This window comes from Lentibacillus saliphilus (assembly GCF_019093865.1).
GTDB lineage: Bacteria > Bacillota > Bacilli > Bacillales > Amphibacillaceae > Lentibacillus_B > Lentibacillus_B saliphilus.
Genome location: NZ_JABJXD010000005.1, coordinates 57,672 through 222,885, shown reverse-complemented (window position 1 = coordinate 222,885; position 165,214 = coordinate 57,672). Strand labels below are relative to the sequence as shown.

The following is a 165,214-nucleotide window of genomic DNA, read 5'->3' as shown; positions in this document are numbered from 1 at the left end:
TTTTCCCCACCAACGTCATTTATTGTACAACCTCTATTTTCGGCACACAGCGATTCCGAGCGGATGTGTGAGTACGTCCGTTGGGAAATCGGCTGGTTCGATGAGGGCACTTTTTTGCCCATAATACTGGACGTCTTTGTATTGGGTAAATAAGGCTTTGAACTCTGAAGGCTTTAGCTGATGGACATGGAATTCCTGACCACTCGGGATACCACGCCCTTTTCCGAATGGTGTCGATATGATCAGTGTGCCTCCTGGCTTAAGCATTGAAAAAATATTATCCATAAATTGTTCTTCTTCGTGAATATGTTCAATCGTTTCAAAGCTCAGGATCACATCAAACATTCCGAGCTGTTTGACAATGGCTGGATCTGTCACGTCTCCTTGCACAAAGCTGGACAAAGGATGATAATAGGTCGCCCGTGCGTACTCAATGGTCGCTCGATCAATATCTACACCAACAATTTCATCAATATGAGCTTTACGACGCTTGGCGATAATGTGCGTGCCATAGCCAGTGCCACTAGCGAAGTCAAGTATGCGTCCCTTGGCATATGACGCGGAAAAATGATACCGCGCAATATGTTCTATTAATAGCTCATTTAAAATGTTCATGTTGTCTGGGATAACCCGTTCGCCAGTATCTTCAAGCACATCGTTCACCTTTTCTTTTCCAAGAGCATCATCACGCTTATTTGTTGCTACTCTCAATTATAGATTTTCAAAAAACACACGAAGGACGTCAGCACCGCCAATAAAGGTACCAAGCGAGCTGCCGATATTTGCTAAAACAACGATTAACAGAATGCGTGTAACGCGGTTGTTCCAGAACCCTTTGACTGTATGAACGTCGTCTGATAAATTTTCAAAATCAGCGACGACAGGTTTTTTCACAAAGGTCTGAACAATACCTGCAAACCACCCTGCCGCCATCAACGGATTGAGCGATGTGATCGGGGCCACGATAAATGCCGTCAAGATCGTTAACGGATGACCGAGAGCGACAAGTGCACCAAGTGCTGAAAGGCTGCTGTTCCACAAAATCCAGCTTAACGTTTGATCAGCGGCTGCGGATGGATTGGTCATAAACGTATACACAATTAAACTTATAATTAGAATCGGGATGGACCAGCCGATGATTTTCGGTACCTTTGATTTAGGTGGTCGCTTCGTTAGCTGAGTTAAATCATGCTCCTTGTGTATTTCTTTTGTCACGCCTGGAACGTGCGCTGCACCAAGTACGGCAACAATCTTATCGCCGGGCGCGTTTTTGATTTTCTGTGCCAAATATTGATCACGTTCATCAATGAGCGGCGTTTTCAAACGCGGAAAGCTCACTGTAAACTCTTGTAGCATCGCATCGAGCATATCTTGGGTTTTCATTTTTTCCAGTTCTTCTTCAGTAATGTCTTCTTGGACAAAAATGCTTCCGATCACCTGCATCAAAAGCTTTGCCTTCCCCATCAAGCCGACATTTCCCCATATACGGGAAAAGGTGATTTGGATATTGCGATCAGCAAGAACCAATTCGGCATCAAGTGCTTTTGCCGACTCAATGCCTTGAATCATTTCCTGACCAGGATTAATGCCGAATTGTTTTGCGATACGCTTTTGAAAGGACGATATGATTAAGTTCATAAGGAGTAAGGTCGCACGCTTTTCCTTTATAACCTTAAAAATATCCATTTCCTTCCACTTATTACCTTCTTGGATAGATTGATAACGCTGTTCGTCCAGCTCCACACAGACGGAATCAGGCGTTTCTCGCTCAATAACCTCTTTCACCTGTTCAGCACTGTGCCGCGATACGTGGGCCGTACCAATCAAGATAATTTCTTTACCATCCAGCTCGAGCCGGGTTATATTTTCTTCTGACATATATGACCTTCCTTTACAACTGACCGGACAATCGCATCTGGCAGCATAGATTCAGATTCAATGTTACGTATTATGTATCATATCATATTTGAGGCGCTCGCTGTTAAAGGCGCGGATGATCGCAAATAAATGTGTGAACGTGTATAGAAAAGCAGTGCTAAAAAGCTCGCCCCAAGCTTAGGGCGAGCCTCATTGATCGTGTTACGCCATCCAATTTGGTGGGGTATTTTTATCCCAATACACATCACCAATCGTATGGTGGTTTTCGAAATTGTCATCCTGTAAATGATAATGGAAGTTGAACCAATAGCCTTCTTGAGGTCGGTTATCTCTGCGAACGTGGAAGCGAGCAATGTCTTCTTTCGTACGTTCGTCATACACATTAAAAATCATTTCACCGAGTCCGCCAGTTGGCTGCTCTGTAATGCTATAATAAGGAATATTCTCAGTCCCTGCTTCTTGTAATAGACCGTCAAGGACCTCTTCTATTTTAGGTAAAATATCAGTTGTGAAATCTAAATCAATGCGATCCGCGATTTTCGGACCGAGCTTCGTAATTGTCTGAGTCTTGGCCTCGTTTACGATCGAGCGCGCAAACAATTCATTCGCATCCTGTAGGCCGGATGTTGGTTGTAATGCTTCCGTTGATTCGGTTCGCGGTAACGCCTGAGCAGTATGTCCCGCATCCTCTATATGGTTTGCACGAACAGACTTCTCAGAGCCCGTTTTAGAAGATACTTCGCCTTTGTGCTCATCATGATCAACAGTGAGCGGTGATTGTGGAATATATAAACCTAGTGTTAAAACCGCAATAAGTGCAACAAATATTTTTTGCATCCATCGTTTCATAGGCAGATTCCCCTTTAGCATCTCTCCTTAAATTTTATCACGATTAAGGCAATTTTTCCACAACTTTATTGGGATTTATGAAATGGTTTTCATAGATTGATGCTGTATGTTTTATTGTCTCCTCGAGATTGGAACTGCTTATTATGTTTCGTTGTTTTTAACATCTCATATATTACTGGTTCCCTAGAACGTTTAGGCCTCCCTTCCTATTGGTTTAAAATTTTCGTCGCTTACAATAAACCTAACAATTAAAATGATATGTTTATTTAAAATATATACCCTAGCATGTACCGCTGTATGCTACCATTCAAGCAAAAGGAAACGGCTGCTACCAATACAATGAGGTTAAAGGTGGGTGGCAATGGATGCTGCTCGACTTAAAAAATGGTCATTGCTCTGTTTTGTGCTTTGTATTCTAATTTGGATCCCTAATATCGTATTTTCTGTTTCAAGTCCGCTTTGGCTTTTAGTTTATATCGTCGGACCAATTGGTATTGCGTTTGGTGCTTTAGGTAAAAGCATTATATTGCCAGTTTTAAATGTCATCATGACATTTAGTTTTTATATCGTCATGTTTTTAGGTTATCTCTTTGAATCTTAGAAATGTCTTTTAACGTAATTGACGCAACATAAAAGATGCCCCTCGACGGTGGCATCTTTTCACGTTTACGACGTTTTGAGTTGAGTTATTTATATGACATCTATTCATAAGCGAAAGCTCGAACACTTGCTTGAAGCCGTTCCACTTTACAGTCTGTTTACTCCAATGACAGCTCTTCTCCATCTACTGTTTCAACGTAAAAGCTCTTCCCATCCAGGGCCCCTTTTTCTACTGATATATAATTTCGTGGCATGCGATCTGGGTTCGATTCATCAGGACCATCTTCATCAAAGGATACAACAATTTTGATTAAGTTTTCGTCAACGATCTCCAGTTTTTCTGTGTCAGCACTGTAGCCACCATACTTTTCATCCCCAATTTGCCATAGGAGTACATCTTCTTCCTCCCAATCAAACGTATCTTCAAGGTTGGCAGGGTGGTCTTCTGCTGTATAGTACCATACACCAGGTTCTGTTTGTCGCTTTGGAGAGCCAAAGAACCAAGTGACTTGCGTAAATGACACTTGTTCTGAGGCTGACTTCGGTGCAACGCCTTTTGAGTTCTCATCTCCTGAAGCGTCGTCTTCTTCTTTTTCAGCTTCATCATTTTCATCAGTCGTCTCGGTGTTGTCGGTGTCACTCTCATTCTCAGGCTGATCATTATTTCCAGAAGTCGTTTGTGAATCATTGCTATTACCTGTGCCGTCCGTCTTTTCAGCATCGTCCCCGCCAAAGCAGCCTCCAAGTAAGGCGACAATAAGTATTGCCATACCGAATAATCGTATGTAACGCCCCATCTTCATATGAAATCTCCTCCGTGATTAAATGTGTTAAATATAACAGACCTTATACAAACGTAGGGAATTTTAACCATTTTTGTCATCTCTATCATCATATCGAAGGATTACAAAAATTGCGTGAACCTTTAGAATCATTTTTCGGGTTAAAAATCATACTTTTAGACTATAAAAGATTGTAGATAACATAAAAATTAAATTCTTATTTTACTTTCATCTGAAGAAATGATTTGATTAAATTGAATCTTAATAACGCCATACGTGTTTATTTATCTTTTGACATATCACCGCAGGTCTCTTTTCATCATGAATAATCCCAAAAACAGATTAATATAATGGACTATGCATGTGGACAGACTGTTGGAGGGTAAAACGATGAATGTGTCTCTAGTGATGATTGTATTAGTGAGTGGCTTATTGATAGCGGGCATTATGATGCTGAACATTAAATATCGACATCGTCTCCCTGTTATGACAGGGATGATGATCGCTATGACTGTAGGCATGGGTGGCGGTCTTTTAGTCGGGCTTATCTTAGGGATTACGTTGTCTGATGCCTATTTTGAAGCGACGGTGTGGGGGATGCTGATTGGCATATGTCTTGGTTTTGTTTCAGGTATTTTCTCTAGCTTAATAGCTGTGCTTGATGGGATTATGTCTGGTTTAATGGGTGGCATGATGGGGACCATGCTCGGTGCGATGATTTCACTTGAATATGCGGATGCCATGACCAAGGTGATGTTCTTTTTGTTTGTCGGTTCATTGTTCACGCTTATGTATATGATGGCCGAGCAATTGCAGCATAAAGGTATCATTCGCTGGCTATCACCGCTTACAATGAGTGGCGCCATCGCAGGGCTGTTTATTTTGCTTGAATCATTCGACACGATGTTTTAATCGGATCATTTAAAAAAAGCGAGACTAGGACAAAAAAGGTTAACCAAATAAAGAACAATACGACCGCTCAGGAAATATACTTCGCTTTCCGCGGGCGGCTGGTGAGCCTCCTCGTGCTAACGCACTGCGGGGTCTCGCCTAGGCCTTTCCTCCCGCCGGAGTCTGCGTATATTTCCTGAGCTAATGTAGAGCTTTGTTCGTGTTTTGCGTTAAACTTTAAGTACATCCCAGTCCCGATCCATATTCAAATAAACTTAATGGCAGAACTCATACATTTGTTCAAATTGTTCATCGCTTAAGTTCGGATGCACGTCCTTCATAAATGGTACCATCTCTTCATATCCCCAGTCGTCATTAGATCTGTTGGATTCGTTAGATGTGTCATCATGGGCAAAGACGATACCACCCATACCAAATAGAAGTAATGATGTGAAAACAAGAGCTGTCACTTTTTTCTTCATGATCCTTCCTCCCTTCAATTGCTTACTTTAAGGGTAATCAATAAATGTGAAGAAATGATCAAGATTATGTGACCAACTAGAAACAGATGCTGTCATGATTCCTGATTTGTCCATTTATAGCCAACGCCCCAGACGGTTTTAAAGTGGTCGTCGACCGGAAACCCTGCGACACGAATCTTTTCCCGTACGTTGCGGACGTGAGAGTCAATCGTTCTGCCACCAGTATAGGAATCGAGTCCCCAAATTAATTCAATGAGCTTTTCTCTGGAGAAAACCTGTTCCGGGTTTTTCATTAAATACCCGACCATTGAAAATTCTTTTGGTGTCAGTTTAATTGGCTCATTTTTAAATGAAAGGGTGAAAGTCGTTTCATTCCATACGAGTCCATTAAGCTCTACTTTTGTTTTTGACCCGCTGCGCCGAAGAACGGCCTCTATTCGCGCTAACAATTCTTGTTCATTTAATGGCTTCGTTATATAATCATCCGCCCCTAGCTTCAGCCCTTTCACAATATCTTCATGCTGATCCAGTGCCGTAATCATAATAATTGGAACGTCAGATATGGTACGGATTTTTTTTCCTAACGTCCAGCCATCCATTTCCGGCATCATGACATCCAACAAGACTAAATCATAGACATATGATTCTAAATGGTCCAATGCCTCTAGCGAATTGGACATTTTTTTACACGTGTATCCGTGTGGCGCTAAATACAGCTCTAATAAATCAAGCATCCGTGGTTCATCATCAATTAAGAGCACCTTTGTCATGTGCCGATCACTCCTTTTTCAATCGAATAAAGACCGTCGTCCCATTGCCTCGGTCACTTTCAATGTCAATTGACCCTTGATGTGCTGTCATAATTTCTTTTGCAATCGCGAGACCAAGTCCTGTACCGCCACTTTTTCGTGAGCGTGATTTTTCAACACGATACAGCCGCTCAAACACATGAGGAAGATCCTCCTCTGGAATGCCTTCACCGTTATCCGCAATCGCTATGGTGACAGTATTTGTTTGATCAGCGACAGTGAGCGAGACTTCCCCACCACTATCTGTATGTTTAAGTGCATTATCTAACACATTCATCAATACTTGCTGAAAACGATCCGAATCAACAGCAACCTCGGTATCGAAATTACAATCGACCTCCAAAGCAATGTCTTTTCTTGCGAAGGCAGGCTCCATGCGTTCGGCCACCGTAGTTACGAGCTGACATAACACAATTCGTTCACGGCGGATGACGAATTCATTTTGATCAAGCTTTGCCAAATCAAACAAATCCTTGATTAATCGCGACATGTGTTCACTTTCTTCATGAATAATGGATGTAAAGCGATCAACATTGTCAGGAGATAAGTCTTGCTTATGCAAAATATCCGCATACCCTTTAATATACGTTAACGGTGTTCGGAGCTCGTGAGAAATACTGGACAAAAAGTCGTGACGTGCCCGTTTCACCTGCTCTAAATCATTAGCAAGCGTCGTTATCGCTCGAGCGAGATCGCCCAGTTCATCGTGACGCTCAGTATTCAACGTGACCTTTGGCTTGCCAGTACTAATCTGTTCAGTCGCTTCCTTCATTTTAATCAATGGCTGTGCAATGAGCTCAGATAAAATAAATGCAATGATTACCGTTGCACCAAGCGTTATAATGCCAATCAAAATAAACTGACCGGCGAGCTGTCCAATCATATTTTTCACTAGATTGGTCGATGCAAACATGTACACATGTCCTTTGTGTGTGCCGTCAATCGTTATGGGACTTTCTGTTGCAATAAATGCGACGTCCTGCCAATTGCTTTCAACAACCTCACCTTGTTGAGGAACACCCTCGTGTTCACCTTGTGCAATGATCGCCGCCATTTCTGGTTCTATAGCACCCGATGCCGTGGTCACTTCACCCGTTTCATCAGTAATGACGACGGTGTATTCAGAAGCTGACTCCATAATGCCGACATGCTGTAAAGTAGACTCATCAAAATGATCCTCTAGAACATCGCGGTGCGTATTTCCCCTTGCAAGCAAGCTCTCCATGACTTCATCGATGCGATCATCCGCCAGGTTATAATATAAAACGAAAAACAAAAATGTCTCAATGAGCAGCATAAATACTAAAAATAACAATCCGATTTTGAGCGATAATTTATTGAACATAACAACCCTCTTTTAGTTCCAATACGTCATTGTATCTAAAACCCCTATAAGGATAAGAACTACGCCAGCGACGCGCTGAACGATCGCCCCAACCTTTCGACTACGCTTTAATATGACACCACTTGCACCAAAATACCATATTAAAAAGATGACGATCAATAAAGGCAGTGACGTGCCGATGCCAAAAATTGCAGGTAACACAGCCCCATAGGGGGATACAATGACGACAGGCATTAATGTAAACATAAACAGCATAAACATCGTCGGGCAAAAGGCGAGTGTAATCGTAAACCCTAATAAAAAGCTCCCGATAGAGCTATCATTAAACCGTTTGACGTTTAACCGCCCGATTGACCATGACCATTTCATTTTCAATAAACCGACCATAAACAAACCGATGACGATTAATAATGGTCCGATTGCCTTTCGCAGTGACGGCAGCATCAACGTCAATTGTTGATAGATGTCTTGACCGAGCCACCATATGAACAGCCCTAATCCAGAAAAAGCGACAAGCTTACCAACGATAAACATTGTGACATGCAGCCACGGGACGTTTTGCGTTAACGACCGATTGCCATATATCGTAATGGCACTCACATTTCCCGTCAATTGACACGGTGCAACCGCCCCAACTAAGCCGAGGAAAAGTGCGAATAAGAGCGGCAAATGCTCAAAGCCATACGCTAACTCCATAACTGATCCAATTAAAGCATTGCTGATCTTATTAAACAGATCGAACATGAATCATCCTCACCCCTTAGCTTACTATACATCTCTCAGTGAACACACATGTTAACTGATACATATGCATAATCTGTGCAGACGCCCTCAATTTACATCATACATACCTTATTAAGCGTTCAAATTATACATTGGTACAGTTTGTTTGTTAGAATGAATATCAAATCATACAAAGGTGTTGATATAAAGGATGCAATTATGGACAGCTTATAAGCGCACATCCCTTGTTATAAAGATGACCATCGGGTTCGCACTCGGTATCATCGTCGGACTTTTATTTGGTAATGAGGTGACATTTCTTGAGCCTCTCGGAACACTTCTCATTCATTTATTAAGCTTAATTGCGATACCGGTTATTTTTTTGACGGTTGTTTTAGCCGTAGACAGCATGAATACGAAGCAGCTCGGCCGAATGGGTGGTAAACTATTACTCTACTATATGGCTACGACCGCTGCAGCCGTTTTAATTGGTCTCGGTCTTGCCCTGTGGATTAACCCTGGCGAAAACCTGACACTACCAGATGCCCAGGTGGAACAGCCAGAGACACCGTCTTTTTCGGATGTACTGCTACAAATTGTACCGAAAAATATATTTCAGGCATTTACAGCTGGTGATTTAATGGCAATCTTGTTTATTGCTGTGATCATTGGCATTGCCATTTCTGTCATGAGGTATTCAACAGACAAAAAGACGAACGAATATGGCGAGCTATTGAATACGTTCTTTACCGCATTGAACGATATGTTCTTCAAGATTTTACAAGGCATCCTCCTGTATGCGCCTATCGGGGTATTTGCGATCAGTGCAACATCGTTTGGCGGTCAAGGCTGGAGTACGCTCGCATCACTTCTCCAGTTTGTCGCTGTGTTTTATATCGGTATTGCCTTGTTAATGTTGCTTGTGTATACAGCGTTTTTAAAGGTATCAGGGTATTCAATCCGGCAATTTGTAGGGCAAACAAAAGAGGCTTTTCTGACAGCCTTTTTCACATCGAGCAGTATTGCTACGCTACCGATTGCAATTGATGCCGCTAAAAAAACCGGCGTATCTGAAACGACTGCGAACTTTTCATTACCGTTAGGTGCGGTGTTTAATTCGGATGGTGGTGCGTTGCGCATGGGGGTCTCACTCGTATTCGCCGCCAATATAACCGGGTTAAACTTATCAGTGACCGACTTTCTTGTCATCGTGTTAATTGGTACGCTGCTTTCTGTCGGAACGGCCGGGGTGCCCGCAGCTGGATTGGTCACGTTGTCCGCTGTTTTAGCTATGTTCAACCTGCCACTTGAAATCGTCGCACTCATCGCTGGTGTCGATGCCCTTATCGGCATGGCAGGAACCGCCTCGAATGTGATGGGTGATATAATCGGCGCCGCTGTGGTAGACCGCTCAGAAACAAAAAAGCAATTAAAAGCCTCTTAACGGATAGAGCACGGAAGGCTTAGTTGAAGTGAAAAAAGGTTGCCTAGAACACGTGTCTGGGCAACCTTTTTTCATTTACTTTGCTTTCAAGAGGCGTAGAGCGTTGAGAATGACGAGGATGGCAGCACCCGTATCGCTTAAAACAGCAAGCCAGAGCGTTAACCAGCCTGGGAAAATGAGTGCAAGAGCAGCGAATTTAATGATGAGCGAGAACCAGACGTTTTGCTTTATAATACGTAACGCCCGCCGACTTAGCCGAATGGTATGTGGCAGCTTTTCTAAGTTATCTGCCATCAAAACAATATCCGCTGTCTCCATCGCTGTATCTGTCCCCGCTCCGCCCATCGCAATGCCAAGGTCAGACGTTGCAAGTGCGGGCGCATCATTTATGCCATCACCGACCATGGCGACTTTAAAGCCCTCATGCTGCAATTGTTGAATCGCACGTACCTTATCCTCTGGGAGTAACCCCGCAAAATAGCGATTAACATGGGCGACTTGGGCAATATTTTTGGCTGTGTTTTCTTGATCACCCGTCAGCATCACGAGTTGTTTAACACCACTTTGTTTAAGCGCATCAATTGCGTTTACTGTCATTGGGCGTATCGTATCAGCAACCGCAATGACGCCAAGTATCGTTCTATTTGTTCCGACGATAACGATCGTTTTACCTTGCCGCTGCAAACCTTCAACCGTTCCTTTTACATCAGCAGGCAGATTCTCCAGTTCAATAAACAGCTTTTGATTACCAGCATAATAGACGTCGCCAGCAATCGTTGCTTGCACGCCTCGACCGGGTAGATTGGTAAACAACGCACCTGCTTTTGCTTGAATACCTTCGTCACGGGCATGGGTGACGATCGTTTTAGCTATTGGATGTGTTGAATATTCCTCAAGCGTTCGCGCAACAGCGAGCACATCTTCATGCGTACCACAAACCAGCTTCACGTCTGTCACATCAGGCTTGCCCTCTGTGAGTGTTCCTGTTTTATCAAAGGCAATCGCATCAATATGACCGGCTTTTTCCAAAAAGGTTCCACCTTTAATGAGAACACCTTGCTTGGCGGCATTGCCAATGGCTGAGACAATTGCAACCGGTGTTGAAATGACGAGCGCACATGGGCAGGCAACGATTAAAAGGGCTAACCCTTTATACGCCCAATCACTCCATGCTCCGAAACCGAATAATGGCGGTAGGACAATGATTGCAAGTGCCAAAACAAAGACGATCGGCGTATAAATCGCGGCAAATCGATCGATGAATGCTTGAGTAGGCGCACGTTGTTCCTGCCCGTCTTCAACCATGTGAATGATTTTCGAGAGCGCCGTGTCTTCAGCAAGCTTCGTCACTTCGATATCGAGCGATCCGCTTTCGTTGATTGTGCCAGCGTATACAATGTCACCAACCGTTTTATCAACAGGGATTGACTCCCCCGTAATGGGGGCTTGATTCACACTCGTTACACCCGCAAGCACCTTGCCATCAAGTGGGATACGGTCCCCAGGCTTTACAACGATCTCATCACCGATCGCAATGTTTTCGACAGCTTTTTCTACAAGTCCGTCAGCTGTTTTAACCCATGCTTTTGATGGTGCCATATCCATTAAGCCACGAATGGACTGCCGCGTCTGTTCCATTGATCGGTCCTGCAGCACATTACCTAAGGCAAATAGCCAGACAACCATGGCCCCTTCCAGCCATTCTCCGATAATGGCAGCGCCAATGACGGCCATTGACATGAGCACATTCATGTCGAGTGAACGGCTTTTAATCGAGTAAAAAGCCGCTTTAACCGGTTTGCGTCCGCTGATCACCATGGCTGTCGCAAATAGAAGAGCCACCATCCAATCAGGCGTCGCCATATATTGACCAACCAAGCCCGCTGCAATAAAAATGCCAGATAACATGATCGGGGCATAGCCGGTTTTTTTAGTAATGGACTGAGTGGATTCCCGATGATGTGTCACAGGGATCGCTGTATAACCAAGCTTCCCGACCTCAGACACAATTGCCTCATCACTTAACGTATGCGCCAGCTTCATTTGTCCGGTTGAAAAATACACATGGGCAGCTTGTACGCCTGATAACGCACTTAAATGCTTTTCAATGCCTTTTGCACAATTACCACAGTCCATGCCGTCTACTTGATACGTCTTCATACCTGGTGTTTCGCTTGTTGCTTTGGCATGGTTTTTATCGATAGAATTTTTTTGATCTAGGGAAACATTTTCACAAATGTGGGACTCTGTTTCACTACAGCACGTCGTTATTTCTTTTTCTTCTTTGCTGCAGCAGCTTTCAGTCTCTCTTGGTGTATGTTCCTTTGCCACACACCTCACCTCCTATTCATCATCAATTTGCCGGTCACAAGACATGACACCTGTTTGCACGTCCATTAAAACGTCATCAAACATATTCAGTAAATGGCGAACCTTGTCATTAAGCAAACGATAATACATATACTTCCCTTCTTGTCTTCCTACAATTAAGCCACACCCGCGTAAACAGGCGAGGTGTTGTGAGATGCTCGACTGACTCCCGTCAACGTCATCCATAATTTGTGAGACGGTTTTTTCCTTATCCTTTATACTGTCCAATATTTGAATCCGAATTTTATTAGAAAATCCATGTAGGAATTTCACTTTTAGATCGAGGTCTTGTGTTGCCAACTTACACCCTCCTATATATTAGAAAATGCTAATACGACATCATATTATCTTTTTATAATATGTGTGTCAACTCATATATGTAAATGAGGCACATAAAAAAACGCGTTAGACACTTGACCTTAAAACAGGTCTTTTTCAGCATCCACGCGTTTATATCATCGTTTTGATCTTTACCATAGCACCGAACAAAAAACACCCACTTTATCTTTCTTCAACCGTAATCGATCCATTATTCGTTGTGAGCTTCACTTGATTGTCGCCATCGCCATACAGCTTACTACGACCATCTTCGCCGAATATATCAATTCGACCGTTGTCTGTATGTGCGTCAATCATCGCATTTGTTGGCTGTTGAGCAGTCTCGACGACAATTCGACCGTTATTTGTTTTTAAGTTGATTTGACGATCTAAGTCAGCTGTAACAAGTGTGACAGAGCCATTCCTTGAGCGACCGGTCACCTCACCCAAGACATCTTCCATATATATTTTTCCATTATCGGTCTCAGCGTGTACACGATTTGTTGTAAGGTTTGCCAGTTCGATTCGGCCATTATCGGTATCCACATGAACATCTTTAACAATAAAATGATCAATGCTAATATCCCCATTGTTATTTTTAACCTCTAGTGATTCATAAGCTTTTTCTGGAAGAGATATGATGAGTTCGTTATTATTAAAAAAGTTAAAATCAAAATTAAATAGCTTAAATCTTTCTCGTTTCATTTTGACAGACAATGTATCTTCGCTCACTTCTACGGTTAAGCGATCTTCACGGCCTTTTCTGACTTTACCCGTCCATTCAACAGTCGCTTGAGCATTATCAGCGATCTTCTTAACAATGACCTGCTCGTTCACACTCGCTACGTCAATCGTTGTCACATTTTCCACATTGACTTGCTCGTTCTCAGTAGCGTCTTCATCAGCCATAACGGATTGGAACGTCATTAAACTACCGATACCACCAATCACAATAAAAATAAGTGCAACAACAACGAACCACTTCACACTACGCATTGGTCATGCCTCCTTTTACAAGTCTCACATTGAAATGCAAGTATTTAACGAATCCTTTTATCAGTAGACGTGTTACATAGTACATCCCAATTCCAAGCAGAATGCCGAAACCGGCCAACAATAAGGCGAAGAACAGATCGAACCATAAAAACATGTCCGGGTTAAAGACCGCACTCGTAATGACGAGTATAGGGGTTGCAACGAACGATACGCCTGTCATCCAGCCACCAAAGATAATCCCAACAACGCCTATGAACGGTCCGAGGACAATGACGAGGTTAAAAAATCCTAGCCCGATGACAGCCCATACAGCACGAAGAATGTTGCCCGTTGACATGTTGTCATTCACTTTTTCTAAATGATGGGTTGCGTGTAGTTCTTTGGCGATCTGCTCTGGCTGGCCGAGTGCTTCTGCAATATCGTGCTCTGTCTTGCCTTCTGCGAGACCGATGGCAAAATGCTCTTCAAAGTCTTGAAGGATATCTTGTTTTTCAGCTTCAGACATGCCATTTAATGATGCTTTCAGCTGCGTGAAAAACGCTTCTTTAGTCATGATTTACACCTTCTTTTATAATATGGTTAACCCCTTGAGAAAAATCAGACCACTCTTCAATTAACGCCCACATGTTTGATCGCCCCTCTTCTGTTAATTGATAGTATTTACGTGACGGCCCTTCTGTTGATTCCTGCAAATAAGTTGTGACATAGCCTTCTTGCTTAAGCTTTCTGAGTAACGGGTAGACAGCCCCCTCTGATATTTCAATTTGTCCTGATATTTCTCTGACCAATTCATAGCCGTAATGATCACGTTTATTCAAAAGGGCAAGGACACAAATATTGAGGACGCCTTTTTTAAATTGAATGTTCATGCAGCCACTCCTTCCTACACGGTTTATCTATTGTTCAATGTATAGTACTTGTTTATGTTTAATACGTTGTTACGAACAGCATATCAGACAGTACTATATAAAGCAAGGTAGTGAGTGGTATCTTTTTTAGATAAAAAATCTTGTAATTGTCAAAAGGATTTACTTTAGCTAGTGCACCGTGTAAACTAAATTTGCAGAATTATTTTAAATCCCTTTGAGCAATATAAGGGTTGCGCTTGTTTTTAAAGAAGAAAGTAAACATCTAGCCTATATTTGAGAAATTAATTCGTGAACACAAGCAGAATACAATATAGTGATGAGGGGTATTCATGAATATTTTAAAGGATAGTCCTGTTGGTATGACTGAACGTGGGATCGCACTTATTATTGACTTAGTCATTACTTTTTGTTTTGCCTTGTTAATCAATACGATTGTTGATTATCATCCGGTCGTGATTGCAGTGATTTTTTCTTATTTTTATGAAACATTCCTTCCGCTACTTTGGGACGGTTATACAATAGGAAAACGAATACTAGGTATCCGTATAGCCCATCTGACAAACAAAAAGTTAACGTTAGGTGCTATGATCATCGGAGGATTTTTGGCGCAATTACTTTACTATATTCTTGCTGGCATCCTTTTAATCGCAAGTATTTATTTTGTGTCAACAAGAGAGGATAAACGTTCTATTCATGATCTATTAGCTCAAACATACGTTACATCCAACGTACCCGAGTATAACTAGACATAAAGGCGTGTTAATCATGTCTTAAAGTAAATCTTAAAGGAGATGATTTTATGAAAAAGAAAATCACAATATTTTTTATGATCGTTTTTATATTATTACTTCCAATTATGATAAATGCTTTTAGTAAAGTTATGACACCTGATAAGATTTTGCTTGTAGGACATCAAATTAGCGAGTATGAATTTGAGTTTACTAAGGAAATAAAAGATGAGCAAAAGGTATCGGAATTTGAACAGCTATTTGAGGAAATAGTTTTTTCAACTGAAGAATGGCATGAAGAAACATACGCTGATACAATTTTTCAAATTAACCACAAAGAAGGAATATATACCCATTCACTTAAAATATGGATTGATGGAGAAGAGGCTATAATGTTGAAAACGCATGATAGAGAAAATAAAACGGCTACTATTGGTAAATTATCTAAGTCACAATTAGAGAATTTAGAAACCATCATTAAATAATATTTTTGACAGTAAATTATTTCTGAAAAAACTTATGTTTATAACAAAAAACCAAGAGGTTGGGACATAACTTAAAGTTTAACTCAAAAGACGAACAATGCTCACCATTAGCTCCGGGAATATACGCAGACTGCGGGAGGAAGGCATAGGTTAGACCCCACAGTGCGTGGGGATGGAAGGCTAGAACCGCGACGACAATCGCCACGCCTTCATGACCAACATCCTGTTGGCCCGAGGCTAACCAGCCGCCCGCGGTCGTATTGTTCGGTTCTTTATTTGAATAAACCTCTTTTGTCCCAGCCTCTTAATCTTTCTGGAGCTAATGTAGAACATTGTCCGTTGTTTGGATTAGATTTTCAGTTGTATCCTACCTTCTTTTTCTGTTGTCTCTATTCCGTTGTTGTATAAGGTTTAACGACGCGTGACATGAGTCCGTGATTGGGTGAGAAGATAAAGCTCACTAAAAACAGAATGCCTGTGGAAAACGCCATTGAACCGGAAATAGACGTATCAATCCACACCGCTAAATAATAACCACCAATGGCTGAAATAACGCCGAAAGCACCGCTTAATACGAGCATAACGGACAATCTATCCGTCCATAAATATGCTGCGGCAGCTGGTGTAATGAGCATGGCAACGACCATAATCGCGCCGACCGCATCAAAGGACGCAACTGTTGTAATTGATACGAGTGTCATAAATACATAGTGCATTAAAACAACTGGTATACCGAGACTTGCTGCCAGCCCGGCATCAAAGGTCGTAATTTTCCACTCTTTGTAGAACGCAATAATGAACGCCAGCACAACCAAGAACACGACGATGAGCATGAGCGTTGCTTTTGGAATATCACCTATCACCGGGAGATGAATCGTATTCCACGGTAAAAATGTGATCTCTCCCATTAACGCATGCTGAACATCCAAGTGCACGTTCCCGACTTGAGTCGCAATCAAAATGACCCCAATCGCAAATAACGTCGTAAATACAACACCGATTGACGCATCCTGCTGCACACCCCGTGAATGAAACCATTGCACCAATACAGCCGTTAACAGACCGGCAATAATCGCACCGACGAGCATATGGACACCACTGAGTTCACGGGTGATTAAATAAGCCGTAACGATACCGAGCAGGACAGTATGACTGATCGCATCAGCCATCATTGCCATGCGGCGTAAAATTAAAAACACACCGATGATCCCACATGACAAACCAACTAACGATGCTGTTAATAATATCCAAGCTGTATAGGTCATGACTGACGCCCCCCTTCAAGTGCGTGCTGTCGTTGCTGAATTTTAAACTGAATGGCTTTAACGAGCATCCCTTTTCGTGCACCGACTAAGAAGGACGCAAGGAATAGGACAGATGCAGACAACACAATAAACGGTCCTGTCGGCCAGCCATTTCCCATCGTACTAATAACCGTTCCGGCGACACCTGATACCCCACCAAATAAAGCTGATAACACCAACATCGCTTTAAAGGAATGTGTCCAATAATACGCACTCACTGCCGGAATGATGAGCAAAGCTGCCATTAAAATTACACCTACAGCTTGAATGCCGATCACGATCACGAGAACGAGCATGAGTAAGTATATCGTACTCATCAAGCGACTGGACATCCCTAAACCTTTTGCAAAGTTGACATCGAATAAGAACAGCTTCCATTCCTTAAAGCCGATGACGATCGTAAAAATAATGATAATGGCGACGGCAAGCATCGTATAGACATCCGTTCGTACCATTGATGCCGCTTGGCCGAAGATGAAGCTATCAAGCCCACTTTGGTTGCCACCAGCAGATCGGCTAACGACCGTCAGCATCATGATCCCAAACCCAAAAAACACCGATAAAATAATGCCCATCGCCGTATCCTCTTTCACACGGCTGTTTGACTGTATCCACTGAATGAGCCATGCACCAATTAAAGCACTCACTGCAGCGCCAAGGATCATCAGCGGCAAATGCTTTGTACCGATGATCATAAAGGCAACGATCACACCAGGAAGGGCAGCATGCGACAAGGCATCACTCATTAAGCTTTGCCGCTTCCAGTAAGCTAAACAGCCGACCATACCAGCTGCAACACCGAGCGTGAGTGCGCTGAACAAGACCCACTGTGCGTTTGGCGAAAAGAACATATCTAACATCGCATTACGCCTCCTTCATCCAACGTAATGCGCCTCCGTATGTCGCTTGCACATTTTCTTTTGTAAACGTCTCATCTGTTCGACCATGCTTAACGATTGTTTTATTTAACAGCATGACATGATCAAAATATTCCTCGACAGTGAGTAAATCGTGATGAACGACCATCACCGTTTTTCCATTCTCTTTTAATTGCTTTAATGTCTCCATAATCGCTGACTCCGTTGCAGCGTCCACACCTACAAGCGGTTCATCCATGAAGTAAAGATCGGCATCCTGAACAAGGGCGCGTGCTAAGAAAACACGCTGCTGCTGACCGCCAGATAGCTGACTAATTTGCCTGTTCGCATAATCAGCCATCCCCATCTTTTCGAGCGATGCCATCGCAAGCGCTTTGTCTTTTTTAGATGGCCATTTAAACCAACCAATCTTCCCATAAAGCCCCATCAACACAACATCGAGGGCATTCGTTGGAAAATCCCAATCAACAGACCCACGTTGTGGAACATAACCGATTCTCGTTTTTGTTTGGGACAAATTTTTACCGAAAAAGACGACAGAGCCTGACAACTTCGGATGAAGGTCAAGCATCACCTTTAATAACGTCGATTTCCCCGCTCCATTAGGGCCGACTATTCCAGTTAGCGACCCTTGGTTAATTTCAAAATCAACATCATACAATACTTTATTTTTATGATACGATGCTGATAAATCTCGAACAGCTAAAACAGACATTAGTTATCCACTCCTGACAACGCTTCGTAAATTGTTTTTACATTATGACGATACATGCCAATGTACGTCCCTTCTTCTGTATCCGCGTCACCCATCGCATCGGAGTACAGTTCCCCGCCTAGCTCCACCATTAGACCATTCTTTTCCGCGCCTTCAATCACCGCTCTAATGGAATTTTCATTGATGCTACTTTCGATAAACACAGCAGGTATCTCATATTCCATTAATAAATCAACTGTATTGTCGATATCTGATATACCAATTTCATCTTCTGTACTGAGCCCTTGTAAACCAACGACGTCCATGTCATACGCACGACCGAAATACCCAAACGCATCATGAGCTGTCACGAGTACACGCTGCTCATCTGGAATTGCCGTCATCTTCTCAGTTGCATCGTCTAGCAACTCATCAAGCTTTGCAAAATACGCTTCCTTGTTTTTCTCAAATGTGTCTTCATGGTCAGGTGCATACGATTTCAACGCATCGGTTGCTTCCGTTAAAGCGGTTTTCCATAGCGTGATGTCGAACCATACGTGTGGATCAATGGCACCTTCTTCATCTAAAAGAAGCTGATCTTCAGAAATTGCTTCAGAAACGGCAACAACTGGCTTTTGTTCGCCAATGCGTTCAAATGCTTCAATCATATTGCCTTCAAGATTTAATCCGCCGTAAAGAACAACATCCGCTTCATTTAACTTTTTAATATCTCCTTGTGTCGGTTGGTATAAGTGAGGGTCTACACCCGGCCCCATTAAACTGTCTACCTCAACAAAGTCCCCACCTATAACAGAAATCGGTTCTGCGATTTGAGCGATCGTTGTGACGATATGAATTTTACCTTCCCCATCATTGCTTGCTGTTGAATCATCTGTATCCGAGCATGCCGTCAAGCCGAATACAAATAGTATGAAAACCATACCCATGACTATTTTTTTCATTCCGTTCATTTCTGTACATCCTCTCCTCAGGCCATTGCCTGTTGCTAAGTTATTTTTGTCACGACTAAAGTTTTGCCTCTATGCAAAATTTATAATAACTGAGAACCTTTGTCAATAACAAAGTGCCTTTTTTCTAAAAAAGTACTACATTGTGGAAATGTCAGGAGATTAAATCAAGATCGACCTGAGGCTTTTTTTAAAATACGTGTTGACAAACAACTTTATGTCCTCTATGATTATGTCTAATATCACTAGCGCTAGTGAGACGTATTGTCATTTTATGATATTCAAAAAGTAATGAACTGTTCGAAGTAGTTGATACATGGTTGAAACAAGAGACCTGATGGTTGGTGCAAATCAGGCAAGGTGTATTGGCGAATTACAAACAGGGAACTGACATGAATGTGTCCGGCTACGGCCGTTATCGATATGAAGTGAACAGCATTTTGTGCTGTTAATTTGGGTGGTAACGCGGAGCTTCCGTCCCTTGTATAGGGATGGGGGCTTTTTTGTTTTATTTAAAGCAGTTGCCCGTTAAGGCTTTATGACAATTTGATATGGTATAAGTGAAGAACTGTTCGAAGTAGTTGATGCATGGTTGAAAACAGAGACCTGGTGGAAGGTGCGAACTAGGCAAGGTGTATCGGCGAATTACAAACAGGGAGCTGACGTTGTGACGTCCGGTTTCGACCGTTATCTATAAGAGTGAGCAGCTTAATGGCTGTTAATTTGGGTGGTACCACGGAGCTTCCGTCCCTTTTTTAGGGATGGAAGCTTTTTTTGTTTATCTTATTTTCACACAAAACGGCTTTATGAACGATTATATCGCTAGTAACTCATAGCGAAGGAAAAATACGAAGACTCCAGTGGGAGCAGAGGCCTAGGTGAGACCCCGCAGTGCGAGCGGTTGGAAGGCTAAAACCGCGACGTCATGTCGCAACGCCTTCATGACCAACATCCTGTTGGCCCGAGGCTCATCAGCCGCCCACGGAAAGCGTAGTGTTTTTCCGTAGCGATCACATATAAAAATGACGAAAAAAGGACGACTTGGTTCGTGGGTTGGGCCTTTTGACATCACATATAAACGATTGGGAGATGATAACATGAAGAAGGAACTATCAGCGGGATTGGCGATCATTCCGATTCTCGCTTTAATCATTGCAGCATCTATGTCTGTATTTGTATGGAAAGCAGGTATGCACATGCCGCTCATCATCGGCATGATTGCAGCCGCTAGTGTAGCAGCTATTGCTGGGTGGAAATGGACTGAGATTCAATCGATGCTGACGAATGGCGTCGGACGTGCTTTACCGGCTGTGTTTATATTACTCATTATCGGGGTCATCGTCGGATCATGGATGGCGAGCGGTGTCATTCCAACGATCATTTACTACGGTTTATCAATTATTGATCCGTCAATATTCATTCCGGTTGTTGCACTCATTACAGGAATCGTATCAATCACTTTAGGTAGTTCTTTTACGTCTATCGCAACGGTTGGACTCGCATTTATGGCGATTGGTGAAGGACTTGGCTTCCCAGCCGGCCTCGTAGGTGGAGCTGTTATATCTGGCGCATTTTTTGGTGATAAGCTCTCACCTCTGTCAGACACAACGAATATCGCACCAGCTATGGCAGAAACCGATCTGTTCAGTCATATTAAACATATGCTTTGGGATACGATTCCAGCCTTTATCATCGCACTCGTCCTTTACTGGTTCGTTAGCAACACAGGCTCGGGCGTCGGTCAGGCTGATTCAGATATCATCACTGGCATTACAAATGGCCTTAATGATTTATTCGTCATTCATCCACTCTTATTACTGATGCCCGTGTTCACAATTGTCCTTATGATGCTGCGTATGCCGGCAATTCCTGCGCTCACAAGTGTGGCGTTAGCAGGAGCTCTTCTCGCCGTCATCGTGCAAGGAACATCCGTATCAGAGATTATGCAAGTAATGACGCGTGGGTTTACCGGAGAGTCTGGGGTCGCATCACTTGATTCCCTCCTCAATCGCGGTGGGTTAACGTCTATGCTCAGCACCGTTGCACTGCTCATTCTTGCAACAGCACTCGGTGGTGTGCTGGAAGAATCGGGGGCATTTGACGTGTTAACGCGAAAAATGATGGCACGGGTTCAATCAACAGGAAGCTTAATTCTGTCAACCATTCTTTCCACGTTCGTAGTCGCTTTTGCGAGCGGGGCACAGTTTTTAGCGATTATTTTGCCAGCAAGAACGTTTGTTCATAAATTTAAGGAGATGAACATTGATACGAAAAATTTATCACGTTGTGTGGAATCGGCTGGTACTGTTGGGATTAACCTCGTTCCCTGGGGGGTTCCGGCTGTGTTTGCTTCAGGTTTATTCGGCATTAGTCCTGGTCAATTTATTCCATTTGCGTTCTTTGTCATTCTCGTACCACTCATTAATATTATATTTGGCTTTACCGGTTGGACGATCACTCGGAAAAATTACGGGTCCGACGCGGTAGCTGTGGATCAAAAAGGAGACATCGCGATATGAGCAAGGTTTTGTTACACGTATTAGGAACAGCGCAGGATGCTGGATTACCACAGCCAAACTGCTTTTGCGCTAATTGTTTGCAGGCAATGGACGATCCCGCCTACGCACGGCAGGCAGCAGCACTCGCTATTGTATTACCTGAAGAAAAAAGCTGGCACTTGATTGATGCCACGCCTGATATAAAAACGCAAATGATTGCACTTCAGAGACAGTTTGGTCTAGAAGGACGGCGCATGGAGAGCATTTTTCTAACCCATGCGCACCTCGGCCACTATCCAGGGCTTCTATTCCTTGGCCGGGAAGCGATGAATACGAGACACATCCCTATTTTCACTGGCGAGCGGATGAAACAGTTTCTTGAAACTGAAGCACCGTGGCGACAGCTCATAGAACTTGGGAACATTGAAGTGAACGCTTTGAGCGACGGGCATGCACAGCAGCTAAATGACCGGGTTAAAGTAACGCCTGTAGACGTGCCGCATCGCAATGAATTTTCCGAGACATTCGGTTTTTGGATTGAAGGCCCACATAAAAAAGCCCTCTATATTCCCGACATTGACAAATGGGAGGATTGGCACATTGATATTGCCGATGCCTGTCACGAGGCGGATATGTGCCTTTTAGATGGAACTTTTTTTTCTAAACATGATCTTGCAGGGATTGGCCGGGATTTTCGTGAAATCCCCCACCCGCTTATGTCCGATACGATGACGAGACTGGCAGCACTCACAGACGTATGTGACATTTACTTTACGCATTTAAACCACGGTAATCCTGTGATCCCAAAGAACAGTGATGCCAGACGTGAATTAGAAGCACGTGGGTTTCACATTGCGGAGGATCGCATGACGTTTGAATTATAGTTTATATTGGGGAGCATAAGCGCTCTATGAGAATGAATCATTATTACGAGCAGGTTTTTCTTCTTTTACACTTATAAAATTCCTTCTATCGCACACGCTATACGAAAAGAGTGTTGAAGGAGATGTGTAAAATGAAAAAGATCTTGTTTATAACGTTATTGCTTTTACTTATTGTACTGACCGGGTGTATGGACAACAATGGTGCGATGGATGATAATAACTTAAACATTTCAGCTGCGACTACAGAAGATTCGAGTAGCGAGCATCCACCAACTGATACATCAAACGACAAAATCACAACGGAGAACACCCGTTGGAATCCAGTGACCGACAGTGATGTTCGAGTCCCAACTACACACGGGCGTGCCGACCGCGAGCTTGATGCACAAGAACGTAATCGTCCAGAAACACAGCCGACAGAAGGAATGAATGAATATACGTCTGCGGTCATTTCATTAACGAATCAAGAACGCCAAAAGGCTGGCTTAAAGCCATTGGTTGCAGATGAATTGTTAAGTAAAGTTGCCTTGCAAAAGTCACAAAACATGCAAACAGAAGGATACTTTTCTCATACTAGTCCAACGTATGGGTCGCCCTTTGAAATGATGCGTCAGTTTGGTGTTACCTACAAGTCAGCTGGTGAGAATATCGCCAAGGGTCAGCCTACACCCCAGGAAGTTGTGAATGCGTGGATGAACAGTGAAGGACACCGCGCTAATATTTTAAAGCCGTCCTTCACCCATATCGGTGTCGGGTATGTATCCAACGGCCATTACTGGACGCAAATGTTCATCCAAAAGTAAGCACGTTAACACTGCCCAAGCTGTTCTATACAGCTTGGGTAGTTTTTTTGTGTATACGAATATGGATTGTCTTATTGTTAGAATGACATTTCAATCTGTGCGTTGCAGAATTAACGATGTCAAAGGGCTCAGCGTAAGGTGAATGAATCTTTTTCGCGTTCTGTAACGTATAAACACGTAAGAGAGCAATACGAAAACACCTATTACGCGCAAAAGGAGCATGACCCATGAATCAAGAACTGGAGCAATTCTTTACGACCTTCGACCAACTTCATTCACGACTTAAGTGGAACGTTCCAAATAAGCAGGTATTAATGGCAGTCGCCTCAAGCTATGCGGTCAGTGATAAGCCCTTCAACCTTGAACAGTTCATTAGAATAGCGGACCTTATAAAAAAGCGCGCAACGTTATTTTCCACAATGCGGTCTTATTCAAGGTTTACAGCCGCCGCAATGCTAGATATCCATTTTACAGAGCCGGAAGAAAAAATTGAAAATATGTTCAACCTATACGATCAACTCATTCGTACGTCTTTTGGCAGAGGGCCTTATACATATATAGCAGCACTTACTGTCTTAATAAACAGTGATGACGACCAACAGGAACAGACCATCATCAAAAAAGCTCAAGATATGTATGAGCACATGAAAAGTGAGCACAGATTTCTTACGTCCAAGGAAGATTATCCGATGGCAACCCTTTTAGCAACCGTCTCTGAACACGAGAAATCGATTCAAAAAAGTGGCTATTTCTATTCCAATCTACGGAAAAACGGCTTTACATTTGGCAATAACCTGCAATTTCTAAGTCATATTCTAGCGATGTCAAAAGACGAAAATGAAGACGTTTTGCTTGATCGTACAATTCAAGTTTATGATCGTTTTCATCAGAACGGTTTCAGCACTAAGCTCGCCTATTATGCAGTCATGGGTCTCCTCGCTCTATTGCCTGAAGATCAATATGACATGGATGACATTAAAGATATGTATACAACCTTAAAAAATAGAAAGCATTTTAGATGGCAAAATGATTTTAACGTTATGCTAGCTGTTCATTTTCATGTCAAAAGTCAACTGACGCATGGGGATATCGTCAATACGAGCTTGTATACGACGATGGAGACGATCGTACAAGCTCAGCAGGCAGCTATGACCGCTGCAGTTGTCGCTGCTTCGGCTGCGTCAGCGAACAGCGGTGGTGGCAATTAAATAAACGAATTCAGCTGCGATAATGGGCACTATCATACAGTTACCCGGATATAGTTTTTTAAGTCGTTTGGTGTTTTAAATTGGTTCGGAATTTGATGCACGTGGCCATCATTCAAAAACAAAATATCGTCAGCCATCTCCTGTGCGATATCTATTTGATGAGTGGACACAACGATTGTTTTACCGTCTTCTTTCAGGTTTTTTAAAAATTGAGTGATGACATCCACTGAAATGAAATCAATTGCAGCAAAAGGCTCATCCATCAAAATATAGTCATAATCCATCAAGAAACCTATAATTAAAACGAGCTTCTGTTTCGTCCCTAAAGAGTATGAGGATAGTCGATCATCTTTTTTATGAGCCATTTTTAATGTCTCAAGCAAGGTGTTAAATTGATGCACATCTAATCGTTTCTTTTTCAAAGAAAAGATCAGATCGACAAACTCCCTTCCAGTTAAGTTTTTATAAAAATGCATGTCATCCTTGATATACAGGAGTTTGTTTTGAAGCACGTTTTGATCCAGGGTTACATCGCTTTTTAATAACCCACTTAAACAATCAAAAAGCGTCGTCTTACCTGAACCATTCACACCTAACAAAGCATGAATACATCCTTTCTTCAAGATGAACGACACACGATCAAGTACAATTGTCTCGTCATCGTACGAAAAAGATAAATCATGAACCTCAAGCATACTTATCGCCTCCCTCATTAATTAACATGTGCTTAAACATCATTACATTGAAGACATAAAGGAGCAAAGTTGCACCTAAAAACATGCTCTGAAACAGAAAGCCATGTGCTGGTGTGCTACTGAATAGCTGTAATAACACATATACGGAAACGAGTATGAGCATGACATTCACTACAGAAAACATGACATGACCCCTAAACATTTTATCGTTCGCTTGTTTCACCCGCCATAATTCGAAGATCTTCCTCCATAAAAAGCATTGTAAGTAATTGAATAGAAATATAGCTGCCAAGGTGTAGGCATTCATGATGAGTAGAGAAACAATAAATACGACATACATACTTGTAATTTTAGGGGAGATAAATGCACGTAAGACATTTGTTTTTGCTAGAATGACTTCTAATTTTGATAAAGGAATATGATAGCTTTTTAAAACATCTTCGTCATGACGAATGTCGAGAATGTCTTTATAACCCGCACTCAATAAAAACACGAACACCAGCAGTCCAAGAATCCACCCTAAATAAAACTTCGCTATGAACAAGCCTGGATCTGTTCTGAGAGACAGAAAGAAAAACACACTCATAAAAACCATATTTATAACATGGTAAAGTCCAAACGTCGTGATAAGCACTTTACTATTTCTGAAAACGTCTTTTATATCTTTCGCAAATAACAATGTCTGGACATCTGATAAACCTGCCCCATATAGCCGTTGAAATAACTGTTCCATTCTTGCCGTTGGAAGATTAAGACTCAGATTTCGATTTGGAATTAAAGTCGTTATATGGACGCGCTTGATGCAAAGCATAAAGCAAAAAGCGATCATCGCAACGATCATCATTAGGATGGAGAAATAGAACGGATTCACTTGAATTGCAGGCATGATCGCTCCGTCAAAATAGTCTTCCAACGTTTCCAGAACATAAATCCCAGATAACATCCAGAAAAACAATAGATACATAAAGGATAGCGAGAAAAATACAACTTGGAATGTTTGCAGAAGCACTGCATTCATTGTGTTGGTAACATAGCGAATCATCATCGCTAAATAAACCTGGAAATAAACGATGATAACGACAGAAGTAACGAACGTTATCATAAATAGAAGTCCGTTACCTGGAACAAAGTAGCTGAGGAACACGACGCTAAATATTAAAACTGGGACATACGCTTTTGTAAAGAAAAAGAACAAACGCCGCATAACAAACGACGCTACTTTTGTAGGTATAAACGTCAACAACGCTTCATTTTCTAACGTACCAAAGATATGTCTTTGGGAAATGTATTGGACAATGATCGTCACGGATACATTTAACCCTACGACAAACAAAAGCATGTCCTTTGGATGATAAAATGATTGTATTCCGAGTGCACCAGCAGCGATAACCGCTGCGGTATTGGGTAAAATATACGTAAGAAATAGTTTAATAACATTCTTGAATGACCTTAAACCTTTGTCATTGCCTAATTCCAGCATGAATATTCGACCTAACATTTGAAATGGCTCCTTCTTTTCAGAGAGACTGAGACAAAGCTTAAAACGTTAAAAGCCCTATGCTAAGCCAAAGATATCATAATCAAGCGTGGCATTTTGCCTTATTTTGTCGAAAAGATAAATTTTGTTATGACCTAATTCTAGCATGTTAGAGAGCATCCTCTTTGAACTCACGACGTAGTTTAAAACAAGACAGGACACACTTGAATTGATCAAGCGTGTCCTGTCTTTTAATTGTGTGACTGATGAAGCCACATATCAACGTTAACCTCGAACCATCTCCGGCTGGAGTTCGCCTTTATGAATGTACATAATCCGATCACCGAGTTTTTCTGCTTCTGCATGAGAATGTGTGACGATGACGATCGGAATTTTCCACAGCTGATGGAGATTAAGCAGTTCTTGATGACCTTTCGCCCGGGTTTCATCATCAAGTGCCGAAAACGGCTCGTCCAACAAAAGCAGCTCCGGCTCTGTAGCCAGGGCTCGGGCGATGGCGACACGCTGCTTTTCCCCACCGGAAATTTGTAGCGGGTATTGTGTCTTTAAATGATCAATGCCTAACTGCCTCATCAGCTTTTCTGCCAATGCTTCTGTTTTTGCCCCATACATAATATTTTTCCAAACCGTCATATGCGGGAATAGCGCATAGTCTTGAAACAAATAACCGATCTGTCGATGCTGTGGGGCTAAGTTCAGGCCGCCTTTTTCGTATAAACACCGCTCATTTAACACAATACGGCCACTATCTGGCTTAACGAGTCCAGCGATACTATTGAGGACAGTTGTTTTGCCTGAACCAGATGGGCCAAACAAAACGACGATTTCCTGCCCAACCTCAAAAGCTGTGTCCAGCGTGAAATGGTTCAGTTGTTTTTGAATATTAACGTGCAGCATACGTCCACCTCCCTGACTTACTTTTCCCGATACCGCATCATACTCCGTTTGCTCCACCAGTTCAGCCATAAAATCGCACTAAAGCCGAGCGCAATAATGATCACGACCCAGAAGGTTGCCTTCTCCATATTACCCGACTCAACCGCAAAATAGATTGATAACGGGATCGTATCCGTCACACCTGGTATATACCCAGCCAGCATCAAGGTGGCACCAAATTCACCGAGGGCGCGGGCAAATGTTAATACCGTCCCTGAAAGAATCCCGGGCCATGCTAAAGGAAATGATACGGTCCAAAACACGCGCCACCGGGAAGCTCCCATCGTATAGGCAGCCCGTTCCACATTGTCATCATACTGTTGAAACGCTGCTGCCGCGCTTTGATACATGAGTGGGAATGCAACAACAACCGCGGCAATAATGACGGCACTCCATGTGAAAACAACTTGCGTATCAAACCATTTGTCTAAAAACACGCCGACTGGGCCATGCTTGCCAAAAAAGACGAGCAAGGCAAATCCAACAACTGTCGGCGGCAGGACGAGTGGTAATAAGAAAATCGCTTCCAATATCCCTTTACCAGGGAAATCACGTCTCGCAATAACGCGCGCCAAAAAGACACCGACGATAAACACGATGACGGTTGCAATCGCTGCTGTTTTAAATGATAGCCATAAAGGGGATAAATTTTCGTCAAACATTGGCATTCATTCCAGTCTATTTATTAAATCCGTATTCAGCCAATTTATGTTGAGCTTCATCTGATTGCATGTATTCAATAAAGGCTGTTGCTTCCTCTACAAAATCACTATCGGCAATGACAGCGCCGGGATAAATGATTGGATCGTGCATACCCGCTTCTGACTTCGCGAGAATATCTACTTTATCGGAAATTAATGCGTCACTTTCATACACAAATCCAACTTCAGCATTGCCTGTTTCAACATATGTAAGTACTTGACGCACATCCTTCGCAAGCACAATAACACCTTCTAATGCATCCCATTTATCAATTGATTTTAAAGCTTGCTCTGTATATTTTCCAGCTGGGACACTTTCTGGATTTCCGACGGCGACTTGATCAACTTCATCAGCAGACACATCGGTAAAGGATTCATAATTTAAATCAGATGATTGCGTTTTAATTAAAACAAGATGATTGCCTGTGATGTCTGCTCTCGTATCGTCTACGAGCAAGCCTTCCTCTTCCAGCGTATCCATCCAATTTTGGTTGGCAGAAATAAACGCATCTGCTGGTGCACCTTGTTGAATTTGCTGTGCCAGCGTCCCTGAACCCGCTAAGTTAAAGGTTAATGTGACGTTGTGTGTTTCTTCATAGTCTGTCTTAATATCCTCCATAACGTCAGCTAAGCTCGCCGCGACAGAAATTGTCAATTCAGCTGGTGTATCCTTTGAAGCGCCATTTTCCGTCTGATCGTTTTCATGATCATTCTCATTACTACAACCTGAAACCGTTAACATAACCATCGTCAAAACTAGAACCATTAAGCCATACAACTGTTTTCTCATCAGTGCATCTCCTTAACTATAATTAATTATAACTAGATATAACTAGTTATGTCTTATTATAGTTAATTATAATTTCATTCCTTTGTCAAGCTTATGATAGAATAGAAGTAATAATAGGATCGGGGTGATGTTGACGATGGATCAATCATCTTACACAACAGAAGAGATTGCACGCCTTCTCAAAGTATCGAAATTGACTGTATATGATTTGATTAAAAAAGGCGAGCTGCAGGCTTATCGCGTCGGACGGCAAATGCGCATTGATGCAGCTGACCTTGAAGCGTATAAACATAGAGGGAAGCAAGAGAAGGACAGTGGTCATCTGAATGCAGTGAAGCCACCTTCAGCTCACGCTGGATTAACTGGACAATTCGTCATTAGTGGTCAAGATACGAGCCTTGATATTTTAGCAAGGACGCTTGATTTAGAGGATAGCGGCATGCGTCCTTTAAGATCGTATGTCGGCAGTTTGGACAGCTTAATCAGTATGTACAAAGGCGAAGCAGATATTGTAAGCACCCATTTATTTGACGGAGACACAGGTGACTACAACGTTCCCTACATTCGTAAAATACTCGTTAGCAAGTCGTTTATCGTTGTTAAATTTATCAAGCGTATGGCCGGATTGTATGTCGCTCAAAGTAATCCGAAAAACATCACAACCTGGGCTGACATCGCCCAAAAAGGCATAAAACTGATCAACCGCGAGCCTGGTGCGGGGGCGCGTGTGCTACTGGACGAGCAGCTACGTATTCACAATATTGATCATACAAGTATCGACGGGTATGACAATGTCGTCTATAGCCATCAGGATATTGCATCAGCCGTTGCCAGTGGGCAAGCTGATGTCGGCATTGGAATTGAACATGCTGCCTTAACAGCTAACATTGCTTTTGTGCCAATGATAGAAGAAAGCTATGACTTGGTGATGCTCAAGACCGCTGAGAACACACCGATTCGAAGCCACCTTCTTTCTATTTTGAATAACAAGGATTTCCAAAACAAGCTCGCCGCAATTGGCTACGGCGTGGAAGGAATGGGCGATATTTTGTGGGAGCAATAGAGCGGAAAGCAAGGGGCGCAAAGCTTACTCATATAAAAGGTTTATAACGCTGTTCCTCTCACTGCAGGAGTCGCCGCCTGCAGTGAGAGGTAACCCTATGGCGTCTATTTCGCAAGGCTTTTCACCTTTCATATATATATCTGACAATTTTTGTTACTATATAAATAGTATAATAAAGGAGTTGATATAATGACTATTGTTATTTCATATACTATTGTCATTTTACTTGCTATATTTTTTTCTTATATTTTGATGCAGGAAGTAAGATTTCTTTTAAAGATACACAAAAATAAAGAAGTTATTTCGAAAAGGGTGTTAGTAGCTAGATATATAACAACTTTTTCAATTGCAGGGTTCTTGATTTCATTTATATTAAACATAGCAATATATGTTCAAATATTTAATTCAGATATGCTTACAAGCAATATTACCGCTATCGCTTGTTTCTTATTTGTTTTAGTTATTCTAATTTTAGAATATGGGATTATACCAAAAATAAATAAGATCAAGCAAATTTAAAGATGTTTATTAAAAGCAATTCACTTTTCCCTTCTCTTAATCCTACACATTCTTAATCCTACACATAAGGTTATGCCACATACAAAAAGCCCCCTTAATGGGAGCTTTTTAATCACCATATACGACTGATAACAATGTATTATTGCTTCACTATGTTAAAAATAAAACTTGGACACCCATTCAGCAAGGGCGGCGGTGATGACAGCTGCGTATGTGCCAACAACATTCCCGAGAATCCCCATTAATAAGCCGACCGGGGCAAGAGATGGCTGGAAAACAGACGCGACAACTGGGGCCGAGCTTGTTCCACCGATATTACCCTGTGATCCGACAGCTACAAAGAATAATGGCGCGCGCAGCAAACGGGCGGCAGTGAAAATAATAATGACGTGAATGACGAGCCAAACGATGCCGAGAAGTACATATTGTGGCGCATCCAATACATAGGCAAGGTCTGCTTTGGCACCGATTGTTGCGAGTAAAATGTAAATACCTGCATAACCTACTTTGCTCGCACCGTAATTTTCGAGCTTGCGAACAGGTGTGAATGACAACATGATTCCAACAGCTGAGATGATCATAATCGTCCATGTTCCTGCTGAGAGCACTGATGTGACAGGCAACGTCTCAGAAAATTGTCTGATGATATACGAAACACCAAACCCGAGACCGATAATGGCGGCAAGCTGTGGGACAGCAACAGGACGCGCATTTTCTCGTTCGATTGCGGCCATATCTTCATTCACTTGTTTAATAATGGAGTTGTCCGCTTTATTCCATTTGTTAAATTTATGCTGGAACCCAGCAAGGAAAATCATAATACCCATCCAGCTATAACCGACGACAGTATCGACTACGATAATCGGGGATAAAATTTCCTGCGGTGTACCCGTTGCTTCAATGAGCGCGGCCATATTCGCGCTTCCACCAATCCAGCTTCCTGCAAGTGCGGCAACACCTGTCCAAGCTTGTTCAGGTAAAAACGGTTGGAAGATTGCCAGAGCAATTGGACCACCAATGATAATTCCGATCGTCCCTGCAAAAAACATAAGCAATGCCTTTGAGCCGAGCTTCAACGTTGCTGGTACATTTGCTGATAATAGCAATAACAATAAACCAAATGGCAATACATATGTCGAGACGAAATCATACAGTGACGATTGATCCGGTATGATGTCGAATGTTGTGGATATCATTGGAATAAAGTAGGTCCAAATGAGCGGCGGTGCATAGTGAAAGAATTTTGCCAAAATAGGGTGTTTAGATTCCCCAAGAATAAAAATAAGACCGACAACTGCCGTCAAGTAAGCGAAGATGGCCATCGGATCTTGAATGAGCGGTGCAGCATAGAGCATGTCCATATAAATTCCTCCTAAGATCAATCATGATGTGTTTAAGTATATGGTGGTGCTTCACCAATCTATTAAGTTGTTTGCGTTGATTGAATCAGATCGAAGCATTGAAGGAGCAGACCACATATCGTTCGAGCAGTCAGTTCATCAGCGGTTTTTTAGAAGTCCAGTCCTGAGACGTGTTTTAACTGACGATGAAAGGCAGTCATAAACGCATGGGGAGATGCGTGAACCGGATAAGCATGCACGCCACTAATTGTATGCAAGTAAAGGAGACCACCTTGTTTACCCACTTTACGAAAAGACATATCATGGACATCGGAAATGTTAAATATGTGAGATGTTGAACTGACAATTGTCTGATATAAATAAAGATAATGTGCATCTTTTCGTAGAGACTGCCCTGTGCGATCAACCTGACGCTCAACCTGATAATAGGTCTGTACAGCAATTGGTTCCATTAGACCCTCCGAAATGAACAACCGTTTTTCCTAAAAACGTTTGGAGCGTTTTTTAGGATATGTCTATTTTACACATTTCATGTATGTTCGTGAAGTGTTGAATTTCAATGTTTGCCACACGCGTTACAATTTTGTGAATACATCGCTTTTCGTGACTAACCTAATTTATGATAGAGAGAGACGACAGAGGGTTCGTATTTTAGAGATGATCTATGGAGTTTTGATGTACAAGTGTGTTAGGTGCTCAAGCGGTTCTAGTAGGCGTTCAAGCACATAATAGATGTCGATTTTGTTCATCGTTCCATCCCATTAAAAATTATGATATTGATCGGCGTTTTTTGTTAACACTGCTCAGAATTGTATTTATTCTTTTAAACACCGCTGACACGAATGGTAACATTTACATATAGGCAGTTAAACAGCGATTATCATGAGTTATGTTTAAAAGATGTGTTTCACGGTCTGAGCGTGGATAAAAAGGCATGATCGGCTTAAAACCGATATCTATGATAAACTCAAGGTAATCATGGGTTGTTTTGATTTTAAATCTTTGGCGTTGTGCTCGTGCTCTGGCATAACGCTTATATAAAGCGTCGTTAAATTTATTTGAAGGAATGATGGGTGTTGCGAATTTTATTTGTTGAAGACGATCATACCATTGCATCCGGCCTGCAATACTCTTTAGAACAAGAAGGGTATTCAACTGTTTTATGCCACGGTGCACAGTGTGCTCAAAAGGTGATTACGAAAGAGCTTGAGACGATTGACCTCTGCTTATTCGATTTATCGCTTCCGGATGGCAGCGGTTATGATTTATGCCGCCTCGTTAAACAACAGGCTGATATTCCAGTTATTTTTTTGACTGCGGTTGATGATGAAGTCAATGTTGTGATGGGACTCGATATGGGTGCTGATGATTACATTACAAAGCCGTTTCGAATTCGCGAATTAATGTCACGGATTAAATCGGTCAAGCGGCGATACGACCGAACAGAAGTAACACAATCCGTGCTGACGATCGGGGACGTTACGATTAAAACAGCACAAGCGATCGTTTTGAAAAATGGTCAGGAAATACCACTCACTGCCTTAGAATACCGGCTTTTGTTGACGTTTGCCAGTCATCCCGGACAGGTGTTATCACGAGATCAGCTGTTGGGGCATATATGGGATGTTGCGGGTGACTTTGTGAATGACAACACATTGACGGTGTATATTAAACGATTAAGAGAAAAGCTCGAGGATGATCCTCAGCATCCGAAGCTCATCCAAACGATGCGTGGTCTTGGGTACAGGGCAGGTGAGTGATAATGTGGCGCAATAAAGAATTTAGGTGGCTAACCGTTGCATCAATTGTGGTAACAGGCTTGGCTGTTTTGCTGGCGGCATTCTTTCCGGCTTATTCGGTATGGATTGTCATTGGATTAGCGGTTTTTGTGCTTATTTTTATGCTGCTCGGAACGGCATGGCGCTATCAGGAAATCAAAAAGCTATCGACTTATTTGCGGAATATTACAAATGGCAATTATACACTCGATGTTCGGGATAACGCTGAAGGTGAATTAAGCATTTTAAAAAATGAAATTTACAAAGTGACCAATCGTTTAAGTGAACAGAGCAGCTTACTTAAGGCAGACAAGGTTCATTTAAGCAAGAGCATTTCTGATATTTCCCATCAGTTGAAAACACCCCTCACATCAATGAGGGTGATGACCGATCTGTTAGAGGACCCGAACTTGCCTGAGGATAAGCGCATCGAATTCACGCATAACATCCATACGCAATTGGAGCGGCTCGACTGGCTCGTCACCGCTTTATTAAAGCTATCTAAAATAGATGCTGGCACGGCCCACTTTAAACGGGAGCGTGTCAGTGTGGCAGACGTCGTGAATCAAGCACTGGCGCCATTAAGCGTTCCAATTGATGTGAAAAATATTGTCGTGACGATTGAGGGCGATGCGGCTATTTCTTTTTTAGGCGATTTTAATTGGACAACAGAAGCGCTCGTCAATATCGTCAAAAATTGTATTGAGCATACGCCTGAGGGTGGTGCACTATCTATTCGTTATTCGGAAAATGTGCTGTTCACAGAGATCTGTATTCGTGACACAGGCGTCGGTATTCCAAAGGAGGAACGCCCGCACATTTTTAATCGATTCCATAAAGGGAAGCATGCGAGTGCGGACAGCGTCGGTATCGGACTGGCCATGGCACACAGCATTATTTCAGCCCAGGACGGCACGATCGATGTCGACAGTGAAGAAGGTCACGGCACGCAATTTTCCATAAAGTTTTATAAGCAGGTGATTTAGTTGGGCGCTGTGGGCGCGAGCTGGATTTGTGTTTGAGTTCGGATTTGAGAGACTGGATATGAGGCTGAGTTCGGAATTGAGAGTCCTCGCTCGGACGGGATATGCGGCTGAAATGGGTTTTATGCGGCGGGTCAATTGGTTATGCGGACGTTTCATGATATATGCGGTGGAATTTCTTGTTATGCGGCTGTTTTACGATTTATACGGACCGTTTTGATTTTATGCGGCTCTTTTACGATATATGCGGTTTCAAGCGGTGGGATCGGTAGTCCCTCTCTTTAAGTGACTAAATTGTCACTGAGCGATTCACGTTACTGTCACTTTGGATCGGTACACTAAAGACAAGAAGCACATATGGAGGTATAAAACATGGATATTTTACAGGTAAATCATCTTTCCAAAGTGTACGGTAAAGGCGCGACAGCAGTAAAAGCACTTGATGATGTCTCTTTTTCAGTCAAAAAAGGGGAGTTTGTTGCGATCATAGGACCTTCTGGTTCAGGGAAATCAACGTTGCTCCATTTACTCGGTGGCGTGGACAGGCCGACGAGTGGCAGCATAAGCATCCATAACACACCGATTTATGACTTGAACGAAACACAGCTGGCGATATTTCGCCGGCGACAAATTGGCTTGATTTATCAATTTTATAACTTGATTCCGGTATTAACCGTTGAGGAGAATATGACGCTGCCACTTCTATTGGATGGCCATCCGGTTGATCGAAAGCAGTTTAATGATATTGTTGACATTCTTGGCTTAAAAGAGCGGCTCAATCATTTACCGAATCAGCTTTCTGGTGGACAGCAGCAACGTGTGTCGATCGGGAGAGCGCTTATTAGCAATCCTGCACTCATGCTTGCTGATGAACCTACCGGAAACCTCGATAGTCAAAACAGCAGCGAAATTGTTGATCTCCTAAAGTTGTTCAACAAAACATATGATCAAACGTTGATTGTCATTACCCATGATGAGCGGATTGCGCTTCAAGCCGATCGGATCATCTCGATTGAAGACGGCAGGATTGCTAAGGACGAGGTGGTTCGGTCATGAATATCGTCAACAAGCTTACCCTCCGTAATTTAAAGAAGAACAAGCGGCGGACACTTGTGACAATCCTTGGTGTTATTATATCTGTCGCTATGTTAACGGCGGTTTCTACCCTTGCTGTTTCTTTTCTAAACCTCGTTCAAAAGCAAGAGATTGCTAACAATGGAGAGTGGCATGTTTTATATAAGGATGTAAACGAAGCGCAAATTGATGCCATTAAACAAGATGAGGCAACAAAGGATGTCATTTTGTCCCAAGATATTGGCTATGCCATGCTTGAGGACAGCGAGAATGATCAAAAACCGTATATGTTTGTGAAAGCGTACAATGAAAAAGGCTTTACGAAGTTCCCGATTGAACTGAGCAAGGGGCGGTTACCCCAAGCAAGTGATGAAATCGTCATCTCCAAGCATATTGAAACGAATGCACATGTGCGCTTTGCAATCGGAGACACATTGACGCTTGATATTGGCGAACGCTTGAATACAGAAGAAAATCTCACACTCGATCAAACCTATCCGTTAGAAGAGGCTGGGAAAGAGACACTTGAAATAAAAGAAACACAATCATACACCATCGTCGGCGTCATCGATCGCCCAACGTGGGAACCAACATGGTCGCCTGGTTATACGGTTATCACCTTACTCGATGAAGATGCGATGTCAAACGCTCATGTCAATGCTTCTGTTATTTTAAACGACGTAAACCGTTCCTTATACGACCATGCCGATCAACTCGCCAGCGACATTAACATGGAGTCTAATGCGATTCAATTCAATAATGATTTGCTCCGTTTTTATGGCGTGACAGATGATAAAGCCTTCCAAAAAACCCTTTTCGCTTTGTCAGCAATCATCATAGCCATCATCATTGTTGGTTCTGTCTCATTAATTTACAATGCATTTGCCATATCGGTTTCGGAGCGCTCCCGTCATTTAGGTATGCTCTCAAGTGTTGGGGCCACACGAAAGCAAAAACGGAATTCAGTATTTTTTGAAGGGGCCATTATCGGCTTGATTAGCATTCCGATCGGCATCTTGAGCGGACTTGCCGGTATTGGAATTACATTTCTGTTTATCAACAATACGATTCAGGGTGCTTTCGGTATTGATCAATCGCTGAGCTTGACGGTTACACCGTGGTCACTCATCACCGCTTGTGCCGTCTCAATTTTAACCATCTTTATTTCAACTTATATTCCGGCCAAACGCGCATCTAAAATTACCGCAATTGATGCGATTCGACAAGCAACTGATGTTAAGCTGTCTCGGAAGGCGGTCAAAACATCACGATTAACCCGAAAGCTGTTCGGAATTGAAGCTGAAATTGGATTGAAAAATATGAAACGGAATCGTCGACGCTATCAGGCTACCATTTTTTCTTTGGCGATCAGTATCGTTCTATTTTTAAGTGTTTCTTTTTTCACAGCCAGTTTACAAAAATCATATGACCTAGCAGAAGAAGGCAGGGATTATGACATTGCTATGACAACGAGCAGCGGCTTCTCTGATACATTCATTTCAGGTGTGAGCAACTTAGACACGGTGACCGAAAAAACGGTCATTCACGAAGTCGCGTTGACGTCATGGGTGGACAAAGAGAAAACCGCTTATGATCTAAGGGAAAACACTGACGGGTTTAAGAACGGGCAATTCGAATACTATATCAGGTTGAATGCACTCGATGAGGATAGTTTGGAGGCGTATGCTAAGTCTGTCGGAACAGATGTCAATCAACTAACAAATACGGATCAACACCTTGCCATTGTCATTGATACCGTTCATTATCGTGATCAGACTACTGGTAAATTCAAAGTGACAAAAGCCATTCACACAGACGTTGGTGAGACGTTTGAATTATCTAAGGCTGAGACCGATATTCATAGTAACCTTACAGTTGCCGCTGTCACCGATAAAACGCCTACAGGTATGGATCAGCAAGCAGCTCCTGGTATCTTAGATGTCGTCATTTCAAAACAAACACTTGACGCAATCCTGAATGATGCCGCCGATGCAGGTGTTTATACGAGATTTTATTTATCAAGCTCGGATCCAATGAAGACGCAAGAACAAATTGAAGCGATACGAGAAGGCAATTTAGGCATTTACAACGTCTATCAAGGTCGGCAACAAATGGAGCAAATGACGTTAATGATGTCTGTATTCGTATACGGGTTCATTGCATTGATCACAGCCATTTCAATCGCAAACATCTTTAATACGATTTCTACAAGCATATCTTTAAGAAAACGTGAATTTGCCATGCTTAAGTCCGTCGGTATGACGCCAAAGAGCTTCAACAAAATGATGAATTATGAGAGCTTGTTTTACGGAATCAAATCCCTTCTGTATGGCTTGCCAGTCAGCATTGGTGTCATGTATTTAATTCATATGTCACTGATGAATTCGTTTGATTTTGCCTTCACACTCCCACTGTTAGATATGTTGTACGTCATCATCGGCGTGTTTACAATCGTTGGCTCTGCCATGCTTTATTCGAGCTCGAAGGTGAAAAAAGAAAACATCATAGAAGCATTGAAGCAAGAAAGTATTTGATATAGAAAGAGCAAGGGACAACAGCCCCTTGCTTTTTCAGTATTCTATCAAATGTTTATCCGATAGATTTATTTTGTTTTAAATCGTGCTAAGATGTCTTGCATTTCCTCGGCCATATCACTAAGCATTTTCGCAGATTCTGAGATGTTATCCATAAGCTGCAGCTGTCTTTCTGATCCAGCGGATATGCCTTGGGTAAATTCAAACGATCCCTTTGTCACGTTTGAAATATCGTTCATGGCTGCCGTAACCTCTTCTGTTCCAGCTGACATCTGTTCTGATGCACTGGACACCTCAAGGACTTGGTCAGCAATTGACTGAAATGCGTTCGTAATATGCTCGAAAACCTTACCTGAACGGTTTAAAATCTGGGATCCTTCCTCAACATCTATGACACCCTGCTCTATTGAACCAGTTGCTTTAGATGTAACAGAATGAATGTCCTGAATAATTGTTGTAATATTTCCTGAGAACTCCTGGGACTGAAGGGACAGCTTTTTAATTTCCTCGGCCACAACTGCAAATCCTTGGCCATGTTCACCAGCCCTTGCAGCTTCAATAGATGCATTTAAAGATAACAGCTGAATTTGCGTGGCAATATCATTAATGCCTGACACCATTTCATCAATTTTTTTCGAATGCTGTTCCATTGATTTCAGCTCTTCGGCAGAAACACCGACAGTCTCTTTGACACGCTTCATTTTTTCAATGGCCTTTTGAACTTCTCTGTAGCCATTCTCTGCGTCTGTTACCGACCCGTTCGTCTGTTCCGAGACAGCTGTGGCAGATTCGGCAATTTTTTGTACACCGGCGGCCATTTCTTCCATTGATAAGGAGGTTTGTTCAGCCGCTTCTACTTGTTGATCAGCACCTCGCACAATTTCCTGAATGGCTTCGACCGCTTCATTAGACGATTTAACTGAGTCGACTGAAACAGCGGTTAATTGTTGAGACGACGCACTCATCCGCTCTATTGAGTCATTCATATGATCAACCGTTGAAGCAAATGATTCAATCATCGTATTAATACTATCTGCCACTTGACCAATTTCATCTTTTGACTGTATATCGATTCGCGTCGTCATATCCCCTGCAGCCATTTCTTTTAAACGTGATGTAATGGTAGGGATTGCACGTAGCATGTAACGGGTCAAAACATAGCCGATCAAAATGACAAATAGACTCGCTATACTAAAGTAACTGACCATTTTGGTCGTATACGAGGATAATTCAGATAGAGCTGATTCTCTTGGGAGTGCAACAGCTGCTGACCAGCCTGTTGAGGTAATTGGTGCATAACCGATATATTCCTTACGATTATTCACATCTACCGTCTTCATATCTGATTCGCCGGCAATCATATTCTCTCCAATTGAACCAAGGTCACCCTCTAAATCTTGTAATTTATCATTTAAAATATGTGACTCTTCAGGGTGATACAAGACCGTACCATCTGCACCTAGTAAAAATGTATAGCCGTCTTCATCCTTCGTATACGTCTGCATAATATTTGGCAAATCATCTAGGAAAATATCAATCGCAACGAAGCCGTATGGTTGGCCGTTCACCTTAATTTGTTTCATCACACTAAGGATGACCTTACCAAATACCTGATCCATATAAGGCTCGGTAAAATAAACGTCTTCTTCGTTTAATGCTGGCTCATACCAAGGACGTGTTTCTATATCAAAGCTTTCATCCTGAATAAGGTCATCATTACCGATTAAGAAATTCCCCTTCTTGCTGGCCACCCATACCATGGCGACATCTTTGTCGGTCTGAACGATTTTATTCAGAGAGTCCATGACACCTCGGTAGCTCGGATCGGTTAAAGCCTCATCACGATTCGCAGCGGATTCTAAGTAATCTGCTATTTGCTGATTCGATGCAATCTGTCGAACGATCGCACTTTTTTCTGAGAACATGCTATTAACCTGATTGGATACAGCTTCTGTTTTCGTCTCTACGTTCGCCTCAGCATTCGAAATCAACAATGACTTCGTATACGAAAAGATGAGCAAACCGGTAACTGAAAAGACGACTACAACCGCTGCCAACAGCACCATGGCAACTTTAAATGAAATGCTTCTCCAAAAATGTTGAGATCCTTCTGCTTGGCGATTCTTTTTTTGTTTCAAAATAGCCTTCTCCTCTACATCATATTTGATGTTACCGAAGAAAGCGTTTGATACTTCAATGGCTGTTCAACCTGCACGTTAAACAACAATCGTGCGAAAATCGAGTATATGACTCTATTTCCCCACACTATTGATATCGGTTTTTTTAAAGTAAATTTCAAGTGTTAAAAATGACATATATTGTATATTTCTATTTTCTAACTGACGAACACTGAGGGATATCGCAAGTGTAGAGACATGAGCTTTTTGACATTTTAACAACCGTTATCTGAATACTTTTATTTCATAAAACCGATTGACTTTAGCCAAAACCCCGTATACACTTACATTTATTAATTAAAACTAAATCATTTTTCATTATTTTCTTATCAAGAGAGACTGAGGGATGGGCCCTATGACGTCTCGGCAACAGATTCCATTTGGAACGCTGTGCCAATTCCCACAAATGCATGACACGTGTCTGCATTTGAAAGATAAGAACGAGATGAGATTTCATACATACTTACATGCTATGGGAATCCCTCTTTTTCTTATCCGTTAAGAAAAGGAGGGATTTTTTTATTGTTGGGTACACGAACTCACACATTTCTTTAAACGAAGAACACCGAGGGGGGTCATAGCATGATCGAATTCAAACATGTATCTAAAACATTTTATATCGGAAAATCAGAGGTTCAAGCCGTTAAAGATGTATCCTTAACGATCGCACAAGGGGATATTTTTGGGATTATCGGTTTTAGTGGCGCTGGCAAATCAACACTGCTTAGACTTGTCAATATGCTTGAACGTCCAACAGCAGGAAAAGTGATCATCCAAGGAACGGATATTAGCACGTTATCACCGAAAAAATTGCGAGAAGAACGACAAAATATCGGGATGATCTTTCAAAATTTTAATTTGTTTAACTCACGTACCGTTGCTGGGAACATCGCTTACCCGTTAAAGCTCGCCGGAATGAAAAAGACACAAATTACCGAACGTGTTCAGGAGCTATTGCAATTCGTCGGGCTCACTGATAAAGCGAAGCACTATCCTGATCAGCTCTCTGGCGGACAGAAGCAACGCGTCGGCATTGCAAGGGCCCTCGCAACGTCCCCAGATGTCCTTGTTTGTGATGAAGCAACATCTGCACTCGATCCTGAAACGACGGGCGACATTTTGAAGCTGTTAAAAAAGGTTAACCAGGAGCTTGGCATTACCATTTTATTGATCACCCATGAAATGCATGTCATTCAGTCGATTTGTAACAAAGTCGCCATTATGGAGGACGGGGCTGTTATTGAAAGCGGACCGGTATTTGATACATTTACGAACCCACAGCACCCGACAACACGCCGATTCATCGGTTCAGTACAGCAAGACCTGCCGTCCGCACACATTTTACAGGAATGGCGGCGACATAATGAAGGGTCACTTTATCGTGTCACATTTACCGGAGACACGACCAACGATCCTGTCTTATCAAGCATTACAAAAAAGCACAACGTCGATTTTAATATCGTTTACGGTTCTGTTCAGGAGCTCCAAAATAAACTGTTCGGTAATCTAATCGTTTCGTTTACCGGTCAAGAGACGGCGATTAGTCGGACACTAGAAGCATTAAATGACATCGTTACACTTGAGGAGGTGACGGACATTGAAGGTTGATTGGATGACATTTTGGCCACGCATTGTTGAAGCAACAGGAGAAACACTCATTATGGTCGTTGCGACGCTTATATTCGGTTCAATTATCGGCATTTCAATGGGGCTGTTACTGTTTGTCACACGCGACAATAACATTCTCGAAAATAAATGGGTGTTTCAAGCATTAAACATCTTAATTAATATCATTCGCCCTGTTCCCTTTATCATTTTTCTTGTTGCAATATCACAGCTCACACGATTAGTCGTCGGAACAACGATCGGAACAGCGGCTGCGATTTTTCCAATGACGATTGTCGCGAGCTTTTCTATCGCGCGGGTTGTCGAGAACAACCTCGTCAGTATTGATCCCGGTGTCATTGAAGCCGCTCAAGCAATGGGGGCGAGTCCATTACGCATTATTTTTACCATTTTAATTCCTGAAGCACTTGGCCCACTCATTCTTGGTCTCACATTTATCTGTGTTGGACTGTTCGACTTCTCAGCAGTGGCAGGAACTGTTGGTGGCGGTGGCCTCGGTCACATCGCCATGACATATGGCTATCAACGGTTTGACGGCAGCGTCATGCTCGTCACCGTCATCATCCTCATCGTCATGGTGCAGTTGGCACAGTGGATCGGAAATACATTATCAAAAAAATTAATGCGCCGTTAAGAACGGCATACAGAAGGGGTGTTTTAGTATGAAAAGAGGATTATTGATTTGCTTAGCCGTATTGACTTTAAGTGTGATTGCAGCCTGTTCAAATGACACAGCTGCCAAGGATGGAGATTCAGAAGACACCGTCACCGTTAAAATCGGGGTGAACGGAACAGACGGTGCTCAGTGGCCGATTTTAAAAGAAAAAGCCGCCAAAGAAGGGATTGAAATCGAGCTCATCGAGTTTGCTGATTATACATTGCCAAACAATGCCCTCGCTCAAGGGGACATTGACATGAACGCCTTCCAACACATCGCATTTCTCGGTCAGTTCGTTAAAGAAAGCGGCCAAGATATTGTTCCAATCGGCTCAACGATGCTCGCTCCGATGGGACTTTACTCAGAAAAAATCACTAGCGTTGACGAGATTAAAGAAGGCGACAAAATTGCCCTACCAGATGATCCATCCAACCAAGCACGGGCATTACGTCTCTTAGAAAGCGCCGGTCTCATTACACTGACCGAGGACTTTGGCTTATTCGGCACACCATCAGACATCGTTGAAAACCCATTAAACCTAGACATTATCCCAATGAAAGCTCAGCAAACACCGCGTGTTCTGCCAGATGTCGCAGCCGCTGTTATTAATAACGGGGTCGCAGGTCAAGCCGGATTTTCACCCGCAGAAGACCCAATTTTCAAAGAGGAAGAATCTGATGAGCGTATCCACCCGTACGTCAACATCCTGGCTGTAAGTGGTAAAAACAAAAACAACGACACGTACAAACGCATTGCCGAGCTTTATCAGGAGGACGACATTGCTAAAGCGGTCGAAGCAGATACAAATGGCGGATCCTTCCTCGTCAAGCTCACACAAGACCAGCTCGACAAGTCATTCGAAAGCTTAAAAAAATAATATACTGGAGGTTTTTATGATGACTCAAGTTTCAAATGAACCAAAGCAATTATTGTATGATGCTATTGAACAGAGACGTGATCACTATATTGCAACCAGCCAGGATATTCATGCCCGCCCGGAGATCGGTAACGAAGAATTTTACGCCAGCGACACGCTTATCGCTCTTTTAGAAGCCGCTGACTTTAACGTTGATAAAGCTGTCGCAGGTCACGAAACATCCTTCTACGCCGTGAAGGATTCTGGGCTTGAGGGTCCAACAGTCGCTTTCCTCGCCGAATATGACGCTTTGCCTGGCTTAGGCCATGCGTGCGGACATAACATCATCGGCACGACGAGCGTTGCGGCCGCGATCGCATTAGCCGATGCACTACCAGAAACCGGCGGTCGTGTTGTCGTCCTTGGCACACCTGCTGAAGAAGGCGGCCCGAATGGGAGCGCGAAAGGCAGCTTTGTGAAGCATGGCTATCTTAAAGATGTTGATGTCGCCCTCATGCTGCATCCGTCAGGGAAGACAGCTCTATCCGGCGAAACGCTCGCCGTTGACCCACTCAATTTCCACTTTTACGGGAAGCCAGCACACGCATCTGGTTCGCCTGAGAAAGGCATCAACGCTCTTGATGCCGTTATCCTGCTTTTTAACGGGATCAATGCCCTGCGCCAGCAGCTTCCATCAGACGTGCGCGTTCATGGCATTATTACCCATGGTGGTGATGCGCCAAATATCATTCCTGAATACGCAGCCGCCCGCTTTTACATCCGGGCAGAAACATAGAAAAAAACTGTGGAAACATCCGAAAAAGTGCGTGCCATCGCTGAAGGCGCTGCGCTCGCAACCGGAGCAACCGTCGATGTGGAACGTTTCCAAAATGAAGTGAAGGACTTCGTGTTGAATGATGAACTGGACAGCGTTCTTGGCGAAGAGCTTGAAGCACTCGGAGAAGTCGTCCATACGGAACGTGGAAAAGGAAAAGGCTCTACAGACGCCGGCAATATCAGCTACGAGGTTCCAACAGCCCACGGTTTCATTAAAATAGGTGCAGATGATTTAGTCGGACACACGGCCGAATTCCGCGAAGCCGCCAAATCGGAGCTTGGTAATCGCGCGCTCATTACCGGTGCTAAAGCCCTCGCCGCAACGGGCTACCGCCTCTTAACCGATGCCGAGAAACTCCACCGGATCCGGCAGAACTTTGAAAAGGCACTAGCTGAGAAAAACTAAATAACAGACTAAAGCAGACTTCTGAACGCCATTTCAGAAGTCTGTTTTATCGTTCTAGACACGGACTTACCCAAACACATTAAAGAGATCCAGAGGAACAACACCTTTTTTTCAAGGTATAAAGGGAACGTCATAAAAATCATAACAAACAGGAAAATTTAAGCCCGCCCAAAGTGTTATAATAGGCTTAATTAATTTAAGTACAGGAGGGTCAAAATGCGCATTAATCACATGTTATTCTCTGTTTCCGATCTTGATAAATCAATAGAATTTTACCAGAACGTATTCCATGCGGAGCTTTTAGTCAAAGGACGGCGCACAGCTTATTTTGACCTTGACGGATTATGGATTGCATTAAATGAAGAAAAAGATATCCCGAGAAACGACATTAACCAATCCTATACCCATATTGCTTTTTCCATTGATGAAAAAGACTTTGACTACACGCTCCACAGACTAGAAAAGCTCGGCGTTCATATTCTCAATGGGAGAGAAAGAGCTGAACAAGACAAACACTCCATCTATTTCACAGACCCCGACGGTCATAAATTTGAATTTCATACGGGTACGCTACAAGATAGACTGAATTATTATAAAGAAGAAAAACCACATATGATATTTTATAAATAACAATGAAGGGGGCCTTTAATTTTGGGCCCCTAATGACATCAATTTATAATGACCCCTTCACCTTCATATTTCAAGCCTCGTTCATCTTCAACAATGACGCGTACGTCTATATCATCAGTCTGTTCTTTCAATTCAATCGTGTCTATGAAGTGAAGTTCTTCACTAGAAGGGCTCTTATGATGGTATTCATTTTCTGAAAGTAGATCAACCTCCTCCAACAGCTTTCCTTTAACATATACGTAAGCCGTTGCTTTCTTGATGGCACCAACGGTTTCTTCCTTAAAAATGCCTTCTCCGTCTTCTGATCGATGAATGAATACATCAACACTGAAGCGACTATCCGAAAACAATGACGTAATGTGTGCGTTAATTGCAATACGCTCCTGCATCATCTCAGCAAAATTCAAATTGAGCAACGCCGCGCTCTTTTGACTTTCCTCCGAGCTCGCAATCACTTGTGCATCATAATTATGATTCAATGAAAATGTATGTGTAACAGCATAATTCAGACCACCTGATTCCTCAACCTCAAGCACCTGCCATTCATGGTTATCGCTCTCACGAACCAACAAAGAGACATCGGCATCGTTTGCAAGCTCTTTCAATTGCCAGTTCAATGTGACTCGAACAGTATTGCTGTCAAGGTCTGTCTTAAGCACATTATACGCTTGGCCCTGTATCCACATCTGTTCTTGATTAAATTGCTTTAACTGTGTGGTGAGGTCGTCAGAAAGCCTGTAGATATTATCCTCCATACGATCTAAACGATGATGCTGATTCTCAGCCATTTGTTCCATGTCTGACTTCATATGGGATATAGAACTATTCACGTTAAATCCAATAATAATGACTATAAGGAGTGCGCCCCCGATCACCCAATCACGTTTATGCTTCAAGTTAAACACCCTCTTCCTGTTAACAGTCTTTCATCTCTTTCTTTAGATCGGCTAGTTCTTTAAGAATGACACGCGTATTGAGCCATGCACCAATTGCAGCTAGCAAAATAATAGTGCCCCCAAGCGCATATATCGCTTTCGATTCCATTAGAAAGCTACCAAAAAAGAATACTCCAACAACACCCATAAGCGTATAATTAAATGCCTTTAGGTACATTTTTCTCCCCCCATAAAATAGATCTCTTCCTATCTTAGCAAAGACAATTTTGAATATCCATAAATCTCCATATCATTCTTATAACACTTATACATATACTTTATATTATATGTGTTAAAAGGATGTGCCGAGCGTGAAGCAGTTTGCTTTTATGACGCAACCATATGTAAAAAAAATTCTTATTCTAACGAGTGGGACAGGCTTAGCGCAAGCGATCGTCTTCCTCGCTTCGCCTATTTTAACCCGACTCTACACACCTAGTGATCTAGGGGTTCTTGCGGTCTATCTTTCTACTTTGGCAATTCTAGCTTCAATTGGTTCATTACAATATGATTATGCGATTCTACTACCGGATAACATCAAAGATCGAGCACATATCACGGTTCTATCATTTTGTGTTCTTGTGATAACTGTCTTATTAACAGGGACGCTCGCTGCACTGTTGAAAGACCCGTTCACAATACCGGACTTATATGTCATATGTCTTCCCCTTGGTTTATTCGGTATTGGGGCTTTTAATGTATTACGTAAATGGGCATTTCGTCAGCAGCTATATACAGCCGTTTCTCAGACCAAAGTAACGAACAGCATTGGCATCACAACGATACAAATTGCTGGAGGGTTTATGTTAAAAGGTCCGCTCTTTCTCCTTGCCGGGGACGTCTTAGGTCGCATGATTGGCACCTTTCGGCTCATGGTCACCATCGCGAGAACGGACAAGCCCCATTTTACACAGCTATCCTTAAAGCAGCTTCGGCATCTTGCATCTCGATATAAGAAATTCCCGCTATTATCAAGTCCTTCATCGCTCACACGGCAAGTATCCGTCGAGCTTCCGATTATATTGCTGACGCTTCAATTCGGAGCAAGCGTGACAGGTTTGTATTTACTCGTTCAGCGCGTTTTAGGGACACCCTTGAACTTAATTGGAACGTCTGTGGGAAATGTGTTTTATACTGAGGCATCTACTTTATTCCATTCTGAGCCAGAAAAAATTAAGCCGCTATTTCTGAAAACCATTAAAACACTATTTTTGATCATGACACCTGCTATGATTTTCATCTCGATCGTCTCACCATGGGCCATTCCAATTATATTCGGTAATGAATGGAAGCAAGCTGGCATTTTTATACCGATTTTAGCGAGCATGTATCTGTTTCAATTTGTGACAATTCCAGTTGCGTCAACGCTTCTCATATTAGAACGTCAAGGCTTGCAGTTGATTAGAGAAATCATTCGCATCTCTTTTGTAGGCGGGGCATTCATAGCGGCCAATATTGGGGGCTTATCGATCATCCATACATTAGTCGTTCTGAGCATAGCCGCTTCATGTGGTTTTATCATACACGGATACATCTCATGGTGGGCGCTCCAAAAAGACGAACAAAACCGCAAGCATCTCCATCACCCCTGACAAGCAAAAGCAAGGACGTCGGGGAAATCAAAACCCGAATAAAACCACCGCTCCGGAAATATACATCGCGACCGACAACCCGGACGGTTTAGTGGACGTTCTCGCCGATTCCGAGGACGCTCTCGCCGATTCCGTGGCTGATTCCGCCGATTCCGTGGGCGTTCTCGCCGATTCCGCGGGCGTTCTCGCCGATTCTGTCGGGCCTACAGGACGTTGGTCATGATGGCGTGGCGATTGTCGTTGCCACTTTAGCTTGCCTTCCCTTTCTCCCGCAAAGGTTTGCGTATATTTCCGGAGCTAGTGGTGCGCATTGTTCGTCTTTTGAGTTAAACTTTAAGTTATGTCCCAACCTCTTCATTTCAATAAAGACACATTCATATTCGAAGCTTTTCTCTTCCATATCATTTTGCAAACGAGATATTTGATATGTGCCACAGCTGGGCGCACGTCACCGAAAGACCAAAGTGCAGCTTGGACGTGATATGTGTGAAACAGTTTAAAATAAGCAGGTATAATGTCTTTTACCTTCAAGGCTCGGATGTCATTTATTGCGTACAACCAAGCGACGGGCTTCGTAAGGTTCTTTCGCTTTCTTAACTGAGGCACGTCACCGACCAAATCAGTTATAATCCCGTGTAAAAAAGTCGGATTAGCGTGCTGGAGCAACGCGCTATGTAACGGAAAACGGCCATTCACTTCAATCAAATAAAATTGCTGGCGTCTTTGACAAAATTTAAATTCAAACTCAGCGATACCGACATAATCCACCCGCTTCATTAAATGACGGCTGATGTGAAGAAGCTGATGCGCTTCCGTAAGAACCTGCATCGTCCCCGTACCGAAGTCCAGTGGAAAGCTGCGCAGCTTCTGACTCGTAAAGCCATGCATGACGGTTCCATCTGCTCCACGATAGATAAGAACACTATAAACTGGCGAAGCACCAACAACTAATTGCTGGTTCATAAATGGTACACACTGCTGCTCTAGCTGAGAGACCGTTTCCTTTAGTTGAGAAATGGTGTGACACATATAAGCCTTCGAAATACCCTTTTCTGCTTGTTGCTGGGCGTTAAGAAGCGGTTTCACGATGACAGGAAGATGACGTGTTTCGACGTGTTCGACGCTTGAATACATCTGTGGTATATGAACAGCATCATCCTTCAACTCGGCTAACGATGTTTTATCCGTCAATGCCCCATTCCTAGTTGAGGATGGTATATGATACAACGGACTAAGCGTTTCCCATTCCTGATGAATGAACGCTACATAATGGTCAGCGTCTGTCAATAACACGAGCGGGACGCGGACGAGATCAGGGAGTTCGATTAGCTTCTCTTTGAGTTCAGCATCGTTGCTTACACTAAATTTCACTGTCACAAACCGCGATGCTTGAACGACATCACTGCCAAATACGATCACTGGGATGCCCATGCCTCCTAGCTGTCGCACGAGTGCTAACGCCCCTAAGTTATCGGCTAATACAACCGCCACACACCCTTTAGATCTGATCCGATTTAAGGCTTTTGCTCGAATCACCTAAACCACCAACTTTCTTAGAGCGACTGCCTTTCTTAAGGCGGACCCCACCTATCACGTTCACACATTCAGCAATAAACGGTAGCGGATCGGTCCATCGTAACGTATCATACGTTTCACGCCGATGTGGCTTCATGACGCGACACATAAGCCGCAGTTTTTCCATAAACGGACGCGCACTCGTTAGCACATAACGAATATAATTGAGTTCTCCAATAATCCACCTTGAATAGCACGGCTTGTATGGCTTACGATTGTATGTCTGAAAGAGCTGTTCAAAGCTATGTTCATGCACGAATAAATCGATCATGAGCCCAGGAAAGTCAACCCCAGAACGGACAGCAAGATCTAAAGACCCCCATGGACGTGCATTCACTTCCATAAAGTAAGCTTCTGCTTTTGATTCGCCTTTAAATTCAACCATCATAATACCCGTCCAATTTAATTGACGAATGATTTTTTCGGTTGCCTCCTTCAAGGCTGGGTGCACAGCATTTGCCCGTCTTAATGTACTCACACCTCCGCCTGGTGGCACCTCCCTTATCCGCTCATGGGCAAAATAAACGATCGGTTTACCATCCTTCGCAGCCGCGAAAACGCCATAGCCTTTTCCCGAGATGACCTCCTGGATTAACGGTTCAACATGGGGTTTCATTGCTTCAACAGCTTTATCACATTCTTCCACGTTTTGAACAAATTGCCTAAACCCGTATTGCAATTGATCGCCTACAAAGAAGCGGGACAGCTTTGGCTTAACGACAACGGGATAAGTGGCCGTATGGGGAGTCGCTTCCGGTATCGTCTTCACCTGACACGCTTCCGCCAATTCCGTTATTTGCTTTTTATCAGATGCCTGCATATACATATGTTTTGGCGGTGCAATCAATCGCTCTTTGATGGATTCATAGATTGGCGATGTATAAATGGCACATAACGTCAGATCACTTCCTGGACAAATATAATCTGGTTCTTCCGTATCAAGTACCCGTTGAAGACTATCAACAAATTGCGCATAGCTTTGAGACGGATCTTTATATAGAAAGGATCCGTCGACATATCTAGAATACCGACAAAACGCTGATTTCCCTGTTCCACCGACGAGAATACGATACTGTTTTTGCTTGCCGATGGATCGAATCATTGCTAATGTCGACCGCTTATCTCCATCAAGAAATGCAATCGTTATTCGCTTCATATTGTCACCCTTTTTTAGCACGTCCTTTTGTAAATGACCGCACATGTTAATAATAAAATTTTCATATCTAACCAAATTGAATAATGCTCGATATAGTACAGGTCGTAGGACAACTTTTCAGCGACTGGCGTATGATACGTCCCTCGTACCTGTGCATAACCTGTGATGCCTGGCCTCACACTGAGCCGTTTCGTATAAATTGGCATTCCGGTACAATACTGCTTGACGAAGAACGGCCTTTCAGGACGCGGTCCAATTAAGCTCATCTGTCCTATAAGCACATTAATGAATTGAGGCAATTCATCTATGCGCGTTGCTCTCATGATTCGTCCGAGTGGTGTGACACGATCATCATTCTTCATTGCCAGAATCGGACCAGTCTTTTTTTCCGCATCACATCGCATACTTCTAAATTTAAATATATAAAAGGGCTGCCCATCCTTTCCAACGCGAATCTGTTTATAAATCGGTGGCCCATAAGAAGTCAGTGGGATGATGAAAAGTAGAAGAACAAACAAGGGCAACGTCATAAAGAGCAAGATGATGGATAAGCCCACATCTATACCACGCTTCACCACTTGATGACGACGGCTTAAAACTGGTTGATGAATCATAGAGGCGATCGGTGACGACTGTTCTGTCCCTAGCATACTATGCACCTCCACTTAAATGACGTCTATCATACTGTGTTTCATAATTTAATCGCATATGGTGCAGCCCTGCTCGCAGGTCATACGCTGGTGTCCAGTTCAACGTTTTTTGAATTAATGCATTCGCAAGGACACTCTGTTTAATATCGCCAACCTTCTCATTCGTGTAACGCGGCGTCACGTGAATACCAAGAAGTTCCGCTAAATATGTGTACAGCTCGTTCACCTTTACAGGTTCGGCTGTACTGACATTCAAGATCGTGTTCTCTGCTTTTTTTAAGGAAAGAACACTCGCCCTGGCAACATCACGGACGTAGACGAAATCTCTTGTTTGTTCCCCATCTCCATAAATGATAGGACGCTCACCTCTTAAAAACTGATTCATAAATGCCGCGACGACGCCCGTTTCATCATGAGGTTCACGCACCCCATACACATTCGCAAATCGCAATATCGTATAGGGTAATCCATGTAAGGAAGCGAATGTCTGCAAATATAATTCACCCGTATATTTGGTAACGCCGTACGGAGAAAGCGGCTGAATCGGATGATCCTCCGCCATCTTTTCAGTTTTAGGCGCGCCATAAACCGCCGCCGACGACGCGAACACGATCTTTTCTACACCCGCTAATCGACAGCTTTCTAAAACATTTAACAAGCCCATAACATTCATCTGGGCATCGTTCAGCGGATCTTGGATTGATTGTTGAACGTCGACTTGTGCTGCTAAGTGGATGACATACTTCGGCCGATGCTTTATAAACACAGCTTTTAATCCAGGATCACAGATGTCTAAACGATAATGATGATCGTACGTTGTCATTGCCGTCTTATCAACGACAATCGGCTTATACCCTTCGTTTATCAATTCGTCGCATACAATAGAGCCGATAAAGCCAGCCCCACCAGTCACAATAACGTTCATGACTCTGTCCCCCTTGAATATCTATAAGACAGTGTATGCAGACAGACTAGGTGTTTAGACCTAGAATTTTTCTATGAAAATATCAATCAAGACGACATGGTTTGTCCAAGCCCTTCATATACTATAATCAATCTATTAATGAGGAGCTTAACGATGGATATGACACTCGATTTAAAAGCACTTGCCGCGATTCTATTTCGCCACATTTGGATAATCTTAATCATTATGATCAGTACGGTAGGCATGTCTTTGTTTGTGACATATCAAGTGATGTCACCCGTATATGAGGGAAAAACAGAGCTGCTCATTACGACGGAGCAAGCTGACGGACAAGCACTCCCTAGCCCTGGAGACATTGATTCCAGCTTGAAATTAATTGATACGTATCGTGCCATCATCGAAAGTCCAACCGTTTTGAATCCTGTTATTAGCGATTTGGAAAACTCATTAACGATTGCACATTTAAAACAAAAAATGACCGTCGAGCCTTTGCATGATTCACAAGTATTGGTCATAAAAGTAGAGGATCAAGATCAGAAAACGGCTGTTAACACGGCGAATTTGATTGCCCAATCCTTCCAGAAACGAACAGCGGAGTTGATGAAGCTCGACAATGTCCATCTATTAAGCCCAGCAGAATACAATCCCGACGCCAAGCAAATCTGTCCGAAGCCTGTTGTTAACACGATTATTAGTATACTGATCGGTGGTCTATTCGCCATGGGCATTGTTCTTCTTAAACATATCTTCAACACGTCTTTGTCATCTGAAGAAGCTGTCACGACACACCTAGAGCAGCCAGTCCTTGGCGTTATCCCAACACTCCCAAAGCCCGCTTCAGAAGACAGCATTTCATCACAAAACGCCCTAAGACAACAGCTCATGCATCACTGGCAGGACAAGACACCGATCGAGCCTTATCAGAATCTAGCCGCTTCACTACTGTATCTCATTAAAAACGAAACACTGAAAACGATCTTATTTACAAGTCCAAATCCAGGAGAGGGAAAATCGTTAACAAGTTTAAATACAGCGCTTTTGTTCGCCAACAGTAAAAAACGAACGCTTTATATTGATATGGATTTACGCAAGCCTTCTTGTCATTATGCATTTCAGCTGCCGAATCACGTCGGTATGTCGTCCTATTTATTTCATGAAATGCCTATTTCAGACATCATACAAGAAAGTGAGATCGAGCATTTGTCAATCATTACAGCAGGACCACCGCCACCTTTTTCAGCGCGATTACTGAACGTCGCAAAAATAAACGCACTACTCACAGCACTAAAAGATGACTTTGACATCATCATCATTGACAGTCCACCGACCTTTGTTTCCGATACGCCTCTCATTTCAGGTCACGCTGATGGCACAGTTATGGTCGTTGATTCAAAATCAACGCGCTATCCCGATGCTAGGCAAGCGATTGAGCGCATTACGCAATCTGACAGCAAAGTGCTTGGGGTCATCTTAAACAATTTTAAAATGAAGCATGTACAGGATTACTATTATTAAGGAGGCGATACACTTATGAGCGTTGACATTCATAACCACCTTTTATGGGATATTGATGACGGACCAGCACAACAGGAAGACGCCATTCAGCTCGCACATCAAGCGGTCAAGCAAGGGATTTCAGACGTCATTGCTACGCCTCACTTCCGTTTGGGGTATGCCCAACCAAGTGTGGAAGCAATTAAAGAACGTACGAAGCAGTTCAATAAGCTGCTTGCCGCTCAGCAAATTCCTTTAACGGTTCATTCAGGTATGGAAATTCAGCTGTTTGCCGATCTTGATACAGCCCTAAACACCAATGAAATGGTGTTATCATTGAATGGCTCACCTTACGTTCTGATTGAAATGCCAACAACCCAAATCCCTCATTATATAGAGGATCTATTTTTCAATATGCAAATGAGAGGGTTTATACCGGTTATCGCCCATGCCGAGAAAAACCCACCATTTCAAAAGAATCCAGATCAATTGGTACAGCTTATTGAAAAAGGCGCGTTGGTCCAAATTTCTGCCCGAAGCCTAACACACCATAGTCAGAGAAGCGTTCGTAAGTTTGCCAATCAATTGATCCAGCACCGCGCTGTTCATCTTATTGCATCAGATGCCCACCATGTGGAAAAACGGCCGTTTCTTTTAACGACGGCTTACAAAGCAGTTCGAAAAACGTATGGACTGTCATATACGGCTTATTTCAAAAAGAATGCGCGCCTTGTGTTAAACGGTCAAAGTCTGTTCATTCATCCACCGATTCCGTTTAACACCCGAAAGTCATGGCAGGTGTTTATGAAGTAGGATAGAGGCGTTTCCCCTATAAGCTTGTGATGGCTCATTAGAACAAAGAAGCTCCAGTAAGAAACCGAAGAATAGCTTGGTCAATATACAGTTTCTCTGTAATCTCCGGAACGTAACCCCTCAATGGCCTGCCAGCACAAGAGGGGTTACGTTTTATTTTTATCGGACATGATAAACGCTATTAACATGCCGAAAGGATTGAGCAGTATGTAGTGCTCTTTTTTTCTTTTCTTCAGAAAAACCGTAACACCTGATGATGTCACGTTTTTTCAAAATAAGCGCACGGTAATGATTTGCCTTCTAATGATTTTTTTAGTAAGTTGTATATACAAGTGAGGGGGGACTGACATGAAAGTAGATGAATCCATTTTATCTATGTGTTTGTATTTTACATCGAATCGCTTTGCCCGGCATATGACAAAGATTGCTGAAGACGTTTTCTCATAAATTGATCTGTCACCTACATATGTATATTTATTAGTCATTGTAAATCAGTATCCCGGTATCACTCAAAAGGCATTATGTGAAAAATTATCCATTGCACAATCGACAAACACACGGTTTATCGATAAACTCGAAAAACAAAACTTAGTTTATCGACGCTCGGAGTGGAAAGAATCACATATCCATTTAACTGAAAAAGGCATACAGCTGTCTGCACAAATTGATGCGTGTTTTGATGAATTGCAAGAGCAATACACATCTATTTTGGGCGAGGACAGAAGTCATGAAATCGCACAAGCACTTTATGAATCAAATGAACTATTAAAAAGGGGCGATCAGACATAATTTATTTTTTAGCTATCACTTGTACGTACAAGTGATAGACAAACTTCACAAAAAAAGAAAGGGTATGTGATCCCAATGGAACAGAGGTTATATAACAAAATTTATAACGTAAAGGAATTTTATGTTGCGCTTTATAAAGGTTTAAGAACGTTTAAATATATGAAGCGGAACAAGAAGAACAATCAAATATCTTCACATTTTATTGAAAGAATCATGCTCGCTGTTACAGAGGTCAACGGCTGTGAAATCTGCTCATATGCGCATACTAAAATCGCACTAGAAGAAGGGATGAGCGACAAGGAGATACAGATGCTGCTATCAGGCGTCACGGAAGAAATTCCAGCTGATGAAATGACGGCTATTGTTTTTGCACAGCATTATGCAGATATGAAAGGCCAGCCAACTGAAGTTGCATGGAATCGTGTTGTCAACGTATATGGACTTGAAAAAGCGTTAGGCATACTCGGTGCCATTCGTACAATTATGATTGGGAATATCTATGGAATTCCATTAAGTGCTTTTAGAAGTCGCATGAAGGGTAAAAAAATCGAAAAGACAAATCTTTTCTATGAAATTAAGATGATCTTAAGCATTATTCCCCTTCTACCAGTTGCATTTATCCATAGTTTAATTTCAAACGTGCTCAATGCCCCTGTGATTGATTTCAACGCACAACAGAACGCAAAACTAATTGGATGATAGTAGGAAATGATTGGTGAAAACTAATTTGTGTGATATAACCCCGAGTAATTGCTGTTACTTGGGGTTGAGTGTTCTGATTATGCCTGTTACCCCCTCCATCTATATAACTTTAAAAACCTTTCGCAACCATTCCTCAACAATGAGCCACCCCTTGATTCTAGCAACAAACAATAGCTTGCCGTCGCTCCGCTGAATGGGTACCCGTTTGAGCCTGGCTAAATCCTGTTTGGCATGGACCTGTGGAATGGGAATACCAGAAAAAATCAACACACCGGTTTGAAACAGCTGATGAACGTGCTCAACAGCCTCTGGGCTCATTCGACCTCTTGGATAGCTGAAGTGAGAGACGGGCTTGTGCAATTGCGCCTCCAAAACGTGTTGACTCTGTCTGAGCTCATGCTGAATGGCCTCCCCTGGAAGCTTGTCCAAGTCGGGATGTGTCATCGTATGCGCTCCAAATGTGACGAGAGGATTTTTATTTAACGCGTCAATCTGTGACCATGTCATCGTTTGTGCACCGTCAAGATCTTCATCCCACCAATACCGTCTGTCCGTGTCTATGAATCCAGGGACAAAGTAATTCAGCGACGGATAGTGATACGTCTTTAATATTGGAACGGCTTCCTCAGCATAATCGTTATAGCCATCATCAAATGTGAGGACGATATATTTTTCCGCTGTTCGGTTTGTCTTGATTCGCTCGACAAGCTCATCCATTGAAATGACGTGATAGCCATGTCCTTGTAAATAAGCCATCTGCCATTTGAAATGATCGACTTTAATAGCCAGTTCTTTCTCTACCGCGTCGTGAACACGGTGATACATTAAAATCACTGGCTGATGCCCCCTATTGAATATCCATTGATAAACGACACCAATCGGCACCATGAACACGAGCTTCACAATATATCTCAGCAACCACTTCAAGATGACACCTCCCCATCCCCCGACAGCATTTTTCTATATATCCGCTCCATATGCTCCAAAACATGTGGCAAGGTGAACGGCTCCACTGCCCTTACAGCTGCTTCTCCCATTTGTGTACACAGGTCATCGTTACTCATTAAATCATGCAACGCCTGAACGAGTGCTTCATCATCGTCCACCTCTACGATAAAACCAGTCTCCTCATGCGTCACAAGATCTCGTGATCCCCTTACATTTGTAACGATAGCAGGGCGCCCAGACACCATGCCCTCCATTACTGATTTAGGTAAGCCTTCACGTTTGGATACAAGAACAAGACAATTCGATGCTTGCAGAATGTCCGGAAAGTCAGATCGCTTGCCGAGAAAGTGAACGTGGGGGATGTTTTTCTCTGTGACAGCTTCTTTTAGTTCAGCTTCTGTCGCGCCACTCCCTGCAAAAATAAGGTGAATGTCTTTATGCTGTTTAACGAGGCGCTCCCATGCACGAATGAGCATGATCTGATTTTTATTTTTGGAAAACTCGGCAACGCAAACAACAACAAAAGCCGTTTCTGGTATGTTCAATTGCTGGCGAATTTCAGACGCCGTCATACGGGGCTTCTTTCGATAAATCGTTTCATCGACGCCAACACCGTTTACAAAAAACAGATCCTCGTGTCGTACGAAGCCCATTTTTTGTGCCTGTTCAGCATCTTCTTCATTCATAACAATAAGACCATCTGTCCATCTTTTGGCCAATCGTTCGAGCGGATAGTATAACGCCCAGTTCATCAGCGGCGCACCTTGATAAAAATGAAAGCCGTGAGCGGTATAAAGGATTTGGCCTTGATCATATCGACGTGCTTGATATCGACATAAGAAGGCAGCAATCGGGGTGTTGACGTGGATTAATGTAAAATCATGTGTTTGAAACAAGGTGGCAAGCTGCTTCAACGCGCGCCTGTTTTGGGCACTGAGGGGTGATCTGGCAAAGGAGATGTCATGACAGACGACATCGAGCTGTTCAATCGCATCCATTCCGCCCTCATTCGAATTCGCAGCGGCATGCACCTCGTACCCTTTTAATTGTAGAAGACGCATAAATGGTTTATGAAAATTGTCCAGATGCGTATAAACCGTTGCAACAAACAATACTTTTTTCATAACGTGCCCCCTTTCGACGTGGTCAGGCGTGAGCCCTCCGTTGAAAATGTCCACGGAATCGCCAACAATATCCAAAAATGGCGCCAATGCAGCGTATCAATGACGATGCTATTCACATATAATCCGACTAAACAAGCTGTACACAAAATCGCGATTCGGTGCTTCGTATAAATGCTCATATAAAACGACCGGAATAAGGTTAGTGCTAAAAAGCCCATTAATACGGTAAATCCGAAGATGCCATTTTCTCCGAGCACTCTCACATAGAGGCTGTGTGGGGCATAATTTGCCAGTCGTTCTGATTGCCCAGGTCCAACGCCGATCATATAGTCTTCAAAGTGATCAAGAATATTCGTCTGAGTAGCAAACCGGTCCTCATCATATTTTTGTAGTTTAAAGCGTTCTGCCATCATGCCGCCAACCGTCTCTGTATTTAAAAGGACGAGCAACAGCACAACGGTGACACAGCTCCCAACGAATAAATAAAGCAAGCGGCGAGCAGATTCTTTCTTTTTTCCAATTAATATGAGTAAAGCGAACAACAATAAAAACGAAACGATATAGTTCATCCATGCTGCTCGGGAATAGCTGAGTAGCGTCGCCACGGTCGTTACAAGGAAGCTAAATAACCAGAAAAGTTGATGTGACCGTTTCACTGCCGAAATTAATTGCATAATAGACAGCATCGCAATTGGAACGAGGAACGGCCCGAATACATTCGGATCTTTAAACAACCCTTTCACCCTACCGAGATACAGAAAGAATTCTTGTAGGGGTAGCACACCCCAATAGGCAGCAATTCCGCTAACAGCCGACGCCACACCAGCGGCGACATACCCCCATATGATCGCGTTTCTCCCCTGTTCGCCAAAACGATTGGTGACACCGATGATGGTGAACCAAAGCACGTTTAAATAACCTGTAATGGCCAAATAATAGAATGAATCACCAAAATGGTCGACACCATACATCGACCACAAGTTACTGAGTACGTATGCCCAGAGAAGAAAGAGCGGCAAGAGGAGGGGACGATTAAACATCATCAGGCGTGCCAAACATGCTATTACAAACAAACCAATGAGGAGCAAATCAAATAGAGCTGGTTCAACATTCACCCAGCCACTAAACGCAAACGTCACCATGATCATAACGAGAAATAGACGATGATTTGGTTTTTCCATATGTTTAATCCTTTCATTGGGAAGAAATTGGGAACACACCTTGTCCTATATATATTTATGAGACGGATGAATTATGCTCGTTTCGATTTCTTACACAAATGAATGGATCATGCCATAACAATATTGGTGACGAACAAAACACAAAATGTTCTCAAATACGTAAATATACTTTACAAATTGCAACCTATCCTTTACAATGTTGTCATCAGATCGTTGTAGTTTCATTTTTTCCAAGTAGCTTTTTATAAAATCGATCCATTTCCACACAGTTTAAAGATCATTTTTATTTGAATGTTTCTACCAATATGGTTTTGTATAGAAGGCAATGAGGATGCATGATCAAGGCATACCTACGCCTTTACATTAAACATTTTACTAATTCTCTTATTGAACAAAGTGGAAGTCTACAGGAGAGATTATCATGAGAAATCGAGTTAAGGAGTATCGGGCACGTTATAACTATTCACAAGAAAAACTTGCTAAACGAATCGGAGTAACGCGACAGACAATTGGTTTTATCGAAAAGAATAAGATGCTCCCATCTGTTTTACTTGCCTTAAAATGTGCCAAAGTGTTTGATTGCAAAGTAGAGGATTTATTTATATTGGAAGAGAAGATTGGTGATGATTCATGAACAAATTCAAGCTCTATCATCCACTCATAATGGCATGCTTCTATTTTTCCTTATTACTATTTTTTTGGTATATCGATCTCGTTATGAGGAATCCCAATCTAGCAATTGTTAAGTTATTCGGATTTGATGTCGATCTCTTTATGGGGATCATCATAATTGGCTTCGTTGGTTACTCTGCATTCCTCATCATATATTCTTATTTTTTTCAAAAAAACACCAAAGGAAAGCTAGCTGCATTTTCATTAAAACCACCAGAAATTAATGAAGAAGACGAAGGCACGAAATTTATATACGCTACAGCTACGAAGAACATCTATATATATTACACCACAGTCATTCCATCACTAATCTTAGTTGCATTTGTTTTACACATGATCTCCTTTGAATTGAAGACTAATATGCTCGTATATGTACTTCTGTTTATTTTAGTCATTCACTATCTCATATATTATGTTTCCATCGCCAAGCTTATAAAAAAATAAAGAACATCATCGACGATTTTGTTGTATGATTAATGTATAAAAGGTTCATGCTATCCATGAAGGATGCATCATAGGAAGCAACGTTTTCCTATTTGCATATAAATAGCCTCCTGAAGTTCGTCATACGAACTTCAGAAGGCCCCCCATTACACACACTCAGCTTTTACACTGACACCCCATCTGTGCCATTCCCAATTACCAGAAAAAGATCCTCCCTGATAAACGAGACACCAGATTGTTAGACCAGCAAAAATTGTAAATGCAAGCGTTAAAAGTACGGCTAGTAACACGATAAACCAGCCATCAAATTGCACCTTGCGCGCCTTAACACTATCCTGCCATGTAGCTAATGCGAGTACAAAAAATAGTGAGAAACGATTAACTAATGCCACTACATTTCACCCCCCTCCCATTGAAGATTTTTTGTTCAATATAGCTTTTATTATCATCATCCCATCACCCAGTGGCGGGATAATGTTAATAACATGAAACACATAGACATAACCAGTGAACATGAGAAATCTTTGATGGATGAATTGTGCCAGCAAAATGAGAGCAAGTCCGATGATCGGTAATATGATGATTGGTATGATAGCAACTCTAACAATCTCCCTTGGCGTTAACTCGAATTTCGGATAAATGGATATTCTAGTCAACGTGAATTCTATTTCTACGTGACCGTCTCTCCTGGCATTTCTTAAAAATCGTATATGCAAATACTCATGAATGACAAAGGAAATAAAGAGACCGCCAAATAAAATAACATGAAATTGGATAATGTAGCTGATCATAGCCCAGTTTGTCGCCACCAATAACGGGAGCAGCGTAAACAAAACAAGCATTATAATCACTGTTTTATAATGACCTATAAAGATACCCAAAACCTTCATAAAAGTGAGTTGCTTAACTGGATATGTGTGCTTCATGAAGATTTAGTTCGTGTTTTTTTCAAATTAAGCAACACAAAATAAAGCACAGATAATACGACGACAGTTATCACAATTGGAACGCCGTTCGCCACACCAAACTCCAGCTCTAATGTATCTTCAGGTGTAGGGGTACTTTTAAAAAAAATACTGCCAAAATAGGATGTTCTATATCCTTCCTCTCCACTACTAAAGAGCATCACCATAAAGCTCGATGTCAAAATAATTAATGTCGTTATCGTTGCTGCAACCAAGCTGTTGAGATACTTAACCAAATTTTTCATTTCTAACGCCCCTTTTCAAATGTGTTAATCCTTGAATGCTAAAATGGATAATTACAAAATAAAACAAGATCATAATTGCTACATTCCACAACAGGTTTAAATTCAAGAACGTAAGTGATATTCCAATAATAAAAATGGGAATTGTGACCACTGCTACACTTGTAACAACTGAAAATGGATTATCATGATACGGCGGAAATAAAATGCCCGCCATTACAAATATAAGTGCACCAAACGTTACAACAATATATGGAATAATAAATTGAAGATAGGACTCGATTACAAAAAAGCCCAGTATCAATAAAGGTATAGAGATGAGATAGATTATGAATAATTGTGAAGCAAGCAAGTAAAGATAATCCTTCCAAGCCTTGTAATTAAACCGATACATGATATGCCGCAAATTTTGCGATTGCGTAAAGCTATAAATGCTATTAAAAGCAATCATGATAATCGTATACAATATGTAATCACTTAGATCAAAGACCATTAAAATGATTGCCGCCAAATATACAAACACGACTGTGTTTAACGTATTAATGTTACGGATCGCACTGATAACATAGGCTTTAATGATAGAAATCGTCTTGAATCCCCCTAATAGCCGAACATGTTTCGTGCTAGCCATGTAGGACTGATCTGGGATCATGATAATTAAAGCGATTAAACCGATCACACTGCTAAGATATACGAGCGTCGTAAACATCAAACCATGATCTTGATGAAATTGCTGTAAAAATAACAGAATGCTCTTCGTTTCATTCGTCTCTTGAAGTAAATCATTTGCCAACCCTGTTACTAATAACTGAGATTCATTGAAAAACACCGCAAAAACAAAAACTAAAACCGAAAGATTAATGATATGAAACAACTTAGGAATTCGGAAAGACACACAAGCAAATGACACAAGCTTAGATATAACCTGTAACATCAAGTAACTTAATGTGCTTACATATAATAAATTAACAATTAAAACATCAATAAATGCAAATTGGTGGACTAAAATCATAGATAGTACGACAGAGAAGGAAATTAGAAAAATAACGATGAAGGAAATTAAAGTTTCATAAATAAAGACGGAGAAATTACGTTCTTTACTACTGATCGGAAAATTAGTCGTCATTCTTAAAAAACCATCTACCTTAGAAAAAACAAGTTTAAGAAAGATTGTCACAACGATTGTCCAGAGTACAATCGTGCTTGAATACGTATTTAATAAAAACAAAACAACTTCTTGTGTTTGCAATGTTTCAGAGAAAAAGACAAACACTGAAAAAGAAATAAAGGTGAGCAAAACGACAAATGAAATCAACATCAGCACTCGGATTATAGGGTTTTTCAATACTCCAAAGCTCAATATTTTACGAACAAAAAACACACTATACAAATGAACTAAATGTTTAATAGAATGTATTCTCATTTATACGGCCACCTATATCTCAAAATTTTTATAATGAGGACATAATTTCGCTTCTTAAATCTTCGTGGTCGATGATCTCTCTAAAAATGGCTAACAAGCTTGATGATCCCCGAACATCATCCATGTCTTTTTCTGTATGTATCCTTCCACCATACAAAACCACCACTTTGTTGCATATCTCTTCCAACAAATGCAAGTCGTGGGAGCACATGATGACCGTCTTTCCTTGCTTTGAAAAATTTAATAATAATAGTTTTGTAATCTCACGTGATTCCACATCAATGCCATTCAACGTCTCATCGATAATTAATACCTCAGGTGCTATTAACATTGCTGCAATGAGTTGTATTTTTTTCTTCATGCCATTTGAGTATTCTTCAATTAAAATATCTAGTGCAGCTTCAAACGCGTAATATTGAGTCAAGCTATCAAGGTATGTCTGATCGATTGCGCTTTCATACATATTATGCATGAGCTTGATATATTCTCGACCTGTGAGAAACTCTGGTAATATATCATCACTAGGTAAATATAAAATTTGATTTTTTACTTTAAAATCACTATTATCTATGCCATTAAATTTAATAGACCCCTCTTGCTTTTCAAGCAGATCACAGATGAGCTTAATTAAGGTTGTTTTGCCGCAACCATTCGGACCTACTAAAGCCAAAAAGTCCCCTTGTTCAACGTTCATATTTAAATTGTTTAATACGGGTGTATTTCCGCCATATGAAAAGGAAATATTTTTAATTTCGAGCATTGTAATACTCCTCGTATAGTATATTTAGGCCTTGATTTTAAGCCTATTGATTCAAAGTGATTTTTCAACATACATTCAGCTATAACGCTGTTACCTTTCACTGCAGGCGGACGCTTTCCGCGGGCACGGCTTGAGCCTCAAGTCAACACGATGTTGGTCATGAAGGCGTGGCGATTTGAACTTTTATATCTAAATTTAGTTTGGTTTGGTATGCGAGTATTGTGGATGGATCAACATTGTTGGGGTATGTCATTTGGACTTTTATCGATGTGGATCTGAAGCTTTTCATATGTTGATGATATATAGACATCTATCTCAAAGAGTGATTTTTCCTATCATAACGTCTTGCTAGATAATCGTAATTGGTAAATGACCACTCTAAATTAATAATTCTATTTTGATAGTTTAGTTAATTGTAGCAACTTTATGACGTTTCATCAATGAGCAATATGTATTGTTTTATCGTCAACTCAAAAAGGACTTTTTTATCACGATAGCGCTTTTTAGGTATTCTGATCTATCAAAATATTTAAACTAGATATCTCAGCAAAGCCCTTGAGTCTGTGTGATGGCAATAAAAAAGCGCTGTTTCCAGATAGAACTGGATACCAACGCTTTAGTTCGATTGATCATTGAGGGGATGTGTATTCACTAGACTGACTAAATGAATATGACGTTAGTCGCTCTTGTTTTGACTAGCATAAAAGACGTTCGCACAACATCCCTTCTTTCAATTAAATACTTTCTACTCGGTCATTTTCGCCGAAGCAGCCGCGTCTGTTCCGGCAGCGTGGCCTGTGACAAAGGCGGATGTAATATTGTAACCGCCCGTATAGCCGTGAATATCTAAAATCTCCCCACAGAAATAGAGACCATCCATTTTTTTCGATGCCAGTGCTTTCGGATGGATTTCTTTAAGCGACACGCCGCCACCCGTGATAAATGCTTTTTCAATCGACAACGTCCCATCAATTTTAATCGGAAACGCCTTCAGCATTTGAGCAAAGGCGCGAACCTTATCCTTTGGCAGCTGATGATAGGTTGTTTTCACATCAAGGTCGATATGCTCGAGGAGAAACAGCAAATACCGCTCCGGGGCAAAGCTTTTCCAAGCATTACGGATGGCCTTGTCGGGTTGTTTTTTAGCCGTAGCCATTAAGCGATCAAAGACATTGTTTTCACCATCGTCTGGAAGCACGTCAAGCGTGACCGTAATATAATCGGCGTTATATTTTTTCAATGCTTTTACGACGTATTGGCTAAGTCGTAAGGCCGCTGGTCCAGACACGCCAAAATGAGTAAAAAGCATATCCCAGCGATGCGTTTTAATCGCCTTTTTCTTTGGCGTGAAAGCCGTCAAGGCGACGTCACTCAGCGACAAGCCTTGGAGCGTTTTTTGTTTAATAAACGGCTCACTTGATGTCAGTGGCACTTCTGTCGGGTACAGCTCGGTAATCGTATGGCCAGCTTTTTTTGCCCAAGCATAGCCATCACCCGTAGACCCGGTGTTTGGTACCGATTTTCCGCCAACGGCAACGATTACACTTTTTGCATGGACTGTTTCACCGGATTTGAGACGGATGCCTTGGACGCGTTCATCGTCATAAAGGACCTCTGCCACCGGTGCATTCACCTTGATCTCAACGTTCAAGCGCTTGATTTTGTTTAACAAGGCACCGACAACGGACTTGGCACTGTCTGTCACAGGGAACATCCGGCCATGATCCTCTTCCTTCAAAGGAATACCGAGCCCTTCAAAAAATGCAATAATATCCTCATTGTTAAAACTCGATAACGCACTATATAAAAACTTCCCATTTCCGGGTAGGTGCTTAATTAATTCATCAAGTGGCATGCGGTTCGTTACATTGCAGCGTCCGCCACCTGATATTGCCAGCTTCCGGCCTAGTTTTTCACCTTTATCTACTAATAGAACCGAGGCGCCGCCTTCAGCTGCTGCAACAGATGCCATTAAGCCGGCAGGACCTCCGCCAATGATAATCACGTCATAGTTCATCGTTTTCCCTCATTTATCTTGATGTTGGTATATTACATGTCGGCTAGGATATCACCTTGCCTGACCCTGTTCTTATATTCATGGTTGTGAGGAAGGATGTCAAGAGGTGGATGCGTTATGTCTTGTTTTCGTAGTGAAATCTGTTCAAAATGAGCGTTATGTATGGTCTTTTCTTTGCGTATTTGTCTGGGCATCAAGCAGCCGCTTTAGCACGTTATGAATATTATTTAAGCTCAACAAAATAAAGCCAAGCATAATAAAGGTGACAACTTCTTGCGTTATGACAGAAATTACAGCTAAAATCGCTACATAAAACACATAAAGTATATTTTTCAATTAATATTCCCCCTTTATTTCACCCTTCTTCCAATATACCATATTTTTCCATAAAAATAACTCGTTCCTTTTAAAAGAAACGAGCTGATTGATTGAGTGGGATTTTGTTATTGTTTCTTTGCAAATACCGCCATTGCTTCGCTCATAAATTGAGCAAGACCTGTGCCATATTGATCGATGTTTTCCGTAAACCGTTCGTCTGCCACGTAAAGCTGTCCGAGCCCAGCAAACGCCTCAGGCGAGTAGTTTCCAAAATTGGCGTTTAAAAAGGTATACCATTCGCCGATCGTTGCTTGCACATCTTCTGAGTCAGGTGCTTCGTCGCGTAATTCGGCAAGTTTTTTAAATAAAGCATCCCATTGTGTGGACAATTCGTCTTGCTCCTTTTCGTTCAAACGGCCGAGTTTGTCTTTAGAGGCATCAACGGATTGATCACCCCAGCGCGCTCTGGCCTCTTGTTCATAAGGATCTTTGTCAAAATGAAACCCTTTAAACTGCTCGTGCTTTGTCAATTGAATCTCTCCTTTCGTCGATTGGATCGTGCGCTCGATCGTATCAATCATGCTGTCTAAATGTCGCCGCTTCTCAACGAGCATGTTTCTCTGGAGACGGAGTGCTTCCTCCCGATCAAATGACGGATTATCTAGCATCGTCTTGATTTCCTTCAACGGAAAGCCGAGCTCCTTGAAAAATAAAATGTGCTGCAAGCGTTCAAGATTGGCATCGGAATACAGCCGATACCCGGCATCTGACACCTCATCAGGGACGAGTAAACCGATCTCGTCATAATGATGCAGCGTGCGTACACTCACACGAGCAAGCTCTGACACGTCCTTGACCTTCATTGTCATCGACACGACCTCCTTCACTTATTACTTTAATGCCTGACGTAACGTGAGAGTCAACTTATTTTTATAAAAAAAGATACCGAGCTGTTTGAGAGCTTGGTATCCGTTTAAACTGAATTTTCCTCTATTAATAAGATAATCACTCATTTTCGATTCCAATAAGCATTTTCTCTTTTATGCTTTATACCATCAACCCAGACAATTGCATCATCTTCATCTACCTGAAACACTAATATGACTTGATACAAGCCTAACCTAATCCAGTAATCCTTCAAAGGACCAGTTGTTATTTGCTTAGCAGTTAAAGTTGGCATAAAAGATAGTCTAGAGAATGATTCGAGATAAATACGCTTTTTGACTTCTGGAGGATAAGCAAGAATGTGACTTAATTCATTTAATGCTGTTTTCGACCAATACACCTTATAAGTCTTGTCCACGCTCATATTCCTCTAATTGAGAATTGAGATATTCAAACCCTCGTTCTTTATCATATATTTCTCCATTTTCTCGCTCTAGCTGACTTTTCCTTACTTGCTGTATAAGTTCTTGATCAACAGAAAACGATTCTACATCTAATTGATTGATCGCTTCCCTTTCTCGTTTCACTTTTAAATAACCAATAAAATCAAATACCTCAGCTGTGTCGTCTTCATGCATGTGGTCGATCAATCGTTTCAATTCTTCCCGATCAACACTCACTCAACACACCACCTTATACTGTCGTTTTCTTATTATACCATATTGGCATCTTACACTATTCATGTATTCTCTAAACAACGCCACTTTCCAAAATCGCAAACGTCATTTTCTCACAATCGATCTCTGCCCGCGCACCGTATGGCAGCACGATTTTCGGTTCGGTATGGCCAAAATTCAGATTGTATAAGATCGGCACATGTTCTAGACCATACTCCTTCATAACGGTTTTGATCGCTGTTTTATACGCATCATAAAATGCTTCATTTTGAGGCTTGCCAACAATGATGCCATTGGCTTTTTGTAAAATGCCTTGCGCTGCATAATTTCTGAACCAATAAACCATTGACGTTGGATCAGGCATTTCTTCAGACGTTTCAAAGAATAATATGCTGTCCTCCCAATAGGACGGTTCTGGCCAGATCGCGGTTCCTTTAGCAAATTCCAGCACTGATATACAGCCGCCGATTAAACGACCGCTGACCGTACCTGACCCTTGAAGCAGCTCATAACCCTTATTTGGCTGCATGTTACGTCTTGTATGTTTGTTAAAGATATCCCATTCTAAACGCTCACTCGTCCATTCTTTAGCTGGATCAATTTGTCCGATCGCCTCGTTCGAGAATAACGTCCGTTTAATATGCTCAACGGTGTACGAATCCATCTCAATATTTTCGGCAAAATCTGTCATGATGGCCGGACCGTAAAAGGATGACACGCCCGCTTTAAGACAAAACAAATGTGCAATCGTCACATCAGAATAACCCATGACTATTTTTGGGTTGTCACGAATGACGTCAAAGTCGATATAGGGCAACAGGCGAATACTGTCACTTCCGCCGATATTTGCAATGATCGCCTTTATGCTGTCATCCTGGAACGCCTGCATTAAATCGTCTGCGCGCGCCTCTGGATGGTCGTATACATATTGTTCACCTTTCAAACTGTTCGGCATGGCAACAACGTTTAAACCGAATACATCTCGCAAACGTTCAGCGCCTTGCTCGTAACGCCAACGCAATCCCTCTTCCCCAGCACCGCCCCATGACGGACTAACTGTCGCCACCGTATCACCAGGCATAAGTCTATTTGGTTTGATCAACATGGACATCATTCCTTTTTGTTGTTTTGATGAATTGCTATTATGTGGGAAAAATCATGATCGTTCGCCTTTATGTATCTTGCAAATAAAGATATGGCAGTTCAAAGCTTAAGAAGGAAGTATCCAATCGGTTCAAATTCCTTTTTGATTTTAGGCTTGAGGACTGCACCTGGGCGCGGGCGTCAGGCGGGATATGCGGCTGCACGGACGGGTATGCGGCGCTTTTTCGATATATGCGTGCTGAACGGGATATATGCGGCGCATCTGGCATTTATGCGTAGGGAGCGCGATATATGCGGCTCACAACGGATATATGCGCCGGGGCGCTCTTCCTTTTTGGCTCTCGTGCTGGGCGCTGCGCCAGGCGGGATATGCGGCTATTTTGCAGTTTATGCGGCTGCATGGCCCGGGATGCGGCGCTTTTTCGATATATGCGTGCTGAACGGGATATATGCGGCGCATATCGCATTTATGCGTAGGGAGCGCGATATATGCGGCTCACAACGGATATATGCGCCGGGGCGCTCTTCCTTTTTGGCTCTCGTGCTGGGCGCTGCGCCAGGCGGGATATGCGGCTATTTTGCAGTTTATGCGGCTGCATGGCCCGGTATGCGGCGCTTTTTCGATATATGCGTGCTGATCGGGATATATGCGGCGCATCTGGCATTTATGCGTGGGGCGCGCGATATATGCGGCTGACAACGGATATATGCGCCGGGGCGCTCTTCCTCTTTGGCTCTCGTGCTGGGCGCTGCGCCAGGCGGGATATGCGGCTGCATGGCCCGGGATGCGGCGCTTTTTCGATATATGCGTGCTGATCGGGATATATGCGGCTCATTTTGCATTTATGCGTGGGGAGCGCGATATATGCGGCTCACAATGGATATATGCGCCGGGGCGCGGACATCATGCGTGATATGCGCCTGCCAGCCTGTGCGCTACAGTCATTGATCTTTCACGTCAACCAATCTAAACCGTTCGCAGACGAGCAGCATGTCCTCGGAAAAGGTGCGACCGATTTTTTCTAGTTCTTCTGTGAAAAAGCGTTCGTGTGTGGTCCACCAATATGTATGTGTACGGTCACCTTCTCCTTCTGCAGCTGCAAATGCCTCTGAGACCTCGTTCATTGGCATGACTGTGACGTCCGTCGTCTCGATAATGGCAACTGGCTCGTCCACGCTGTTTAAAATAATGCTGTAATCGCCGACAGCCGGCAGGGCTTCCCCTTCGATTTCATATAGAACATGTGCTGAACATGTTGCTGTTTTAATGCCGTCGATGACGAGCTGTGCTAAATAATCGGCGTCATCTCCGAATTGCCACGCTTCAACGTGGGTCGGTGGTTGCTCACTTTTCCAAAATGTCTTCCAGTAGCTCTGTGCCGCATCATTCATGTTCGTCTTCCTTCCTCTTTGACATATATGTTCCCCCCAATTATTGCTCAATCGTTTCAATGTCTTTTAACGTTATTTGTGTATCGGGTGTAAACGATGCGCTAAATCTTAGTGGCCCCATGCCATCATCCTTGTATTCCTGACCGAACGTGTTGCCATTGATCGTTACCGATTCATAGTTATACCCTTCTGTGTTCAGCGTCTCTTGGATCATCTGAGCATCCCTTAAAACCGCTGCTTCATCATGATCAGTCGCATCCAAATGAATATGCATGCCCATTGGCTTCGTGAATTGTAAATCTTTATCCCATTCTACGTCATCACCGAAATCACCCTTTTGAATCTCAATGCGCACACTAATCGTTTTGACCGACGGAACAGATGCCCACAACACCTCTAGTAGCTCAGTTTCGGCAAAATAACTCATTTTTTTCATTAAAGATTCGTCCAGACTGTCATTATAAATGCCATCAAACCGCACTTCAGGCTTCCAAAACCCTCTAACGCTCATATCATACGTATTCGGTTGGTCATATTCCTCTACTTCACCAAGCTCCGTCACATCAAAGTTATATGAACCATCTTTAAAATTGTAAAAGCCATCATTAATAGAAAAATTTGCGTCTGGATAAGCATCCTCCAAATGCTGGTCGAGAACGCGTTTTGCGTACAGCTTACTAATGGGATTTCCGTTAAACGCATTATAAAAGAACAATACACCGCCAAAAAGAATCGCTGCCAAGATGATCAAGATCATTTTTTTCAGTTTCATTCAATTCCCCTCCTCCGCTTTAATTTTGACAATGAGTAAGCTGATCGTACTTCCAATTAACGCAAACAGATAGTGAAAGCCAGCGATGATTACGCTTCCCCATGCAGACGATAGGAAAAATCCGACAAACGACATGTTTATGACACTCAGATCGATCTCCCCTGCGATATAATCGCTCACACTGACGCCAAACGACCAGATAAATATTGGAATAAACGACATGTAAAACACGATTTTCATATCTTTATAAAACACATAGGTGAGGAATCCTAATAACGTATACCACAAGATAAATTCAAAGCTACCATTCAATAAAGAGGTTTTGATGGCAAGGAAAAACGATAAAGCCACAAAAATAAGCTGATATAATGCAAGCTTGCGGTTTGTTTTTTGGATCATTTTAGCATAATCAACTGTTGAATCCTGCTCTTCTTGATCTATTAAAGGGGTCTCGGCCTGTGTTAACTGATCTCTAAGCTCGGTATCCTCCTTGAGCTGTTCGTCAACCCACGCCTTCGTACTGTCTTGCAGAAGATCCTCTGTGTATAGCGGCAGCAAATCCTCGACGATTGAACGCACATATTTATCCATCATAATCCTCCATTTCTTTTTGCAATTTTAATTTCGCACGGTGAAATGTAACTCTTGTATACGTCTCCGTCTGATTCACGAGCTGTCCAATTTCCTTAAACGATAACGCGCCGTATACGCGAAGAATGACTATTTCCCGGGCCATGTCATCTAGCGTGTTAATCTGTTGAAGGACAAGGCTCTGTTTTTCCTTTAGCAACAAGGACTCTTCTGGTGACACTTCGAAGCGCTCTTCTTTCGTGAGCAGCCGCTTGAGCCGGCGCTGATATGTTTGAGAGCGAATATGCTTTTTCAAACGGTTCTTAGCTATAGCGAACAGCCATGTTTCTAGAGTTGACCCATTGTTAAACGTGCCCATCCCTTTGACCGCCTCGTAAAACACCTCCTGCGTCAAATCCTCGGCCAATTGCCGATTCGAGGTCTTCGCAAGGAAAAAAGCATATATACGTGGTTGTATGTTTTCATATACCGACTCGAGTTTCATATGCCTCTCCTTTTTGCTGTAATCATCATCTCTAGGCTGGTGTTTAAGGGTGGGTGCTGAATCATTCATCCTCAATGACTGGTCTGTTTTTCATCGGATCATGTCTTTGTTTCATTTATTAGTACCATGAAGTGTCGTTTCGTTACACAATAAATTGGAAAAAATTATGAAGGCCACACATTCATACATTAAATAGATTCAATCTCTTTAAATATACCATGTTTATTAGCCCGTCTGGCGTTCTTGAAGTACGTATGCCGAAGATCGCAAAGGGCGATAAGAGGGAAATTGATATGAGTTTTGAGTAACGCCCACCTTATAAAAGACGTGTTCGCAGATTTGTGAACGCGTCTTTGATATTGCCAAAATGCTGTACAAGCATTCTAGTAAACACGCATTTTGTGCAATGATTTTAATAGGTCAATCGCAATCATTAGCAAAAAAATAGTCGTACAAGCCGGTGCTGCTGAATATACTTTAACAGGAATTATGTCAGGAGGCCGGTTTAAATGAGTTTATATTTTGGTTATATCCTACTGGGACTATCACTGTCTGCACCAGTAGGGCCGATTAATGCCGCACAATTGGACAAGGGCATTCATCACGGATTTCTCCACGCTTGGATTGTCGGCGTCGGTGCCATGGTGGGCGATTTATTGTTCATGGGGCTCATATATTTCGGTGTCTATCAATTTCTCACGACGCCACTCATGAAAACATTTCTTTGGCTATTCGGCTGTTTTATTTTAACGTATACGGGTGTTGAAACGATCGTCGGGGCTAAGGAGAAGTTGCGCAATCAGGCTGAAGTTGATACATCGTCCATAAAAAAGGCGTTTAGATCAGGGTTTTTAATTGCCATCTCTAATCCGCTTAACATCATTTTTTGGCTCGGCATATATGGCGCGGTACTTGCCAAAACGAGTGGGATGTACAGTCATCAGCAGCTGCTTTTATATAGTAGTGGCATTATTATTGGCATTCTCGTTTGGGATCTATTTATGGCGGGCGTTGCAAGCTCATTCAGGCGTTTCTTTTCTACACGTGTTTTATATGGGATAACAGTCGGCGCAGGCTTGATGCTGATCGGCTTTGGTATGTATTTTTGCTATGAAGGCGTGCAAATGCTGATGAGTCGTTGATGTAAGACTTATTTCGTTCATGGCACATACATTTGGCGTTCGCGACGTTCATTTCGAGGAGCGCTAACGTTTTTCCCACAATTCACAAGCGCATTTTGATATTATGCCTCTGTTTAAACTCGGGCATGCACCCATTTACCTCCTCTTTAATATGCTGTCATATGAGGAGGTTAGCCGAATGGAATTACTTTATGACAAATCGGGCTTGGAGGCAGAGCTCGACGCCCTTCCAGACTGGCAGCAGGCAGCCTACCATGCGTTTGAATCAATGCTCGCTGATACAAACACGTATCCATGTGTTCCGGCTCGTCTAGGGTTTCTGGAAAATCAGCTGCGGTTTAGCTTTATAGAAGATCCCAGCCCACTAGAAGCGGCCGATGATCTGGCGCACGCATTAAAGGCGTACGGTGATGTCTCTCGTGAGTGTGGTTCTTATACATCATTGGTTGCCTTTATTCACACCCCCGACGCGTTCCAGCAACAGCATGATATTGAGGACTATCGGTCATTATTTTGGTCGATTCTTAGTCAAACGTCTGCATTGGATGAATCTGATTGGCCGGCTCACATTCCGCTAGATCCTGAGCATCACGAGTGGGAATTTTCCTTTGCAGGAGAGCCTTACTTCGCCTTTTGTGCGACACCGGCTCATATCGACCGCCAGAGCCGTCATTTCCCTTGCTTACTCATTGCTTTTCAGCCGCGATGGGTATTCGATGAGCTCAATGGATCGACTGAGTTTGGTCGCAAAATGAAAAACATCATTCGGAAACGGCTCGTCGATTACGATGGCATGCCTGGTCATCCTGATTTAAAATGGTACGGTCAAGCGGATAACTATGAATGGAAGCAGTATTTTATTAGTGACGATGACTCGAGTCCGTCTCGCTGTCCTTTTCACCCGCAGCAGCAACCCCCGATTAAAAAATAACAGCTGATGGAGGAACGCCAAAAGTTCCTTCATCAGCTGTCCGATTTTCGATACCGAAGCCAAGTTGCTATGGCTATGATTACAAGAAATCCGCCACTAATGATTAAGCCGATTCTGCTTACGCCTTCTGTGATGGTGCCTGATACAGCTGCGCCTATAATGAGGAGACCTGTTGCTATTTGTACCCACTCAAGACGCGACGGGGTCATTAACTTACTGAATGTCACTAAAATGAACGCCCAATTAAAAATGAGCATCAGACCAGCCGCTGTTGTGACGTATTCAAAGATTTTATCAGGGAGTAAAAGCGCAATTACGACCGACACAATGACAGCTGCTGATGTAAACAAAAAAGCTGGTATCGGCACCTTCCAGTTCCCTTTTTTCGCAAGAACAGGCGGTGCATCATGATCCTCCGCAAGAGATGTTAGCATCGTTAAAGTGGCATACATAGACGCCACCATCGTTGAGAAACCAGCGACAATCATAACGCCGTTTAAAAGATCATCAACGAGCGGGATTTGATACGCATTGAGCGCCGTTATAAAGGGGCTTTCATCGGCGGTCACATTTTGCCATGAGACGAGCGCAAGCACTGCTGCAATGGATGCGACATACATACCGGTTAACACGATCAGCATGACCCGGCCCGCTTTTGGTGCCGATTGTTTATCCTTGAGATCAACAACGAGAAAGCCCATCACCTCTATGCCGCCGAATGCATAAAACGCATAGAGCAAGCCATGCCAAATCCCTGACACACCTTCTGAGAAAAAAGGGCGATTATGTTCGACCAGCTCAGTTCCACCACCATTGCCTGTCATCGCTTTAACAATAATGACGACAGCGACAATGATAAACATGAGAAGGGCTGCAGCTTTCACAGCACCAAAAATGTTCTGGAATTTCTCAAACCCTTGCATACCCGTAAGAATAACGGCTAGTCCCAGACCCGCATAGATTGCAACCAATATCCATAATGATATGGTCGGAAACCAAAACTGCGTAAATAACCCTAAAGCCATTAGCTGACTTCCAGTAATCAACATCTCGGATAACGCATATATCCAGCCATTACTAAAGCCAGCCCATTTTCCGAACGCCTTTTTCGCATAGGAGCGGAATGAGCCTGCGTCCGCATCTTCAACCGACATCTTCGCCAGCTTGCTGTAAACGATATATGTGCCAATCGCAGCTAAAATAAAGGGGATTAATACAGCCGGTCCGCTTTTTTGAATGGCGATACCTGACCCGAGAAAAAAGCCGGTCCCAATTGTACAGCCAATTCCTAGAAGCGATAGCTGCCACCATTTCAGCTGCCCCTCGTCTTTTTCCTCACCCACAGAACCTACTCCTTCTCCGACCTATTTTCGTTTAAGCGGTAATGTCATACAGCGGATGCCACCCCCAGCTTTTTCGAGCTCGGTTACATCTATTGAGATGATGCGTTTATGCTGGAGCATCGGATGAGATTTGAGTAACGATTGGTCAGCGTTTTGACTAATGAGTATTGTATCCGGACTGAGATTAAGAAAATTAATATCAGGAATCGTGTTATAACGCTCGAGCCAATGTACCTCAAACCCATGCTGCTTTAAAAAATCCGCAAACATACCATACCGCACCGTTCCCTTTGTCAGTACCTTAACTGGAAAATGGCGCATAAAAATTTTAGCAACAACAATACCGTCGCCTGCCACATTACAATTCATATCTAAGTGAAGCGTGTCCGTGCGCCGGGGCAGGTTCATCACACCAATCTCTGAAAATCCCGCTTGAAATAAATCGTCCTTTACCTTGTAAATGCCCTCAATGCTCGTCCTGAGTCCGGCATTAATAAGCACAGCATCTTTATTTAAAACAAGCACATCACCAAATTCAAGTGGATGATGCGCATCATCGTCCCATTTAACGAACGTATCTCGAGCAAACGACCGCTCCATCAAGCGGTGCGCCATGTCATATTCGGGCGCTCTCATAAAAGTACCTGCCACCCCAGGGACAATTTGTTCACCAAAGACACAGGCAAGATCTCTTACAAAAAAACGGTTAATGAGCTGCCTACTTAGCTGCTGATCCTCTTGAGATAACAGATCAGAGTAATCGATGACACGAATGCCTTCCGATTTGAGTGCAATCGTTAAATTTCGAAAATTCTCCTGTGCCTTTTCATGATGAACAGGCGCATTCCATTGAACTTCAGCCGCCAATTGAAGATTCGGTATAGACAGCTCTGTCGGCTTACAAACCATTACAATATCTAACTCATCATGCTCAGACCAACAACTCGGGTTAATTGACCGCATAAATTAAATCCACCTCACTTTAAATCACTTTTTTTTAATAAGCGTTTGCTCTCAAATTATGTACGTGCCAACATCAGATCGATGCCACAATTTTATTAACTGACCAGTGACATTAAGAATAAATCAGTGCATGAAATTGAGTTACAGTGACAAGATAAACATTGATATAAACATTTTCAAGGAGGCCTTTACCATATGAACCAACAGCAAAATCAACAGCAACCAAATATGCAGACAACCCCACCCCAGCAAAACCATGGTGGCCATGAATTATTTGATGCGCACGAGGTGATTGCTGGCATCATTAGTATGCTTGATCAGTATCAAATGTATGAGCAGCACATTCAAGATCCTGAGCTTAAAGACATTTTAAAACGTCAATCGGCCTTTACGACACAGGCATACAACACGATTGTAGAAACGTTTCAAACCGGAAAAGACCCATCCGTGCCGACACAGTCTTATCAAATGACACAAAACAATAACGTTATGTACGGCCTCAAGCCTGGACAGCCGAAGAAGCCGAACGCATCCGTCAATGAGCTATCTGATCAAGGCTTGTCCGCTTATATGCTTGGTCAAACCAAATCACTGACATCGTTACTCGCCATGACCGCTGCGGAAATGACGAATCCCGTATTGCGTCGGGTCATCGCTGATACGGTACCGAATTTCATCGAATTAAGCTACGAAATTTTCTTATATCAAAACCAAAAAGGGTATTACCAAGTCCCACAGCTAACCCAGCAAGATATGAATCAAATGCTCAACGGCTACACGACTGTACCACAGCAAGGCGGTCATTTGCAGTAAATAGTCAACTTCATATGATTTCATATAAAAATGAACTGTTGATGATTAGTAATCAACAGTTCATTTTTGACATGCTTTTAATGACTAGGCCAGAAGAACGAAACTTCTCCTTTTAATTGTAATTCCTACAAATAACAGCTTACATTTAGTATAATCATATTTACACAAAATTACAAAGACATTGAATATACAACATACTACGACCCCTCCCTTCCACTTCCAAATTATGCCGATAAGATCAGATTTTAAATATAATGCAATCCGAAACAGATGGTAATCTTTAACGTTTTGTGAGCTTCTTGTAAAGTTTGTGAAAAAAGTTCAATCTGTATGTTATGTTCTTATCATTCAGGGTATAATGAACATGTATCAGTAATAACTTGAAGGAGATGTTGCTCATGACGACTAAAGTATTCAGATCACCTAGCAAGTATATTCAAGGAAAAGGTGCCATCAATCATATCGGGGAACACATTGAGCATTTAGGGAAGAAGCCACTTATTCTTTCAGATGAAGTTGTATGGGGTATTGTAGGGTCTTCCGTAACAAATAGTCTCTCAGAAAAAGGTATTGACTATCATTTTGTAGAATTTAACGGCGAGGCTTCCATGAATGAAGTGAATCGTATTGTTGAAGAAGGAAAAGCAAACGATGCTGATTTCGTTGTCGGTATCGGTGGCGGAAAAATCTTAGATACAGCTAAGGCTGTCGCAAGTGGATTGGATAGTAACATCGTTATCGTACCGAGTGCGGCATCAACTGACGCACCAACAAGTGCCCTTTCCGTCATTTATACAGACGAGGGTGTATTTGAGTCATATATGTTCTTCCACAAGAATCCTGATCTTGTACTCGTAGACACAGCTGTTATCGCGAAAGCACCAGCACGTCTATTTTCTTCAGGTATTGCCGATGCAATGGCAACATGGATTGAAGCACGCGCTACGATTAAGAGTAACGGAAACGCCATGGCCGGTGGCAAACCAACAATTGCTGCCCAAGCAATTGCTCAAGCTTGTGAGGATACATTGTTCAATTATGGTGTCCCTGCTTATAAAGCTGTTCAAAAAGGCGTCGTCACAGAGCATGTTGAAGCTGTCGTCGAAGCCAACACACTTCTATCCGGTCTCGGTTTTGAAAGTGGCGGTCTTGCAGGTGCCCATGCGATTCATAACGGCTTCACTGTATTAGACGGCGACATTCACCACCTCACTCACGGTGAAAAAGTCGCTTATGGCACACTTGTTCAGCTCGTACTTGAGCTACACCCAGAGGACGAGCTCGAGGATTATATTGATTTTTATAAAGCACTCGATCTGCCAACAACACTTAAAGACATGCATTTAGAAAATGTATCTTACGAGGATTTATTAAAAGTTGGCGCAGCCGCTACAAAACAAGGTGAAACGATCGAAAACCTTTCGACAGATATTACTGCCGAAGATGTCGCCAACGCGATTATCACTGTTGATCAATTAAGCAAATTAGTCTAATTTATAAAGCAGCTGGATGCGTCCAGCTGCTTTTCATATGCGCTCTGGTAAAGTTTAGTTTTAACAGTATTTTTGCATAAGTCCTGAAGGTTTGATAAGATTTCATCATAATTTTATGTGAAATCAGTAAACTTGTGATACGATTTGAATAACTAAATTTGTTTTTAATCTAAAATCTTATTCAACTAACAGGGGAGGGTAGGTCAATGGATAATTGTATCTTTTGTGAGATAATCTCTAAAAAAGAAGATGCTTTTATAATTTATGAAAATACTTATGTTTGTTGTTTTTTGGACAAATACCCTATCAATAAGGGACATATATTAGTAGTTCCTAAAAAACATTATCAAGAGTTTAGTGAGGTTGACAAAGAAAGTTTGACACAAGTAATACTTGTATCTCAACAAATAGCTACTGCTCTTGAAAAATTATTAAACACTGACGGCATTACTATAATGCAAAACAATGGGATTTATAAGGATGTTGAGCATTATCATATGCACATTATTCCACGTTTTTTAAATGATGGGTTCTCCTGGGTGGAACCAGAAAATGCAGTTTCTAAAGAAGAATTTATATCGTTAAGAGCTAACTTGTCGGAAATCTTGAATATAAGTTATTGAAGTAACGGGGGCTTTAATACAATAATGAGATCGTCACAGTGGCGGTCCTTTTTACTAAAGGGTGCATTTCTTAAAGAAGGATATGCACTTTTCATCAAGGTGGGGGAGATTATTAATAAAACAGGAATGTTAAACTCAATTAAAAAGTTTATTTTAGATAGAACCCGCTTGTTAAAACTAGAAGAATTGAAGTTGTCTGAGCATGCTATTGAAGAATTTGATGAAATGTTCTTAAGAAATATATCATCAAATAATGGTAGTATTTTCACATATAACAGTAGATACCCATTATATATGTTTTTAAATTATGTAATTGAGAAAAAGGGTTTGGTCGTACACGGTTCCAATAATTCCTCAATAAATAGATTTGAGCCAAGAAATAGTTCTCTCTTTAATGGTAAGCCTATTAAAGCTGTTTTTGCTTCATCAGACGGTGTATGGTCATTATTTTTTGCAGTTGTAAATAGAAAAGGTTATGTTGGTTCCATTAGAAACCTGTGCTTATCGGTTACTACTAATAAAGGAAAAAAACGTTATTATTATTTTTCAACAAATAATGACGCTCCGAATCGTTGGACAGACGGAACAATATATTTCTTCTCAAAGACCCTATTCAAACAAGGTGGAATTAAAGACGAATGGGTTTGTGAAACAGAATTGGAACCGCTTGCAAAATTAACCGTTACACCAAGCGATTTTCCTTTTAGAGATAAGGTCAGGGTCCATAAGGAAGCTGAATCAACTGTGAAAACAATTATAAAATCACTACTTCTCAAGATATGAATTCCATTATTCAACAATGCTTGCCATTAACAGAGCCTCTATGACAAAAAAATACCCCTTCCCTAAGCGTGGCCACTTACTCTTTTCAAATCACAAAAAATAAATAGAGCACTTCTGATGATCACAATTACTTATCATTTCATATACAAAACCAGTATTATACTTATTTCCAAATACCTCGTATGATAGCAGTATGACCTTTAACGAAGGAGCATGCTCATGAAGATATTTGATGCGCATATGCATATCATTGATCCACGTTTTCCTCTATCTCAAAATCAAGGCTTCAAGCCAGACCCCTTTACAAAAAACGATTATTTTTCTCGGCTACACGATGTAAACATCATAGGTGGCGCTGTTGTATCGGGCTCTTTTCAAGGGTTTGATCAATCGTATTTAGTACACGCATTAAAACAGCTTGGTCCGTCTTTTGTCGGTGTGACGCAGCTCCCGGCTGACACGTCAGAAGCGGAGATATTGAGACTCCATCAAGCTGGTGTAAGAGCCGTCCGTTTTAACGTAAAACGAGGTGGGTCAGCGCACATATCTCATCTTGAGCCTTTTGCAAAAAAGGTATTTGATCTCGTCGGCTGGCATACCGAATTATACATTGACGGAGCGGATTTACCGCCATTGATTCCGATTATAGACCGATTACCCGCTGTTTCCATTGATCACTTAGGGTTATCCAAACACGGCTTACCTCATCTACTGAGGCTCGTTGAAAAAGGCGTCCGTGTTAAGGCAACAGGATTCGGTCGCCTCGATTTTGATCCCAAACCGGTTATCAAACAGATTTATGATGTGAACCCAAATGCCTTAATGTTTGGCACGGACCTGCCGTCAACTCGAGCCAAAAGACCTTTTCAGCTTGCAGATATTGATGTCATTTTTGATTCACTCGAAAAACAAGCCGAAAACGTTCTCTACCAAAACGCCCTCAACTGGTATAGAAAATAATTAGGGAGGCATCTCATTATGTCTTTTCATATCAAACACATTGATCATATCCAGCTCGCTGCGCCTGAAGGCTGTGAAGCTGAAGCAAGAGCATTTTTTCAAGATATTCTCGGATTCACAGAGATTCCCAAGCCAAGCTCATTGCAAAAAAGAGGTGGCGTATGGTTTCGTGTTGGACACCAACAGATCCATATTGGAATAGAGGACAGCTTTACGCCTGCTCAAAAAGCACACCCTGCATTCGAAGTCGAGCATATTCAAGCATTAAAGCAGCATTTAACCTCGCATGGAATCACCATCCAAGAGGACACAAACCTGCCTGGGGCAGAGCGATTTTACGTGAGTGACCCATTTGGCAATCGATTGGAATTTTTGGAATGGATTGAGGTGTGAGGATAGACGCATTGGAAATATGTGAAGCCCATCTGAGGTGTGGTCAAACTTCAAACATAAAACCTCGTATGAAGCAGAGAACAAATTAAGCTTTTTCATACGAGGTTTTAAATAGCATCTATTTAATTAATCCAGACAGGCTTTAATCGTTTTAATAATTTCTTCTTCTATATCGGCTTTGTTATATTTCAAAATTGGCATCGTGTCGTTCGGATCGACATAGGCATCACGATTTTGCACCTCGGCCACGATGGCGTTATGCATCCCCTGTTCTCGACCAGACGCAGCCAGTTTTTCATCGGCTTTTACATAGGCTGGTTTCATATGATCTAACGGAACGACCTGAATGACCGTTTCCGTTTGACCAAGAACGTTGGCGATGAGTTGGTAAAAGTCTTTGTGCTTCATGTTTGTGTCCGATATGGCGTACTTACCACCATGTGCACCAAACTCTAAAGCACCGAGAGTCGCCTCTGCTACTTGCTGGGCTGTAACCATTGCTGTGCCACCGTTTAAAACGTGTACAACATCTTTTCCTTGTATATATGGCAAGAACATTTCCCAAAGTGGCTTTCGTCCCGGCATCGTGCCAAATATATAAGGCAGACGTAGCGACATAACGTCCATTTCGCCTTCTCCTTCAAGCATCGCCACTTCCTCCTGAAGCAGTCGTGTACGTGGATATGCCTGTTCTGTCGCCATTTTCAAATCTGGCCACTGTTCAGCAAAATGGGCAAAATAAGATCCATAAATGACGAAGCGCTTCACACCTGATTGGCGGGCAAGACGCGCGAGGCGCTGAGTCGGTATGACGTTCTGCTCGTAGAAAAAGCGCGCAGCTGGGGCTTCCGGTACAGTGCGCTCATCGGCACCTGCCGCATGTATGAACATATCAACACCTTTCAGCATCTCGAGAATCTGTTCATCAGTCATCTCATTAATATCGCCTAAGTGACATGTAACCTCTTTCGGTAATAAATCCTCCGTCGGCATTGGTGGCAATGATACGGTTGACACCTCATAACCACGTTTTAACAGTTCCTTCGTCGTATGATACCCTAATAACCCTGTACCTCCGAGTATAAATACACGTTTCTTCATTCTTATCTCTCTCCTCGCTACTTAAAATGGATCGAACGCTTAACGAATACTTGTGTAAAATTAATTTTATAGTATTGTGTTCATGCTTTGTGAATGTGAAGTATTTCACATATTTATTATAACTTTTAACCGATGACAGCGCAATATCTTATTGGTAAATTTATGGTAGCCATCTTGGTTAGAGTACAAAATTAACACACCGCCAATCAGAAGTCCACAAATTATCAATTTCCATAAGTTTCCGCGTCCTCTTAGTTTAGTCTATTGACATTTAAGTATACACGGCATATAATTAGTTCGAATTCGAGATAATAACTTGGAGTGATTCACATTGGACACAAACAAGCCGCAAAATCGCGATCATCAAATGTCTTTAAAGCTTTTCGTCGTATTAACACGGGCACTGGAAGCGATCGAAAAACACGTCACGGCCGACATTAAAAATCAAGGCATCAATCTGACTGAGTTTTCGGTATTGGAGCTGTTATATCATAAAGGAGAACAGCCCATTCAGAAAATCGGGCAAAAAATACTGCTCTCGAGTAGCAGTATGACATATGTCATCGATCAGCTTGAGAAAAAGCAGTGGCTAACACGCCAGGCTTGTCCAAAAGATCGTCGTGTGACCTATGCCGTCATTACACCAGCGGGCAAAGAACTGATGGATGGTATTTTTCCCAAGCATGTTGAAGCCATTCACCACATCATGGGTGGCCTGAATACGGATGAAAAAGAACTGATGATTGAACAGCTGAAAAAGCTCGGTTATCATGCTGAGTCGTTGTAAACAATGTGACGTGACACCACAAAAAAGTTATGAACGGGTCTTATCGCCCTCTGCTTATGCCTGGCTTTTCTAGCTCACCAAACAATCTTGCCTAGGCTAAGCATTTTATTTTACATTAATATCTCGAATTAGTAATATATTAATGCGAGATAATTTTACACGCTGAATTCTTCAAGGAGGGAAAATTTCTAAAGCTGAGTCAGCAGGTTGTTTCGCGCATGCATCTAACTTTTCCAAAGACTAATGATTACACATATCCGATGCCAACTCGGAGATTATATTATTAAAGGAGATTACACCAATGACAAACATTAATTTAGCCGTTATTTATTACAGCTCAACAGGAACGAACTATCAAATGGCCAAATGGGCAGAGGAAAGCGCCAAGGCTGCAGGTGCGAACGTCAAGGTTCTTAAAGTACCTGAGCTTGCACCAAAAGAAGCGATTGCTTCAAACCCTGCATGGCAAGCACATTTCGATGCCACACAAGACGTTGCAGAGGCAACATCTGATGACATCGAATGGGCTGATGCGATTATCTTCAGCATCCCAACTCGTTTCGGTAATATGCCTTCACAAATGAAGCAGTTTATCGATATGCAGGGTGGTCTATGGGGCGCTGGCAAAACCGTTAATAAAGTGGTCAGTGCCATGTCTTCTGCCGGTAACCCACACGGCGGTCATGAAGCGACGATCCTATCCTTATACACATCCATGATGCACTGGGGTGCTCTGATTGCCGCACCTGGATATACCGATCAATCTGCATTTGTATCCGGCGGGAACCCATACGGCACAAGCGTTACAGTCGATCAAGACGGTAACATGGTTGAAGATGTTGAAGCAGCTGTTAAGCATCAAGCGAAACGCACCATCGACATCGCTAGCCGCATTAAAGGAAACTAATACAAACGATGACAGAACCGATCACCTGCGACCATGTCGTAAGGTGATCGGTTTTTTATCCGCTTCAACCGAGCTACATAAACGAATCCCGTTTCTTAGGCAATTGTTGCAGCCCTTGGGCAATCATGTTAAACGTAAAAATCGTTACAGTCATGACACATGCAGGCCAGAAGATGATCCAGACAGGGCCACGGAGGTCCATAAATGTATCCATTAAAAGCATTGGCCATGTAATTGACTCATTTCTCAATTCAAACATTCCTATTTCAACTTGTACCAGCTCCTGAGAGACAAAAACCCCAATAAATCCGAGCTGACCAAGCAAAAACATCACCTTACCGAGATCAGACACCACATAAATAATTAGCTTTTGATATAAAAAAGGTAAATAGTACGCCTTGAGCATGCGTAACGAACTTGCTCCTACTGCCGCACCGCTCAGCATAAATTCTTTTTCCGCTACCGCGTTGAAATCAAGCTTCATCGTATGGGCAGCACGGCCAGCCTCAACGAGCGCAATGATGATGACGAGCGCAAATGGCCTCGCATCAGAAACAATAATTGGCGGAAGCATGGCCAGGATCACGACAATAATGATCGTCGGTACATAGGAAAGAAAGTGATTTAAGCTTTTCACGAGTGTATCAATGCCAAACACACGCTTGTGCGCCATGTAGGCGAGTGGAATCGCGACAAGATACCGTATGACCGTTACCAAGCAAACAATTAATAACGTTTGCGAAGCCCCCATGACGATGAGGCTAAGGATATCACGGCCATCACGGTCTGTGCCCATCACGTGCTCTCTTGATGGGGGAAACGGTGCCACCTCTAGCTGTCCGTCTGTAAGCGTATGGGTCACTTCCTCTAAATTTTCATCGATAAACGATAAGCTCGGTCCGAAAATAGCCATTCCGATTATAAACGTCAGCATCAACAAACCACAAAGCAACAGTGCATGTCGTTTAATGGTGATCACGTATTGCCTCATACGTGACTCACATCCCTCGGTAAGAGCCAGATCCGCGCCAGTTCAACGAGTACCATTACGATAAACATCATCGCTAAAAACGGTAGGAAAAACATAAACGCCCAAATAACCTCATCATCCAGAATGCTTTCCAACAGCTGGTATCCGGCACCGTTGTAGTTGGATAGCTTCTCGATGATCGGCAGACTGGATAAGATATAGAGTAACACCATATGTGATTGATTCAAAATCGTCGATAACGCATTCCAAAAAATATGTACGGTCGTCCGCGAGCGCGTCATCCCTTTTGACAATACTGTTCTGACATACTCCTGGCTACTTTCGTGATCCATCGTCACCAGCGTCATTTTGATCATATGAAAGAGCGGATAAATCGTTAGAGCGAGAGATGGAATAATGAAGCTATACCAATCATCACTGCTGAATAAATTAAACTCCGGAAAGCCTTTTTGCATTAAAAGAATGAGCCCATACTGACAAATGATAAATAAAAAGAAATCAGGAATCGAAGCAAGCGCCCAACCAAGTGAGGAGAATAGCTTCCCGAGCCACTTATCCCTTAAGAAGAAAAACCATACACCTAACAGTGAACCGAGCACCATAGACAAGCCAAATGCCGCTACAATGACCTTCATACTCCGCTTCAAATACCGTTCACCATGCTCCGTTAACGGCACACCTGATCTCGTTTCCCCAAAGCCTTTTTCAGTCCATAAATGCCCAATAAACTGCTCGATGTTGCGCTTATACAAGTCAAATGTAAATGGATAGTCCGCAGAAAAACTTAGAGCCCCCTCTTGTTGGACGTCAACATTTTTTGGAAGCAGCAATAACAACACAAAGCCAACAATGACCAATGGAAAAACGATACTGTTACGCAATAAACGCCCCATAGCTTGTCCCCTCTCGCCGCACAAAATCTTATTGAAATCGTACCAGAAGGCGCGGTGTCGGTCAATCTATTCTGAATATATAATTGAGGGAGATAAGCCCAATTTTACATGATGGGCTTATGAAGGGTAAACGACATGGACTGGGAGTTCTGTTTAAAGCTGACGCTCATACATCATACACTCATGAACCCTTGAAAAATCACGCTTAATCTGAGCACCCTCATCTCCTGTATAATGGGCAAATGTGCTTAATCGTACCATATCCATTAAATAAAAAACCGCCCGAACCAAAGACATAGTCTCTAGCTCGGACGGTTTTATCGACTTATAAAGATGACTTTAATTATAAAGTCCTTTTTCTTCCAATGTCTTCTTGCCTTTAAACGCAAGGATGACTAACACCATATTAATTAAGAGCATCGCTACAAGCGTATACAGAACGAGTGTATAGCTACCTGTTAAATCATAGACAAACCCATACCCTGGGAGTGCAACGATACCCGCAACAGCAAGACCAATACCAATAGATGCATAGATCTGGCTGTATTCTTTATTTCCAAAAATAGACGTTGTTAGAAGTGGTGCCAACGTACCAATCGAAGCCGTAACAAATCCAAAAATACCAATTGCTAGTGTGAATACAGCTTGATTATCTGGTACAAAGATTAATAGTGCCATCGATACGATACCTGTGACCATGGAAAAAAGTGCTGTGTTACGTGCACCGATTTTATCAGAAAGAAAACCAAATGCGAGTGAACCAACAAGCATACCGACCATGAATGCACCCATAACTTGTCCAGCAAATTCAACGCTGTAACCGATACCCATTGCATAAGGTCCGATGTGCTGAGCGAAACTACCAATCGCCGTCATAAAGAATAAGAATAATAGCATTGAAAAGAACGCGAGCGATTTTTTAGCATCAGACATGGTTACACCTTTTTCAACAGTAGCGGCTGCTTCAAGACTTCCTTCTGAAACTTCCTCCATACCATATGGCATTAACCCTTTGTCTTCGGGCTGCTTTCTGATCATTAATAGAACGACAGGGATAATGATTGCAATCGCTGCAACACCGAGAACAATATATGCATTGCGCCAGCCTTGCTCTGCAATTAAATTACCCGCAAATGGTTGAATGAATGCACCAAACAGACCAACTGCTGCCATCATGAGCCCCATTGCTAATCCGTTGCGTTTTTTAAACCAACGATTAATTAAGACAGGACCTGCCATCGTCGTTACAAATATCGCACCGAATGCCATCGGAGCAGAAAGGATGTACCAGCCCCACACAGAATCCATAAATCCGAATAAAGCGAATGACCCCGCTTGCAAGATAATTCCAATGATGAGTATGCCTCTTATGTCATACTTCGCCATCAATTTCCCTGCAAGAGGTAAAAATAACATCGTTACGATAGAAGAAATACTGAGGTAAATCGATAAACTCCCAATTCCTATTCCTAAATCCTGTGATACTGGTGATAAAAATAAGCCCCCTGCATTATTAATCCCACCTCTTGCTAAACCGATCATAATCGACAACCCAATTAATACCCACCATGCGAAATGAATGCGCTTTCTCTTTTCTCCACTCACCGTAGAAACCCCCTGTTTATTTTTATGTTAATCATTCACAAGCCAGTCAATTGGATGGCTGACTTGTGACCGTCATCTATTTTTATATATTAACGTAACTGAATTGACCCACCATCAACCATAATTGTTTGTCCAGTAATATAATTTGAGTCCTCGCTCGCTAAGAATACAGCAACACGGCCAATATCTTCCTCTGGCTCACCAGGTCTTCTCATTGGAATACCGGATAGCATTCTTTCGTAATACTCTGGGTTCGCTTCAGCCCACTGAATCATACCTTCTGATTTAGCAATCGGAGAAATGATATTAACATTAATGCCATATGGTCCAAATTCATTTGCTGCAACACGACTAATACCGCGAATAGCCTCTTTTGCTGCTGCATATGAACCTTGGTTGGCATGACCATTAATCCCTGCACCTGAAGCAAAATTAATAATGCTGCCCTTTGATTCTTTTAAATATGGTAGAGCTGCTTGCATGAGATAAAACGTTGGATAAAATCCTGTATTGAAGGAGAAATCTAATTCTTTCTGTGTCGTCTCTTCAATAGAGGCCATCTTGGAAGCGTGCGCATTATTCACCAAGATATCCAATTGACCATACTTATCAGCAACCTGCTTTACAATATCACCTAACGCTTCGTGCTTTGTTAAATCAGCTTGAATAAACGTTGATTCTGGAACAAATTCCTGAAGTCCTTTAACGACTTCATTTCCAGTTTCTTCATTTAAGTCGACAATGACGACTTTTGCGCCTTCTTTTACAAAAGCTGTCGCCATGCCTTTCCCAATACCGCCAGCGCCACCAGTAATAATTGCAACCTTGTCTTGGAGCTTGCCCATATTTGCATATCCCCTTTGATTAATAATATTTACACCAATGCAATCATATATACGATTGATTAACAAGTCAATCAATCAACCTCGGCCAATTAGAACACTTTATATTCGTTATTTATTAAAAATTTCTAACAGATAAAGCCAGCTCAAACTCCTATCTTATTAACGGAAAGAGCAAAGCATTTTATTTTAGTTTGGGAGTGGTATAATGAAATTTAGCGCATGTGTATAAACATAAAATTGTGGGGTTTATAAAAATGGTTAGAAGTGAAGAACAAGCGAAGTTAATCCGCGACCAACGGTATGAAGAAATTAGCCATGCAGCCTTAAAAATTTTTGCCCGAAAAGGGTTTGCTGGAACAAAAATAAGTGATATTACGTCTTCTGTGCAGTTAAGCCACGGGTTATTTTATCATTACTTTAAAACAAAAGAAGATACGTATGTGTCGTTAATTATGAATGTCCTGGATTTGTTTGCAGAAGCGGTGGAGGATGCCGCGAATATAGAGGGAACGCCTTATGATCAACTCCGCTGGCTAACAGAGTTGACATTTTCCGGAGCTGCAGATGTCGCTTTGGATCGTCATATGTTGTTAATTGAAGCCATTCATGCTGATTTTCTGTCAGACGATACGAAGCAAGTGATTAAACAACGCTACTATGAATCGTTAGAAGCGATCGCTAACATAATTTCTCTTGGGCAACAGCAAGCCATTTTCAAACAAGGCGATGCAATGGAACTGGCCTCTTTTTATATGTCCATGTCACAAGGACTCGTACTTTGGAATGCGAAGGGGTTATATCCGATTAACGTATCAACGGATATGGTTTTGGACCCACTTTGTGAGTAGAAGTGGATATCTCTTGTGTTGAGTCGATTAATAATAACGAGTATCCAGCATTAATGAATAAACCAAAAAAAGAAGGATTTGGGGTGCTGCACCCTTTATCCTTCTTTTTCATATTATTTGAGATCATAAAAATCACATTTATTTGATGCCCCAAATTGCTCTGCCACCTGTATGTCCAGTTTTTCGGTGTGTCGATGCTTTAACAAGTTGCATCTTTCCTCTGGTTTGATGATGATGCCATGTATAACCCCTTGGGGTTTTACCACTTCTAATATCTTTTTGTTGCTGCTTAGTAAATTGCCTCCTAAACATACTTGAGTTATTAAAACGTTTTCTTAAACTGCCATTAGCTAGTCTATAATGAACGGTATTAGGTGATTTCAAGTAAGTATTTGGCATTGTATAATGATGCTTTGAACTAAATATAGGAAAACCTTTATTATTAAATCTCACCTTAGTAACAGGGTGTCTTTTTCCCGCCAAATGCGCATTACGAATCGCAATGTTTCTAGTTGTTTTTGTTAAATACTGCCGAACTAATAATCTACCACCTGTACGAATCACCACTGCATTTAATAAAGGTAGTAGAAAAGGAAACGCTGTAATTCCATAATCACCTTGACTAGGACTTTCTATAATTTCCAATGGATTAGTTAGGTATACAGCATCATCATTTATTTCATATGAAATGTTTTGGTTAAAGTTCTTATATAGATAGATATCAGTAAAATAAGTTTCACTATAATCTACATTTATCTTTTCATGCTCAAACAGGTAATTTTCATATTCCTCATCATCGTCAAAATAGTACTCATCATTATCCCACTCTTTTTACAGTTCAGCTTCCTCATTATCAATATCATCACGATATGATTCTGCAGCTACGCTTAGTTGGGGCAAGAATAAATAGACTATTAAAACTAACGCTAACATAACTTTTAAAATCCTATCGTGATTATTTTAATCATTTTAAACTCATGCTCCCCCTAATAATCATATTTACTGTATTAAAACTCCACCCTCATTTATCCTTTTGTAGACATAATAGAAGTTAATTCATTACATCTATAACAGCTTCTAATAACGCCGTATCTGTAGCAGGATTTAACTTTAGTTTATCAGTTAATAATATAATTTTATGTTCCTTTAAGTCGTCACCATAGACTTCCTTTACACTTATAAACGTTTCCATTACACATTCCAAAATAGACTCGTTATCTTTATCGGATAAATAAATTAATTGATCCAACATCCAATTTGGATCAAAATCATTCATCTGTACTTGATTTAAAGCGTAGTCTATTTTTTCTTCACTTTGATTAGAGAGAATTATTCTTTCAGCCTCTTCTATTGTTATTGAAGACCTCCCATCTATATCATCTATATCATCTATATCACTTTGATTTTCACAAAGTTTATCTATAAACTCACTGAAATTTAAGGCGATCTCCTTTTCAATTCCTAAATCAGTATCTATGTATAAAACAGAAGGGGCATTCATACTTTGCCTGTAATCTAAAGCGATCCAAGAATGCCCCACACCAGTAAGTAATATGATATTTTCAGGCAAACCCCACTCTGTTATCAAATAATCAGAGTCTAAAATCCCCTCATTTGAACCAATCCCAAATAAATAATCAATTTCTATAAACTCCTCTCCCACTGAACCTTTTAAATTGATTGGGAAAGTATTTAATCGTATGTAACCTCCATTTTGGATCATAACCATACGTTTATATTTTTCTGGTAGCCTTTTACCCATAGATTTTTCTAATTTTTAAATTTGTTCAATTGTTATTGGTGACAATTTGTAAGGATCTTCTTCTTCTTTCAGCCAAATATTTATCATTTTACTACTCCTCTTAATTTCAATTCATACTTTATTATATCATCAACCGAATGTATCATCAGAAAATTCAGCCTTCATTTTTCGCCATTTTACGACTATAAACAACGCTAAAAATAATGCCAGATACGCTTTTATTGGACAAAGGCATATCTAGCACTGCATACTTATTCACCATTATTCGGGGGGTGCCAGGCACCCCTAAATCAAATACCCCATTTTCCGAGCAGTGTAGGTGAGTTCGTCGCGGAATTTAGGGTGGGCGATGGCGATAAGCGCTTTTGTTCGTTCGCGGATTGTTTTGCCGCGCAGCTTTGCCATCCCGTATTCCGTGACGATATAATCAACTTCATTTTTCGGTGTTGTGACCGGAGTCCCGGGATTTAATGTCGGTACGATTTTCGAAATCGTATCCTGTTTTGCCGTGGAATGGAGACATATGACGCCACGACCTCCTTCAGAAATACGTGCTGCCAACTGAAAATCAGCCTGCCCGCCTGTCGATGACCAATACGTACTCCCTACCTTTTCCGCATTAACCTGTCCGAGAAAATCAACCTCTACACCCGCGTTCACAGTTACGAGATTGTTGACTGACTGCAGCTCACCGATAAAATTCGTTTTATGAACAGGCAGCATATAGATGTCTTTATTTTCATGCATGAAGTCGTACAGCTGACGTGACCCATAGGCAAAGGTTGCTGTCATTTTTCCTTTTTTGAACGGATTATGCTCATTCGTCACAGCCCCGCTCTCAAACAGCTCGATTACTTTCTCCGGAATCATTTCCGTATGGATCGTCAGGTTGCGATGAGATTTCAAATTATCAATAATTGCATTCGGAATCGAGCCGAATCCGACTTGTAGCACATCGCCATTATGAATAAGCTCAGCGACATATTCACCGATCCGCTTATCTTTATCCAACTGCACCGACGCACCTGACGCCTCTGGAATCGGCTGGTCGTTCTCAATAAGTGCTGTGACGTCCGATATATGAATCTGATTTTCGCCGAACGTACGAGGCATGTGTTGATTCACTTCTAAAATCACCGCGCCAGCCTCTGGTAGCATGGCAGCACTATGATCACAATTCGTCCCTAAGGAAAAATAACCGCGTTCATCCATCGGTGACACAACTGCCATCACAACAGGCTCTGTCGTAATGCTTTTTAACAGCTTCGGAATATCAGAAAAATGATTTGGTAAAAGGTCGATTTTCCCTTCTTTAAATGCAGCTCGTTCATACGGGCCTAAGAACATACTAATGAGCTCCAACTTATTTGGAGAAACGTCTAGCACATGACGCGTAGAAAACATTTGAAACAAACGATTCCCCTCAAGGTGATCCATCGACTCAAGCTGCTTCATTAACGTATATGGTTCTCCAGCTAAGAGTGGTGTAATGATCGCCTTCCCCGGTTGAATATAGGTACCAATCTCTTCTTTCGCACGCAATTTTTGCTCATATATTTTGTCAAACATCATTCTCGTTGTCCTCACTTTCATTAACAGTCCAACTCGATCTTACAAAATTTCTCTTCAAAATGATAGCAAAGTGCCAGGTGTGTTATTACACTTATAGTCACATCGTTCCCCTAATTAGTCCGACTGAACCATGTTTGAAATGATTAGAGAAAAAAGCAAAAAGCCCCTTTGCAACGGTGACCTTGTTACAAAAGGAGCTTGCATGAAATGACCACAAAAAAATATGTTACAGCAGTTTGGAAAATTGCTTCGCTTGTGCTTCTAGCTCTTTCGACGAGCGGTTAAAATTCTTAAAATCATCTACCGTATAGTGAACGAGCTTTTGCCCTTCTCCCATCTGGGATTGAACAGCTTGTGTACCTTCACTTATCGCATGAATGTTCGTCGTAATCTTTTCAGCTGTATCACGAATTTCAATAATGGACTGATCAACATGATTCGATAACTTACGTACTTCATCGGCAACGACACTGAAACCACGACCATGTTCGCCAGCACGCGCCGCTTCAATGGCTGCATTTAATGCGAGCAGATTCGTCTGGGAGGCAATTTTGCGAACGGTCTCTACAACCTCACCAATGGAGCGTGCCTCTTTTTGTAAATCATGAAGCATCTCGGTATTTTGCTTCGATACGTTTGTTATTTGGTCAATTGCAGCTAATAAGGACTCTGAACGTTCAATTCCTTCCTCTGCATTGTCATTCAACGTACTGGACATGTCTTCTAAGTGAGTGGCGACCTCTGAGAGCGTGTTAAACCGTTCCGTAATATTCGTCGCAACCTTGAATACACCTATGATCTCTGTATGGGCGTCGTTGTAAATTGGCATGTAGGTCGCCTCGAGCCAGACCCGTTCGCCAGCTTTATTGCGCCGCTCTACTTTATCTTGAAAGCTTTCCCCCGAAAATAGACTTTGCCAAAAGCGGTTGTATTCATGACTCTTCGAAAAATCATCAAAGCATAACGCGTTATGAGGCATGTTCATCAGCTCTGAACGCTTATAGCCGAATGTTTCTGAGAATACATCATTTACATAGGCAATCCGGCGATCCCGATCGAACCGTACCATTGATAAATTCTCCTCTAATGCTTTGACAACATGCTGATCCGTAACGGCCTCGCCTGTTTTGAACCGTGATATATGCATATGTGTATCCCCCTTGATTGCTAAACATCGGTGATCGACGCGTGAATGTCTCGCACACGAATCTAGTTCTTTATACCCTCATATTATATATGAGAAACCTCGTAATCGTTTTAAATGATAAGACGTTTTTATGACAGCATGATAAGACATAAACTTTAACGAAGTGACAAACAAACAAGACGCTCTCTCCAGAAATATCTGCTTCATCAAAAAAACCTCTCATGTGAAATGACGTTCACATAAGAGGTTTACTGGACGTTCTATTAGTTAAAGTTATAAGCTGTAACGATTTTTTCTCTATCTGTCGTTTGATCATTAAAGTATTCATATAGGCAAATTCCTAAATATGAACCAGATACATTGTAGACATTCGTATAGCCTAAATGCTGCAACGCCATAACTGCATTGTAGCTGCGTTGTCCTGAACGGCAGTGTACATACACTGGGCGATCAGTTGGAATTTCATCTAAACGTTGTCTGAATTCGCTTAATGGAATGTTTACAGCATTGACCAAGTGACCTGCTTCATATTCATGCTTTTCACGCGCATCCATAATAAATGCGTTGCTTTCAACTAATTCACGGACTTTAGATACAGGTACTTGCTTGAAATGACCATCCAATAAATTCAAAGATACGAGCGCTGCAAAGTTAACAGCATCTTTTGCTGTACCGAACATTGGTGAATAGCATAATTCAAGCTCTTTAAGATCTTCAAGCGTACCGCCCATCATAATCATAGTTGCAATAATATCAACACGCTTGTCAACATTACCTTTACCAATACCTTGCGCACCTAAGATTCGGCCTGTTGGATATTCATAAAGCAATTTGAAATGAAGTGGATTGCTTTCAGGCATTAAGCCGACTTTATCACCAGGGATAATATAGACAAAGTCATATTGAATACCAGCTGCTTGTGCTTCTTTTTCATTTAATCCTGTTGCAGCTGCATTCAAATCAAATATATGAATACATGATGATCCGATTACACCTGTATGACGATGTGGACGACCATAAATATGGTCAGCTGCTGCTCTAGCCTGACGTTGAGCAGGTCCAGCCATAGCCAAACGTGTAGGCTGATGTGTGATTTGGTGATACACTTCAACTGCATCGCCAACAGCATATATATCTTTGTCATTCGTCAAGTAGTTATGGTCAACTTTAATACCGCCTGTTACGCCAATTTCAAGACCAGCGTCTTTTGCCAATGTCGTTTCTGGTTCAACACCGATTGCCATAACGACAGCTTGTGCCTTCACTTGACGACCTGATTGAAGCTCAATCACATCATCGCCAACTTTTGAAAGGCCATCACTTAAAATGAGCTGGATACCTTTATCTAAAAGCTCTTTATGGAGAATTTGTGCCATATCATAGTCAAATGGTGCCATAATTTGATCGGCAAACTCAACTAACGTTACATTCAAGCCTGCTAAACGGAGGTTTTCAGCGACTTCTACACCGATGAACCCACCACCGATAACAGCAATGTCTTCTACGTTATGTTCTTTAATATAAAGATCGATCTTGCTAATATCGACAACGTTTCTTACCGTAAAGACATTAGAGTTGTGAATACCTTCAAGCTCAGGAACGATCGGATTTGCACCTGGAGATAGCACTAACTTATCATAATGCTCATCATATACTTCGTTTGTCATCACATTTTTAATCGTAATCGCCTTTTCACTCGGCTTAATTTCTACGACTTCACTATTGACACGTGCTTCGATATTGTATTGATTTTTAAATTGAGCAGGATTCATTAGAACTAAATCATCACTATTTGGCACAATACCGCTGAGATGGAAAGGGAGTGCACAATTCGAAAATGACACATGAGGGCCTCTTTCAAACATAATAACCTCTGCGGATTCATCAATTCTTCTAACTCTTGCAGCAGTCGATGCGCCACCTGCGACGCCACCAATGACTAATATTCTTTTACTCATTTTATAATCCTCCTGATTGTTGTATTTAAATTTATGATTTATGTCTATTTGGTGGAATAATGTTGAGTTTTCCTTCAAACAGCTTCAAACCTACGATACCGCCAAGTACAAGTGCAACCATAAAGACCCAGCCTGCTAATGAAAAATTACAGATTGCTGAGAATAAAGCACCGATGTTACAGCCACTTGCGACCCTTGCACCAAATCCCATCATCAAGCCACCAACAGCATAAATTAAGACGTCCTTAGTGGAATACTTGAAGTTAAACTTGAATCTACCAGCGAGAAGCAATGCAATGGTTGAACCAAAAACAATACCAATATTTCGCACAGTTCCATTGTGATTCAGCAAGCCATTATTAACATCCTCCACGATTTTCGTGTAAGCTGGCGAGCTAAAGTCGAAACCAAAGTTTTGCAAGAATGCGACACTCCATCTTGAAAATGCAGATGTTACACCCCAGCTTGATCCTGTTGTATTAACGATGAATATAAACATCGCAGCTAATAAAATACCGCCTGTTAAAAAGCTCCAACGTTCTACAAAAAACTTATGATACGTTTCGTAGCTTAAAAATTTATATTCTTTTTTAGGCTCGATTGCTTTTTCTTCATCGGAAAATAATTCTTCCTCGTAAAAGCCTTCTTTTTTTCGAAATGCCTCATATTTATTCACTAAAATATAAAGTAAAAGTAATACGAGAAGCGAAATGAGCAAAGCGCCAACGTATCCAAACACATCTGGTAAATACATCGTCGTACTGAAAGCGCCAAGAGGGGATTCAAGAATTTGATACTTCACTAATTCCCCAGGTGCTGTTCCGAGAACAAAGAATGGCAGCACGATCATCGCGCGTGTTGCGCCTTCACCCATATCTGTCAATGTACCGGATGCACATGCACCAGCCATCATCATACCAATACCAAAGATAAAGCCCCCAATAACGGTCGCAATGCTCAAAAGTTTAACCGACTTCGAGCCAGGAATAATTGCATCCCCTGCTTCAGCCATAAATGCTGGTACCGCACCATTTGCGGCAGCATACCAATGAATTCCGATCATACCGACCATCGTAATTGCAAACATAATTAAAAGTGCTCTTGATAAGCCACCATATCCTGTTACATAAATCTTCTTAACACCACCGGCAAAGCCGAATGTTGCACGTGTCAAAATATAACCTAATGCCACACCCGTCAATAAATACAACGTTAATTTTTGGCTCGAGTGACTAAGAAACATTCCAAAGTAGCCAACGAATGCGATAATAATTAAACCGATAAAGGCCTGAGTCCAAAGAGCATTCGAGTGGAGCTTCGGATTCTTAATCGCTGGTTGTTGAGTTGCCATTAAATAATCCCTCCTACATTTAAGTATGTGAAATATTTCACATTATTATCGTAGCTTTTATGATGGTCGATCTCAATGTTCATAATGAACAAACCACAAATTTATTTTTGTTTCTTTGTGAAAAACTTCACAATAATTGGTTTATCTTGGAAATCGTTTAGTGGTAAACATTATTAAGACGATTACAACCCAAAATAGGTGTATTACGTTCGGAGAAATATGATCCGTCATTCTATATCTGATGGCGTATAACAATGTGTGGTTTTAAAAGTGGCGTGCAGATTTACGACACAATTAACAAAGACTACCAGCCTTAAATGGGCTGCTAGTCTTCGTCTTTAATCAATGGTCATTTGTTTAAATTAGTTAACTCTTGTATTACAAGTTCCTGTTTTTATAACTGATAAGGCTGCATTTAATCCGCCCTCAACTAAGTTTTTAACAGCAATATCTGTGTAATAAGCAATGTGCGGCGTTAGGATCACATCTTGACGTGTCAATAATTCTGATAATACTGGATCCGTAATGTCTTTGTCACGGAAGTCTTTAGGGAAATAGGTGCTTTCATATTCATACGTATCTAATGCCGCACCTGAGATTTTCCCACTATCTAATGCATTGATTAAGGCCTTTGTATCAACAACCGAGCCTCTTGCTGTATTGATTAGGACTGCGTTATCTTTGAATTTGTTGAACATCTCTTCATTAAATAGGTGATAATTATCCTCTGTCGCAGGCATATGCAAAGAAACGATATCTGCATTTGCGATGGCGTCTTCAACACTATCCTTATATTCAAGGTATTGCTTAGCATCCTCATTTGGGTATACGTCATAGCCGACAACTTTGGAGCCAAAGCCTTTAAAAATTTGCGCCGCTATTTGGCCGATACGTCCAGTACCAATAATCGCAACCTCTAAGCTCTTCACTTCTCTACCCATTATGACCTTTTCCCATCTGAAGTCCTTCTCAGATACTCTTTGATCAATTAAATGCGTATTGCGTAATAATTGGAGCGCTGCAGTAACAGCATACTCAGCAATCGAATTTGGTGAATAGCTTGGCACATTTGATATGATAATGTTGTTTTCTGATGCTTTTTCAAGGTTATACATATCGAACCCAGCGCTGCGCTGTGCAATTTGCTTAATACCTAATTGATTTAAACGTTCATAAATACCATCATCAAGCTTACCTGTTTGCTGCGTTGACACACCGTCAAAGCCCTGTAATTGCTCCGTAGCTTCAACTGTTAATATGTCATCAGACATGGTAATCTCAACATCATTTTCTTTTGCCCATTCGCGTGCAATATCTTTTTCGTGTTCACGAACACCAAACATCATGATTTTTGTCATTTTTCATTCTCACCTTCATTAAATTTAAATACGGATGGATCATAGAGCTTAAGCACTTTCGTACATAAGTTGTGAATAATAAATGCCGCAATAAATGGTACGACGAAGTACACGAAAATCAAAATGATGATATTGATTGCGATGTTTCCATCCATAAACTTAAGCGCATTGATTGGACCAACTAAGCCCGAATAACCAAATCCTGCAGACTCTTTTGTTCCCTCAATTCCAAAGAAGCTCCCTACAATAGCGGTCACGACTGCTGTTAAGGCGATTGGAACAGATATGATTGGATACCTTAGTAAGTTAGGCATCATCATTTTCATGGCACCTAGAAATACGGCAAGCGGAACACCTTTATCATTCACTTTATATGTTCCAACAACAAGCATGCACGCTGATGCGGCAATACCGACATTCGCAGCACCTGACGCTAAGCCCGTGATACCTATGGCCATTGAAATCGCTACTGTAGAAATCGGTGAAACAATGATGATGCTAAAGGCAATTGCAATGAGAATATACATAATAAATGGTTGTAATGTCGTAAAGCTGTTAATAACTTGTCCGATTGCAGTTGTGACTAATTTTACGTAAGGTAATATAATGATCCCGATAAAACCTGCAGCGCCACCAGCAATAATTGGTAACAAGATAATCGTAAGGCTCTTAAGTCTATCCCCAATGATCATAATGATGATGACAGCGATAGAAGCTGTAATCATCGTATTAATCAAATCACCGATACCTGTCAGAACCCACTTATTCTCAAGGAAGGCAGCCGCTCCACTTCCGACAAATGAAGCTGTACCAACAATAACGGTCTGGAGTGGGTTTAACTTAAATTGCATGGCGATTAAAACACCGACAATAACCGGTATTGTAAATTGAATACCTACAACAACACTGTTCAAAGTCGCAAAGATCTCATGGTACTGGGAGAGAAATTTAAATAATTCACCTAAAATAGCGTTAGGAATTAACCCAACAACGATCCCCATTGCAACCCCTGCTAATACTTTATTAATAAATGTCTTCACACTTACTTTTTCCATTTAATTCACTCCTTTATCATTACATAACAATTCCTAGTGTTAATTTGTGAAAGGTTGAGCATAATAACTTCTTATAATATCCGCTCTTCAGCTAATAATTTATATTTTGTAGACACTATCTAGGTACTCTCACCGAAATTGATTCTTGTTTTTAGCACCCTTATCTTTTTCGATATGCCACGTATTTATTCATTAAAAATATAAATTAAACATAGAGCAGGAAGTAATTGTAAACCCTCTACACCGTTATGATGCTCAAAAGTAAAACCCGAAATAGAGTTCGCAATAATAGCAGTTTCTTCTTCGTATCTTTCGCAACTCAATATCATTGAAAATCCCATCATAATAGGGCATTTTAATTAAAAACATCTTATAAGTGCTCGTGAAATACATACACATTACGTTACGACAATCTTCTTAACCTGCTGACAAAAAACGAAAGTTCCGCGCGTCAAACGATCTTTAATGCCTAGATTAATTTTAAACCCGAGTGACTAAAACCGTATCGGGTTAAGCAACGATTGATAACATTATTAAACCGGTGAATGCCTGGCTTTCCAGAGCATTTGTAAGGAGGTGAGATTTTTTAACCACTGGGTATGAGCACCCGATGACGAATTCCTCTGCGGTTTTATATGTGAAATATTTCACATTCAAATGGTAATATAAAATTGTATTCAGCTCAATGTTCATAATCAACAAATGATGAATTTATATTTGGCTAATTTGTGATTTATATCACATAAATTGGTTCATATTGGAATAAATTATGTTGTTACTTCCTTATGTGTTTAAACTTACCATTTATACAGGCATAAATTGGTTAATAAAAAAAGAGAGCCTGCAACCCACTTGCAGACTTTCTCTTAATATCGCTTCTATAATTGGTGTGCGAGATGATTGCCTAATACTGTTCTGCAGCAATCGCATCTGCTTTTGTCGGGTGTACTGTTCCGAACGGATGCTCAGGTGGGGCGTAAATCGAATAGAGCTTGAGTGGTGTGTTACCGGTATTGATGATGTTATGCCACTTTCCAGCAGGGACCATGATCGCATCATCATCACCGACATTCGCCTCAAACGTTAAATTATCTTTCCGATCACCCATACGGGTCATTCCTTGCCCTTCTTCAATACGGATAAATTGGTCAACGTCTGGATGAATTTCTAATCCGATGTCTTCTCCTGGGTTAATGCTCATTAACGTCACCTGTAAATGCTTACCAGTCCATACCGCGATTCTGAAGAGGTCATTTTCCGTCGTTGCCTCTTCAATATTAACGACGAACGGGCGGCCACCATAATCCTTTAATTGCATGTCATTGTAATAATCCTGCATATGATAAGCGGGACGATAGGCACCACATGAACACCTCGTCATTTGCTGTTGTTGATGAGGCACGAACTGCGGTTGGTTCGGAAACTGTGTAGGCTGGGGTTGCATTGGCATCGTTTGATAAGGATTGCCATACATATATGGATCGTACAAATCTCTCATTCCTTTCTCTTTAGCGTCACCATATTGTATGTAAGCTAGGCTGGGAATGTGTCCTGTGTGGTGAGGGGGGCAGGCTCAAAACCTCGGACAAATTTGTGAACGTATTGATTTTAGTATTTACTGAACATCGTTTTCACCATATACTTAAGTGAGAATGATTTTCATTATTATAATAGGGGTCATAACTATGCATATACATGAATTGAACATTGGTGAAACTGCAAAAATCATTGATCTCAGCCATGCTCAAGACATTATTCAAAAACGATTGAAGCAGTTTGGGATTCATGAGCAGGCGGAAATTCGTGTTAAAAACAAACTGTTATTTGGCGGTCCATGCATCATTAATTGTAACGGTCAATGCATTAGCCTGAGAAAGAAGGATGCGTGCTGCATTAAGGTGGCGCGTATATGAGGCTGGCGTTAATTGGTAATCCGAATACAGGCAAAACGTCTCTGTTTAACGCGTTAACAGGGTCGTATGAATATGTCGGGAATTGGAGCGGTGTCACCGTTGAGAAAAAAATCGGGACATTACGAGGTAGCCATGGTCATTTAATCGATCTCCCAGGCGTATACACGTTAAACCCTATCTCGAGAGATGAAGCGGTTGTCTCACAATTTTTACTAGAGGAATCGTTTGATGGCATCGTAAACATTGTAGATGCCTCGCAATTAAAACGAAACCTTCAGCTGACCATACAGCTATTGGAATATGGTAAACCAGTCATGATGGCCCTAAACATGACAGATGTTGCAGAGAGCAGAGGGATACACGTTGATGCGCAAGAGTTAGCCAAGACGCTCGGTATAAACGTCGTCCCAATTGTCGCCCGTTCGGGAAAAGGTGTCGAGCACCTTTCAAACGAGATCACACAGTTTGGCCATGAGACGCCAGCGTTCAGCTTACATTACGGAACGACAATTGAAAAAGCAATATCAGATTTTATCGCACTTATTCCAGACCAAGCACATTATAAACGGTGGTTGGCATTACAATATTTAGAAGGCAATCCCCAGGTTGAAGCATATGTATCACAATTCAATATCGACACCGAGCTCAAGCACATTGTAGAAGCAACGAATACGCAATTACAGACGGACACGCAACAGTCTGTACAAAACGCCATCTACCGCACGCGAGAAGCTTATATCCAAGACGTATTAGAGCAAGTCATTCAAGCACCGGTATCCGAGCATAAGACGTTAACCGATAAGCTTGATCTCATCCTAACAAATCGCATTTTAGGCATCCCAATTTTTCTCGGACTTTTATACATCATCTTCATGCTGACCTTTGATTGGGTTGGTTTCCCTATATCGGATTGGCTGGACACCTTCTTTGCAGGACCATTAACGGCCTGGACAGAAGCCGTTCTACAATCAATCGGGGCGCATGACTTTATTCAAGCACTCATTTTACAAGGGATTATTGGTGGCGTCGGAAGTGTCTTAGTCTTTGTACCGCAAATCTTTATTTTGTTTTTCTTTATCTCATTACTCGAGGACTCTGGCTACATGGCCCGTGTCGCAACTGTCATGGATCGCATTATGCAAAGCATTGGGCTTAATGGAAAAGCATTCATCCCAATGATCATCGGCTTCGGCTGTAATGTGCCAGCCGTCATGGCCGCGCGCACCGTCGAACACCCTAAAGAACGGTTATTGACCATTCTCGTGACACCTTTAATGTCCTGTTCAGCACGACTTCCGATTTACGCTTTGTTTGCCAGCGCATTCTTTTCACAGCATCAAGCGCTCGTCGTGTTATCACTTTACGTCCTTGGTGTCGTATTAGCGCTCATTTTAGCAAAGCTTTTATCCAAAACGGTGCTCCAAAACGAGCAATCCTTTTTCATTATCGAGCTTCCACCCTATCGCCTACCGCAATGGATGACATTATGGAGAAGTACGTGGGATAAAGGGAAGGGCTTTTTACGTAAAGCTGGAACATTTATTTTCGCGGGATCTGTGTTCATTTGGCTCCTATCGTACACAGGACCAGGTGGCTTTGACGTTGCGATGGATGATAGCTTCCTAGCAATGATTGGCGGCTTGTTTGCGCCACTGCTCGTCCCCCTTGGATTCGGCACATGGCAAGCAGGTGCCGCATTAATGACCGGATTTTTAGCCAAAGAAGTCGTCGTATCCACGATGGGTATTATTTATGGAACACCAGAATCAGGCCTACAGGATGTCTTGCATCAAACCTTCGACCCCATTGCTGCGTACAGCTTTATGGTGTTTATTTTAATTTATATCCCGTGCTTATCGACCGTTGCCGTGATCAATAAAGAAACACACTCAAAAAAGTGGACGCTATTCAGCGTCGCTTACGCCTTAATCCTTGCTTATATTCTGTCACTCCTCATTTATCAAGTCGGGCAGTTTATAGTCGGGTAACTCTCACAGAAAAAGGAGCTGTCACTCATGCTCGCAAGCTGGATCATTGGCCTACTCATATTTGGATACGCTGGCTTTATGCTCTTTCGCCACATCAAGCAAAGTAAAAAAGGTAAATGTGCGACGTGTGCCTTAAAGGATAGCTGTTCAACAAAAGAATATTCTTGCTGTACAGGTGTGAACACATCTGAAGAGACGGTCATAGAAAAGACCGTACGAAAATAGCTGATATCAAAAAGTGCCAGACCTCAACCCAATATACACTTGGTTGGTGTCTGGCACTTTTGTTATGTATGGTATTTATTTGGCTGGCATACATTTAGCTGGGTCTAGATCCGTTCCTTCGATAACTATGGCAGTGAGACCGTTATCTGTTTTTGTCTCATGCCATTCATTCTGCTCCCAAAACACCGCATCACCAGATCGAACCTCAACATATTCCCCTCTTTCACCACGTACAAGGCCTTGTCCACTTATAACGAGCAGTAGCTGAGGTACAACCGCTTGATGATAACCGACAATGTCATTTTTATCTAAATACATACACCCTATTTGAGTCGCATGATTCGTTTGCATAATCCGTGACATAATAAAATTCGATTCATGTTCGGTCACCCTACATCCACTGTCTTTGGCAAATGTAAAAAATCGCATGATGAACCTCCTTTGTAAATTTTGATAAGAAATGCAAAATCAAAACAGATCATTTTTTTGGTATTTCTGAGTGATATAATGGATTTATATAGAAACAAGCGTTCGTATATGTTATGATGATACTTACAATAGATTGGCTTCGCATGAGGGGTTACGGCACACATTACCTTCTAGGGTATTTCCTATGAAGGGAGGTGATGCCTATGGATATGAACGATGTGTTAACGCTGATGATTTCTTTCGGCATGTTAATCGCATTTATCATGTCCGACAATGAGAAAAGCGGAAGCGCCCGTTCAGCAACGTACAAACTGGAGTTCACCGATGGAGATAAAGGAAACACAGCGACCGACTTAAGGAGCTGATGTTGACTTATCGTACGGAGGTGAGCGAAGTTTGCTAGTTGCTGGGCGCTGGAGCTAGACATGGCTTACGTGACATACGAGATAACTATGGATAAACTATCTCATTATTAAAGCATTAAATGAAAAGTGATCCCTCATGTGTGCTAAGCAGGCGCGCTGAGGGATCTCTTCCTTAATGTGTGCCTTCCCCTCCTGATGGGGTTGGTCTATTGGAACCGTTCCATGTTCATACCATGGGACGGTTTTTAATATTGTATACAATTTAACACCTTATATGTGCACTATATCATGATTTGGCATGTTGTAAAACAATTTTTATGGCCAGAGTCACATGCAATCATGAAAAAATTTCCAATGAAATCACCTATAATATATAGAAACAAGCGTTCGTGTATGTTATGATGATACTTACAATAGATTGGCTTCGCATGAGGGTTACGGCACACATTACCTTCTAGGATATTTCCTATGAAGGGAGGTGATGCCTATGGATATGAACGATGTGTTAACGCTGATGATTTCTTTCGGCATGTTAATCGCATTTATCATGTCCGACAGAAATGAAAAGTGATCCCTCATGCGCTCGCAAGGCCCTTTGAGGAATCACTCCCTTAATGTGTGCCTTCCCCTCTTGATGGGGTTGGTCTATTGGAACCGTTCCATGTTCATACCCTGGGACGGTTTTTAATATTGTATACAATATAGCACCTTATATGTACACTATATCATGATTTGACCTGTTGTAAAGTGATTGAATAGGTCTTCACGTAAAACCCGCAAAGTTGACTAAATTATTCGCACTAATGATTTACATGTTCGACAGAAATGAAAAGTGATCCCTCATGTGTGCTAGCCAGGCGCGCTGAGGGATCTCTTCCTTAATGTGTGCCTCCCCCTCTTGATAGGGTTGGTCTATTGGAACCGTTCCATGTTCGCAGCATGGCACGATTCTTAATATTGTATATAATATATCATGATTTGGCCTATTGTAAACTCATATATCCAAGCAGACATACTGATAAGTAAATGTACAATCCAACATAGGTTCACCCTTTGGCCTTACAATGTACCAGCCTTAATACTCAATAACAAATAAGGTTGTCTTTTCGCCTAATTTAAATGAGATAGCAAATCCTCCAATTATGTGTAAGGTCAGTTTTACCTTACTTCAACAAAGCTACCCTTTAGTGAAACACCTCAGTTTAATTTAAAATTTAACACGCTTTGACCTTTAAGGTTTTCTCCATCTTTCCATAAGAATTGAACGGCATATTGTTTTCCAATTTCTTTTTCACCAATTCGTATGTTTAACGTAAAACCATCCGTGTTGATAGGTTCTTTACTGATTTCTTCTCCTGAGCCGTCTACATAAATTAAGTTCACTTCGGATGGTGCTGGTTCCATAGTTCCCCACTCAATTAAGAGGCGGTCACCGACTTCTACATCACCAGAGTGAATGTCGGGGTAATTATACGTCCTGTCATCATCACAATCATTCCAGCATACTTCTTCATAAATATAATCAAATGCTATGTTTGATCCATCAGGATTTATTTTCTGTACCGAAGGGGTTTCTGTAGGAAATTTTTCATATTCTTCATCCTCATGTTGTTCTTCTGTTTTCGATACAACGCCATCATTTTGCATGTCATTCTCTGATTCGTTTGGCTGTTTTCCCTCTTTTTGTTCTCCTTCTTCACAAGCTGATAAGATTAGGGCCATTGATACGATCACTGTAAACATGAGACTTATTTTTTTCATTTTCTCCCCCTTATATAGACACGAGAATTTATGGGTGTCAGAAACGTTGTTGTCTATATCGTGAAACGAGATAATCTAAGTGTATCACGTTTTTCTAAATATTTCACCAAATCGATTACCAAATAAAAGCCAGACACTGTTGCAACTGAACAATCATTGTTGCACGTGTCTGGCATATCTTTTTAATGAACCAATTCTTTTTTACTTAAGCCTAAAACCTCGGCTGTTGAGGCATGGATTTCATCAAAAAGGGTTGGGTGATCGACGAGCGACACCCCGTATGATGGAACCATTTCCTTTATCTTCGGCTTCCATCCCGGCATGTGGTCAGGGAAGCATCTATTCAGCACGTCGATCATGACGTGGACCGCCGTTGATGCGCCTGGTGACGCGCCGAGTAGCGCCGCAATTGACCCGTCCTCAGAGCTGACGACTTCCGTCCCAAATTGGAGCGTGCCTTTTCCGCCATCCTCTGTATCTTTAATGACTTGCACACGCTGACCGGCTGTTACAACATCCCAATCCTCAGCCTTGGCATTCGGAATGAATTGACGTAGCTCTTCCATCCGCTTTTCACTCGACAGCATGACCTGCTGGATAAGATACTTGGTCAGCTTCATTTCCTTCATACCGGCAGACATCATCGTGACGACGTTATTCGGCTTCACAGAACCGATTAAGTCCATGTTTGACCCCGTCTTTAAAAACTTTGGTGAAAAACCAGCAAACGGGCCAAATAATAACGTCTTCTTGCCCTCGATATACCGTGTATCAAGATGTGGGACTGACATCGGAGGCGCACCGACCTTGGCTTTTCCGTAAACTTTTGCGCCATGCTTTTCAACAATGTCAGGGTTCGTACATACCATAAAGAGCCCACTCACTGGAAAGCCGCCAATATGCTTCGCTTCAGGGATGCCCGTTTTTTGCAGCAACGGCAACGCCCCTCCGCCAGCGCCAACAAACACAAAGTCTGCGTTTCTGTATTCGAGCTTCTCATGCTCATGGTCAAACACCTTGACTTCCCACGTACCATCGTCATTTCGTTTAATGTCATCAACCTTATGATTATAATTAATGTCAACATGTTGTTCCTGTAAATAATTAAACAACAAGCGTGTTAACTCACCAAAGTTAACATCCGTCCCCGAATCGATTTTAGTTGCCGCGATCGGTTCATCACATGTACGTCCGTCCATTATAAGCGGCATCCATTCCTTTAGCGTCTCAGGATCCTCAGAATAAGACATACCTTTAAACAGCGGATTTTCTGAAAGCGCGTCATAGCGTTTCTTCAAAAAGCGCACGTTATCCCCACCATATACGAGGCTAATATGTGGCAATGGCATGATAAATTTTTCCGGATCAGGCAAGAGACCACGGTTCACTAAGTAAGCCCAGAATTGCCGTGACAGCTGAAATTGCTCATTAATGGTCGTCGCTTTGCTCGTATCCATCGACCCATCAGGCTTTTCCGTCGTATAATTCAACTCACATAATGCCGCATGACCCGTCCCCGCATTATTCCATTCATTCGAACTCTCTTTCCCCGGTTGATCAAGCTTCTCGTAAACTGTGATCTGCCAATCCGGCGCGAGTTCCTTCAGCATCGATGCTAACGTCGCACTCATAACCCCAGCACCAATCATAATCACACTTTTTTTATTCTTTAAGTCGCTCATGATAACCTCACCTTCCCCTATGTATGCACGATTAGCGCCACTGTAAAAAACGCTAAATGCGCCATCCTCTAGCTTCAAAACGCTTATACATGCACAATTCCCCTAATTGTTAACGCTCTCTTTTGTAATCGACCATCTGCATTTATATATAGATACCTTTTATTATATCATTTTAACGTCAGATAAATGGAAATTAAGCATAAAAAAGAATTTTTCCGTTCCGGAGCGTCTGTGATGTGTATGGAAAACAGCCTCCCTTACGATTATAGTATGCGAGTACAGTTTAATTGGTGTGGAGAGCGTGTGGTGGAGTGTTATCATACAGCAATTCTGCTCATTTTTGGGGTATTACAAAAAGAGTATCACGCTAAATCTGTCTCCGAAGCATTGTTCAAAAATCATATTGATGATCTCGATGCTCTGGATGATCCCTCTGATTACCGTAAATGGAGCAACTTAGAAGAAGAAAAAAAAGAACTCCTTAATGAGCTGATTGGAGGTTCGACGATTGACTAGACGACATACAACCAGCTCTAACCTTCTCCCAGCAGATATAGATGATATTTTAGATCATTATAATGACATCCTGCAGTCATATCAGAACCTCCACGAGAAAAACTCTATATATGGATCATTTAAACGAACAAAAACAAAACTAGACGTTTTATTCCCTTTAAAACAACATTGAAGAATATCGACCTTAAACTATAATGATATTAAGTAACACCAAAAAGCCACACAAACTTGCATGTGGCTCATATTATATATTTAAGTTTTTCCTATTTAATTCCCGATAAATGAATTAAATACGCCTTAATCTAGTACCAACTCCATCATTCTTTCCTCGTCTTCTATAACGCCTGTATAGCGTAATCCGTAGTCTTGATACATTTTCGAGGGAGCAGGGTTATCAATTCGATGCGACAATTCTATTTTTGTAGCACCTTCTTTTTTCAAGTATTCAATAGCTACCCAAGTGCCTTTTTACCGTAACCCTTTTTCTGATACTGCTCATCTATCATCATTCGGCAAATTTCGTAACAAGGCTCTTCCTTATCAATGATAAACAAGATAAACCCAACGGGTGTTTTGTCATTGTAAATTAGAAAAGGCTTTAGCTTTAGATCGTTGCCAAAGACGTACGCTTTCTAGTAGGGGCACGAACAATACTTAAGCTATATGCGCTAAGGAATAACGCCGTCACTTTCGGTTTAATATAAACACCGCACCACCATATCCCAATATGCACCAAATCATCAGCTTCACATAATGACCCAACCCAACATCAAAGGTGGACGACGCTAAAGCGGCACGCATGATTTCAGACATCGAATAAATCGGCAGAACCTCATGAAGCATTTGCAGCCATTCGGGTAGACGCTCCATTGGAAAATTGACTGGTGAAAACATTAACGCACCGAATACGACAACTTGAGAAATAGCGAGTGAAGCTACTGGAGACAGGAGATAGGAAAATCCGTACCCAACGCCAATAGACGTCAAAGCAATAAGAAGAATTGCTGGAATGACTGTCCAAGAAATATCATAACCTGGGCTAAACATTAAATGGGCAACAACTGTAGCGACAATGATTCCCGGAATGGTAATGAGTAACCATATTGTTGTGTCAGCAGCAAGAATGACAGCACGATTGACCGGCCATGTTCGCATGAAGGCCATATACCCATCTGCTTTTGACGTACCAATTTGTTGAGGTAAAATAACGATTCCTGTAAAAATTAATATGATTGTAGGCGCGCCTGTCGCTAAATACAGGATTGATTGCGTATTCGCATTCGGTATCAGATATGTAAACCCAATCACAATACCTATTGATATCAACATTTGGATAAGTGCCATGAATACTAAAAATCCCGCATTCCGCAAAAACTGCATTTGAAAAACGTACTTGTAATGATTTAATACATTCATTTCGAGTCCACCACCTTTTGAGATGTCAGTTCAATATATACATCTTCTATTGTCGTTGGAGATAAGGAATAATCGATAATCAAGCCTTGATCAACTTGAACCTTTGCCCAGTCAATCGTTGCCAATACATCTGCTTGATCTATGGAGAACATTAATCGAGCACCGTTCCGATGAGAGGATAACGCCCATGTAGGCACCTCCAAATCAGTGAATGCTTGAGCCAAATTAAGCTCTATGCGCAACTGATCACTGACAGCGCGTTTGACTTCAGAAGGCGTTCCTTGGGTTATAAATTTCCCTTGATCAATAATTGCAACACGGTCAACCGCCTTCTCAGCTTCGACGACATTATGTGTCACTAAGATCACTGAAGTTCCGTTCTTCGTTAAGTCTCGTATGACCTGCCAAAGATACCGTCTGCGAACTGGATCAACATCATTCGTCGGTTCATCAAGAATGACCAAGCGTCCCGGCACAACCACCGCCATACAAAACGCAGTTAATCTTTTAGCACCACCAGAAAGCTTCTCCCCCTCAATATTAGCCCATTCCCCCATACTTAAAGCCTCGAACAATGCATCCACCCGTGTTGCATCAAAATGCTTCCCGGCCCGCATTTTTCCCATCAACGTAACGGCTTGCTTTGGCGTCAGAAAACCGAGCGGCACTTGTGATTGCGGCTGGACAGAGCATATCGTTCGTGCACGCACCGGTGAAGCAAGTACTGATTCCCCCAACAAATGAATGTCACCAGAATTAGGCGTCACTAATCCTAAAATTTGGTTCACCAACGTTGTCTTTCCCGCTCCGTTTTGTCCTAATAGCCCAAAAATCTCACCTTCATTAATATGAAATGATAGATTATCATTCACAATGTTTTGTGACTTATTAGAGCCTGTGTAAATCTTCGTTACCCCTTTGACATCAAGTATCATTTTATTTCCCCCTTTTCTTGTTTTGCCATATAAGCATGCTCGATAAAGCTGACCACGTCCTTTGTAATCGGATAAAACACCACGCCTTCTTTTAAGTCACTTAAGGCCGCGGTTAAATTTCCGAGCAACGCTTCATCGTGGCCAAATATCCTTTCCGATATCCAACGTTCAGCCAACTGCCAAGCCTCGTCTGAATACGGGTCAAGGTGCAAATGCTTTTTAATCGTTTCATTAATCTCCGTCCATGCCTTTATGTCTTCCTCACTCATCTGTGCATTCATGTCGATAATCTTTCTCATGTCTTCATCGGTTAAGTATGCTTGATAATCTTGAAAAATGTCCTCAGGATCTTGCTGGTATAGTTTAATCATGCTGAATATCATGGACCAATCTATATCTTTTTCAAACTCAATGGAATAATAGACACCTAAAAGTGTTTGCTCTAGCGTCTTTAACCGCTCCTGCTCCCGTTTAACCATTTCTAACTGCTGTTGAATCGACTGCTGCCATGTTGAAGGCGAATGCTGTAATATGTCTTTAATCTGTTCCAAAGAGAATCCCATGTATTTTAATGCTAGAATTCGTTCTAAACGCATAACATCTTCTTCATCATATAAACGGTGCCCTCCATCCGTTTTTGCAGAAGGCGTAAGCAGTCCAATTTCATCATAATAATCTAGCGTCCTTACCGTTACGCCGGTGTTTTTGGACAATTTCCCAATGGTATACATCGCTTCATCTCCCACTTATTTCCTCCAGTATAAAACAACACGTAACGTGCGTTTCAATAGATAACCAAAAAAAGTTTCAATTTATTTGGTGAACTCCTAAAAACGCAGTCAAATTTAAGCCTTGCTCCGTTTAGAATGTCAGTACCAAAAATCTCAGCTCACAACTCAAAAAAGCCACCTCACTAAGAGATGGCTTTTACAGCGTTTCCTATATCGTTTGCTTTTCTCCAACAAGCACCTTGCTTGAGGATGATTCTGCAAAATGCTTTTTATTGAGCTTAAACATAACCGAAAGTGTTTTAAACTGAATGAAAACGTATGGAACGAGCATGACAAAGTAAACCGGTGAAAACTTCGTCAGGATGCCGTTTTGGACAAATCCCCAATGAATGAAGAACATACCGAGCACCATAAAGGCTACCCCAGGACAAATGAGACCATACGTACCGGCGCTCTTTCCTTGGCCGTGAATCATATCGGCAAAATAGCCAATCTTCTTCAAGACAGAATATCCGACAATCGCAAATACGACTTGAATGGACACTAAGACCGCTAACACGATCAACAATAGTAATGGAGACGGCTTTGCTTCATGTAGTATGTTATGGTTAACGCCCATGAACAATCGCACAAATGTAATACCGAGAATCGTCATAATTGGAATTGCCATCCAAATACTTGGGCTTCCGACTTTATCGATGCCATGCTTAAACATAGCAGCTGTTCCGATAATTAAATGAACAACGAACAATACAATAGCAAGCGTCGCAAAAAATATCGATAGCATGATACCAGTAACAGATACCCATAATGTTTGAGCCATTGCGCCAGGTGCTGCAAAGCCGACTGCAATCATAGCAAACGCAAACACAGCGAGAAGCTGACTAAGGCTGTTGTTTTTTTCAGGATTAAAGCCTTCTTTTGTTAAGAAACGGGTCATATACCCTTTAAAAATCGTTAACGCATAAATACCAACTGCTAAAAATCCGAGTAATGCAAAAGGAAACATATACTCAACGACATTCCAAAGATTTGGCACAAACAACCCTGCAAAAATAAATAGCACATTGATCGACATCGCTAATGTAAGTGGTATGGCCATGAGTGATACAGCAGCATTCGAGTTTTTCAGCTTTTCATATGCAGCTGTCTTTTTATAAGTGCGGTATTCTTTTATATTCCATACCAATAATTGCACATGCTTAAAGCCCATAAAAATAATTGCGAGAACGGCAGTGACGATCAATACTGATACCACAATATTTCCTTCTCCGATCAATGGAAATACGTGTTCAAAGTTTGCCATCGGTCTACCAGGGTGATCCACCATAAACATAAAGTACATATAAAACGATACAGCTAATCCACCGCTTCCTAATGATGCTAAGAAATATAATGGATTATAATTTTGACCTAAATTGTTTTTCATCTTGTTCTATTTCCTCCTTTACATTATACCCTAAGGGGTATTAATGATTATATACGAGGAAGATGGATTAAACAATGCCTTCAAGCACAATTAGGGGAATACCCCTATGTGTATTTAGAGAGGGGTGGATTTTATGTTTTTGTGATTGTGTTAAAAAGACACCATTAAAATAAGACAGACCAAGGTTATATACTATCTCCTTCCTCATTCTATAAAATAACCAGCGTTTAATCATAAAAACTTTATATATTTCAAAGAAAATCATATCTTTTTTATTGGAATTAAATTACAATGGGGACAAATCTATATTTAAGGGGGATTGTATGGAACAGTTTAGGTTTAATCCAAGTGAAAGTGAGATTATTGTAAATGCAATTGTTGAAGGGTATCGAGATTATATTGATCACCGAAAAGATCGGCATCAAACTATGAGAATTAGTTCTGCATTTGCTTGGACAAAAGGCAATTTTATTGAAAACAAAATTGCAGAGGTCAGTGGTGATCTTAATTTAAGTTTCAAAATGGCAAAAGCAGGATTAACATGGGATTACTTACAATTTATTCATGGCGACACTAAGAAACTATTTCTTATTAAAAATGCTGCCTATTTCAACGAAAGCAATTTCTCGCAAGCAATCTTACCAAATAAAAACGAAGGTCATCGTCGCACTTATCTTCATGAGCTCTCAAAAATTAATCAGTCCCTTGAATTTTCAACTATAAGCCCACATTACGAATTTCCTACCGAAAGCAATGAACAATTATCTTTGTTTGTTCCAGAAAAATTCATTAAGAAAGACCTTGATAACTTTAGATCATCCTATAATGAATTTCATATTCTTACTTACAAAATTGATGACGCTTATCAAATATCGGAAATTATGCATTACCTTCCTAATCCTGAAGATAATATAGCCTATAAAGTTGAGGATCTTTCAGAATATATTTCCGGATCAGAGTTAACAGATGAAGAACGAGACATCATTGCTCCACAACAAGACAATGATATAATAGATCCTGCAGCCTTTGATATTGGTATATTGGAGGATGAAGAACGTAACTAAACTGTATGATTTAGGGGGAGCAAAATGTTTATTGGTGAAAACTTAACAAACCTTCGTATCATGCATGGATATTCCCGAAAACAGCTCTCTGACATGCTACATGTAACAGAACAAGCCGTTTGGCAATACGAAAATAATTATACATCACCTAAAATGCAGATTGTAAATCATTTAAAGTCTATCTTTAATGTAAAAAGTAAATATTTTTATAAGCAGGATATGCTAAACCGTTTATTTGAATACGGAAATATACCCGTCATGAACATTGCATACCGGTCTAAAGTGATAAATGTAATCGCTAAAACACAATCCGAGGCTAAACACATGGAATTTTTAGATAGCCTTGTTAACTATTTTTCAGCTCACATGACACTACCCACACAAAAAATCATTCATTTAAGAAATGACGTCGTTCGCTATTTAAATACATCAAGTGACGACAGACAAACACAAATTAACACCATCGCTCACCTTGCACGGCAAAGACTAGGTCTTCGTAATGACACAAATGATCACTTAATGTTTCTAGTTGAAAAAAGTGGGATTTTTGTTTTTGAAAAAGCGATTGGAGAGGACATTGATGCATACAGTGTATGGACGAATCAAGATCGACCTTTCATTATGTTAGGCAACCTAAAGCGTTCAGCTGTACGTCGGAACTTCGATATTGCACATGAGCTCGGCCATTTATTACTTCACTATCAAGTCGAGTTCTCCAATCTAGATCGTCAAGAACATAAAGCGATTGAAAAGGAAGCCAACCAATTTGCAGGGGCGTTTCTTCTACCTAAAGATGAATTCCTAAAAGACATGCAATCAATTGCTCGGGTGACGAATCCCGATGCCTATATCGATTTGAAAACGAAATGGAAAACATCTCTGCAAGTATTAGGGTATCGTGCTGCTTATTTAGGGTATTTAGATAACAAAACGCACCGTAATTTTTATGCGGCGCTTCACAGAAAAGGGTATTTAAAAAGAGAACCTCTTGATGAAACACTTCTTATCCAGAAGCCGCAAAAGATCAAATCAATGATTGATTTAGTCGCTAAACGAGGCTTAATTGATATGCGTAAAATGATTGAAACGGATTGGATGGTGGAAGTCCCATTCTTTCATCAGATAACTGGAATAGAACCTAGCTTCTTCAATCACTACTTGAGACAAGAGCAGAATTTTGAACTCGGTCATGTTATTAACTTATCAGCAGTCACTAAACAGTAATGGTGAGAGGGCTTTTCCAAAAGGGGGCGTTTTGATGAAGGCAACTGATCTATTGATTATGCACTTTGAAGAAATTAGACGTCGGAGCATAAGAGTATGGAAAGCAATACCTGAGGATCACTTAAATTGGAGGCCTGATGAGGACGCTATGACGTGTGCTGAAATCGTGAGGCATGTGTTGCAAGCAGAGTTTCTTTTTCACCAAGTGCTCATTGGAAGAGGTGGCGATGCTTTAGCACAAGTCGATAATCCATTTGAAGCGAAACCATTTATATCAGTAGATGACGAGCTTGAATTTGCACAGCCTTATCATGAAGACTTCTTGAGCTATATTAACACAATAAGCCCCGACGACCTCGAACACGTAGACATCGACCTTCTTGAAGCAGGGGGCTATATCAAAAAGCTTGGCGATATGTTATTACGCATTGCCTATCATGAATCGGTTCACACCGGTCAGTTATTAGACTACATGAGAACAATGGGCATTGACCGACCACAAATTTGGGATTAATCATGCTACCCAGCCTGTGGATCTACCTTTGACACAGGCTTAACCCCCTTGTCCCCAAACGGTTTTAGAAATGAAATGTACCTTTTTTAACCCCTAACATACGCCAGTTCAATAAATTGACGGTATGTCTTCGTTCCTGCTAACGTCCACTTAGAGGCATAAGCTCCTTGAGGGAATAACGGAATGCCGTCTCCTAATAAGACTGGTGCTACAGTCACGATCATTTCATCGATGACACCGGCTTCTAGGCATTGTGCGATCAAGTTGCCCCCGCCGACAATCCAAATATCCTTGCCTGTCTCAGATTTTAACCGCTCGAAAAAGGTGCTTATCGCCTCATCGGTAAACACGACATCATCTGACTGTCTATCCTTTTGTGATGTCCATACGTAGCCTTGTTTTCCAGGATATGGATAGTAACCGTTCGTTTCAGACATGACCCAGTCATATGTTTTTCTCCCCATTACAACAGTATCAACTGTTTCATAGAAAGCACCATAACCGTTGTCCCCTTCACCTTCAACCGTCATTAGCCAGTCTAGTGATTCTTCTTTCGTTGCTATGTAACCATCTAAGCTCTGGGCAATAAACACTTTCACCTTTCGCAACTTAACCGCTCCCATCTTTTAAAATCCTCTTAAGTATATATAATAGCCGAATAAAACCGAAACAAAAAAGGCCAACTCCCGAAAGAATTAGCCCGATACCGTCAACTATTCCTTTAATGGCAACGTTTCATCCATACGTGTATGCGACAGGACACCAGCTATGAAAGGTAAGACCGCGACTAAGCCGATTGCCCAGGTGACACCCATGAAGTCCGCGATAACGCCGGCCAACAATGCGCCAAATGCGTAGCCACTATCGCGCCAAAATCGGTAAACACCCATGGACGATGCCCGCCAGTTCGGAGCGGCGACGTCACCGATAGCCGCTTGTAAGGTCGGATATACCATCGCAGTCCCTAGCCCGAGTAAAATAGCACCGATCACCCATAAAGCAAAGCTATTGACGATTAAAATGAACCATAATGCCACCGCTTGTGTCCACATGCCATACGTGATCAGTTTTTGCCTGCCAATTTGATCACTGAGTACGCCGGTGAATAATTGAAAGAACCCCCACGCAGCCGGATATAGCGCAACGATTGTGCCGATCTCGCCCACACTTAGCCCTACTGTCGTAAAATAAATCGGAAAGAGCCCCCAAGCCATACCATCCTTTAAATTTGTCGCTAAACCCGAAAAGCTGATCGTTGACAGGTTTTTATCCTTCCACGTCGTTAACGCAAAGACCGCTTTTGACGATAGGGCTGCATTGCTTTTCGTCGCTGTTGCATTATGCGCAATTTGGGCCTTAAGGTGCTGCCCGGTGTCTTTAACAACCAACGTTAAAATAATGCCAACGACGACAATCGCAATGCCGATGTAAAATGGCTCTGGTCGTAACGAATAAGCTGAAGCGACATACCCTGAAACAGCCGCTAACAGAGCGACACCTGAGTATCCAGCAAATTCATTTAAGCCGACAGCTGTCCCTCTTTGATTCGCTTTTGCAAGGTCGATCTTCATATTGACGGTCATCGACCACGTTAACCCTTGATTAATCCCTAATAAAATATTCGCAAACACGATCACCCACCATGCATGGGCAAAAATAATTAAGATCGGAACGAATAACCCGATGATCCATCCTGTTAAAAGCACACTTTTACGACTGAATCTGTCGGCGATGTGCCCCGCAAAATAATTGACCACCGCCTTGGAAAACCCAAAGCTTATAATAAACGATAGCGCCGCACTTGTAGACGCTAAACCAAACTGTTCCTCCCCTAATATCGGGAGAACCGTCCGCTCAATTCCGACCATCGACCCGACAAATAAATTCGTAATGACCAATAAAAGAAATTGACCGATATTTTCCTGAATACCAATTTTAGGCTTAATCATCCTTTATCCCCCTGTTTCCAAAACGCCCCATCATCTCTGTCTGGTACGAGTTCTCTTTAATGCTGAGCCTGCCTCCATTCATGAACGCCTGAATGAAGCAAAGATGCCTTGTATCCTTTTGACCGTAAAAGCTCTACCACTTCGGTTGCATACACACAATACGGCCCTCGGCAGTAAGCAACAACTTCCTTGTCTTTAGGTAATGCGTTAAGCTCGTGTTCTATTTCAGATAGCGGGATTGAAATCGCGCTCGGAATATGATCTGTATTGTATTCATCACGCGGTCGCACATCAATTAACGTGACCGTACCTGCCTCCACCTTTTTCTTCACATCCGCAATTGAAACCGTGCCGATTGTGTTCCCTTTTAAAATAAAATCGCCTCGGGCAGCATTAACCTCAGAGAAGCGCTCTTCTGCTGTCTCTCTTAAGGCTAAGACGAGACGCCGCACTTTCGCACTCGCTAATCGATAAATGACGTAATTTTTGTCTTTTCTAAACGTCACCAATTCCGCTTCCAGTAGAGCTTGCAGGTGCTTCGACGTATTGGCAATACTCATCTTCGTTTCCGCTGCCAATGCTTCTACCGACTTCGGCCCTTGCGTCAACAAATCTAATAGCTCCAGCCGCTTAGGACTCGATAACGTCTTGCCAATACGTGCAAACGCACCATATATAAAATCCTTAAATCCTCGAACGTCCATTCTGCACCACCCCCGCGACATATTCAACTAATCGGTTGAATAATATCATTCGCAGCCCACTTTGTAAATTAAAAAGCATGCCCACAACAATTCATGAGGCATGCTTCAACGTTATTCGTATCGCCATCTATTGGCTTCTAACACAATCACACCGCCGCCCTTCGCTCACTCTTTCTGATGCGTCGTGACGACAGGTTCTTGATCATTATTATGGTCGTGTTTCGCTTGTTCCAGCTTATTGATCATATAATCATAGTCAACGTCATCAAGCTTCGGATACGCATCTATTTTTTGCTTCACATCGATGAGCGGTTGAGGCAATTGTTCCTCTTTGTTACTCGTAAAAACAGACGCAATCGTACCAGTCACTAAACCGATCACACCGATCCCCGTTAACATGAGCACGCTCGCAATGATTCTCCCTACCGGTGTTTCTGGAGACAAATCACCATACCCGACCGTCGTCATCGTTACAATCGCCCACCATAGCGCATCGCTATACGATTCAAAGCTCGGTTCGATCATTTTCATCGGCAAAGCACTTAAGAAAAGCAAAACCATAACGATGACGATCAATTTATCAACCTTGTACTTTTTCAAGAATTCGTCAAAGAAGAAGGTACGTCTATTAACAATCATTAATAAACGTAACACCCTAATGATCCTCACGAATCGCGCTGTCCGGAGAATTTGGTCCAGCGGCAGAATCGCAATAAATTCTAACGGCCGACTTTTAAAATACGCCCATTTATTTTCACTGTTAAAAAATCGATATGAGTAGTCCAACACAAATATGCCCCATATAAACCAGTCAAAAACAACGCCTTGTGTTGAGGGCAAATCAAGAACAAGTGATAAAATGACTAATGTGGCTAAGCACAACTCATATATCAATCCAAATGATATTTTTTTCATCAAACCCCTACCTTGTAGAACTAAGAGCTTCATGTCCGAAATTAAAATATATGAATATACTACCAAAAGTTGGGGGCGTTGTAACGGGGGGATTTGTTTTTTCTATTATGTGCCGATCTTTTTTCAAGTGACGGCTCTTGTCGCTGGACTCAAGAACGCCCGCCGAACACCTATGTTTTTAGCAGCATAGTATGTAGAAAAATTGAAGGACGTGATCACTTGAGACGATTTGACCCGAATAAGCTATTTGTAGAATATAGAGAAGGCGTTACGGCGACAGAGCCTATCATCCACCGCCGCTACACACTGACCCATTCTGATGAAACCGGCGATCTTTTTTTAACCATTGGCTTCCGATTTGCCCGCGATAAAATTAACCCGATGCGTGATGAGGTTCTAGGGGAATGGCGATTCACGAATGGGCGCTGTGTCTACCATGTTTATTTGAACGTAGACGGTCCAGCCAATGACCAAGCTTCAATTGCCATTCGGAATACGGTATTCCGGCGAGAATTACCGCTTGCCTTAACAGCCATTCGCTATGGCGATCGACTTTTCTTTTCATCGCACCCAAACCTCGATCATTGCCCGATTGTCGTACACTTTCAATCTACCTATCCCCAATTCAATACGATTGAAAACTGGGGAACGTTTATGGATTATGCATAAGGAAAGCAAGACCTTTTATCGCCCATCACCACTCAACAGTTTTCCGCCTGCTCCGACTACCAACATACAAAAGCAATGGCGCTACTGAGCTTAGTAATACAATTTTCAAAATCTCCGGCAGAAAGCTAATCGAATCTATGATTGAAGAAAAACCGTAATTCAGTGCCATGAGAATCATTAGCGGCAGCTGTCCATTTTCTGCTGTAACACCCGATCCTGCATACATCATAACGTAGCCAATTATGCCGAGACTCATATTGATTATTAGAATAGGCGCAAGTGATTTAAGAAGCACCTGATGCGTCAATGCATTGAGAAATCTCTTTCCTAAAAAAACGTATAAAAACAGTGTAAGGACTGCAATAAAACCATAAATCATATCCCGAGCGACGTCATTCATCATAAGCCCAGGAAACAGACTAAATATGTTCACAACCATAACGACACAGAGACTCATCATGATCTGAATGAACAATGGTCGTCCATATACGAGGAGGCCCGGGCTGTGCAGTTGATTCAAATCACGACCAAGGATGACTGGATTGCCCATTTGTTTAATTGCTTTTTGTTCAGCGACCTCCTCATCTAAGCCCGTTTCCATCCATTTTTGTGTCGTTTGCTGCAGATGAAATTGGAGCTCAGCTTCAACCTTTCGTTTCGCTTTTTTTGACTGAATGTGCTTGCTCACTTCTTTAACAAATGACGTCATCGTTCGCCTCATATATCATCACCCCTCAAATCGTTCCTTTAATACAAATCCCTTACGCTGAGTTTTCTTCTCAGCTCTAAGCAATAATGCCTTTCCTTTTCCACTCGTTTGATAAAACTTCACACCCGAATCATCCCAATAAGCATTTAGATAGCCATCTTGTTCTAAACGATGCAGCAGCGTGTATAGAGCCCCTTCGTTTTGATGGAAAGCTTGAATGCCTCGTGATGTTAAAAGCTGTGTCAAATCAAATCCTGTCGTTGCATTCATAAGAATTTGTAATACAGCTAAAGAAATGCTCTCATCCGTTTCTTTCTGCTTTCTTATCCCTTCATGAACGCGCTGTCGCAGTTCTTCCGAGAAGCTTATTGACTTGAACGTCGAATTCTCCATTGATTGACGTAATTCCCGTAACCTATTCTCCATCCGAAGCATCCTCCAATCTGTCTTTTAAAAGTTCCTTTGCTCTTTTAAGCCGGGTTTTTATCGTATTCTCCTTAGCACCAATGACGTGTGCCATCTCCTTAATCGGTAACTCCTCAAAATAAAAGAGATAGATGACTTCACGATACTTGATTGGTAAATCCAGCACTGAAGCAATTAATTGCTCATCAGCATCCTTTTGAAGTACGGTCTCCTCAACGCGTTCATTATGTGCGTCTGCAGTATCGAACACCTCGTCATGCTCTGACGTGAATACATTTCTGTTGTACCAGCTCTTTAAGTAATCCTTACAATGGTTAATGGCAATGCGCCACAGCCACGTTCTAATTGTCGAGGTCCCTTTAAATGTATGTAATGCGTTATAACATTTTATAAAGATCTCTTGGGTTAAGTCCTCGGCAACATCCTGATCTTTCACATAAGAATATACAAGCTGCAAAATATCCTGTCCGTAATGTGTCATGATGTCATCCATAACCGCTGTCTGATCTTCATTTTCAAAAACATGCGCTGTTATATCTTCCACAACTTGCACCTCCCTTTAAAGATATAGACGAAGCGAGGGATCAATAAGTTTTCCTTTGCTATAGAAAAAACAATGATACAGTCAGAATACTTCAATTCACAACATAAACATTGTTATGTAGTCAACAAACGTCAGATTTAGCTTAAGTCTATTAGTGTTTTATGGTAAAATTGCGAATGAAGAGAACATTTCTTGAGAAAAGGTCTTATATTGATTATAACCGTCACGTTATTTGTTTCGCCTCTTACATCATAGATCAACACCAACATAATTCTACTACACAAGATATAGATTCCGTTACAGAGCCGATGACTCCAGACATACTTATATTAAAACTAAGCAATAAGATTTAGCGGTGATTTTCATGGTTAATACTTTACTACTGTTGGCCTTTCGAGAGTGGTAGCTGTTATATGGATAGCAATGCAATACAGAGGTGTTTGGTAATTTTAATTTAAGTATGAAGTGAGTGATAAAATGTCATTTTTAACTGCTTTAAAAGTAATTCTCGTTATCACAGTTATCGGATTGTATTTGTGGACTTTTCATAGTGGTGAAAACGAAAGCACTGTTGATGCTTCTAAATACGGTACATATATGATTTGTTTACTTGTTTTTGAAGTTGCGGTTATAGTTGTATTCAGTGTGTTGTAAGATGTGAAACAAGATCTTTGAAAGTGGCGTTGCTACTCTTTGTAATACAAGATGTCTGTACAGCAAGTAAGATGAATGGTGCTTGAATACCATTTTTTGAAATAAACACACACTATATGTGGTCTTTATATCAACTGTGAGATTATTTATTTGGAAGGTGGTATTTTAGTTGGATTATGATTTTTATTACGACGTCCCAACAAGACTTACGTCGAACATTGAAATTGATGTGTTCAACAATGAAGGAAAAGTTGTTTACTCTCTCCAAAAATACCATAAAAATGTTTTGCAAAAGCTTTTAGCCTTTCATTTTACAACTTGGTTTATAAATGTGTCATTAAAGGATATGGAGGAAACGATACTTGAAAACGCTGAAGTTATTGGTGTTGCAAAGCGAAAGTGGTTACTAAATGGCTTATCTCGACTCAAAAACGTAACATTAACAGACACGATTAAATTCAAAATGACTGAGCGAAAGTTAGAATTTCATTTTAATGGTAGGCATTATGTAATTTCTAAACAAACAGGTACTCAGCAAACGACTTTATACGAGGAAGCTGAGCCGATTGCTATTATGGAAGAAAGCAGCAAGTTCCCTCCAAGAACAAACGGCATCTCTTTTGTTAAAGAAAGTCGTTTACCAGAGACATCGGCATTGTGTATGCATCACTTATTTGAAATTGGTGTTTAAAATCGTACATATCTCCTTAATGAGTGCGTTTGTTGAAAAAGTCCTCCGAGGCTGAGACCATGAACGTAGAAAATGTTCGCCTGCAGTGAAAAGTAACGGCTTTATAACCGTTTGTATGCTTAAATATACGATACGAGGTGGATTACAATGACTAAACAATATATCGCAGTCACTTATGACATCTGTGAGCACAATAACTTATACGAAGATATGAATGAATATGTTGTAGATGTCTCACATGACATAGGCAAAAAGGTAGAAGAGTTTGCGCGAAAAGACGTAGCTCCTTTAGTGAAAGTTTTCGAGTCCAATACAAGTGACTTTAAATCACTAAAGCTCTACAAAGAATATACATTCAAGACGTATGAATGTGATTGCGATGCGTAATACTGCTCTAACGCCACTTATTCAGCTAACGCTTCACCCTGTGAGCGTTCATAGAAGACTTCAAACATCGTTAGATTACTCACGTAGCCCGTGTATAAATTTCCAAACATGATATTCAGTGTATGCCGGGCTTCCGCTTTACTATTTTTTATCATGCCATAAATAAGGCAACAGCTCATATCTTTTTTCGCACATTTTTCACTATACAGAAAATGGCGGCGCTAAAAAAACGATCCCTAAAACAGCTTCCAGCCATTTTAAGGATCGGATAGAATAGTATGATTTTAAATACCGCGTCACACTTAAGTCCACAAGGAACAAAACACCTCGCCCTTAGCTTTGGGCGGCAGGAGGTGGATTGGACGCTTCCTCCTCTTTTGCTTTATTAAATAACTGCTTGAATTTAGATGATACGCCTAGCAATTTCTGTTGTAAGTCCATTGCCGGCTCGAGGTTACGAATACCCATTTGGTAAGACCGAATCATAATGATTGTGACGATCGGATCGACCAACGCGCGTTTGCATAGCGTTGTTAAGATCAGCGCACCAATCACAGCTAAGACTCCAAGGAAGAACCCTAATTCTGGCGTATCTGCCGAAATGAGCTTTGAAATAAACATTAGCGGAAAGACAAAAACTAAGAAAAGAATAATATTTAATAGAAAGATGAATACAACTGAGCCTGCAGCTGCCTTCAAAATCCCCTTCCAGCTTTGGGCATAAAGCACAACCCCATCAGATGCCGATTTCCAGACGGTCTCTTCTCGTTTTTCACTCTTCCTTAAGAACACATAGCTCATAATGGCCTCATCAACATATCTCAAGCTGATTGACATAACGGCATTGATAATGCCAATAATATTTTTTGATCCAGGGATAAAATCAAACATATTGCCGATACGTATGGTCCATCTTTGAATCTGTCTGACGGCACCGTGCACCATTTTATCTAATACAAAGGCAATATTTGACGTACCAAAATTCGCTGTAACCTGCTCTTTTCCATAGGCCACCATACCTTTTCCTTCTGGTATGCTGCCATTTCGTAACAATTCAACGATAACCGACACATGCCCTATCTTTACCATATATAAGACATATCGTTCTAAAAACCTTAATCCCCCATAAATAACCCCAAATGAAATAATGATGACAAACACAAATGCCCCACCACTTTCACCAAACAACTTTAAAATTAAAAAGCCGATTCCGGTCATAATACCGATGAATATGAGCGCAATGAGACCGAATAATCCATAGATGACAATTCGGGCCAAGATAAATGGAAACGTCTTTTGAATTAATTTCATAATTGATAGATCCAATTAAATGCCTCCTCCTTAATGATTACAGTATTGTAATGCCTCAATAAACAAGCTCGATCATAGGCGAGACAAGCATGTTATTGATCCGCGGGTACTAAATCGCTTCTCTTTTTTGTTCACCACCCTTTTCTTCAGCTTGATCAGACAGTAAATCCCGGATATCAATTAATGCCCCCTGCATCTTGAAAATGACAATGAGCATCTCACAATAGATTCGTATGATGATTGGTCCGATAATCATACCTAAAAACCCAGAAATAATTTCTATAAAACCGGCTGAATCCGATATGATCCCATACCCAATCATGAAAAGCCCTCCAACGATCGATCCAAGAAAGCCGACCCAGAAAACGATTTGGATGAAGATCGGGGTGATCATTTTTTCAAACTTTAAAAACTTACCCATTTCACATCTCTCCTCAGTTGTTTATTCTTCAGATAGAATATTCCGCCTTTTTTCGCCGCCAAATAACGATTGTCTAACCCTTTTTGACCCAAACAACATTATAACGAGTGAAGGTTAAATCAACGTTAAATCAACAAAATGAATTCATTAGGAGAGTGGATAAAATTTGGATTTAATACGACTGAAGACTGTTCGGTGGTGTAAAACGTTGGTGCCAGAAACATTTCCATGTTTCGTCATGAAGGATTATGTAGGAGCGTTGGTGAAGGAAGAGCAGTTGGATTTTCCAAAAAGGGGGGTGGCGCCTATGGATATAATAAGCGTTCTAATGCTGATGGTTTCATTTGGCATGTTAATTGCGTTTATCATGTCCGAAAAACACAAAAAATAATCCCTCATGTGGTTTGAAGGCCCTTTGAGGGATTATTTTCCTTGAACGTGCCTGCCCCTCTTGGTGGGGCTCGGTCTATTATGACCGTTCCATGTTACATGCATGGACGGTCTTTATTATGCTATGCACTTTTTATGCTTCTATGTCTAATATACCATATAAAACAAAGCTAATGGTGAGCAGTTCACTTAATATGAATCCAATAAAAACAACTACCGTCTTTCACATCTTCTAGTTGTCCATTGTTAGACTCTATAACTCTTCTAGATGCCATATTACTGTCATCACATGTCACTAATACTCGATCAATCTCCTTCTCTTTAGACTTTTGAAGGAGTTCTTTTAATAAAATTTTTGCATATCCTTTTCCCCTATTAGTAGGGCTGATGACATATCCAATATGCCCGCCGTGTTGTAACAAATTCTGATTTAAATAGTGTCTCAGTTTTCCATACCCTACTGGCTTCCCATCTACATACAACCAGTAAATCGTTTGCGGGACATATTGTGGCTCTAAATTTATTCCTTCCGACATTTCATAGTTACTAAGCAACTTTTCTTGGAATAAGAGAAAACTATCGGAATACAAGCTATTATCAAAGCCATTTTCCCCTGTTCCGATCTCTTGAACCATTTCAAATACATCCGTACCATCATGTGTCGTTAATTCTCGAAGCTCGATCATTTTACGCCCCCTATATCAATAAGATAGCCCGTATGTAGCTTTTTTTCTTTGAGAAATCGTTTTTCTCATGTGAAAAACATAGTCACATTAACCGCGTGGCGAATCTTATATATATATTACCACCTTTAACCAATTGATCAAGACGTGAATCACCTTACCTATATGTACATAAAAAGGGACGTACCTCGATGAGATACGCCCCTTTTACGACCTTTTTTATTAAATACAGGCTCAGATTTCAAACACCTTTAAACAAACAGGCGCCTGAATGGAATACTGTTCACCTGTATATACCGGAACTCCTTCGGCACCGATTTCCATTACAACAATGGAATGTGTCTTTTCGTTGGCAATGAGCATGAATCGTTCATCAGGCGTGATGACAAAATTCCGCGGCCATTTCCCTTCCGTCGACACATGATCCACATAGGATAATAAGCCATCATCGCCAATATGAAAGACCGATAGACTATCATGGCCCCGATTCGATGTATATAAAAAGGATGACTCATATGCAATATGAATATCTGCGCCATAATTGTTCACTGCAAGCGGTTCAGCAATCGTATCTATTTCCTGAACCAATTCAAGGCTCGAACAGGTCGGATCGTACGTATAAACGGATACTTGTGAATGAAACTCATTCACAACATATAATGTCCGATGTTCTGGAAAAATAGCAGCATGTCTTGGACCGGAACCAGGCGTGGCTGCGCATTCTTGAATGCGTGTCAGCTTCCCTTCAGTGCATTCATATAAATAGAGTTTATCGTGTCCAAGGTCTGTCACCACGTATCGCTTGGTACCTGGAATTTGGACAATCATATGTGGGTGTGAGCCAGCTGGGTACGTTTGGTGATCGGTTAATTCCAAAATCGTATGGTCATCTGCGAGTCGATACACCGATAATGATCCACCACCATAATTCACAACAAACAGATAGCGCTCCGTCTCATCAAGCATGATATAGCACGGTCCTTCTACACCGTCTCCTTGCTGACTACTGCTTTTCTGAACATGGTGCGTATCCCGATCAATCGGATAAGAAGACACGTGACCGTCCTGAACCTCACTGAGCGCATAAAGTGTGTCTTGTTTTTGATTGACTGTTACATACGAAGGGTTGGCGATCCCTTGAACAGCTGACAGTTGCTTTACAAATCGTGCTTTCTTATCTAGCGTTAATACTTGTATCGCCTGATCCTGTTCAGTCCCATAAGTACCGGTATATACAATATATCCGTCTTCCTGAATAGCCATAATGATTCATCCTTTTTTGTTAGATTGGCAGTACGTGAAAGAACACATTTGGAGAAGCCATACGGTAATAATAACTTGACCAGCCTAACCCCGTCGAATGTTCGATATTATGATAGTATAAACGCTCCTGTTCTAACTCGTCGATCATATCGATGTCGCCATTCAGATAGGCGTTAATGCGATAAATCGCTGTGTCGAGTCTTGTTTTCAATCCACCATAGCGAATGTCGATAACCTCCCAGCCAAAAGGCTTATGCATCGTTAACCATTGTCTTCTATGCGCCTGTCTTAAGTCCTCAACGTTTTCCAAGATTGCCGGTAAAATATCATCCGCAATCCTGCGCAATTCCTGTTTATCACCAGCGTCATAAGCAGCCTTCAGTTCAACACCTACCGTCGCCTTCAAGCTTAATACAGCTGATAGTTTTTCAGGTACATCGAAAATATAGTCTAGTGCATGGCCTTCGTTTCTTGAACGCTTGATCTGTTCTTCTAAGTCCTTGTAATAAGGCGCTAAATCCAACCCTTCAACATGCTTGTCAAATACGCCTAAAAGCACATCCTGCCACAGCAAAAATTTCGATGGATTCGTCTGTTCTTTGTTGTCCTCTTCCACCCCTGGAGGCGTATCGAGCTTATTCAACAAGAGGAAGGTGTCTTCATCCAGTCCCGTACAAAATGCGAGGCGTTGTTTTAATTTATCTCGGTCAAGCGTCTTAGCATACGCATGCTCAGCGTACATTTGTAACCCGAGTAATGCGGTGAAATAGTTATTCTCATAGCCATCATCACCCCATAGCGTTACAAACACCTCCTGAACACCCTCTTCTTTACAAGCTTGTAAAGCCGCATCACTTGCTTGTAGGGATAGACCGTAGTTGGTGGCAAATGTATTCCATACCCATATGCCCCCTGCAAAAGCTGGCGTTCTTCCAAATGCCTTATGCTTTTGAATCATCGCTAAATATTGCTCGACTTTTGTATGGGCGTAATCCCAGTACATAAATGTAACATTTTCCGGCGTTATATCAACCATTTCCTGAGGTATTTCCGTTGATAAGTCATAATGAGACTGCCCACTTTTGGACGCGAGCTTCATCAACATGTCACTCCACATGAGCGGACGTAAATCATGCTCTGCGACGATGTCCAACACCTTTTCCAAATGGCCGATCATGAGCTGAAGGCGATCTTTAAAGCCATGCTGGTTCAAGTAATGGCCTCTACCAAGCTCCTCCGCTTCATCCATACCGATATGGATCCGCTTGCTGCGAAATGGTTTACTGACGGACGCGATCATCTTTTTGAGAAAATCGTATGTCGGATCACTTTCAACGAGCAAGACACCCCGCGTATCCTTCAAATGTGCGGCTGCAGGCCACTTCAGGAACTCCTCCAGATGTGCCAGCGTTTGAATACAAGGAATAAGTTCAATGCCAAACTGATCGGCGTAATCATCGAGCTGCTTCAATTCTTCATATGAATAGCGTCCACGCATGTAGCCAAAATACGGTTCACCTTCAATTTCATACACGTCCTCCATATACAGCATTGCTGTGTTAAAGCCCATCACAGCAAGCGTCTGAAACATCTCCTTAAAACGGTCAACCTTCATAACCGCATTCCGCGATAAATCAAACATTGGCCCTACCGTTGTAAATTGCGCCTCTTCCTCGATTTCAAACGCATCTGAAGACGAGCAGTGCTCCAGAAATAAGCCTAGCCCTCTAAAAAAAGACGCATGCGCACCGTATGCAATCTCTCCCTTCCCTTCAGACAACGATACGTTCAACCCCGTATATGTATCTCCATGCTTTGTGATCGTCACTTGAAGACTATCAGGATCATTCGTTACTTCAAAGCCCAATTTAGATTGCAAAAGTGTTATACCGTCCAAAACCTCTGCCACATCGCCCTTAAATGCTATTTTCAATTTGACCGCTCCTTTATTGGTTTTTTAGAGACTGTTCACTCAAATGCATGTGTCTATAAACTAACAATCCGTTTATTCGCACCTAACCTACTGAAGGAAGTTTAATTTACAGTTTTTCTTCATCTGAATATCCAAAGTCAAACTCACATATGCTGAATATTACGACAAAACAACCCATACCTCTCCATAAAGGGCGTCACCCTGTATGGAGAAATTGCTCATTAAACATCAAAATTAACGACGTATCTATGAATGTCTGTATTATAAAAAGCCACCGAGTATTCGATCAGCGCTTCATTTACATCATAAGAATATCTGATCCGGTGCAACAGCGGTTTTTGCTCGACTTCCAGAGCATCGGCAATTGATTGATCAGGGACGTCTACACCAAATTCATCCTTAAAGCGGTTAAACGTAACACCCTGCTGAAAAAAGATTTCATATAATGAGTCCAAAAGAGAATCAGGATTATTTGGCAAGGTAACGTCTTTTGAAATATAATGCTTGAAATGAATATACGGTTTTTCATTCAACGTATAAAGCCGTTCAACACAATTACACGTTTTACCAAAGTGCTTGAATAGATCAGAGGATTCTTCTAGCTCAACTGTTGAAAGAGAGGCAGATTCTTTTTTCAAATGGTAGCCTTCTTTAATTAAATACTCCGAGAAACGCTGTCCTTTAGAGAGCTTGGAAACGGCGTGGTTATCTAAGACCGTCGTCCCGACACCACTTTTCTTCTCGACATACCCCTGATGAGACAGCTCTTCCACTGCCCGACGAATCGTAATCAGGCTAACATCGAACTCTTCCTTCAGCTCCAATTCTGATGGAATTAAGCTGTCCTTTGGATAAATGCCACTAATAATACGCTTTTTTAAAATCTCCTGAACTTGCACATATAGTGGGCCTTTTTTTAACGTTAATTTCATATGAATCTACCTTTCCATCTCAACATCTTTATTGTTGACCAAAGACCAAATCTCAGCCTCCGAGCAAACCGGTGAATCCCCGTATGTTGTATGAGCGAGCACGCTGGCGGCTGTCGCAAATTCAACCGTGTCCTCAGGTGATAGGTCGCGAATCAGGCCATGCAGGATGCCACTCGCATAGGCATCTCCCGAACCGACCCTTTCCAACGTTTCATAATCATACGTTTCTGAGTAATAAAAATCGCCGTCATGGTACAAATATCCTTGAATGCAATCCGTGCCATCTGAAGTCTTATCTCTGATCGTTCCTGCAATAACCGGAATGTGATAACGCTGGGATACAAGCGGCATAACAGCTTCAAGCTGCTGTTTCCGATCTGTCTGGTCTTTTTCTCCCATTTGCAGGATATACAGGGCGTCCTTTTCCGTCATAAAGCACACATCAACATGCTCAAGCATCTGTTCATAACACGCTTTCGCTTGTGCATCGTTGTTTTCCCATAGCTTCGGCCGATAGTTAAAATCAAATACAACATAACTGCCGAGTTGCTTCGCTTTTTCAGCAGCATATAATGCATTGTATCTCATTTGCTCAGAAATAGAGAGGATGATCCCACAAAAATGAACCATTGCTGTGTCCTGTAACGTGTTTTCTAAATCATATTCTGATAGAACGGACGTACAAAAGCTGCTTTCCTTACGATTGGAATAGGTCACCTTAGAGTTTCTCACATGAAACCCTTTCTCTAAAAAGTACTTGCCGATATACGCCCCACCCCGAACAATATCTGACGTTGAAATACCCAACGATCTGATATAAGCCACTGCCGCATCGCCTACACTATTATCTGGAAGCTTTGTAATGAGAGATGTCTGATGACCAAATCTCGATAGGGCACTTAATATATTCACCCCTGTACCCGAATATAGAACATTCAAGGACCGTGCCTGCTCCAGCTTTAAATAGTCAGGCGCCTCAAGTCGCATCATGACTTCACCAAAAGCTTTAATACGTTTGTTCGCTCCCATCATTCCCTCACCCTATTTTCCTCATAATTTGAAATAGCTTCTGAACGTCTTCAACACGTGTTCGACCGGTTGAAGCATCTATGATGGATGAATATACATGTGGTATGACTTTCGGGACACCCGCTTCTAATGCCAATGATACAATTTCCTCAAAGTTATTAACAGTAATACCACCAGTCGGTTCTAGCGTAAAACCTTCTTCTGCGCATGCTTCAGCAATTTTTATATAGTGCACACGCTTCTCCAGACCCTTTAAAGGAAACAGCTTTAACGCATTTCCGCCCATTTCCCGGATGAGCGTAATCGCAGAACGCACCGGAATATCGATTGCAGGTCCCTCTGCTGATACTGGGCCAGTAGCAATATTGACATAGCCGAGCTTATCCGACGGCTTCACGAGACAGTTGATAAAACCATGCTCATCCTGTATACACGCCCTTGTATATGCGACTGCTGGAAACACTTGATTAACGTGCTCAGGTGTCACACGTTTGCAAATGTCCGCAACCATTTTCCACTGCTTCGGATCTCCAGCACCGAGACCGAGCGAGATAGCCCCGTCTAACGCCTCCGAATACCGCTGCACATCATGGACCGCCTCATGGATGTCTGTATAGTTTGCAGCTAGTAACCCAATGACAACATGACCTTCTGTGACATCATATATGTCCTTGGCATTCTCAATGCTATTGGCCAATACATTCAAGGAAACTCTATTATTGTAAAAACGTGTGTCACGCATTAAGACACCCCCATGATCTGTTTGATCTTGTCACAGATATACTGAGCATCCGCTATGTCTAATGACCGTGGATCAATGTCAAAAAAACCGTTATTAACGTTGTAATCACGCGTATAAACCGCGACATTTCCCTCTTTCAACGCGTGAATGACATGAGCGGCGTCGTGAGGGGCGCGATGTTGATCAATCGACACACGGGCGCGGTTAATAGCCCGCCCGGCCTCATCCTCGTGAAGGGCTACTTTTATTCCTGGCACATCATTTAAGCATTGTAGCGCCTCGATAATCGCCAGCTGCTTTTCTTGATCATCATTTGCGTCAAATGCCGCATAGACTTCTAACGCTTTTAACAAGCCAAAAATAGACTCCTTCCCAACCTTCATTGCTCTCCCAATCCCGCGATTATGCTGCTTAGCAAAATCCACATACGTTTTCCGACCGGCGAGTATGCCTGATGTTGGCCCTTCAATGGCTTTTGAACCACTGTATATCAATAAGTCAGCATCGCTTGCATAGCTGGACAAATCACTCTCAGCCGCTGCGTCGACGATAAAAGGGATATTTAATTCTTTCATGAGCTTACCAACCGCTTTTAAAGACGGCATATTTTTTTGCACACAATGATGCGACTGCACAAACAGCATCGCACGCGTATTGTCATCAACCGCTTGCTCTATCTGCTCCAACGTACACCCATTTGCGTAACCGACCGTTTTGACTGTTCCGCCACCTAACTGAATCATCACTTCCACTGGTGCCCCGTAATCAATCAAATGACCCGTCATAATGAGAATATCGCCAGGTCGCTCATGCCGCTTCTCAAATAACCGCTCGACTGACGCATCATCTCTTGTTATCATCCCAGCGACAGCTAATGCAATCGCAGACGAAGCGGAGTTTGTGATCATGGCCGCTTCCGTGTTCATATATTGAGCGACTAGCTGGCCAGCTTCTTCATGAAGATCCTTCATTTCAAAATAATGCTTACCGCCATATGCCATTGCCTCCAGAACGTCATCAGAAAGCGTTGACACTCCTAATATACTCATTCGACCACTCGCATTAATGACTTTTTTTAAGTTCATATGACGTGTTGCATTCAATATACTCACCTCCAAGTACGACAGCATATGGTTTGATTTGCACTGATCCATGTAAATTATTTCCCAGGGAATCAATTAAATCGACAGGCGTATGTTCTACTTTGAAAAAGGTTAAATCAGCTACAGAGCCTTCTTCCAATGATCCGAGCTGTGGTTGATTCAACACCTGTGCCGGCTTTTCTGTTACACGACTGATGACATCCTCCAGCGAATAGCCTAACGCCAAAAACTTATTCAGTGTTGTCGCCATATCATAGACAGGCCCATGAACTCGATTACGCTCATATATATCTGTACTTATGGTCTGGAACGGAATGTTTTCTTGCTTTGCCCTTTGCGCGGTCCGAAACGAAAAGCTGGACGTTCCATGACCAACATCGAGATAAACTCCACGCTCGATCGCGTTCTGTAACGCATCACGTAGCATCGGTTCATCCATAAACATATTGTTGCCGTCTTTTTCATTAAAACAATGGGTCACAATATCACCTTTTTCGAGCACCTCTAAAATGTCCCGTAATTTCGGAGGGGCACTGCCAATATGAACCATGACGGGTTTATGTAAAGTCGTTGCACAAGATCTTGCCATGTGTAACGGCGCGAGACCATTGTCGCCGATAACACTGCCACTCATCCTCGCCTTTAAGCCGACGAGTAAATCAGGGTACTTTTGGAATGACTCATAAATTTTTTCGGGTGAAATCGTCGATAAATCAGCGAGCTCATTTAAAACCTTGAGACCGATCCGGGAAATATTTAAAAAGGACAATACGTTCGTTTTACAGTCCTGGGCCAGCTCATAAAGGTCGGCAATATCATCAGCGCCACAGCTGCCGGCATCGACAACCGTCGTAACGCCTGATTTGTAGCCAATCGTATCCGGATGCGCACAATACGGTTCAAATTTTGGAAATGCATGTGTGTGCAGGTCAATCCAACCCGGAGATACGAAAACACCCTCAGGGACCGAGATCACATCGCCCCCACGGACAGCATCATCTGTAACCTCTTGGATATACCGATCTTTAATAACGATATTGCACTGCTTTCCATTTACTAATGTTGCACCACGGATGTTTAACATAAGCTTTTCTCCTATATGTTCATATTTGTTTTTGACGAACTTGATGTATTGCTGCTATTGATCTCACTACATTTAAAGTAAGTTATGAATTCAACGCTAATGGCTTGTTATAGCACATAGCGAAGGAAAAACACGGAGACTCCTGTGGGAGCAGAGGCCTAGTTGAGACCCCGCAGTGCGATAGCACGAGGAGGCTCATCAGCCGCCCACGGAAAGCGTAGTGTTTTTCCGTAGCGGCGTATGCCTGCCCGCTCAAGCTTCGTGGTATTCGTATTTTGGGAAGCTTTTGGACACTGCCCACATGATGAATAATGCTGTCACACTTCCGCCAAAGAAGAAGAACAATGCCGGGATGGAGATCCATGTAATATAATAGACCCCCCACAAAACAGCCATAATAAACAAGGTTAAGACAGGATGAGTAAAGCTAATGATAAACGGCCACTTAAAGTAATCGACCCATTTCAAACGGAAATGCACAAGGATCGGAAAGAAATAAATAAATACCGCCACGTATAAAATGAGAGAAGCCAACACCGTATAACTCACAACTAAATATATAAAGCTATCCTGACCTCTCAAAATATTAAACTCTAATATGAGCATATACCCTATTACAAACAAGACCAAGCCAGCCGCATTTGCTTTAACAAATTCCGCTTTAAATGCCTTCCAATACGACCGAAATATCGGGACATCTTCCTCGCCACGAACCCACTTCCTTACAATAGCAAACATGGCAGCGGTCGCCGGCATAAAACCAAGCACGAACAGACCGAGCGCACTAAATAAAATCCAGCACACATTCAAAAATGCCAAGCGCATCGTCCAAACTGAAAACCGATAGTAGCCATTCACTAACCCTTCCATCTCGTCTCACCCCCACTTCAAATGCCAAGCTTTGAACTACTCCTTCACCGAACCGATTAACACACCTTTAACGAAAAAGCGTTGTAGAAAAGGATATACGATTAACAACGGCAATGCAGAGACGATGATTACAGCATATTTGACCAAAGAGGCTGTCTTAATTTGATCGGAAAATGATTGCGCAGCCCCCGCTGCTGTCGCTGCACTATCGGCACTCACCTCGTTTAATATGAGAATTTGCCGCAAAATTAACTGCAACGGAAATAATTTTTCATCCGATAAATAGATTAACGCGTTAAAATACTGATTCCATAGCGCAACTGCATGGAACAAAGCCATAACCGCAATAATCGGCATGGACAGCGGAAGCACGACCCGCATAAACAAGTAGAAATCACTGGCACCGTCTATTTTTGAGGCTTCAACGAGCTGATCAGGTATCGTTTGTTGGAAAAATGTTCGTGCCACAAGCACAGACCAAGCACCGATGACACCTGGAATAACGATTGCCCACATCGTATTCACCATTCCTAAATATTTAACGACTAAGTAGGTCGGGATTAACCCCCCATTAAAAAGCATCGTGAATAGGATAAACCATAAGAACACCTTTTTTGCCATTAACTCCTTCCGGGAAAGCGCATATGCAGCTGGCAGCAGGATGAACAAATGAATGAGCACACCGACTGTTGTATAAACAATCGTATTGCGATACCCGATCCAAATTGCGTCATTTTGAAATACCCGATTAAAGCCGTCCAGCGTTATATCAACAGGCCACAGCCACATCTCTCCTGAATTAACGGCATGCGGATCACTGATCGATGCACTAATGACAAATATAAGCGGATAAATAATGATCAACGTGATGGATAAGACAAATAACAAATTCAACCTATCAAACGCTCGATCGGACAAACTAAACCGCGACATACCTCACACCTCCTACCATAAGCTGTTATTGCTGACCTTTCTAGCAATTTGGTTAACTGTAATTAACAAAACAATGTTAATCAGAGATTCAAATAATCCAATAGCTGCGGCAAAACTGTACTGGCCTTCCAATAAACCCGTTTCATATACAAATGTCTGGATAATATCTGATGTCTCGGAGTTTAAATTGTTTTGCATCAAAAGCACTTTCTCAAAGCCGATTTGCATGAAATTGCCGATATTTAAAATGAACAGGATGATGATTGTTGGCAGGATGGTCGGAATATTAATATGTATAATACGCTGGAATCGCGTAGCACCATCCACCTTGGCAGCTTCATGCAGCTCTGGATTTACGCCTGCCAGTGCTGCGAGGTAAATAATCGTCCCCCAACCAAGCGACTGCCACTGTCCTGACCAAACAAATATATGTCTAAACCATTCTGGACTCGTCAGAAATGGTATTGGCTCCATCCCAAACAAACGGACAACATGATTGACCAAGCCCGTATTCGGGTCAAGAAACGCAACGAGCATCCCAACAACGACAACAACCGATATGAAATGCGGCGCATACGTAAGCGTTTGGGACCATTTTTTAAACGCGCCATTCCTCAGCTCATTTAACGATAATGCAAAAATAATCGGTAAAGGAAACAAAAGAAGGTTGTAGGCATTGAGGATAATGGTATTCTTCAACAGCCTCCAAAAATAATACGACTCAAAGAACCGTTCAAAATGCTCAAACCCTACCCACGGGCTCCCGAACATGCCCAGATTTGCGAAGTAATCTTTGAATGCAATCTGGATCCCATACATTGGAATGTAATGAAAAATAAAGAAATACACGACGGCAGGTAAAAGAAAAATATATAATTGCCAATTCCGTTGTAAGCTTTTAAGTATTTTAGAATCACCTTTATGTTTGACTGGCTGCTCCACTGCCACCACGTTCAACCCCCTTTTCGCTATGCTCGTAAAACATATACGGCGCTCTATGAAACTTGCAAACATACAATTAAGACAGAAAGAATAAAAGGGCATGGTTCCCAAGGATGCTCGTAAGCGTTTTCTTTTTTGCTGTAAACCCGCCATGCCCCTAATGGTTAACTGCTTTTATTCACCTCTGTAACGATCATAAGCCTGCTGGTACACTTTAACGACTTCTTCAAAATTCATACCTTCAATCGTTTCAACGTACTGATCCCAATCGGATAGATCCTCATCGCCTGTGATAAATTTATCACGCATTTCTTCCGTGTATTTCGCGATATCCTGACCTGCAGCTTGAAGGACTTTATTTTCTTCCTCAGTAAATGTGAAGCGCGGCCAAATTTCATCAGCAGCCATTGGCTCAATTTTCTCAGCAGCGGCCATCGATTGTGGTGCTGATTCGCCACCCTGGAAATAATCCGCCTTAATAATACCGTTGATCGAACCGAGCCACGTTAATTGCTTGGCAAGCGCCTGCTCAAATGTCATATCGCCTTCCGGATTAACAATGTGATCCATGTATTGAATTTCTCCGTCTACTTCTTCAAACGTTTCACCTTCAACACCCATATAATACAGCTTAGCGCCTTCATCACTGTAGAAATGATCCATCCACCTTACAGTAGCCGCTGGATTTGGATTTTCATTCGTAATGACTAAATTCGCTGTATCCCAAATTGGTGATGAAATTTTGTTGTAGCTCTGATGGCCATCCGGACCTTCCAAAGCAGCCACGCTATTATACTGGCCACCAATATCTTCACCAAACAACTCAATCGGATCATAGAAGATCATGCTGCCATACAAGTTGTTCGACGCATTTGCGAGGAACTGACCCCACTCTATTGAGAAGATACTCTGGTCGATTAACTTCTCATCATATAATTTATGAATGTACTCAAGCATTGCTCTGTATTCATCCGTTGTTGCATAGAATCTTACTTTACTCTCATCGTTAGGATCTACATCAATATTACCGGTATTAGATGGACCACGATTCATGACACCGAACGAGCCTGCTAGCCATTGAATTAATTCCTGAATCTGCGTACCACCGTAAGGAATTGTTTTCCCATCGCCAATTGGATCTAGTTCTTTAACCGCTTTCAAATATTCATAGAATTCTCCAGTCGTTTCAGGAATGTCCATCCCTAACTCATTCAACCAATCTTCATTAACCCACGGTCTTGCACTGAGTCTTAATGATAGAAAATCCTTTTCAATGAGCGACGGCATTGAATAGATGTTGCCATCCGGGAATGTAATCGCTTTCTTTATACTCGGATCTTCTTCCATTAATTTAGACAAGTTCGGGGCATATTCATCTATTAAATCATTCAAAGGAAGAAATATATCTTGCTGTCCATATCGTAATAAATCCGTGTTCGGTAGTGATGACAGGAAGAACGCATCCGGCAATTCACCGCCACCTAGCGCAAGATTACGCTTTTCATCAAGCGCATCAGGACTAATTAAATCCCAATTAACGTTAACGTTCGTCATATCACGATAATGATTCCAAACGAGAATATCATTCCAATCATTATCTTCATTTTGTGCGGGCTTGTTTGCAAAAAACTCTAAGTCAAGTGATTCTTCAACGATTGGCATCCCCGTTTTATTCACATCACTTGCTTGTGGATCATCTTTACCTGAGTCTGAACCTGCATTATCACTTTGACACGCCGACATGGTCAATACAACCGCTGCTATTAAAAGCAACATCGGCCAGAAACGTTTCGACTTCATTAAAAAACCCTCCCTTTAAGCATCGGTTTCTCTCCACCCATTAAGATCAACGTAACTCTACATCAGTCGTCTTCATTGACCCCTCCTTTTTGTCTAAAAACTTAAGCAAACGCAAATAGATTTGCTATTATTCGATATCGTAACACTATTTATACGTAGTGTCAATATAACATTATAATGTTTGTAGTGTTGTTTTATTGTTATGTAGATTGTATTGGAAAAATGCGTGTGAAATGAGGCATAAGGGGGATTGGAAATGCTGGAGTGGAATCGAGGCAACAAAAAAACAACCCAAGGTGGATGAGCTGTTTTTTGATCATCTATATACTTTTTTAAGAGAGGCGGTTTTGCCAAAAGAACTCTGAATGACAGGAGTGACTTTTTCAGTAGGATTAGAAGAACTGCCAGGAATTGATCCCGGCAGTTTTTTAAAAACTAACTTCATTAGGAGACGGCTCATCAATTAGGAGATGAAATAAGAGGAGAAGGTTTGCCCTAGGCTGAGTGCACGTTTATCCCAAATAAACCCCCTCACACGTATTCGCCAGTGGTTCATAAAAGCAATGCTTCTTATATTGGCCGGTAAAGGGCTGACCGTACCATGTAGGCGGACAGGGCGCATACGGATTAAAGTACCAAAGCGCATATTTGGACGGGTGCTCTCTCCATGTATCCAAGTTCCGTTTCGCCAGCCTTTTATCAATTTCCCTTGCTCTGTTATAAAAGACGTTCCCTTTTTGTACAGCTTCAAATGAATAATTTCCACCCTGAACCTGATAAATCACTTGTGGAATGGTTCGCAAATCCACAAAGTCCAGGCAGTTCGCTTTCGCTCGATTCACAATAACATTGCCAACCATCAGCATCCCTAATTGCCCTTCTCCTTCAGCCTCTGCCCGCATCATCCGAGCCATTAAACTCACATCACTGTCTGTATACTTTACTCTTGCCATAATGAATCACCTCTTAATGAATTATATGGATAAGGCTCTCTAATGATGAATGGTTGAGAGAACGTATTCCCAGGGAAATGATCGATTCACACTTACCCGGCAATATGTTAGAATTTTAAGTGATAATAAAAAATTCGGTCACAAACATACTCAAGTAGGAATATTAGTAAGCTTTAAGATAAAAGGTATTTTAGAATGTGGGGGATTTAAATTGAGAACGGCATTTGGACGGATATTTTGGGGGTTCTTGTTGGTTTTAATTGATATTGATGTTTTTATTGATCTATTACCTAATCCTGTGGGATATCTATTAATATTCTCTGGGATAGCTATTTTGCTCGATAAATACCCAATTGGAAAAAAAGCATATACGACAGCAATCCTACTTACGATCGTTTCAATTCCAACCATATTCATCCACGCCACAGAAAAGTGGTGGGTTTACGCTTTTGGCTTGGGGGCATTAAAATTACTTCTCGTATTTTTTTTATTCCAGCTTATGCTTGAAATTGCACGGGTACAAGACGATGCACAGCTTTTTAGAAAAACCTCCAGCACAATGAAATTCTATATGATTTCATTCATTCTTGTTTATATAGCCACACCTTTTACAATTAATTCTGTTAATCAGTTCAACAGCACATCATTAGCATTCGCAACGATCTTAGCAGTGGCCATTCTTATTGTGGAAATCATATTCCTTTTGCTGTTGCTGAAGTTCCGACATTTAGATGAAGAAACAGCTTGATCATGACATATAGTTTTAATGTTGTGCTCATATTCAGCAAACAGGCCCGAATGTGGGAGAAAGGATGGGGAAAATGGTAAATAATTATCCAAAACATATTGTCGCTGTTTCTGCATATATCACGAATGAAAATGATGAAACATTATTAGTTAAAACCCATAGGCGCTCAGATACCTGGGAATCACCAGGAGGGCAAGTTGAGGAAGGTGAGTCTTTAGATAAAGCAGTCTGCCGGGAAACCTTAGAAGAGACGGGTATTGTTATAAAACCAACTGGGATTACGGGCGTTTATTACAATGCTTCAAGTGAAATCTTGTCAGTAGTTTTCAAAGCTGAATACATAAGCGGGAAGCTAAAAATACAACCAGAGGAAATTAAAGAAGCAAAATTCATTGCTCTAACCGAGGCTAATATTGGTTCTTATATAACACGCCCACATATGCGGTCTCGCACTATTGATGCTATGAATTCAACTTGCTATGTTCCTTATGAAGCTTGGGAAACAAGTCCATATAGGTTATTAGGTAGATTGGACAATAAAGATTAAGATTTAATTTAAAGAATCTGAAACGATTGTTACGCAGCTTTATGCCAGAAACGGGCGCAATTATTGAATAAGAATTAGCGCCAGTATCGAATATAAGGGCCAAATTGTTGAAGACTGTGAAAGATATATGATGCGGCACCCAATAAGAAGAGAGGATTCACGCTATGAATTTGGATAACCCAATAGCAAGGGGAAATACTGCAAAGATTTATCTTACTGAAGACAAAATAATTAAGGTGTTTAATGACTTTTTGCCGGATAACGAGTCCATAAAAGAAGCAAATAAACAAAAATATGCATATTCATGTGGACTTCCCGTACCTAGGGTCTTAGATGTTACCGTTATAAATGGTAAGCAAGCTATTATAATGGAATATGTAAAGGGCGAGACATTGGGAGATTTATATCTCAAAGATAAAGAACAAGCTGAGTGCTACCTGAATACTTCTATAAATATGCAACGGAAAATTCATAGCATTATTCCAGACACCATTGAACCAATGTATGAAAAGTTATATCGACAAATTGCGGCCATAACTATAATTGATGAAAGACAAAAAATTTATTTGTTAAACAAACTAGAATCATTAACGTTTGAGAATAGGCTATGTCATGGTGACTTCCATTTATTCAATTTAATCGAGACAGGAAACGAATTAGTAGTTATAGATTGGGTGGATGCAAGTGCAGGAGATTTTCGCGCTGATGTATACCGCACTTATCTTTTATATTCGCAATTTTCATCTGAATTAGCGGAAGTTTATTTAAGACTCTATTGCGAGAAAAGCGAAATAAAAAGAACAGAAATTTTCCAATGGGCTCCAGTCATTGCTGGTGCAAGATTATCAGAAAATGTTTCATCGGAGAATACAGAACGACTAATTGAGATTATAAATAGGCACTGTCCAATGTAACATTGCGACATTCCAGACGTGAACCTTCATGCATTGGATACTGCGAAAAAAACAAGTGGTAAAAAGGGAGTGTTATATTGAACAGAGTTGTAAAATTGAATAAGAATTCTGCCGTAAGACCTAAAAAGAAAGTTTATGTAATCAGCTTGTTGGTTATTTTGTTAATGTTACAAGGATGCAATATTGGAAAAAATAATGTTGATATAGCGGTTAAAAAGGTGTCAGATTTATTTGAGGATGGGGAAGTGGAGAAAGTCAAAGAGGGAGAGCCAGATAAAATAAAGGATTCAACTAACCAAAAGCACATTGATGCAGCTATCGAAGCAATCGATAAAATTGATACAAATAACGGGAAACATAGTGAGAACCTTGCTATAGTTTTCGGTCTCCAGTCTGCCGTCCTCATTGCTCAAGTACAATTAAAAGAACGGGAAGGTACGGAGGATTCTTCTAATTATGATTCTCGAGACGAACAAAAAGAGCAATTTCAACCTGATGAAAATGATATTGTATTGAAAAACAATAAATTAAAAAATAAAGATATTCTTGAAGAATTTATAAATGTTGCTGGGGAAAATAACGACAGCGAAATTAGAATAGTGAAGGACGAAGAGGAAAAAGGGGTAATAATTTACGATCTGAAATCGGTATATGATAAAAATGTTGATCAAGGTTGGATCGATGTCATTCCAAATTTGGAATATTATATAGCAGAAAAAGATGAGGCACAAATTGTTTTCAATATAAGGCAGCAATGTGGCTATATCTCAAAAGATCAGCAATTAGGGTATTATATATTGAATGAATGTTATACTCATTTTGAATATCCTTTACTCCCAATAATTAATGATAATTAAGGAGGTCACTAAAAAAAGAATTTCTATTATATTAACAATGGTAGCTATTGTTATTTTTGGTGTCTTTTCTTACTATTCGTCTTTGACTGAACCCAATAGGAATGTTGATCTTTATTTCATTAACAGGAAAGATTGCTGCATTAGAATGGCAGGATCATTTACTTTCTTGAAAGGAAGGGCTCTTGATGTCAATCAAATATGCTCATACAAATATCGTTGCAAAAGACTGGCGTAGATTATCTGATTTTTATATTAGGGTTTTTAACTGTAAGCCTGTATTGCCTGAAAGAGACCTCTCAGGAAAATGGTTAGACAAGGTCACTAATATAGAAAACGTTCATATTAAAGGCATCCATTTAACGTTGCCTGGGTTTGATGACGGACCGACTTTGGAAATTTTTCAATATTACCCTGAAAATCTTGATAAGCAGCAATCACATATTAGTTCTCAAGGCTTCGGACATATTGCATTTGTAGTGGATAACGTTGAAGAAGTTTTGAACACATTAATTGAACACGGCGGCCAAAAATATGGAAGTTTAGAGGAGAGAGAATATGAGTCTCTAGGAATCTTAACAGTCGTCTATGCAAAAGATCCCGAAGGAAATATCATAGAGATTCAAAACTGGAAATTACAGAAAACACAGCTTGATTAAGACATGCTAAGCTCGTATTCAGCAAACAGGGTTTGAGAAGGTGAATAGAAAAATGAAGGGGAAATGACATATGTTCGATGCTGGTTGGCTTAACATCGGCAGTTTGATACTTGGATTAGCAGCTTGGATAACGCCTATTGTTAGTCTTTTGAGGAATAAACAACAAACGAATAATAAATTGGTCACCTTTTCAATCATCAGTTTCAGCGCTTGTTCAATTGCGATATGTTTACAAATTTTTTATAACCTTCATTTGGTAAGAATTGAAGATTGGGCTGCCTTGATGGATACAATAGGCGCTGTGGCCTTTGTTTCAACAGTACTTGTTATTGTCACCATTTTACTAAATGTATTTACGTTGATTTTTTATCGAGATAAAACTGCATTGTAAAACAAGCAGGTGCTTATCTTATATAAAGAATACTACTAATGCTCAAGCACCAGTAGAGGAAATACTATTTTATGAGTCAGCATAAAAACACACGACTTGATATGAAGAAGTCGCCAGTCAGTTTGGCAAGCCTTCCCTTTCGGTGAAAAATTGCTCTTAAGTAGCCGATATATAGGAAAATATCTCGTTGAACAAGCAGCAGAATATTAATTATGATTCATAGTTCCATTTTTAAAATAGGGGGATACATCTTTGAAATTAACTTACATAAAAATTAGCCCTTCACAAAATATGACCGTTCTCGTTACGAGCTATGTTGACCCGACAGATTATGTGCACATCGCTAACACTATTATGGACTATGAATATGTTCATGCGGAACAAGCAGGATTCATTGTTTCTCCACAGGATAATCGTTCTGTTCTGCGATTAGAGATGTCTGGGGGTGAATTTTGCGGAAATGCTGTTTTGGCCGCAGCTGCCTATTGCAAGTATCAAAAAATATGTCAAGATAATCGTTTTCTAATAGAAGCTTCTGGCGCCAAATCACCACTTTTATGTGATGTAAAGATGAAATCCCCTACCTTTTTTGAGATTAAAGCCGAAATGCCTCAACAGTTTTCCATGAATGATATTGTAATTTCATATCATAACAAAAGCATTTCTGGTAGTCTCGTTCAATTAGAAGGTATTATTCACTTCGTTACAAATTACTGGCCACACGAGGATGAATTTACTTATATTCTAGAGGCCGTAAAAGAAGTCGCGCAGGACAAAGCCATTGGAATTATCCCTTATCGTTACTTAATGGAGGGGGCATACGAAATTCGTCCATTTGTTTATGTGGGCGATACGGGGGCCACATTTTTTGAACGGTCTTGCGGCTCTGGAACCCTTGCACTAGGCTTTTTTTTAGCTGAAAAGGGGAAGGAACATATATTTAACGTCCTACAGCCTGGTGGAACCATTTGTGTCGAAATCGGCAGCAAAAGTTATATTTCAACTGATGTGCGGATCACGTGTGAAGGAATTGTTCATCTGCCTTTTTGAAAGGGAGGAAAAGGAAATGAGTGTTCTGTTTAGAATTGAGCTGTATGTAAGGGATATTGAAAAATCATTGAATTTCTATCAAGACATTATTGGATTAGAGATGTACGATAGAAATGAACGATGTGGACGTTTTAATTATGATTGTTTTTCCTTGTTAATAACTTCTGAATCAATCTTGGACGATCAACATTATTTCAATAAAAAAGCCAAAAGCCCTATCAAAGGAAACGGCTTTGAATTCATTATTGTTGTAGATGAATTGGAAGAAGTCTATCAGAGATGCCTTGATAACAACTATCCTATCGAAGTTGATGTAGAAAAATATCCTTGGGGGATGAGAGGATTTAAAGTAGCAGACCCCGATGGATATTATTTGAGGGTTACTTCTAAATAAGCAATTATGATCGATATTCATAAGTGCAATGTTTTGTAATCAGGCGCTTTTTTAGAAATACATCATTTAAAAAGCGCATGTGCCAGAAAAGACACATTTGTTGAGTGTTATTGCAATCTGCAATCTTTGTTAATACGAAGGAGCATAAAATAGTGAATAAGAAAAATTTAATGGTCTTACTAACAGTATTTTTAGTAGCGGTATTTATAACCGCCTGTGAGAGTTCGTCTGTTGAAAATAATGATGTCGATCATAATGATAAAGTTGCTGATGCAGAAAATGATTCCAATGGTGGAGCAAATAAAAGCAACAATAATAATGCGGATGAAAATAGTGAAGAAGCAGCTGAAAAAAATGATATTACCAACAACGTTGATGAAGCATCAGGTGTGAGCACCAATCAAGATAATAACGTCAGTGAAGGTTCCAATGATGACGGGGGAAATGATCTTTTAACCGAATATTCTTCTGAGGAAATCGAATTCGCCCGTGTCTGGTTGCAGCTTGGTGCCAATCAAGATATAGATCAATTATATGCTGAGCGAATTTCAGCAGGAGAACCACTTAATCCTGATGATGAGACGAGCCTTGATTACCCAGAGGACGTTGTTCAGTTATCGGGTTCTCGCCTAATAGATGGCGTGGTGACGTACAGCAGCAATGGTGATGGAACTGTTAATGTTTACAATGTTCCGAAGCGCTGGGATGGAAAAAATCCCGCTGGCGAGGATACATATAAAAAAATTATTGAAAGTACAAAACAAGAATCTATTGATGTGTGGCAAGATGAGCAGGTCGAGGCGTTAATAAAAAAACTTAAAATAGATTCATAAACAAAAAGAACACTACGCGATTACAGACCAGAAAAAATAGACCTCCCTGAGTTTCGCAGCCGGGTGAGATCTATTCCTTGTTCGCGCTGCCCCCTCTTGAAGGGTAGCGATTCATTGCTGACCGGAGATATTCGCGTATCTTCGGTCTTTTTTGGTTTATGCTTTCTTCTTGTCTCTATGTTAAATATAACACGAGAAGATGATTTCCAAAAAAAGCATATGATGTTTTTTTAAGCTTTCATATTTCACAACCCAGACCTGGGTTAATCACATAAATGTAAATGGGAAAACATACACTCCAGCAGAACTTTTTACGCTTCAGTTATGCTTAAAATCACCCTGGCCTAAGACGATATTCAGCTTGATAAAAACACCTCCCACACAATGATATTCTTTAGTAATATGGTATAATTTGGGAAATTGCAAAAAAGGGGGTAATCTTATTAAATTCTTAAATACAGTAGACTTTATTTACATTTTTGCTTTTACACTCTTACTTGTATATGACTATTTCCCTTTCATTCCACTCGCAGACGCAATACCAAAAGGCGTTCTTATTGCACTTATTTTAGGACTAATAGTGTTTAGCCTGATATTCAAGAAATATAGAGGTACAGACAAAAAAGAGTTGTTAAAATGGCATGTTTTTTGGATGATCTATATCCTATTTTTAATGGGGTTGCTCACATTATTAGGAGGGACATCATCTGCTGGCATAGCCTTTAATAATGGGATTGTATGGTTCGCTTTATTGATTTCAATGTTTGAGATGTATTCACAATGGAAGAAAGTTAAAAAAGCAGAAGCATAAGGGGTTAGTGGATGCGTCAGAGTTTACTAAAGTAACATAATTTCCTTTTCTACAAACGCCATGAAGCATTGTTCAACACATTCATCAAATGCTCTCTTCTACCTAAACCCAAACTGTCGGAACCAGTAAAGGGATCAAATTGTTGGAGACTTAAATTAACATCAAGAACTCTTTTAAAGTAATAGTCATCCCTTTTCCCATGAAAAGGTTTGTTTTTTGTGATAAGTAGAAAAATGTCGTATGGAATGATTATTACTTTTAATATCGTATAGCAAAGCTAGTGTCTATAGTCGTGATAGGACATATAGGTATACTCTAATTCAACATCCGTTAGTGTTAACAATAACAACCTGTCTGAGGAAACAATTGCATTGAAGAATAGGTATAATAAACAGCTACTTTCTCCTAAGTATCATGAGATATTCAAATCAAAAAGAGTAAAAATGGATCAAACAATTAAAAAAATTGAAAGAGAAATGAAACAAATTCAATCAGTTACTAGATAAGAGTAAAGAATTCCTGTACCACGATCATACCTTCTCATGTGATTAGTATTCGTAATTTTGCTCTTAACTTCCTGGAAAACGAGGGGAAATATCATATGATATTGGAATTAGATAAAGCTGAATTTAGCAAATGTAGAAGCTTGATAAATGATCAAGGCCAACTAGAAGCAATAGCAGTCGTTGAAAAAATAAACCCTGGTCGCATTTTTGTAGATAACGTTGAACATCCAACGTCTGGGATTATTTGGTTAGGCAATAATGATGGGTTCATTTTTTTCGGAAATGAGCAGAATGAAGGATTTAAAAAGGACTTGAATCATTTTGTTAATCATGTAATTGCACCAGAAGCAAAAAAGATACGATTAAAATGGTTTGAAGCAATTGGCAATCATGAAAAATGGAATAAAACCATCGAAAACGTTTTTAAGCATCGTAAGTTGGGGAAATGGAATCAGAAGGTATATACCATACGTCAGGATCAACACCAAGGTAGCAATGAACCTGTAATTGAACAAGGGTATAATGTTATAAAGATATCCAACACCCTACTAGATAATACTGTCAACGCAATAACAAACATTGAATTTATACAATCAAAAATATTAGAGTTCTGGCCTTCGACTAAGGATTTTCTCAGTAATGGAATAGGCTATTGCGCTATTTTTCAAGATGAGGTCGTTAATGTTTGTTTTTCGGGTTTTGTCGCAAATCATGTACACTGCATTGATATTGAAACATTAGAGGCCCACCGTGGGAAAAAGTTGGCACAAATCACTGCTTATAAATTTGTTACAGAGTGCTTAGAGAATAAGATGATTCCATATTGGGACTGCATGGAAATGAACAAACCCTCCGTCGCAGTTGCAGAAAAAATAGGACTCATAAACACATTCAACTATGTGGGATATGAGTTTCCAATCGAGTATTGATTGAATTAAGGAGAAACATCAAGTACTTTTCGGAAACAATAATTCCGTCTTTAATTGGTTATGAGACCAGATTGATAAGTACTATTGCAAAAGCGATTTTAGTATAGCGGAGGAATTTAAATGAAAAAAGTCGCATACGACAACTATTACAAGGAACAAAATTATTTCGGCAATCCATATCCAGGTCTCATTGAATTTTTCACGAATTATCAGCCTAAAGGAACCGTACTCGATTTAGGTTGTGGGCAAGGAAGAGATTCATTATTACTTGGAGAGCTAGGCTATAACGTTATTGGGGTTGACCATTCAATTGTTGGGATAAACCAACTCAACCAAGAAGCTGAAAAAAGAAAGATAGATGTTGAAGGCGTATTAGGAAACGTGTATGAGTATCCGATATCAAAAGACATTGATGTCGTTTTGTTAGATTCAATGTTACACTTCTATAAAAATGATTTGAAAAAGGAAACAGAGTTTGTAGAGAACATATTGGATAACCTTAAAGAAAATGGGGTGTTTGTGAACTGCATTTTAAAAGGGGCTACACGCGAGAGGATTCTTAAAAAAATCATTTTAGATTCTCAATATGAATGGGAAATACTTACCGATATCTATACGGAATACCGTGAAGCCAATGCAGAATATCATCTCCTCGCCATTAAAAAGGGAAAGCTCATTGAAGCGTCTGATGAACAAAAAGATAGACCGTAACAGATGTGGACCTTATTAGGTCAAGATGTTACTAAGAAATATAAACATTAGGAGGGGTATGGATGGAATGGGTAGTATGGGGAGCTTTGGGGTTAGCTGAGGCTGCTTTTGCTCTTGCTTCCCAGCAAACAGAAAAAATTAAAAAGTTAGAGGAAAGAATTCAAGAATTGGAAGATAAATAAAGGCGTTTTTCCATTAACGGACGGACGTAACACCAGCCGCTCATTTTTGTATGAATACACGTAATATCGGCACCCCATTTTGCATAGATGGTTGTCATTATAAAAATTCTGCTCAATAAAATTTGAATTTATCGGGAGGAGGAAAGCGCCATTTCTAAACCGTTAAATAAGAGCAACATGATATTAAGTTTGTTAATCAGTATTTCGATACCTTTTGTCATACCAAGCAAGTTTTCCACTGGTAGTTATAACTTCGGAGTTCCATTCCCATATATATCTATATCCCAACTTGAGCCAAAGAGCATGTGGTTAGGCAGTAATCTTTTTGCTGGAAATATTGGGATGTCTATCAATCCCCTTATGTTTCTCTTTAACGCATTAATCATCTACTGGGCAATACAATTCATTAACCGCAAATCCAAAAAACAGAAAAGTTAAAGAGGACAGCAGCAATACTATCCTCTTTAATATTCTTCATTTATTGACATCAAAAGCACATACTAAAAGGCGCTTTTCCCAAGCTCCCTCAACAAGTCACCTAGCCTAGCTTACCCCGCCAACGTTTCTTCATCAATCTTTACCTTACCCTTTTCACGATCCTTTTTAATCGTCATCACAAAAAGACTGGTGATGATGAGCGGTAGACCGACTCCGATACCAAGGTGGAACGGTTCATCTAAAATAAAGATTCCTAAGAAAATCGTAATAAAAGGGATGATAAACGTCGTCAATAAGGCGAATATCGGACTTGCCGAAATGACCAAATGATAAAATAGAACATAGCCTAATCCCGAACCAAGACAACCAAGAACAAATAAAGATCCGATAACCGGCAATGTATTTAAATGCAATAGCGCTAACGGCTGTTGAAAAGCACTGATTATACCATTTAAAAATGCCGCAACTCCAAGTGTCCACATTCCAAGCTGCAAAGCGGTTACGGTCGGGAAGTATTTTTTAACAAGAATCGAATTTAATGCATAACAGGAAGTGGCGATTAACATGAGCATGGCATGAACATAGGAAAACTCCGCATTAGAGGCCTGTCCTGAAAATAACAGCAAGGACAACACAGCGAGAAATCCAATTAAAATGCCGACATATTGATATCCGGTCGGCTTATCGCGCAAGACCCATATCGACAATAGCAGACCGAGCATCGGTGTAGTCGCATTCAATATTCCAGCGACCCCTGTATCCAATTCGGTCAAAGAAATGCTCACAATGGACCATGGAATGGCCGCTCCAAGAGCAACGATGATTAAAAACAATAGATTGACCCTGAACTTGATCTTATGTTTACTGCGCAGCCAAAAAGGAAACAACGCAACCAACCCGAACAAACACCTTAAAAAGACGACAGTCGTAGGATCAAAATAAACCAATAGTTGCTTCGTCCACAAAAAGGAAGAGCCCCATAAAAGGCTCAATACGAGTAATAAAATGATCGCTTTCATGATTCGCTCGGAAGTAGATCTGTTGGAATTTTGACTTGGGCACCTTTTTGTGTGACGACATAACCAGCAACCTTGGAAGCATCGTCTATTGCTTTTCTTAAGCTATATTGCTTACAGAGCCCGACCGTTAATGCACCATTGAATGCATCGCCTGCACCTGTTGTATCGGTAGCCTTTACCTTTGTTGCCGATACCCAGCCGCTTTCCTTGCCATCTGTAAAATAAGCACCCTGTTCGCCTAACGTTACAACGACACCTTTAACACCTTGCTCTAACAACACGTCACATGCAGCTATGATGCTTTCTTCTGTCGTTATGTCCATTCCAGTTAAGATGGCGAGCTCCGATTCATTCGGTGTTAAAATATCCACTTTTGAAAGAATCGTTTTCGACAGCTTTTGAGCAGGCGCAGGATTCAAAATGACAGGAACGTGATTGGCCACAGCAATATCCATTCCAGCGACAACCGATTCTAAAGGAATCTCAAGCTGCATTAATACCGCAGCCGCATCAACGATCGCAGCCTCGGCATCCTTGACTGAAGCTGGTGTCACATGATAATTCGCACCATTCATTAAAACGATCGCATTTTCTCCTGTTTCGCTCACTTGAATGAGCGCATTTCCGGTCACACCCGACTCACCGACATAGGTCGTCGAAATATGGTAGTCGGCTAAATTACTTAACGCCCGTTTACCGAAATCATCCTGACCAACACAGCCAACAAAGTCAACCTGAGCACCTAATTGAGCCATCGTAACGGCTTGGTTGGCACCTTTTCCACCAAAAAAAGTATGATAGCCTGTACTGTGGATTGTTTCACCCGGTTTTACAATATGGGAAACATCATATACCAAATCGATATTGATGCTCCCAATAACCGTAATCTTCATTACACGTTTCCCCCTAATAACAACTGTTGCTTCAAATAATCTACTAACTCCTCCTTATGCAGGATTCCATTAGGCAACCCGAGTAAAGAAGCCATTCGTGCAACCGCTGGGGGTTTTAGCATACTTTCTTCTAAAATATCATGTTGATAAAAAATATTAGCAGCCTTGTCGTCTGCGATCACGCGGCGATTCGCCATGACGATGATGCGTTCAAAGTGCTCTGTGACAAATTCCATATCGTGTGTAATCGTTATAACAGTTTTCCCGAGCTTTTCTAATTCAGATAACAACGTGCTTAACAACGCCAGCCCGATTTTATCCTGACCTGCTGTTGGTTCATCTAAAATAATGATATCTGGATCCATCGCAATAACGGATGCGATTGTGACAAATTTCCGCGTAGAATAAGGCATATTATACGGATTTTCATCTGCGTATTCGGAAACGCCGCAAAGGTCCATTGCCCAATTCGTAATTTCCTCCGTCTTTTCTTCATCAAAGCCCATATTCTTTGGCCCGAAGCGTACTTCACTCATGACTTCATTATGAAAAATTTGGTCATCTGGATTTTGGAAAACGTAGCCTACTTTACGAGATATTTGGGCAGTCGTTTTCGTTTTTGTATCCCAATCACCAACTAAAACGTCGCCACTCGTTGGCCTTAACAACCCGTTCATGAGCTTTACAGCCGTTGTCTTTCCCGCACCATTCTGCCCAATAATCGCAACCCTTTGACCACTAGGAACGTCTAGTGATAAGTGTTCGACTGCGCTTGTGCCGTCAGGATACGTAAAACTAACATCCTTCAATTGTAGATGTGTCATTATTTATTCCCCCTATCATTCTCAAAACAGGTCGTAATCTCTGAATCCCTAATAGGTAGAAAGTTGAGTGGCACACCTTGTTTCTGAAGCTCTAACGCGATTTCTGTCACATGTGGATACTGAATCTGAGCCTTGTTAAAGACGTCACTTGCCAATACGTCGCGGGTCGGTCCCTGGATGAGCACCTCTCCCTTATCTAAAACGATGAGTTCATCTGAATACTCAGCGACCAAATCCATTTTATGCTCGACAAGAATAATCGTTTTTCCTCTTTCCTTCATTAAACGAATGATTTCAAACACATGCTCCGTTCCAATTGGATCTAATTGTGAGGAAGGCTCATCGATGACTAAAATGTCCGGATCCATGACAATAATAGAAGCTAAAGCAACACGTTGCCGCTGCCCACCCGATAATTCAAAGGGATTTTTTTCGCGCAAATTTTGAATCTTAACGAGCGAGAGTACCTCTTCAACCCGTTCATATATGTCTTCAACAGGAACGCCCAGATTTTCCAATCCATAGGCGACCTCTTCAAATACGGTATCCTTTACACCAGAAATTTGCGTGAATGGATTTTGAAATACAAAGCCGATTTTTTCACCAAGCTGGCCCAGCTGATACTCGCTCATATCTGTACCATCTAGCTTAATCGCCCCCTCCAAGTCTCCTTTATGGAAATGAGGGATAAAGCCTCGCAAAATATTACAAAGCGTTGTTTTACCAGAACCATTGTTGCCAACGATTGACACAAAGCTTCCTTTTTTAATGTCTAGTGACACATTCTTTAATATCCAGTCTTCGCTAACCGGATAGCTGTAGGATACATTGTCTAGTTGAATAATTGGCGTCATAGGAAAACCCTCCAAATAATGAGTCCGATTATAATCCCGATGTATACCCATGGAAGAACACGGTCAATTGGACGTTTTGTTAGTTTATGCAAGCTCGTTTTTTTACCAGGCGCTGAAAACGCACGAGATTCTAATGTGATCGCGCGTTCTTCTGTACTTGCAATGGAAGACAGGATCAGTGGCGTTAACGTTGGGAAAAAGGCTTTTGCACGAACAATTAATGATCCATCTGTTTCCACACCACGTGTTTTTTGTGCCTCCATAATCGTATTTGATTGGCGACGCATTTCAGGTATGATTTGTAAAGTGGACAAGACGATATAAGCGCCAGTCGGTGGCATGCCAATATCCTCTAATGCTTTAACAAAGTCCTTGACATCGACAATCCGGAAAAACAAAATAAACGCCGAACCAATTGCCAAGATACGAGACGTTAAAGATAGACCATGCATTAACCCCTCATGTGTTAAATCAAAAATCCACCAAGAGCCAATGACATCTTCCCCTGGGTAAAAGAATAATTGCATTAAGAAAACAATGACCAATAAAATCATTAACGTTTTAAGGATAAATGAAATAAATGGCTTCGCGACCTTCGCCACAGCAGCAATGATCATTAATACCGGAAACCAAGCATATGCAAAAATATAATTTGGCACAATAATAACGGACACCGTAATGAATAGTGCAAAGTAGAACTTCGTTAACGGATGCAGCGATAAAATTGGATTTTGATTCATGGTGTAGCTCCTTTCAAAACTAGAGTTATAGAAACAACTCCAAAAATGAGGCTATAAAAGATAACAAGCCCCACACTTAAGCGTTTGTTGTCTTAAGTGAGGGGCATTGCAATCTCTCCAATATGCCCTTTTGGATAGAGTAAAACGATTAAGATGCTTGATCGTTCTTCTTGCTGTTCTTCGTATTTTTCTTTTTCATATATAAATGACCATATTTCATTTTTGATAAATAACGATCGGAAATGCTCTTTACAACGAAGTAAACCAATAACACAGAAACGACCTTATCCGCTATTTCAGTAATGATGGCTGAAGAAAATACAGCGCCCCAAATATTTTGTCCCATTGCTAGGAATGTTGCCGTAATCGCTGAAGACGTATTACCCGTTGCGCCCCCAAAGAAAAGAACGGTAATTGGTGACGAAACAACTACAGCAATGGCTGTAATGACGAGACCGGAAATGATTGTTTTAAAGATGTTGCTGAGCATGCCATATTTTGATAGAAGACCTGCGCCAACACCAATTGCCATAGACGTTACAACGTACGGAAAGTAAACTGGATTAAAAATGGCTGTAATCGAGTTCGTAATCAAAGCTGCTACTAACGCAACCCAAGGACCTGCGATGACACCAATTAAGATCGTACCAATTGTGTCAAGAAAGATTGGTAATCTTAAAATCTGTGCCACCTGGAAGCCAACGAAGTTAACTGCGATACCAATAGGAATGAGTAAAACTGCCAATAAATTAAAATCCGCCTTAATTTTTTTCAACATGTGAATGTCCCCCTTTAATTAATTGCTCAGCATTTTTTATAGCATCAATAAACATATCAACAAATTTCTCGCGATTGACCGTGTGAAGCACATGAACATTCTTCGCGTGAGGTAAAGACTGTGCGTAATCGACGACTGTTGTACCCTTCGTTAGTTCACCCTGCGTTTCAATGGCTACATAACAATCATCTCCTTGAAAGAGCTCAGGTTCGACAACATAGCCGACTGCACATAAGTCATGCAACCGTACGTTGGTCGCGAAATTCTCTTCATGAAAAGCCGTTTGTGTTGCGGCCTTCGTATAAAATGTCATTAACTCGACAAGTGTTGTCGTAAGGTCTGTACCAATCGCTTCAATTCGTTTGAGGTCTTGCTCATCCAAGAATGCTTTATGCGTAACATCCAAACCACTCATGACAATCGGAATGCCTGAACGGAATACAACATCAGCAGCATGTGGATCAACATACACATTGAATTCTGCTGTCGGTGACATGTTCCCGCCTACTGCCGCGCCACCCATAAAAGATATGTAGCGAATGTTTTCTTTTACTTCTGGGTGTGCTAACAGAAGGGCACCGATATTGGTTAAAGGACCGGTCGCAATCAGAACGATTGGTTCATCACTCGTCATGATCGTTTCATAAAGTGCGTTTATGGCAGTACGGTCACTTTCCGCAAAATTTGGTTCAGGGAAGATGACATCTCCCAAGCCACTTTCACCATGAACATCATCGGCAACTTCTAGATTCACAAAAAGTGGTTGCTCCAAACCGCGAGCCACTTCAATTTCTTGGTTCATGTAGCTCAGAAAACTTCTTGCATTATAAGCCGTTTTATCCTGCGTTTGATTTCCCGCCTCTGTCGTAATTAAACGAATGTCTAATTCTGGTCGAACAAAAGCAAGTAATAAAGCCATTACATCATCTATACCTGGATCACAATCTATAATTACTGGAATACTCATCTATGAATCACGACTCCTTTAGCTCTTTCATCTACTTCTTCATGATTACAATCAACAGCTGTATTCGAATGCCCTGCAAATGACTGCTTGGATACACAGCATATTGGGCAATCTCCATACAGCATCAACACTTTTCATCATTTTTGATGTTCAATCACCGGTGACAACCCTTACAAAATGATTTCCTCCCTTAGAAAGCCAAAACTTAAAATAACATATTGCGAATAACTACTGGAATAGTATAACACGATGCTCTTAAATAGTATGACATAAAAAGTGAACGTTTTTTGAACATAACTGCATAGGTTCTATTAGCTTGGTTTTGTTAGGACATTTTCATACCGTTGAGCAAGGAATCATTTTTCGCTAAGAGAACGACCTTTCCGGCAGCTTTGTTGTGCTTTTTCTTACGACAAGGGTCGGCTCGTAAAACAATGATTCAACTGGTTCATTGTGAATTTTTTTTATGAGCAGCTTAACACTTTCCTTGCCAATTTGATACGTGTTCTGCCGAATGGTAGACAGCTTTGGATTCAACACTTCTCCAAACGGAATATCATCGAAGCCAATTACAGACAAATCGTTTGGAATTGAAATATCTAATTCGAAAGCTGCGCGATACACACCACAAGCCATTAAGTCATTGCTTGCAAAAAGGGCGGTGACCTCGTTATTGGCAAGAAACTGCTTGGCCTGATCATATGCATCCTCCATATGATAATTACCATTCATAATGTAATGAGATGGAATCGGGATATCATGTTCCTTAAGTGCCTGTAGAAACCCTTTCAAGCGATTATTCGAGTTCGTAATATCAACAGGTCCCGTCATACAACCAATTTTCTGATGCCCCAACTCAATTAAATGCTTGCCCGCTAAATAGCCACCTTTGAAGTTATCCATGAACACCCCCGTCGCTGTCGACACATCAAGTCCACGGTCCACTAAAATATATGGAATTTGCGAATCCGTTAAAATCCCTTCGTTTTCACGTGTTAACTTGTTCATGCTTGCGAGTAACACACCGTCAACCTGTTGCTCCTTTAACAAGCGAATGTACCGCTCTTCCTTGCTCGATTGATCATCTGAATTACAAATGATTAAACTATAGCCATTGTTCACGGCTTCATCCTCGGCCCCTCTGCATAGCTCCGGAAAAAACGGGTTTGAAATATTCGGAACGATTAAGCCGAGCATATTGGACTGCTTCGTAATGAGGCCCCTTGCAAACTGGTTAGGCCGGTAATTCATCTCCTCAACAACTTCCAAAATACGTTTCCGTGTTTCTTTAGACATGCCTTCTTCTTTGTTGTTGAGCACGCGGGATACGGTTGATATCGAATAGCCCGTTTCACGCGCAATGTCCTTGATCGTATATTTTGTCATTTCATCACCTTTTGAGAAAACGTTTTACGAAAACGTTTTCGTTTGAAACTATGATAATGTAAGTGCTTACAGATGTCAATATATTTTTTAGATTATTTAGAGGAGTGTTAACCTTGGGGGCGTTGGAGTGATATGGAGTGGTATGGGCTGGGGGAAGTTACGAGAAATCAAGAGTATCGTTATAGTGCGTTGCTTTTTAATATCCCATGAGTTCATGCAGCAAAAAAGAGGTTTACCAAATAAAGACCTGCACATGCGACCGCTCCGGCTTTAATCGAACGGCAATTATTTCATAAAAAAGGAACCTTGACCAACTATGTAAGCTGAACGAGGCTCTGAATGGGCAATGTCTATTCTGTTATCAAAAAACTGTTGCACCATTCCGCTCAACACTTTTTTGAGCAAGCCATTATCGAATGGTTGCCCCTCACCTGTTTAACCACCTATTAATATACCCTCCAAATATACAATCGTCATAAAAAAGAGCCACACCGCGCATGGAATTGCCAAACTCTTGAGCGCTTGCATCGGTTCATATTCTGCACGTCTCTTTTGTAGAACTCTATCGGTCAAAAAGAACAACGCAGAGGCACCTAAACTTAACCATAGTAATATAAGACCAAAAGCAGCATGCAAAATGGCAGAGAAAATAATTTCAGATGGTTCTTTTTTAATGAATATCGAAATAAGCTGACCGATTTTATCACTAGAGGTCAACACCCCGTAAAATAAAATCACTGGGAAACTATATACTAAGTATCCAGGCGTGGCTAATGAAGCAGATAATAAATAGTCTGGCATTGATGAAATCGTTTCACCAAACGGATTTGGCATGATGAAACCTAACAAAATAGCAAACAAAGACCCCGAGATAGATGCCGAAATCATTTTTCTTGATATGATTGTGTCCACCTCCGCAGCTTAGTTAAGCTCAAACTATCATATGTTACATTTCAAAAACAATTAATATCATAATAATACATTAATATTGTTGCTTGTACGGTCTTTAGCAAAAGGGATTTTAGTGTCGTTTAGCGAAAGATATGTAGTACACTGTGAAAAAGGGGGGTTATTGTGAGAAAATTTATAACTGGTATTTTAATAGTTGGGTTATACTGTTTTCCATTTGTTTATTTTTCGATGCACCAAGACTTTACGAACGGCTCTATGTTTGGCTATTTGATTATGATCGTAGGAACTTCGCTTCTAGCCTTTCTCAGCAGATACTTCAGTAATACAATACCTTTTATTATAGGTAATGTAGCATCGTTCATCATTTCATTTTATTTTCTCAGCAAAATGGAGGCCACATTAGGGGTTGGTTGGGATGATGGTTATTTTAAACCTCTCACACCATATCAATTATTGTTCTTGGTTAGCTTTTTGAATTTGATTCCTCAGCTTCTCGTGATGTCGTTCGCAAACAGAATGAAAAAGAGGTAGATTTTCCGATGTTGATCTCTTCAAATTATATTCTTTAAAAAATGACAAGGGTGAGAAAAATGGTAAACAAAGGGAGAAATAGGATCATTATTACTGCTTTAACAGCTTTATTAATCGTATCTTTGGCGTTTTCAGGCATACAATACTTCAATAGACTATCAAAACAAGAGGTTGAAGATCGAGAAGAATTATTAGAAGCTGTAATGTGGAAAATAACTGAAGAAGATACAATACCAAAAGAAGATATAGAAGAAATAATAGTGTTAAAAGCAAAGGCAGGCGTGTATCCTCTAAATTTTGATGTAGCAATAAACATGAAAAATGGAGAACAAATTTTATATTCTTGGACAGATAAAAATAAGACAGATGTTAAACAGTATTAAATCCGTAAGGCTCGACTAAACTCGGCTAATGAATTGGAGAGGATAAAAATGAAAAGTGAAAATATCGGATTTTATTTATCTGGGATCTTATTGGCTTTATCAATGTATTTCGATTCCTTTTTTCTCTATTTATTAACTTCAATTACATTGTTCACCATCGCTTTAATCATGCTCTATAAGAATAGACATACGCATAAAAAATATTTGTGGGTACTTTTTGTTTGTATTTCTTTGGTCATCACTTACTTTACTTTAGATCTAAACAAACTTTAATTATTCACGCATGGCGTATTCTCCTGCTTAAATTGAACATTTTTTGCTCATTAAATCCGAACAATCTTTTCGGTAAAAAGCCGGGAGTGATAGCACACCCAAACAACAAGTATGATCACTCCCCCACTTCCACAAACCGCCCATACGCCTTCAAAAATCCGAGCTCTACTGTTCCCGTCGGTCCGTTTCGTTGCTTGGAAATGACCACCTAGCAGCCACAATGATTAAGTCACCCACAAATTTACTTACCTATTTTAAAACCTCTTCTTCTATAAGGGTCAATAAATTATTTTGAGTGTTTTCTATAAAAGCATAATATCTTGAAGGTGTTTTTGCTCTGGCTATATACATATACGGTTTCCATTTAGAATTAGATAAAGACCAATCTACATTTTTTAAATCTTCAACCTTTTCCGCCCAATCTACTGTCCACGCTATATAATTAGAATTGTTATCAATTATTCTTTCATTTAAGTATAAAGCAATCGCATTTTGCATCGGTTCATGACCTAAAACATATTTTATAACATTACCTGGTTCCATTGGCAATACATCAATAAAAACATAAAAAAACCTTTCTAGAAAACTCAAAACCTCATCATATTGTTCTTTAATCTTTAGCTGATCATTATTATTTGTGTTCTTTTTACCAAACAGTAAGTAGTTTATAAATTGTTTTAGTCTTGAGCTTGTTAAAAAACTTGTATCTTTAGGTCGCATAATCCTACTTTTTTCAAATTCAATCTTTACTGATTGCAATGATTTTGACACTTTATGAATGTCAGTTATAATAACATTCATTATTTCTCTTGTGTCATAACTCGTTACTAATGACATAGATACCCTTTTAGAATTTGAGTTAATATCAGCAAATAAAGATTTTTCATCCTTTTCAGCTAATCCAAAATATAATTGTAAGGTTAACTGGCTATTTAATACACGTTGTCTTTTTTCTTCATCAGATTTTGTTTTTTTCAAGAAATTTTCTAACGCCTTTAATCGATGTTGCCCATCAATTATTACCAATCTTGTGTCTGATGGTAGTGATAACACTCTTCTTTCCTTATCATAAAAATATCCGGGTTCTTCTCTGAAAGTTGCAACTATTGACGGGAAGTAGATTCCGTGTTCAGAATCAAAACTTTCTATATACTTCTCTATCTTGGGAAGTCTAGGATAACTAATATCCCTGTTAACTTGTGAATCTATCTGATGTAATTTAAGTATATCACTAACCTTAATTTGTGTTGACATAAGCCCTTTTTCCCCAAAATCATCAATTAGTTCAATGTCACCTTTTAACCGAACCGACTCCATCATTTTTCTCCTTTCCATCTTCAAGTTTTTCATATAAATATTCCGCTATTAAACGACTACCTCGTATACCATTGGAGAAGTTATATCTTCCTGTAGTTTGTTTGTAGGGTATCCCCAAATTTAGGAAGTCCTTATTTTTATGTGTCCAATCAACTTTCCTTATTACTTTTTCAAAAAGGCTTTCTATATCGTTATATGGGTATTTTTCTAATGCTATAAAAACAAAGTAAGCTATACCATATAATACAGATGGTATATATATTATCTGTTTTGTACGATCCATAGAGTTGGCTGGCGCATACTTAACCAATGAATTCAGGAACTTTTCTGTGTTTTCTTTGTACTGCTCGAAACTATCTTTTGTAATTTTCCCCTCTGATAAGCTGGTATTTAGCACCCCTTCATTCAAAGTAATGATTATATTATTCAAAGTTGCTGCTGTCATTAATTTAGATCGAGTTGATCTACCTCTTGTTTCGAATTTATCCTCTGATATTGAAGGATGGCTGAGTATAATTTGTTTTGTTAGCTCCGCACATAAATTTTCATTTTTATACATTATTAAAAGTGTATTACTAACTTTTGAAGATTTAGTATTAATATCGGTGAAAAGCTGACGCTCCTGTTTAATGGATAGGTCAGTAAATATTTGAATTGTTAAGGGAAAGTTTTTTATTCTCTGTAGGTGTTTTAAGTTTGTAGGCGTAGAGTGTGCTTCTAATCTTCCAATTATCATTTCAAATGCCTTAATTCTATGTTGTCCATCTAAAACTACTAACTTTTCATTTAATCTTAAATTAAATTGACCCAATTCTTTATCATAGGCCCCTTTGCCACGGGAGGAAAATAACAAGGGTGGAAAATAAATATCATTTCCCTCTAATCCATATTGTATATAACGTTGAATATTTGTAACATGATCCTCTATTAATTCTCTTTGAACATCTTTATCTATTTCTATAAATTTGATTATTTGTTCCGCAGTGCATTGTATTGTTATAACATTTTGTCCAAACTGGTTACCTCTTACAGCATTAAAAGTCAAAGAATGTCGATTTGATGCTATTTCTTTTAAACTTTTCAATTTACATCCTCCTTTTATGTGCGTAATTCTTATCCTAGCACTTTGATTACCATTATGCAATTAATTTGTAATACTATTTAAACTAAACGTTATTATTAAGTAAATTCTTATAAATACTAGCTTGAATTCTATTGTGGTATTTAATAATTTAACTTTAATAGCCAATTATATTAACACCAGAGATTTTCTACGGTACATTTATATAAAATACTTAATCAAGCGGTTGGTAATGCCCCATTGTTTTTAAATCATTTAATTATTTGTTGTAACTGGAAATTCTTAACCTGTGAGTATGTATAATCCCTAAAACCGCTCACTCCCCCACTTCCACAAACCGCCCATACGCCTTCAAAAATCCGAGCTCTACTGTTCCCGTCGGTCCGTTTCGTTGCTTGGAAATGATTACTTCCAGCCTATCCTGGTCTTCCTTCCTCTGGTAATAATCATCACGGTATAAAAAGAAAATAACGTCGGCGTCTTGTTCGATGTTGCCCGATTCTCTTAAGTCAGACATGAGTGGGCGCTTGTTTTGTCGGGCTTCCACGCCACGGGAAAGCTGGGAGAGGAGAATGATCGGGATGTTTAATTCAATGGCCAGGAGCTTTAATTCACGGGTAATTTCGCCGACTTCTAGATCACGTCTTTCGCGTCTATTGGCCGGGGTAATCAGCTGCAAGTAATCAATGATGATGAGGTGCTGTCCATCCGGATCATCGTGCAGTCTTTTTCGAATAGAGGCGGTAATGTCCATGAGCGTTCGCTTTTGATCAAGAATCGCCAGCTCCCAGTCTGCAATCTCGCCAATCGCATGAAAAGCTTGTTCATAATCCGCTGTGGAAAATGCCATGCTACGCCACTTCTGCCCGTTGATCGACCCTTCCGCAGAAATCATTCGCCTAAGCAATGGCTTCGTGCCCATCTCTAAACTAAACACAGACGAAGAGCCACCATTTTTGCAGTGCCCTGCAGCCAGGTTCAGGGCAAAGGCAGTTTTCCCTACAGATGGCCTGGCTGCCACAATGATTAAATCCCCCCGCTGCATGCCGCCGGTCATCTCGTCTAGGTCATGATAGGTCGTAAGGCAGCTGGACGTTTCATCCGCTGGGGCGACCATTTCATCGGTAATTTCCAACAAATAATCATAAGTTGTTTTTTCAGCGATGACCGCTCCTGTACCACGGATCGCCTCTAAATTGGCGATCAGATCATTCAGCTCCTCCTCACTTGGTGTCTCACTATATCTGATCGCATACGCCCTTGCTTTTCTTAACCGATAGGCGGCAAAAACAAGCTGCTCGTGATGTTTCATGCTTGCCGTACTGGCAACCGAACCAGCCATTTCTAGTAAATAGCTCGTTCCACCGACTTGATGAATCGCGTCGCCAAGGCGTGTGGTGATACTAACCATATCAATAAGCTCACTCGCTTCAGATGCCTGCTTCATCGCTCGGTAAATCCGTTGATGACGGCCATCATGAAAATGCGCCTCCTGAACCTCCAGCTCTTTAAACAGCGTACCGTCAACGAGCACAGCCCCAAGCACCGCTGCTTCTGCCTCGTAATTTTCTATCCTCATGGCTTCGTCTTCTCCGTGATCAGCTCTAGCATCGCATCTCGAAAACGTGCCTTTACTTCAGGAGAAACCTTTGCCGCCTCCGCATGCCACCGGCTCATCTCCTCCAAATGTAAATTCCGTTCCGGCGGGTACGCGGCAATCTCCGCAATGGTCGGCGCATACGGGTGCTTGACGACATGGGCAGACAGCTTGTCCAGCACACCTTTATAATCCATCTCTTTCAATGGCGGCAGCAACAACGCCGCCTTTTTCCGCGTCATCTCAAACTTCGGATACACCTCCGCAATCATCTCCAAAATATCAACAGCCTCTTCATGTGTCATGAACATGTACCTCCCTGTCTCAGTTCATCGAACAACGCATTGCCACCTTGCCTCGCTCGCTCCCTAAACGGAATCGTATTATGGCGTTTGGTTTGCTTAGCTGCCTCATAGGCTGTGACGTCATCGATCGTCGCCAGTCCTTGCTTTGCCCACTCTTTTAAAATTTGCTCGATATAACTGAGCGTCCTGCCGCCATATTTCACCGCAAGCTTCATCGCAGCAATCACAACCTCTTCGCTAAAATCAGCACACCACGCTTCAAGTGCTTCCTCGACAAACGGCCCAACACTTCCAAAATGTTGTTCATAGACGGTCAACAGATGATCATCCGCGCGCGGTCGTCTTCTTCTTTTTTGTTTATATTTCTGTTTAAGTACGGTCAATTGATCGGTATTAGACTGGTCATTGAATTGGTCATCTAAATGGTCACTTGATTGGTATAAAGATCGGTCTACCGATAGGTCAACTGAATGGACCAATGACACCATTTGATACACCGGCGCCTTGCCGCGTTTTCCTTTTTCATACTTGATCATCTCATGCTCTAAAAGCTGTGCACGTGCATTGGCGACCCCTTGCTTCGACAGCCCCGTTAATTGTTGCACGACAGAATTCGGCGCATTAAACCGACACTTCCAGCCCGCCGAATTGTTAATCATCATCAGAGCGTGCCATAACGCAATCGCACTCGTGGACACGTCCGTTAAAAGCAGCCAATCCCGAAATGCATTCAGTTCTTTAATGTAATTCATCCTATATCAGCCCTTCCTCACACATTGAAATGTTTCCACGGCAACGAGGAGCTTCAATTACTGAAGCTCCTGATCACGAATCCAAGCATCGACAGCGTCCTGGGAAAATAGAATCTTGCCGCGAACCCGGAAATGCGGTATTTCATTTTCCTTCGCCATTTTATAGATCGTGTCCGTATGCACACCCAAATACGTAGCAATTTCCTTTACCGTCATTGATTTTC

171 protein-coding genes, 2 pseudogenes, 1 riboswitch and 2 other annotated features (1 of these 176 running past the window's edge) are annotated in these 165,214 nt (G+C 41.2%); of the genes and pseudogenes, 63 read left to right on the top strand and 110 right to left on the bottom strand.

Annotation, left to right across the window (positions count from 1 at the left end; translation table 11 throughout):
- Nucleotides 1-33: 33 nt before the first annotated feature.
- The 3 genes from HPC67_RS10750 to HPC67_RS10740 form a co-directional block, all read right to left on the bottom strand.
- Entirely contained in the window at nucleotides 34-711 is a 678-nt protein-coding gene (locus tag HPC67_RS10750; protein ID WP_343327832.1) for a class I SAM-dependent methyltransferase, read from the bottom strand.
- Nucleotides 712-1,878, bottom strand: a complete 1,167-nt coding sequence (locus tag HPC67_RS10745) for a TraB/GumN family protein (RefSeq protein WP_217587687.1) — start codon at nucleotides 1,876-1,878, stop codon at nucleotides 712-714.
- A 201-nt stretch (nucleotides 1,879-2,079) separates the two neighbouring features.
- Nucleotides 2,080-2,727, bottom strand: a complete 648-nt coding sequence (locus HPC67_RS10740; RefSeq protein ID WP_217587685.1) for a YpjP family protein — start codon at nucleotides 2,725-2,727, stop codon at nucleotides 2,080-2,082.
- 361 nt (nucleotides 2,728-3,088) lie between these two features.
- Here HPC67_RS10740 and HPC67_RS10735 point away from each other — a divergent pair, with 361 nt between their 5' ends.
- Nucleotides 3,089-3,328, top strand: coding sequence for a hypothetical protein (locus HPC67_RS10735; RefSeq protein ID WP_217587683.1), 240 nt, complete (start codon nucleotides 3,089-3,091; stop codon nucleotides 3,326-3,328).
- Nucleotides 3,329-3,485: 157 nt separating this feature from the next.
- On the opposite strand, the gene HPC67_RS10730 is transcribed toward HPC67_RS10735, so the two are convergent.
- A complete protein-coding gene (locus tag HPC67_RS10730) occupies nucleotides 3,486-4,130 on the bottom strand; it encodes a hypothetical protein (RefSeq protein WP_217587681.1) in 645 nt (214 codons plus the stop codon).
- A gap of 369 nt (nucleotides 4,131-4,499) precedes the next feature.
- Between HPC67_RS10730 and HPC67_RS10725 the strand changes: the two genes are divergently transcribed.
- On the top strand, nucleotides 4,500-5,021 hold the full coding sequence (locus HPC67_RS10725; RefSeq protein ID WP_217587679.1) for a hypothetical protein: 522 nt from the start codon (nucleotides 4,500-4,502) through the stop codon (nucleotides 5,019-5,021).
- Between the two features lie 254 nt (nucleotides 5,022-5,275).
- On the opposite strand, the gene HPC67_RS10720 is transcribed toward HPC67_RS10725, so the two are convergent.
- From HPC67_RS10720 to HPC67_RS10705, 4 genes are all read right to left on the bottom strand, one after another.
- The gene (locus tag HPC67_RS10720; protein ID WP_217587673.1) at nucleotides 5,276-5,482 is read right to left on the bottom strand and encodes an FAD/FMN-containing dehydrogenase; all 207 of its coding nucleotides are present in this window, start codon (nucleotides 5,480-5,482) and stop codon (nucleotides 5,276-5,278) included.
- 92 nt (nucleotides 5,483-5,574) lie between these two features.
- On the bottom strand, nucleotides 5,575-6,252 hold the full coding sequence (locus HPC67_RS10715) for a response regulator transcription factor (protein ID WP_217587672.1): 678 nt from the start codon (nucleotides 6,250-6,252) through the stop codon (nucleotides 5,575-5,577).
- 7 nt (nucleotides 6,253-6,259) lie between these two features.
- Complete coding sequence (locus tag HPC67_RS10710) at nucleotides 6,260-7,636, bottom strand: sensor histidine kinase (RefSeq protein ID WP_217587671.1); 1,377 nt, start codon at nucleotides 7,634-7,636, stop codon at nucleotides 6,260-6,262.
- A 12-nt stretch (nucleotides 7,637-7,648) separates the two neighbouring features.
- Complete coding sequence (locus HPC67_RS10705) at nucleotides 7,649-8,380, bottom strand: sulfite exporter TauE/SafE family protein (RefSeq protein WP_217587667.1); 732 nt, start codon at nucleotides 8,378-8,380, stop codon at nucleotides 7,649-7,651.
- A 190-nt stretch (nucleotides 8,381-8,570) separates the two neighbouring features.
- Between HPC67_RS10705 and HPC67_RS10700 the strand changes: the two genes are divergently transcribed.
- Complete coding sequence (locus HPC67_RS10700) at nucleotides 8,571-9,803, top strand: dicarboxylate/amino acid:cation symporter (protein ID WP_217587665.1); 1,233 nt, start codon at nucleotides 8,571-8,573, stop codon at nucleotides 9,801-9,803.
- Between the two features lie 75 nt (nucleotides 9,804-9,878).
- On the opposite strand, the gene HPC67_RS10695 is transcribed toward HPC67_RS10700, so the two are convergent.
- The 5 genes from HPC67_RS10695 to HPC67_RS10675 all read right to left on the bottom strand — a co-directional run bounded on the left by HPC67_RS10695 (nucleotide 9,879) and on the right by HPC67_RS10675 (nucleotide 14,356).
- A complete protein-coding gene (locus HPC67_RS10695) occupies nucleotides 9,879-12,134 on the bottom strand; it encodes a heavy metal translocating P-type ATPase (RefSeq protein ID WP_343327831.1) in 2,256 nt (751 codons plus the stop codon).
- Nucleotides 12,135-12,146: 12 nt separating this feature from the next.
- Nucleotides 12,147-12,473, bottom strand: a complete 327-nt coding sequence (locus HPC67_RS10690) for an ArsR/SmtB family transcription factor (RefSeq protein ID WP_217587664.1) — start codon at nucleotides 12,471-12,473, stop codon at nucleotides 12,147-12,149.
- 201 nt (nucleotides 12,474-12,674) lie between these two features.
- The gene (locus HPC67_RS10685) at nucleotides 12,675-13,487 is read right to left on the bottom strand and encodes a DUF4097 family beta strand repeat-containing protein (protein WP_217587659.1); all 813 of its coding nucleotides are present in this window, start codon (nucleotides 13,485-13,487) and stop codon (nucleotides 12,675-12,677) included.
- A complete protein-coding gene (locus tag HPC67_RS10680) occupies nucleotides 13,480-14,040 on the bottom strand; it encodes a DUF1700 domain-containing protein (RefSeq protein ID WP_217587657.1) in 561 nt (186 codons plus the stop codon). Before HPC67_RS10680 ends, HPC67_RS10685 begins: the two co-directional genes overlap by 8 nt.
- Nucleotides 14,033-14,356 carry a PadR family transcriptional regulator gene (locus tag HPC67_RS10675; RefSeq protein WP_217587656.1) on the bottom strand — a complete coding sequence of 108 codons (324 nt, stop codon included), beginning with the start codon at nucleotides 14,354-14,356 and terminating at the stop codon, nucleotides 14,033-14,035. Before HPC67_RS10675 ends, HPC67_RS10680 begins: the two co-directional genes overlap by 8 nt.
- Before the next feature lie 329 nt (nucleotides 14,357-14,685).
- Between HPC67_RS10675 and HPC67_RS10670 the strand changes: the two genes are divergently transcribed.
- Together HPC67_RS10670 and HPC67_RS10665 are read left to right on the top strand one after the other, a co-directional pair.
- On the top strand, nucleotides 14,686-15,102 hold the full coding sequence (locus HPC67_RS10670) for an RDD family protein (RefSeq protein ID WP_217587654.1): 417 nt from the start codon (nucleotides 14,686-14,688) through the stop codon (nucleotides 15,100-15,102).
- Between the two features lie 53 nt (nucleotides 15,103-15,155).
- Nucleotides 15,156-15,569, top strand: a complete 414-nt coding sequence (locus HPC67_RS10665) for a hypothetical protein (protein ID WP_217587652.1) — start codon at nucleotides 15,156-15,158, stop codon at nucleotides 15,567-15,569.
- 389 nt (nucleotides 15,570-15,958) lie between these two features.
- On the opposite strand, the gene HPC67_RS10660 is transcribed toward HPC67_RS10665, so the two are convergent.
- The 4 genes from HPC67_RS10660 to HPC67_RS10645 are packed head-to-tail and all read right to left on the bottom strand — an operon-like array spanning nucleotide 15,959 to nucleotide 19,416.
- Nucleotides 15,959-16,834, bottom strand: coding sequence for a metal ABC transporter permease (locus HPC67_RS10660; RefSeq protein ID WP_217587650.1), 876 nt, complete (start codon nucleotides 16,832-16,834; stop codon nucleotides 15,959-15,961).
- Complete coding sequence (locus tag HPC67_RS10655; protein WP_217587648.1) at nucleotides 16,831-17,733, bottom strand: metal ABC transporter permease; 903 nt, start codon at nucleotides 17,731-17,733, stop codon at nucleotides 16,831-16,833. The genes HPC67_RS10660 and HPC67_RS10655 overlap by 4 nt, the downstream gene beginning before the upstream one ends.
- A gap of 4 nt (nucleotides 17,734-17,737) precedes the next feature.
- Nucleotides 17,738-18,466 (bottom strand): metal ABC transporter ATP-binding protein, encoded by a 729-nt coding sequence (locus HPC67_RS10650; protein ID WP_217587644.1) that lies wholly within the window; start codon nucleotides 18,464-18,466, stop codon nucleotides 17,738-17,740.
- The gene (locus tag HPC67_RS10645; RefSeq protein WP_281417516.1) at nucleotides 18,466-19,416 is read right to left on the bottom strand and encodes a metal ABC transporter solute-binding protein, Zn/Mn family; all 951 of its coding nucleotides are present in this window, start codon (nucleotides 19,414-19,416) and stop codon (nucleotides 18,466-18,468) included. Before HPC67_RS10645 ends, HPC67_RS10650 begins: the two co-directional genes overlap by 1 nt.
- A gap of 279 nt (nucleotides 19,417-19,695) precedes the next feature.
- Nucleotides 19,696-19,898 (top strand) — a binding site (T-box leader).
- A 69-nt stretch (nucleotides 19,899-19,967) separates the two neighbouring features.
- Nucleotides 19,968-20,168, top strand: a binding site (T-box leader).
- 342 nt (nucleotides 20,169-20,510) lie between these two features.
- Here HPC67_RS10645 and nhaC point away from each other — a divergent pair.
- The 4 genes from nhaC (at nucleotide 20,511) to HPC67_RS10625 (ending at nucleotide 24,806) form a co-directional block, all read left to right on the top strand.
- A complete protein-coding gene (nhaC, locus tag HPC67_RS10640; protein WP_217587643.1) occupies nucleotides 20,511-21,932 on the top strand; it encodes a Na+/H+ antiporter NhaC in 1,422 nt (473 codons plus the stop codon).
- A complete protein-coding gene (locus HPC67_RS10635) occupies nucleotides 21,929-22,795 on the top strand; it encodes an MBL fold metallo-hydrolase (protein WP_217587642.1) in 867 nt (288 codons plus the stop codon). Before nhaC ends, HPC67_RS10635 begins: the two co-directional genes overlap by 4 nt.
- 131 nt (nucleotides 22,796-22,926) lie before the next feature.
- A complete protein-coding gene (locus HPC67_RS10630) occupies nucleotides 22,927-23,598 on the top strand; it encodes a CAP domain-containing protein (protein ID WP_217587641.1) in 672 nt (223 codons plus the stop codon).
- A gap of 227 nt (nucleotides 23,599-23,825) precedes the next feature.
- Entirely contained in the window at nucleotides 23,826-24,806 is a 981-nt protein-coding gene (locus tag HPC67_RS10625; protein WP_217587640.1) for a DUF4003 family protein, read from the top strand.
- Nucleotides 24,807-24,838: 32 nt separating this feature from the next.
- Here HPC67_RS10625 and HPC67_RS10620 read toward each other — a convergent pair whose 3' ends face one another.
- From HPC67_RS10620 to modA, 5 genes are all read right to left on the bottom strand, one after another.
- Entirely contained in the window at nucleotides 24,839-25,501 is a 663-nt protein-coding gene (locus tag HPC67_RS10620) for an ATP-binding cassette domain-containing protein (protein WP_217587639.1), read from the bottom strand.
- Nucleotides 25,494-26,999, bottom strand: a complete 1,506-nt coding sequence (locus HPC67_RS10615) for a hypothetical protein (protein WP_217587638.1) — start codon at nucleotides 26,997-26,999, stop codon at nucleotides 25,494-25,496. The genes HPC67_RS10620 and HPC67_RS10615 overlap by 8 nt, the downstream gene beginning before the upstream one ends.
- A 264-nt stretch (nucleotides 27,000-27,263) precedes the next feature.
- The gene (locus HPC67_RS10610; protein ID WP_217587636.1) at nucleotides 27,264-27,896 is read right to left on the bottom strand and encodes an ATP-binding cassette domain-containing protein; all 633 of its coding nucleotides are present in this window, start codon (nucleotides 27,894-27,896) and stop codon (nucleotides 27,264-27,266) included.
- 17 nt (nucleotides 27,897-27,913) lie between these two features.
- Nucleotides 27,914-28,597, bottom strand: a complete 684-nt coding sequence (gene modB, locus HPC67_RS10605) for a molybdate ABC transporter permease subunit (protein ID WP_217587633.1) — start codon at nucleotides 28,595-28,597, stop codon at nucleotides 27,914-27,916.
- A 16-nt stretch (nucleotides 28,598-28,613) separates the two neighbouring features.
- Complete coding sequence (modA, locus tag HPC67_RS10600; protein ID WP_217587631.1) at nucleotides 28,614-29,426, bottom strand: molybdate ABC transporter substrate-binding protein; 813 nt, start codon at nucleotides 29,424-29,426, stop codon at nucleotides 28,614-28,616.
- 136 nt (nucleotides 29,427-29,562) lie between these two features.
- On the opposite strand from modA, the gene HPC67_RS10595 reads away from it, so the two are divergent.
- Together HPC67_RS10595 and HPC67_RS10590 are read left to right on the top strand one after the other, a co-directional pair.
- Nucleotides 29,563-30,489, top strand: coding sequence for a substrate-binding domain-containing protein (locus tag HPC67_RS10595; RefSeq protein WP_217587630.1), 927 nt, complete (start codon nucleotides 29,563-29,565; stop codon nucleotides 30,487-30,489).
- Nucleotides 30,490-30,678: 189 nt separating this feature from the next.
- Complete coding sequence (locus HPC67_RS10590; protein WP_217587629.1) at nucleotides 30,679-31,008, top strand: hypothetical protein; 330 nt, start codon at nucleotides 30,679-30,681, stop codon at nucleotides 31,006-31,008.
- 155 nt (nucleotides 31,009-31,163) lie between these two features.
- On the opposite strand, the gene HPC67_RS10585 is transcribed toward HPC67_RS10590, so the two are convergent.
- Both HPC67_RS10585 and HPC67_RS10580 read right to left on the bottom strand, forming a co-directional pair.
- Entirely contained in the window at nucleotides 31,164-32,369 is a 1,206-nt protein-coding gene (locus tag HPC67_RS10585; protein WP_246569965.1) for a DUF819 family protein, read from the bottom strand.
- A gap of 149 nt (nucleotides 32,370-32,518) precedes the next feature.
- Nucleotides 32,519-32,821, bottom strand: a complete 303-nt coding sequence (locus HPC67_RS10580) for a hypothetical protein (RefSeq protein WP_217587628.1) — start codon at nucleotides 32,819-32,821, stop codon at nucleotides 32,519-32,521.
- 624 nt (nucleotides 32,822-33,445) lie between these two features.
- On the opposite strand from HPC67_RS10580, the gene HPC67_RS10575 reads away from it, so the two are divergent.
- The 4 genes from HPC67_RS10575 to HPC67_RS10560 all read left to right on the top strand — a co-directional run bounded on the left by HPC67_RS10575 (nucleotide 33,446) and on the right by HPC67_RS10560 (nucleotide 38,738).
- Nucleotides 33,446-34,129: a response regulator transcription factor gene (locus HPC67_RS10575; protein WP_217587728.1), complete on the top strand. Its 684-nt coding sequence runs from the start codon at nucleotides 33,446-33,448 to the stop codon at nucleotides 34,127-34,129.
- A 2-nt stretch (nucleotides 34,130-34,131) separates the two neighbouring features.
- The gene (locus tag HPC67_RS10570) at nucleotides 34,132-35,133 is read left to right on the top strand and encodes a sensor histidine kinase (RefSeq protein WP_217587627.1); all 1,002 of its coding nucleotides are present in this window, start codon (nucleotides 34,132-34,134) and stop codon (nucleotides 35,131-35,133) included.
- Nucleotides 35,134-35,502: 369 nt separating this feature from the next.
- Nucleotides 35,503-36,186: an ABC transporter ATP-binding protein gene (locus tag HPC67_RS10565; RefSeq protein WP_217587626.1), complete on the top strand. Its 684-nt coding sequence runs from the start codon at nucleotides 35,503-35,505 to the stop codon at nucleotides 36,184-36,186.
- Nucleotides 36,183-38,738: an ABC transporter permease gene (locus HPC67_RS10560; protein WP_217587625.1), complete on the top strand. Its 2,556-nt coding sequence runs from the start codon at nucleotides 36,183-36,185 to the stop codon at nucleotides 38,736-38,738. The genes HPC67_RS10565 and HPC67_RS10560 overlap by 4 nt, the downstream gene beginning before the upstream one ends.
- A 68-nt stretch (nucleotides 38,739-38,806) precedes the next feature.
- Here the strand turns inward: HPC67_RS10560 and HPC67_RS10555 are convergent, their stop codons facing one another.
- Entirely contained in the window at nucleotides 38,807-40,876 is a 2,070-nt protein-coding gene (locus tag HPC67_RS10555) for a methyl-accepting chemotaxis protein (protein ID WP_217587624.1), read from the bottom strand.
- Nucleotides 40,877-41,238: 362 nt separating this feature from the next.
- Nucleotides 41,239-41,356, top strand: a riboswitch (SAM riboswitch).
- 141 nt (nucleotides 41,357-41,497) lie between these two features.
- Here HPC67_RS10555 and HPC67_RS10550 point away from each other — a divergent pair.
- From HPC67_RS10550 to fosB, 5 genes and pseudogenes are all read left to right on the top strand, one after another.
- Complete coding sequence (locus tag HPC67_RS10550; RefSeq protein ID WP_217587623.1) at nucleotides 41,498-42,523, top strand: methionine ABC transporter ATP-binding protein; 1,026 nt, start codon at nucleotides 41,498-41,500, stop codon at nucleotides 42,521-42,523.
- Complete coding sequence (locus tag HPC67_RS10545) at nucleotides 42,513-43,175, top strand: methionine ABC transporter permease (protein ID WP_217587622.1); 663 nt, start codon at nucleotides 42,513-42,515, stop codon at nucleotides 43,173-43,175. Before HPC67_RS10550 ends, HPC67_RS10545 begins: the two co-directional genes overlap by 11 nt.
- Nucleotides 43,176-43,203: 28 nt before the next feature.
- Nucleotides 43,204-44,076, top strand: a complete 873-nt coding sequence (locus tag HPC67_RS10540; RefSeq protein ID WP_217587620.1) for a MetQ/NlpA family ABC transporter substrate-binding protein — start codon at nucleotides 43,204-43,206, stop codon at nucleotides 44,074-44,076.
- Between the two features lie 19 nt (nucleotides 44,077-44,095).
- Nucleotides 44,096-45,298 (top strand): annotated as a pseudogene (locus HPC67_RS10535) (M20 family metallopeptidase).
- Nucleotides 45,299-45,514: 216 nt separating this feature from the next.
- Nucleotides 45,515-45,928, top strand: a complete 414-nt coding sequence (fosB, locus tag HPC67_RS10530) for a metallothiol transferase FosB (protein ID WP_217587619.1) — start codon at nucleotides 45,515-45,517, stop codon at nucleotides 45,926-45,928.
- A gap of 38 nt (nucleotides 45,929-45,966) precedes the next feature.
- Here the strand turns inward: fosB and HPC67_RS10525 are convergent, their stop codons facing one another.
- A complete protein-coding gene (locus tag HPC67_RS10525) occupies nucleotides 45,967-46,824 on the bottom strand; it encodes a hypothetical protein (RefSeq protein WP_217587618.1) in 858 nt (285 codons plus the stop codon).
- Nucleotides 46,825-46,843: 19 nt separating this feature from the next.
- A complete protein-coding gene (locus HPC67_RS10520) occupies nucleotides 46,844-47,041 on the bottom strand; it encodes a hypothetical protein (protein WP_217587616.1) in 198 nt (65 codons plus the stop codon).
- A gap of 133 nt (nucleotides 47,042-47,174) precedes the next feature.
- Between HPC67_RS10520 and HPC67_RS10515 the strand changes: the two genes are divergently transcribed.
- Nucleotides 47,175-48,455 (top strand): lipopolysaccharide biosynthesis protein, encoded by a 1,281-nt coding sequence (locus HPC67_RS10515; protein ID WP_217587615.1) that lies wholly within the window; start codon nucleotides 47,175-47,177, stop codon nucleotides 48,453-48,455.
- Between the two features lie 354 nt (nucleotides 48,456-48,809).
- Here HPC67_RS10515 and HPC67_RS15950 read toward each other — a convergent pair whose 3' ends face one another.
- Genes HPC67_RS15950 through HPC67_RS10495 form a run of 4 tightly spaced genes read right to left on the bottom strand, consistent with a single transcriptional unit; the run spans nucleotide 48,810 to nucleotide 52,761 of the window.
- Complete coding sequence (locus HPC67_RS15950; protein ID WP_217587614.1) at nucleotides 48,810-49,991, bottom strand: ATP-binding protein; 1,182 nt, start codon at nucleotides 49,989-49,991, stop codon at nucleotides 48,810-48,812.
- Nucleotides 49,954-51,186, bottom strand: a complete 1,233-nt coding sequence (locus HPC67_RS10505) for a carboxylate--amine ligase (protein ID WP_217587613.1) — start codon at nucleotides 51,184-51,186, stop codon at nucleotides 49,954-49,956. Before HPC67_RS10505 ends, HPC67_RS15950 begins: the two co-directional genes overlap by 38 nt.
- Before the next feature lie 14 nt (nucleotides 51,187-51,200).
- Nucleotides 51,201-51,836, bottom strand: coding sequence for a sugar transferase (locus HPC67_RS10500; RefSeq protein WP_217587611.1), 636 nt, complete (start codon nucleotides 51,834-51,836; stop codon nucleotides 51,201-51,203).
- 1 nt (nucleotide 51,837) lies between these two features.
- Nucleotides 51,838-52,761 carry an NAD-dependent epimerase/dehydratase family protein gene (locus HPC67_RS10495; protein WP_217587610.1) on the bottom strand — a complete coding sequence of 308 codons (924 nt, stop codon included), beginning with the start codon at nucleotides 52,759-52,761 and terminating at the stop codon, nucleotides 51,838-51,840.
- A 153-nt stretch (nucleotides 52,762-52,914) separates the two neighbouring features.
- On the opposite strand from HPC67_RS10495, the gene HPC67_RS10490 reads away from it, so the two are divergent.
- The 4 genes from HPC67_RS10490 to HPC67_RS10475 all read left to right on the top strand — a co-directional run bounded on the left by HPC67_RS10490 (nucleotide 52,915) and on the right by HPC67_RS10475 (nucleotide 56,556).
- Complete coding sequence (locus HPC67_RS10490) at nucleotides 52,915-54,276, top strand: tyrosine-protein kinase domain-containing protein (protein WP_217587609.1); 1,362 nt, start codon at nucleotides 52,915-52,917, stop codon at nucleotides 54,274-54,276.
- A 15-nt stretch (nucleotides 54,277-54,291) separates the two neighbouring features.
- A complete protein-coding gene (locus tag HPC67_RS10485) occupies nucleotides 54,292-55,068 on the top strand; it encodes a tyrosine-protein phosphatase (RefSeq protein ID WP_217587608.1) in 777 nt (258 codons plus the stop codon).
- Between the two features lie 447 nt (nucleotides 55,069-55,515).
- The gene (locus HPC67_RS10480; protein WP_343327835.1) at nucleotides 55,516-55,857 is read left to right on the top strand and encodes a MarR family winged helix-turn-helix transcriptional regulator; all 342 of its coding nucleotides are present in this window, start codon (nucleotides 55,516-55,518) and stop codon (nucleotides 55,855-55,857) included.
- A 75-nt stretch (nucleotides 55,858-55,932) separates the two neighbouring features.
- Nucleotides 55,933-56,556 (top strand): carboxymuconolactone decarboxylase family protein, encoded by a 624-nt coding sequence (locus HPC67_RS10475; RefSeq protein ID WP_217587607.1) that lies wholly within the window; start codon nucleotides 55,933-55,935, stop codon nucleotides 56,554-56,556.
- A gap of 102 nt (nucleotides 56,557-56,658) precedes the next feature.
- Here HPC67_RS10475 and HPC67_RS10470 read toward each other — a convergent pair whose 3' ends face one another.
- Genes HPC67_RS10470 through HPC67_RS10460 form a run of 3 tightly spaced genes read right to left on the bottom strand, consistent with a single transcriptional unit; the run spans nucleotide 56,659 to nucleotide 59,812 of the window.
- Complete coding sequence (locus HPC67_RS10470; RefSeq protein ID WP_217587606.1) at nucleotides 56,659-57,486, bottom strand: polysaccharide deacetylase family protein; 828 nt, start codon at nucleotides 57,484-57,486, stop codon at nucleotides 56,659-56,661.
- Complete coding sequence (locus HPC67_RS10465) at nucleotides 57,483-58,631, bottom strand: glycosyltransferase family 4 protein (RefSeq protein WP_217587605.1); 1,149 nt, start codon at nucleotides 58,629-58,631, stop codon at nucleotides 57,483-57,485. The genes HPC67_RS10470 and HPC67_RS10465 overlap by 4 nt, the downstream gene beginning before the upstream one ends.
- On the bottom strand, nucleotides 58,628-59,812 hold the full coding sequence (locus tag HPC67_RS10460; RefSeq protein WP_217587604.1) for an O-antigen ligase family protein: 1,185 nt from the start codon (nucleotides 59,810-59,812) through the stop codon (nucleotides 58,628-58,630). Before HPC67_RS10460 ends, HPC67_RS10465 begins: the two co-directional genes overlap by 4 nt.
- Before the next feature lie 421 nt (nucleotides 59,813-60,233).
- Here HPC67_RS10460 and HPC67_RS10455 point away from each other — a divergent pair, with 421 nt between their 5' ends.
- Together HPC67_RS10455 and HPC67_RS10450 are read left to right on the top strand one after the other, a co-directional pair.
- Nucleotides 60,234-60,446: a helix-turn-helix transcriptional regulator gene (locus HPC67_RS10455; RefSeq protein ID WP_217587603.1), complete on the top strand. Its 213-nt coding sequence runs from the start codon at nucleotides 60,234-60,236 to the stop codon at nucleotides 60,444-60,446.
- Nucleotides 60,443-60,928 (top strand): hypothetical protein, encoded by a 486-nt coding sequence (locus HPC67_RS10450; protein ID WP_217587602.1) that lies wholly within the window; start codon nucleotides 60,443-60,445, stop codon nucleotides 60,926-60,928. Before HPC67_RS10455 ends, HPC67_RS10450 begins: the two co-directional genes overlap by 4 nt.
- Nucleotides 60,929-61,074: 146 nt before the next feature.
- On the opposite strand, the gene HPC67_RS10445 is transcribed toward HPC67_RS10450, so the two are convergent.
- From HPC67_RS10445 to HPC67_RS10375, 15 genes are all read right to left on the bottom strand, one after another.
- Entirely contained in the window at nucleotides 61,075-61,320 is a 246-nt protein-coding gene (locus HPC67_RS10445; RefSeq protein ID WP_217587601.1) for a hypothetical protein, read from the bottom strand.
- Nucleotides 61,321-61,326: 6 nt separating this feature from the next.
- A complete protein-coding gene (locus HPC67_RS16000; RefSeq protein ID WP_425514315.1) occupies nucleotides 61,327-61,719 on the bottom strand; it encodes a metalloprotease family protein in 393 nt (130 codons plus the stop codon).
- 131 nt (nucleotides 61,720-61,850) lie between these two features.
- A complete protein-coding gene (locus HPC67_RS10435; RefSeq protein WP_217587599.1) occupies nucleotides 61,851-62,138 on the bottom strand; it encodes a hypothetical protein in 288 nt (95 codons plus the stop codon).
- Nucleotides 62,122-63,558 carry a hypothetical protein gene (locus HPC67_RS10430; protein ID WP_217587598.1) on the bottom strand — a complete coding sequence of 479 codons (1,437 nt, stop codon included), beginning with the start codon at nucleotides 63,556-63,558 and terminating at the stop codon, nucleotides 62,122-62,124. The genes HPC67_RS10435 and HPC67_RS10430 overlap by 17 nt, the downstream gene beginning before the upstream one ends.
- A 28-nt stretch (nucleotides 63,559-63,586) precedes the next feature.
- A complete protein-coding gene (locus tag HPC67_RS10425; RefSeq protein WP_217587597.1) occupies nucleotides 63,587-64,318 on the bottom strand; it encodes an ABC transporter ATP-binding protein in 732 nt (243 codons plus the stop codon).
- A gap of 745 nt (nucleotides 64,319-65,063) precedes the next feature.
- A complete protein-coding gene (locus HPC67_RS10420; RefSeq protein ID WP_217587596.1) occupies nucleotides 65,064-66,335 on the bottom strand; it encodes a BaiN/RdsA family NAD(P)/FAD-dependent oxidoreductase in 1,272 nt (423 codons plus the stop codon).
- Between the two features lie 156 nt (nucleotides 66,336-66,491).
- Nucleotides 66,492-66,671: a hypothetical protein gene (locus HPC67_RS10415; RefSeq protein WP_217587595.1), complete on the bottom strand. Its 180-nt coding sequence runs from the start codon at nucleotides 66,669-66,671 to the stop codon at nucleotides 66,492-66,494.
- Nucleotides 66,672-66,778: 107 nt separating this feature from the next.
- Nucleotides 66,779-67,522 (bottom strand): MerR family transcriptional regulator, encoded by a 744-nt coding sequence (locus HPC67_RS10410; RefSeq protein ID WP_217587594.1) that lies wholly within the window; start codon nucleotides 67,520-67,522, stop codon nucleotides 66,779-66,781.
- 140 nt (nucleotides 67,523-67,662) lie between these two features.
- Nucleotides 67,663-67,956, bottom strand: coding sequence for a type II toxin-antitoxin system RelE/ParE family toxin (locus HPC67_RS10405; RefSeq protein WP_217587593.1), 294 nt, complete (start codon nucleotides 67,954-67,956; stop codon nucleotides 67,663-67,665).
- Nucleotides 67,940-68,218 carry a hypothetical protein gene (locus HPC67_RS10400; protein ID WP_217587592.1) on the bottom strand — a complete coding sequence of 93 codons (279 nt, stop codon included), beginning with the start codon at nucleotides 68,216-68,218 and terminating at the stop codon, nucleotides 67,940-67,942. The genes HPC67_RS10405 and HPC67_RS10400 overlap by 17 nt, the downstream gene beginning before the upstream one ends.
- A 70-nt stretch (nucleotides 68,219-68,288) precedes the next feature.
- Nucleotides 68,289-69,320, bottom strand: coding sequence for a S66 family peptidase (locus tag HPC67_RS10395; RefSeq protein WP_217587591.1), 1,032 nt, complete (start codon nucleotides 69,318-69,320; stop codon nucleotides 68,289-68,291).
- 941 nt (nucleotides 69,321-70,261) lie between these two features.
- Nucleotides 70,262-70,711 carry an ASCH domain-containing protein gene (locus tag HPC67_RS10390; protein ID WP_217587590.1) on the bottom strand — a complete coding sequence of 150 codons (450 nt, stop codon included), beginning with the start codon at nucleotides 70,709-70,711 and terminating at the stop codon, nucleotides 70,262-70,264.
- Between the two features lie 40 nt (nucleotides 70,712-70,751).
- The gene (locus HPC67_RS10385; RefSeq protein WP_217587589.1) at nucleotides 70,752-71,483 is read right to left on the bottom strand and encodes a YfjL-like protein; all 732 of its coding nucleotides are present in this window, start codon (nucleotides 71,481-71,483) and stop codon (nucleotides 70,752-70,754) included.
- On the bottom strand, nucleotides 71,484-72,074 hold the full coding sequence (locus tag HPC67_RS10380; protein ID WP_246569961.1) for a hypothetical protein: 591 nt from the start codon (nucleotides 72,072-72,074) through the stop codon (nucleotides 71,484-71,486). It lies immediately after the preceding gene.
- Nucleotides 72,067-72,558 (bottom strand): RNA polymerase sigma factor, encoded by a 492-nt coding sequence (locus HPC67_RS10375; protein WP_217587587.1) that lies wholly within the window; start codon nucleotides 72,556-72,558, stop codon nucleotides 72,067-72,069. The genes HPC67_RS10380 and HPC67_RS10375 overlap by 8 nt, the downstream gene beginning before the upstream one ends.
- A gap of 509 nt (nucleotides 72,559-73,067) precedes the next feature.
- Between HPC67_RS10375 and HPC67_RS10370 the strand changes: the two genes are divergently transcribed.
- On the top strand, nucleotides 73,068-73,700 hold the full coding sequence (locus HPC67_RS10370; protein WP_217587586.1) for a LysE family translocator: 633 nt from the start codon (nucleotides 73,068-73,070) through the stop codon (nucleotides 73,698-73,700).
- Nucleotides 73,701-73,878: 178 nt separating this feature from the next.
- The gene (locus HPC67_RS10365; RefSeq protein ID WP_217587585.1) at nucleotides 73,879-74,631 is read left to right on the top strand and encodes a YqcI/YcgG family protein; all 753 of its coding nucleotides are present in this window, start codon (nucleotides 73,879-73,881) and stop codon (nucleotides 74,629-74,631) included.
- 32 nt (nucleotides 74,632-74,663) lie between these two features.
- On the opposite strand, the gene HPC67_RS10360 is transcribed toward HPC67_RS10365, so the two are convergent.
- Both HPC67_RS10360 and HPC67_RS10355 read right to left on the bottom strand, forming a co-directional pair.
- On the bottom strand, nucleotides 74,664-75,974 hold the full coding sequence (locus tag HPC67_RS10360; protein WP_217587584.1) for an amino acid permease: 1,311 nt from the start codon (nucleotides 75,972-75,974) through the stop codon (nucleotides 74,664-74,666).
- Nucleotides 75,975-75,995: 21 nt separating this feature from the next.
- Complete coding sequence (locus tag HPC67_RS10355; protein WP_217587583.1) at nucleotides 75,996-76,937, bottom strand: arginine deiminase family protein; 942 nt, start codon at nucleotides 76,935-76,937, stop codon at nucleotides 75,996-75,998.
- Between the two features lie 195 nt (nucleotides 76,938-77,132).
- Here HPC67_RS10355 and HPC67_RS10350 point away from each other — a divergent pair, with 195 nt between their 5' ends.
- From HPC67_RS10350 to HPC67_RS10325, 6 genes are all read left to right on the top strand, one after another.
- Nucleotides 77,133-77,750, top strand: coding sequence for a spore coat protein (locus HPC67_RS10350; RefSeq protein WP_217587582.1), 618 nt, complete (start codon nucleotides 77,133-77,135; stop codon nucleotides 77,748-77,750).
- Nucleotides 77,751-78,148: 398 nt separating this feature from the next.
- Nucleotides 78,149-79,243 (top strand): glycerol dehydrogenase, encoded by a 1,095-nt coding sequence (locus HPC67_RS10345; protein ID WP_217587581.1) that lies wholly within the window; start codon nucleotides 78,149-78,151, stop codon nucleotides 79,241-79,243.
- A gap of 206 nt (nucleotides 79,244-79,449) precedes the next feature.
- Nucleotides 79,450-79,866, top strand: coding sequence for an HIT family protein (locus HPC67_RS10340; protein ID WP_217587580.1), 417 nt, complete (start codon nucleotides 79,450-79,452; stop codon nucleotides 79,864-79,866).
- A gap of 24 nt (nucleotides 79,867-79,890) precedes the next feature.
- On the top strand, nucleotides 79,891-80,649 hold the full coding sequence (locus HPC67_RS10335; RefSeq protein ID WP_217587579.1) for a hypothetical protein: 759 nt from the start codon (nucleotides 79,891-79,893) through the stop codon (nucleotides 80,647-80,649).
- A 219-nt stretch (nucleotides 80,650-80,868) separates the two neighbouring features.
- Complete coding sequence (locus HPC67_RS10330; protein ID WP_217587578.1) at nucleotides 80,869-81,609, top strand: amidohydrolase family protein; 741 nt, start codon at nucleotides 80,869-80,871, stop codon at nucleotides 81,607-81,609.
- A gap of 18 nt (nucleotides 81,610-81,627) precedes the next feature.
- Nucleotides 81,628-82,002, top strand: coding sequence for a VOC family protein (locus HPC67_RS10325; RefSeq protein WP_217587577.1), 375 nt, complete (start codon nucleotides 81,628-81,630; stop codon nucleotides 82,000-82,002).
- Nucleotides 82,003-82,128: 126 nt separating this feature from the next.
- On the opposite strand, the gene HPC67_RS10320 is transcribed toward HPC67_RS10325, so the two are convergent.
- Complete coding sequence (locus tag HPC67_RS10320) at nucleotides 82,129-83,103, bottom strand: NAD-dependent epimerase/dehydratase family protein (protein ID WP_217587576.1); 975 nt, start codon at nucleotides 83,101-83,103, stop codon at nucleotides 82,129-82,131.
- A gap of 367 nt (nucleotides 83,104-83,470) precedes the next feature.
- Here HPC67_RS10320 and HPC67_RS10315 point away from each other — a divergent pair, with 367 nt between their 5' ends.
- On the top strand, nucleotides 83,471-83,890 hold the full coding sequence (locus tag HPC67_RS10315; RefSeq protein ID WP_217587726.1) for a MarR family winged helix-turn-helix transcriptional regulator: 420 nt from the start codon (nucleotides 83,471-83,473) through the stop codon (nucleotides 83,888-83,890).
- A gap of 301 nt (nucleotides 83,891-84,191) precedes the next feature.
- Nucleotides 84,192-84,797, top strand: coding sequence for an NAD(P)H:quinone oxidoreductase (gene wrbA / locus HPC67_RS10310; RefSeq protein ID WP_217587575.1), 606 nt, complete (start codon nucleotides 84,192-84,194; stop codon nucleotides 84,795-84,797).
- A gap of 73 nt (nucleotides 84,798-84,870) precedes the next feature.
- On the opposite strand, the gene HPC67_RS10305 is transcribed toward wrbA, so the two are convergent.
- The 4 genes from HPC67_RS10305 to HPC67_RS10290 all read right to left on the bottom strand — a co-directional run bounded on the left by HPC67_RS10305 (nucleotide 84,871) and on the right by HPC67_RS10290 (nucleotide 89,131).
- On the bottom strand, nucleotides 84,871-85,788 hold the full coding sequence (locus HPC67_RS10305) for a peptide ABC transporter permease (RefSeq protein ID WP_217587574.1): 918 nt from the start codon (nucleotides 85,786-85,788) through the stop codon (nucleotides 84,871-84,873).
- On the bottom strand, nucleotides 85,785-86,681 hold the full coding sequence (locus tag HPC67_RS10300) for an ABC transporter permease subunit (RefSeq protein ID WP_217587573.1): 897 nt from the start codon (nucleotides 86,679-86,681) through the stop codon (nucleotides 85,785-85,787). Before HPC67_RS10300 ends, HPC67_RS10305 begins: the two co-directional genes overlap by 4 nt.
- A 339-nt stretch (nucleotides 86,682-87,020) precedes the next feature.
- Nucleotides 87,021-88,286 carry an MFS transporter gene (locus HPC67_RS10295; RefSeq protein WP_217587572.1) on the bottom strand — a complete coding sequence of 422 codons (1,266 nt, stop codon included), beginning with the start codon at nucleotides 88,284-88,286 and terminating at the stop codon, nucleotides 87,021-87,023.
- Between the two features lie 89 nt (nucleotides 88,287-88,375).
- On the bottom strand, nucleotides 88,376-89,131 hold the full coding sequence (locus tag HPC67_RS10290) for an SDR family NAD(P)-dependent oxidoreductase (protein ID WP_217587571.1): 756 nt from the start codon (nucleotides 89,129-89,131) through the stop codon (nucleotides 88,376-88,378).
- A 254-nt stretch (nucleotides 89,132-89,385) separates the two neighbouring features.
- Between HPC67_RS10290 and HPC67_RS10285 the strand changes: the two genes are divergently transcribed.
- A complete protein-coding gene (locus tag HPC67_RS10285; protein ID WP_217587570.1) occupies nucleotides 89,386-89,979 on the top strand; it encodes a TetR/AcrR family transcriptional regulator in 594 nt (197 codons plus the stop codon).
- A gap of 138 nt (nucleotides 89,980-90,117) precedes the next feature.
- On the opposite strand, the gene HPC67_RS10280 is transcribed toward HPC67_RS10285, so the two are convergent.
- The 9 genes and pseudogenes from HPC67_RS10280 to HPC67_RS10240 form a co-directional block, all read right to left on the bottom strand.
- Nucleotides 90,118-90,624, bottom strand: a complete 507-nt coding sequence (locus HPC67_RS10280; RefSeq protein ID WP_217587569.1) for an HNH endonuclease — start codon at nucleotides 90,622-90,624, stop codon at nucleotides 90,118-90,120.
- Between the two features lie 406 nt (nucleotides 90,625-91,030).
- Nucleotides 91,031-91,744 (bottom strand): annotated as a pseudogene (locus HPC67_RS10275) (SMI1/KNR4 family protein); the annotation flags it as partial.
- Nucleotides 91,745-92,026: 282 nt separating this feature from the next.
- Nucleotides 92,027-93,313: an acetyl-CoA hydrolase/transferase family protein gene (locus HPC67_RS10270; RefSeq protein ID WP_217587567.1), complete on the bottom strand. Its 1,287-nt coding sequence runs from the start codon at nucleotides 93,311-93,313 to the stop codon at nucleotides 92,027-92,029.
- Nucleotides 93,314-93,539: 226 nt separating this feature from the next.
- The gene (locus HPC67_RS15885; RefSeq protein WP_217587566.1) at nucleotides 93,540-94,460 is read right to left on the bottom strand and encodes a methyl-accepting chemotaxis protein; all 921 of its coding nucleotides are present in this window, start codon (nucleotides 94,458-94,460) and stop codon (nucleotides 93,540-93,542) included.
- Between the two features lie 263 nt (nucleotides 94,461-94,723).
- A complete protein-coding gene (locus HPC67_RS10260; protein WP_217587565.1) occupies nucleotides 94,724-96,418 on the bottom strand; it encodes an FAD-dependent oxidoreductase in 1,695 nt (564 codons plus the stop codon).
- Between the two features lie 31 nt (nucleotides 96,419-96,449).
- Complete coding sequence (locus tag HPC67_RS10255) at nucleotides 96,450-97,769, bottom strand: YeeE/YedE family protein (protein WP_217587564.1); 1,320 nt, start codon at nucleotides 97,767-97,769, stop codon at nucleotides 96,450-96,452.
- Nucleotides 97,770-98,131: 362 nt separating this feature from the next.
- A complete protein-coding gene (locus tag HPC67_RS10250) occupies nucleotides 98,132-99,127 on the bottom strand; it encodes a D-2-hydroxyacid dehydrogenase (protein WP_217587563.1) in 996 nt (331 codons plus the stop codon).
- Nucleotides 99,124-100,182 (bottom strand): PTS sugar transporter subunit IIC, encoded by a 1,059-nt coding sequence (locus tag HPC67_RS10245; protein WP_217587562.1) that lies wholly within the window; start codon nucleotides 100,180-100,182, stop codon nucleotides 99,124-99,126. Before HPC67_RS10245 ends, HPC67_RS10250 begins: the two co-directional genes overlap by 4 nt.
- Nucleotides 100,183-101,086: 904 nt before the next feature.
- Nucleotides 101,087-101,680: a cupin domain-containing protein gene (locus HPC67_RS10240; protein WP_246569958.1), complete on the bottom strand. Its 594-nt coding sequence runs from the start codon at nucleotides 101,678-101,680 to the stop codon at nucleotides 101,087-101,089.
- A gap of 187 nt (nucleotides 101,681-101,867) precedes the next feature.
- Here HPC67_RS10240 and HPC67_RS10235 point away from each other — a divergent pair, with 187 nt between their 5' ends.
- From HPC67_RS10235 to HPC67_RS10225, 3 genes are read left to right on the top strand one after another with little or no spacing between them, the layout of a single operon-like run.
- The gene (locus tag HPC67_RS10235; RefSeq protein ID WP_217587561.1) at nucleotides 101,868-102,095 is read left to right on the top strand and encodes a FeoA family protein; all 228 of its coding nucleotides are present in this window, start codon (nucleotides 101,868-101,870) and stop codon (nucleotides 102,093-102,095) included.
- Nucleotides 102,092-104,083 carry a ferrous iron transport protein B gene (feoB, locus tag HPC67_RS10230; protein ID WP_217587560.1) on the top strand — a complete coding sequence of 664 codons (1,992 nt, stop codon included), beginning with the start codon at nucleotides 102,092-102,094 and terminating at the stop codon, nucleotides 104,081-104,083. The genes HPC67_RS10235 and feoB overlap by 4 nt, the downstream gene beginning before the upstream one ends.
- A 27-nt stretch (nucleotides 104,084-104,110) precedes the next feature.
- Nucleotides 104,111-104,308 carry a FeoB-associated Cys-rich membrane protein gene (locus tag HPC67_RS10225; protein WP_217587559.1) on the top strand — a complete coding sequence of 66 codons (198 nt, stop codon included), beginning with the start codon at nucleotides 104,111-104,113 and terminating at the stop codon, nucleotides 104,306-104,308.
- A 75-nt stretch (nucleotides 104,309-104,383) separates the two neighbouring features.
- Here HPC67_RS10225 and HPC67_RS10220 read toward each other — a convergent pair whose 3' ends face one another.
- Complete coding sequence (locus HPC67_RS10220) at nucleotides 104,384-104,737, bottom strand: cupin domain-containing protein (protein ID WP_217587558.1); 354 nt, start codon at nucleotides 104,735-104,737, stop codon at nucleotides 104,384-104,386.
- Nucleotides 104,738-104,940: 203 nt separating this feature from the next.
- On the opposite strand from HPC67_RS10220, the gene HPC67_RS10215 reads away from it, so the two are divergent.
- The gene (locus tag HPC67_RS10215) at nucleotides 104,941-105,102 is read left to right on the top strand and encodes a hypothetical protein (protein WP_217587557.1); all 162 of its coding nucleotides are present in this window, start codon (nucleotides 104,941-104,943) and stop codon (nucleotides 105,100-105,102) included.
- Between the two features lie 1,197 nt (nucleotides 105,103-106,299).
- Here the strand turns inward: HPC67_RS10215 and HPC67_RS10210 are convergent.
- Both HPC67_RS10210 and mqo read right to left on the bottom strand, forming a co-directional pair.
- Nucleotides 106,300-106,863, bottom strand: a complete 564-nt coding sequence (locus HPC67_RS10210; protein ID WP_217587556.1) for a hypothetical protein — start codon at nucleotides 106,861-106,863, stop codon at nucleotides 106,300-106,302.
- Between the two features lie 182 nt (nucleotides 106,864-107,045).
- The gene (mqo, locus tag HPC67_RS10205; RefSeq protein ID WP_217587555.1) at nucleotides 107,046-108,545 is read right to left on the bottom strand and encodes a malate dehydrogenase (quinone); all 1,500 of its coding nucleotides are present in this window, start codon (nucleotides 108,543-108,545) and stop codon (nucleotides 107,046-107,048) included.
- Nucleotides 108,546-108,851: 306 nt separating this feature from the next.
- On the opposite strand from mqo, the gene HPC67_RS10200 reads away from it, so the two are divergent.
- Nucleotides 108,852-109,061, top strand: a complete 210-nt coding sequence (locus HPC67_RS10200; protein ID WP_217587554.1) for a hypothetical protein — start codon at nucleotides 108,852-108,854, stop codon at nucleotides 109,059-109,061.
- Between the two features lie 452 nt (nucleotides 109,062-109,513).
- On the opposite strand, the gene HPC67_RS15990 is transcribed toward HPC67_RS10200, so the two are convergent.
- From HPC67_RS15990 to HPC67_RS10175, 5 genes are all read right to left on the bottom strand, one after another.
- Nucleotides 109,514-109,648 (bottom strand): GNAT family N-acetyltransferase, encoded by a 135-nt coding sequence (locus tag HPC67_RS15990; protein ID WP_217587722.1) that lies wholly within the window; start codon nucleotides 109,646-109,648, stop codon nucleotides 109,514-109,516.
- Between the two features lie 97 nt (nucleotides 109,649-109,745).
- On the bottom strand, nucleotides 109,746-110,477 hold the full coding sequence (locus HPC67_RS10190; protein ID WP_217587553.1) for an ABC transporter permease: 732 nt from the start codon (nucleotides 110,475-110,477) through the stop codon (nucleotides 109,746-109,748).
- Nucleotides 110,474-111,412 carry an ABC transporter ATP-binding protein gene (locus HPC67_RS10185; RefSeq protein WP_217587552.1) on the bottom strand — a complete coding sequence of 313 codons (939 nt, stop codon included), beginning with the start codon at nucleotides 111,410-111,412 and terminating at the stop codon, nucleotides 110,474-110,476. Before HPC67_RS10185 ends, HPC67_RS10190 begins: the two co-directional genes overlap by 4 nt.
- Nucleotides 111,409-112,158 (bottom strand): MerR family transcriptional regulator, encoded by a 750-nt coding sequence (locus HPC67_RS10180; protein ID WP_343327830.1) that lies wholly within the window; start codon nucleotides 112,156-112,158, stop codon nucleotides 111,409-111,411. The genes HPC67_RS10185 and HPC67_RS10180 overlap by 4 nt, the downstream gene beginning before the upstream one ends.
- Before the next feature lie 193 nt (nucleotides 112,159-112,351).
- The gene (locus HPC67_RS10175) at nucleotides 112,352-113,572 is read right to left on the bottom strand and encodes a TsoY family (seleno)protein (protein WP_217587551.1); all 1,221 of its coding nucleotides are present in this window, start codon (nucleotides 113,570-113,572) and stop codon (nucleotides 112,352-112,354) included.
- A gap of 323 nt (nucleotides 113,573-113,895) precedes the next feature.
- On the opposite strand from HPC67_RS10175, the gene HPC67_RS10170 reads away from it, so the two are divergent.
- From HPC67_RS10170 to HPC67_RS10160, 3 genes are read left to right on the top strand one after another with little or no spacing between them, the layout of a single operon-like run.
- On the top strand, nucleotides 113,896-114,636 hold the full coding sequence (locus tag HPC67_RS10170; RefSeq protein WP_217587550.1) for a spr1630 family ClpXP-sensitive toxin: 741 nt from the start codon (nucleotides 113,896-113,898) through the stop codon (nucleotides 114,634-114,636).
- 24 nt (nucleotides 114,637-114,660) lie between these two features.
- Nucleotides 114,661-115,860, top strand: a complete 1,200-nt coding sequence (locus tag HPC67_RS10165) for a spr1629 family repressor/antitoxin (protein WP_217587549.1) — start codon at nucleotides 114,661-114,663, stop codon at nucleotides 115,858-115,860.
- Between the two features lie 34 nt (nucleotides 115,861-115,894).
- Nucleotides 115,895-116,374, top strand: a complete 480-nt coding sequence (locus HPC67_RS10160; protein ID WP_217587548.1) for a DinB family protein — start codon at nucleotides 115,895-115,897, stop codon at nucleotides 116,372-116,374.
- 86 nt (nucleotides 116,375-116,460) lie between these two features.
- Here HPC67_RS10160 and HPC67_RS10155 read toward each other — a convergent pair whose 3' ends face one another.
- From HPC67_RS10155 to HPC67_RS10140, 4 genes are all read right to left on the bottom strand, one after another.
- Nucleotides 116,461-116,973 carry a dihydrofolate reductase family protein gene (locus HPC67_RS10155; protein WP_343327834.1) on the bottom strand — a complete coding sequence of 171 codons (513 nt, stop codon included), beginning with the start codon at nucleotides 116,971-116,973 and terminating at the stop codon, nucleotides 116,461-116,463.
- 114 nt (nucleotides 116,974-117,087) lie between these two features.
- A complete protein-coding gene (locus HPC67_RS10150) occupies nucleotides 117,088-118,323 on the bottom strand; it encodes an MFS transporter (RefSeq protein ID WP_217587546.1) in 1,236 nt (411 codons plus the stop codon).
- A gap of 56 nt (nucleotides 118,324-118,379) precedes the next feature.
- Nucleotides 118,380-119,027: an ArsR/SmtB family transcription factor gene (locus HPC67_RS10145; RefSeq protein WP_217587545.1), complete on the bottom strand. Its 648-nt coding sequence runs from the start codon at nucleotides 119,025-119,027 to the stop codon at nucleotides 118,380-118,382.
- A 165-nt stretch (nucleotides 119,028-119,192) separates the two neighbouring features.
- Nucleotides 119,193-119,942 carry a potassium channel family protein gene (locus tag HPC67_RS10140; RefSeq protein WP_217587544.1) on the bottom strand — a complete coding sequence of 250 codons (750 nt, stop codon included), beginning with the start codon at nucleotides 119,940-119,942 and terminating at the stop codon, nucleotides 119,193-119,195.
- Nucleotides 119,943-120,161: 219 nt separating this feature from the next.
- Here HPC67_RS10140 and HPC67_RS10135 point away from each other — a divergent pair, with 219 nt between their 5' ends.
- A complete protein-coding gene (locus HPC67_RS10135) occupies nucleotides 120,162-120,611 on the top strand; it encodes a staygreen family protein (protein ID WP_217587543.1) in 450 nt (149 codons plus the stop codon).
- Between the two features lie 25 nt (nucleotides 120,612-120,636).
- On the opposite strand, the gene HPC67_RS10130 is transcribed toward HPC67_RS10135, so the two are convergent.
- Genes HPC67_RS10130 through HPC67_RS10120 form a run of 3 tightly spaced genes read right to left on the bottom strand, consistent with a single transcriptional unit; the run spans nucleotide 120,637 to nucleotide 122,290 of the window.
- The gene (locus tag HPC67_RS10130) at nucleotides 120,637-121,332 is read right to left on the bottom strand and encodes a permease prefix domain 1-containing protein (RefSeq protein WP_217587542.1); all 696 of its coding nucleotides are present in this window, start codon (nucleotides 121,330-121,332) and stop codon (nucleotides 120,637-120,639) included.
- 6 nt (nucleotides 121,333-121,338) lie between these two features.
- Entirely contained in the window at nucleotides 121,339-121,746 is a 408-nt protein-coding gene (locus tag HPC67_RS10125; RefSeq protein WP_217587541.1) for a PadR family transcriptional regulator, read from the bottom strand.
- Nucleotides 121,736-122,290: a sigma-70 family RNA polymerase sigma factor gene (locus HPC67_RS10120; RefSeq protein ID WP_217587540.1), complete on the bottom strand. Its 555-nt coding sequence runs from the start codon at nucleotides 122,288-122,290 to the stop codon at nucleotides 121,736-121,738. Before HPC67_RS10120 ends, HPC67_RS10125 begins: the two co-directional genes overlap by 11 nt.
- 823 nt (nucleotides 122,291-123,113) lie before the next feature.
- On the opposite strand from HPC67_RS10120, the gene HPC67_RS10115 reads away from it, so the two are divergent.
- Together HPC67_RS10115 and HPC67_RS10110 are read left to right on the top strand one after the other, a co-directional pair.
- Entirely contained in the window at nucleotides 123,114-123,635 is a 522-nt protein-coding gene (locus HPC67_RS10115; protein WP_217587539.1) for a tubby C-terminal domain-like protein, read from the top strand.
- 147 nt (nucleotides 123,636-123,782) lie between these two features.
- Nucleotides 123,783-124,022 carry a hypothetical protein gene (locus tag HPC67_RS10110; protein ID WP_217587538.1) on the top strand — a complete coding sequence of 80 codons (240 nt, stop codon included), beginning with the start codon at nucleotides 123,783-123,785 and terminating at the stop codon, nucleotides 124,020-124,022.
- A 333-nt stretch (nucleotides 124,023-124,355) separates the two neighbouring features.
- Here HPC67_RS10110 and HPC67_RS10105 read toward each other — a convergent pair whose 3' ends face one another.
- The 15 genes from HPC67_RS10105 to HPC67_RS10035 all read right to left on the bottom strand — a co-directional run bounded on the left by HPC67_RS10105 (nucleotide 124,356) and on the right by HPC67_RS10035 (nucleotide 140,411).
- Nucleotides 124,356-125,348, bottom strand: coding sequence for a hypothetical protein (locus HPC67_RS10105; protein WP_217587537.1), 993 nt, complete (start codon nucleotides 125,346-125,348; stop codon nucleotides 124,356-124,358).
- Between the two features lie 94 nt (nucleotides 125,349-125,442).
- Nucleotides 125,443-125,754, bottom strand: a complete 312-nt coding sequence (locus HPC67_RS10100; RefSeq protein WP_217587536.1) for a DUF4282 domain-containing protein — start codon at nucleotides 125,752-125,754, stop codon at nucleotides 125,443-125,445.
- 575 nt (nucleotides 125,755-126,329) lie between these two features.
- On the bottom strand, nucleotides 126,330-126,830 hold the full coding sequence (locus HPC67_RS10095; RefSeq protein ID WP_217587535.1) for a GNAT family N-acetyltransferase: 501 nt from the start codon (nucleotides 126,828-126,830) through the stop codon (nucleotides 126,330-126,332).
- Nucleotides 126,831-127,061: 231 nt separating this feature from the next.
- A complete protein-coding gene (locus HPC67_RS10090) occupies nucleotides 127,062-128,090 on the bottom strand; it encodes a lactonase family protein (RefSeq protein WP_217587534.1) in 1,029 nt (342 codons plus the stop codon).
- A gap of 19 nt (nucleotides 128,091-128,109) precedes the next feature.
- Nucleotides 128,110-130,023 (bottom strand): beta-N-acetylhexosaminidase, encoded by a 1,914-nt coding sequence (locus HPC67_RS10085; RefSeq protein WP_217587533.1) that lies wholly within the window; start codon nucleotides 130,021-130,023, stop codon nucleotides 128,110-128,112.
- A gap of 221 nt (nucleotides 130,024-130,244) precedes the next feature.
- Nucleotides 130,245-130,955 (bottom strand): GntR family transcriptional regulator, encoded by a 711-nt coding sequence (locus tag HPC67_RS10080; protein ID WP_217587532.1) that lies wholly within the window; start codon nucleotides 130,953-130,955, stop codon nucleotides 130,245-130,247.
- 6 nt (nucleotides 130,956-130,961) lie between these two features.
- Nucleotides 130,962-131,984 (bottom strand): sugar kinase, encoded by a 1,023-nt coding sequence (locus tag HPC67_RS10075; protein WP_217587531.1) that lies wholly within the window; start codon nucleotides 131,982-131,984, stop codon nucleotides 130,962-130,964.
- Between the two features lie 7 nt (nucleotides 131,985-131,991).
- Nucleotides 131,992-132,726 (bottom strand): 2-dehydro-3-deoxy-phosphogluconate aldolase, encoded by a 735-nt coding sequence (dagF, locus tag HPC67_RS10070; protein WP_217587530.1) that lies wholly within the window; start codon nucleotides 132,724-132,726, stop codon nucleotides 131,992-131,994.
- Nucleotides 132,726-133,838: a DgaE family pyridoxal phosphate-dependent ammonia lyase gene (locus HPC67_RS10065; RefSeq protein WP_343327833.1), complete on the bottom strand. Its 1,113-nt coding sequence runs from the start codon at nucleotides 133,836-133,838 to the stop codon at nucleotides 132,726-132,728. Before HPC67_RS10065 ends, dagF begins: the two co-directional genes overlap by 1 nt.
- The gene (locus HPC67_RS10060; protein WP_217587529.1) at nucleotides 133,789-134,913 is read right to left on the bottom strand and encodes an amidohydrolase/deacetylase family metallohydrolase; all 1,125 of its coding nucleotides are present in this window, start codon (nucleotides 134,911-134,913) and stop codon (nucleotides 133,789-133,791) included. Before HPC67_RS10060 ends, HPC67_RS10065 begins: the two co-directional genes overlap by 50 nt.
- Nucleotides 134,914-135,165: 252 nt before the next feature.
- Entirely contained in the window at nucleotides 135,166-135,783 is a 618-nt protein-coding gene (locus HPC67_RS10055) for a YesL family protein (protein WP_217587528.1), read from the bottom strand.
- A gap of 36 nt (nucleotides 135,784-135,819) precedes the next feature.
- On the bottom strand, nucleotides 135,820-136,716 hold the full coding sequence (locus tag HPC67_RS10050; protein WP_217587527.1) for a carbohydrate ABC transporter permease: 897 nt from the start codon (nucleotides 136,714-136,716) through the stop codon (nucleotides 135,820-135,822).
- Nucleotides 136,717-136,728: 12 nt separating this feature from the next.
- Entirely contained in the window at nucleotides 136,729-137,664 is a 936-nt protein-coding gene (locus HPC67_RS10045) for an ABC transporter permease (protein ID WP_217587526.1), read from the bottom strand.
- 168 nt (nucleotides 137,665-137,832) lie between these two features.
- The gene (locus HPC67_RS10040; RefSeq protein ID WP_217587525.1) at nucleotides 137,833-139,458 is read right to left on the bottom strand and encodes a type 2 periplasmic-binding domain-containing protein; all 1,626 of its coding nucleotides are present in this window, start codon (nucleotides 139,456-139,458) and stop codon (nucleotides 137,833-137,835) included.
- 512 nt (nucleotides 139,459-139,970) lie between these two features.
- A complete protein-coding gene (locus HPC67_RS10035) occupies nucleotides 139,971-140,411 on the bottom strand; it encodes a cell wall hydrolase (RefSeq protein ID WP_217587524.1) in 441 nt (146 codons plus the stop codon).
- A gap of 211 nt (nucleotides 140,412-140,622) precedes the next feature.
- Between HPC67_RS10035 and HPC67_RS10030 the strand changes: the two genes are divergently transcribed.
- From HPC67_RS10030 to HPC67_RS09975, 12 genes are all read left to right on the top strand, one after another.
- A complete protein-coding gene (locus HPC67_RS10030; protein WP_217587522.1) occupies nucleotides 140,623-141,159 on the top strand; it encodes a hypothetical protein in 537 nt (178 codons plus the stop codon).
- A gap of 73 nt (nucleotides 141,160-141,232) precedes the next feature.
- Nucleotides 141,233-141,706: an NUDIX hydrolase gene (locus HPC67_RS10025; RefSeq protein WP_217587521.1), complete on the top strand. Its 474-nt coding sequence runs from the start codon at nucleotides 141,233-141,235 to the stop codon at nucleotides 141,704-141,706.
- 164 nt (nucleotides 141,707-141,870) lie between these two features.
- Nucleotides 141,871-142,620 carry a phosphotransferase family protein gene (locus HPC67_RS10020; protein ID WP_217587520.1) on the top strand — a complete coding sequence of 250 codons (750 nt, stop codon included), beginning with the start codon at nucleotides 141,871-141,873 and terminating at the stop codon, nucleotides 142,618-142,620.
- A 77-nt stretch (nucleotides 142,621-142,697) separates the two neighbouring features.
- Entirely contained in the window at nucleotides 142,698-143,477 is a 780-nt protein-coding gene (locus tag HPC67_RS10015) for a hypothetical protein (protein ID WP_217587519.1), read from the top strand.
- 185 nt (nucleotides 143,478-143,662) lie between these two features.
- Nucleotides 143,663-144,133 (top strand): VOC family protein, encoded by a 471-nt coding sequence (locus HPC67_RS10010; RefSeq protein WP_217587518.1) that lies wholly within the window; start codon nucleotides 143,663-143,665, stop codon nucleotides 144,131-144,133.
- A 70-nt stretch (nucleotides 144,134-144,203) separates the two neighbouring features.
- Nucleotides 144,204-144,524, top strand: coding sequence for a hypothetical protein (locus HPC67_RS10005; protein WP_217587517.1), 321 nt, complete (start codon nucleotides 144,204-144,206; stop codon nucleotides 144,522-144,524).
- Between the two features lie 252 nt (nucleotides 144,525-144,776).
- Nucleotides 144,777-145,574 carry a histidine racemase CntK family protein gene (locus HPC67_RS10000; protein WP_217587515.1) on the top strand — a complete coding sequence of 266 codons (798 nt, stop codon included), beginning with the start codon at nucleotides 144,777-144,779 and terminating at the stop codon, nucleotides 145,572-145,574.
- A gap of 16 nt (nucleotides 145,575-145,590) precedes the next feature.
- Entirely contained in the window at nucleotides 145,591-145,968 is a 378-nt protein-coding gene (locus tag HPC67_RS09995; protein WP_217587513.1) for a VOC family protein, read from the top strand.
- Between the two features lie 152 nt (nucleotides 145,969-146,120).
- A complete protein-coding gene (locus HPC67_RS09990; RefSeq protein WP_217587512.1) occupies nucleotides 146,121-146,801 on the top strand; it encodes a hypothetical protein in 681 nt (226 codons plus the stop codon).
- 412 nt (nucleotides 146,802-147,213) lie between these two features.
- Complete coding sequence (locus HPC67_RS09985; protein WP_246569947.1) at nucleotides 147,214-147,612, top strand: hypothetical protein; 399 nt, start codon at nucleotides 147,214-147,216, stop codon at nucleotides 147,610-147,612.
- Between the two features lie 601 nt (nucleotides 147,613-148,213).
- The gene (locus tag HPC67_RS09980; protein WP_217587511.1) at nucleotides 148,214-149,047 is read left to right on the top strand and encodes a GNAT family N-acetyltransferase; all 834 of its coding nucleotides are present in this window, start codon (nucleotides 148,214-148,216) and stop codon (nucleotides 149,045-149,047) included.
- Between the two features lie 120 nt (nucleotides 149,048-149,167).
- Complete coding sequence (locus HPC67_RS09975; protein ID WP_217587510.1) at nucleotides 149,168-149,758, top strand: class I SAM-dependent methyltransferase; 591 nt, start codon at nucleotides 149,168-149,170, stop codon at nucleotides 149,756-149,758.
- A 730-nt stretch (nucleotides 149,759-150,488) separates the two neighbouring features.
- Here the strand turns inward: HPC67_RS09975 and HPC67_RS09970 are convergent.
- The 9 genes from HPC67_RS09970 to HPC67_RS09930 all read right to left on the bottom strand — a co-directional run bounded on the left by HPC67_RS09970 (nucleotide 150,489) and on the right by HPC67_RS09930 (nucleotide 158,673).
- Nucleotides 150,489-151,397, bottom strand: coding sequence for a DMT family transporter (locus tag HPC67_RS09970; RefSeq protein ID WP_217587509.1), 909 nt, complete (start codon nucleotides 151,395-151,397; stop codon nucleotides 150,489-150,491).
- Nucleotides 151,394-152,290, bottom strand: coding sequence for a ribokinase (rbsK, locus tag HPC67_RS09965; RefSeq protein ID WP_217587508.1), 897 nt, complete (start codon nucleotides 152,288-152,290; stop codon nucleotides 151,394-151,396). The genes HPC67_RS09970 and rbsK overlap by 4 nt, the downstream gene beginning before the upstream one ends.
- Complete coding sequence (locus HPC67_RS09960; protein ID WP_217587507.1) at nucleotides 152,290-153,114, bottom strand: energy-coupling factor ABC transporter ATP-binding protein; 825 nt, start codon at nucleotides 153,112-153,114, stop codon at nucleotides 152,290-152,292. The genes rbsK and HPC67_RS09960 overlap by 1 nt, the downstream gene beginning before the upstream one ends.
- Entirely contained in the window at nucleotides 153,114-153,968 is an 855-nt protein-coding gene (locus HPC67_RS09955; RefSeq protein WP_217587505.1) for an energy-coupling factor ABC transporter ATP-binding protein, read from the bottom strand. The genes HPC67_RS09960 and HPC67_RS09955 overlap by 1 nt, the downstream gene beginning before the upstream one ends.
- A complete protein-coding gene (locus HPC67_RS09950) occupies nucleotides 153,965-154,708 on the bottom strand; it encodes an energy-coupling factor transporter transmembrane component T (protein ID WP_217587503.1) in 744 nt (247 codons plus the stop codon). Before HPC67_RS09950 ends, HPC67_RS09955 begins: the two co-directional genes overlap by 4 nt.
- Nucleotides 154,709-154,856: 148 nt before the next feature.
- A complete protein-coding gene (locus tag HPC67_RS09945; RefSeq protein ID WP_217587501.1) occupies nucleotides 154,857-155,486 on the bottom strand; it encodes an ECF transporter S component in 630 nt (209 codons plus the stop codon).
- The gene (locus HPC67_RS09940; protein WP_217587499.1) at nucleotides 155,470-156,453 is read right to left on the bottom strand and encodes a nucleoside hydrolase; all 984 of its coding nucleotides are present in this window, start codon (nucleotides 156,451-156,453) and stop codon (nucleotides 155,470-155,472) included. The genes HPC67_RS09945 and HPC67_RS09940 overlap by 17 nt, the downstream gene beginning before the upstream one ends.
- A gap of 366 nt (nucleotides 156,454-156,819) precedes the next feature.
- A complete protein-coding gene (locus HPC67_RS09935; protein WP_217587498.1) occupies nucleotides 156,820-157,839 on the bottom strand; it encodes a LacI family DNA-binding transcriptional regulator in 1,020 nt (339 codons plus the stop codon).
- Between the two features lie 435 nt (nucleotides 157,840-158,274).
- Nucleotides 158,275-158,673, bottom strand: a complete 399-nt coding sequence (locus HPC67_RS09930) for a hypothetical protein (RefSeq protein ID WP_246569945.1) — start codon at nucleotides 158,671-158,673, stop codon at nucleotides 158,275-158,277.
- Between the two features lie 240 nt (nucleotides 158,674-158,913).
- On the opposite strand from HPC67_RS09930, the gene HPC67_RS09925 reads away from it, so the two are divergent.
- Nucleotides 158,914-159,282 (top strand): hypothetical protein, encoded by a 369-nt coding sequence (locus tag HPC67_RS09925; protein WP_217587497.1) that lies wholly within the window; start codon nucleotides 158,914-158,916, stop codon nucleotides 159,280-159,282.
- A gap of 59 nt (nucleotides 159,283-159,341) precedes the next feature.
- Nucleotides 159,342-159,665, top strand: coding sequence for a hypothetical protein (locus HPC67_RS09920; protein WP_217587496.1), 324 nt, complete (start codon nucleotides 159,342-159,344; stop codon nucleotides 159,663-159,665).
- 522 nt (nucleotides 159,666-160,187) lie between these two features.
- On the opposite strand, the gene HPC67_RS09910 is transcribed toward HPC67_RS09920, so the two are convergent.
- The 6 genes from HPC67_RS09910 to HPC67_RS09885 form a co-directional block, all read right to left on the bottom strand.
- Nucleotides 160,188-161,255: a DNA sulfur modification protein DndB gene (locus HPC67_RS09910; RefSeq protein ID WP_217587494.1), complete on the bottom strand. Its 1,068-nt coding sequence runs from the start codon at nucleotides 161,253-161,255 to the stop codon at nucleotides 160,188-160,190.
- Nucleotides 161,230-162,339, bottom strand: coding sequence for a DNA sulfur modification protein DndB (locus HPC67_RS09905; RefSeq protein ID WP_217587493.1), 1,110 nt, complete (start codon nucleotides 162,337-162,339; stop codon nucleotides 161,230-161,232). Before HPC67_RS09905 ends, HPC67_RS09910 begins: the two co-directional genes overlap by 26 nt.
- 313 nt (nucleotides 162,340-162,652) lie before the next feature.
- Nucleotides 162,653-163,915, bottom strand: a complete 1,263-nt coding sequence (locus tag HPC67_RS09900; RefSeq protein ID WP_217587491.1) for a replicative DNA helicase — start codon at nucleotides 163,913-163,915, stop codon at nucleotides 162,653-162,655.
- On the bottom strand, nucleotides 163,912-164,238 hold the full coding sequence (locus HPC67_RS09895) for a replicative helicase loader/inhibitor (protein ID WP_217587489.1): 327 nt from the start codon (nucleotides 164,236-164,238) through the stop codon (nucleotides 163,912-163,914). The genes HPC67_RS09900 and HPC67_RS09895 overlap by 4 nt, the downstream gene beginning before the upstream one ends.
- Nucleotides 164,235-164,990 (bottom strand): DnaD domain-containing protein, encoded by a 756-nt coding sequence (locus HPC67_RS09890; protein ID WP_217587487.1) that lies wholly within the window; start codon nucleotides 164,988-164,990, stop codon nucleotides 164,235-164,237. Before HPC67_RS09890 ends, HPC67_RS09895 begins: the two co-directional genes overlap by 4 nt.
- A 57-nt stretch (nucleotides 164,991-165,047) precedes the next feature.
- Nucleotides 165,048-165,214, bottom strand: the 3' portion of a protein-coding gene (locus HPC67_RS09885; RefSeq protein WP_217587485.1) for a helix-turn-helix domain-containing protein. The gene runs 7 nt beyond the window's last position; only the last 167 of its 174 coding nucleotides appear in the window; the start codon falls outside the window, past its right edge — the gene reads right to left on this strand; it ends in the stop codon at nucleotides 165,048-165,050.

Excerpts from the sequence above, each read along its gene's own strand:
- HPC67_RS10500 (WP_217587611.1), bottom strand. The coding sequence starts at position 51,836 with ATGCTAGGGACAGAACAGTCGTCACCGATCGCCTCTATGATTCATCAA.
- HPC67_RS10125 (WP_217587541.1), bottom strand. The coding sequence starts at position 121,746 with ATGGAGAATAGGTTACGGGAATTACGTCAATCAATGGAGAATTCGACG.
- HPC67_RS10215 (WP_217587557.1), top strand. The coding sequence starts at position 104,941 with ATGGATATGAACGATGTGTTAACGCTGATGATTTCTTTCGGCATGTTA.
- HPC67_RS10660 (WP_217587650.1), bottom strand. The coding sequence starts at position 16,834 with ATGACCTATACAGCTTGGATATTATTAACAGCATCGTTAGTTGGTTTG.
- HPC67_RS10735 (WP_217587683.1), top strand. The coding sequence starts at position 3,089 with ATGGATGCTGCTCGACTTAAAAAATGGTCATTGCTCTGTTTTGTGCTT.
- HPC67_RS10145 (WP_217587545.1), bottom strand. The coding sequence starts at position 119,027 with ATGGACGTTCGAGGATTTAAGGATTTTATATATGGTGCGTTTGCACGT.
- HPC67_RS10590 (WP_217587629.1), top strand. The coding sequence starts at position 30,679 with ATGACTATTGTTATTTCATATACTATTGTCATTTTACTTGCTATATTT.
- HPC67_RS10650 (WP_217587644.1), bottom strand. The coding sequence starts at position 18,466 with ATGTCTGTTTTAGCTGTTCGAGATTTATCAGCATCGTATCATAAAAAT.
- HPC67_RS10410 (WP_217587594.1), bottom strand. The coding sequence starts at position 67,522 with ATGACAATGAAGGTCAAGGACGTGTCAGAGCTTGCTCGTGTGAGTGTA.
- HPC67_RS10425 (WP_217587597.1), bottom strand. The coding sequence starts at position 64,318 with ATGCTCGAAATTAAAAATATTTCCTTTTCATATGGCGGAAATACACCC.
- HPC67_RS10185 (WP_217587552.1), bottom strand. The coding sequence starts at position 111,412 with ATGATACTTGATGTCAAAGGGGTAACGAAGATTTACACAGGCTCTAAT.
- HPC67_RS09940 (WP_217587499.1), bottom strand. The coding sequence starts at position 156,453 with ATGAGTATTCCAGTAATTATAGATTGTGATCCAGGTATAGATGATGTA.
- HPC67_RS10110 (WP_217587538.1), top strand. The coding sequence starts at position 123,783 with ATGACTAAACAATATATCGCAGTCACTTATGACATCTGTGAGCACAAT.
- HPC67_RS10255 (WP_217587564.1), bottom strand. The coding sequence starts at position 97,769 with ATGGCAACTCAACAACCAGCGATTAAGAATCCGAAGCTCCACTCGAAT.
- HPC67_RS10430 (WP_217587598.1), bottom strand. The coding sequence starts at position 63,558 with ATGAGAATACATTCTATTAAACATTTAGTTCATTTGTATAGTGTGTTT.
- HPC67_RS10740 (WP_217587685.1), bottom strand. The coding sequence starts at position 2,727 with ATGAAACGATGGATGCAAAAAATATTTGTTGCACTTATTGCGGTTTTA.
- HPC67_RS10385 (WP_217587589.1), bottom strand. The coding sequence starts at position 71,483 with ATGAAACTGAAAAAAATGATCTTGATCATCTTGGCAGCGATTCTTTTT.
- HPC67_RS10340 (WP_217587580.1), top strand. The coding sequence starts at position 79,450 with ATGGATAATTGTATCTTTTGTGAGATAATCTCTAAAAAAGAAGATGCT.
- rbsK (WP_217587508.1), bottom strand. The coding sequence starts at position 152,290 with ATGAAGATTACGGTTATTGGGAGCATCAATATCGATTTGGTATATGAT.
- modA (WP_217587631.1), bottom strand. The coding sequence starts at position 29,426 with ATGAGAAAACAGTTGTATGGCTTAATGGTTCTAGTTTTGACGATGGTT.
- dagF (WP_217587530.1), bottom strand. The coding sequence starts at position 132,726 with ATGCGTGACACACGTTTTTACAATAATAGAGTTTCCTTGAATGTATTG.
- HPC67_RS10285 (WP_217587570.1), top strand. The coding sequence starts at position 89,386 with ATGGTTAGAAGTGAAGAACAAGCGAAGTTAATCCGCGACCAACGGTAT.
- HPC67_RS10670 (WP_217587654.1), top strand. The coding sequence starts at position 14,686 with ATGAATATTTTAAAGGATAGTCCTGTTGGTATGACTGAACGTGGGATC.
- HPC67_RS10250 (WP_217587563.1), bottom strand. The coding sequence starts at position 99,127 with ATGACAAAAATCATGATGTTTGGTGTTCGTGAACACGAAAAAGATATT.
- HPC67_RS10025 (WP_217587521.1), top strand. The coding sequence starts at position 141,233 with ATGGTAAATAATTATCCAAAACATATTGTCGCTGTTTCTGCATATATC.
- HPC67_RS10270 (WP_217587567.1), bottom strand. The coding sequence starts at position 93,313 with ATGATGTTTGACAAAATATATGAGCAAAAATTGCGTGCGAAAGAAGAG.
- HPC67_RS10585 (WP_246569965.1), bottom strand. The coding sequence starts at position 32,369 with ATGGACATGCTCTATGCTGCACCGCTCATTCAAGATCCGATGGCCATC.
- HPC67_RS10020 (WP_217587520.1), top strand. The coding sequence starts at position 141,871 with ATGAATTTGGATAACCCAATAGCAAGGGGAAATACTGCAAAGATTTAT.
- HPC67_RS10035 (WP_217587524.1), bottom strand. The coding sequence starts at position 140,411 with ATGGCAAGAGTAAAGTATACAGACAGTGATGTGAGTTTAATGGCTCGG.
- HPC67_RS10570 (WP_217587627.1), top strand. The coding sequence starts at position 34,132 with ATGTGGCGCAATAAAGAATTTAGGTGGCTAACCGTTGCATCAATTGTG.
- HPC67_RS10705 (WP_217587667.1), bottom strand. The coding sequence starts at position 8,380 with ATGTTCGATCTGTTTAATAAGATCAGCAATGCTTTAATTGGATCAGTT.
- HPC67_RS10235 (WP_217587561.1), top strand. The coding sequence starts at position 101,868 with ATGCATATACATGAATTGAACATTGGTGAAACTGCAAAAATCATTGAT.
- HPC67_RS10060 (WP_217587529.1), bottom strand. The coding sequence starts at position 134,913 with ATGTTAAACATCCGTGGTGCAACATTAGTAAATGGAAAGCAGTGCAAT.
- HPC67_RS10170 (WP_217587550.1), top strand. The coding sequence starts at position 113,896 with ATGGAACAGTTTAGGTTTAATCCAAGTGAAAGTGAGATTATTGTAAAT.
- HPC67_RS10615 (WP_217587638.1), bottom strand. The coding sequence starts at position 26,999 with ATGTTAGGTCGAATATTCATGCTGGAATTAGGCAATGACAAAGGTTTA.
- HPC67_RS10460 (WP_217587604.1), bottom strand. The coding sequence starts at position 59,812 with ATGGAAAAACCAAATCATCGTCTATTTCTCGTTATGATCATGGTGACG.
- HPC67_RS10715 (WP_217587672.1), bottom strand. The coding sequence starts at position 6,252 with ATGACAAAGGTGCTCTTAATTGATGATGAACCACGGATGCTTGATTTA.
- HPC67_RS10355 (WP_217587583.1), bottom strand. The coding sequence starts at position 76,937 with ATGCGGTCAATTAACCCGAGTTGTTGGTCTGAGCATGATGAGTTAGAT.
- modB (WP_217587633.1), bottom strand. The coding sequence starts at position 28,597 with ATGTTTGACGAAAATTTATCCCCTTTATGGCTATCATTTAAAACAGCA.
- HPC67_RS10335 (WP_217587579.1), top strand. The coding sequence starts at position 79,891 with ATGAGATCGTCACAGTGGCGGTCCTTTTTACTAAAGGGTGCATTTCTT.
- HPC67_RS09945 (WP_217587501.1), bottom strand. The coding sequence starts at position 155,486 with ATGTTGAAAAAAATTAAGGCGGATTTTAATTTATTGGCAGTTTTACTC.
- HPC67_RS10450 (WP_217587602.1), top strand. The coding sequence starts at position 60,443 with ATGAACAAATTCAAGCTCTATCATCCACTCATAATGGCATGCTTCTAT.
- HPC67_RS10100 (WP_217587536.1), bottom strand. The coding sequence starts at position 125,754 with ATGGGTAAGTTTTTAAAGTTTGAAAAAATGATCACCCCGATCTTCATC.
- HPC67_RS10490 (WP_217587609.1), top strand. The coding sequence starts at position 52,915 with ATGGATATGACACTCGATTTAAAAGCACTTGCCGCGATTCTATTTCGC.
- HPC67_RS10730 (WP_217587681.1), bottom strand. The coding sequence starts at position 4,130 with ATGAAGATGGGGCGTTACATACGATTATTCGGTATGGCAATACTTATT.
- fosB (WP_217587619.1), top strand. The coding sequence starts at position 45,515 with ATGCGCATTAATCACATGTTATTCTCTGTTTCCGATCTTGATAAATCA.
- HPC67_RS10505 (WP_217587613.1), bottom strand. The coding sequence starts at position 51,186 with ATGAAGCGAATAACGATTGCATTTCTTGATGGAGATAAGCGGTCGACA.
- HPC67_RS10040 (WP_217587525.1), bottom strand. The coding sequence starts at position 139,458 with ATGAAGTCGAAACGTTTCTGGCCGATGTTGCTTTTAATAGCAGCGGTT.
- HPC67_RS10745 (WP_217587687.1), bottom strand. The coding sequence starts at position 1,878 with ATGTCAGAAGAAAATATAACCCGGCTCGAGCTGGATGGTAAAGAAATT.
- HPC67_RS09975 (WP_217587510.1), top strand. The coding sequence starts at position 149,168 with ATGAAAAAAGTCGCATACGACAACTATTACAAGGAACAAAATTATTTC.
- HPC67_RS10160 (WP_217587548.1), top strand. The coding sequence starts at position 115,895 with ATGAAGGCAACTGATCTATTGATTATGCACTTTGAAGAAATTAGACGT.
- HPC67_RS09930 (WP_246569945.1), bottom strand. The coding sequence starts at position 158,673 with ATGCCAAATCCGTTTGGTGAAACGATTTCATCAATGCCAGACTATTTA.
- HPC67_RS10330 (WP_217587578.1), top strand. The coding sequence starts at position 80,869 with ATGAAGATATTTGATGCGCATATGCATATCATTGATCCACGTTTTCCT.
- HPC67_RS10595 (WP_217587630.1), top strand. The coding sequence starts at position 29,563 with ATGGATCAATCATCTTACACAACAGAAGAGATTGCACGCCTTCTCAAA.
- HPC67_RS10580 (WP_217587628.1), bottom strand. The coding sequence starts at position 32,821 with ATGGAACCAATTGCTGTACAGACCTATTATCAGGTTGAGCGTCAGGTT.
- HPC67_RS10455 (WP_217587603.1), top strand. The coding sequence starts at position 60,234 with ATGAGAAATCGAGTTAAGGAGTATCGGGCACGTTATAACTATTCACAA.
- HPC67_RS16000 (WP_425514315.1), bottom strand. The coding sequence starts at position 61,719 with ATGATCAGCTACATTATCCAATTTCATGTTATTTTATTTGGCGGTCTC.
- HPC67_RS09960 (WP_217587507.1), bottom strand. The coding sequence starts at position 153,114 with ATGACACATCTACAATTGAAGGATGTTAGTTTTACGTATCCTGACGGC.
- HPC67_RS10260 (WP_217587565.1), bottom strand. The coding sequence starts at position 96,418 with ATGAGTAAAAGAATATTAGTCATTGGTGGCGTCGCAGGTGGCGCATCG.
- HPC67_RS10300 (WP_217587573.1), bottom strand. The coding sequence starts at position 86,681 with ATGGGGCGTTTATTGCGTAACAGTATCGTTTTTCCATTGGTCATTGTT.
- HPC67_RS10080 (WP_217587532.1), bottom strand. The coding sequence starts at position 130,955 with ATGAAATTAACGTTAAAAAAAGGCCCACTATATGTGCAAGTTCAGGAG.
- HPC67_RS10635 (WP_217587642.1), top strand. The coding sequence starts at position 21,929 with ATGAGCAAGGTTTTGTTACACGTATTAGGAACAGCGCAGGATGCTGGA.
- HPC67_RS10720 (WP_217587673.1), bottom strand. The coding sequence starts at position 5,482 with ATGAAGAAAAAAGTGACAGCTCTTGTTTTCACATCATTACTTCTATTT.
- HPC67_RS10325 (WP_217587577.1), top strand. The coding sequence starts at position 81,628 with ATGTCTTTTCATATCAAACACATTGATCATATCCAGCTCGCTGCGCCT.
- HPC67_RS09910 (WP_217587494.1), bottom strand. The coding sequence starts at position 161,255 with ATGGAGTCGGTTCGGTTAAAAGGTGACATTGAACTAATTGATGATTTT.
- HPC67_RS10290 (WP_217587571.1), bottom strand. The coding sequence starts at position 89,131 with ATGGGCAAGCTCCAAGACAAGGTTGCAATTATTACTGGTGGCGCTGGC.
- HPC67_RS09935 (WP_217587498.1), bottom strand. The coding sequence starts at position 157,839 with ATGACAAAATATACGATCAAGGACATTGCGCGTGAAACGGGCTATTCG.
- HPC67_RS10240 (WP_246569958.1), bottom strand. The coding sequence starts at position 101,680 with ATGAGAGATTTGTACGATCCATATATGTATGGCAATCCTTATCAAACG.
- HPC67_RS10380 (WP_246569961.1), bottom strand. The coding sequence starts at position 72,074 with ATGGATAAATATGTGCGTTCAATCGTCGAGGATTTGCTGCCGCTATAC.
- HPC67_RS10320 (WP_217587576.1), bottom strand. The coding sequence starts at position 83,103 with ATGAAGAAACGTGTATTTATACTCGGAGGTACAGGGTTATTAGGGTAT.
- HPC67_RS10485 (WP_217587608.1), top strand. The coding sequence starts at position 54,292 with ATGAGCGTTGACATTCATAACCACCTTTTATGGGATATTGATGACGGA.
- HPC67_RS10315 (WP_217587726.1), top strand. The coding sequence starts at position 83,471 with ATGTCTTTAAAGCTTTTCGTCGTATTAACACGGGCACTGGAAGCGATC.
- HPC67_RS10725 (WP_217587679.1), top strand. The coding sequence starts at position 4,500 with ATGAATGTGTCTCTAGTGATGATTGTATTAGTGAGTGGCTTATTGATA.
- HPC67_RS10620 (WP_217587639.1), bottom strand. The coding sequence starts at position 25,501 with ATGCTTGAGGTTCATGATTTATCTTTTTCGTACGATGACGAGACAATT.
- HPC67_RS10520 (WP_217587616.1), bottom strand. The coding sequence starts at position 47,041 with ATGTACCTAAAGGCATTTAATTATACGCTTATGGGTGTTGTTGGAGTA.
- HPC67_RS10540 (WP_217587620.1), top strand. The coding sequence starts at position 43,204 with ATGAAAAGAGGATTATTGATTTGCTTAGCCGTATTGACTTTAAGTGTG.
- HPC67_RS10005 (WP_217587517.1), top strand. The coding sequence starts at position 144,204 with ATGTTCGATGCTGGTTGGCTTAACATCGGCAGTTTGATACTTGGATTA.
- HPC67_RS10550 (WP_217587623.1), top strand. The coding sequence starts at position 41,498 with ATGATCGAATTCAAACATGTATCTAAAACATTTTATATCGGAAAATCA.
- HPC67_RS10350 (WP_217587582.1), top strand. The coding sequence starts at position 77,133 with ATGAACCAACAGCAAAATCAACAGCAACCAAATATGCAGACAACCCCA.
- HPC67_RS09890 (WP_217587487.1), bottom strand. The coding sequence starts at position 164,990 with ATGAATTACATTAAAGAACTGAATGCATTTCGGGATTGGCTGCTTTTA.
- HPC67_RS09950 (WP_217587503.1), bottom strand. The coding sequence starts at position 154,708 with ATGAATCAAAATCCAATTTTATCGCTGCATCCGTTAACGAAGTTCTAC.
- HPC67_RS10395 (WP_217587591.1), bottom strand. The coding sequence starts at position 69,320 with ATGTTGATCAAACCAAATAGACTTATGCCTGGTGATACGGTGGCGACA.
- HPC67_RS10675 (WP_217587656.1), bottom strand. The coding sequence starts at position 14,356 with ATGAACATTCAATTTAAAAAAGGCGTCCTCAATATTTGTGTCCTTGCC.
- HPC67_RS10465 (WP_217587605.1), bottom strand. The coding sequence starts at position 58,631 with ATGAAAAAAGTATTGTTTGTTGCAACGGTTTATACGCATCTGGACAAT.
- HPC67_RS10245 (WP_217587562.1), bottom strand. The coding sequence starts at position 100,182 with ATGGAAAAAGTAAGTGTGAAGACATTTATTAATAAAGTATTAGCAGGG.
- HPC67_RS10365 (WP_217587585.1), top strand. The coding sequence starts at position 73,879 with ATGGAATTACTTTATGACAAATCGGGCTTGGAGGCAGAGCTCGACGCC.
- HPC67_RS09920 (WP_217587496.1), top strand. The coding sequence starts at position 159,342 with ATGGTAAACAAAGGGAGAAATAGGATCATTATTACTGCTTTAACAGCT.
- HPC67_RS10090 (WP_217587534.1), bottom strand. The coding sequence starts at position 128,090 with ATGGCTATTCAGGAAGACGGATATATTGTATATACCGGTACTTATGGG.
- HPC67_RS10560 (WP_217587625.1), top strand. The coding sequence starts at position 36,183 with ATGAATATCGTCAACAAGCTTACCCTCCGTAATTTAAAGAAGAACAAG.
- HPC67_RS10130 (WP_217587542.1), bottom strand. The coding sequence starts at position 121,332 with ATGAGGCGAACGATGACGTCATTTGTTAAAGAAGTGAGCAAGCACATT.
- HPC67_RS10190 (WP_217587553.1), bottom strand. The coding sequence starts at position 110,477 with ATGAATGTATTAAATCATTACAAGTACGTTTTTCAAATGCAGTTTTTG.
- HPC67_RS10625 (WP_217587640.1), top strand. The coding sequence starts at position 23,826 with ATGAATCAAGAACTGGAGCAATTCTTTACGACCTTCGACCAACTTCAT.
- HPC67_RS10150 (WP_217587546.1), bottom strand. The coding sequence starts at position 118,323 with ATGATTAAGCCTAAAATTGGTATTCAGGAAAATATCGGTCAATTTCTT.
- HPC67_RS15885 (WP_217587566.1), bottom strand. The coding sequence starts at position 94,460 with ATGCATATATCACGGTTCAAAACAGGCGAGGCCGTTACGGATCAGCAT.
- HPC67_RS10680 (WP_217587657.1), bottom strand. The coding sequence starts at position 14,040 with ATGACTAAAGAAGCGTTTTTCACGCAGCTGAAAGCATCATTAAATGGC.
- HPC67_RS10345 (WP_217587581.1), top strand. The coding sequence starts at position 78,149 with ATGACGACTAAAGTATTCAGATCACCTAGCAAGTATATTCAAGGAAAA.
- HPC67_RS10305 (WP_217587574.1), bottom strand. The coding sequence starts at position 85,788 with ATGAGGCAATACGTGATCACCATTAAACGACATGCACTGTTGCTTTGT.
- HPC67_RS10050 (WP_217587527.1), bottom strand. The coding sequence starts at position 136,716 with ATGTCGCGGTTTAGTTTGTCCGATCGAGCGTTTGATAGGTTGAATTTG.
- wrbA (WP_217587575.1), top strand. The coding sequence starts at position 84,192 with ATGACAAACATTAATTTAGCCGTTATTTATTACAGCTCAACAGGAACG.
- HPC67_RS10435 (WP_217587599.1), bottom strand. The coding sequence starts at position 62,138 with ATGAAAAATTTGGTTAAGTATCTCAACAGCTTGGTTGCAGCAACGATA.
- HPC67_RS09995 (WP_217587513.1), top strand. The coding sequence starts at position 145,591 with ATGAGTGTTCTGTTTAGAATTGAGCTGTATGTAAGGGATATTGAAAAA.
- HPC67_RS10375 (WP_217587587.1), bottom strand. The coding sequence starts at position 72,558 with ATGAAACTCGAGTCGGTATATGAAAACATACAACCACGTATATATGCT.
- HPC67_RS09970 (WP_217587509.1), bottom strand. The coding sequence starts at position 151,397 with ATGAAAGCGATCATTTTATTACTCGTATTGAGCCTTTTATGGGGCTCT.
- HPC67_RS10665 (WP_217587652.1), top strand. The coding sequence starts at position 15,156 with ATGAAAAAGAAAATCACAATATTTTTTATGATCGTTTTTATATTATTA.
- HPC67_RS10710 (WP_217587671.1), bottom strand. The coding sequence starts at position 7,636 with ATGTTCAATAAATTATCGCTCAAAATCGGATTGTTATTTTTAGTATTT.
- HPC67_RS10165 (WP_217587549.1), top strand. The coding sequence starts at position 114,661 with ATGTTTATTGGTGAAAACTTAACAAACCTTCGTATCATGCATGGATAT.
- HPC67_RS10075 (WP_217587531.1), bottom strand. The coding sequence starts at position 131,984 with ATGGGAGCGAACAAACGTATTAAAGCTTTTGGTGAAGTCATGATGCGA.
- HPC67_RS09980 (WP_217587511.1), top strand. The coding sequence starts at position 148,214 with ATGATATTGGAATTAGATAAAGCTGAATTTAGCAAATGTAGAAGCTTG.
- HPC67_RS10220 (WP_217587558.1), bottom strand. The coding sequence starts at position 104,737 with ATGCGATTTTTTACATTTGCCAAAGACAGTGGATGTAGGGTGACCGAA.
- HPC67_RS10610 (WP_217587636.1), bottom strand. The coding sequence starts at position 27,896 with ATGCTGCACGTTAATATTCAAAAACAACTGAACCATTTCACGCTGGAC.
- HPC67_RS10475 (WP_217587607.1), top strand. The coding sequence starts at position 55,933 with ATGGAACAGAGGTTATATAACAAAATTTATAACGTAAAGGAATTTTAT.
- HPC67_RS10140 (WP_217587544.1), bottom strand. The coding sequence starts at position 119,942 with ATGAAAAAAATATCATTTGGATTGATATATGAGTTGTGCTTAGCCACA.
- HPC67_RS10700 (WP_217587665.1), top strand. The coding sequence starts at position 8,571 with ATGCAATTATGGACAGCTTATAAGCGCACATCCCTTGTTATAAAGATG.
- HPC67_RS10685 (WP_217587659.1), bottom strand. The coding sequence starts at position 13,487 with ATGCGTAGTGTGAAGTGGTTCGTTGTTGTTGCACTTATTTTTATTGTG.
- mqo (WP_217587555.1), bottom strand. The coding sequence starts at position 108,545 with ATGAGCGACTTAAAGAATAAAAAAAGTGTGATTATGATTGGTGCTGGG.
- HPC67_RS10495 (WP_217587610.1), bottom strand. The coding sequence starts at position 52,761 with ATGAACGTTATTGTGACTGGTGGGGCTGGCTTTATCGGCTCTATTGTA.
- HPC67_RS10630 (WP_217587641.1), top strand. The coding sequence starts at position 22,927 with ATGAAAAAGATCTTGTTTATAACGTTATTGCTTTTACTTATTGTACTG.
- HPC67_RS10055 (WP_217587528.1), bottom strand. The coding sequence starts at position 135,783 with ATGGAAGGGTTAGTGAATGGCTACTATCGGTTTTCAGTTTGGACGATG.
- feoB (WP_217587560.1), top strand. The coding sequence starts at position 102,092 with ATGAGGCTGGCGTTAATTGGTAATCCGAATACAGGCAAAACGTCTCTG.
- HPC67_RS10565 (WP_217587626.1), top strand. The coding sequence starts at position 35,503 with ATGGATATTTTACAGGTAAATCATCTTTCCAAAGTGTACGGTAAAGGC.
- HPC67_RS10175 (WP_217587551.1), bottom strand. The coding sequence starts at position 113,572 with ATGAAAAACAATTTAGGTCAAAATTATAATCCATTATATTTCTTAGCA.
- HPC67_RS09895 (WP_217587489.1), bottom strand. The coding sequence starts at position 164,238 with ATGACACATGAAGAGGCTGTTGATATTTTGGAGATGATTGCGGAGGTG.
- HPC67_RS10655 (WP_217587648.1), bottom strand. The coding sequence starts at position 17,733 with ATGTTAGATATGTTCTTTTCGCCAAACGCACAGTGGGTCTTGTTCAGC.
- HPC67_RS09955 (WP_217587505.1), bottom strand. The coding sequence starts at position 153,968 with ATGACGCCAATTATTCAACTAGACAATGTATCCTACAGCTATCCGGTT.
- HPC67_RS09900 (WP_217587491.1), bottom strand. The coding sequence starts at position 163,915 with ATGAGGATAGAAAATTACGAGGCAGAAGCAGCGGTGCTTGGGGCTGTG.
- HPC67_RS10210 (WP_217587556.1), bottom strand. The coding sequence starts at position 106,863 with ATGAAAAAAATAAGTCTCATGTTTACAGTGATCGTATCAATGGCCCTA.
- HPC67_RS10645 (WP_281417516.1), bottom strand. The coding sequence starts at position 19,416 with ATGAACGGAATGAAAAAAATAGTCATGGGTATGGTTTTCATACTATTT.
- HPC67_RS10390 (WP_217587590.1), bottom strand. The coding sequence starts at position 70,711 with ATGAATGATGCGGCACAGAGCTACTGGAAGACATTTTGGAAAAGTGAG.
- HPC67_RS10225 (WP_217587559.1), top strand. The coding sequence starts at position 104,111 with ATGCTCGCAAGCTGGATCATTGGCCTACTCATATTTGGATACGCTGGC.
- HPC67_RS10010 (WP_217587518.1), top strand. The coding sequence starts at position 143,663 with ATGTCAATCAAATATGCTCATACAAATATCGTTGCAAAAGACTGGCGT.
- HPC67_RS10370 (WP_217587586.1), top strand. The coding sequence starts at position 73,068 with ATGAGTTTATATTTTGGTTATATCCTACTGGGACTATCACTGTCTGCA.
- HPC67_RS10420 (WP_217587596.1), bottom strand. The coding sequence starts at position 66,335 with ATGAACTATGACGTGATTATCATTGGCGGAGGTCCTGCCGGCTTAATG.
- nhaC (WP_217587643.1), top strand. The coding sequence starts at position 20,511 with ATGAAGAAGGAACTATCAGCGGGATTGGCGATCATTCCGATTCTCGCT.
- HPC67_RS10095 (WP_217587535.1), bottom strand. The coding sequence starts at position 126,830 with ATGATCGAGCTTCGAGAATTAACGACACATGATGGTACGGATGTATTT.